This window comes from Streptomyces sp. Tu6071 (genome assembly GCF_000213055.1).
In the GTDB taxonomy this organism is placed as follows: Bacteria; Actinomycetota; Actinomycetes; order Streptomycetales; family Streptomycetaceae; genus Streptomyces; species Streptomyces evansiae.
This window is the reverse complement of record NZ_CM001165.1, coordinates 2,959,616-3,188,060: the sequence shown is the minus strand read 5'-3', so window position 1 is coordinate 3,188,060 and position 228,445 is coordinate 2,959,616. Positions and strand designations below refer to the sequence as shown.

At 72.9% G+C, this 228,445-nt stretch carries 210 protein-coding genes, 3 tRNA genes and 3 pseudogenes (2 of these 216 cut by a window edge); 146 read left to right on the top strand and 70 right to left on the bottom strand.

Annotated elements, in window-relative coordinates; all coding sequences use genetic code 11:
- Positions 1-1,746, top strand: partial view of an MMPL family transporter gene (locus tag STTU_RS13065; protein WP_007823496.1) — the 3' portion only. Its footprint begins 459 nt before the window's first position; only the last 1,746 of its 2,205 coding nucleotides appear in the window; its start codon lies off the left edge, out of view; its stop codon occupies positions 1,744-1,746.
- 181 nt (positions 1,747-1,927) lie between these two features.
- Positions 1,928-2,890, top strand: a complete 963-nt coding sequence (locus tag STTU_RS32225) for a helix-turn-helix domain-containing protein (protein WP_007823495.1) — start codon at positions 1,928-1,930, stop codon at positions 2,888-2,890.
- A 123-nt stretch (positions 2,891-3,013) separates the two neighbouring features.
- Here the strand turns inward: STTU_RS32225 and STTU_RS13055 are convergent, their stop codons facing one another.
- From STTU_RS13055 to STTU_RS13045, 3 genes are all read right to left on the bottom strand, one after another.
- The gene (locus STTU_RS13055; RefSeq protein WP_007823493.1) at positions 3,014-3,469 is read right to left on the bottom strand and encodes a nucleoside deaminase; all 456 of its coding nucleotides are present in this window, start codon (positions 3,467-3,469) and stop codon (positions 3,014-3,016) included.
- Positions 3,469-4,896, bottom strand: coding sequence for a purine-cytosine permease family protein (locus STTU_RS13050; protein WP_007823491.1), 1,428 nt, complete (start codon positions 4,894-4,896; stop codon positions 3,469-3,471). The genes STTU_RS13055 and STTU_RS13050 overlap by 1 nt, the downstream gene beginning before the upstream one ends.
- A gap of 195 nt (positions 4,897-5,091) precedes the next feature.
- The gene (locus STTU_RS13045) at positions 5,092-5,640 is read right to left on the bottom strand and encodes a PLD nuclease N-terminal domain-containing protein (RefSeq protein ID WP_007823489.1); all 549 of its coding nucleotides are present in this window, start codon (positions 5,638-5,640) and stop codon (positions 5,092-5,094) included.
- 115 nt (positions 5,641-5,755) lie between these two features.
- Here STTU_RS13045 and STTU_RS13040 point away from each other — a divergent pair, with 115 nt between their 5' ends.
- From STTU_RS13040 to STTU_RS13030, 3 genes are all read left to right on the top strand, one after another.
- Positions 5,756-7,207: a menaquinone biosynthesis decarboxylase gene (locus STTU_RS13040; protein WP_007823487.1), complete on the top strand. Its 1,452-nt coding sequence runs from the start codon at positions 5,756-5,758 to the stop codon at positions 7,205-7,207.
- Positions 7,204-8,130 (top strand): menaquinone biosynthesis prenyltransferase MqnP, encoded by a 927-nt coding sequence (gene mqnP / locus STTU_RS13035; protein WP_043255052.1) that lies wholly within the window; start codon positions 7,204-7,206, stop codon positions 8,128-8,130. Before STTU_RS13040 ends, mqnP begins: the two co-directional genes overlap by 4 nt.
- Positions 8,131-8,251: 121 nt before the next feature.
- Complete coding sequence (locus STTU_RS13030) at positions 8,252-8,815, top strand: Uma2 family endonuclease (RefSeq protein ID WP_043255051.1); 564 nt, start codon at positions 8,252-8,254, stop codon at positions 8,813-8,815.
- A 7-nt stretch (positions 8,816-8,822) separates the two neighbouring features.
- Here the strand turns inward: STTU_RS13030 and STTU_RS13025 are convergent, their stop codons facing one another.
- Entirely contained in the window at positions 8,823-9,422 is a 600-nt protein-coding gene (locus tag STTU_RS13025; RefSeq protein ID WP_043255049.1) for a rhomboid family intramembrane serine protease, read from the bottom strand.
- A 159-nt stretch (positions 9,423-9,581) separates the two neighbouring features.
- On the opposite strand from STTU_RS13025, the gene STTU_RS13020 reads away from it, so the two are divergent.
- From STTU_RS13020 to STTU_RS12990, 7 genes are all read left to right on the top strand, one after another.
- Complete coding sequence (locus STTU_RS13020) at positions 9,582-10,292, top strand: UbiX family flavin prenyltransferase (RefSeq protein WP_043255047.1); 711 nt, start codon at positions 9,582-9,584, stop codon at positions 10,290-10,292.
- Between the two features lie 168 nt (positions 10,293-10,460).
- On the top strand, positions 10,461-10,916 hold the full coding sequence (locus STTU_RS13015; protein ID WP_009067948.1) for an Lrp/AsnC family transcriptional regulator: 456 nt from the start codon (positions 10,461-10,463) through the stop codon (positions 10,914-10,916).
- Positions 10,917-10,991: 75 nt separating this feature from the next.
- Entirely contained in the window at positions 10,992-12,158 is a 1,167-nt protein-coding gene (mqnE, locus tag STTU_RS13010; protein WP_043255046.1) for an aminofutalosine synthase MqnE, read from the top strand.
- 162 nt (positions 12,159-12,320) lie between these two features.
- Positions 12,321-12,845: a GNAT family N-acetyltransferase gene (locus tag STTU_RS13005; protein ID WP_007823476.1), complete on the top strand. Its 525-nt coding sequence runs from the start codon at positions 12,321-12,323 to the stop codon at positions 12,843-12,845.
- 112 nt (positions 12,846-12,957) lie between these two features.
- Entirely contained in the window at positions 12,958-13,290 is a 333-nt protein-coding gene (locus tag STTU_RS13000; protein ID WP_007823474.1) for a DUF4229 domain-containing protein, read from the top strand.
- Between the two features lie 506 nt (positions 13,291-13,796).
- Complete coding sequence (locus tag STTU_RS12995) at positions 13,797-15,170, top strand: dicarboxylate/amino acid:cation symporter (protein ID WP_052862361.1); 1,374 nt, start codon at positions 13,797-13,799, stop codon at positions 15,168-15,170.
- A gap of 161 nt (positions 15,171-15,331) precedes the next feature.
- Positions 15,332-15,973, top strand: coding sequence for a TetR/AcrR family transcriptional regulator (locus STTU_RS12990; RefSeq protein WP_007823470.1), 642 nt, complete (start codon positions 15,332-15,334; stop codon positions 15,971-15,973).
- Positions 15,974-16,188: 215 nt separating this feature from the next.
- Here the strand turns inward: STTU_RS12990 and STTU_RS12985 are convergent, their stop codons facing one another.
- A complete protein-coding gene (locus STTU_RS12985; RefSeq protein ID WP_008746266.1) occupies positions 16,189-16,392 on the bottom strand; it encodes a cold-shock protein in 204 nt (67 codons plus the stop codon).
- Between the two features lie 307 nt (positions 16,393-16,699).
- Here STTU_RS12985 and STTU_RS12980 point away from each other — a divergent pair, with 307 nt between their 5' ends.
- Positions 16,700-17,569 (top strand): menaquinone biosynthetic enzyme MqnA/MqnD family protein, encoded by an 870-nt coding sequence (locus STTU_RS12980; protein WP_007823465.1) that lies wholly within the window; start codon positions 16,700-16,702, stop codon positions 17,567-17,569.
- Positions 17,570-18,050: 481 nt separating this feature from the next.
- Here STTU_RS12980 and STTU_RS12975 read toward each other — a convergent pair whose 3' ends face one another.
- Together STTU_RS12975 and STTU_RS12970 are read right to left on the bottom strand one after the other, a co-directional pair.
- The gene (locus STTU_RS12975) at positions 18,051-22,481 is read right to left on the bottom strand and encodes an FtsK/SpoIIIE domain-containing protein (RefSeq protein WP_007823464.1); all 4,431 of its coding nucleotides are present in this window, start codon (positions 22,479-22,481) and stop codon (positions 18,051-18,053) included.
- Positions 22,482-22,623: 142 nt separating this feature from the next.
- Positions 22,624-22,923, bottom strand: a complete 300-nt coding sequence (locus STTU_RS12970; protein ID WP_007823463.1) for a WXG100 family type VII secretion target — start codon at positions 22,921-22,923, stop codon at positions 22,624-22,626.
- Positions 22,924-23,333: 410 nt separating this feature from the next.
- On the opposite strand from STTU_RS12970, the gene STTU_RS12965 reads away from it, so the two are divergent.
- From STTU_RS12965 to STTU_RS12920, 10 genes and pseudogenes are all read left to right on the top strand, one after another.
- Entirely contained in the window at positions 23,334-24,065 is a 732-nt protein-coding gene (locus tag STTU_RS12965) for a hypothetical protein (RefSeq protein WP_007823462.1), read from the top strand.
- 25 nt (positions 24,066-24,090) lie between these two features.
- A pseudogene (locus tag STTU_RS12960) lies at positions 24,091-24,921 on the top strand (hypothetical protein); the annotation flags it as partial.
- A gap of 245 nt (positions 24,922-25,166) precedes the next feature.
- Positions 25,167-26,468, top strand: a complete 1,302-nt coding sequence (locus tag STTU_RS12955) for a CpaF family protein (protein WP_010291620.1) — start codon at positions 25,167-25,169, stop codon at positions 26,466-26,468.
- A complete protein-coding gene (locus tag STTU_RS12950; protein ID WP_043255043.1) occupies positions 26,465-27,520 on the top strand; it encodes a type II secretion system F family protein in 1,056 nt (351 codons plus the stop codon). Before STTU_RS12955 ends, STTU_RS12950 begins: the two co-directional genes overlap by 4 nt.
- Positions 27,517-28,455, top strand: coding sequence for a type II secretion system F family protein (locus tag STTU_RS12945; RefSeq protein WP_043255041.1), 939 nt, complete (start codon positions 27,517-27,519; stop codon positions 28,453-28,455). Before STTU_RS12950 ends, STTU_RS12945 begins: the two co-directional genes overlap by 4 nt.
- A gap of 101 nt (positions 28,456-28,556) precedes the next feature.
- Positions 28,557-28,841 carry a hypothetical protein gene (locus tag STTU_RS12940; protein ID WP_007823446.1) on the top strand — a complete coding sequence of 95 codons (285 nt, stop codon included), beginning with the start codon at positions 28,557-28,559 and terminating at the stop codon, positions 28,839-28,841.
- Positions 28,842-28,942: 101 nt separating this feature from the next.
- On the top strand, positions 28,943-29,386 hold the full coding sequence (locus tag STTU_RS12935) for a TadE family protein (RefSeq protein ID WP_052862499.1): 444 nt from the start codon (positions 28,943-28,945) through the stop codon (positions 29,384-29,386).
- Positions 29,383-29,811, top strand: a complete 429-nt coding sequence (locus STTU_RS12930) for a TadE family protein (protein WP_009067961.1) — start codon at positions 29,383-29,385, stop codon at positions 29,809-29,811. Before STTU_RS12935 ends, STTU_RS12930 begins: the two co-directional genes overlap by 4 nt.
- A 2-nt stretch (positions 29,812-29,813) precedes the next feature.
- Positions 29,814-30,278 (top strand): TadE/TadG family type IV pilus assembly protein, encoded by a 465-nt coding sequence (locus STTU_RS12925; protein ID WP_007823440.1) that lies wholly within the window; start codon positions 29,814-29,816, stop codon positions 30,276-30,278.
- A 244-nt stretch (positions 30,279-30,522) separates the two neighbouring features.
- Positions 30,523-32,343 carry a CocE/NonD family hydrolase gene (locus STTU_RS12920; protein WP_007823438.1) on the top strand — a complete coding sequence of 607 codons (1,821 nt, stop codon included), beginning with the start codon at positions 30,523-30,525 and terminating at the stop codon, positions 32,341-32,343.
- A gap of 143 nt (positions 32,344-32,486) precedes the next feature.
- Here the strand turns inward: STTU_RS12920 and STTU_RS12915 are convergent, their stop codons facing one another.
- Complete coding sequence (locus STTU_RS12915) at positions 32,487-33,515, bottom strand: L,D-transpeptidase family protein (protein WP_420713552.1); 1,029 nt, start codon at positions 33,513-33,515, stop codon at positions 32,487-32,489.
- 178 nt (positions 33,516-33,693) lie between these two features.
- Here STTU_RS12915 and STTU_RS12910 point away from each other — a divergent pair, with 178 nt between their 5' ends.
- From STTU_RS12910 to STTU_RS12875, 8 genes are all read left to right on the top strand, one after another.
- Positions 33,694-34,896, top strand: coding sequence for a FecCD family ABC transporter permease (locus STTU_RS12910; RefSeq protein ID WP_007823434.1), 1,203 nt, complete (start codon positions 33,694-33,696; stop codon positions 34,894-34,896).
- Positions 34,897-35,096: 200 nt separating this feature from the next.
- Positions 35,097-36,101 (top strand): FecCD family ABC transporter permease, encoded by a 1,005-nt coding sequence (locus STTU_RS12905; RefSeq protein WP_007823432.1) that lies wholly within the window; start codon positions 35,097-35,099, stop codon positions 36,099-36,101.
- 94 nt (positions 36,102-36,195) lie between these two features.
- Positions 36,196-37,035 (top strand): ABC transporter ATP-binding protein, encoded by an 840-nt coding sequence (locus STTU_RS12900; protein ID WP_007823429.1) that lies wholly within the window; start codon positions 36,196-36,198, stop codon positions 37,033-37,035.
- A 129-nt stretch (positions 37,036-37,164) separates the two neighbouring features.
- Positions 37,165-38,205, top strand: a complete 1,041-nt coding sequence (locus STTU_RS12895) for an iron-siderophore ABC transporter substrate-binding protein (RefSeq protein WP_007823427.1) — start codon at positions 37,165-37,167, stop codon at positions 38,203-38,205.
- A 95-nt stretch (positions 38,206-38,300) separates the two neighbouring features.
- On the top strand, positions 38,301-38,693 hold the full coding sequence (locus tag STTU_RS12890) for a VOC family protein (protein WP_007823424.1): 393 nt from the start codon (positions 38,301-38,303) through the stop codon (positions 38,691-38,693).
- A gap of 130 nt (positions 38,694-38,823) precedes the next feature.
- Positions 38,824-39,651, top strand: a complete 828-nt coding sequence (locus STTU_RS12885) for a nucleotidyltransferase domain-containing protein (RefSeq protein ID WP_007823422.1) — start codon at positions 38,824-38,826, stop codon at positions 39,649-39,651.
- A gap of 325 nt (positions 39,652-39,976) precedes the next feature.
- Complete coding sequence (locus STTU_RS12880; RefSeq protein WP_052862360.1) at positions 39,977-42,973, top strand: LysM peptidoglycan-binding domain-containing protein; 2,997 nt, start codon at positions 39,977-39,979, stop codon at positions 42,971-42,973.
- Positions 42,974-43,034: 61 nt separating this feature from the next.
- Positions 43,035-43,778 (top strand): prepilin peptidase, encoded by a 744-nt coding sequence (locus STTU_RS12875; protein ID WP_007823407.1) that lies wholly within the window; start codon positions 43,035-43,037, stop codon positions 43,776-43,778.
- Between the two features lie 50 nt (positions 43,779-43,828).
- On the opposite strand, the gene STTU_RS12870 is transcribed toward STTU_RS12875, so the two are convergent.
- Positions 43,829-44,281, bottom strand: coding sequence for a DUF5707 domain-containing protein (locus tag STTU_RS12870; RefSeq protein ID WP_007823405.1), 453 nt, complete (start codon positions 44,279-44,281; stop codon positions 43,829-43,831).
- Positions 44,282-44,754: 473 nt separating this feature from the next.
- On the opposite strand from STTU_RS12870, the gene STTU_RS12865 reads away from it, so the two are divergent.
- The 6 genes from STTU_RS12865 to STTU_RS12845 all read left to right on the top strand — a co-directional run bounded on the left by STTU_RS12865 (position 44,755) and on the right by STTU_RS12845 (position 49,681).
- Positions 44,755-45,426, top strand: coding sequence for a DUF4232 domain-containing protein (locus tag STTU_RS12865; protein WP_043255039.1), 672 nt, complete (start codon positions 44,755-44,757; stop codon positions 45,424-45,426).
- Between the two features lie 209 nt (positions 45,427-45,635).
- Positions 45,636-46,154, top strand: coding sequence for an eCIS core domain-containing protein (locus tag STTU_RS36185; RefSeq protein WP_420713551.1), 519 nt, complete (start codon positions 45,636-45,638; stop codon positions 46,152-46,154).
- Entirely contained in the window at positions 46,040-47,062 is a 1,023-nt protein-coding gene (locus STTU_RS12860) for a DUF4157 domain-containing protein (RefSeq protein ID WP_420713550.1), read from the top strand. The genes STTU_RS36185 and STTU_RS12860 overlap by 115 nt, the downstream gene beginning before the upstream one ends.
- A gap of 133 nt (positions 47,063-47,195) precedes the next feature.
- Positions 47,196-47,693 (top strand): MarR family winged helix-turn-helix transcriptional regulator, encoded by a 498-nt coding sequence (locus STTU_RS35875; protein ID WP_007823399.1) that lies wholly within the window; start codon positions 47,196-47,198, stop codon positions 47,691-47,693.
- The gene (locus STTU_RS12850; RefSeq protein WP_199785017.1) at positions 47,686-49,104 is read left to right on the top strand and encodes an MFS transporter; all 1,419 of its coding nucleotides are present in this window, start codon (positions 47,686-47,688) and stop codon (positions 49,102-49,104) included. Before STTU_RS35875 ends, STTU_RS12850 begins: the two co-directional genes overlap by 8 nt.
- Positions 49,105-49,135: 31 nt before the next feature.
- Entirely contained in the window at positions 49,136-49,681 is a 546-nt protein-coding gene (locus tag STTU_RS12845; protein ID WP_007823397.1) for a cysteine hydrolase family protein, read from the top strand.
- Between the two features lie 41 nt (positions 49,682-49,722).
- Here the strand turns inward: STTU_RS12845 and STTU_RS12840 are convergent, their stop codons facing one another.
- The gene (locus tag STTU_RS12840) at positions 49,723-50,991 is read right to left on the bottom strand and encodes a helix-turn-helix domain-containing protein (RefSeq protein ID WP_324607882.1); all 1,269 of its coding nucleotides are present in this window, start codon (positions 50,989-50,991) and stop codon (positions 49,723-49,725) included.
- Between the two features lie 175 nt (positions 50,992-51,166).
- Between STTU_RS12840 and STTU_RS12835 the strand changes: the two genes are divergently transcribed.
- The gene (locus STTU_RS12835) at positions 51,167-52,720 is read left to right on the top strand and encodes a long-chain-fatty-acid--CoA ligase (RefSeq protein ID WP_234019224.1); all 1,554 of its coding nucleotides are present in this window, start codon (positions 51,167-51,169) and stop codon (positions 52,718-52,720) included.
- A 112-nt stretch (positions 52,721-52,832) separates the two neighbouring features.
- On the opposite strand, the gene STTU_RS12830 is transcribed toward STTU_RS12835, so the two are convergent.
- Positions 52,833-53,366, bottom strand: coding sequence for an AAA family ATPase (locus STTU_RS12830; RefSeq protein WP_043255026.1), 534 nt, complete (start codon positions 53,364-53,366; stop codon positions 52,833-52,835).
- A 167-nt stretch (positions 53,367-53,533) separates the two neighbouring features.
- On the opposite strand from STTU_RS12830, the gene mqnC reads away from it, so the two are divergent.
- Both mqnC and STTU_RS12820 read left to right on the top strand, forming a co-directional pair.
- The gene (gene mqnC, locus STTU_RS12825; RefSeq protein ID WP_009067989.1) at positions 53,534-54,733 is read left to right on the top strand and encodes a cyclic dehypoxanthinyl futalosine synthase; all 1,200 of its coding nucleotides are present in this window, start codon (positions 53,534-53,536) and stop codon (positions 54,731-54,733) included.
- Positions 54,734-54,746: 13 nt separating this feature from the next.
- Positions 54,747-55,190, top strand: coding sequence for an imidazolonepropionase-like domain-containing protein (locus tag STTU_RS12820; RefSeq protein WP_043255024.1), 444 nt, complete (start codon positions 54,747-54,749; stop codon positions 55,188-55,190).
- Positions 55,191-55,270: 80 nt separating this feature from the next.
- Here the strand turns inward: STTU_RS12820 and STTU_RS12815 are convergent, their stop codons facing one another.
- From STTU_RS12815 to STTU_RS12805, 3 genes are all read right to left on the bottom strand, one after another.
- Positions 55,271-55,873, bottom strand: a complete 603-nt coding sequence (locus STTU_RS12815; RefSeq protein WP_007823385.1) for a hypothetical protein — start codon at positions 55,871-55,873, stop codon at positions 55,271-55,273.
- Positions 55,874-56,004: 131 nt separating this feature from the next.
- Positions 56,005-56,355 (bottom strand): VOC family protein, encoded by a 351-nt coding sequence (locus STTU_RS12810; RefSeq protein ID WP_007823383.1) that lies wholly within the window; start codon positions 56,353-56,355, stop codon positions 56,005-56,007.
- 25 nt (positions 56,356-56,380) lie between these two features.
- Positions 56,381-57,370 (bottom strand): hypothetical protein, encoded by a 990-nt coding sequence (locus STTU_RS12805; RefSeq protein WP_007823381.1) that lies wholly within the window; start codon positions 57,368-57,370, stop codon positions 56,381-56,383.
- Positions 57,371-57,629: 259 nt separating this feature from the next.
- Between STTU_RS12805 and STTU_RS12800 the strand changes: the two genes are divergently transcribed.
- Positions 57,630-58,334, top strand: coding sequence for a demethylmenaquinone methyltransferase (locus tag STTU_RS12800; protein WP_009067995.1), 705 nt, complete (start codon positions 57,630-57,632; stop codon positions 58,332-58,334).
- 72 nt (positions 58,335-58,406) lie between these two features.
- Here STTU_RS12800 and STTU_RS12795 read toward each other — a convergent pair whose 3' ends face one another.
- Both STTU_RS12795 and STTU_RS12790 read right to left on the bottom strand, forming a co-directional pair.
- Complete coding sequence (locus STTU_RS12795; protein ID WP_007823377.1) at positions 58,407-58,772, bottom strand: PASTA domain-containing protein; 366 nt, start codon at positions 58,770-58,772, stop codon at positions 58,407-58,409.
- Between the two features lie 234 nt (positions 58,773-59,006).
- Complete coding sequence (locus tag STTU_RS12790; RefSeq protein ID WP_007823375.1) at positions 59,007-59,543, bottom strand: GNAT family N-acetyltransferase; 537 nt, start codon at positions 59,541-59,543, stop codon at positions 59,007-59,009.
- Between the two features lie 99 nt (positions 59,544-59,642).
- On the opposite strand from STTU_RS12790, the gene STTU_RS12785 reads away from it, so the two are divergent.
- Together STTU_RS12785 and STTU_RS12780 are read left to right on the top strand one after the other, a co-directional pair.
- Positions 59,643-60,926: a geranylgeranyl reductase family protein gene (locus tag STTU_RS12785; protein ID WP_007823373.1), complete on the top strand. Its 1,284-nt coding sequence runs from the start codon at positions 59,643-59,645 to the stop codon at positions 60,924-60,926.
- A gap of 242 nt (positions 60,927-61,168) precedes the next feature.
- Positions 61,169-61,525, top strand: a complete 357-nt coding sequence (locus STTU_RS12780) for a hypothetical protein (RefSeq protein WP_007823369.1) — start codon at positions 61,169-61,171, stop codon at positions 61,523-61,525.
- Between the two features lie 63 nt (positions 61,526-61,588).
- Here STTU_RS12780 and STTU_RS12775 read toward each other — a convergent pair whose 3' ends face one another.
- Together STTU_RS12775 and STTU_RS12770 are read right to left on the bottom strand one after the other, a co-directional pair.
- Positions 61,589-62,584, bottom strand: a complete 996-nt coding sequence (locus STTU_RS12775; protein ID WP_007823367.1) for an amidohydrolase family protein — start codon at positions 62,582-62,584, stop codon at positions 61,589-61,591.
- Positions 62,585-62,641: 57 nt separating this feature from the next.
- Positions 62,642-63,745: an amidohydrolase family protein gene (locus STTU_RS12770; protein WP_007823365.1), complete on the bottom strand. Its 1,104-nt coding sequence runs from the start codon at positions 63,743-63,745 to the stop codon at positions 62,642-62,644.
- Positions 63,746-63,851: 106 nt separating this feature from the next.
- Between STTU_RS12770 and STTU_RS12765 the strand changes: the two genes are divergently transcribed.
- Positions 63,852-64,484 (top strand): TetR/AcrR family transcriptional regulator, encoded by a 633-nt coding sequence (locus STTU_RS12765; protein WP_007823363.1) that lies wholly within the window; start codon positions 63,852-63,854, stop codon positions 64,482-64,484.
- A gap of 282 nt (positions 64,485-64,766) precedes the next feature.
- Here STTU_RS12765 and STTU_RS12760 read toward each other — a convergent pair whose 3' ends face one another.
- The 5 genes from STTU_RS12760 to STTU_RS12740 all read right to left on the bottom strand — a co-directional run bounded on the left by STTU_RS12760 (position 64,767) and on the right by STTU_RS12740 (position 73,471).
- Positions 64,767-65,801, bottom strand: a complete 1,035-nt coding sequence (locus tag STTU_RS12760; RefSeq protein WP_007823361.1) for a hypothetical protein — start codon at positions 65,799-65,801, stop codon at positions 64,767-64,769.
- 195 nt (positions 65,802-65,996) lie between these two features.
- Positions 65,997-66,719 carry a DUF4328 domain-containing protein gene (locus STTU_RS12755; protein ID WP_007823359.1) on the bottom strand — a complete coding sequence of 241 codons (723 nt, stop codon included), beginning with the start codon at positions 66,717-66,719 and terminating at the stop codon, positions 65,997-65,999.
- Between the two features lie 224 nt (positions 66,720-66,943).
- Positions 66,944-67,987, bottom strand: a complete 1,044-nt coding sequence (locus STTU_RS12750; RefSeq protein WP_007823357.1) for a hypothetical protein — start codon at positions 67,985-67,987, stop codon at positions 66,944-66,946.
- 59 nt (positions 67,988-68,046) lie between these two features.
- Positions 68,047-70,005 (bottom strand): DNA/RNA non-specific endonuclease, encoded by a 1,959-nt coding sequence (locus STTU_RS12745; RefSeq protein ID WP_007823351.1) that lies wholly within the window; start codon positions 70,003-70,005, stop codon positions 68,047-68,049.
- A 94-nt stretch (positions 70,006-70,099) separates the two neighbouring features.
- Complete coding sequence (locus STTU_RS12740) at positions 70,100-73,471, bottom strand: ALF repeat-containing protein (RefSeq protein WP_007823349.1); 3,372 nt, start codon at positions 73,469-73,471, stop codon at positions 70,100-70,102.
- Positions 73,472-73,930: 459 nt separating this feature from the next.
- Here STTU_RS12740 and STTU_RS12735 point away from each other — a divergent pair, with 459 nt between their 5' ends.
- The 3 genes from STTU_RS12735 to STTU_RS12725 all read left to right on the top strand — a co-directional run bounded on the left by STTU_RS12735 (position 73,931) and on the right by STTU_RS12725 (position 77,881).
- Positions 73,931-74,374, top strand: coding sequence for a hypothetical protein (locus STTU_RS12735; RefSeq protein WP_007823348.1), 444 nt, complete (start codon positions 73,931-73,933; stop codon positions 74,372-74,374).
- Between the two features lie 82 nt (positions 74,375-74,456).
- Positions 74,457-76,691, top strand: coding sequence for a trypsin-like serine protease (locus STTU_RS12730; protein ID WP_420713549.1), 2,235 nt, complete (start codon positions 74,457-74,459; stop codon positions 76,689-76,691).
- Positions 76,692-76,822: 131 nt separating this feature from the next.
- Complete coding sequence (locus STTU_RS12725) at positions 76,823-77,881, top strand: hypothetical protein (protein ID WP_007823343.1); 1,059 nt, start codon at positions 76,823-76,825, stop codon at positions 77,879-77,881.
- Positions 77,882-77,942: 61 nt separating this feature from the next.
- On the opposite strand, the gene STTU_RS12720 is transcribed toward STTU_RS12725, so the two are convergent.
- Positions 77,943-78,803: a C40 family peptidase gene (locus STTU_RS12720; protein ID WP_043255020.1), complete on the bottom strand. Its 861-nt coding sequence runs from the start codon at positions 78,801-78,803 to the stop codon at positions 77,943-77,945.
- A gap of 439 nt (positions 78,804-79,242) precedes the next feature.
- The gene (locus STTU_RS12715; RefSeq protein WP_043255018.1) at positions 79,243-80,205 is read right to left on the bottom strand and encodes an NADP-dependent oxidoreductase; all 963 of its coding nucleotides are present in this window, start codon (positions 80,203-80,205) and stop codon (positions 79,243-79,245) included.
- A gap of 70 nt (positions 80,206-80,275) precedes the next feature.
- On the opposite strand from STTU_RS12715, the gene STTU_RS12710 reads away from it, so the two are divergent.
- The 16 genes from STTU_RS12710 (at position 80,276) to recQ (ending at position 100,614) form a co-directional block, all read left to right on the top strand.
- On the top strand, positions 80,276-81,265 hold the full coding sequence (locus tag STTU_RS12710; RefSeq protein ID WP_086021139.1) for a GlxA family transcriptional regulator: 990 nt from the start codon (positions 80,276-80,278) through the stop codon (positions 81,263-81,265).
- A gap of 691 nt (positions 81,266-81,956) precedes the next feature.
- Positions 81,957-82,316, top strand: coding sequence for an NADH-quinone oxidoreductase subunit A (locus tag STTU_RS12705; RefSeq protein ID WP_007383963.1), 360 nt, complete (start codon positions 81,957-81,959; stop codon positions 82,314-82,316).
- Between the two features lie 36 nt (positions 82,317-82,352).
- On the top strand, positions 82,353-82,907 hold the full coding sequence (locus STTU_RS12700; RefSeq protein WP_007823336.1) for a NuoB/complex I 20 kDa subunit family protein: 555 nt from the start codon (positions 82,353-82,355) through the stop codon (positions 82,905-82,907).
- Positions 82,904-83,722: an NADH-quinone oxidoreductase subunit C gene (locus tag STTU_RS12695; RefSeq protein ID WP_037933036.1), complete on the top strand. Its 819-nt coding sequence runs from the start codon at positions 82,904-82,906 to the stop codon at positions 83,720-83,722. Before STTU_RS12700 ends, STTU_RS12695 begins: the two co-directional genes overlap by 4 nt.
- Complete coding sequence (locus STTU_RS12690) at positions 83,719-85,047, top strand: NADH-quinone oxidoreductase subunit D (protein ID WP_043255017.1); 1,329 nt, start codon at positions 83,719-83,721, stop codon at positions 85,045-85,047. The genes STTU_RS12695 and STTU_RS12690 overlap by 4 nt, the downstream gene beginning before the upstream one ends.
- A gap of 17 nt (positions 85,048-85,064) precedes the next feature.
- The gene (gene nuoE / locus STTU_RS12685) at positions 85,065-85,904 is read left to right on the top strand and encodes an NADH-quinone oxidoreductase subunit NuoE (RefSeq protein WP_007823330.1); all 840 of its coding nucleotides are present in this window, start codon (positions 85,065-85,067) and stop codon (positions 85,902-85,904) included.
- Positions 85,904-87,295 carry an NADH-quinone oxidoreductase subunit NuoF gene (gene nuoF, locus STTU_RS12680; protein WP_007823328.1) on the top strand — a complete coding sequence of 464 codons (1,392 nt, stop codon included), beginning with the start codon at positions 85,904-85,906 and terminating at the stop codon, positions 87,293-87,295. The genes nuoE and nuoF overlap by 1 nt, the downstream gene beginning before the upstream one ends.
- Complete coding sequence (locus STTU_RS12675) at positions 87,292-89,808, top strand: NADH-quinone oxidoreductase subunit G (protein ID WP_043255015.1); 2,517 nt, start codon at positions 87,292-87,294, stop codon at positions 89,806-89,808. The genes nuoF and STTU_RS12675 overlap by 4 nt, the downstream gene beginning before the upstream one ends.
- Before the next feature lie 88 nt (positions 89,809-89,896).
- Entirely contained in the window at positions 89,897-91,291 is a 1,395-nt protein-coding gene (gene nuoH / locus STTU_RS12670) for an NADH-quinone oxidoreductase subunit NuoH (protein WP_007823325.1), read from the top strand.
- Entirely contained in the window at positions 91,284-92,045 is a 762-nt protein-coding gene (gene nuoI, locus STTU_RS12665; RefSeq protein WP_078489972.1) for an NADH-quinone oxidoreductase subunit NuoI, read from the top strand. The genes nuoH and nuoI overlap by 8 nt, the downstream gene beginning before the upstream one ends.
- Positions 92,042-92,956 carry an NADH-quinone oxidoreductase subunit J gene (locus STTU_RS12660; protein ID WP_009068016.1) on the top strand — a complete coding sequence of 305 codons (915 nt, stop codon included), beginning with the start codon at positions 92,042-92,044 and terminating at the stop codon, positions 92,954-92,956. The genes nuoI and STTU_RS12660 overlap by 4 nt, the downstream gene beginning before the upstream one ends.
- Positions 92,953-93,252, top strand: coding sequence for an NADH-quinone oxidoreductase subunit NuoK (nuoK, locus tag STTU_RS12655; protein WP_009068017.1), 300 nt, complete (start codon positions 92,953-92,955; stop codon positions 93,250-93,252). The genes STTU_RS12660 and nuoK (STTU_RS12655) overlap by 4 nt, the downstream gene beginning before the upstream one ends.
- A gap of 13 nt (positions 93,253-93,265) precedes the next feature.
- Entirely contained in the window at positions 93,266-95,167 is a 1,902-nt protein-coding gene (gene nuoL, locus STTU_RS12650) for an NADH-quinone oxidoreductase subunit L (RefSeq protein WP_007823316.1), read from the top strand.
- A gap of 1 nt (position 95,168) precedes the next feature.
- Entirely contained in the window at positions 95,169-96,740 is a 1,572-nt protein-coding gene (locus tag STTU_RS12645) for an NADH-quinone oxidoreductase subunit M (protein ID WP_007823315.1), read from the top strand.
- Entirely contained in the window at positions 96,737-98,401 is a 1,665-nt protein-coding gene (nuoN, locus tag STTU_RS12640; RefSeq protein ID WP_043255012.1) for an NADH-quinone oxidoreductase subunit NuoN, read from the top strand. Before STTU_RS12645 ends, nuoN begins: the two co-directional genes overlap by 4 nt.
- Positions 98,402-98,622: 221 nt before the next feature.
- A complete protein-coding gene (gene recQ / locus STTU_RS12635; RefSeq protein ID WP_007823308.1) occupies positions 98,623-100,614 on the top strand; it encodes a DNA helicase RecQ in 1,992 nt (663 codons plus the stop codon).
- Between the two features lie 193 nt (positions 100,615-100,807).
- On the opposite strand, the gene STTU_RS12630 is transcribed toward recQ, so the two are convergent.
- Entirely contained in the window at positions 100,808-101,506 is a 699-nt protein-coding gene (locus STTU_RS12630) for an alpha/beta fold hydrolase (protein WP_007823307.1), read from the bottom strand.
- 139 nt (positions 101,507-101,645) lie between these two features.
- On the bottom strand, positions 101,646-102,065 hold the full coding sequence (locus STTU_RS12625; protein ID WP_234019222.1) for a hypothetical protein: 420 nt from the start codon (positions 102,063-102,065) through the stop codon (positions 101,646-101,648).
- An 80-nt stretch (positions 102,066-102,145) separates the two neighbouring features.
- Between STTU_RS12625 and STTU_RS12620 the strand changes: the two genes are divergently transcribed.
- From STTU_RS12620 to STTU_RS12590, 7 genes are all read left to right on the top strand, one after another.
- Entirely contained in the window at positions 102,146-103,093 is a 948-nt protein-coding gene (locus STTU_RS12620) for a helix-turn-helix transcriptional regulator (RefSeq protein ID WP_007823305.1), read from the top strand.
- A 584-nt stretch (positions 103,094-103,677) separates the two neighbouring features.
- The gene (locus STTU_RS12615; protein WP_007823303.1) at positions 103,678-104,490 is read left to right on the top strand and encodes an HAD family hydrolase; all 813 of its coding nucleotides are present in this window, start codon (positions 103,678-103,680) and stop codon (positions 104,488-104,490) included.
- A gap of 317 nt (positions 104,491-104,807) precedes the next feature.
- Entirely contained in the window at positions 104,808-105,818 is a 1,011-nt protein-coding gene (locus STTU_RS12610) for a polyprenyl synthetase family protein (RefSeq protein WP_009068027.1), read from the top strand.
- A gap of 254 nt (positions 105,819-106,072) precedes the next feature.
- Positions 106,073-107,302, top strand: coding sequence for a LolA family protein (locus STTU_RS12605; protein ID WP_043255010.1), 1,230 nt, complete (start codon positions 106,073-106,075; stop codon positions 107,300-107,302).
- The gene (locus STTU_RS12600; RefSeq protein WP_007823292.1) at positions 107,299-108,321 is read left to right on the top strand and encodes an ABC transporter ATP-binding protein; all 1,023 of its coding nucleotides are present in this window, start codon (positions 107,299-107,301) and stop codon (positions 108,319-108,321) included. The genes STTU_RS12605 and STTU_RS12600 overlap by 4 nt, the downstream gene beginning before the upstream one ends.
- Positions 108,322-108,448: 127 nt before the next feature.
- The gene (locus tag STTU_RS12595; protein WP_007823291.1) at positions 108,449-109,360 is read left to right on the top strand and encodes an ABC transporter permease; all 912 of its coding nucleotides are present in this window, start codon (positions 108,449-108,451) and stop codon (positions 109,358-109,360) included.
- A 135-nt stretch (positions 109,361-109,495) separates the two neighbouring features.
- Complete coding sequence (locus STTU_RS12590; protein WP_043255008.1) at positions 109,496-110,590, top strand: acyltransferase family protein; 1,095 nt, start codon at positions 109,496-109,498, stop codon at positions 110,588-110,590.
- 117 nt (positions 110,591-110,707) lie between these two features.
- On the opposite strand, the gene STTU_RS12585 is transcribed toward STTU_RS12590, so the two are convergent.
- Positions 110,708-111,148 (bottom strand): MarR family winged helix-turn-helix transcriptional regulator, encoded by a 441-nt coding sequence (locus STTU_RS12585; protein WP_007823288.1) that lies wholly within the window; start codon positions 111,146-111,148, stop codon positions 110,708-110,710.
- Between the two features lie 67 nt (positions 111,149-111,215).
- Between STTU_RS12585 and STTU_RS12580 the strand changes: the two genes are divergently transcribed.
- The gene (locus STTU_RS12580; RefSeq protein ID WP_007823287.1) at positions 111,216-111,590 is read left to right on the top strand and encodes a cupin domain-containing protein; all 375 of its coding nucleotides are present in this window, start codon (positions 111,216-111,218) and stop codon (positions 111,588-111,590) included.
- Positions 111,591-111,761: 171 nt separating this feature from the next.
- Here STTU_RS12580 and STTU_RS12575 read toward each other — a convergent pair whose 3' ends face one another.
- Positions 111,762-112,520: a hypothetical protein gene (locus tag STTU_RS12575; RefSeq protein ID WP_007823285.1), complete on the bottom strand. Its 759-nt coding sequence runs from the start codon at positions 112,518-112,520 to the stop codon at positions 111,762-111,764.
- A 118-nt stretch (positions 112,521-112,638) separates the two neighbouring features.
- Complete coding sequence (locus STTU_RS12570; protein ID WP_007823283.1) at positions 112,639-112,830, bottom strand: DUF6381 family protein; 192 nt, start codon at positions 112,828-112,830, stop codon at positions 112,639-112,641.
- 346 nt (positions 112,831-113,176) lie between these two features.
- Between STTU_RS12570 and STTU_RS12565 the strand changes: the two genes are divergently transcribed.
- Positions 113,177-114,439, top strand: a complete 1,263-nt coding sequence (locus STTU_RS12565) for an MFS transporter (RefSeq protein ID WP_007823281.1) — start codon at positions 113,177-113,179, stop codon at positions 114,437-114,439.
- Here the strand turns inward: STTU_RS12565 and STTU_RS12560 are convergent.
- The 3 genes from STTU_RS12560 to STTU_RS12550 form a co-directional block, all read right to left on the bottom strand.
- Positions 114,358-115,458, bottom strand: coding sequence for a Rieske 2Fe-2S domain-containing protein (locus STTU_RS12560; RefSeq protein ID WP_043255007.1), 1,101 nt, complete (start codon positions 115,456-115,458; stop codon positions 114,358-114,360). The genes STTU_RS12565 and STTU_RS12560 overlap by 82 nt on opposite strands.
- Positions 115,459-115,684: 226 nt before the next feature.
- Positions 115,685-116,326 carry a hypothetical protein gene (locus tag STTU_RS12555; RefSeq protein WP_043255006.1) on the bottom strand — a complete coding sequence of 214 codons (642 nt, stop codon included), beginning with the start codon at positions 116,324-116,326 and terminating at the stop codon, positions 115,685-115,687.
- On the bottom strand, positions 116,314-116,772 hold the full coding sequence (locus tag STTU_RS12550; RefSeq protein ID WP_007823263.1) for a GNAT family N-acetyltransferase: 459 nt from the start codon (positions 116,770-116,772) through the stop codon (positions 116,314-116,316). Before STTU_RS12550 ends, STTU_RS12555 begins: the two co-directional genes overlap by 13 nt.
- Positions 116,773-117,238: 466 nt before the next feature.
- Between STTU_RS12550 and STTU_RS12545 the strand changes: the two genes are divergently transcribed.
- Complete coding sequence (locus STTU_RS12545; protein WP_007823261.1) at positions 117,239-117,910, top strand: helix-turn-helix transcriptional regulator; 672 nt, start codon at positions 117,239-117,241, stop codon at positions 117,908-117,910.
- A 158-nt stretch (positions 117,911-118,068) separates the two neighbouring features.
- Here the strand turns inward: STTU_RS12545 and STTU_RS12540 are convergent.
- From STTU_RS12540 to STTU_RS12520, 5 genes and pseudogenes are all read right to left on the bottom strand, one after another.
- A pseudogene (locus STTU_RS12540) lies at positions 118,069-118,313 on the bottom strand (DUF397 domain-containing protein).
- Positions 118,314-118,425: 112 nt separating this feature from the next.
- The gene (locus STTU_RS12535) at positions 118,426-118,668 is read right to left on the bottom strand and encodes a DUF397 domain-containing protein (protein WP_007823257.1); all 243 of its coding nucleotides are present in this window, start codon (positions 118,666-118,668) and stop codon (positions 118,426-118,428) included.
- Positions 118,669-118,780: 112 nt separating this feature from the next.
- Complete coding sequence (locus tag STTU_RS12530) at positions 118,781-119,023, bottom strand: DUF397 domain-containing protein (protein ID WP_043255005.1); 243 nt, start codon at positions 119,021-119,023, stop codon at positions 118,781-118,783.
- Between the two features lie 112 nt (positions 119,024-119,135).
- Complete coding sequence (locus STTU_RS12525; RefSeq protein ID WP_043255004.1) at positions 119,136-119,339, bottom strand: DUF397 domain-containing protein; 204 nt, start codon at positions 119,337-119,339, stop codon at positions 119,136-119,138.
- Positions 119,336-120,172: a helix-turn-helix domain-containing protein gene (locus STTU_RS12520; protein ID WP_043255002.1), complete on the bottom strand. Its 837-nt coding sequence runs from the start codon at positions 120,170-120,172 to the stop codon at positions 119,336-119,338. The genes STTU_RS12525 and STTU_RS12520 overlap by 4 nt, the downstream gene beginning before the upstream one ends.
- Positions 120,173-120,280: 108 nt before the next feature.
- Here STTU_RS12520 and STTU_RS12515 point away from each other — a divergent pair, with 108 nt between their 5' ends.
- Both STTU_RS12515 and STTU_RS12510 read left to right on the top strand, forming a co-directional pair.
- Complete coding sequence (locus tag STTU_RS12515; protein WP_007823252.1) at positions 120,281-120,460, top strand: hypothetical protein; 180 nt, start codon at positions 120,281-120,283, stop codon at positions 120,458-120,460.
- Between the two features lie 388 nt (positions 120,461-120,848).
- Positions 120,849-122,054, top strand: a complete 1,206-nt coding sequence (locus STTU_RS12510) for a methyltransferase domain-containing protein (RefSeq protein ID WP_106432129.1) — start codon at positions 120,849-120,851, stop codon at positions 122,052-122,054.
- Positions 122,055-122,184: 130 nt separating this feature from the next.
- Here STTU_RS12510 and STTU_RS12505 read toward each other — a convergent pair whose 3' ends face one another.
- From STTU_RS12505 to STTU_RS12495, 3 genes are all read right to left on the bottom strand, one after another.
- Entirely contained in the window at positions 122,185-122,919 is a 735-nt protein-coding gene (locus tag STTU_RS12505) for a haloacid dehalogenase type II (RefSeq protein WP_007823247.1), read from the bottom strand.
- 16 nt (positions 122,920-122,935) lie between these two features.
- Entirely contained in the window at positions 122,936-124,012 is a 1,077-nt protein-coding gene (gene rarD, locus STTU_RS12500; RefSeq protein ID WP_007823245.1) for an EamA family transporter RarD, read from the bottom strand.
- A gap of 203 nt (positions 124,013-124,215) precedes the next feature.
- Positions 124,216-125,082 (bottom strand): SDR family oxidoreductase, encoded by an 867-nt coding sequence (locus STTU_RS12495; RefSeq protein WP_007823241.1) that lies wholly within the window; start codon positions 125,080-125,082, stop codon positions 124,216-124,218.
- A 139-nt stretch (positions 125,083-125,221) separates the two neighbouring features.
- On the opposite strand from STTU_RS12495, the gene STTU_RS12490 reads away from it, so the two are divergent.
- Positions 125,222-125,644 (top strand): winged helix-turn-helix transcriptional regulator, encoded by a 423-nt coding sequence (locus STTU_RS12490; RefSeq protein ID WP_420713571.1) that lies wholly within the window; start codon positions 125,222-125,224, stop codon positions 125,642-125,644.
- A 39-nt stretch (positions 125,645-125,683) separates the two neighbouring features.
- Here the strand turns inward: STTU_RS12490 and STTU_RS12485 are convergent, their stop codons facing one another.
- From STTU_RS12485 to STTU_RS12465, 5 genes are all read right to left on the bottom strand, one after another.
- Positions 125,684-126,751 (bottom strand): 2-oxoacid:ferredoxin oxidoreductase subunit beta, encoded by a 1,068-nt coding sequence (locus STTU_RS12485; protein WP_043255000.1) that lies wholly within the window; start codon positions 126,749-126,751, stop codon positions 125,684-125,686.
- Entirely contained in the window at positions 126,744-128,795 is a 2,052-nt protein-coding gene (locus STTU_RS12480; RefSeq protein WP_007823235.1) for a 2-oxoacid:acceptor oxidoreductase subunit alpha, read from the bottom strand. The genes STTU_RS12485 and STTU_RS12480 overlap by 8 nt, the downstream gene beginning before the upstream one ends.
- Positions 128,796-129,210: 415 nt before the next feature.
- On the bottom strand, positions 129,211-129,870 hold the full coding sequence (locus STTU_RS12475) for a response regulator transcription factor (RefSeq protein WP_009068063.1): 660 nt from the start codon (positions 129,868-129,870) through the stop codon (positions 129,211-129,213).
- 86 nt (positions 129,871-129,956) lie between these two features.
- A complete protein-coding gene (locus tag STTU_RS12470) occupies positions 129,957-131,522 on the bottom strand; it encodes a sensor histidine kinase (RefSeq protein ID WP_007823229.1) in 1,566 nt (521 codons plus the stop codon).
- A gap of 345 nt (positions 131,523-131,867) precedes the next feature.
- Positions 131,868-133,100 (bottom strand): sensor histidine kinase, encoded by a 1,233-nt coding sequence (locus STTU_RS12465; protein ID WP_007823227.1) that lies wholly within the window; start codon positions 133,098-133,100, stop codon positions 131,868-131,870.
- A 225-nt stretch (positions 133,101-133,325) separates the two neighbouring features.
- On the opposite strand from STTU_RS12465, the gene STTU_RS12460 reads away from it, so the two are divergent.
- The 11 genes from STTU_RS12460 to htpX all read left to right on the top strand — a co-directional run bounded on the left by STTU_RS12460 (position 133,326) and on the right by htpX (position 145,097).
- Positions 133,326-133,799: an NADH-quinone oxidoreductase subunit A gene (locus tag STTU_RS12460; RefSeq protein WP_043254997.1), complete on the top strand. Its 474-nt coding sequence runs from the start codon at positions 133,326-133,328 to the stop codon at positions 133,797-133,799.
- Positions 133,790-134,404 carry an NADH-quinone oxidoreductase subunit B gene (locus STTU_RS12455; protein WP_010262141.1) on the top strand — a complete coding sequence of 205 codons (615 nt, stop codon included), beginning with the start codon at positions 133,790-133,792 and terminating at the stop codon, positions 134,402-134,404. The genes STTU_RS12460 and STTU_RS12455 overlap by 10 nt, the downstream gene beginning before the upstream one ends.
- Positions 134,401-135,783 carry an NADH-quinone oxidoreductase subunit C gene (locus tag STTU_RS12450; protein ID WP_043254995.1) on the top strand — a complete coding sequence of 461 codons (1,383 nt, stop codon included), beginning with the start codon at positions 134,401-134,403 and terminating at the stop codon, positions 135,781-135,783. Before STTU_RS12455 ends, STTU_RS12450 begins: the two co-directional genes overlap by 4 nt.
- Positions 135,780-136,748, top strand: coding sequence for a complex I subunit 1/NuoH family protein (locus STTU_RS12445; RefSeq protein ID WP_043254993.1), 969 nt, complete (start codon positions 135,780-135,782; stop codon positions 136,746-136,748). Before STTU_RS12450 ends, STTU_RS12445 begins: the two co-directional genes overlap by 4 nt.
- Positions 136,749-137,327: a NuoI/complex I 23 kDa subunit family protein gene (locus STTU_RS12440; RefSeq protein WP_007823208.1), complete on the top strand. Its 579-nt coding sequence runs from the start codon at positions 136,749-136,751 to the stop codon at positions 137,325-137,327.
- The gene (locus STTU_RS12435) at positions 137,324-138,103 is read left to right on the top strand and encodes an NADH-quinone oxidoreductase subunit J (protein ID WP_043254991.1); all 780 of its coding nucleotides are present in this window, start codon (positions 137,324-137,326) and stop codon (positions 138,101-138,103) included. The genes STTU_RS12440 and STTU_RS12435 overlap by 4 nt, the downstream gene beginning before the upstream one ends.
- On the top strand, positions 138,103-138,501 hold the full coding sequence (nuoK, locus tag STTU_RS12430; protein ID WP_007823205.1) for an NADH-quinone oxidoreductase subunit NuoK: 399 nt from the start codon (positions 138,103-138,105) through the stop codon (positions 138,499-138,501). The genes STTU_RS12435 and nuoK (STTU_RS12430) overlap by 1 nt, the downstream gene beginning before the upstream one ends.
- Positions 138,498-140,564, top strand: a complete 2,067-nt coding sequence (locus tag STTU_RS12425; protein ID WP_043254990.1) for an NADH-quinone oxidoreductase subunit L — start codon at positions 138,498-138,500, stop codon at positions 140,562-140,564. Before nuoK (STTU_RS12430) ends, STTU_RS12425 begins: the two co-directional genes overlap by 4 nt.
- A gap of 3 nt (positions 140,565-140,567) precedes the next feature.
- Entirely contained in the window at positions 140,568-142,457 is a 1,890-nt protein-coding gene (locus tag STTU_RS12420) for a complex I subunit 4 family protein (RefSeq protein WP_007823199.1), read from the top strand.
- Complete coding sequence (locus tag STTU_RS12415; RefSeq protein WP_043254989.1) at positions 142,454-144,055, top strand: NADH-quinone oxidoreductase subunit N; 1,602 nt, start codon at positions 142,454-142,456, stop codon at positions 144,053-144,055. The genes STTU_RS12420 and STTU_RS12415 overlap by 4 nt, the downstream gene beginning before the upstream one ends.
- 169 nt (positions 144,056-144,224) lie before the next feature.
- Positions 144,225-145,097: a zinc metalloprotease HtpX gene (gene htpX / locus STTU_RS12410; protein WP_007823197.1), complete on the top strand. Its 873-nt coding sequence runs from the start codon at positions 144,225-144,227 to the stop codon at positions 145,095-145,097.
- A gap of 111 nt (positions 145,098-145,208) precedes the next feature.
- Here the strand turns inward: htpX and STTU_RS12405 are convergent, their stop codons facing one another.
- Entirely contained in the window at positions 145,209-145,631 is a 423-nt protein-coding gene (locus STTU_RS12405; protein ID WP_007823196.1) for a YccF domain-containing protein, read from the bottom strand.
- A gap of 244 nt (positions 145,632-145,875) precedes the next feature.
- On the opposite strand from STTU_RS12405, the gene STTU_RS12400 reads away from it, so the two are divergent.
- Positions 145,876-146,142 carry a GlsB/YeaQ/YmgE family stress response membrane protein gene (locus STTU_RS12400; protein ID WP_007823195.1) on the top strand — a complete coding sequence of 89 codons (267 nt, stop codon included), beginning with the start codon at positions 145,876-145,878 and terminating at the stop codon, positions 146,140-146,142.
- A 93-nt stretch (positions 146,143-146,235) separates the two neighbouring features.
- On the opposite strand, the gene STTU_RS12395 is transcribed toward STTU_RS12400, so the two are convergent.
- A complete protein-coding gene (locus tag STTU_RS12395) occupies positions 146,236-146,724 on the bottom strand; it encodes a YajQ family cyclic di-GMP-binding protein (RefSeq protein WP_007823194.1) in 489 nt (162 codons plus the stop codon).
- 345 nt (positions 146,725-147,069) lie between these two features.
- Between STTU_RS12395 and STTU_RS12390 the strand changes: the two genes are divergently transcribed.
- Positions 147,070-147,666, top strand: coding sequence for a hypothetical protein (locus tag STTU_RS12390; RefSeq protein WP_420713548.1), 597 nt, complete (start codon positions 147,070-147,072; stop codon positions 147,664-147,666).
- Between the two features lie 80 nt (positions 147,667-147,746).
- The gene (locus STTU_RS35360; RefSeq protein ID WP_007823192.1) at positions 147,747-147,956 is read left to right on the top strand and encodes a hypothetical protein; all 210 of its coding nucleotides are present in this window, start codon (positions 147,747-147,749) and stop codon (positions 147,954-147,956) included.
- Between the two features lie 10 nt (positions 147,957-147,966).
- On the opposite strand, the gene STTU_RS12380 is transcribed toward STTU_RS35360, so the two are convergent.
- Positions 147,967-148,623 (bottom strand): SDR family oxidoreductase, encoded by a 657-nt coding sequence (locus STTU_RS12380; protein ID WP_043254988.1) that lies wholly within the window; start codon positions 148,621-148,623, stop codon positions 147,967-147,969.
- Positions 148,624-148,706: 83 nt separating this feature from the next.
- A complete protein-coding gene (locus STTU_RS12375) occupies positions 148,707-149,954 on the bottom strand; it encodes an amidohydrolase family protein (RefSeq protein ID WP_007823190.1) in 1,248 nt (415 codons plus the stop codon).
- Positions 149,955-150,266: 312 nt separating this feature from the next.
- Here STTU_RS12375 and STTU_RS12370 point away from each other — a divergent pair.
- The 8 genes and pseudogenes from STTU_RS12370 to STTU_RS12335 form a co-directional block, all read left to right on the top strand.
- A tRNA-Thr gene (locus tag STTU_RS12370) sits at positions 150,267-150,339 on the top strand.
- Between the two features lie 52 nt (positions 150,340-150,391).
- A tRNA-Met gene (locus tag STTU_RS12365) sits at positions 150,392-150,464 on the top strand.
- Positions 150,465-150,554: 90 nt separating this feature from the next.
- Positions 150,555-150,719, top strand: coding sequence for a 50S ribosomal protein L33 (gene rpmG, locus STTU_RS12360; RefSeq protein ID WP_007823188.1), 165 nt, complete (start codon positions 150,555-150,557; stop codon positions 150,717-150,719).
- A gap of 296 nt (positions 150,720-151,015) precedes the next feature.
- Positions 151,016-151,474, top strand: a complete 459-nt coding sequence (locus tag STTU_RS12355; protein ID WP_007823187.1) for a MaoC family dehydratase N-terminal domain-containing protein — start codon at positions 151,016-151,018, stop codon at positions 151,472-151,474.
- Positions 151,474-151,902, top strand: coding sequence for a MaoC family dehydratase (locus STTU_RS12350; RefSeq protein WP_007823186.1), 429 nt, complete (start codon positions 151,474-151,476; stop codon positions 151,900-151,902). Before STTU_RS12355 ends, STTU_RS12350 begins: the two co-directional genes overlap by 1 nt.
- Positions 151,903-152,020: 118 nt before the next feature.
- Positions 152,021-152,563: a TetR/AcrR family transcriptional regulator gene (locus STTU_RS12345; RefSeq protein WP_010262174.1), complete on the top strand. Its 543-nt coding sequence runs from the start codon at positions 152,021-152,023 to the stop codon at positions 152,561-152,563.
- A gap of 158 nt (positions 152,564-152,721) precedes the next feature.
- Complete coding sequence (locus STTU_RS12340) at positions 152,722-154,161, top strand: MFS transporter (RefSeq protein ID WP_007823184.1); 1,440 nt, start codon at positions 152,722-152,724, stop codon at positions 154,159-154,161.
- Between the two features lie 45 nt (positions 154,162-154,206).
- Positions 154,207-155,283, top strand: a pseudogene (locus STTU_RS12335) (UDP-N-acetylmuramate dehydrogenase); the annotation flags it as partial.
- Between the two features lie 75 nt (positions 155,284-155,358).
- Here the strand turns inward: STTU_RS12335 and STTU_RS12330 are convergent.
- Positions 155,359-155,997: an NAD(P)-dependent oxidoreductase gene (locus STTU_RS12330; protein WP_007823182.1), complete on the bottom strand. Its 639-nt coding sequence runs from the start codon at positions 155,995-155,997 to the stop codon at positions 155,359-155,361.
- A 105-nt stretch (positions 155,998-156,102) separates the two neighbouring features.
- Between STTU_RS12330 and STTU_RS12325 the strand changes: the two genes are divergently transcribed.
- Together STTU_RS12325 and STTU_RS12320 are read left to right on the top strand one after the other, a co-directional pair.
- Positions 156,103-156,735, top strand: a complete 633-nt coding sequence (locus STTU_RS12325; protein ID WP_007823180.1) for a TetR/AcrR family transcriptional regulator — start codon at positions 156,103-156,105, stop codon at positions 156,733-156,735.
- 118 nt (positions 156,736-156,853) lie between these two features.
- Positions 156,854-157,522, top strand: coding sequence for a DsbA family protein (locus tag STTU_RS12320; protein ID WP_043254986.1), 669 nt, complete (start codon positions 156,854-156,856; stop codon positions 157,520-157,522).
- On the opposite strand, the gene STTU_RS12315 is transcribed toward STTU_RS12320, so the two are convergent.
- Positions 157,509-158,612 (bottom strand): adenosine deaminase, encoded by a 1,104-nt coding sequence (locus tag STTU_RS12315; protein WP_052862359.1) that lies wholly within the window; start codon positions 158,610-158,612, stop codon positions 157,509-157,511. The genes STTU_RS12320 and STTU_RS12315 overlap by 14 nt on opposite strands.
- 143 nt (positions 158,613-158,755) lie before the next feature.
- Positions 158,756-159,982, bottom strand: coding sequence for a pyridoxal phosphate-dependent aminotransferase (locus STTU_RS12310; protein ID WP_007823175.1), 1,227 nt, complete (start codon positions 159,980-159,982; stop codon positions 158,756-158,758).
- 260 nt (positions 159,983-160,242) lie between these two features.
- Here STTU_RS12310 and STTU_RS12305 point away from each other — a divergent pair.
- The 11 genes from STTU_RS12305 to STTU_RS12255 all read left to right on the top strand — a co-directional run bounded on the left by STTU_RS12305 (position 160,243) and on the right by STTU_RS12255 (position 174,658).
- Positions 160,243-160,315 (top strand) — tRNA-Trp (locus STTU_RS12305).
- Between the two features lie 110 nt (positions 160,316-160,425).
- Positions 160,426-160,704 (top strand): preprotein translocase subunit SecE, encoded by a 279-nt coding sequence (secE, locus tag STTU_RS12300; protein WP_007823174.1) that lies wholly within the window; start codon positions 160,426-160,428, stop codon positions 160,702-160,704.
- Between the two features lie 83 nt (positions 160,705-160,787).
- On the top strand, positions 160,788-161,705 hold the full coding sequence (gene nusG, locus STTU_RS12295) for a transcription termination/antitermination protein NusG (protein ID WP_007823171.1): 918 nt from the start codon (positions 160,788-160,790) through the stop codon (positions 161,703-161,705).
- 219 nt (positions 161,706-161,924) lie between these two features.
- Complete coding sequence (gene rplK / locus STTU_RS12290) at positions 161,925-162,359, top strand: 50S ribosomal protein L11 (protein ID WP_007823169.1); 435 nt, start codon at positions 161,925-161,927, stop codon at positions 162,357-162,359.
- Positions 162,360-162,453: 94 nt separating this feature from the next.
- Complete coding sequence (rplA, locus tag STTU_RS12285) at positions 162,454-163,176, top strand: 50S ribosomal protein L1 (RefSeq protein ID WP_007823167.1); 723 nt, start codon at positions 162,454-162,456, stop codon at positions 163,174-163,176.
- Positions 163,177-163,320: 144 nt separating this feature from the next.
- Complete coding sequence (locus tag STTU_RS12280) at positions 163,321-163,986, top strand: hypothetical protein (RefSeq protein ID WP_007823165.1); 666 nt, start codon at positions 163,321-163,323, stop codon at positions 163,984-163,986.
- An 82-nt stretch (positions 163,987-164,068) separates the two neighbouring features.
- Positions 164,069-165,076: a hypothetical protein gene (locus tag STTU_RS12275; protein WP_078518970.1), complete on the top strand. Its 1,008-nt coding sequence runs from the start codon at positions 164,069-164,071 to the stop codon at positions 165,074-165,076.
- Positions 165,077-165,403: 327 nt separating this feature from the next.
- Complete coding sequence (gene rplJ, locus STTU_RS12270) at positions 165,404-165,934, top strand: 50S ribosomal protein L10 (RefSeq protein ID WP_008746149.1); 531 nt, start codon at positions 165,404-165,406, stop codon at positions 165,932-165,934.
- A gap of 114 nt (positions 165,935-166,048) precedes the next feature.
- Positions 166,049-166,432, top strand: a complete 384-nt coding sequence (gene rplL, locus STTU_RS12265; RefSeq protein ID WP_043254983.1) for a 50S ribosomal protein L7/L12 — start codon at positions 166,049-166,051, stop codon at positions 166,430-166,432.
- 679 nt (positions 166,433-167,111) lie between these two features.
- A complete protein-coding gene (gene rpoB, locus STTU_RS12260; RefSeq protein WP_007823153.1) occupies positions 167,112-170,600 on the top strand; it encodes a DNA-directed RNA polymerase subunit beta in 3,489 nt (1,162 codons plus the stop codon).
- A 143-nt stretch (positions 170,601-170,743) separates the two neighbouring features.
- Positions 170,744-174,658, top strand: a complete 3,915-nt coding sequence (locus tag STTU_RS12255) for a DNA-directed RNA polymerase subunit beta' (protein WP_007823151.1) — start codon at positions 170,744-170,746, stop codon at positions 174,656-174,658.
- Positions 174,659-174,869: 211 nt separating this feature from the next.
- Here STTU_RS12255 and STTU_RS12250 read toward each other — a convergent pair whose 3' ends face one another.
- Complete coding sequence (locus tag STTU_RS12250; RefSeq protein WP_043254981.1) at positions 174,870-175,937, bottom strand: hypothetical protein; 1,068 nt, start codon at positions 175,935-175,937, stop codon at positions 174,870-174,872.
- Positions 175,938-176,171: 234 nt separating this feature from the next.
- Here STTU_RS12250 and STTU_RS12245 point away from each other — a divergent pair, with 234 nt between their 5' ends.
- The 12 genes from STTU_RS12245 to STTU_RS12190 all read left to right on the top strand — a co-directional run bounded on the left by STTU_RS12245 (position 176,172) and on the right by STTU_RS12190 (position 188,563).
- Positions 176,172-176,843 (top strand): hypothetical protein, encoded by a 672-nt coding sequence (locus tag STTU_RS12245; RefSeq protein ID WP_043254979.1) that lies wholly within the window; start codon positions 176,172-176,174, stop codon positions 176,841-176,843.
- A gap of 362 nt (positions 176,844-177,205) precedes the next feature.
- Positions 177,206-177,922 (top strand): hypothetical protein, encoded by a 717-nt coding sequence (locus STTU_RS12240; RefSeq protein WP_007823148.1) that lies wholly within the window; start codon positions 177,206-177,208, stop codon positions 177,920-177,922.
- A gap of 256 nt (positions 177,923-178,178) precedes the next feature.
- On the top strand, positions 178,179-178,550 hold the full coding sequence (gene rpsL, locus STTU_RS12235; RefSeq protein ID WP_007823146.1) for a 30S ribosomal protein S12: 372 nt from the start codon (positions 178,179-178,181) through the stop codon (positions 178,548-178,550).
- Positions 178,551-178,552: 2 nt separating this feature from the next.
- Positions 178,553-179,023, top strand: a complete 471-nt coding sequence (rpsG, locus tag STTU_RS12230; protein ID WP_008746138.1) for a 30S ribosomal protein S7 — start codon at positions 178,553-178,555, stop codon at positions 179,021-179,023.
- Positions 179,024-179,062: 39 nt separating this feature from the next.
- Positions 179,063-181,183, top strand: a complete 2,121-nt coding sequence (gene fusA, locus STTU_RS12225) for an elongation factor G (RefSeq protein WP_007823132.1) — start codon at positions 179,063-179,065, stop codon at positions 181,181-181,183.
- A 158-nt stretch (positions 181,184-181,341) separates the two neighbouring features.
- Positions 181,342-182,535, top strand: coding sequence for an elongation factor Tu (tuf, locus tag STTU_RS12220; protein WP_009068125.1), 1,194 nt, complete (start codon positions 181,342-181,344; stop codon positions 182,533-182,535).
- A gap of 222 nt (positions 182,536-182,757) precedes the next feature.
- A complete protein-coding gene (locus STTU_RS12215) occupies positions 182,758-183,246 on the top strand; it encodes a hypothetical protein (RefSeq protein ID WP_007823128.1) in 489 nt (162 codons plus the stop codon).
- 262 nt (positions 183,247-183,508) lie between these two features.
- Positions 183,509-184,018 (top strand): hypothetical protein, encoded by a 510-nt coding sequence (locus STTU_RS12210; protein ID WP_234019221.1) that lies wholly within the window; start codon positions 183,509-183,511, stop codon positions 184,016-184,018.
- A 453-nt stretch (positions 184,019-184,471) separates the two neighbouring features.
- Positions 184,472-185,938 (top strand): phenylacetate--CoA ligase family protein, encoded by a 1,467-nt coding sequence (locus tag STTU_RS12205; RefSeq protein ID WP_007823115.1) that lies wholly within the window; start codon positions 184,472-184,474, stop codon positions 185,936-185,938.
- Positions 185,935-186,969, top strand: a complete 1,035-nt coding sequence (locus STTU_RS12200) for a hypothetical protein (RefSeq protein ID WP_043254972.1) — start codon at positions 185,935-185,937, stop codon at positions 186,967-186,969. The genes STTU_RS12205 and STTU_RS12200 overlap by 4 nt, the downstream gene beginning before the upstream one ends.
- Before the next feature lie 128 nt (positions 186,970-187,097).
- Positions 187,098-187,586, top strand: a complete 489-nt coding sequence (locus STTU_RS34625; protein ID WP_007823111.1) for a hypothetical protein — start codon at positions 187,098-187,100, stop codon at positions 187,584-187,586.
- A 284-nt stretch (positions 187,587-187,870) separates the two neighbouring features.
- The gene (locus STTU_RS12190; RefSeq protein ID WP_007823107.1) at positions 187,871-188,563 is read left to right on the top strand and encodes a hypothetical protein; all 693 of its coding nucleotides are present in this window, start codon (positions 187,871-187,873) and stop codon (positions 188,561-188,563) included.
- A gap of 136 nt (positions 188,564-188,699) precedes the next feature.
- Here STTU_RS12190 and STTU_RS12185 read toward each other — a convergent pair whose 3' ends face one another.
- Entirely contained in the window at positions 188,700-189,101 is a 402-nt protein-coding gene (locus tag STTU_RS12185; protein ID WP_007823105.1) for an ATP-binding protein, read from the bottom strand.
- A gap of 158 nt (positions 189,102-189,259) precedes the next feature.
- Between STTU_RS12185 and STTU_RS12180 the strand changes: the two genes are divergently transcribed.
- Together STTU_RS12180 and STTU_RS12175 are read left to right on the top strand one after the other, a co-directional pair.
- A complete protein-coding gene (locus tag STTU_RS12180) occupies positions 189,260-190,129 on the top strand; it encodes a helix-turn-helix domain-containing protein (RefSeq protein WP_007823103.1) in 870 nt (289 codons plus the stop codon).
- A complete protein-coding gene (locus tag STTU_RS12175) occupies positions 190,126-190,329 on the top strand; it encodes a DUF397 domain-containing protein (protein WP_043254971.1) in 204 nt (67 codons plus the stop codon). The genes STTU_RS12180 and STTU_RS12175 overlap by 4 nt, the downstream gene beginning before the upstream one ends.
- 167 nt (positions 190,330-190,496) lie before the next feature.
- On the opposite strand, the gene STTU_RS12170 is transcribed toward STTU_RS12175, so the two are convergent.
- Together STTU_RS12170 and STTU_RS12165 are read right to left on the bottom strand one after the other, a co-directional pair.
- Positions 190,497-191,570, bottom strand: coding sequence for a CU044_5270 family protein (locus tag STTU_RS12170; protein WP_199785016.1), 1,074 nt, complete (start codon positions 191,568-191,570; stop codon positions 190,497-190,499).
- Positions 191,567-192,205, bottom strand: a complete 639-nt coding sequence (locus tag STTU_RS12165) for an RNA polymerase sigma factor (protein WP_007823098.1) — start codon at positions 192,203-192,205, stop codon at positions 191,567-191,569. The genes STTU_RS12170 and STTU_RS12165 overlap by 4 nt, the downstream gene beginning before the upstream one ends.
- A 146-nt stretch (positions 192,206-192,351) precedes the next feature.
- Between STTU_RS12165 and STTU_RS12160 the strand changes: the two genes are divergently transcribed.
- Both STTU_RS12160 and STTU_RS12155 read left to right on the top strand, forming a co-directional pair.
- A complete protein-coding gene (locus STTU_RS12160; RefSeq protein ID WP_007823096.1) occupies positions 192,352-193,407 on the top strand; it encodes an aldo/keto reductase in 1,056 nt (351 codons plus the stop codon).
- Between the two features lie 131 nt (positions 193,408-193,538).
- Positions 193,539-194,255 carry a PepSY domain-containing protein gene (locus tag STTU_RS12155; RefSeq protein ID WP_052862358.1) on the top strand — a complete coding sequence of 239 codons (717 nt, stop codon included), beginning with the start codon at positions 193,539-193,541 and terminating at the stop codon, positions 194,253-194,255.
- An 84-nt stretch (positions 194,256-194,339) separates the two neighbouring features.
- On the opposite strand, the gene STTU_RS12150 is transcribed toward STTU_RS12155, so the two are convergent.
- The 3 genes from STTU_RS12150 to STTU_RS12140 form a co-directional block, all read right to left on the bottom strand.
- Positions 194,340-195,152 (bottom strand): ABC transporter permease, encoded by an 813-nt coding sequence (locus STTU_RS12150; RefSeq protein ID WP_043254968.1) that lies wholly within the window; start codon positions 195,150-195,152, stop codon positions 194,340-194,342.
- On the bottom strand, positions 195,149-196,234 hold the full coding sequence (locus tag STTU_RS12145) for an ATP-binding cassette domain-containing protein (RefSeq protein ID WP_007823091.1): 1,086 nt from the start codon (positions 196,232-196,234) through the stop codon (positions 195,149-195,151). Before STTU_RS12145 ends, STTU_RS12150 begins: the two co-directional genes overlap by 4 nt.
- A 112-nt stretch (positions 196,235-196,346) precedes the next feature.
- The gene (locus STTU_RS12140; protein ID WP_007823089.1) at positions 196,347-197,045 is read right to left on the bottom strand and encodes a DUF4097 family beta strand repeat-containing protein; all 699 of its coding nucleotides are present in this window, start codon (positions 197,043-197,045) and stop codon (positions 196,347-196,349) included.
- A 244-nt stretch (positions 197,046-197,289) separates the two neighbouring features.
- On the opposite strand from STTU_RS12140, the gene STTU_RS12135 reads away from it, so the two are divergent.
- From STTU_RS12135 to STTU_RS12110, 6 genes are all read left to right on the top strand, one after another.
- Positions 197,290-198,030, top strand: coding sequence for a GbsR/MarR family transcriptional regulator (locus STTU_RS12135; RefSeq protein WP_043257332.1), 741 nt, complete (start codon positions 197,290-197,292; stop codon positions 198,028-198,030).
- A gap of 85 nt (positions 198,031-198,115) precedes the next feature.
- Complete coding sequence (locus tag STTU_RS12130; protein ID WP_007823085.1) at positions 198,116-198,535, top strand: PadR family transcriptional regulator; 420 nt, start codon at positions 198,116-198,118, stop codon at positions 198,533-198,535.
- Entirely contained in the window at positions 198,522-199,280 is a 759-nt protein-coding gene (locus STTU_RS12125) for an HAAS signaling domain-containing protein (RefSeq protein ID WP_043254967.1), read from the top strand. Before STTU_RS12130 ends, STTU_RS12125 begins: the two co-directional genes overlap by 14 nt.
- Before the next feature lie 134 nt (positions 199,281-199,414).
- The gene (locus STTU_RS12120; protein ID WP_043254966.1) at positions 199,415-200,479 is read left to right on the top strand and encodes an NAD(P)/FAD-dependent oxidoreductase; all 1,065 of its coding nucleotides are present in this window, start codon (positions 199,415-199,417) and stop codon (positions 200,477-200,479) included.
- A gap of 69 nt (positions 200,480-200,548) precedes the next feature.
- The gene (locus tag STTU_RS12115) at positions 200,549-201,073 is read left to right on the top strand and encodes a hypothetical protein (protein WP_043254965.1); all 525 of its coding nucleotides are present in this window, start codon (positions 200,549-200,551) and stop codon (positions 201,071-201,073) included.
- A gap of 122 nt (positions 201,074-201,195) precedes the next feature.
- A complete protein-coding gene (locus STTU_RS12110) occupies positions 201,196-201,999 on the top strand; it encodes an SAM-dependent methyltransferase (RefSeq protein WP_043254963.1) in 804 nt (267 codons plus the stop codon).
- Positions 202,000-202,166: 167 nt separating this feature from the next.
- Here STTU_RS12110 and STTU_RS12105 read toward each other — a convergent pair whose 3' ends face one another.
- Positions 202,167-203,072 (bottom strand): virginiamycin B lyase, encoded by a 906-nt coding sequence (locus STTU_RS12105; RefSeq protein WP_043254961.1) that lies wholly within the window; start codon positions 203,070-203,072, stop codon positions 202,167-202,169.
- A gap of 100 nt (positions 203,073-203,172) precedes the next feature.
- On the opposite strand from STTU_RS12105, the gene STTU_RS12100 reads away from it, so the two are divergent.
- Both STTU_RS12100 and STTU_RS12095 read left to right on the top strand, forming a co-directional pair.
- The gene (locus tag STTU_RS12100) at positions 203,173-203,727 is read left to right on the top strand and encodes an RNA polymerase sigma factor (protein WP_043254960.1); all 555 of its coding nucleotides are present in this window, start codon (positions 203,173-203,175) and stop codon (positions 203,725-203,727) included.
- On the top strand, positions 203,711-204,451 hold the full coding sequence (locus tag STTU_RS12095; RefSeq protein ID WP_043254959.1) for a hypothetical protein: 741 nt from the start codon (positions 203,711-203,713) through the stop codon (positions 204,449-204,451). Before STTU_RS12100 ends, STTU_RS12095 begins: the two co-directional genes overlap by 17 nt.
- Before the next feature lie 240 nt (positions 204,452-204,691).
- Here STTU_RS12095 and STTU_RS12090 read toward each other — a convergent pair whose 3' ends face one another.
- The 3 genes from STTU_RS12090 to STTU_RS12080 form a co-directional block, all read right to left on the bottom strand.
- The gene (locus STTU_RS12090) at positions 204,692-205,630 is read right to left on the bottom strand and encodes a beta-ketoacyl-ACP synthase III (RefSeq protein ID WP_007823076.1); all 939 of its coding nucleotides are present in this window, start codon (positions 205,628-205,630) and stop codon (positions 204,692-204,694) included.
- Between the two features lie 163 nt (positions 205,631-205,793).
- Positions 205,794-207,332 carry an FAD-dependent monooxygenase gene (locus STTU_RS12085; RefSeq protein ID WP_043254957.1) on the bottom strand — a complete coding sequence of 513 codons (1,539 nt, stop codon included), beginning with the start codon at positions 207,330-207,332 and terminating at the stop codon, positions 205,794-205,796.
- Positions 207,329-208,813 carry an MFS transporter gene (locus tag STTU_RS12080; RefSeq protein WP_007823073.1) on the bottom strand — a complete coding sequence of 495 codons (1,485 nt, stop codon included), beginning with the start codon at positions 208,811-208,813 and terminating at the stop codon, positions 207,329-207,331. Before STTU_RS12080 ends, STTU_RS12085 begins: the two co-directional genes overlap by 4 nt.
- 235 nt (positions 208,814-209,048) lie before the next feature.
- Here STTU_RS12080 and STTU_RS12075 point away from each other — a divergent pair, with 235 nt between their 5' ends.
- Positions 209,049-209,465 carry an ArsR/SmtB family transcription factor gene (locus STTU_RS12075; protein ID WP_007823072.1) on the top strand — a complete coding sequence of 139 codons (417 nt, stop codon included), beginning with the start codon at positions 209,049-209,051 and terminating at the stop codon, positions 209,463-209,465.
- A 15-nt stretch (positions 209,466-209,480) separates the two neighbouring features.
- Here the strand turns inward: STTU_RS12075 and STTU_RS12070 are convergent, their stop codons facing one another.
- From STTU_RS12070 to STTU_RS12060, 3 genes are all read right to left on the bottom strand, one after another.
- Positions 209,481-210,683: a cytochrome P450 gene (locus STTU_RS12070; protein ID WP_007823071.1), complete on the bottom strand. Its 1,203-nt coding sequence runs from the start codon at positions 210,681-210,683 to the stop codon at positions 209,481-209,483.
- Between the two features lie 61 nt (positions 210,684-210,744).
- Positions 210,745-211,443: an HAD family hydrolase gene (locus tag STTU_RS12065; protein WP_043254954.1), complete on the bottom strand. Its 699-nt coding sequence runs from the start codon at positions 211,441-211,443 to the stop codon at positions 210,745-210,747.
- Complete coding sequence (locus STTU_RS12060) at positions 211,440-212,444, bottom strand: ScbA/BarX family gamma-butyrolactone biosynthesis protein (RefSeq protein WP_007823069.1); 1,005 nt, start codon at positions 212,442-212,444, stop codon at positions 211,440-211,442. The genes STTU_RS12065 and STTU_RS12060 overlap by 4 nt, the downstream gene beginning before the upstream one ends.
- 345 nt (positions 212,445-212,789) lie before the next feature.
- On the opposite strand from STTU_RS12060, the gene hutU reads away from it, so the two are divergent.
- The 4 genes from hutU (at position 212,790) to hutI (ending at position 218,261) form a co-directional block, all read left to right on the top strand.
- Positions 212,790-214,469 (top strand): urocanate hydratase, encoded by a 1,680-nt coding sequence (hutU, locus tag STTU_RS12055; RefSeq protein ID WP_007823068.1) that lies wholly within the window; start codon positions 212,790-212,792, stop codon positions 214,467-214,469.
- 80 nt (positions 214,470-214,549) lie between these two features.
- Complete coding sequence (locus STTU_RS12050; RefSeq protein WP_007823066.1) at positions 214,550-215,749, top strand: allantoate amidohydrolase; 1,200 nt, start codon at positions 214,550-214,552, stop codon at positions 215,747-215,749.
- Positions 215,740-217,098 (top strand): formimidoylglutamate deiminase, encoded by a 1,359-nt coding sequence (locus STTU_RS12045; RefSeq protein ID WP_043254952.1) that lies wholly within the window; start codon positions 215,740-215,742, stop codon positions 217,096-217,098. Before STTU_RS12050 ends, STTU_RS12045 begins: the two co-directional genes overlap by 10 nt.
- Positions 217,095-218,261 carry an imidazolonepropionase gene (gene hutI, locus STTU_RS12040; RefSeq protein WP_043254950.1) on the top strand — a complete coding sequence of 389 codons (1,167 nt, stop codon included), beginning with the start codon at positions 217,095-217,097 and terminating at the stop codon, positions 218,259-218,261. Before STTU_RS12045 ends, hutI begins: the two co-directional genes overlap by 4 nt.
- 314 nt (positions 218,262-218,575) lie before the next feature.
- Here hutI and STTU_RS12035 read toward each other — a convergent pair whose 3' ends face one another.
- On the bottom strand, positions 218,576-219,526 hold the full coding sequence (locus STTU_RS12035; protein ID WP_007823060.1) for an RNA polymerase sigma factor SigF: 951 nt from the start codon (positions 219,524-219,526) through the stop codon (positions 218,576-218,578).
- Positions 219,527-219,880: 354 nt separating this feature from the next.
- Here STTU_RS12035 and STTU_RS12030 point away from each other — a divergent pair, with 354 nt between their 5' ends.
- Positions 219,881-220,249, top strand: coding sequence for an STAS domain-containing protein (locus tag STTU_RS12030; RefSeq protein ID WP_043254949.1), 369 nt, complete (start codon positions 219,881-219,883; stop codon positions 220,247-220,249).
- A gap of 196 nt (positions 220,250-220,445) precedes the next feature.
- Positions 220,446-220,940 (top strand): ATP-binding protein, encoded by a 495-nt coding sequence (locus tag STTU_RS12025; RefSeq protein ID WP_007823058.1) that lies wholly within the window; start codon positions 220,446-220,448, stop codon positions 220,938-220,940.
- Between the two features lie 170 nt (positions 220,941-221,110).
- Here the strand turns inward: STTU_RS12025 and STTU_RS12020 are convergent, their stop codons facing one another.
- Positions 221,111-222,607, bottom strand: a complete 1,497-nt coding sequence (locus STTU_RS12020; RefSeq protein ID WP_009068172.1) for a peptide MFS transporter — start codon at positions 222,605-222,607, stop codon at positions 221,111-221,113.
- A 553-nt stretch (positions 222,608-223,160) separates the two neighbouring features.
- Between STTU_RS12020 and STTU_RS12015 the strand changes: the two genes are divergently transcribed.
- From STTU_RS12015 to STTU_RS12005, 3 genes are all read left to right on the top strand, one after another.
- A complete protein-coding gene (locus tag STTU_RS12015) occupies positions 223,161-223,838 on the top strand; it encodes a response regulator transcription factor (RefSeq protein ID WP_010262370.1) in 678 nt (225 codons plus the stop codon).
- A gap of 218 nt (positions 223,839-224,056) precedes the next feature.
- Positions 224,057-225,337, top strand: coding sequence for a lipase family protein (locus STTU_RS12010; RefSeq protein ID WP_007823055.1), 1,281 nt, complete (start codon positions 224,057-224,059; stop codon positions 225,335-225,337).
- A 76-nt stretch (positions 225,338-225,413) separates the two neighbouring features.
- On the top strand, positions 225,414-226,697 hold the full coding sequence (locus tag STTU_RS12005; protein WP_007823053.1) for an ATP-binding protein: 1,284 nt from the start codon (positions 225,414-225,416) through the stop codon (positions 226,695-226,697).
- A 3-nt stretch (positions 226,698-226,700) separates the two neighbouring features.
- On the opposite strand, the gene STTU_RS12000 is transcribed toward STTU_RS12005, so the two are convergent.
- Positions 226,701-227,327, bottom strand: a complete 627-nt coding sequence (locus STTU_RS12000; protein ID WP_007823051.1) for a GtrA family protein — start codon at positions 227,325-227,327, stop codon at positions 226,701-226,703.
- A gap of 111 nt (positions 227,328-227,438) precedes the next feature.
- On the opposite strand from STTU_RS12000, the gene STTU_RS11995 reads away from it, so the two are divergent.
- Positions 227,439-228,445, top strand: partial view of a 5-(carboxyamino)imidazole ribonucleotide synthase gene (locus STTU_RS11995; protein ID WP_007823050.1) — the 5' portion only. Its footprint extends 133 nt past the window's final position; only the first 1,007 of its 1,140 coding nucleotides appear in the window; the start codon lies at positions 227,439-227,441; its stop codon lies off the right edge, out of view.

Genomic DNA, 228,445 nt, shown 5'->3' with positions numbered 1-228,445 from the left:
CCCGCCGCGACGCAGGCCGACCTCTCCGACGCCTTCGCCGGGATCGACGGCATCCTCCTCGGCGTGGCCCTCGTCGCCGTCCTCGTCATCCTGCTGCTCGTCTACCGCAGCGTCCTCATGCCCTTCCTCGTCATCCTCAGCGCCGTCTTCGCCCTCGCCGTCGCGAGCGCGCTCGTGTACGTCCTCGCGGACCACGACGTCGTGCGCGTGGACGGCCAGGTGCGCGGCATCCTCTCGATCCTCGTGATCGGGGCGGCGACGGACTACGCGCTGCTCCTGACCGCCCGCTTCCGCGAGGAACTGACGCGGCACGGCGACAGGTTCGTCGCGGTACGGGCCGCCCTGCGGCGTTCGGCGGGCGCGATCGCCGCGAGCGGGGCGACCGTCGCGCTCGGGCTTCTCGCCCTGCTCATCAGCGACTTGACCAACAATCGCGCGCTCGGCCCGGTCGGCGCCCTCGGCATCGGGTGCGCGCTGCTCTCGACGTTCACTTTCCTGCCCGCCGCGCTCGTCCTCCTGGGGCGGGCCGCGTACTGGCCCAAGCGGCCGACGGCGGACGGGCGGACCGCCGACGGGACCACGGCTGTCGGGCCGGGGGCGGACGGAACCCCCACTGCCGGGCCTGCCGCGAAGAGTTCGGCCGCGAACGTTCCGGCCGCGAACGACCCGGCCGCGAACGGACCGGCCGCGGACCTCGGCACGGGCGGGCGGAGCGGGCGGTGGCAGCGCGTGGCCGGCTGGGTGGACCGCTTCCCGCGCCGCCTGTGGATCGCCACGACCGTCGCCCTGCTCGCCCTCGCGGCCTTCGCCCCGACGCTGCGCTCCTCGGGCGTCCCGCTCGACGAGACCTTCGTCGGCGACGCCTCCTCGGTGAGCGCCCAGCAGACCCTCGACCGCCACTTCCCCGGCGGCTCGGGCCAGCCCGCCGTGATCCTCACCGACGCGGACCGCGCCGCCGCGGTCGTCCGGGCGGCGCGCGGCGTCGCGGGCGTGGACGCGGCGGCCCCGGTCGGCGCGGACGGCCGTCCCAGCGGGAAACCGCAGGTCGCGAAGGGCCGCGTGGAGATCGACGCGACGTTGCGGGCCGCCCCGGACAGCGGGGCGGCGAAGGACGCCGTCCGCGCCCTGCGCACGGCGGTACGGGAGGCGGGCGGCGCCGGTACGCGCGTCGGCGGCTACACCGCGCAGCAGATCGACACCGAGGACACGGCGGCCCACGACCGCACGCTCATCGTCCCCGTCGTGCTGCTCATCATCCTGGCCATCCTGATCGGCCTGCTCCGCGCGCTCCTGCTCCCCCTGCTGCTCGTCGCGACGGTCGCCCTCAACTTCGCGGCGACGCTGGGGGTCTCCTCGCTCGTCTTCCGCCACGTGTTCGGCTTCACGGGCACGGACGCCTCGGTACCGCTCTACGGCTTCGTCTTCCTCGTGGCGCTCGGCGTGGACTACAACATCTTCCTGATGTCCCGCGTCCGCGAGGAGACCGCCCGGCACGGCTCCCGCGAGGGCGTCCTGCGCGGTCTCGTCTCCACGGGCGGCGTCATCACCTCGGCGGGCGTCGTGCTCGCCGCGACCTTCGCGGCCCTCGGCGTCATCCCGCTCTCGTTCCTCGCCCAGATCGCCTTCATCGTCGCCTTCGGCGTCCTCATGGACACCCTGGTGGTCCGCTCCCTCCTGGTCCCGGCGCTGGTACGGGACCTCGGCGCGCGGGCCTGGTGGCCGAGCGGGATCGGGCGGGGGCGGTAGGAGCGCGCCCGGCCCCGGGGGAGGGCCGCGGGCGGACCGCGAGGGCGTGAGGGACCGAGCCGTTACCATCGAAACGTTGGACCTGTCCGTCACCGGGAGGGAATCGGAGGCAAAGCGGTCCGGCGGGCCGCGAACCCGCGGAGAGAGGCTCCGGGGCCCCGACCGAAGAGACGAGGGGCACATGGAGTTCGGCGAGTCGCCGGGGATCGGCAGACAGTTCGCCTCGGCGGCCGGGGACGACGCGGTCATCGCGTTCCTCCAGCGGATGTACGGAATGGGCGTGGCCGTCGAGGACCTGGGGCGGTCCGCCCAGGTCTCGGTGAGCCGGCTGGAAACGGCCTCCGTCGCCGTGGACCGGGTGGCCTCCACGACCCGCTTCGGTTTCGAGGCCGGGCCCATCGACACGCTGATGGTCCTCTACCTGCGTTCGGGCACCTTCGAGGCGCGCACCGGCGGGGTCGCGGCGGCGGTGCGCGCCTGGCAGCCGATGGTCGCCTTCCAGCCCGGCCTGCCGGCCGTGGGCTACCTGGACCGCATGGACACCCGGACGGTCACGGTCGATCTCGCGACGGTCCGCTCGGTCGCCGGTTTCGGCGCGCACGAGGAGCGGGAGCCGCTGCACTTCACGAGCCTGACCCCGGCCTCGGAGGCGCTCGGGGAGTCCTGGCGGGCCACCGCCGACTACGCGGCCCAGGTGCTCGGTACGGGGGTGGGCGAGCCGCTCGTGCACGACACCCTGGCCCGCGCCCTGGCCGGTGTCGCGCTCGCGGCCTTTCCGAACACGTACCGCCCCCAGGACCCGGAGGCCCGTACGCCGGGCCGGGTCGGCGTGGCGACGGTCCTCCGGGCCGCCGCCGCGGCCGAGGCGGGGGCGGCGGCGCCGCTCGGCCTCGCGGAACTCGCCGAAGCCGAGGGCGTGCCGGGCGCGGACCTCGCGGCGGGCTTCGCACGTCACCTCGGTCTCGGTCCCGCCGCCCTCGTGCGCCGCTTCCGGCTCGCCCGCGCCCACGCGGAAGCGCGTGAGGGCGCCCCCGGCACCGACCTGACGGCGCTCGCGCACCGCTGGGGCTGGGCCGACCCGCGCGCCTTCGTCCACGCCTACCGCACGGTGTACGGCGGCCCGCCACTCCCCGGCACCGCTTGAGCGCCCCCGGACGGGCGCGCGCCGAGGCGCGCCGGGTGCCCGCCCAGGCCGATGCCGCCCGCGGGCCGGACCGCGCGCCGTGCCGGTGCGGTGCGCGCCCCCGCACCGCCCCCGCAAGGTGGCTCACTCCTCCCCGATGTCCTCGTTCCACACGTCCGGGTACTTCTCGATGAACTCCGTCATCAGGTCGACGCACTCCGGGTCCGTCAGGCGGATGATCTCGACGCCCTGTTCCTCCAGCCAGTCCTCGCCGCCCTTGAACGTCGTGGACTCGCCGATCACCACGCGTGTGATGCCGAACTGCTTGATCAGGCCGGAGCAGTACCAGCACGGCGAGAGCGTCGTGACCATCGTCGTGCCGCGGTACGTGCGCTGGCGGCCCGCTTTGCGGAAGGCGTCCGTCTCGCCGTGCGAGGACGGGTCGGCGTCCTGGACGCGGCGGTTGTGGCCGCGGCCGAGGAGGGTCCCGTCGGCGCCGTAGAGCGCCGCGCCGATCGGGACGCCGCCCTCGGCGAGACCCTGGCGGGCCTCCTCGACGGCGGGGCGCAGCCACTCCTGGGCCTGTTCGGTCGTGAGCATCAGGACTCCTTCGGGGTACGGGCCAGCAGGGCGTGGAGCAGCGCGCTCACGGCGAAGCCGACCGGGCAGGTGAGGTCGCCGAGGCCCGGCCAGTGCGCGGGCAGCGGGCCCACGTACATCTCCTGGTGGGAGAAGAGCGGGACCGAGACCGCGACGCCCGCGAGCAGGGCGATCAGCCCGGCCGCGTTCGTGTGGCGGGGGTCGGAGAGACGGCGGGCGACGAGTGTGTCGGGGGTGCGGCGGCGGCGCCACTGCTCGACGAGCACGACGCCCAGCCAGGGCGCGGTCCAGTACGCGATCACGAGGAGGAACGACTCGAAGGCGTGGCCCGCGTCGTCGAGCGAGGCCCACGCGGCGATCGTGCCGACCGCGCCCGTCAGCGCGGTGAGCGTCGCGCGGTCGAGGCCGCGCGGCAGGGCGCGCGCCGTGAGCGAGGCGAGCGAGACGGACGCCGAGTAGACGTTGAGCGTCGAGGCCGCCATGCCGCCGAGGATGATCGCGAGCAGCGTGAGGTGCGCGAGCCAGCCCGGCAACTGGCCGGTGAACGCGTCGGTCGGGCTCGCGCCCTCGGGGGCGAGGACGGTGCCCGAGGCCGCGCCGATGACGGACACGACGGACACGGAGAGGAACAGGCCGAGGCCCGAGTACCAGCCGGTGGCCCGCGCCGACGTCGTACGGGGCAGGTAGCGCGCGTAGTCCGACGCGCACGGGTTCCACCCGGCCGTGAAGCCGAACGACGCGCTGAACGCGAGCAGGAACGCGCCGAAACCGCCCCCGGAACCCGCCTGCCCGAGGTGCGCGCCCTTGAAGATCCACACCCCCGCGAGCAGGAAGATCACGGCGAGGACGGGCAGCGCGTACCGCTCGAAGCGGTGCACGAGGTCGTGCCCCACGTACCCGACGACGACTTCGAGCGCCACGAGGATCAGGAGGCACGCGAGCGGCGGCAGGCCGGTGAGGGAGTTGAGCGCGAAGGCCCCGCCGAGCGTGTTCATCGCGAACCAGCCGATGCCCGCGACGAGCGCGTTGACGGTGGACGGGAGCGCGTTGCCCTTGTGGCCGAAGGAGAGCCGGCCGAGGACCATCTGCGGGACGCCGAAGCGCGGGCCGTCGACGGAGAGGAAGCCGTGCGCGACGGCGCCGAGCGCCGCGCCGAGCACGAGCGCCATGACGGCCTCCGTGAAGCCGAGTCCGAAGGCGGCGACGGCGAGGACACCGATGTACGCGGTCGCCCAGCCGACCTGCGGCGCGGCCCAGGTCCACAGGAGCTGACGGGGGTGGCCGTGGCGCTCGGCCTCGGGTACCGGCTCGGCGCCGGAGGTCTCGACGACCCCGGCGGGCCTCGTGGTGGCCGGGTCCTCGGTGCGGGGCGGGGCCTCGGGGGCGGGGGTGCTGGTCATGGCCTCGGTGAGCGGACGTGCGGACACACCGGCGGGGCGGGTCCGCGGCGACGGGGGAGCGGCGCGCCGGGCGGACGAGCGGGGGCGTGGTCCGGGCGGGGCCGTCGTCCAGTTTCGCGCACGGAGGTGGGTGCCTCGTACAGGGAAGCGGGGCGGAGCGGTGTGATGTGCGTCGGGTGGGCTGGAGGATCGTACGAGTACGGGGCGCCCCGGGCCCGTGCCTCAGCTCTTGCCGTTCCCCTTGTCCGTGCCCCCGCCCGCGTCCTTCCGCCTCAGCTCGTCCTCCCTGCGGCGGAGGTCCTCCTCCCAGGCGCGGAGGCGTGCCGCGTCGTCCTCGTTCCCGGCGGGGGCGGGGATGCCGACCTCGGGAGCGGTGGGGGTGGCGGGGGCTTCGGGGGTCTCGGCAGCGGGGGAGAACGGTCGGTCTTCCTCGTGGTCGTCCGCGCGGCCGGAGCGGTCGTCCGGGCTGCCGGGGCGGTCGTCCTCGCGGGCCGGGCGGTCGTCCTTGCGCAGCGAGTTCAGGAACTCCGGGTTGTCGTCGGGGGCGACCCAGCCGCCGCGCCCGCCGCCCGCGCGCGAAGCGGCCGCGTACCCGCGCTCCCGTCCGATGATCAGCCAGCAGACGGGCCCGACGATCTGGAAGAGGAGGATGAGGATGGCCCACAGCGGCTTCGGGAGCCAGCGGACGTCCTCCTCGGCGGTCGTCACGCAGTCGATGAAGGCGAAGACGCACAGCGCCAGCGGCAGCAGGATCAGGAGCACCCGGAGCATGTCGCTCTCCTTCGCGGGTCGCGGCGGTCGTGCGAGGGGGAGGGTGGCCCCCGGCGTGAGCCCCGTCCGGGCCCCGTTACCGGCTCAGGTTAACGGGTGCCGGATACTGGTCGGCATGGCTTACGACGATCTCCGCTCGCTGCTGCGCGCACTGGAGCGCGACGGCGACCTCACGCGCATCAAAGCCGAAGTCGACCCCCACCTGGAGGTCGGTGAGATCGTCGACCGGGTCAACAAGGCCGGCGGCCCCGCTCTCCTCTTCGAGAACGTCAAGGGCTCCTCGATGCCCCTGGCGATGAACGTCTACGGGACCGACCGCCGCCTCCTGAAGGCCCTCGGCCTCACGTCGTACGAGGACATCTCCGGGATGATCGGCGGCCTCCTCAAGCCCGAGCTGCCGCACGGCTTCACGGGCGTGCGGGACGCCTTCGGCAAGCTCGGCGCGATGGCGCACGTACCGCCGCGCAAGGTGAAGGACGCGCCGGTGCAGGAGGTCGTCCTGCGCGGGGACGACGTGGATCTCGACGCGCTGCCCGCGCTCTTCACGTGGCCCGAGGACGGCGGCTCCTTCTTCAACCTCGGCCTCACCCACACGAAGGACCCCGAGTCCGGCGTGCGCAACCTCGGGCTCTACCGCCTCCAGCGCCACGACGCCCGCACGATCGGGATGCACTGGCAGATCCACAAGGACAGCCGCAACCACTACCAGGTCGCCGCCCGCCGAGGCGAACGCCTGCCGGTCGCCATCGCGTTCGGCTGCCCGCCCGCCGTGACGTACGCGGCGACCGCGCCGCTGCCCGGGAACATGGACGAGTACCTGCTCGCCGGTTTCGTGCAGGGCAAGCGGGTCGACATGGTGGACTGCGTGAGCGTCCCGCTCCAGGTCCCGGCGCGCGCGGAGGTCGTTCTCGAAGGGTGGCTGGAACCGGGGAAGACGCTGCCGGAGGGGCCGTTCGGCGACCACACCGGTTTCTACACGCCGCAGGAGCCGTTCCCCGCGCTCACGATCGACACGGTCACGATGCGGAAGCGGCCCCTGCTCCAGTCCGTCGTGGTCGGCCGCCCGCCGACCGAGGACGGGCCGCTCGGGCGAGCCACGGAGCGCTTCTTCCTGCCGCTCCTGAAGGTCATCGTCCCGGACATCGTGGACTACCACCTGCCGGAGGCGGGCGGATTCCACAACTGTGCGATCGTTTCCATCGACAAGAAGTACCCGAAGCACGCACAGAAGGTCATGCACGCGGTGTGGGGTGCCCACATGATGTCGCTGACCAAGCTCGTCGTCGTGGTGGACTCCGACTGCGACGTCCACGACCTCCACGAGGTCGCCTGGCGTGCCTTCGGGAACACGGACTACGCCCGCGACCTGACCGTCGTCGAGGGCCCCGTCGACCACCTGGACCACGCCTCGTACCAGCAGTTCTGGGGCGGCAAGGCCGGGATCGACGCGACCCGCAAATGGCCCGAGGAGGGCTACACGCGTGACGGCGGCTGGCCGGAGATGATCACCTCCGATCCGGAGGTCGCCGAGCGGGTCACGAAGCGGTGGAAGGAGTACGGGCTGTGAGCAGCGAGGCCACGGTGGGCGGGGGAGCGGCGGCACGACCCCCGCAGTCGCGCGGGGGCGTCTCGGCGTTCCTGCGGCTCGTCATGATCGAGCACTCGGTCTTCGCCCTGCCCTTCGCGTACATCGCGGCGCTCACCGCGATGTTCCAGGTGGACGAGAACATCCACTGGGGCGACCTGCTCCTCGTGACCGTCGCGATGGTCGGGATGCGGACCTTCGCGATGGCGGCGAACCGGATCATCGACCGCGAGATCGACGCCCGCAACCCCCGTACGGCGGGCCGCGAACTCGTCACCGGCGCGGTCTCCGTCCGCTCCGCGTGGACCGGCGCGATCGTCGCGCTCGCCTTCTACTTCGGCGCGGCGGCGCTTCTCAACCCGCTGTGCCTCGCGCTCTCGCCGCTCGCGGTGATCCCGATGGTCGTCTACCCGTACGGGAAGCGGTTCACGAACTTCCCGCACGCGATCCTCGGGCTCGCGCAGGCGATCGGGCCGATCGGCGCGTGGGTCGCGATCACGGGCGAGTGGTCGTGGCACGCGGTCGTGCTCGGGATCGCGGTCGGCGTGTGGATCGGCGGCTTCGACCTGATCTTCGCCTGCCAGGACGTGGCTGCCGACCGCGCCCACGGCGTGAAGTCGGTCCCGGCGCGCTTCGGCATCCCGGCGGCACTGTGGGGCGCGCGCGCCTCGGCCGTCGTCACGACGGGCCTCCTCGTCTGGTTCGCCCTCCTCACCGACGCGGGCGTCCTCTTCTGGGTGGGCCTCCTGATCGTCGCGGTCGCCTTCGTCTACGAGCACTCCATCGTGCGCCCGCACGACCTGAGCCGCCTGAACCGCGCCTTCTTCTCGGTCAACGGCTTCATCGGCATCGCCCTCTTCGTCTGCGCGCTGGCGGACCTGGCGGTACGGGGGCTGACGGTTTAAGCGCGTCAGCCGACGGAGACACCTCACCCCTTCGCGTGGGCCGTCCTCTTCCCGCATTCGCCGTAGCAGGCGGCAGCGGTAGCTTGACGCCTACCATGAGGAGCAGGAGGGAGGCTCACCCATGTCTCTGACTGATGCCGAGCGCCTGCACTCGCAGCTCAGCCGGCTCGAAGACGCGTTTCCCGGCTACAGCACGGAGATAGTCGAGGGCAGCATCGTGATGAGTCCGGTCAAGCCGCACCACAACCGGACGATGGTCGCGGTGTGGGTCTCCTTGGAGCAGAGCCTTCCCCCGGAGTGGGGCCTGGCCAGCGATGTCGCGTTCCTCTTCGACGGCGAGAACGAGTTCTGCCCGGATATCGCGGTCATTCCCCAAGCCGACGCCGACGAGAACCGCAGCGTGTACGACCCCGCGACCGCGGAGCTGGTCGTGGAGATCGTTTCGCCCGGGAGCCGGACCCGCGACTACGGACTGAAGCCCCAGCGGTACGCCGCCAAGGGAATCCCGCACTACTTGATCTTCGATCCGTACCGGGCCGAGTGCGTGACGTACTGGAACCCTTCGGCGGATGGCTACCGGGGCCGCGACACCGTGCCTTACGGGACCGTCGTGAAGATCGACAGCCCCGTTCTGGGCGGGGTGCGTATCCCGACCGACCGGCTCCCGGTGGATCCCGGCGTCTGAACCCCGGCTACTTCACCGCGCGGGGTGTGCGGAAGGCGAAGGCTGCCAGGATGCCGCCGAGGAGGCCGAAGAGGTGGGCCTGCCAGGAGACGCCGGACTGGTTGGGCAGGGCGCCCCACAGGATCGAGCCGTACACGGCGGCGACGATCAGGCCGAGGACGACGTCGACGACGCGGCGGTCGACGAAGCCCCGCACCAGCAGATAGCCGAAGAGGCCGAAGACGACGCCCGAGGCGCCGGCCGTGACGGAGTGGGGCGGGGCGAGGAGCCAGACGCCCGCACCGCTCACGATGATCACGACCGCCGAGACGGCGATGAGGCGGCCCGCGCCCGAGAGCGCGGTCAGGAAGGCGAGCACGAAGAGCGGGACGCTGTTCGCCGCCAGGTGGTCGTACCCGAAGTGGAGGAACGCGGCCGGGATCAGGTCGCGCAGCTCGGAGACGTCACGGGGGCTGATGCCGTACGTGTCGAGGACGTTCCCGTTCGACTGGTCGTAGAACTCCAGGAGCCACAGGAGCGCGAGCCAGCCGCCCGCGAGCACGGCCGCCGTCTTGAAGCGGCCCCCGCGAGCGGCGCCGGTGCGGGCCGGAGTGGTGCCTGCCGTCATGAAGTCCTCCCCCTGTCGACTGTCCGAACGCCCGAGCGGCGCCCCGGGTTCCACCGGTCCCGTCCCGCGCCGCTCCCGCCGGCCCGGAGGGGGCGCCCAGGCCACGCCCGGCCGCCACCCGCAGGAGGCATCCCACCCCCAGCCATTAGGCTCGACGCCGTGGAGCATGCCCAGCCGGACCGTCCTGCCAACCCCTCCGTCTCCCCGCGTCGCCCGTGGGTCGTCGGCGTCTCCGGTGCCTCCGGCACGCCCTACGCCGCTGCCGTGCTGCGCGCGCTGCTCGACGCGGGCGAGAGCGTGGACCTCGTCGTGAGCCGGTCCGCGCGGCTCACGCTGCTCGACGAGACCGGCATCTCCTTCCGCGACGCCCACTGGCGCGAGGATCTCGGCGCCTGGCTCGCGCGCGGCGCCGACGGCAGGCCGGGGGCCTTCCCGGTGCCGCCGCTCGACGACGTACGGCACTGGGCGGCGGGCGACCTCGGCGCCGGGCCCAGCTCCGGCTCGTACCCCGCGAAGGGCATGCTCGTCGTGCCCGCCTCGACCGCCAGCGCGGCGGGCATCGCGCTCGGGCTCTCCAAGGACCTGCTCCAGCGCACCGCGAGCGTCACGCTCAAGGAGCGCCGCCCCCTCGTCGTCGCCCTGCGCGAGACCCCCCTCAGCCGCCCCACGCTGCAACACCTCCTCGCCCTCGACGAGGCGGGCGCCGTCGTCCTGCCCGCGTCGCCCGCCTTCTACGCGGGCGCCACGCACCTCCAGGACGCCGTGGACTTCGTCGCGGGGCGCGTGCTCGACGCGGTGGGTGTGGAGCACGGGCTCTACCGCAGGTGGCGCGGCGAACTGGGCGAGGCGCGGGCCGTACGGGCGGGGTAGCGCCGGACGGGCGGGGGGCGCCGCACGGGGGGTCCCGGGCCCGTACCGCCGTAAAAGCCTCAGCCGCGCCCCCGCGCCACGCGCATTTCGCAGGAAACTTGCCGTAAGGGCCTTCGATTCTTTATGTATAAGCTCGCCGGGACGCGAATAATGAAAGGTATCGGGGATATGGACGCCGTGGACAGGAAGCTCATCCAGGCCCTGCGGGAGAACGGGCGGGCCTCCTACGCCGAGCTGGGCCGGCTCGTCGGGCTCTCCGGGCCGAGTGTCACGGACCGCATCAACCGCCTGGAGGCGGCCGGCGTCATCACCGGCTACCGCGCCACCGTCGACTCCGCCGCGCTCGGCCTCGGCGTCGTCGCGCTCATCGGCATCTCGCTCAGCGACGCGGCCGACCACGAGGACGTCGCCCAGCGGCTGCGCGCTCTGCACGAGATCGAGGACTGCTGGTTCATCGCGGGCGACGACTCGTACATGCTCAAGGTCCGCGCGGGCGACGTCGACGGTCTGGAGCGGACGATCCGGCGGCTCTCCGGCACGAAGGGCGTCTCGCGCACCCGTACCACCGTCGTGCTCTCCACGAAGTGGGAGAACCGCGTGGGGGAACTGCCCGAGGAGGAGTGACCGGGCGCTCGCGGCGGAGTGACCGCCGCGGGGTAGCGTGGCGGGGCACGGACACGACATCTGGGAGGCGACCGCATGGACGCGGGACTGAAGCGCGAACTGGAGCAGAAGGTACGCGCCGGTGAGCGGCTGACCCGCGAGGACGGTATCGCCCTCTACGCCTCGGACGACCTCGCCTGGCTCGGCGGCCTCGCCCACGAGGTGCGCACCGCCGAGAACGGCGACGTGACGCACTTCAACGTCAACCGCCACCTCAACATGACGAACGTGTGCACCGCCTCCTGCGCGTACTGCTCCTTCCAGCGCAAGCCGGGCGAGAAGGACGCGTACACGATGCGCATCGAGGAGGCGGTCCGGCTCGCCAGGGCGATGGAGGGCGACGGGCTCACCGAGCTGCACATCGTCAACGGCCTGCACCCGACGCTGCCCTGGCGCTACTACCCCCGTTCGCTGAGCGAGCTGAAGAAGGCGCTCCCCGCGAACGTGGCGCTCAAGGCGTTCACCGCGACCGAGATCCACCACTTCGAGACCATCTCGGGGCTGCCCGCCTCCGAGATCCTCGACGAACTGATCGACGCCGGGCTCGAATCGCTCACCGGCGGCGGCGCCGAGATCTTCGACTGGGAGGTCCGGCAGCACATCGTGGACCACAACACCCACTGGGAGGACTGGTCCCGCATCCACCGGCTCGCGCACGAGAAGGGGCTCAAGACCCCGGCGACGATGCTCTACGGGCACATCGAGGAGCCCCGGCACCGCGTCGACCACGTGCTGCGGCTGCGGGAACTCCAGGACGAGACCGGCGGCTTCCAGGTCTTCATCCCGCTGCGCTACCAGCACGACTTCGTCGACATGAAGGACGGCAAGGTACGCAACCGGCTCCAGGCCCGCACGACGATGGCCTCCGGCGCCGAGGCCCTCAAGACCTTCGCCGTCTCGCGGCTCCTCTTCGACAACGTGCCGCACGTCAAGGTCTTCTGGGTCATGCACGGCCTCCAGACCGCACAGCTCGCCCTCCAGTTCGGCGCCGACGACATGGACGGCTCCGTCGTCGAGTACAAGATCACGCACGACGCGGACGACTTCGGGACGCCCAACAAGCTGACCCGCGAGGACCTGCTCGACCTCATCCGCGACGCCGGGTTCCGGCCGGTGGAGCGGAACACGCGGTACGAGATCCTGCGGGAGTACGAAGGGCCTGAGCGGGGGCGGCGGGACGAGCCGCAGGCCATGCGGGTCTGAGGGGCGGGAGGGGGCGGGGCTGCGCCCCTCGCCCCCGTTCGGGGCTCTGCCCCGCGCCCCGGTTCGGGGCTCCGCCCCGCGCCCCGCTCCTCAAGCGCCGGAGGAGCTGAAGATTTCGCAGGCGTCTCATTCGGGCGGATGCGTAAGGACTACCATCGGAGTATGTCCCTTACCTTCACTCTTGATCCCGCTGTCGATTTCCGGCTTCGTGATGAGATCCTCGGTCTGTGGGCCAAGGTCACCGATGCCGGGGGGTCCGTCGGGTTCGTGCCGCCTGTGACTCCGGAGGAGATCCGGCCGCAGCTCGTGCGGCAGCTCGTGACCATGACCGAGGGCGGCAGCCGGCTGCTCGTCGGGAAGGACGAGGACGGGGTCGTACGGGCCACCGCCTTCCTCACGCTCAACACGCACCGCCTCATGCGGCACTGGCTGTGGCTCTACACCGTCATGGTCGACCCCGATCTCCAGGGGCAGGGCGAGGGGCGGGCGCTCATGGCGGCTGCCGCCGACGCCGCGCGCTCCCTCGGTGGGATCGAGGCGATCCGGCTCACGTGCCGGGGCGGGCAGGGGCTCGAAGGCTTCTACGAGCGCTGCGGGTACAAGGAGGTCGGGCGGATTCCGGACGCCATCCGCGTCGCCCCGGGCGACGACCGCGACGACATCTTCATGCTCCTCCCGCTGACCTGAGCGGACGGGCGCGCCGCCACCCCCTTGACAGCCGCGGCGGTCCCGCGTGTTTCACTGGGGGATGCGTCCTGCCCCCGCAATGGGCCCATTCGCGACGGAAGAGTGAAGTGACATGCTCCGTTACACCCTGATGCGTTTCGGCGTCTTCGCCGGCTGCTTCGTGGTCGTCTGGGCCCTCGTCTACAGCGGTGTCCTGCCGAAGGGGCTCGGGGACTCCAACTACCTGTGGGTCATCTTCCTCGCGCTCGTCATCTCCGCGCCGCTCAGCTTCGTCCTGCTGCGCGGCGTACGCGACGACGCCTCGCGCAAGATCGTCGAACGCGTCGACCGCGCCAAGGCGAACCTCCACGCGAGCCAGGAGGCGGAGGACGCCGCCGACGACGCGGCCCGTACGGGCGGCGGTGCCGCCGGCGGTCCGGCGAGCAGCGAGACCCGTACCGCCTGACGCGAGCCGCCGAAGGCTCGGAACGGGCGCGGCTCCTCGGTCCCGGGCGCGGTTGTGACGCGAATCACCCGGGCCCCTGGAACCGGTTCACGCCAATCGGCGCAGGGCCGGGCTGACGCCCCCTCAACTGCCGTGCCCCATCGCCGTATCCCTTCGGGGTGCGGCGATTTCGCATGTCGGCGCCCGCCCGCCCGCGTACTCCCGCGCCCGCGCGCACCCGCCCCCGCACCCCCGCGAACGCGCCGTTCCCCAGCTCTGCCCCAAAGAAAGACTTTGGTTGCCTCAAAGCGCTGGTGTTAACGTGCTGGACATGACTCGTGCGACGACACCCCGCCACCCCAGGAGCAGCCTGCTGCTCGTGGCGCGGCTGCATGTCGATCTCTGTCGCCGGGTCAGCGCGGCCTGTCGGCGCGGCTGAGCGATGCCGTGCGCACGCGCGGCTGAGCACCTCCACCCGTACCGCCCCCGTCCCCGTCCTTTCACCCACGCCTCACCGGAGTGTGTCCGTGTCCGCGAACATACCTTCGGGTGATCGGTCTGCCGCCGCGCAGAGCGACCGCCCGCAGTCCGCTCGCCCCCGTCTTCCCAAGATCCCGTTCTGGGCGCAGATCCTCGGCGGTCTCGTCCTCGGGGCCCTCCTCGGCTGGCTCGCCCGGGGCCAGGACATCTCCTGGCTCGGCACCACGCTGGAGAAGATCGGCGGGATCTTCGTCCAGCTCCTGAAGCTCGCCGTCGCGCCGCTCGTCTTCTTCGCGATCCTGGTGTCGATCACCAACCTGCGCAAGGTCAACAACGCGGCCCGCCTCGCCGTGCGCACCCTGCTGTGGTTCATGATCACCTCGCTCATCGCGGTGGCGATCGGCCTCGTCATCGGCCTCGTCACGAACCCGGGCTCGGGCACGGGCCTGACCCCGGCGGACGGCGAGAAGCCGCAGCACACCGGCTCGTGGATCGACTTCCTCACCGGGATCGTCCCGACCGACATCATCACGCCGTTCTCGCAGCTCCAGGTCCTCCAGATCGTCTTCATGGCGGTCGTGGTCGGCATCGCGATCCTCAAGATCGGCGAGAGGGCGCAGCCGATCCTCACGCTCAGCGAGTCGGTCCTCGAACTGCTCCAGAAGGCGCTGTGGTGGGTCATCCGCCTCGCCCCGCTCGGCACGGTCGGCCTCATCGGCAACGCGATCAACTCGTACGGCTGGGACCTCATCAGCAAGTACGCGACCTTCACCGCCGACGTCTACGTGGGCTGCGCGCTCGTCCTCTTCGGCGTCTACCCGCTGCTCCTGTCGACCGTCGCGAAGGTCAACCCGCTCCAGTTCTTCAAGGGCGCCTGGCCGGCGATCCAGCTCGCCTTCGTCTCGCGCTCCTCGGTCGGCACGATGCCCGTGACGCAGCGCGTCACCGAGCGGCTCGGTGTCCCGAAGGAGTACACGAGCTTCGCGGTGCCCTTCGGCGCGACGACGAAGATGGACGGCTGCGCCGCCATCTACCCGTCGATCGCCGCGATCTTCGTCGCGCAGATCTTCGACATCCACCTCGGCGTCGGCGACTACCTGCTCATCGCCTTCGTCTCGGTCATCGGCTCCGCCGCGACCGCCGGGCTCACGGGCGCGACGGTCATGCTGACGCTGACTCTCTCCACGCTCGGCCTCCCGATGGAGGGCGTCGGCCTCCTCCTCGCGATCGACCCGATCCTCGACATGATGCGCACCGCGACCAACGTCGCCGGTCAGTCCGTCGTGCCGATCATCGTCGCCTCGCGCGAGAAGATCCTCGACCGCGTCGCCTACGACCACGCGCACGCCTCGCCCCTCGACGAGGAGCCCGAGGCCCCGGCGGAGCAGGCTGCCGAGGACAAGCAGCCGGTCGGGGTCTGACGACAGACCGGAAGCAAGGGGTACGGGGACGGGGCCGCGTTCGGCGAGAACGCGGCCCCGTCCCCGCGCCCCTCTCCGCGCTCCTCCCGGGCGAGCGGCCGGCGCCCGTGGGGGCGCGCGTAGGCTTGGCCGGTGGACGGGGCGGGGGAAGTGACCGTGGAGTGAGCGGGAAGGCGCGGGTGCGGGCGCGGCGGATGCCGCGGGCCGAGCGCGAGCGGCAGATGCTCGACGCGGCGGTGCGGGTCATCGGGCGGCACGGGTACCAGGCCGCCTCGATGGACGAGATCGCCGAGGCCGCCGGGGTCTCCAAACCCCTCGTGTACCTCTACCTCCACTCCAAGGAAGCGCTGTTCACGGCGTGCGTCGAGCGCGAGGCGCGCACGCTGATCGCGGCGATCAGCGAGGCGGTCGGCCAACAGGAACCCGCGGAACGGCAGTTGTGGAGCGGGCTGCTCGCCTTCTTCCGGTACGCCGACGAACGGGCCGACGGCTGGCGCGTCCTGCACATCCAGGCCCGTACGCACGGCGAGCCCTTCGCCCGCCTCGCCGACACGATGCGCGCCCGCGTCCTCGGCTTCGTGACCGCCCTCCTGACGAGCGCGGCCCGCGCGGCGGACGGGACCAGGGACCTCGGGGAGCCCGAGCTCACCGGTCTCGCGCACGCCCTCGTCGGCGCCGCCGAGTCCCTGGCGACCCGCGCGGCCGACGACCCGGCCCTCACCCCGACCGCCTCGGCCCGCACCCTGATGGACTTCGCGTGGACGGGCCTCGGGGGGCTGGTGGCGGGGGAGCGGTGGAGCTGAGGGAGCGGCAGGCAGGGGCGGTGGACGGGTAGTACGGGGCGGGGCGCGGTTTCGTGCGGGCGGTTTCGCGTCGTCGGGCGGGCACTCCCCACGCCGCACAAGACAGAGGCCCCGTCTCCGCCGCCGGGCGGGGACAGGGCCTCTTGGTACTGCGTACTAGGTCCGGGACCGGGAATCCGGTCCACCGCTCGCGAATGGGCTCCGCGAGACCGGTGTCAGAGCGCGCTGACGTTCTCCGCCTGCGGGCCCTTCGGGCCCTGGGTGACGTCGAAGGTCACGGCCTGGTTCTCCTCGAGGGAGCGGAAGCCGTTGGCGTTGATCGCGGAGTAGTGGACGAAGACGTCGGGGCCGCCGCCCTCCTGGGCGATGAATCCGAAGCCCTTTTCGGCGTTGAACCACTTCACGGTTCCGGTAGCCATAAGCCCTCCTTGGGCCAAAGGGTTGCCCTGCTCCAGAACCTGCACGTGCGATAAACAAATGCATACCCTGAAAACGACGAGAGCCCGCGGTCACATGCTCCGCAGGCTCTGTACTGCAAGGGAAACCAAACTGCAACTTGCGGGCGAGCCTAGCATGGGGCCGCCCGAAAGCGATAGAGGGCAAGATCACTTCACTCGGATGTCTGAAACCGTGTGAAGGCGTCTTGACATACGCGAAAACACAAGGGTGGCGCGAGCCCGCGGGCCCGCCCGATTCCTTCCCCCTTTAGAGGTCTAGTCTCGCGATGTGGACCATTCTGACTTCCCCGCGCGCCCCGTCACCGCCCGCCCCCGCGTCGGGCACATCCAGTTCCTCAACTGCCTCCCCCTCTACTGGGGCCTCGCCCGCACCGGCACCCTCCTCGACCTCGAACTGACCAAGGACACGCCGGAGAAGCTCAGCGAGCAGCTCGTCGGCGGCTCGCTCGACATCGGGCCGATCACGCTCGTCGAGTTCCTCAAGGCCAGTGACGACCTCGTGGCGCTCCAGGACATCGCGGTCGGCTGCGACGGCCCCGTCATGTCCTGCGTGATCGTCTCGAAGGGCCCGCTGGAGGAGCTGGACGGCGCCCGCGTCGCCCTCGGCTCCACCTCGCGTACCTCCGTGCGCCTCGCGCAGCTCCTCCTCGCGGACCGCTACGGCGTCACGCCCGAGTACTACACGTGCCCGCCCGACCTCGGCCTGATGATGCAGGAGGCCGACGCCGCCGTCCTCATCGGGGACGCCGCGCTGCGTGCCAACCTCCACGACGGTCCCCGCCTCGGCCTGCGCGTCCACGACCTCGGGCAGATGTGGAAGGACTGGACGGGCCTCCCCTTCGTCTTCGCCGTCTTCGCGGCGCGGCGCGACTACCTGGAGCGCGAGCCCGAGGTCGTCGCCGAGGTGCACCGCGCCTTCCTGGAGTCGCGCGACCTGTCGCTCGTGGAGGTCGCGAAGGTCGCCGAGCAGGCGGCGCGCTGGGAGAGCTTCGACGCGGAGGTCCTGGAGCGCTACTTCCGTACCCTCGACTTCCGCTTCGCGGGCCCGCAGCTCGGCGGCGTGCGCGAGTTCGCCCGCCGGGTCGGGCCGACGACAGGGTTCCCTGCGGACGTGCGGGTGGAGGTGCGGGAGCCCTGAGGGGCGGTCCGGGGCGGGCGGGCCCGCGCGTGCGGAGGCGCGTGGGGGAGTCGGGTGGGCCCCGCGGTTCCGCGTGGTCGGCCGTCGCTCCCGGATGCTGGTGCGTCTGTGCCGTACGTACGGTCGTGCGGTAGTCGCTCCGCTTTCCCTATTTGTGGCTTGTCGTCATGAATGCGTTCACTCCTCCGGGTGCATTCCCTTGGTGATAGGCGGCGGATAGGGCCGGTCGATAGCGGCGGGGGATCGGGGGGAATGCCCGTGGCCTTTCTGTCCCCTTTCCGGCTGTCCCCGCTTCGGCCGGGAAGGCCGGCGGAGTTCTTGTACGGCGTACGTTCCCGAAAGCCGCGGAGGGGCGGGGAAAGGGCGGCGGGCGCGGCACGGGGAATTGGGGGAGGGGGAAATGGGTGCCGCCGTGCCCGGGGCGCCGGAGGGTGCGGGCGCCGGGGTGTGGTGCGCCGGGGTGTGCGGGGGTGTGCCGTGCTCAGTGCGGCACCGTGACCCGGACCGCCGCTCCGTCGCCCAGGTGCAGCAGGCCCCGGCCCGGGGTCACCGGGCCGCCGGTCCCGGCGCGGGTGAGGCGGAGGCCGACGAGGTCTCCCGCCGCCGGGGAGCGGGGGGAGAGGAGCAGCCCTCGGCGGGCTGCGCGGGCCTCGGGCTGCCAGCCGGAGAAGCCCGCGCAGATCTCGTCCTCGTCGCCCGCGAGGACGAGCGCGCGGCCGAGGGCGTTGCCCTCGCGGAGGAGCCGTGTGAGGACGGGGGACGCGTCGCAGTCGGTGAGGTCTTCGGCGTCGTCCACGAGCACGGCCGCGGGGCCCTCGGCGCGGGCGAGGGCGGATGCGAGGTCGGCGGCCTCGAGGCCGGGGCCGGTGAAGAGCGTTCCGGTCCGCGGAGCGAGGTCGCGCAGCGGGGACGGGCGGGGTGCGACGAGGACGAGCCGGGTGCCGTTCGCGTGCAGGGAGCGGGCGAGGGAGCACAGGGCCGTGCTGCGTCCGGAGCGGGCGGGACCGGCGACGACGAAGGCGGGTGGTCCGGTGCCGAGGTCGGGGCCGAGCGCCGTGAGGGTGTCGCCGCCGACCCCGGCGAGCGCCCACAGCGGGCCCCGGTCCGGGGTGCGGAGCCCCCACGCCTCGGCGAAGGCGATACGGGCCGGGAGCGGGTCGAGGCGGAACGGGCGGCGTGCGGCGGGCACCGCCCTGTCGCGCGCGGTGGTCGCGGTGCCGATCGCGGTCAGCGCGGCGGTCTGCGCGCGGCCTTCGGGCGGCGCGTCGAGGAGGGCGAACTGCGTCTCCGTACCGGACTCGGCGCGGAAGGCCCTGCCGGGCGGGACGCGGGCGGGCAGGGAGCGGGGCGGGATGCCGAGGAGGCTGTAGTCGGCGCGGTCGGCGAGGCGCAGCGCGTACTTCTCCTCGGTCAGCGAGGCGAGGCGGCCGAGGAGGAGCTGGCGGTCGCCCGTGAGGACGAGGTGCAGGCCCGCGCTCGCGCCCTCGCGGAGCAACGCCTGCACCTGCTCGGTGAGTTCGCCGTGGTCGTGGGCGCCGAGTGTGGGGAGCCAGCCTTCCCAGCGGTCGAGGAGGACGAAGAGGTGGGGGAGGCGCTCGGCTGGGGCCGCGGTGGCGCGTTGCTCCGTGATGCCCGCGTGGCCGAGGCGGGTGAAGAGAGCCTGGCGGTGGGCGAGTTCCTCCGTGAGGCGGGTGAGGAGGCGGGTCGCGCGGTCGGTCTCGTGCCGGGCGACGACCGCGCCGCAGTGGGGGAGCGAGGTGAGGGCGGCGAGGGCGCCGTCGCCGCAGTCGATGCCGTAGAGGTGCACGTCGGCGCAGGAGTGGGCGCGGGCGAGGGACCCGGCGAGGGTGCGCAGGACCTGGGAACGGCCGGAGCGGGGGGAGCCCGCGACGAGGAGGTGGGTGAAGGTGTCGGGCACGAGGGCGAGGGGATGGCGGGACTGGGTGGCCGGGTGGTCCTCGATGCCGTACGGGACGGACCCGGGCGGGGCGTCCGCCGTGGTGAGGGTGGTGAGGCGCACGTGGTCGGGGAGGGCGGGGAGCCAGGGGGCGTGCGGCGGGGGCAGGGCGAGGGTGGCGGTGGCGTCGCGGATCGCGGTGACGAGGGCTTCCAGGTCGGTCGGGCCCTCGTCGCCCGGGGTCTTGGGCGGTGGCGGGACGGGGGTGGGGTGACCGAGGTCTTCCCAGCTCAGGGGGTGGGTCCACACGGGGCGGGGCGCGGTGGTCGCGCGGGGGGCGCCGCCCGCGACGCGGGCGGTCTGGAAGGGGGTGAGCGAGGCGTGGCCGAGGCGGGCGAGGGCGCGCCCCGGCGTCGTCTTCGCGAGGTGTGCGGCCTCGGGCGAGTCGATGACGTCGCCGGACTCGCCGGGGTCGGTGACACGGAGCGCGATCCGCAGGGTGGTGTTGGCGCGGATCTCGGGCGAGACGACCCCGGCGGGACGCTGTGTCGCGAGCAACAGGTGGATGCCGAGGCTGCGCCCGCGCTGCGCGAGGTCGACGAGACCCGAGACGAAATCGGGGAGTTCACGGGCGAGCGAGGCGAACTCGTCGATGACGAGGACGAGGCGGGGGAGGGGCGGGCGGCGCTCGGCGGTGGAGACAACGAGGGCAAGCGGTCTGCCGGGGACGGCGGGTGTGCCGAGTCCGTCGGTCGCGTCGGTCGCGTTGGTCGCGTTGGTCGCGGCCCGCGCGCCGGTCCCGGCCGGGGTTCCGGGTGCCCCGGCCCCGTACTCCTCGATGTCCTTCGCGCCCGCCGCGGCCAGGAGGCTTTCCCTGCGGTGGAGTTCGGCGCGCAGGGAGACGAGGGCGCGTTCGGTGAGGTGGGTGTCGAGGTCGGTGACCGTGCCGACGGTGTGCGGGAGGCGGTCGCAGTCGCGGAAGGCGGCGCCGCCCTTGTAGTCGACGAGGACGAAATTCAGCTGCTCGGGGGTGTTGGAGGCGGCGAGCGAGGCCACGAGGGTCTGGAGCAGTTCGGACTTGCCCGAGCCCGTCGTGCCGGCGACGAGCCCGTGCGGCCCGTCGCGGCACAGGTCGACGGAGAAGGGGCCCTCGTACGACTCGCCGAGGACGGCGGTGGTGGAGGGGGCCTCGGTGAGCCAACGCGCCCGGACGGCCGAGGAGGTGGGCGGGTCGAGGCCGAGCAGCGGAAGGAGCCGGGAGGTGGTGGGGAGGGCGGCATCGGGGGTGCCGGGGCCCGGGTCGCGGAGCGGGGCGAGGGCGCGGGCGAGGCGTTCGCTCCACACGGTGCGTACGAGATCGGGCCGTACGGAGTCGACCGGCGCGGAGCCGGTGCGGCGCACGCGCAGACGGTGCGGGTGGCGGGGGTCGGGGGTGACGAGCCCTTGGCACTCGGCGGGGAGTCCGGCCTCCTCGGCGTCGAGACACAGCGCGTGGATGCCGACGGACGGGCCTTCGCGGAGGAGGCGCACGGCCCCCGCCTGCTCCCGCAGTCGCCGGGCGCCGTCCCACACGACGACGAGGTCCGGTTCGGGGCGCTGGGTCGTGGCGCCCCGTTCCTCCGCCGCCGCACGTCTCGTGTCGAGCAGCCGGGTGAGTTCCTTGAGGCGGGCGGTGACGGTCTCGGGATCGGTGCCGAGCAGGGTGTGGGGGCCCGCGGGGCCGGTGGGGCGGGCGTGGGGGAGGTGGCGGAGCCAGTGCCAGTCGGGGCGCGCCGCGGGGTCCGTCAGGACGAGGACGCGGACGTCGAGGGGGCTGTGGAGAGCGGCGAGTTGGGCGACGGACCAGCGGGCGAGGGCGCGGGCCCGTGGCCCCGCGATGCCGAGGACGCCGAGCGCGGCGAGGGGGAGAGCGGCGGGGACGTCGGTGAGGGGGTGGGAGGTGGTGCGCTCGTGTTCGTCGGCGGCGGGGTCGTCGAGGAGGACGGCGGAGGGCAGGGTGCCGGTGCCGAAACGGAGGAGAAGGTGGTCGGGGTCGGTGCGGCGGCGCTCCCACAGGCGGGCGCGGGGGCCGGTCGCGAGGCCGAGGACGGTGGCGGGGTCGGGGGAGGCGCGGAGCCGGGTCCGCCGTTCGGCGGCGAGGGCGTCCCGCGCGGCGGCCTCGACGCGGGCCTTGTGGGCCGCGTACTTCTTGAGGCGGACGGCGTGCGAGGTACGGCCGTGGCGTTTGTCGAGGCAGTGCGTCGCGAGGAGGAGCACGGGGCTCAGGGCGGCGAGGGCGAGGTAGTACCAGCGGCCGAAGAGCGCGACGGAGACGAGCGCGCACAGCAGCGGTGCCGCCGCCATGAGCCAGGGGAGCGGGCGCGGCTCGTGGGGCGGGACGGGCGGGGGGAGGCGGAAGCGGTGCGCGGGGGCGGGCGGGTGCAGGCGGGGCGGGCGGTTGAGGGCGAGCGCGGTGCCGTCCTCGGTGGGGGTGAGCGCGGCGTCGGGCGGGAGGTAGCGGTCGAGGACGAGGAGGGTGTCGGCGAGGGCGAACGGGGAGCCGTGCGGCCAGGTGCCGGTCCCGGGGGCGGGGGTGCCGTCGACGTGGAGGTCCCCGGCGGGGGCTTCGTAGGCGCAGGTGCCGTCCGGCGCGATGCGCAGGGTGAGGGCGTGGGGCGGGAGTCCGGGGTCGGCGACGCGGGGCCGGGCGTGCGGACCGGAGCCGAGGACGTACCGGCCCGCCCCCAGGCGGTGGACGCCGCCCGCGTCGGGGCCGCCCGCGACCCGTACCTCCACGAGCCCCGTCGGCTCGCCGCCCGCGCACCCGCCGGGGCCGCCGAGGCTCACGACGCAGCCGTCGCGCAGCGGCAGCCGGAGCGGCAGTCCGTCGACGAAGGCCGGGGAGTCCGGCGCCGAGCCGGTGTGCCGTGCCAGCGCGGCGACGACCTCGGCGGCACCGGTCCCCTCCTCCGCCACGAGGACGACGTCGGCGGTGCGGCCGAGCCGGGGGTCCACAACGGTGAGGGCGATCCGCACGGGTACTCCTTCGGCGGCGGGGACGGGTGGATCACTCGTTAGGGGAGGCGGCGTGCTTGACGCGGGGGCTCGGGCATCCGTGGAGAGGCCCCCTCCCGGGGGTCCGGCGCGGGCGTGCGGGCCCCGTTCCGAGGCCGTGCCCTCACCCCCGGACGCCCCGTGCCAGCTCGGTGTCCAGGTCCTCGTAGGACCGGGCGGCCTGGTGGAGGAAGGAGCTCATCCCGTCGAGCCCCTGGATCGTGTTCTTGATGCCCCGCTTGAACTCCTTGAAGGACTCCTCGAAGGCGACGCTGCTGCGGCGGGTGGTGTAGCCGTCGCGGACCAGTTGCTCGATCCAGCGCTCCAGGGCTTCGAGGTCCTCGTCGATCGTGGTCCTGGCCTCGGTGAGGCGGCCCGCGGCGCGGTGCATCTCGGCGTAGGTGAGTTCGGCGTCCTTGGCCATGGGGGTCCCTTTCGTCGGTCGTGGGGAGCGTAGGGGGAGGCGGAGCGGGGTCCCGTGGGGGTGAAGGGGGCCGGGGGGAGTGGGCGCTCACTCCTTCGGGGGGAGGGAAGCGGATCGGGGGATTCCGGATGGTGGGGCGTGGAGATCGGGTGAACGGGCCATGCGACAAGGATGGTTAGAGACGTGTTCGGGCTGATTTCGGTCAAGTGGGTGCGGTCCGGGGAGCCTTGAGCGGCCTCCGTGCCACTGGTACGGTGCGTGGGCTTGACATGGCCCGTGAGAGACGGACCGGCGGGGGAATCGCACGCGACAACGCGACGTGCGCACGCCGGGGTTGGGGCCGCGAGTCACGGAACGTACCGGTACCGGCGGAGTGCCCGGTCATCGGCGGGGATACGGGGAGCACGCGCGTGAAGGTCCAGGAGAGGGCGTCGAGCCGTGCGTCCGCGCCCGCCCAGCAGCCCACCGCAGGCGAACGGCTGCCGAGCCCTCCCCGGGAGCGCAAGCCCGCGCTCGCCGCGCTCGCCGTCCTCCTGATCCTCGCGGGCGCCCTCGCGGCGACGCTCCTCGTGATGCAGGCGGGGGACCGCGTCTCCGTCGTACGGACCACGAAGGACATCCCGGCGGGCGGCTCGCTCTCCCGCGACAACACCACGGACATCCTCGTCGCCAAGGACGAGTCCATCCACTACCTGAACTGGGACCAGATCGACCTGGCGAAGAGCAAGTACAAGCTCGGCTCCGCCCTTCCCAAGGGCTCGCTCGTCGTCGGCGAGATGCTGATCGCCAAGGACAAGTCGGTGGTGGACGAGGGCAAGGCGCTCGTCGGGCTCGCCCTCCAGGAGGGCCAGTACCCGGGCGGCCTCAAGCCCGGCGACACCGTCGCCGTCTACCACGTCGGCAAGGACGCGGGCGCCCCCGCCTCCGGGGAGTCCGGCTCCTCGGCCGGGAACCGCACCCTGCTCAGCGCCCAGGCCGACGTGAAGGACGCCGACGGCAGCTCCAAGGGGGGCGAGGCCCTGTCCACCGGGGACCGCACCCTCACCGTCTCCGTCCCGGCGAGCGAGGCCCAGGCCCTCGCCCAGGCGTCCTCCGTGGGCGAGGTCGCCGTCGTTCTCGTGCCCGGCCGCTCCCGCGACTGAGCCGCTTCACCAGGAGGTACGAGACATGGCGCTCATCGCACTCGCGGCGGACAAGGGCTCCCCCGGGGTCACCACCGCCGCCGTCGCGCTCGCCGCGATCTGGCCGCGCCGCGTCCTGCTCGCCGAGACCGACCCCGCCGGGGGCGACCTCGTCTACCGCAGCGCCGCCGCGCACGGCGGTCAGCTCGACCCGAACCTCGGCCTGCTGTCGATCGCCGCGACCGCCCGCCGGGGCCTCGCCCCCGACCAGCTCTGGGACCACGCCCAGGCCCTCGCCGGGGGACTCGACGTCCTCGTCGGACTCGGCGGCGCCGAGCAGGCCGCCGGGCTCAGCGGTACGTGGCCGCTCCTCGGCCGCGCCTTCGCCCAGCTCCAGGACTCGCCGCACGCCCCCGCCGACGTCATCGCCGACTGCGGGCGCGTCAGCGGCGACAGCCCCGTCCTCGACCTGCTCCCGCACGCGGCGCTCGTCCTCCTCCTCGCCCGCACCACACCCGAGTCCCTCGCCCGCGTCCGCGACCGCGCGAGCCACCTCGCCCGCCGCCTGCACGGCGAACGGCGCGGCGCGGCGCAGCTCGGGACCCCGCTCATCGGCGTCGTCCTCGTGGCGGAGACCGGCGGCGCGGGCAAGCTCGTGCACCAGCTCGACGAGATGCTCCACGCCACGCAGTCCGGCGCGCGCGTCGTCGGCACCCTCGCCGAGGACGAGTCCGGCGCCGAACAGCTCGCCGGGCGCCGCCGGGGCCGCCTCGACAAATCGCTCCTCGTGCGGTCCGCGCGGAAGGTCTCCGCGGACATCCAGCAGCGGTACGGGACGCTGTGGGCCACCGCGCCCGGTCCCGGCCAGGGGGCGGGCGGCCCGGTCGCCCCCGTCCCGGGCGCCGCCCCGTTCGCGCAGGGCGGCCCCGCACCCGTACCGCCGCAGGCCGCCGGGCAGCCGCACGCCGCCGGTCCGCAGCCCGCGCCGGGCGGCCACCATGCCCCCGGCGGCCACCATGCCCCCGGCGGCCACCCCGCCCCCGGCGGCCACCCCGCCCCCGGCGGCCACCCCGCCCCCGCGCCGGGCGGCAGCGCTCCCGGCTCCGCGCCCGGAGCCCCCCGGTGAGCGGGGTCGATCATCAGCTCGTCAAGCGGTTCCGGCAGGAGGCCGGGGACCGGATCGCCGAGCAGCGGCGCCAGGACCAGGCCGACGGCGTCGCCGCGATGTCCGGCGAGGACGAGCGGCAGTACGCGCGCGCCGTCATCGCGCAGATACTGGAGGACTACGCCCGCGGGGAGATCAACGCGGGCCGCACCCCCTTCGACGCCGAGACCGAGGAGGGCTACGCCTCCGCCGTGCACGCGGCGCTCTTCGGTGTCGGGCGGCTCCAGCCGCTCCTGGACGACCCCGAGGTCGAGAACATCGACATCAACGGGCACGACCAGGTCTTCATCGGCTACGCGGACGGCCATGAGGTCCTCGGCGAGCCCGTCGCCGAGAACGACGAGGAACTCATCGAGCTGATCCAGGTCCTCGGCGCCTACTCCGGGCTCTCCTCGCGCCCCTTCGACTCGGCGAACCCGCAGCTCGACCTCCGCCTCCCGGACGGCTCCAGGCTCTCCGCCGTCATGGACGTCACGCGCCGCCCCGCGCTCTCCATCCGCCGCGCCCGCATGGGCAAGGTCTTCATGTCCGACCTCGTCGGCAACGGCACCCTCACCCCGGAGATCGGCCACTTCCTCGCCTGCGCCGTGCGCGCCCGCAAGAACATCATGATCGCCGGGGCCACCAACGCGGGCAAGACGACGCTGCTGCGCGCGCTCGCCAACGAGATACCCCCGCCCGAGCGCCTCATCACCGTCGAGCGCGCGCTCGAACTCGGCCTCGACGCCTTCCCCGAACTCCACCCGAACGTCGTCGCGTTCGAGGAACGGCTGCCCAACTCCGAGGGCCAGGGCGCCATCACGATGGCGGAACTCGTCCGCCGCTCGCTGCGCATGAACCCCTCGCGCGTCATCGTCGGCGAGGTGCTCGGCGACGAGATCGTCACGATGCTCAACGCGATGTCGCAGGGCAACGACGGCTCGCTCTCCACGATCCACGCCAACAGCTCCGCCGAGGTCTTCAACCGCGTGTCCACGTACGCGCTCCAGGCCGCCGAGCACCTGCCCGTCGAAGCGAGCCAGATGCTCGTCGCGGGCGCCATCAACTTCGTCGTCTTCATCGAGCGCCGCAACACCTACCACCTCGGCGGCGGCCTCCAGCGCCTCGTCACCTCCATCCGCGAGGTCAACGGTGTCGACGGCCGCGTCCTGTCCAGCGAGATCTTCACCGAGGCCCCGGACGGCCGCGTCGTCCCGCACGCACCCGTCTCCTGCCTCGAAGACCTCGTCGCGCAGGGGTATCGGGGGGCTTGGGGATGAACCACGACCACACCGGGACGGGCCACGCCGTGCTCGCCTCCGGAAGCCAACTCGCCTCGCCCCTCGACGGGTTCGGCGACTTCGGCGGGCTGCTCTCGCCGAGCGTCCTCGGCGCGCTCGGGGCCGGGCTGCTCGCGGGCGGCGGCTGCGCGCTGCTCGTCGTCGCGCTGTACGGGCGGCCCGCCAAGCCCGCCGGGGCGGACGGCCCCGGCGGTAGGAAGCGCGGCGCCGAACTCGCGCGCCTCCTCAGCCGCCGCGCCTCGGCCGCCGTGCTCGTCGGCGTGCTCGTGCTCGTCGCGACCGGCTGGGTCATCGCGGGCGTCGGCGCCGGCATCCTCGTCCTCACCTGGGACCGCCTCTTCGGCGGCGCCCGCGAGGAACGCACCCAGATGCGCCGCGTCGAAGCACTCGCGACCTGGACCGAGTCGCTGCGCGACACCATCGCGGGCGCCGTCGGGCTCGAACAGGCCATCCCGGCCTCCGCGCGCGCCGCCGCGCCCGCACTGCGCCCGCACCTCGAAGCGCTCGTCGACCGGCTCCGCGCCCGCACCCCGCTCCCCGACGCGCTCCAGTCCCTCGCCGACGAGATCGACGACGCCTCCGCCGACATCATCGTCGCCGCGCTCATCCTCAACGCCCGCCTGCGCGGCCCCGGTCTGCGCCAGGTGCTCGGCGCCCTCGCGAAATCCGCGCGCGAGGAGGTCGACATGCGCCAGCGCGTCATGGCGCAGCGCGCGGCGACCCGTCGCAGCGTGCAGATCGTCGTGGCCGTCTCCGTGCTCTTCGTCCTCGGACTCGCCATCTTCAACAAGGACTTCGTCTCGCCGTACAACTCGCCCGTCGGGCAGGTCGTCCTCGCCGGGGTCTGCGGGCTCTTCGCCCTCGGCTTCTGGTGGCTGCGCAAGCTCTCCACCATCGAGACCCCCGAGCGCTTCCTCGTACGGGACACGCAGACCCAAGCGGCACGGCCCGACTTGAGCGCACCGCGCGCCGCCGGGAACAGGACGGCGCCGCGACGCGGCGGCGAGCACGAGGGGACGGTGCGCCGGTGAACAGCCAGTGGATCGGGCCCGTCGTCGCGGGCGCCGTCGTCGGACTCGGTGTGTACGTGCTCGTACGGGCCCTGCTGCCCGGGGCCCGCAGCCCGCTCCAGACCGTGGCGCGCGTCGACGCGCTCCGGGCCAGGGGCGCCTACGAGCCCCCCGTGCACCGGGGCGGCAAGCACGAGGAGGACGACGGCAGGTTCGCGACCGCGCGCGCCTCGCTCGGCCTGCGCCTCGCCGCCTTCTACCGGCAGCAGGGCTGGGAACTGCGTTCGCTCCGCGCCGACCTGGCGGTACTCGACCGGAGCTGGGAGAGGTTCCTCGCGACGAAGGTGCTGCTCGGCGTCGCCGGGCTCGTCTTCGGGCCCGCCGTCTTCGCGATCGTCGCCGTGCTCGGCATCGGGCGCAGCCCCCTCATCCCGGTGTGGCTCGCGCTGCTGTGCGGCATCCTCTTCTTCTTCCTGCCGGACCTGGAGATCCGCCGCGACGCCCAGGACAAGCGCCGCGACCTGCGCCGCGTCATCGGCGCCTACCTCGACCTCGTCGCGATGAGCCTCGCGGGCGGGCGCGGCCTCCCCGAGGCGCTGCTCGCCGCCGCCGAGGTCAGCGACGGCTGGGCCTCGCGCCGCATCCGCGACGCCCTCCAGGACGCCCGCATCACCGGGCACACGCAGTGGTACGCGCTCGGCCGTCTCGGCGAGGAACTCGGCATCGAGGAACTCAAGGAACTCTCCTCGTCGTTGGCGCTCGTCGCCGACGACGGCGCGAAGGTGCGGGAATCCCTGGCCTCGCGCGCCGAGACGATGCGGCACCGCGAACTCGCCGAGATCGAGGGCAGCGCGGGCGAGAAGTCGCAGTCCATGCTCATCGCCCAGCTCCTGCTCTGCGCGGGCTTCCTGGTCTTCCTGATCTTCCCCGCCGCGATGCGGGTGTTCCAGATGTGAGCGCCGCCGCGCGTGTACGGCGCGGGGTGTCCCCCGCGCGGACGCGCGCGAGTCCACCGGACCGACCGACCTCAGTACCGACCGGAGAGGACCCGGACACCATGAACGAACACGACGCACCGACCGAGAACTTCTACACGCGGCGCCTCGTCGGCTCCGCACACCCCGCCGTCGCCTTCCTGGCGGCCTTCCTCCAGACCCGCTACCGCCGCGCCACCTCCGGCGAACTCGACCGGGGCGCCTCGGCGGTGGAGTGGGTCATCATCTCCGCCGTCGTCGTCGCGATCGTCGGCGTCGTCGCGGCGATCCTCAACGCCGCCCTCAAGGGCGGCGCGGACAAGGTCGGCAAGTGCATCGAAGGGGCGAGCGCCGACAAGACCTGCTGAACGCGGGGCGATCGGGACGTACGGGCGAGGGGGCGGACGTGGGGCGGGGGCACGGGGTGCTGCGGAGGTGTCGCGGGGACGCCTCCGGCTCCGGCGTGCTCATGGAGGGCTCCGGCGCGGCTCCGGAGGGTCCCGGCGCGGGCCGGCGCGGGGGCGACTCCGGTATGACCGCCATCGAGTTCGTCGTCCTCACCCCGATCCTCTTCTTCATGATCTTCGCGACGGTGCAGTTCGCGCTGTACTTCTTCGCCGACCACGTCGCGCAGGCGGCGGCGCAGGCCGGGGCACGCAAGGCGCGGGCGACCGCCGACGAGCACCCTGGCGAGTGGCGCGGCGCGGCCCGCGAGGTCACGGACTCGTACATCGACCAGCTCGGGCCCACGCTCGTCCTCGGCCCCGACGTGAAGCTCGTCCAGCCGCGTGCGCACACGGTCGGCGTGGAGATCACCGCGCGCGTGCCGTCCGTCTTCCCCGGGCTCGGCCTCACCGTGCACGCGCAGTCGGTGGGGCCCGTGGAGCGGTTCGTGCGGGAGGGGGAGGAGTGAGGCACGACGCCGGGAGAACGGCCCTCGCCGGGGACGACCGGGGCATCTCCACCGTCGAGGTCGTGATCCTCGCGCCCGTGATGATCCTCTTCATCCTCGTCCTCGTCGCGATGGGCCAACTCGTCGACGGGCGCGGGGCGGTGGACAGCGCGGCGCGCGACGCGGCGCGTTCCGGCTCGCTCCAGTGGGAGGCGGGCACGGCGATGGCGGAGGCGCGGCGGGCGGCGGAGGCGGACCTGAGCGACGTGTGCGCGGGGCCCGTCGAGGTGCGCAAGACGAGCGCGGGCTTCGCGGACGCCGACTTCTTCTCGGTGGAGGTGAGTTGCCAGGTGCGGGGACTCGCGATGCTGGGGCTGGACGTGCCGAAGACGCTGACGGGCAAGGCGACGTCGCCGCTGGACCCGTACAAACGGAAGGCGGGGTGACGGTGCGGCCCGGCAGGCTCAAGTCCCTGGTGCGGGAGCGTTTTCCGGCCCGTACGGACGATCGCGGTTCCGGTGCGGGGGCCGTGATCCTCTTCGCGCTCGTCTTCCTCTCGCTCGCCGCGTTCGTCGTGGACGGCGGGCTGTCGATCTCGCAGCGCGAGCGCGCCGCCGACCTCGCCGAGCAGGCCGCGCGGTACGCGGCGCAGGACATCGACCGCGAGGCGCTGTACGGCAACGAGGGCGAGGCGCCGATCAACGCGGGCAACTGCCCGGCCCGCGTGGCCGCGTTCGCGGCGGAGAGCGGCATGTCGGGGGCGGACGCGGCGGCCTCGGGGTGCGTGGAGGCGGACGCGGACCACGTGGAGGTGCGCATCCAGCTCACGTACCGGCCCGTCTTCACGGGCATCTTCTACGGCGGCTCGATCCACGTCTCGGGCACGGCGGTCGCGGAGAACAAGGTCGGCTGAGCCGGAGCGGGCAGGGTGTGTCGCGCGGCCGGCCGGTGGGAGCGAGGGCCGGCGTCATCAGTCGGGCATAGCGGGATTCCTCCCCCGGATGCGGGGCCCGAGAACGTAACTCCGTTGTCACAACGCCCTCTTGAGGCTCCGGCGTACCGCTCCTAGGCTGCTTGATCGTCGGTCGCGTGTTCGACGCGTGGCCGGTGCCGCACCTGCGCCACCCCCGCGCTTTACGCCCCAGAGGGAGTTGCACGTGATCAGACGTCCCGCGGTCGCACTGACAGCCGCCTCCGCCGTAGTCGCAGGACTCGCCCTCGCCGGGCCCGCCGTCGCCTCGCCCGCACACCACGCCTCCCCGCGCGGCGGCACCACCCACGCCGAGAACGACCGCGTCCCCGCCGGTTCCGCCTGGACGCAGGAGTACTTCCCCTCCTCCGACCGCTCGGGCACCCAGCTCCACGCCGACGTCCTCCTTCCCGAAGGGCTCAGGAAGGGGCAGAAGGTACCCGTCATCCTCTCCGTGGGCCCCTACTTCGGGCACTCCGGGCAGACCGACGACGAGGGCTTCACGCACACCGGGCCCTCCGCCCGCTTCAACGACTTCATCGAGGGCAGCGACCTCTTCAAGCAGGGGTACGCCTTCGTCATGGTCGACCTGCGCGGCTTCGGCGGCTCCACGGGCTGCCTCGACTGGGGCGGTCCGGGCGAACAGGCCGACGTCAAGGCCGCCGTCGACTGGGCGGGCAAGCAGTCCTGGTCCACCGGCAAGGTCGGCATGTACGGGAAGTCCTACGACGCCGTGACCGGGCTCATCGGCAACGACCTCGACCAGAAGCCCCTCAAGGCCGTCGTCGCGCAGGAACCGGTGTGGGATCTGTACCAGTACATCTACTCCAACGGCGTCCCCCGGCCCAATGTGACCGGTACCGCGAACGCCTACAACTCCATCGCCACGCTGCCCCAGTTGGCCGACGACGATCCGCACTACCTCGCCAACGCCACGTACGAGCAGCAGCACCCCGAGTGCCTCACGCGGAACGCCGACGGGTACAAGATCGCCGACCAGAAGTCCGCGCACTGGAAGGCCCGCGACCTCGCCGCCAAGGCCAAGGGCAGCGACACGCCCCTCTTCGTCACCCAGGGCTTCGTCGAGAACAACACCAAGCCCGAGGAGATGCAGGAGTACCTGGACAACCACCACGGCCCCGAGCGCGGCTGGCTCGGGCAGTGGGACCACGTACGCGGCGGCGACCGCGTGAGCGACGGGCGCCTCGCGATGGGGCGCGAGGGCTGGTACGCGGAGACGCTCTCCTTCTACGACCAGTACCTCAAGGGCAAGCGCCCCCGGGTGAGTTACCCCGCCTTCGCGATCGAGGACTCGACCGGCGCGTGGCGCGCCGAACGCGGCTGGCCCACCACGTCCCGTACCACCACCGTGCGGCTCGGCGACGGGGCGTACGTGGACGACGGCGGCGCCTCGGCGCGGAACACGCTCTCGCTGAGCGCCCAAGGGGGCGGCACATCGGGTGACTTCGACATGGAGCACGCTCCCGCGCTCGACCCCGTCGCGCCGCGGGGGCTCGCGAAGGGCCTCGCCAGGATCCAGGAGGCCGGGGCCGTCACGTCGAGCTGGTTCACGTGGTCGCGCCCGCTCGCGCGGGACACCCGGATCACCGGGACACCGAACATCTCCTTCAAGGCGAAGGGCTCGGGCAACGTGATGCTCAAGCTCTACGACGTCGGCCCGGACGGCAAGGCCGCCATGTTCGACGAGCAGGTGTCCCTCGTGAAGAGCGGGCGCGTGTCCGTCGACCTGAAGGCGACGGACTGGACCCTCAAGGCCGGGCACGTGCTCGGGGTCGAGGTCGGGTCGATACAGAGCGGGTCGTGGCGGGACACGCCGAGCGGCGAGACGATCGCCGTGGACGACGCGCGGCTCGCGCTCGCGCTCGACGACCCGGCCCGCGACGTCGCCACGGCCGGAGCGCGCTCGCCGTTCCTGGACACGTATCTGCGGCAGTACACGGTGACGCTGGCGGCGGGGGAGGGAAGCTTCACGCTGCCGCGAGCCTGACCGAAGGCGCGGCAAGCGCCGTACTGGCCCGCCTCCCCTGTCACCGGGGGAGGCGGGCCCTTCTTCCGGCGGGCCCCTTATCCGCGGGCCCCTTTCCGGCGGCGGCCCGTTCCCCGCGGGCCCTTCCCGGTGGCGGCCCCTTCTCAGCGCGCCAGCCGCTCCCCGTCCCCCATCGCGATCACCGGGTGCCACTCCGGGCGCAGTTCCCTCAGCAGCGCCACCAGGTCCGCACGGGCCAGGCTCACGCAGCCGTGGGTCGGGCCCCCGTGGTCGACGTGGACCCAGATGCCGCCGCCCCGCTCCTCGCCCAGGGGGCGGGCGCGGTCCAGCGGGGAGACGCCCGCGACGCGGTTGTAGTCGATCGCCAGGACGTGATCGAAGGCGGTGTCGAGGGACTCGCCCGCGAAGCCCGTGCCGCCCTCGGCGAACTCGTCGGACCTGTCGTAGGGCAGGCGCGTGCCCGGGTTCGGGAGCAGGCCGCCCGCGTCGCCGATGCGGTAGACCCCGGCGGGGGAGCGCAGGTCGCCCGAGCGGTGGTCGTCCGTCCAGCCGCGCAACGCGTTCCGCGTCGGGCGCGCGCTGCCCGGCACCCAGTCCCCGGCCCCGGTACGGGTGTACAGGCGGGCCGTCCCCCGGTTCGCGTCCGGGCCCGCGCCCTTCACCACGAGGACCTGCCGCGCGTCCGCCGGGACCCGCGCCAGCGTCTTCGGCCCGAGCCCGGCCGCACGGAGCACGGCACGCCCCGCGCCCTCCCCGGCGGCGGAGGACCCGGCGGGGGAGGCGGCGGCGAGGGCGGCGGCGAAGGAGGCGGCCGGCGACACGGTGCGCGCCGCGCCCGCCCCCGCCGCGCCCCGTACTCCCTGCGGCCCCGCCGCCCCCCGCGCGCCCACTGTCTCCTGCGTGCCCACCCTCTTCTGCGTGCCCACCGTCCCCCGCGCGCCCACCGTCTCCCGCGCGTCCCCCGCCGCCCGCACGTCCGCAACCCCCCGCGCCCCCACGGTCCCCCGCGCCCCCGCCCCCGCGCCGCCCCCCGTCCCCGGTATCCCCTCCGCCCCGCCCAGCGTCAGCCCCGCGACCCCCACCACCATCGTGCTCGCGAGGGCGGCGGCGAGAGGGAGGAGGTGGCGGGGGCGGCGGCAGGGGTGTCCCTGGGCTGCGTGCGGCTCGGTCATGGTGCTCAGTCTTGACCGCATCGTCCCGGTACGTCGCTTCTTTCTCGTCCATGCGGGAGCGGAACCCGCTCGTGTGTGGCCGTACGGGTGGCCCTTGCGCACGTATACCTGGCCGGAATCGACTGTTAGCCTTGCCTTACTTCGTACAGCAAGGGATCAGCGCAGTGAGGCACGAGCCGTGAGCGGCGGCCCCCGGGGGGATCACCCGGAGCGGCCCACCGAGTCCGCGTACGCACGGCGGCTGCGGGCGAAGGCCGCGAGCATCCAGGCGGCCCGCGCCGCGAGCGGCACGACGACCGCCGCGCTCGCCGAGGACCCCGGCGACTTCCCCCCGGCCGAGACCCCCGCCGAGGCGAAGGCCCGCATCCGCCCCGCGCGCGCCCGTTCGGCTCTCGCGCTCGGCCTGCTCCTCTGCTTCCTCGTCCTGGCCGCGGCCGTCCTCGCGAGCCTCTTCATCGGCTCCGGGCACGACGTCTCCGGGGGCGACGTCTTCCACGCGCTCTTCGACGCCGACCTGAGCGACAAGGGCCAGCTCGTGGTCCACGAGGTCCGCATCCCCCGGACCGCCGCCGGTGTCCTCGCCGGGATCGCGCTCGGGCTCGCGGGCTGCGTCATGCAGGGCGTCGCGCGCAACCCGATCGCCGACCCGGGACTCCTCGGCATCAACGCGGGCTCCTCCGTCGCCGTCGTCGCCGCGATCAGCCTCCTCGGCCTCGCCTCGCCCTCGCAGTACATCTGGTTCGGTTTCCTCGGCGCGCTCCTCGCGGCGCTGCTCGTGTACGGGATCGGCTCGCTCGGCCGCGAGGGCGCGACGCCCGTCAAACTCGCCCTCGCCGGGACCGCGACGCAAGCCGTCCTCGTCGCCCTGACCAGCGCGATCCTCCTCAAGGACCGCGACAGCTACGACCAGTACCGCTTCTGGCAGGTCGGCTCGCTCACCGGGCGCGACGGCTCGGACCTGTGGCAGGCGCTGCCGTTCATCGCGGTGGGCGCCGTCCTCGCGCTCGCGCTCGGGCCCGCGCTCAACGCGCTCTCGCTCGGCGACGACCTCGCACGCGGTCTCGGCCAGAAGGTCGGCCGCACGCGCGCCGGGTCCGCGCTCGTCGTCGTCATCCTGTGCGGCGCCGCGACCGCGATCGTCGGGCCCATCGCCTTCGTCGGCCTCGCCGTGCCGCACGCCGCCCGCCTCATCACGGGCCCCGACTACCGCTGGATTCTCCCGTACTCCGCCGTTCTCGCCCCCGTCCTCCTGCTCCTCGCGGACATCGTCGGGCGGCTCGTCGCGCGCCCCGGCGAGGTGCAGGTCGGGGTCATCACGGCGGCGATCGGCTGCGTGCCGTTCATCATCCTGGTCCGGCGCAGGAAGCTGGTGGAGCTGTGAGGAAGCCCGCTGCCGAGCCGGTACGGGACGGACAGGACGCCGGGCGCGCGGAGGGCGCGGGCCGGGGCGCCGGGCGTGCGGAGAACGCGGGCCATGGCGTCGGGCGCGCGGAGGGCGCCGCTCCCGCGCGTACGGCAGCCGCCGCCCCCGTACGCACCGACCCCGCCCTCCTCGCCGAGGCCCGCCGGGCCGTCTCCGGGGTGCGGCGGCGGGGCCGCGTGCGCGCGCTGTGGACCGGCGGCGTGCTCGCCGTGCTCGTCTTCGCGCTCCTGTGCCTCTCGCTGTGCGTCGGGGACTACGTCCTCCCGCTCGACGACGTGCTCGGCGCGCTCTTCGGTGGCGGCGACGCGGGCGCGCACTTCGTCGTCATCGAGCTGCGCCTGCCGCGCGCGCTCCTCGCGCTCCTCGTCGGCGCCGCCTTCGGCATGGCGGGCGGCGTCTTCCAGACCGTCCTGCGCAACCCCCTGGCCAGCCCCGACGTCATCGGCATCAGCTCCGGCGCCTCGGCCGCCGCCGTGCTCGGCTCCCTCGTCCTCTCCTTCAGCGGCCTCGCGCTCTCCGGCGCGGCGCTCTTCGGCGCGCTCGCGGCGGGCACGCTCATCTACACGCTGTCGTGGCGCGGCGGCGTCGTCGGGGCACGCTTCGTGCTCATCGGCATCGGGGTGGGCACGGGGCTGCTCAGCGTCCTGTCGTACCTCCTGACCACGGCCGACGTGGACGAGGCGCAGGAGGCGTTCCTGTGGATGACCGGGAGCCTCAACGGGCGCTCCTGGACGCAGTTCTGGCCGCTCCTGTGGCTCCTCGTCGTGCTCGTCCCGCTGACGCTCGCCGCCGCGCGTGCGCTGCCCGCGCTCTCGCTCGGCGACGACACGGCCGCCGGGCTCGGCTCGCGCGTGGGCCGTCAGCGGCTCGCGCTCCTCGCCTGCGGGACCGTCCTCGCGGGCGCGGCGACGGCCGCCGCCGGACCCGTCGCCTTCGTCGCCTTCGTCGCGGCGCCCGTCGCGCGGATGCTCCTGCCGGGGCGCGGCGCGGTCCTGCCGCACGCGGCGCTGACCGGGGCGCTCCTCGTGCTGCTCGCCGACTTCGCGGCGCAGCACGCGATCCCGGGCATCCAGTTCCCCGTCGGGGTCGTGACGAGCCTCGTGGGCGCGCCGTACCTGCTGTGGCTGCTCGCGCGGGCGAACCGGGTGGGGAGGGGCGGGTGAGCACGTACCGCCGCCGAGCCCGTACGGGGCCGGGCGCGTCCGTCCCCGTACCCGTCACCGCACGACCGTCCCTGCCCCCGAAGGAGCCGCGCCCGTGAAGAGCGAAGCAGCGCTGACGACGAGCGAAGCCGCGCCGTCCCGCCTCGAAACGCGCGACGTGCGCCTCGGCTACGACGGCCGCGAGATCGTGCCGGGGCTCAGCGTGTCCGTCCCGACCGGTGGTTTCACGGTCATCGTGGGGCCGAACGCCTGCGGCAAGTCGACGCTCCTGCGGGCCATGGCCCGGCTGCTCCCGCCGCTCTCCGGGGCGGTGCTGCTCGACGGCAGGTCGGTGCAGGAGATGCCGACGCGGGAGGTCGCCTCGGTGCTCGGCATCCTGCCGCAGTCGCCCGTCGCGCCCGAGGGCATCAGCGTCGCCGACCTCGTCGGGCGCGGCCGTTACCCGCACCAGGGCTTCTTCCGGCGCTGGACCGACGAGGACGACACCGCCGTCGCCGAGGCGCTGCTCTCGACGGACGTCCTCGACCTCGCGGACCGGCCCGTCGACGAGCTGTCCGGCGGGCAGCGGCAGCGCGTGTGGATCGCGATGGCGCTCGCGCAGCGCACCGAACTGCTGCTCCTCGACGAGCCGACGACGTACCTGGACCTGAGCCACCAGCTCGACGTCCTCGACCTGCTCACCGACCTCAACCGCGAGCGCGGCGTCACGATGGTCGCCGTCCTGCACGAGCTGAACCTCGCCTGCCGGTACGCCGACCACCTCGTCGTGATGGCGGACGGGCGGATCGTCGCGGAGGGGGCTCCGGCGGACGTGGTGACGGAGGAGCTGGTGACGGAGACGTTCGGGATGCGGTGCTCCGTGATCCCGGACCCGGCCTCGGGGACGCCGATGGTGGTGCCGCTCGGACGGCACCACGTGGGCGGGCGGTCCTGAGCCGGTGGGCCTGGGGCCTGAGCCGGTGGTCTTGAGCCGCCAGGCGCCCCGAGCCGGTGTGACGCACACGACGGCCGGATGTCCCCCCTCCGTACATGAGTCCGGTAAGGGCAGGCTAACCTCATGGGTATGAACGCTTCCGCTTCCCCCGTCCTCTCCCGGCGTCGCCGTCGCACCCGCACGGTCGCGCTGCTCTCCGCCGGTGTCGCCACCCTCCTCGTCACCGCCACCGCGTGCGGTTCCGACGACGACGGCGACAAGGACTCCGGTTCCGGGGCGAAGGACTCGGCGGCGTCGAGCGGCGCGTTCCCCGCGAAGGTCGCGACGAAGTACGGCACCATCACGATCGACAAGAAGCCGAAGCGCGTCGTGGCGCTGGGCTGGGGCGACGCCGAGGCCGCGCTCGCGCTCGGCGCGCAGCCCGTCGGCGCGAGCGACTGGCTGCCGTTCGGCGGCGACGGCGTGGGCCCGTGGGCCAAGGGCATGTATGACAAGAAGCCCGAGCTGATCGGCACCCTGGAGCCGGAGTACGAGAAGATCGCGGCCCTCAAGCCGGACCTGATCCTCGACACCAAGTCCAGCGGCGACAAGACGCGTTACGAGACGCTCAGCAAGATCGCCCCCACGGTGGACGTGCCCAAGGGCGGCGACGCCTACCTCACGTCGTGGAAGCAGCAGACGCTCATGGTCTCCCAGGCGCTCGGCGTGCCGGAGAAGGGCCAGAAGCTGATCTCCGACACGAACGCCAAGTTCGCCGCCGCCGCGAAGGAGCACCCGGAGTTCAAGGGAAAGACCATCACGGTCGGCGCGCTCTCCTCGGAGGGCTACGGGGCCTACATCAACGGTGACGGCCGCGTGGACTTCGCGACGAACCTCGGCTTCAAGAACAACCCGAAGGTCGAGGCGAAGAAGGGGGACTCCTTCTCCATCCGCGTCTCGAAGGAGAACCTGGACCTCCTCGACTCCGACCTGACCGTCATGGCGGGCATCGGCGTCCCCGACTCGAAGATCACCAACGACCCGCTGTACAAGGCGGTTCCCTCGGTCAAGGCGGGCCACTCGCTGATCCTCGACGAGACCTCCAGCAAGGCGTTCGCGACGGGCTCGGTCCTCTCGATCCAGTACGCGATCGACCACGTGGTCCCGCAGTTCGCGAAGGCGCTCAAGTAAGGCCCGCGTCGCGGCAGGACAGTTGGGCCCGTCCCCGGCATGATGCCCGGGGGCGGGCCCTTCCGCCGTCCCGCCGGACCCGAGGAGAGCATCCTGTGAAGATCCACCTCACCAGCGTCTTCGTCGACGACCAGACACGGGCCGAGCACTTCTACACGCGCGTCCTCGGCTTCGTGAAGAAGCACGACGTCCCGCTGGGCGGCGCGGATCGCTGGCTCACCGTCGTCGCGCCCGACGACCCGGGGGGCACCGAACTCCTCCTGGAGCCCGCGCGGCACCCGGCGGTGGGCCCGTACCGCAGAGCGCTCGTCGAGGACGGCATCCCGCTCGCGCAGTTCGCCGTGGACGACGTGGCGGCGGAGTACGAGCGCCTGAGCGCCCTCGGCGTCCGCTTCACCCAGGAGCCGCTGACGGCGGGGCCCGTCACCATGGCGGTCTTCGACGACACGTGCGGCAACCTGATCCAGATCGCGACGCGGGCGGGGTAGCGGGCGGCACGGGGCCTGTGGCGGGCGGAGCGGGGCGCGCGGCGTGTGAGGCGGGCGCGGCGGGGTGTGCCGGGTCGGGCGCGCGGCGGACGGGACGCGTGGTGTGCGAGGCTCGCGTATGGACTCACGCATGAACCCCCAGACGGACCCGGGCGCGGACCCGCCCGCGGACCCGGGCGCGGACCCGCCCGCGGACGCGGGCGCGGCCCCCCTCGCGCAGGACCTCGTGGACCAGGCGCGCCGCCTCGTGCGCACGCGGTTCCCCGAGGCGCTCGGGGCGGTGCTCGGCGGCTCCGCCGCCGCCGGGCGGGCCGGGCCGCTGAGCGATCTCGACCTCGCGGTCCTCGTCCCCGACACGGCCGTGACGCTGCGCGAGACCGTGCGCCACGAGGGCCGGGTCGCCGAACTGTTCGTCCACACCCGGGCCGGGCTCGCCGAGCTGTTCGCCGCCGACCGGGCCTCGCGCCGCCCCGTGCTCCCGTACCTCTACGCCCAGGGGCTCGTCCTCATCGACCGCGAGGGCGCGGCCGGTGAGGCGCGCGCCCGCGCCGTCGCGCTCCTGGACGAGGGCCCGCCCCCGCTGCCCGCGGCGAGCGTCGAGACCAGGCGGTACGGGCTGACGGACGCCCTCGACGACCTCGCCGACGTGCGCGACCGGCACGAGCGGCTCGCGCTCGGCGGCTACGTCTTCGGGGCCGCCGCCGAGCTGCTGTGCGACCACCGGCGGGCCTGGACGGCAGGCGGCAAGTGGCTGCCCCGGAGACTGCGCGCGGCCGACCCGGAACGGGGCGGAGCGCTGCTCGACGCGCACCTCAGGCTCTGCGCCGACGACGAGGCGGGACCGCTCGTCGAGGCGGCGGGCGCGGTACTCGCGCTGGTGGGCGGGCCGCTGCGGGAGGGGTACCGGCGGACGTGGGAGGGCGTCATCGAGTCGGCGGCGGAGCGACCGGGCGGGTGAGGCGGGGGGCGTCCAGGCGGGGGCGGCGTCCGGGCGGGGCGGCGGGCGGCTGGGGCGGGGCGGGCACCAAGGCGCGGGCTCCCACACCTGGGTGTCGGAGCGCGGGCGCCAACGCGCGGGTGCCGGGGCCCGAGCGCCCGGCGTGCGGCGTCAACGTGGGACGTCAGCCGGGGACGTACCGCACTACCCGCCGCAACTCACCCAAAGCCCCCCGCACTTCGGGGCGTGACCCCTGCGAGGGGCACTTACCGGCCGTTAGGCTCTGCCCCGTAAACCCGCTGTGCCTCGTACAGCAGTTCCGCACCGGTCGCCCGGGAAGGCTTTCATGGCACGTAGTTCCGCACGGTCCGCGAGCCCGATGCCCGTACCGCCGCGCCCGCGGCGGACGTTCGGGGACGTGATGAAGGCGCTCCTCGCCGTCGTCGCGCTGCTCGCGCTCGTCCTCGGGGTGCCGTTCGGGCTCATCCAGGTGGGGCGCCCGGTACCGGACGGGCCGCCCGGCGAATGGCTCAGCTCGGCCATCGACGCCGAGACGCTCATACGCATCCTCATGCTGGTCGTGTGGATCGCCTGGGCGCAGTTCACCGCCTGCGTGCTCGTGGAGGTGAAGGCCGCCGTCTCCGGCGTCGGGCTGCCCGCGCGGGTTCCCGGCGCGGGTCCGAGCCAGCTCCTCGCGCGCCAACTCGTCGCCGCCGTCCTCCTCCTGGGGGCCACGGCCGCGAGCTTCACGCCCGGGATCCCCGGCTTCGGGCAGCAGGCCCCCGACACGCACCGGCCCACCGTCGCCGCCGCCCAGCAGACCCCGGGCGGTCTCGTCGGCGGCCGGCAGCAGAGCGCGGCGGACGCCCTCGCCCGCCAGGCGGAGCAGATCGCGCGGCAGGCCGACACCGGCGGGACCCACCAGCAGGGAACGAAGTTCTACCGCATCCAGCCGCCCGAGGGCCGCCACCACGACTCCCTCTGGGAGATCGCGCAGCGCCACCTGGACGACGGCCGCCGCTACAAGGAGATCTACGCCCTCAACAAGGACCGCGTGCAGCCCGACGGCTCCCGGCTCTCCGAGGCGAGCCTCATCAGGCCCGGCTGGATCATGGAGATGCCCGCCGACGCCCACGGCGGCGAACTCGTCGAAACGCCCGGCGCGAATCCGGAGTTGAGCAAGGGGCAGCAGCAGGAACTCGACGCGTACGCGAAGGACGGGCAGGACGGCCGGGGCGGACAGGCCGGTCAGGGCGGCCACGAGCAGCAGCGCCCCGCCGCGCGGGACGGCGACACCACGACGGGGCACTTCACCGTCCCGGCCCACCACGAGCACGCGGCCGGACACACCGCGACCCCGCCCGCGGGCGAGGAGGTCGCCGCCCCCGCCTCGCACACCCCGGGCCTCCCCGAGGCCCTTCTCGGCGCCCCGCTCCTCGCCGCCGGTCTCCTCGCCGCGCTCGGGCGCCGCCGCAGGGCCGCGCTGTGGCAGGCGGCGACCGCCGTCGCCGGCCGCCGCCGGGGCATGGAGCTGCCCACACCGAGCGGCGACGAGGCCGACGTGCAGGACGCGCTCTTCGCGGGCGCCGACCCGGGGGCCGTCCGCTTCCTCGACCGCGCACTCCGCTCCCTCGCCCGCTCGCTCGCCGCCGAGGGCCGCCCCCTGCCCCTCGTCTACGCGGCCTGGCTCGGCACCGAGGAACTCCACCTCCAGCTCGCCGAACCGGCGGGCCCGCCCCCCGCCCCCTGGACCCACGGCGAGGACGAGACGTTCTGGCGCCTCGAAGGCCGCGAAGTACCCGTTCCCGCAGTGGACCCGGACAGTACGGACGAGCCCGCCGACGAGGAGCCGCAGGCCGCCCCGTACCCGGGACTCGTCAGCCTCGGCGCGCAGGACGGCTCGCGCCTCCTCCTCAACCTGGAGGCCGTCCCCGGGCTCGTCTCGCTCGCGGGCGCGCCCGCCGACCGGCAGGCCGTGCTCTCCTCGGTCGCCGCCGAACTCGCCACCAACGGCTGGTCGGACCGCATGACGGTGACGCTCGTCGGCTTCGGCGCCGACCTCGTCCCGCTCGCCCCCTCGCGGCTGCGCCCGCTCGACGACGTCGCGGCGCTCCTGGACGTCATGGAGGCCGAGACCGCGAGCCGCCGCGCGGGGCTCGGCGCGGCGGGCGCGGACTCCGTCCTCACGGGCCGTACGGGCCCCGCCCACCAGGCCGGCTGGGCCGCCCACCTGGTCCTCCTGGCCGCCGAACCCGACGCCGAACAGGCCGCCCGCCTCGCGGAACTCGCCCATGACGCCGCCCGCTTGGGCATCGGTTACCTCGTGGGCGCGGGCCCGGACCAACTGCCCGGTGCCGCCTGGGAGATGGAGATCACCTCCGAGGGCCGTCTCCTGGCCCCGCTCCTCGGCCTCGAACTGGACGCCCAGCTCCTCCCCGGGCCGCAGCACGCCGCCGTGGCACGCCTCTTCGCGGCGGCCGACGCCTTCGGCGGTGGCGGCGGGGACGACGACCCGGCGGGCCCGGCCGCGGCCCACCGGCCGCCCTTCCTCGTCGACATCAGCGAACAGGGCCGTCCCTCGGTGTACGCGCGCCTCGTCGGCCGGTACGAACTCATGGGCCTCGACGCGCCCGACGACGAGCGCGGCCCGCTCCTGCGCGAAGCCCTCGCCCTCCTCCTCCTGCACCGCGAGGGCGTCCACCCGCGCGTCCTCGCCTCCGCGCTGTGGCCGCGCGGCGCCGGTGACGACGTGCGCGAGGCGACCGTCGCGCGGTTGCGCGACTGGCTCGGCACGGGCGAGGACGGCACGCCGCGCCTGCGCGAGGACGCCACGGGCCGTCTCGTGCTCGACGCCTCCGTCGTCTCCGACCTCGACGTGCTCCGCTCGCTCTACCACGAGGCGACGAGCGGACGCGGCGCCGACGACCGCGCGGTACGCGGCAGGCTCCTCACCGACGCGCTCGGCCTCGTGCGCGGCCCGCTCCTCGCCGAGCGGCCCGCGGGTCGCTACGGCTGGCTCGCGCACGAGATCGTCGACGCCCAACTCCCGCTCCTGGTGGCCGACATCGGCCTCGCTCTCGCCGCCTTCCACCTCGAACGCGACCGCGCCCCGCAGGCGGCGGAGGCGCTGGAGCGCGCCCTGGTGAGCGCGGGCACCGACGAACGCCTGTGGAACGAACTCCTGCGCGCCGTCCACGCGACGGGCGACGCGCCCCGCCTCCGCGCCCTCGCGTCCGCGTTCGCGACCCGCTCCGGAGCCCGTGGACTCCCGCCCCGCACGGCGGCGTTGCTCGACGAACTGCTCCCGGGCGCGGCTGCCTCCGACGAGGCGGGGACGGCGTGAGCGGTGCCGGGAGGGCACGGGTGACGGCCAGGGACACGGACACGTGCGGGGCGGGCCCGGCATGACCTCCGCCGCCGGACTCGCCGCCTCACCCGCGTTCCTCGCGGTCTGCGCGGCCGTGTGGGGCGCGCTCGCGGGCGCGTTCCTGCCGCGCGCGGCCCACCGTTTCGCCGTCCCGGCGGGCGAGCCGTGGAGCACGGTGTGCCCGGAGGGCGATCCGGTACGGGGCTGGGTCGGCGTCCGCGCCTGCCCGGCCGGGCACGGCCCCTCCCCGTACCCGTACGCGCTCGGGACCGCGCTCCTGTGCGCGCTGCTCGCGGCGGCGACGGGCCCGCGCCCCGAGCTGTTCGTGTGGCTGCTGCTCGCGCCCCCGGGCGTCCTCCTCTTCCGCACCGACCTGCGCGTCCAGCGCCTCCCCGACCCCCTCACCCTCACGACGGCCCCCCTCGCCGCCGCGCTCCTCGGCCTCGCGGCGCTGCACCCCGAACACGCGGGAAGCTGGCCGCGCGCCCTGCTCGGCGCGGTGGCTCTCGCGGGCGGCTTCGCGGTCCTCTTCCTCGTCAGCCCCTCGGGCCTCGGCTTCGGCGACGTGAAACTCGCCCTGCTTCTCGGCCTCGCCCTCACCTGGTACGGCTGGGGCGCCCTCTTCCTGGGCGTCTTCGCGGGCTTCCTGCTCGCGGCCCTGTACGGCCTCGTCCTCATCGCCCTCCGCCGGGCCACCCGCCGCACGGCGATCCCCTTCGGCCCGGCGCTCCTCGCGGGGGCGTACCTCGGGGTGCTGGCGGGGGCGTTCGGGGCGGGCTGAGGGGGACGGGTCCGTCCTCCCTCAGCCCTGTCGCCGACCGGAGGGGGCGGTCAGCGCTTCACGGTGAACGTGGCGGCCCGGGGCACGAAGGTCGTGTCGTGGTCCTTGGCGGTGGCCAGCGCGGAGACGTGCCAGACGCCGTCGGGCAGCGCGGCGGCGTCCTTCGCCGAACTCTTCACGGCGTAGACGCACTCGGAGGTCGTCGGGGACGTCGCCTTGCACGTGGCCTCCTCGACGTCGCGCATCTCGCCCGCCGTGGGGTCGAGATGCGAGCCGGCGGGCCAGGCGAGCACTCGCAGGCTCTTGACGCCGGAGTCGTCCGCCACGGTGGCGGTGAAGGTGAGCGAGGCGCCCGCACCGGCCGTGCCGGTGAAGCGGGCGGTGGCCTTGGAGATCTCCGGCTTGGCCGGGGCGGCGGCCTCGGCCGAGGAGACCAGCGCGAGGGTACCGGCGGCGATGGCGGCGGCTCCGACGAGCGACGAGACGACGAGGCGCTTGGACATGGGGTATCCCCTCATAGGTGACCGGTGCGGTCTCTTCACCGAGCGCTCCGTGCGCCGCGGCGTTGACCAAAGCCTGCCGCCGAAGCCCCTGTCACCACACGGGCGGAACTACTCAACCGCGGTACTCAGACCCCGTAGGCACGTGCGCCTCGCCCCGGGAGCCCGCACAGGTCATCCGCCTCACCGCACCGCCCCCCAGCAGGGAAAACGCCCCGTCACGCACCCCCGCGACGCCCCGCGGAAAGATGTCCGCCCCCGCCGGGAACCGCTCGCGACACGTGCCTGGGCGCCACGGTGGCCGCTGGACCGACCCGGGCCCGTCGGAGTACCTCCTTCGCCCGCGCGACGGTGACGCGACCGCGCGCACACGACGACCGCAACGCCGGGGGAGTGCGCGGCGTGAACTTTTTCGTCCCGGGCGTCATCACAGTCAGGGTCAGCATGTTCCCCGCACGAGAGGCAATGAGGCGACCATGACGAACGCACGCACACGAACCGGACTGCTCGCCACCGTGGCCCTCGCCGGCGTCCTCGGCCTGGCCGGATGCGGGGTCGGCGGCGACGACGACGCCGCCGCTCCCGCCGCCAATACCTCCGCGGCCGGCACGGAGGGCTCCTCCGACCCCCAGCCGTCCGCCTCCGAGGACCGCGCCGACGAGTCGCCGGGGAGCGGGGACCCGACCGCGGCCACCGAGACGGACTCCCCCTCCCCGGACGCGGACGTCCCGAGGTCCGACTGCACCGCCCCCGACCTGAAGGTCAAGCTCGTCGCCAAGGGCTCCGAGATGAACAGCGAGTACTACGACCTCCAGCTCACCAACACGGGCGGGCGCTGCGCCGTGCGCGGGTACGCGGGCCTGTCGCTCCTCGACGGCTCCGGCAAGCAGATCGGCAAGCCCGCCACGCGCTCCCAGGACGGCGGCGCGGGCGGCAACGTCGTGCTGGACAACGGGGACAGCGCCCACGCCGTGGTCAAGACCCCCGGGAAGGGCGTCACGGGCGGCGACTGCGCGGCCGAGCCCGCGAGGATAAAGGTCTACGCGCCGGGCAACACCAAGGCCGTCACCTCCTCCACCACGGCGGGCATCCGCGTCTGCGGCGGCACCCTCACGACCGGCCCCCTCAGCTCGTCCTTCCCTCGGTGACGGCATACGCGGGCGGCGGTCCCGGCAGGGGTGGGCGCGGGATGCGCCCCCCGGCCCCGGGCCGTTCCGTACGGGGCTGCGCGCCCCGGTGCCCGCGATGCCGCCCCCCGCGGCTGCCCGCACGGCTGCCCGCCCGGTCCTGTCGCGGGCGGAACGGGGACTGATAGGCAGGAGCGGTACCACAGCTGTCCGCTCGGTCAGGGGTTCGTATGCACGGTCAGGACAGGCGCTCGGGCGGGGAGGCGCGGGGCGGCCGGACGCTCCGCGCGGAGGCGACGGCGCCGGGCCGCGCGCCGGGGCGCCCCGCCCCCGTCGGCTCCCCGCGCGCGGTCCTCGCCCTCCAGCGGGCCGCCGGGAACGCGGCCGTCGCGGAGGCGCTGGAGCGCGGGCGCCACGAGCACGGCGAGGGGTGCGGGCACGGGACGCCGGTGCAGCGCTCCGCCGTCGAGCGGGTGATCGGCTCGGCCGGTACGCCCCTGCCCTCCCCCGTGCGCCAGGACATGGAGTCGCGGCTCGGCGCGGACTTCGCCGACGTGCGCCTGCACACCGACGAGGCCGCGCGCACCTCGGCCGCGAGGTCGGCGCGCGCGCCTACACCTCGGGCAACCACGTCGTGCTGGGCGCGGGCAGCGGCGACCACCACACGCTCGCGCACGAGCCGACCCACGTCCTCCAGCAGCGCGAAGGGCCCGTCGCGGGCACCGACAACGGCAGCGGCCTGCGCGTGAGCGACCCCGCGGACCGGTTCGAGCGCGAGGCGGAGGCGAACGCCCAGCGGGTCATGGCGGGCCCCGCGCCCCGGGCGCCGGAGACGGGCCACGGAACCGGCCCGGGGACGGTGACGGCTCCTGGTACGACGACGGCTCCTGGTACGACGACGGCTCCCGGTACGACGACGGCTTCCGGCACGGGGACGGCGGCCTCTCCCGGCACGGTGCAGCGCGCGCCGGCGCAGACCGGCGCCGGACCGGCCGAACTCGGGCTCATGCCGGGGGCGGGCGCGCACGAGATGGGCGGCGGCGCGACGCGGTACACCGTGCCCGACCGGACGGGGGACGCCAAGGCGCTCTTCCGCGCGATGGACCGGGACGAGTTCAACGGGCTGCTCGGCGGGGCGCTGCCGCAGGGGGCGCACTACCAGGGCTTCGCCACCAACCGCGCCTACTCGGAGTCGTACATCACCAACAAGCCGGGCGGCCCGACCCACCTCGTCGTCTTCTACCGCCCCGCCCTGACCGACCGCACCGGGGCGCCGGTCCCGGACGTCAACACCTTCCTCCAGTCGGTCGGCGCGGGGACGAAGGCCGAGGACGACGACGAGCCCTCGACAGCCGTGGGCGCGACCGCCAAGTACAGCCGCGAGGTGCACGACAACACCCGGGCGAACGGCAAGGCCGACGCGGAGATCGAGAAGCTCCGCAAGGACCTGTCCAAGGACCGGCAGGACGCCGGGGACGACACCAACCCGCACCGGCACAAGGCGGCGGAGCGCGTCCGGGCGAAGACGGCGAAGATCGCCCTCCTGGAGGCGAAGCGGAGGCACCCGGCCAAGGGCGACGCCGTGAAGGCCCTCAACGCCGAGCTGGCCTCGGGCCGTTACGCCTGGAAGCTGCTCACCTTCAAGTCGTCCTCCTGACGACGCCCCCGGGGGCCGAGCCGCTACCGCTCGCCCCCGGGACCGTGGACCCCGCCCAGCGCCGGCGGCTGCCTCCGCCCCTACGTACAGGCAAGGCTGTACAGCTCACCCTGTACGCGTTACGGTAGGTGGCATGCCCACCGATCCTGTCGCGAGCGAACCCCCCGGCTCGCCGCCCCAGCCCTCGCCCGCCGCCGTCCAGGCGTCCCGCGAGGTCAGGGCCGTCATCAGCCGCCTGCGCCGCCGCATTCTCGGGGCCTCCGAGGCCGAGGACCTCACGCTCGGGCAGTCCACCGCGCTCGCGCGCCTCGCCCGCGAGACCGAGACGCCCGCGACGGCGGCCGGGGTCACGACGAGCGTGCTCGCCGCCGCCGAAGGCGTCCGGCACCAGTCGATGACCGCGACGGTCGCCGCCCTCGCCGCGCGCGGCCTCGTCGTGCGCACCCCCGACCCCGAGGACGGCCGCCGGCTGCTCATCACCCTCACGCCCGAGGGCCGCCGCCGCGTCCACGAGGGCCGCCAGGCCCGTACCGAATGGCTCGCCGCGCGGCTCCAGGACGAGTGCACGGAGGAGGAGCTGCGGGCGGTGATCGCCGCCATGTCCGTACTGGAGCGACTGACCCATGACTGAACCGAGGACGGACACCGGGACGGGCGAGAAGACGTCCGGGGCCCCACAGCCCCGTTTCGACCGGCGGTTGCTGCCGCCGATGATGCTCGGCTCGGTCCTCAACCCGATCAACTCGACGATCATCTCGGTCGCGCTCATCCCCATCGGTGACGCGCTCGGCGCGCCCCCGTCGAAGACCGCGTGGCTCGTCTCGGCGCTCTACCTCGCGACCTCGCTCGGTCAGCCCGTCGTCGGGCGGCTCATCGACATCTTCGGGCCGCGCAGGCTCTTCCTCATCAGCACGAGCATCGTCGGTCTCGCCGGTGTCCTCGGCACGCTCTCGCCCGACCTCGGCTTCCTCATCGCCGCCCGCGTCCTGCTCGGTTTCGGCACGTGCGGCGGTTATCCGGCCGCGATGGCCCTCGTACGGAGCGAGGCGAAGCGGACCGGGCGCGACAGCCCCGGCGGCGTGCTCACCGCGCTCGCCGTCGCCAACCAGACCATCGCCGTCATCGGCCCGCTCCTCGGCGGCCTCCTCATCGCGGTCGGCGGCTGGCGCGCGACCTTCGCGCTGAACATCCCGCTCGCCGTCGCCGCGTTGCTGCTCGGCTGGTGGCGGCTGCCCCGGTCGGCCGGTACGGGCGAGAGTCCGCGGCGCGGTCGGGTCGCCGCGCAACTCGACCTGCCCGGCATGGCGTTCTTCGCGGCGACCCTCACCTCGCTGCTGCTGTTCCTCATGAACCTGCACCTGCGGGACTGGTACCTGCTCGTCATCACGCTCGTCGCCGGAACCGCCTTCGCCGTAAGGGAGTTGCGCGCCGAGACGCCGTTCATCGACCTCCGCGTGCTCGGCGGCAACACGCCGCTCCTCACCACGTACGGGCGCGCGCTCGTCGCGTACGTCGTCTCGTACGCCTTCCTCTACGGCTTCAGCCAGTGGACCGAGGAGGGGTACGGGCTCTCGCCGTTCCACGCGGGGCTCGTGCAGATCCCCATGTTCCTGCTCGCCATCGGCGTCTCGATCTGGTCCGGGCGCCGCAAGGGCGTACGGGGCAAGCTCCTCGTCGGCGCGCTCGGGCAGATCGCCGCGTGCCTGATCCTGCTCACGCTCTCCGGCTCCAGCCCGTTGTGGAGCCTGCTCCTCGTCGCCCTCGTCTTCGGCGTCCCGCAGGGGCTCAACAACCTCGCCCTCCAGAACTCCGTCTACTTCCAGGCCGATCCGGAACGCACCGCGTCCTCCGCCGGGCTCCTGCGCACCTTCGCCTACATCGGCTCGATGGTCGCCTCGTCCGCGAGCGCCGCCTCCTTCGGGGAGCGCGCCGACACGGGCGGCATGCACGCGCTGTCGTGGGTCATGCTCGGCGCGGGCGCGGTGTTCCTCGTCATGACGCTCTTCGACCGCTCCCTCGGCCGTGTCGGCACGTCGGACTGACTCCCCACCCGCGCCACCGAAAGGCACCCCCGTGTCCCGTACCGCCCTGCTCCTCATGGACTTCCAGAACGCCCACGCCAGCCGCGTGGACCCCACCGCCCTCACGCGGGCCGCCGCCGCGCTGGCCGCCGCGCGGGAGAAGGGGGTCCTCGTGATCCACGTCGCCCTCCTCCTGCGCGCCGGGCACGTCGACGCGCACCCGAACAACAAGGTGTTCGGCGCCCTCCCGCACGACCGCTTCGTCCCGGGCGACCCGGACGCCGAGATCCACCCGGACGTGGCGCCCGCGCCCGGAGAGCCCGTCCTGTACAAGAACCGCGTCAGCGCCTTCGCGGGGACCAACCTCGACCAGATCCTGCGCGCGCAGGGCGTCGACCAGCTCGCCCTCGCGGGCATCGCGACCGGTGGCATCGTGCTCTCCACGGCGCTCCAGGCGATCGACCTCGACTACCGGTTCACGGCGCTGTCGGACGCGTGCGCCGACCCGAGCCCGGAGCTCCACGAGGTGCTGCTGACGAAGCTGCTCGCGAAGCGCGGCGAGGTCGCGACGGTGGAGGAGTGGGCGGCCGGGCTCTAGCCCGCGTACGCCCCGGACGCCGGACCCCGGTACGGGCCGGGCTACTTCTCCGCCGCCTCCAGCCGGACGGCCCGTACCGCGAGGCCCAGCTCCGCCACCGCCTGCGGGGCGCTCAGCGACCTGCCGGTCAGCGCCTCCACCTTCCGCAGCCGGTACCGCACCGTGTTCGGGTGGCAGTACAGGAGCCGCCCCGCCGCCTCGGCGGAGCCCCCGGCCGCGAACCACGTCTCCACCGTGTCGAGGAGCCGGTCCCGCTCTGCCGCGCCCAGCGCCAGTACGGGCCCGAGGACGAGCCGCGCCACGCGGCCCGCCTCCTCGGGCGCCGCGGCGGCGACGACCGTCAGCGGGTTGTCGTCGAAGCGCGCCACGCCCTCCCGCGTGAGGCCGCGCAGCGCGAGGCGCGCGAACCAGAGGGCGCGCGGGGTCTCGCGCAGCGAGTCGTACGGGGGACTCACGCCGATCCGCGCGCGGGCGACCCGCCCCAGCGCCTCCCCGAGCGCCTGCACCGCCCCCGCGCCCGGCACCCCCACCACGCCGATCTGCTCGTCGGGCAGCAGCCGCCACGCCGAGCGCAGCCCCGCCGAGAGCAACGCCGCCTCGATCCCCGGCAGCGCCTCCCGCCCCGGCAGCGTGCCCCCGCCCACCGAGCGCGCGACCGCCACGACGAACGGCCCGTCCAGCGCGAGCCCCAGCGCCCGCGCCCCCTCGCGCAGCCCCGAACGCTCCGCGAGCACCCCCGTGAACAGCGCCTCGACGAGCGCCGAGCGCTCCCGCTCGCGCACGAGCAGCCGCTCGGCGGTCGTGGCACGGTGCGCCTCGGCCGCCGCGTCCGCGTACACCCCCGCGAGCTGCCACAACGTGGCCGACAGCGTCACGAGGTCGTCCGCCGAGACCTCCTCGCGGTGCGCCGCCTCCCGTACGAGCCGGTGCCACAGCGCCTCGAAGCCGATACGGAAGGCGCGCGTCATGTCCGCGACCGAGACGCCCTGCGCCGCGCGCTCGCGCCCCGTCGCCGCCGCGGCCGAGACGTCCGGCGCGGACTCGCCCGCGAGAAAGCCGAGGACCTGCCGGGCGTTGCCGAGCGTCGAGGCGTGCAGAGCCGCGCGCGGCACCGGGTCGTCGGCGCGGTACGCCTCCGCCTCGGACCGGATGCTCTCGTCGAGCTTGTCGGCCAGCTCCTCCTCCCGCGCGAGGAGCGTGCGCGCGAGCGGGATCGTGCCGGGCGGCGGGCTGAGGGGCGGGACGGCGGGCATGCGGGGCACGGTAGCCCCGGGGAGCGCGGGCGCGCCCGCCGCTGTGGTGTTGTTCACGGCGACAACGTGAGACGCCTCGCATTGTGGCGGGGGACATGGCCCCGCGCGGAGCCCGCGGCGCACGATGGCCGGTGGCGCCCGGCACCGTGGCCGGGCGGCCCGAGGGGTTCCGGCGGTCGCGTACCCGCGTACGTGCCGGGCTCGGGCGAACGCGAGGAAGCGGAGCACCACCATGAGCGACGTGGCCCAGCGGCAGATCCCGGCGGCCGACGGCCCCAGGGAGTCCACCGGAAGCCTTGTCCACCACCTCCTGGACACCGCCCGCCGCACCCCCGGGGCCCCGGCCCTCCTCCTCGGCCCGTACGCCCTCGACTACCGCACCCTGGAGCGCTCGACCGCCGTCGTCGCCGCGCGCCTGCGCGCGGACGGGCTCACGGCGGGGGACCGGATCGGGCTCATGCTCCCGAACGTCCCCGAGTTCGCCGTCCTCTACTACGGCGTCCTGCGCGCCGGCGGGGTCGTCGTCCCGCTCAACCCGCTCCTCAAGGAGCGCGAGGTCGCCTTCCACCTCGCCGACAGCGGCGCCCGCGCGCTCTACGCCTGGGACGGCGTCCCCGGCGAGCCGGCCGAGGGCGCGGCGAAGGCGGACGTCCCGCACCACCCCGTGAGCCTGGGGCAGTTCACCCCGACAGGGACCGAGGACCTCGAAAGCGCCGACGCGCTCACCGAGCGCGGCCCCGACGACGACGCCGTCATCCTCTACACCTCCGGCACGACGGGCCACCCCAAGGGCGCCCAGCTCACGCACCGCAACCTCGCGAGCAACACCGCCGCGACGGCCGGCCTCGCGCGCCTCACGGGTGCCGACACGATCCTCGGCTGTCTGCCCCTCTTCCACGCCTTCGGCCAGCTCACCGGGCTCAACGCCGCCGTCCTCTCGGGCGCCTCGCTCGCCCTCGTCCCGCGCTTCGACCCCGCCGCGGTGCTCGCGACGCTCGCCGCGACGCGCGCCACCGTCTTCGAGGGCGTCCCCACGATGTTCGCCGGGCTCCTGCACCACCCGGACGCCGCGAACGCCGACGCGTCCTCGCTGCGCCTGTGCATCAGCGGCGGCGCCGCGATGCCCGTCGAGGTCCTGCACGCCTTCGAGGAGGCGTTCGGCTGCGACGTGCTGGAGGGCTACGGCCTCTCGGAGACCTCGCCCGTCGCGGCCTTCAACCACCTCGACCGCCCCCGCAAGGCCGGTTCCATCGGCACCCCGATCGCGGGCGTCGAGCTGAGCATCCTGGACCCGGAGGGCACGGAGCTGGCGGACGGCGAGACCGGCGAACTGGCCGTGCGCGGCCCGAACGTCATGAAGGGCTACTGGCGGCGCCCCGAGGCCACGGCCGAAGTCCTCCTCCCCGACGGCCGGTTGCGCACGGGCGACCTCGCGCGCCGCGACGAGGACGGCTTCTACTACATCGTCGACCGCAAGAAGGACCTCATCATCCGGGGCGGCTACAACGTCTACCCGCGCGAGCTGGAAGAGGTCCTGTACGAGCACCCGGCGGTCCTGGAGGCGGCCGTGCTCCCCGTCCCCGACGCACGTCTCGGCGAGGAGGTCGGCGCGGCCGTCGTCCTGCGCCCCGGCGCGGAGGAGACCCCGGAGTCCCTGCGCGCCTGGATGAAGGAGCGCGTGGCGGCCTACAAGTACCCGCGCCGCGTCTGGTTCCTCGCCGCGCTCCCGAAGGGCCCGACGGGCAAGATCCAGAAACGGGACATCGAGGTGCCGAGCGCCGACTGAGGCGTACGGGGGGCGGCCTCCCGTGTGCGTGCGGCGCCCGTGTGCGGCCGTATGCGGGTGGGCCGGGCGGGAGACCTTCCCGTCCCGCCCGCTCACCCCCGCCGCGCCCCGCTCACCCCCGTGGCGGCTCGCGCAGCGCCGCCAGCGTGTCCACGAGCCGCGCCGTGTCCCCGTCGTGGACGAGCGCGTCCTCGTCCGCGCCCGGGGACTCGAAGCGCGCGAGGAAGTCGTCGAGCGCCTCGGGCGTCACGGTGAGCGCGTCGGCGTCCTCGCGCGGGTTCCGTAGCGCGAGCCGTGCCAGCAGTTCCTCGCGGGAGGCGGGCAGGTAGACCATGACCGCCCGCGCGCCCGCGCCGCGTGCCGTGTCCCGCCACGACTGCCGCTCCTCCCGCCGCCAGAGGCCGTGGTCGAGCACGACGTCCCGCCCGGCCCGCAGCTCCGCGCCGAACCGCGTACGGAGCGCCGCGACGACCGGGCGCTCCCGCGCGGCGTACGTGTCCTCCGGGTAGTCGACCCCGTACCTCCCGTGCAGCCGGTGCACCTCCTCGTCCACGGAGAGCCGAACGAAGCCGCGCGCGGCGAGCGCCCGCGCGACGGTGGTCTTCCCGGAGCCCGTCAGCCCCACGAGCAGCACGGCGAGCGCCACGTACGCCCCTTTCGTCGGAGACCGTCCCTCGTACCGCCTATTGTCCTGCCCCGGCACGCTCGTCCCGCCCCCCGCCGCCGAGGCGCCGCCACCCCGGGGGCGTAGGCTGAATCGGTCCGTACCTCCCGAGCGCTGTGAAGCGACCCGCCCCCGAAAGGTGACAGCCGGTGACCGAGCAGGCCGACCTTCAGTCCGTCCTCGACCGTGCCGCCGCAGGCGGTCGCATCACCGCCGAGGAGGCGCTCGACCTCTACCGCGACGCGCCGCTGCATGCGCTCGGCGCCGCCGCCGACGCGATCCGCCGCCGCCGCTACGCCGGTACGGAGCACATCGCGACGTACATCATCGAGCGCAACATCAACTACACGAACGTCTGCGTGACGGCCTGCAAGTTCTGCGCCTTCTACGCCGCCCCCAAGGACACGAAGAAGGGGTGGAGCCGCGACCTGGACGACATCCTGCGCCGCTGCGCGGAGACCGTCGAGCTCGGCGGCACGCAGATCATGTTCCAGGGCGGGCACCACCCGGACTACGGCGTCGAGTACTACGAGGAGCACTTCGCCGCGATCAAGAAGGCGTTCCCGCAGCTCGTCATCCACTCCCTGGGCGCCTCCGAGATCGACCACATGGCCCGCATCTCCGGCGTGAGCGCCGAGGAGGCGATCCGCCGCATCCACGCCGCCGGGCTCGACTCCTTCGCGGGCGCGGGCGCCGAACTCCTGCCCGCGCGGCCCCGCAAGGCCATCGCACCGCTCAAGGAGTCCGGCGAGCGCTGGCTGGAGATCATGGAGACCGCCCACAACCTGGGCGTCGAGTCCACCGTCACGATGCTCATGGGCACGGGCGAGACGAACGCCGAGCGCATCGAGCACCTGCGCATGATCCGCGAGGTGCAGGACCGCACGGGCGGCTTCCGCGCCTTCATCCCGTACACGTACCAGCCCGAGAACAACCACCTCAAGGGCCGCACCCAGGCCACGATGTTCGAGTACCTGCGGATGATCGCGATCGCCCGCATCTACCTCGACAACGTCGCCCACATCCAGGGCTCGTGGCTCACGACGGGCAAGGAGATCGGGCAGCTCTCGCTCCACTACGGGGCCGACGACCTCGGCTCGGTGATGCTGGAGGAGAACGTCGTCTCCTCGGCGGGCGCGAAGCACCGCTCCAACCGCCAGGAGCTGATCGACCTCATCCGCACGGCGGGCCGCGTCCCGGCGCAGCGCGCGACGACGTACGAGCACCTCGTCATCCACGACGACCCGGCGAACGACCCGGTCGACGACCGCGTGGCCTCGCACATCTCCTCCACGGCGATCGACGGCGGCACCGCGCACCCCGAGCTGAAGCTCATCCCGGCGAGCTGAGCGGGTCGCGCACGTGCTGACGCTGCACACCGCGCCGCTGCTCGACGCGGGCGACGGCACCCTCGTGCCCGGGGGCGCCGTCGCCGTCTCGGGCGACCGGATCACCGCCGTCGGCCCGCTCGCGGACCTGCGCGCCACGTATCCCGGGGCGCGGGTACGGGAGTGGCCGGGCCGCCTCGCCCCGGCCCGCGTCCACACGGGGCCGCCCCCGCAGGCGCCGAGCCCCCGGGAGACGGTGCACGCCCTCTTCGCGGGCGGCGCGACGGCGCTCCTGGTGGACGGCCCGCTCGACCCGTCGCTCCGCGAGGCGGCGGCACGCGGCGCCCTCCGCCTCGTCGCGAGCCCGTCCCCGGCCCCCCTCACCCCCGGCTCCCGCGCCGACCTCTCCGCGACCACGGACGACGGCACGTGCGTGGCGACGGTGTGCGCGGGCCGGCTGGTGTACCGGCGGCGCTGAGGCCGCGGGCCGGGCTGCCCCCGCAGTGGCTCGGCGCCCTTCGGGGCGCGTGCCGACGGGACCCCGGTGACGGTCGCCGGTCACCGCTGGTACGGCATCCTCCCGGTCGTGGCGGGGTCGGCAGGCCGCGCCGGGGCGGCCGTCCGCTCGTCCGCCCGCCCGGACCGCGCGAGCGCCTGCTCCACGGCGACGAGACGGGAACGCTGCGTACGGCGGGAGAACCAGATCCCGAGGGCCATGCAGGCGTAGACGCCCACGAAGATCAGTACCGGCCCGTACCTATGGTCGATCAGGCCGAGGACCGCGAGCACGACGAACACCGCCCCGAGGATGCCCAGCGGAACCCAGAGCGCCTTCCGGTTGTCCAGGCGCGCACGGGTGTACTCGGTGAGGCCCCGCAGCACCCGGCGTTCCTCCGCGTCCGCGGGCACCTCCCGTTTGCGGAAGGCGCGCTGGGCGCGGATCACGCCGCCCCGATCCGTGCGCAGCTTCTTGGCGAGCGCCCCGGTCTGCCAGAACGCGGACAGGTACCCGACGAGACCGAGCCAGATGCCCCGCCCCAGGGAGGCGGCAAGGCTCTCCCGGAAGACGAACGACCACACGAGGGTCACCGCCACCCCGCTCGCCAGGCCCGCCAGCAGCAGTCGGCCCTGACCCTCCGTCCACCCGCTTCGTGACGCCATTGGCCGTGCTCCCCCCGTGAGTTGTCGCCGGAGGACCCCCCCGGTGTGCCGTCCCGCGTACCCTTCGGCCCGTCCCGTACACAAGTCCTCCACGTGCCCGGCCGCTCGGGTGCGCGTTCGCCGCGCCCCGGCTACGCCACCGCCGGTCGTTCGATCAGCGTCAGCCTGTTTCCGTCCGGGTCGTGGACCGAGGCGAAGCGGACCCGGTCCTTGGCCGCCGTGGTCGCGTCCGCCGCGATGCCCTGGGCCGCGAGTGCGGCGAGTTCGGTGTCCAGGTCGGTGACCGCGAGGTTGATCAGGGCCTTGCCCGCGTGGCCGGGGTCGGTGAAGACCTGGAGCCAGCCGCCGTCCGTGAGGTGCCAGTCCGCGAGGCCCGGCATGGGGCGGGCGTCGGCGGGGCGGCCGAGGAGGCGCTCGTACCAGGCGACGGCCGCCGCGTGGTCGGTGACGGGGGCGACGGCGAGGACGTGGGTGAACCGCACGGGGACTCCTGTACGTGAGGGGTTCTCAGTCTGCGGCGCCCCCGCCCGCGAGCAGCCGTGCGAAATCGCCCTTCTTCTGCGCGACCCCCGTGCACCGCTCGCGCGAGGACTCGTCCGGCGCGCAGGGCCTGTCGCGGAAGGAGGCCCACTGCGACAGGCCGCCCAGCCCCACCCGCACCGCGAACTCGTGCGTGCGCCGCGCGTCGGCGCGCGTGAACGTCTCGTGCGGCACGTCGTTGACGCCCGGCATCACCGTGAGGCGCAGCCGCTTCCAGGCGGTACGGGACGGCCAGCCCAGCAGCTCGCGGAGCTGCCCGTGCGCGGCGCGCGCCGCCCGCTCCCCGTACGCGCTCATCGGGCCCTTCGCGTCCGGGTACGCGGAGCCGTAGCTCATCGTCATGATGTTGACCTCCCCGACGCGCACGCCCGCCGCGCGCAGCCCCCGCAGCAGCTCCCGCGCGTCCGCCTCCAGGCCCTCGGGCATGACGGGCAGCGTGACGGAGACGTCGAGGTCCGTGTCGGCCTGGAGCCGGGCCACCGCCTCCGCGCGGCGCGCGTTCGCCGCCTCGTCGCCGAGCGTCCCGCCCTCGATGTCGAAGTCGGCGCGGTCCGTACCGGCCGCGTCGAGCGCGCGGCGGTACGCGGCGGCCAGCTCGTCCACGGAGCCGCACGCCCGTGCCAGTTCCGTACCGGCCTCGCCGCCGAAGGACACGCGGGCGGGGCGCAGTCCCGCCGCCCGCCGCGCGACCGCCGGGTCGTCGACCGGCTCCGTACCGCCCCACACGGGCACGCACCGTCCGCCGTCCGCCACCGCGAAGGCGAGCCGGTACTCGTCCGGGTGAGCCGTCGTGTCGAGCGCTGACGCGGACTCGGCGCTCACGTACGGGGCGAAGCCGACGCGGTGCGGGGGCGCGCCGTCGGCGGCGTCGGCCGGTTCGCCCGCGCAGCCCGCGAGGAGCAGCGGCAGCGCGCACGCGAGAGCGAGCAGCGGGGACCGGCGGGGCGGCAGGGGCACGGGGAGCCCTTTCGGGGGGAGGACAGCGGAGTGTCCCGAACGTCCCACACGGGCGCGCCCCGGGCGGGGTTTCGACCGTATTCGTCGGGAAACTGCCCGGTTCTGCGAACGGTTGCCCGTTCCGCGGGGCTTCCTGGGGCGGGTCACCCCCGCGTCGCCCCTGGCGCCCGGCCCGGTACCGCCCCCGCTCCCGGCCCGGCGCCGCCTCCGTCGTCCGGCCCCGTACGCCGTCTTTATCCGCGCCTGCCACAATGAGCCGGTGACGACACGCGCATCCCTGGACAAGCAGCCGCAAGAAGTCGCTTCGATGTTCGACGGTGTGGCCAAGCGCTACGACCTCACCAACGACATCCTCTCCTTCGGCCAGGACCGCGCCTGGCGTGCGGAGGTGGCGAAGGCCGTGGACGCGCGCCCGGCGCAGAAGGTCCTCGACCTCGCGGCCGGTACGGCGACCTCCTCGCTGCCCTTCACCCGTACCGGCGCCTACGTCGTGCCCTGCGACTTCTCGCTCGGGATGCTCCGGGTCGGCAAGCAGCGCCACGGCTGGCTGCCGTTCACCGCCGGGGACGCGACGAGGCTGCCGTTCCGCGACGACGTCTTCGACGCGGTCACGATCTCCTTCGGGCTGCGCAACGTGAGCGACACCCCGGCCGCGCTGCGGGAGCTGTACCGGGTGACGAAGCCGGGCGGGCGTGTCGTGATCTGCGAGTTCTCCTCGCCGACCTGGGCGCCGTTCCGCACCGTCTACACCGAGTACCTGATGCGCGCGCTGCCCCCCGTGGCCCGCGCGGTCTCGTCCAACCCCGACGCGTACGTCTACCTCGCCGAGTCCATCCGCGACTGGCCCGACCAGCCCGCCCTGGCCTCGCTGCTCCAGGACGCGGGCTGGTCGAAGGTCGCGTGGCGCAACCTGACGGGCGGCATCGTCGCGCTGCACCGGGGGTTCAAGCCGCAGGAGCGCTGAGCCCGGCCCCCGGGGCGGTGGTACGGGGGCCGGGTCCGGTGGCGGCGACGGTCTTACGGGTTCGGGGCGGCCTCACCCCGAGACGGCGACTCCTTCGGGCCCGTCCCCTTCCGGCTCCGGCTTCTCGCGCTCCAGGCCGCTCGCGCCCGGCCCCGGGTCGAGCGGTTCGCGCACGCCCGTACCGCCGCCGCCCTCGTCGCCCTCGTCGGGCCACGTGTCGAACCACAGCGTGAGGACGGCGCCGTGCGGGACGCGCGCGCCGGGCTCCGGGTACTGCCGTACGACGTAGTCGAGGCCGCCCTCCAGCACCTCGGGATCGTCGGGGGACTCGGTCGCGAGCCCCTTCTCCTGCGCGGCCGTCACCGCGTCCATGGCCATGAGGCCGAGCAGGCGCGGCACGAGGACGAACTCGGTCGGCTCCGGCACGAGCGAGGACATGCTCTCAACTCCCCAGGTCTGGCGGTACCCGGCACGGTAGCGCTCCGCTTGGGGGGCGGGGGGTACGTGCCCGGCTGTGTGGGGCGTGTGCCCCCTGATGGGGCGCGTTACGCGGGGTACCCCCTCCGGCGGCTCGCGTCACGGGGCTCCGCCCCGGGCCCCGCTCCTCAAACGCCGGAGGGGCTGGATTTTGGTGGGCGTGTGTGTGGGGCTGGAATTCCGGGACGCGCTGCTTCACAGCGCCAGCTCGTACCTTCGGCCCCGTTCCGACCCGCCCGGCAGGGAGAACGTCTCCGCGTGGCGCATTCCGAGGCGTTCCGCGACCGCGAGCGAGCGCGTGTTGCCCTCCTTGACCATCGCGACGACCGCGGGGACCCCCGCCGCGCGCAGCCGTTCCAGGGTCGTACGGGCCGCCGCCGTCGCGTAGCCGCGACCCCAGGCGGTACGAGCCAGGCGCCAGCCGATCTCGATGGCGCCGACCGGGCCGAAGTGGGCGTGCGGCCACGGCTGCGCGCCCGTGAAGCCGACGACCTCGCCCGCCGCGTCGGTCACCGTCCACAGGCAGTAGCCGAGTTCGGCGTCGTGGCGGCGCTGGCGGGCGGTCAGCTCCTGGTAGACGGACAGCTCGGCGGGACGGCCGCCGTGGAACTCCATGACCTCGCGGTCGGCGAAGACGCGGTGCCAGTGGTGCGCGTCCTCGTCGGTGGGGACGCGCAGGGCGAGGACGGGGGCGGGGCGGGCGAGGTCGGAGGCGGGGGGCGAGGTGGTCAATTCCGGTCAGCCCTTCGGTCGGGGGGAGACGACGCCTGAATAGACTGCCCGTGTCCGGTGCCGCTCGGCACGTGATTTCAAGTCGTCGGGAGAAGTGTCGTGGCCGAGGCCCTGTCCGAACACAGCGCGGATGTGATCGTGGTGGGCGCCGGACCCGCCGGGTCGGCGACCGCCTACCACCTGGCGAAGGCCGGACTCGACGTCCTGCTCCTGGAGAAGACGGCGTTCCCGCGCGAGAAGGTGTGCGGCGACGGGCTCACCCCGCGCGCCACGAAGCAGCTGATCGCGATGGGGATCGACATCTCGGAGGAGGCGGGCTGGCTCCGCAACAAGGGCCTCCGCATCATCGCGGGTGGCAACCGCCTCCAGCTCGACTGGCCGGAACTCGCCTCCTTCCCGGACTACGGCCTCGTCCGCAAGCGCGACGACTTCGACGAGCAGCTCGCCCGCAACGCGCAGAAGGCGGGCGCGCGGCTGTACGAGCGGTGCAACGTCGGCGCGCCGATCACCGACGAGTCCGGCCGCATCACGGGCGTGCACGCGAAGCTCGGCGAGGAGAAGACCCCGGTCACCTTCCACGCCCCGCTCGTCGTCGCGGCCGACGGCAACTCGACGCGGCTCTCGCTCGCGATGGGTCTGCACCGGCGCGAGGACCGCCCGATGGGGGTCGCGGTCCGTACGTACTTCACCTCGCCGCGCCACGACGACGACTACCTGGAGTCGTGGCTGGAGCTGTGGGACCGGCGCGGCCCGGGGGAGGACCGGCTGCTCCCTGGCTACGGCTGGATCTTCGGCATGGGCGACGGCACGTCCAACGTCGGCCTCGGCGTCCTCAACACGTCCTCGTCCTTCAAGGAGCTGGACTGGCGCGAGGTCCTGAAGGCGTGGTGCGCCTCGATGCCCGAGGAGTGGGGCTACACGCCGGACAACATGACGATCCCGATCCGCGGCGCGGCCCTCCCGATGGCCTTCAACCGCCAGCCGCACTACACGAAGGGCCTCCTGCTCGTCGGCGACGCGGGCGGCCTCGTCAACCCCTTCAACGGCGAGGGCATCGCCTACGCGATGGAGTCCGGCGCGATCGCGGCCGACGTCGTCGTCCAGGCCCACGGCCGCCGCACGGCGCACCTGCGCGAACTGACGCTCCAGCGCTACCCGAAGGTCCTGAAGGACACGTACGGCGGCTACTACAGCCTGGGCCGCGCCTTCGTGAAGCTCATCGGCAACCCGAAGATCATGAAGCTCGCGACGGAACGCGGCCTCACGCACCCGATGCTGATGAAGTTCACGCTGAAGCTGCTCGCCAACCTGACGGACCCGACGCACGGCGACGCGATGGACCGCGTCATCAACGGGCTGACGAAGGTGGCGCCGAGGGCGTAGTCCGCGCGGCGGGGGCGGGCCCCCGGCACCAGCGGCAGGCCGGTCCCCGGCACCAGCGGGAGAGCGGTCCCCGGCACCGGGGCGCGGTGCCTGCCGGGGGCCGACACGCCTTCTCCGTAAGGCGGTTCGAGCGGACAGGGCGCCTACGATGCGGCAGCGGGTGCACACGCGACGTAGCTGAACGGCTACGCGCTGCGATGCTCCCGCTCACGTGTCAGCACCGACCGAAACGGGGAATCGTCATGCGACTCATCAGCCGGGCCGCCACCTTCGGCACCGCTCTCGCCACCGCCGTCGCCGCCACCATCGTCTTCGCCGGGAGCCCGGCCTCCGCCGCCGGGGGGTACTGGGCGCCCTCGTGCGACGCCGGGCGGGCCTGTATCCGGCTCTCCGGGGGGCGGCAGGGGCCCGGCGGTGCCGTGTGGAACCTGGACGGGTGCGGCTACCACACCATCAAGGACCACTACGACTTCGGCTGGGCCCACGGCAACGCCTTCGACGTGAAGTACGCGGACGGGCGGTGGGACCGCGTGCAGCCCAACTCCGGGCGCGGGCTGGACGGCAACAACCTCGTGACGGGTGTCGAGGTCCTCTGCTGACCGGGCGCGGCTGAGCGGCTGAGCGGGGGGCGGACAAGTCCGCTCCCCCCGCGGCCCGTTGGGTCACAGTCCCAGCAGGCGTTCCGCGTTCTCGTGCGCGATCTTCCGCTTGTCGGCCTCCGGCAGCTCTGCCTTCTCCAGGAACGGCACCGCACCCTCGTTGCCGATGAACGGGTAGTCGACCGCGAAGACGATCCGCTCCAGCGGGACCGTCTCCAGGCAGAACCTCAGCTGCGCCTGGCTCCACATGCCGCTCGGCGCGAGGTACACGTTCTCGCGGAAGTACTCGTGGAAGCTCCGGTCCAGGCCCGTCGCGCGCTGCGGCAGGGCCTCGTCCACGCGGTCCAGGTAGAACGGGATCATCTCGCCCCAGTGCCCCAGGATGAACTGGAGGCCGGGGTAGCGGTCGAGGACGCCGGAGTGCACGAGGTGCAGGAAGTGCACGGCGGTCTCCTGGTGCCAGCCCCACGCGGCGGTCTGGAGGCGCGTCCCGATCCCGGTCGGCAGCCCCGCCGCGTAGTTGCTGTCCGTGATCTCGCGCGGCGGCACGCCCGGGTGCAGGAACACCGGGACCTTCAGCGCGGCGGCCCTGGCGAGGATCGGCTCGAAGCGCGGGGCGTCCAGGAACTCGCCCTCGGTACGGCCCATGATCAAGGTGCCGACGAAGCCCAACTCGTTGATCGAGCGGTCGAGTTCGGCGACGGCGGCCTCGGGGGCGGCGGTCGGCAGGGCGGCGAAGGCCGCGAAGCGGTCGGGGTGGGCCCGTACCGCCGCCGCTGCCTTGTCGTTGGAGCCCGCGACGAGCGCGGGGGCGACGTCGGCGGGGACCGTCTGGGCGCCGAGACCGGAGAGCACCTGCATCGTGATGCCGCCCGCGTCCATGTCGGCGAGCCGCTTCTCGGCCAGGTTCTCCAGGACCTCGGGGGACGGCGAGTACGGCAGTCCGCTCGCCGGGCTGTAGGACGCGGCGAAGCCGGGGCTGAGCGCCTGCGCCCGCGCCGCGCCCGCCTTGGCGACGGCGGGGTCGGAGAAGTGCTCCTCCAGGGCGATGATCTTCATGGGGGGTTCCTTTCGGGTGGTGCGGAGGCGGTGCCGCGGGGGAGGCGGGGCCCTCGCTCAGGGGCGCGGGTACTCGGTCCCCGCGCACCACACGCGCTGGACCGTGCGCGTGGCACGGATGTCGGTGAGCGGATCGTCCGCGAGCAGGACGAGGTCGGCGCGCTTGCCGGGCGCGATGACGCCCCGGTCGTCGAGCCCGAAGTGGCGGGCGGGCAGCACCGTCGCCGCCCGCAGCGCCTCGACGGGGGTGAGGCCGGCCCCGGTGAGCAGTTCCAGCTCCTTGTGGATGCTCTCGCCGTGCGGGGGCGAGGCCGGCGCCGCCGCCGTGTCGTTGGAGTCCGTACCGGCGAGGACGGGGACGCCCGCGCGGTGCAGCGCCTCCACGCTCGCGCGGGCCGCCTCGTACGAGGGCCCCGGCGCTCCGGGCCGGGCGAGCGCCGTCACGATGTCCGCCATCATCGTCAGGGTCGGCACGATGACGCGGCCCTCCCGCGCGGCCCACTCGACGTCGGCGTCCTCCAGCGGCCGGTCCAGGGGCGCGTGCGTCAGTACGTCCACGCCCGCGTGCCGCGCCATGCGGACCGCGCCGAGCGCGGAGGCGTGCGCGACGGTGCGCAGCCCGTGCCGGTGCGCAGCCGCCACCAGAGCCGTCACGGTCTCCTGCGCGAAGCCCGGCAGGTCGATGACGATCTTGATGTGATCGGCCCCCTCGGCGACACGTTCCGCGACGAAGCGCTCCGCGTCGCCGGGGCCCGCCACGAGCGCCCCTGCGGGCAGCCCCAGGCGCGCGGCGTGGGCGCTCGCGGGCGAGGAGGCGCCGACGGTGCTGCTGCGGATGTCGGTGAGCCCCGCGCGGCCGCGCAGCGCGTCCACCCGGTCGGCGGGCCACGTCCCCATGTCGAGGGCGGTGGTGATCCCGTACCGCGCGAAGGCCCGCAGCGTGTCCGTGTCGCTCAGGTGGACGTGCGCGTCGATCAAGCCGGGGAGCAGGACGCCCCCGCCCCCGTCGATCTCGCGCGCGCCCCGCGCGCCGGCGGGGTCGCCGATCAGCGGCCCGTCCACGAGGACCGTGGCGGGCGGCAGCAGCTTCTCGCCGTCGAAGACCCGGACACGGGTGAGGGCGAAGGGCTCCGGCGAGGTGTCCGTGGGCGCGTGCGGCATGGGCGGCCTGCCTTCCGTGAGGTTAGTGGACAATTTCGTCCACTAATCGCCACGGTACACCCACCGCCCTCGCGCCGCCGCGAGGCGCCGCGCTATAACGGCAGGTGTGAGCAGCGCTTCCCGTCCCCCCGAGCCGTCAGCCGATTCCGCCGCGCCCGCCAGGGCGACCCGGCGGCGCGGCGAGGCGTTCACGCGCGCGCTGCACCAGGCCGTGCTGGAGGAGCTGGCGCTCACGAGCTTCGAGGAACTGGCCTTCGACAAGATCGCGGCGCGCGCGGGCACGGGGAAGTCGGCGCTGTACCGCCGCTGGTCCACGCCGAAGGAACTCCTGCTCGACGCGCTCTCCGACCCGGTCACCGGCTTCGGCACGCCCGTCGACCCGGACACGGGCTCGCTCCACGGGGACCTGACCGAGCTGCTCGGCAGCTTCGCGCGCGTACTCGACGAACCGCGCGGACAGGCCCTGCGCCCCCTCATGACGAAGCGCCCCCGGCACCCGGAACTCTTCGACGAGGTGCTCCGCCTGATCGTCCTGCCCCACGAACGCGTCCTGCTCGACATCCTCGGCAGGGCGGTCGACCGCGGAGAGGCCGACCCGCGCCGCGTGACCCGCAGGGTCGCCTCGGTGGGGCCGCGCATGATCGTCGCGGAGTCGATGCAGAAGGGGACGGTGGACGCGGCGGAGGTCGAGGCGATCATCAACGAGGTACTGCTGCCGCTGGCGGCCTCAAGGGGCTGAGGGGGGCGGGGGATTGGGTGCTCGGGCCCGCGCACGGGAACGCGCCGGCGCTCCGCGCACGGGAACGCGGTCGCGCTCCGTGCGGGTGGCGGGGTGGCGTGGGCGAGCCTGAGCGCCGCCGCGCCGCGCCGCGCCCCGCCCGGCCCCGGACACGTGACCAGCGCGGCTGGTCCGCCCACGAGCCGCTACCCGCCGAGGGCCTGCTGTCGGTGACGCCGCGGGCGGCGGCTGCCCGGCCGGTCGGGCTTCAGGGCTCGCACGTCCACCTCCTGAGCGCCCTGCTCACTGCATCATCTGGAGGTGCGGGTGGTCGGGGGACGCCGGGCAGACGTGGAGCTGGAGGGTGTAGCCGCCGCGGATGTCGACGAGGGTGGGGTCCGAGGGGTCGTCCGGACGGTCATGGGCCGGGTCCTCGGCGGGGCGCCAGCCCTCGGTGGCGTCGTCCCACTCGGAACTCGCGATCGTGAGGAGCGGGATCTGCTCGGTGCCGCAGGCGGGGCACACGCGGGGGTAGGGGTCGGTGAGGTCCCAGGTGGTCCAGCCGCCGGTCTTCCAGCCGGGGGCAGTCGACAGGCGCTCGGACCAGTACTCGTGCGGCTCCTCCGCACCTTCTTCGTCCCACCTCACCCCGGCGGCCTCCCAGCGGCTCTCGTCCGCCACCTCCCGCCGGGTCTCCTCGTCCATCTCCCTGATGCCGGGGTACTCGTTGACTTCCTCCGGGACCAGCACGCAGGGCTGGGGCAGGTAGCCCTCCTCCTCGACCACGGGTTCCGGCGGTGGGGAGCCGAGGAGGTCGGTGACGGTGGCGGAGTCGCGCCAGCGCAGGACCGTCCTGGGCTCTGAGCAGCCGTGGCCGCTGGGGCACCAGAGGACTTGGAGGAGGTCGGCGCCGATGGGGCGGGTGAGGAGCGGGGCGTCCCGCGCGTAGAGCTGGGCGACGGGCAGCATGGGGACGGGGCCGTCGAACCAGGGGCGGCCCTTGGTGAACCGCTCGGAGACCTCCCGCTCCTCGGGCAGGGCGAGGGGCGCGTGGCGGTCACGCAGCAGGCGGGCTTCTGATGCTGCGAGCACGCGGCGCAGCTCCCGTATGTCATCAAGGGAGTGCGGCACGTCGGCGGCCTCCTCCTCCGGGTGCGGTTCCGTGCAGTGCGGCCAGGGCTCGTCGGCGGGCCACAGGAGGGGCCCGCCGACGGAGCTGTCGTGCACGGTCGGCGAGCCGGGCCGGGGGTGCAGCCGGGTCGCCGTGCGCGCCAGCGGGGCCAACTGGGGGCAGAGCGCGGTGACGTCGAACGGCCGCGGTGGGGTGGTGAAAGGCATAACGGCTCCCGGGGGCGGGTGACTTGGGCGGTCGGTCACCGAGGTCGAGCGAGCCAGTGTCCCGCAGCGGGGCGGGCAACGGCCGAACGGCCGACGGCCGTAGGCTCCCAGCCGCCGACCTCCAGCCGCCAGCCGCCCGGCCCCCGCCCTCGGAGCGCCGGGTCGCCTCCCCGCCGTCCCCCGCCGCAGTGCGGCTCAGGCGGCGGACAAGGGGGCGTACGCCTTGAGGCGGAGCATTTCGGTGAGGCGGGTGGTGAAGCGGTGGGTGCGGAGCGCCGCGCCCGCCGTGGTGAGGGCGACCAGGGCGTACAGGACGGCGTTGAGGGAGAGTTCGCCGGGGTTCGTGAGGCTGTTCGAGATCCGGCCGACGGCGTTCCCGGCGAGCGTCATCACGAGGAAGAGGACCCACCACTCCCGTACGATCGCGTCCCCCGTGTCGGGCCAGCGGCTCTCGGAGGCGGGGGAGCGGGCCGCGTTCCAGATCTCGCTCGCCACGCGGCGCGGGAGCGCGAGGTTGGCGAAGGGGATGAACCACACGCCGATCGCCCAGCCCCGTCCCCGGGTGAACACGAGCGGTTCCATGCGCCCGGCCGCGCTCCTCGCGCTGCCGAACCACACGAGGAAGAGGACGGCCGCGAGGACGTAGACGACCCCCGTCAGAAGGCTCGTGAGATCCGCGTAGCGCTGCGCGTGGTTGAACGCGTCGACGTCCGCCTGCGAGGCGGTCGTCGCACCGATGCCGCCGGGTCCCCAGTCCACCGCGTGCGCGCGGACGTTGAGCGCGGCGGCGAACTGGAGCGCGTAGCCCGTGACGACGAGTGCCAGCCCGACGTGCACGGCGCGCAGCAGCCCGCCGGACGGCGGCTGTGCGGGCGGCAGTGAGTGCGGCGGCCGATGATGCGGAACGGTTGCGGACATGCGGAAGGACCCCCCCGGGTCAGGCGTGTGACGTGCCGCCGAACGGCGGTCGGCGCAGCTTATCGGGGGAGTTCGCGGAACGTCCACGGATATGTGTGCACGGTGAAGTATTCGTGAAGCGGAGTGCGGGCGGGTGGGGCTTCGCGGGCGGGGCGCGCCCCGGGAGGCGGCCGACTGGTGCCGCGCGGCGCAGTCGGGAGGCGGTTGGCCGGGCCCTGGGGTGCTCACTCCATGATTTGCAGGTGGGGGTGGTCCGGTGAGGCCGGGCAGACGTGGAGCTGGAGGGTGTAGCCGCCCCGGATGTCGACCAGGGTCGGTTCCGAGGGGTCGCCCGGGAGGTGTTGGGCCGGGTGGGCCGGGTCCTCGGCGGGGCGCCAGCTCACGCTGCCGTCGTCCCACTCGGAGCTCGCGATCGTGAGGAGCGGGATCTCCTCGGTGCCGCAGGTGGGGCAGTCGCGGGGCTCGGGGTCGGTGAGGCTCCAGAAGGTCCAGCCGCCGGTCTTCCAGCCGGGCGCGGTGGCGAGATTGCGGAAGTAGAAGTCCTGCGGGTCCTCCGCCTCGCCGTCGTCCCACTCCGCCCCGGTGGCCTCCCACCGGCTCTCGTCCGCCAGTTGGTCCTGGAGTTCCTCGTCCAGTTCCATGGTGCTGGGGTACTCCGTGACCTGCTCCGGCGTCAGCAGACAGGGCCTGGGCAGGTAGCCGTCCTTCTCGATCGCGGGCGGCTCGGGCGGGGCCTCCAGGACCTCGGTGACGGTGGCGGCGGAGCGCCAGAAGAGAGCGGTCCGGGGTTCCGAGACGCCGTGACCGCAGGGGCACCACAGGACCTGGAGGAGGTCGGTCCCGGCAGGTCGCGCCGGAAGTGGCACGTCCCGGGCGTAGAGCTGGGCCACCGGAAGCATGGGGACGGGCCCCTCGAACCACGGGCGGCCCCCGCCGTGCCGTCGCCAGACCTCGTCCTCCTCGGGCGTGCGCACGGGCGCCCGGCGATCGCGCAGCCGTCGCTCGGCGGATGCCGCGCGCACCCGGCGCAGAGCGCGGATGTCCTCCGCGGAGCGCGGAGTGTCCTCGGCGAGCGAGGCGTCGTGCGGCCCCTCGCAGTGGGGCCACGGCTCGTCGGCGGGCCACAGAAGGGGCCCGCCGACGGAGCTGTCGTGCACGGTCGGCGAGCCCGGCCGCGGGTGCAGCCGGGTCGCCGTGCGCGCCAGCGGAGCCAGCCCGGGGAAGAGTGCGACCGGATCGACCGGACGCGGTGGGGTCGTGAAACTCATCCTGGCTGCTCCTTGGGGCGCGAGTGCTGCCGCGCCGGTGAAGGGCGCGCAGCGAACGATCAGTTACCGAGGTTGAGCGTGCCGGTGTTCTCCAGGGTGTTGGTGACGTACACGTTGGGGAACAGCTGCTCCGACGGCCCGTTCGCTCGTTCGATGGTAGCGATCATCGTGACGCCCACCGGGATCGTGCTGGTCGCGTCCTTGTAGACAGGGGTCACCTGGTAGAAGATCGCGTCGTCCGGCCCCAGTGAGCGCCCGGCGTCGTCCGTCTCCCCCTTGACCAGCTTCTCCGCCATCGCCTCGTAGGTGCGCATGCTGGGGGTACCGGTGTTCATCCCTACCTGCCAGCAGGGGACGAGGTTGTACTGATTGCCCCTTCCGCCGATGACGTTGGGGACCAGGTGGCAGCGGGCCAGCTTGGTACCGGGCGACTGCGCCGTCCTGTACAGCTTCGCGTCCTGCCAGCCGGTGATGTCGCCACCGGCGGGCTTGCCCTTGACGTAGCCCAGCCCCACGCAGGCCTGAGCCCGGGTGGGGCGCTCCCCGGCCTTGCCGACCGGGTCGGTCGTCTTGTTGACGGCCTCGACCGGTTCGCTGGTGTTCAGAATCCAGCCGTCACCGCTCGGCACCCGGCCGTCCGGCAACGTCTCGTCCAGGCAGGATGCCTGCGGCCCACCGTCCGGCGTGCTGAGCGTGAGCTCGAACTGGTCGGCGTCGATGACCCGCTGGTCCGCGAAGCCCTCCGCGAGCTGCCCGGCGGCGAACTGCCTGTCGGCGTCCTTGACGTGGGCGCGGACGCACGGCCGGGAAGGGTCCGGGTCGCGGGCGTCGTTGAGGATGTACGTGTCCCACTCGCCGTGGCTGAGGTTGGGGATCACATCGACGCAGTCACTGCCCGCGCTGCCCCCTTCCTTGGTTTCGCCGAAGGGGAAGTCGCCGCAGGTGTCGTTGTCGAGCAGGTCCGTCTCCGGCGTGAAGCCCGCGCAGGTGGCGGCGGTCCGGGCTGAGGCGCCGCTCGTCGCGCGGGTCAGCGGCTTGCCCTTCGTTCCCCAGGCGCCGTCGAGGTTCTTCTGGGCCCAGTCGTAGGCGGCCACCGCGCCGCCCGGGTCGGAGGCGGTCGCCTTCAGCGGGACGACCGGCATGACGGAGGGGACGGCGCAGCCCGCGGGGGAGGTGCCCCCCACGGCGTTGTCGCAGCGGACCTTGCGGGGGTTGTCCCACGAGGCGTTCGGGTCGACGGCCGTCGCGCCCGGCGACGTCACGTACAGCTTGTACGAGGTGGTGAACTCGGCGGCGGCGCCCTGTGCTGGGGAGGAGGAGTACGCGACCGAGCCGGAGAGCGACTGGTCGAGGACCAGGTCGCCGCCGTACCACGGCGCGGTCTTCGTCGCCGTGCAGCCGGTGGAACAGGAGGCGCGCAGCTTGGCGTTGAGCGCCGTCACCTCGCCGCTCGCGGCGGTCATCCTGACGGTGACCTGCTCCTGCCAGGTGGTGGCGGCCTTCGGGAGCGTGGCGCTCGTGGCGACCTGGAGGGTGCCGCGGCCCAGCTCGGCGCCCTTGCTGTCGCGCAGGACGTAGAGGACGTTGATGCCGCTCACGCAGTACGAGAAGCGCTCGTAGCTGTAGGTGCCGGGCGCGGTGATCGCGCAATTCGCGTCCGCGAGCGGGGCGATGGCGCTGCGGGAGCGGGGAGCGGCCTGCGCGGGGCTCGCGCTCACACAGGCTTCGGTGGCGCCCGCGCGGCGCTCCCGGGAGCCGGCCGCGGTGGGGGTGCAGTGGGTGCCCGTGAGGCTGACCGCGCTGGTCTCGGGGGCGGCCCCGGTGCGGGTCGTGGCCCCGGCCGGGGAGGTGGTCGCCGCGGTCTGGCGCGTCGCGGTGCTCTCCGGCTGGGCGGCCTGGCTCGTGCCGACCGCGGTGGTCGTGAGCGTCAGCGCGGTCACGACGGCGAGGACGGCCGCGCGGGCGCGTCTCCTCGGCGGGCCCGCCTGGCGTATTCGGAAGGGGTGCTGGTGGCGCATGTGGGTGGGTGCTCCTTGAGTGGGGCATGGCGGTGGGCGGGATCACCCCCTCGCGGGGGTGGTCCCGCCCACCGCCGTACGGTCGTACGGGGCGTCAGGAGACGAGGTCGAACAATCCCTTGCCGATGCTGGAGATCTTGTCGCCCGCGACGTGGGTGATCTTGCTGACCGCGGGCACCACGGACTTGCCGAGGGCCTTCGTCGGGGTCAGCCACTTGCTCGCGCCGAAGGTCGCGAGGCTCAGCGTGCTGTTGAGCGCGGACGAGAAGAACTCACCGCTGGTGAAGCCGTGTTCGATGCCGGTGAAGACGCTGCTGATGACGCTCGCGCCCCCCGAGATCCCGGCGAAGACGGCGGCGGCGCCGAGCGCGGGCGGGAAGACCGTGCCCGCTAGCGTGCAACCGGCCGCGATGAAACCGGACCCGACGCTGACGACGTTGAACGCGTCGGCGTACCACTGGGCGTCGTTCCACCACTCGTCGGAGTCCCCGTGGCCCTTCGTGCCGTTCGGGTTGACCTGGTCGTTGCCGTTGTTGTCCGCGGGGTTCTGCTTGTTCTGCCGTTCCAGCTCGGCCCTCTCCTTGTCCTCCTTGGCCTTGCGGGCCAGTTCGTCCTTGTGCTTCTGCGCGGCGATCTGCTTCGCGGCCGAGTACGCGGCGGCGGCGGCCTTCGCGTCGGCGGACGCGGCCAGCTCGGAGGCGCGGGCGGCGGCGGCCGAGTTCTGCGCGGAGGCGGAGGAGGCGAGCGCGGAGCGCGCGGAGTCGATGGCCTTGTTCGCCGAGTAGTTCGCGGAGCGGGCGGCGCCGCGCGCGGTGGCGGCGGCGGCCTTCGCCGTGTCGGCGGACTTCTGCGCGTCGGCCGCCGCCTTGTCGGCGGCGTTCGCGTTGTCCCGGGCCTCCTGGGCGTAGTCCTCCGCCTTGGCGGCGGAGTCGAGCGCCTTCTGCGCCCACTCCTGGGCCTCGGCGGCTGCCTTGCGCGCGTCGGCCGCGGCCTTCGAGGCCGTGGCCGCGTCCGTCTGCGCGTTCTGGGCGATCTTCGCCGCGGCGGCGATCGCGCCGCGCACGGCGGCGACGTGCGTCGCGGTGTCGAAGTCGAGCTGGGCGGTGCGGTACCGCACGACGGTGATGAAGTTGCGCAGCACCCAGGCCGGGGCCTCCAACGCCACTTCGGCGTACGCCTTGGTGAACATGCCCCCGGTGAGAAGCAGTTCGTTGGCGAGGACCTGGTCGTCCTCCTTGACGGCGACCGGGTACACGTCGTCGAAGAAGCTGTTGAGCGCCTCGGTCGTGTTCTCGTCGAGCGCGTCGTTCCCGGCCTTCTTGACGGCCCTGCCCGGGTTGTCGTTGAGGATCTTGTTGATCGCGACGCGCAGTTCGTCGTCGGACGCCTTCTTCATGCCGCTCGTGAGGAAGTCGCCGATGGCCGTGTCCGTGGCGCTCGCGAGGGCCGCTGCCGCCGCCTCGGCGATCTTCGGCGCGGCGATCGTCGCGATGTGGGCGGTCGTCTCGCGGTCGTCCTGGGCCTGGGCGAGCGCCCGGTCGAGGTCGATCCAGGCGAAGATGTCGTCGTCGGAGCCCGCGAGGGCGTGCTGCGCGGACTGGCGGGTCCAGGCGCCCGAGGCGTCCAGCAGGTGGACGGCCGCCTGGCGGCCGGTGATCGCGGCGGTCTCCATGTCGCCCGAGTAGAGGGCCTGTTCGGCCTTGGCGATGAGGTCCTTGGTCTCCTGCGTCAGGCGCTCGGCGACGAGCCGCTTGCCCGCGAGGGTGGCCTGGTCCGTCGTCTCGATCTCGGAGAGGAGCCTGACCTCGTCGATCGCCTGCTGCTTGTCCTGCTCCAGCGTCTGCGCCTCGGCGGCGCGCGCGTTCTGCTCGACCTCGACGGCGTCGCTGACGGCCTTGGTCGCGACGTTCGCCGCCTTGACGGCCTCCGCCGCGTGCGCGGTGGACTTGTTGGCGTAGTCGACGGCCTTGCCCGCGTTCTTCACCGCCTCCTCGGCCGCCGCCGCGGCGGCGTCGGCGTGGTCGGCAGCCGAGTTGGCGGCGTCACGGGCCGTACGGGCGGCCTTCGCGGCGGCGGAGGCGAGGGCCTGCGCCGCGGAGGCCGCGTTGGTGGCGCGGTTCGCCGCGCTCGTGGCGATGGAGGCCTGGCGCTTCGCCTCGGCGGCCTCCGCCTGCGCCGCGCCCGCCGAGGCGGCGGCCTGCGCGGCGGCGTTCGCCGCCGCCGCCGAGTTCCGCGCCGCGGAGGCGGCCGACTTGCCCGCCGAGGCCGCGGCCTCGCCCGCGACGGCGGCCTTGTCGGCGGCCTTGGCGGCGGTACGGGCCTTGGCGGCGGCGTTCTTCGCGGCGACGGCGGCGTTCTTGGCCGCGGCCGTCTTGCCGGCGTCCTTGGACGCGGCTATCGCGGCGTTGTAGGCGAGCGCGGCGGCGCTGCCCGCCTTCGAGGCGGCCTGCGCGGCGCCGGTGGCCGCCCAGGAGGCGCGGCGCGAAGCCTGGACGGCGGCGTTCGAGGCGTTGATGGCATTGCGCGCGGCGTCGGCCGCGCCCTTGGCGGCGCTCGACGCCTTGCGGGCGGCGGTCGCCGACTTCTGCACGTCCTTCTGTGCCGCCGCGGCCTCGGCCGCCGCCTTCTCGGCCGCCTCCTTGGCCTTCTGCGCGGCCGTCTCCGCACGGGCCCCCGCCTCGACGGCGAGGTTGGTCTCGCTCTCGGCGCGCGCGCCCTCGCGCTCGACCAGGGCGACGAGTTCCTCGATGGTCGCCGACTCCTGGTCGCGGGCCCGCGCGATGTGCTGGCCGGTCTCGATGAACCACTCGACGTCGTCCGCCGAGCCGCTGAGCGCGCGGTCCGCGTACTTGCGCACCTCGGGGCCGCCCGTCGTCAGCATCGTGCTGACCTGGACGCGGGTGTCCTCCAGGCGCGCGGAGAACTGCTTGTCGGTGAGGAAGGCGCCGAGGACGGGGTCGGTGCCGCTGTCGAGCGCGGTGTTCGCGTCGCGTACCACCGCCCTGCCGCCGGTCGAGGCGACGGTGGCCGTGGCGACCTGGAGGTCTTCCACGATGGCCGGTACGAAGCCCTCCTTCAGGAACGCGGCGATGGCCGCGTCGCCCTCGTCCAGCGCGGCGACGGCGTCCCTGCGCAGCCCGCGGCCCGCCCGGTCGAGGCTCGCGACGATCGCGACCCGGTTGTCGTCCACGGTCTGCCGGGGGAGCGTCACGTCGAGGAAGGTGCGGATGTCCTCGTCCGTGCCGTGCAGGGCCTCGGCGGCGGCGGCCTTGACGCCCTTGCCGCCGGTCAGCCAGGCCCGTACGACCTTGGCGCGCTCGGTGTCGGGCAGCGGCACGGGATCGGGGCCGGCCGAGTCGTCGGCGAAGGCCGAGGCCGGGAGTACGGCCGTGGGGATCGCGGTGACGGCGGTCGCCGCGGCGAGCGCGCCGAGTACCCGGCGTCTGCTCCAGAAGGTGGTCTTCATGACGGGTTCCCTCGTTGAGAAAGCATGCGAAATCCGTCGGCCGCGTGGGCGGCGCGACGGGTGAATAGGGATGGGTGGGCGCGGATCGATGCGGACCCTATCAACTCCACATCGTGAATACAGAGAAAAGAATTAGGAAAGATGCGGGGGCCTTGCATGGAGTTATGGAATCGTCACCGCACCCCGTACAACCTTTTGCCGTCGTGGTGAACGTCACAGTTGAGGAGCCGTCAATGTCCGTCTTTGTGAACGGCATTGCGGTTGATCAGGCACTCCGTGCGTGCTGCCATGGCCACGCCCACGAGAGCAGCGAGGGCGGAAGAACCGACCGACTTATTCCGGTCCGAAACGGGGAGTGAAATGCGGAATTACCGCATGCCAGTTGTGAATGTGCGAAGAAATCGGGTCTTGCGGCGAATCGCGGGCACGGTGGCGGCGAGTGTTCTCACCGCGGGTGCCGTGGTGATCGGCACGCATGCGGGGCAGAGCGGGACGGTGGCGACGGCGGGCGTCGCCGACGCGGCCCCCGGCTACGCCGTGGAGGACTTCGCCTATCCGCAGGCGGACAAGATCCTGGCCGAGAAGGGCCTCGTCCTGAAGCGCGGCGACGGGCACATCACCCTCGCCGACTGCGCGAGCGGCACGGGCCAGCTGGAGCTGCTGGCCCGGAACAAGGGCGACAAGCTCTGCTTCGACGTCGTCGGCAACGAGGGCTTCCTGACGATGGAGATCCCCGCCGTCTACTCGGTGCGGGGCAACGACTACTCCACCACGGTCGACATGACGGTCGGCGACGAGGAGAAGTCGTTCCCGATCACCGAGAACACCTGGACCCCGGTGGGCGAGTCCGCGGACCCGGAGAACCGGGACTTCCTGCTCGTCGAGATCAGGACCTCCAAGTAGTCCCAGGCAGCCGCCCGCGAACCACGCCGCGGTCCGGTACGTCCCGGACGCGCGGTCCTCGCTCCAAGGAATCGATTCACCCATGACAGACAGAACCACGCGCGTGAGCGGACGCACCCGTCTCCTCGCGCAGGGCGCGGCAGCCCTCCTGGCCCTCCCCCTCGCGCTGAGCGCCGTGCCCGCCGCCGCCGTGACCGGCCCCGCGTCGGAGCCGTCCGACACGACGCACGCCTACACCGCGCGGCTCGTCGTCGGCTCCCACGACCGCGGCTGCTCCGGCGTGCTCGTCGACGCCGACTGGCTGCTCACCGCCGCGAGCTGCTTCGCCGACGACCCGGCCCAGAGCCTCTCCGTGCCCGCCGGGGCGCCCCGGAAGCCGGTGACGGCCACGATCGGCCGCACCGACCTCTCCTCGGCCTCGGGTGCCGAGCGCGAGATCGTCGAACTCGTGCCCCGTACGGACCGCGACGTCGTCCTCGCCCGCCTCAACCGGCCCGTGACCGACGTCGCCCCCGCGCCCCTGGCCACGACGGCCCCCGCCGCGGGCGAGGAGCTGAAGTTCGCCGGCTTCGGGCGGACGAAGGACGAGTGGGCGCCGCTCAGGCTCCACACCGCCGCCTACTCCGTCGACTCCGTGGACGCCACGAGCGCGAAGGTCACCGGCAAGGACGGCGCCGCCGCCTGCGCGGGCGACTCCGGCGGCCCCGTGCTGCGCGGCAGCGGCGCCTCCGCCCAGCTCGTCGCCCTCACCAGCCAGTCCTTCCAGGGCGGTTGCTTCGGCACCGACGAGGAACAGACGAGCACGGCGGGTGTCGCCGCGCGCGTCGACGACCTGAAGTCCTGGGTCGACGCCACGACCGGCGCCCCCGGGATCACCGACTTCAACGGTGACGGCGTCGAGGACATCGCGGTCGCCGACCCGAAGGCGACCGTGGGCGGCGACGCCGGAGCCGGTCTCGTACGGGTCGTTTACGGCGCCGACAAGGGCATCGCCCAGCTCGACCAGGACCTCGACTGGGTGCCCGGCGGCGCCGAGGCGAACGACGGCTTCGGCGGCGCCCTCGCCACCGTCGACTACAACGAGGACGGCTACACCGACCTCGTGGTGAGCACCCCCAACGAGGCTCTGGGCAGCGCGGCGGGCGCCGGTTTCGTCGACATCCTCTTCGGTGCCCCCGGCGGCCTCGGGACGGGCGCGGTCAAGGCCCAGCACCTGGAGCAGGGCGCGGGCACGGGTGCCCTCCTCTCCTCGACGCCCGAGACCAACGACCACATGGGCCAGGCCCTCGCGGCGGGCACCACGGCCGAAGGACGCCCCTGGCTCCTCATCGGCGTCCCGGGCGAGTCGATCGGCGACCTGGCCGCGGCGGGTATGGCGATCTACGTCTACGGCAACACCAGCCGCTCCCTCGCCCAGGACCTGCCGACCAACGTGCCCGGCGCCTCCGAGGCCGGCGACAAGTTCGGCGCCGCCGTCGCGGGCGACGAGAACTACTTCGCCATCGGCTCGCCCGGTGAGGCGATCGGCGCGAACACCAACTCCGGCACCGTGGCCCTCTTCAGCCACACCCTGGACGCGGACGGCAGGCCCACCGTCGTCGGCGGCATGGACCAGGACAACAGCGCCGTGAGCGGCGCCGCCGAGAAGGACGACGAGTTCGGCGCCTCGCTCGCCATGACCTCGTACCGCACCTCCGCCACCTCCGGCAGCGGCACCTCGATGCTGGCGATCGGCTCGCCGGGCGAGATGACCTCGGCCAACGGCACCCAGCGGGCCCAGGCGGGCCGGGCGATCCTGGTCAGGATCAACCCCGACAAGACGTGGACCTACCTCCACGAGCTGCGCCAGGGCGAGCCCGACGACACCGTGAGCGGCACCTCGGAGGTCGGCGACCGCATGGCCGAGAGCCTGAGCATCGTCAACACCGCGCCGCACGCCGTCGCCACGACGAGCACGCTGCTCGTCGCCGTCGGCATCCCGGGCGAGGCGCTCGGCACGGAGGCCAAGGCCGGGGCCGTGCAGGTCTTCTCGGCGCTCGGCGCCGCCGGTGACAACGACGTGTGGGTCGAGCCGGGCAACGGCCCGGGGCTGCCCGGCCCGTACAAGGCCAACCAGCGCGTCGGCGAGAGCATCCACTTCACCGGCACCCGCCTCTACGTCGGGATGCCCAACGGGCCGAGCGCGTACGGGGCGCTGCACGCCCTGCCGATCGGCAACGTCGTTCCCGGCGGCACCAAGGGGACGGTGACCACCTACCAGCCCGGCACCGGCGGACTGCCCGCCGCGGGCAAGGCGTTCGGCTCCGCCGCGCGCTGAGCCGCGGCCGGCCGACGAGGCGCGGGGAGGGACGGGGGAACCCGTCCGCCCCGCGCCTCGCGGGCGTCCCGGCCCCGCGCCACGACCGGCCGCCGCCACCCGCGCGGGCGGGTCAGAAAGGAGACACCAGCGTGCACAGGAGCGACGACTCCATTCCGGACGAGGAGTGGGACCGCTTCCTGCGGGACGCCGCCGCCGGAACCGGGGCGGCGGACGCGCCCAAGGAACCCTCGGCGCGGGCCCGGATGGTGACCCGCAGACTCCAGGGGCAGCCCCCGCCCGAGCCCCCGCGCGCCCACCGGCTCGCCGCGCCCGCTTCCGCGCCCCGGCGCAAGCCCTGGTTCACGATCGTCGTCGCCGCCCTCGTCGTCCTCGCGATCGTCGCCTTCGTGCCCGGCCCGCTGACCGGCCTCTTCCGGTCCGGGGGCGGCTCCGCCGGGCCGGCCGCCCCCCAGGGCCCCACCGTCCGCGAGCCGTTCCGCGACTCGCCCGCGGAGCACTGGGCCGAGGGCGCGGACGGCATCGAGGTCCCCGCGGCGCGGGCGACGGGCGGGATGAGCGCGGCCGAGGTCGGCCAGGCGCTCGGCAGGACGAAGGACTTCCTCGTCGGCACGAACCTGGACCCCGGCGTCCTGCGGGGGGAGCGCCCCACCGGGGCACTGCGCTTCCTCGACCCCCGGCAGCGAGCGGTACGGGAGTACGTCGACGACGCGTTCGGCACGCCGGGTGCGCCGGGCGGGGAGAACGACCCGCTGCGCCTCGCCACGCGCTTCGACCCCGCGCGCTTCGCCTTCGCGGGGGACGTCGTCAAGACGCGCGGCGGGATGACGTTCCGCGCGGCCGGGGGCGGCGGGATCGACGTGACGACGGACGTGACCTACGTGTACCCGGTGGTGCGTGCCTCCGGCGGCGGCGAGGTCGTGCGCACGATCGTGCGGCGCGCGGTGGTCCTGCGCTGGCGGGCCCCGGGGACGGCCGGAGCGGGGACGTTCCAGCTCGTGTCGTACGCGTCGGACGTCACGAACGGGGGGTGCGGGGACAGGAAGGGGTACTTCAGCCCCGAGTTCGGCGCCGAGCGCGCCACGGTGGCGCCCGACGACGGTGTCGTCATCGACCCGTACGACCGCGCGGGCACGGTCGACGGGCACGCGGGCACGGAGGACGAGTGCGCCTCGGCGGTCCGGTCCTGAGACGCGCGTCGGGCGGACCCCGCGCAGGGGTCCGCCCGAACGTGTCGCGTGAGGGGGAGGCTCAGAGGAGCCGGATCGCTCCCGAGGCCGGGTAGCCGGAGAGATCCTGGATGACGACGCCCTTGCCGGGGTTGGCGGCGTCGAGGTACTGGCCGTTCCCGATGTAGACGCCCACGTGGTACGCGGAGCCCGCGCCGCCCCAGTAGAGGAGGTCGCCCGGCTGCGCCGAGGAGACGGAGACCTGGGTGCCGGCCGTGGACTGCTCCTGCGAGGTGCGCGGGAGGTCGACACCGACCGAGCGGAACGCGGCCTGGGTCAGGCCCGAGCAGTCCCACGAGTGGGGGCCGGTGCCGCCCATGACGTACGCGTCGCCGACGTGCGACTTGAGGAAGGCGATGACGCTCGCGGCGGAACCGCTCGCGGGGGCCCCCGCCGACTGCGTCGAGGCGGTGGACGTACCGGAGCTCGTGGACGTGGACGCGGACGTGGACGGCGCGAGGGTCGTACGGGCGGCGGAGCGCGAGGCGGTCTCCCGCTCGGCGGCGCGCTTCGCGGCGGCCTCCTCGGCGGCCTTCTTCTTCGCCGCGGCCTTCTCCTCGGCCTTCTTCTCCGCCTGCTTGCGGTCGGCCTTCGCCTCCTTGGCGGCCTTCGCGACGGCGGCGTCCTGCTCGGCGCGCAGTTCGTAGCTCGTGGCCATCTGCTGCGTCGAGTCGGCGGCGGCGGCCATGGCGGCGGAGAGGTTGGCGGTGAGGGTCGGCATCTCGATGGTCTCGGTCACCGGTTCGGCGGCCGAGGCCGAACCCGTCGCACCGGCCACCGCGAGCGTGCCGAGCACGCCACTGGCGACGCCGGCACGCAGGGCGATGCGGGAGGCGCTCCGGCGGGGCTTCCGGTGGCTGGGTATCTGAGCGGTGTGGGGCATGGGACCTATCGCTATCAAGAGGCCGCCCACAGGTTCAACAAACGTGGGATGCGCCACTGTTGACCGCAAAACGGGCGAAAGGTGCGGGAGGGTTTTCGGTCTGATCGCCCATAGGGGGCGAAAGGGGCAGGCCCTGTCTGTGGTGATCATGGCCGTGATCCCGCTGTTTCCGCGATACGTCCCAATTGCCCCGCGCCTACCATCGGTCCCGCTTCGTGGCCAAGCCCCGCGTCCCAGGTCACGGGGCGGGAGTGGCGCAGGTCACGGAACGGTGTAGGCGGGCTGCGCGTCCGCGAGACGGGGGCGGCCGAAGGACCGCCGGTCGGCGGGACGGCGTCCGCCGACGGAGCCACCCACCGGCGAGACGGCGTCCGCCGGGGAGGCCGCCCGTCCGTGAGGGGGCGTCCGCCGACGAGTCCGCCGCCTCGCGTCCCCCCTCTCACCCCACGGTCAGGACGAGCTTGCCCGTCGTGCGGCCCGTCTCCCCCTGGGCGTGCGCGCGGGCGCCCTCGGCGAGCGGGAAGGTGCCGGAGACGTGGGCGCGCAGACGGCCGTCCGCCGCGAGCCCGGCGAGCGCGCGCATCCCCGCGTGGTCGTGCTCGACGAGCAGCGTGACGGCGCGGACCCCCGCCTTCTCCGCGGCGGCAGGGGTGTCCGGCGCGCCCGGCACGAGGGAGACGAGCACGCCCCCGGGCCGCAGCACGCCTGCGGAGCGCGTCGCCGTCTCGCCGCCGATCGGGTCGAGCACGACGTCGTAGGGCTCCTCCGCGGCGGTGAAGTCCTCCGTGCGGTAGTCGACGCAGGCGTCGGCGCCGAGCGCGCGCAGGAAGTCGTGCTTGGGTGCGCTCGCGGTCCCGGTGACGTGCGCGCCGCGCTCCTTGGCGAGTTGGACGGCGAGGTGCCCGACGCCACCGGCCGCCGCGTGGACGAGGACCCGCTGCCCGGCGCGGAGGGCGGCGGTGTCGACGAGGGCTTGCCAGGCGGTGAGCGCGGCGAGCGGCAGCGCCGCCGCCTGGACGTGGTCGATCCCGGCGGGCTTCGCGGCGAAGGCGCGCGCGGGGCCGGTCACGTACTCGGCGTGGGAACCGGCGCCGTGGGGATAGGGGAGCATCCCGAACACGTCGTCGCCGGGGCGGAAGAGGGTCACGCCGTAGCCGGTCGCGACGACCGTCCCCGAGACGTCCCAGCCGAGGGTGAAGGGCGGGGGCGGCAGGAAGAGGCGCTGCGAGCGGTGCTTGAAGTCCGTGGGGTTGAGCCCGGCCGCGCGCACGGCGACGAGGAGCTGCCCGGGTCCCGGGACGGGGCGCGGGACTTCGGTGAGGCGGAGCACGTCGGGGGTGCCGAGGGCGGTCTGGTGCAGGGCGAGCATCGTGGTGCTCCCCGGGGCGTCCGTGGTCGTCATGCCCCGATCCTGGCGGTACGGGCGGGGGCGGGGCCATGGCAGGAACGTCATCCCCCGATACATTCGTGCCATGTCTTGTGACCCGGACCTCCGGCTGAACCCGGCGCCCCGCCCCGGCGCCCACAAGGTCGTCGTGCTCGCGCTCGACGGCGTCTACCCCTTCGAGCTCGGCATCCCGCACCGGGTCCTGGGCTCGGCGGGCGGCCGGTACGAGGTGCTCTCGGCGAGCGTGGACGGCGGGCCCGTACGGACCGACGCGGACCTCACCGTCACCCCCGGGCACGGCCCGGAGGCCCTCGCCGGGGCGGACACGGTGATCATCCCGCCGCACGCGCTCTCCGCCGTCGGGGCGGACCCCGACCCGGCGGCGCTCGCCGCGCTCGCCCGCGTGCGGCCCGGGACGCGGCTCGTGTCCATCTGCACGGGGGCCTTCCTGCTGGCGGCGGCCGGGCTCCTGGACGGGCGCCGCGCCACGACGCACTGGGCGCTCACCGAGCACTTCCAGCGGCTCTTCCCCCGGGTCGAGTTCGACCCGAACGTGCTCTTCGTCGACCACGGCGACGTGCTGACCTCGGCGGGCGCGGCGAGCGGCGTGGACGTGTGCCTGCACCTGGTGCGGCGGGACCACGGCACCGAGGTCGCGAACCAGGTCGCCCGCTGCTGCGTCGTGCCGCCCTACCGGGACGGCGGCCAGGCGCAGTACGTGGAGCGCCCGCTGCCCCCGGCGAGCGAGGCCGGTACGGGGCCGACGCGGGACTGGGCGCTCGGACGGCTCGACCGGGCGCTGCCGCTGGACGAGCTGGCCGCCCACGCGGCGATGAGCGCCCGTACCTTCGCGCGGCGCTTCCAGGAGGAGACGGGCCTGAGCCCGGGGCGCTGGCTCACCCAGCAGCGGCTGCGCCGCGCGCGCCATCTGCTCGAATCGAGCGATCTCCCGGTGGAACGCGTCGCGCACGAGGTCGGTTTCGCCACGGCGACGTCGCTGCGGCGCCACCTGGCGGCGGACTCGGGCGTCACGCCCTCGACGTACCGGCGGACGTTCCGCGCGGCGGGGGCCTAGGCCCCGGGAGGCGCGGGAGGGGGCGGGGGCGGGCGCAACGCGGGGGCGGCGGTGGAGGGTCCGCGCGGCGGCGGCGGATGGTCGGCGGGTGGTCGGCGGGGGCCGGGGTTCCCCGAACGGCCCCACCCGCTCCCCGGCGCGGGTGATTCCCCCTTCGTGAACGCGTGCACGCGCGGCGGCCGTTCGGAGGAGCGGAAACGGGTGGGGAAAGGGGGACGGAGGAGGGGAAGGCGAATTCCCCCGGGCAAGTGCGGTGTTGTGGGGACTTTTCGGGCTCTTGGCGGCGACGGTTCCTATATCAAGAGATCGAGTCCAGCGCCAATTTGCTTGAGCCTACATCCTCTTGATAAGGCGAACCCTCCCCACCTGCGGAAACCGTCCGCACGCCTCACCGGAAGTGATCATTCCGCCGCGCGCTGTACGAAAGTCCGGGCATATGCGCGCTCATGATCAGCCGTCAGGTGGCGTAGATCACAAACGCGGGGGTGTACCCCGTGTCGCAGATCACAGAGAGGCGGGCATAGGATGCGGGGCAGTCAGGCTTGTGAACTGCCTCACATATTCGCGATCTTCGTCATCGGGACACGGAGAAGAGCGGGTGGGGAGCAGGCCCGGCGGCCCCGGGCGGCACAGCGGCGGCCCGGGGGGACCCGTGTACGCAGTCAGTGCCGACTGAGAGGAGCGAGGAGCGGTGAACGCTTATGCGCCCATCCTCGTACTGGGAGCCCTCGGGGCAGGCTTTGCGATCTTCTCCGTGGTCATGGCCACGCTTATCGGTCCAAAGCGTTACAACAGGGCGAAGCTCGAAGCCTATGAATGCGGAATCGAACCCACCCCCACGCCGGCCGGCGGCGGGCGATTCCCCATCAAGTACTACCTGACGGCGATGCTCTTCATCGTCTTCGACATCGAGATCGTCTTTCTCTACCCCTGGGCCGTGACCTTCGACGCCCTGGGCGTTTTCGGGCTCGTGGAGATGCTGCTCTTCGTGCTCACCGTCTTCGTCGCCTATGCGTACGTATGGCGGCGCGGCGGCCTGGAATGGGACTGAGACCCGCAGGGGACGACACGGTCTAAGGGGCCATCAATGGGACTCGAAGAGAAACTTCCGAGCGGATTTCTGCTCACCACCGTCGAACAGGCCGCGGGCTGGGTGCGCAAGTCGTCCATGTTCCCCGCGACGTTCGGGCTCGCGTGCTGCGCCATCGAGATGATGACGACGGGCGCGGGCCGCTACGACCTCGCGCGCTTCGGCATGGAGGTCTTCCGGGGCTCGCCCCGGCAGGCGGACCTGATGATCGTCGCGGGCCGGGTGAGCCAGAAGATGGCGCCCGTCCTGCGGCAGGTCTACGACCAGATGCCGAACCCCAAGTGGGTCATCTCCATGGGCGTGTGCGCCTCCTCGGGCGGCATGTTCAACAACTACGCGATCGTGCAGGGCGTGGACCACGTCGTTCCGGTCGACATCTACCTGCCCGGCTGCCCGCCCCGCCCCGAGATGCTGATCGACGCGATCCTCAAGCTGCACCAGAAGGTGCAGGGCACCAAGCTCGGCGTGAACGCGGAAGAAGCGGCCCGCGAGGCCGAGGAGGCCGCGCTCAAGGCGCTGCCCCTCATCGAGATGAAGGGGCTGCTGCGATGAGCGACCGTACGCCCGAGGACGCCGGTACGGGAGCGAGCCCCGCCCCCGCCGACCCGGCCCCCGCGAGCGCGCCCGCTCCCGAGGACGTACCCGCCGGGGCCGGGCCCGACAGCCCCGGCGCCGAGGGGCAGTTGCCCGCGCCCCGGGCGCGGGCCGACGAGGTCATCGCGGTCCGCCGGGGGATGTTCGGCGGCTCGCCGGGCGGTGACACGAGCGGGTACGGCGGGCTGGTGCGCACCGTGCGGCTGCCGGGGGCTTCGAGCCGCCCGTACGGCGGCTGGTTCGACGAGGTCGCCGACGAGCTGGAAGGCGCCCTGGAGGAACAGGGCCTGGTCCCCGAGAACGCGCTGTGGAAGACGGTCGTCGACCGCGGCGAGCTGACCTTCCACGTCGAGCGCGAGCACCTCGTCCAGGTCGCGCGGACGCTGCGCGACGACCCGGCGCTCCGCTTCGAGCTGTGCACCGGGGTGAGCGGGGTGCACTACCCGGGCGACAAGGGACGGGAGCTGCACGCCGTCTACCACCTGCGCTCGATCACCCACAACCGGCTCATCCGCGTCGAGGTGAGCGTGCCCGACGCGGACCGGCACCTGCCCTCGCTCGTCGCGCTCTACCCGACCAACGACTGGCACGAGCGCGAGACCTACGACTTCTTCGGGCTGATCTTCGACGGCCACCCGGCCCTCACGCGGATCATGATGCCCGACGACTGGCAGGGCTTCCCGCAGCGCAAGGACTACCCCCTGGGCGGCATCCCCGTGGAGTACAAGGGCGCCCAGATCCCGGCTCCCGACCAGCGGAGGTCGTACACATGAGCAGCACCACCACGCCGGGGTCCCGCAGGACCACCGAGGGGACGGTCTACACCGTCACCGGCGGCGACTGGGACGAGGTCGTCGAGGCTGCGGCCAAGGCCGACGACGAGCGCATCATCGTCAACATGGGCCCCCAGCACCCCTCCACGCACGGGGTGTTGCGGCTCATCCTGGAGATCGACGGCGAGACCGTCACCGAGGCCCGCTGCGGCATCGGCTATCTGCACACGGGCATCGAGAAGAACCTGGAGTTCCGCACCTGGACCCAGGGCACGACGTTCGTGACGCGGATGGACTACCTCACGCCGTTCTTCAACGAGACCGCGTACTGCCTCGGCGTCGAGCGCCTGCTCGGCATCGAGGACGACGTACCGGACCGCGCGAACATCGTCCGCGTCCTGCTCATGGAGCTGAACCGCATCTCCTCGCACCTCGTCGCCATCGCGACGGGCGGCATGGAGCTGGGCTCCACGACGATCATGATCTACGGCTTCCGCGACCGCGAACTGTGCCTCGACCTCTTCGAGTTGTTCACCGGCCTGCGCATGAACCACGCGTTCGTCCGCCCCGGCGGGCTCGCGCAGGACCTCCCGCCCGGCTCGCTCGACGCGCTCGCCGAGTTCGTGAAAACGATGCGGCACAACCTCACCGAGTACGACAAGCTCGCCACCGGGAACCCGATCTTCCGGGCCCGCATGAAGGATGTCGGCCACCTCGACCTCACCGGCTGCATGGCCCTCGGCGCGACCGGCCCCATCCTGCGCTCGGCCGGGCTCCCGCACGACCTGCGCAAGGCGCAGCCGTACTGCGGCTACGAGACGTACGACTTCGACATCCCGACCGACGACGGCTGCGACTCCTACGGGCGCTTCCTCATCCGCATGGCCGAGATGCGCGAGTCGCTGCGCATCATCGAGCAGTGCGCGGAGCGCCTGCGGCAGCCCGGCCCGGTCATGGTCGCGGACAAGAAGATCGCCTGGCCCGCCCAGCTCGCCCAGGGGCCCGACGGGATCGGCAACTCGCTCGACCACATCAGGGAGATCATGGGCACCTCCATGGAGGCCCTGATCCACCACTTCAAGCTCGTCACCGAGGGCTTCCGGGTCCCGCCCGGACAGGCTTACGCGGCCGTCGAGTCCGCGAAGGGCGAACTCGGCGCGCACGTCGTGTCGGACGGCGGCACCCGCCCCTTCCGGGTCCACTTCCGCGACCCGTCCTTCACCAACCTTCAGGCCATGGCAGCGATGTGCGAGGGCGGCCAGGTCGCCGACGTCATCGTGGCCGTCGCCTCCATCGACCCCGTGATGGGAGGAGTCGACCGGTGACCGACGTCAGTCTGGGGATGCCGCAGCTCCCCGCGCCCGACTACCCGCCCGAGGTCCGCGCGCGCCTGGAGGCGGACGCGGCCGAGATCATCTCCCGCTACCCGGGGGCCCGTTCGGCGTTGCTGCCGCTGCTCCACCTCGTGCAGTCCGAGGAAGGACACGTCACGCGGACCGGAATGGCCTTCTGCGCACAGCAGTTGGGGCTCACCACCGCCGAGGTGAACGCGGTCGCGACCTTCTACACGATGTACCGGCGCAAGCCCTCGGGCGACTACCAGGTCGGGGTCTGCACCAACACGCTGTGCGCGGTGATGGGCGGCGACGCGATCTTCGAGACGCTCCAGGAGCACCTGGCCGTCGGCAACGACGAGACGACCGAGGACGGCAAGGTCACGCTGGAGCACATCGAGTGCAACGCGGCCTGCGACTTCGCGCCCGTCGTGATGGTGAACTGGGAGTTCTTCGACAACCAGACACCCGAGTCGGCCGTCCGGCTCGTCGACGACCTGCGCGCCGGGCGCGAGGTCGAGCCGACCCGGGGCGCGCCGCTGTGCACCTTCAAGGAGACCGCGCGCATCCTCGCCGGCTTCCCCGACCAGCGCGAGGGCGCGGTCGCCGCGAGCGGCGGCGCGGGAGCCGCCTCGCTCGTCGGGCTGCGGTACGCCAAGGGCGAGAACCCGCAGCCGCGCGTCGTCCACCCCCGCCCGGTGAGCGGGGAGCCCGAGGACGACGCGCCCGCGCACGGCACCGGCGGCCAGTCGCCGAGCGCCCACCCCAGTTCGCACGACGCGCCGCAGGAGACCTCGGCGTCCGATCCCGCCCACCCGGCGGGACCCACCGCAGAGGAGGGGGAGTGATGACCGTGGCAGCCGAAGACGCGGGGAACGCGGGCGACGCGGGGAGCAAGGGGAGCGCCGGCCCCGGCGACTTCCTCGCCCCCGTCCTCTCCGCCTCCTGGGATCAGCCCGAGTCGTGGACGCTCGACACGTACCGCCGCTGCGACGACGGGTACGAGGGCCTCAAGAAGGCGCTCGCGATGAGCCCGGACGACCTCATCGCCTACGTCAAGGACGCGGGCCTGCGGGGCAGGGGCGGCGCCGGGTTCCCGACCGGGATGAAGTGGCAGTTCATCCCGCAGGGCGACGGAAAGCCGCACTACCTCGTCGTCAACGCGGACGAGTCGGAGCCCGGGACGTGCAAGGACATCCCGCTCCTCTTCGCCAATCCGCACGCCCTCATCGAGGGCATCGTCATCGCGTGCTACGCCATCCGCTCCTCGCACGCCTTCATCTACCTCCGCGGTGAAGTCGTCCCCGTGCTGCGCCGCCTGCACGAGGCCGTGCGCGAGGCGTACGCCGCCGGGTACCTCGGCGAGAACATCCTCGGCAGCGGCATCGACCTGGAGCTGACCGTGCACGCGGGCGCGGGCGCGTACATCTGCGGCGAGGAGACCGCGCTCCTCGACTCCCTCGAAGGCAGGCGCGGACAGCCCCGGCTCCGGCCGCCCTTCCCGGCCGTCGAGGGCCTGTACGCCTGCCCCACTGTCGTGAACAACGTCGAATCCATCGCCTCGGTTCCCGCGATCCTGAACCGGGGCAAGGAGTGGTTCCGCTCGATGGGCAGCGAGAAGTCCCCCGGCTTCACGCTGTACTCGCTCAGCGGGCACGTCGCCAGTCCGGGCCAGTACGAGGCCCCGCTCGGCATCACGCTGCGGCAACTCCTCGACCTCAGTGGCGGGATGCGCCCCGGGCACCGCCTCAAGTTCTGGACCCCTGGCGGCAGTTCGACGCCGATGTTCACCGAGGAGCACCTCGACGTCCCCCTCGACTACGAGGGCGTCGGCGCCGCCGGGTCCATGCTCGGCACCAAGGCGCTCCAGTGCTTCGACGAGACGACGTGCGTCGTGCGCGCCGTGACGCGCTGGACCGAGTTCTACGCGCACGAGTCCTGCGGAAAGTGCACCCCCTGCCGCGAAGGCACCTACTGGCTCGTGCAGTTGCTCCGCGACATCGAGGCGGGCAAGGGCCGCGCCGACGACCTCGACAAGCTCCTCGACATCGCCGACAACATCAACGGCAAGTCCTTCTGCGCCCTCGGCGACGGCGCCGCCTCGCCGATCGCGTCCTCGCTCAAGTACTTCCGCGAGGAGTACGAGGCCCACCTCGACGGCAAGGGCTGCCCCTTCGACCCCGCCAAGTCCACGCTCTGGGCGGACAAGCGTGACACGCACCTGGAGGTGACCGCATGACCGTGACGACAGGCGCGCCCGCTTCGGGTGCCCCCGCCGCGCCCCCGCCCGAGGACCTGGTCACCCTGACCATCGACGGCGCCGAGATCTCCGTGCCCAAGGGCACCCTCGTGATCCGCGCCGCCGAGGAACTCGGCATCGAGATCCCCCGCTTCTGCGACCACCCGCTGCTCGACCCCGCCGGGGCCTGCCGCCAGTGCATCGTGGAAGTGGAGGGCCAGCGCAAGCCGATGGCCTCGTGCACCATCACGTGCACCGAGGGGATGGTCGTCAAGACGCAGCTCACCTCGCCCGTCGCCACCAAGGCGCAGCACGGCGTGATGGAACTGCTCCTGATCAACCACCCCCTCGACTGCCCCGTGTGCGACAAGGGCGGCGAGTGCCCGCTCCAGAACCAGGCGCTCTCGCACGGCAACGCGGAATCCCGCTTCGAGGGCAAGAAGCGCACGTACGAGAAGCCCGTTCCGATCTCCGCGCAGGTCCTCCTGGACCGCGAGCGGTGCGTGCTGTGCGCGCGGTGCACGCGGTTCTCGAACCAGATCGCCGGGGACCCGATGATCGAGCTGATCGAGCGCGGGGCGCTCCAGCAGGTCGGCACCGGCGACGGCGACCCCTTCGAGTCGTACTTCTCCGGCAACACCATCCAGATCTGCCCGGTCGGCGCGCTCACCTCGGCCGCGTACCGCTTCCGCTCGCGGCCCTTCGACCTCACGTCGAGCCCGAGCGTGTGCGAGCACTGCGCGGGCGGCTGCGCGACCCGCACCGACCACCGGCGCGGCAAGGTCATGCGGCGGCTCGCCGCGAACGACCCCGAGGTCAACGAGGAATGGCTGTGCGACAAGGGCCGCTTCGGCTTCCGGTACGCGCAGCAGACCGACCGCCTCACCAACCCGCTCGTGCGCGACGCGGAGAGCGGTGAACTGCGCGTCGTCTCCTGGCCGGAGGCCCTCGAAGCCGCCGCCGCCGGGCTCGCGGGCGCGCGGGGGCGGGCCGGAATCCTCACCGGGGGCCGGCTCACCGTCGAGGACGCCTACGCGTACAGCAAGTTCGCGCGCGTCGCGCTCGGCACCAACGACATCGACTTCCGCGCCCGCGCGCACAGCGCGGAGGAGGCCGACTTCCTCGCCGCGCACGTCGCGGGGCGCGGCGCCGACCTCGACGGCACGGGCGTCACGTACCGCCTCCTCGAAGAGGCGCCCGCCGTGCTGCTCGCCGGGATCGAGGCCGAGGAGGAGGCCGCGGGGGTCTTCCTGCGGCTTCGCAAGGCCTGGCGCAAGCACGGCCAGCGCGTCTTCTCGCTCGCGACGCACGCCACCCGCGGCCTCACCAAGGCGGGCGGCACGCTCCTTCCCGCGGCGCCGGGCACCGAGACCGAGTGGCTCGACGCGCTCGCGGGCGGCGTCGGGCTGGAGGACCTCGGCCGCGAGGCGCTCGAAGCGCTGCGCGCCGAGGGCTCCGTGATCGTCGTCGGCGAACGCCTCGCGACCGTCCCCGGCGCGCTGACCGCCGCCGTACGGACCGCGACCGCGACCGGCGCCGACCTCGTGTGGATTCCGCGCAGGGCGGGGGAGCGCGGCGCCCTGGAGGCCGGGGCGCTGCCCTCGGTCCTCCCGGGCGGGCGCCCCGCGACCGACCCGCGCGCCCGTTCCGAGGTCGCGCGCACGTGGGGGCTCGCCGAACTGCCCTCGCGGTACGGGCGCGACACCGCGCAGATCGTGCGCGCGGCCAGGGACGGCGAGATCGGCGCCCTGCTTGTCGCGGGCGTCGAACTCGGCGACCTGCCCGAGCCCGCGGTGGCCGCAGAGGCGCTGGACCGCGTCGGCTTCCTCGTGAGCCTGGAGCAGCGCCCGAGCGACGTGACGCGCCGCGCGGACGTCGTACTCCCCGTCGCCGCCGTCGCCGAGAAGGCGGGCACCTTCCTCAACTGGGAGGGCAGGGCGCGGATGTTCGAAGCCGCGCTCAAGCCCGACCAGATGACCAGGCGCCTCGCCCCGACCGACGCGCGCGCCCTCCAGATGCTCGCCGACGCGATGGACGTCCACCTCGGCCTGCCCGACCTCGCCGCCGCGCGCCGCGAGCTCGACGCGCTCGGCGCCGCCGAGATCCCGGCCAGGGCCCGCTTCGACGCGCGGCCCACCGGCACCCCCGTACCGCAGCCGCGACCCGCGGCCGGGGAGGCCGTGCTCGCCGGGCACCGGCTGCTCCTGGACCGGGGGCGGCTCCAGGAGGGCGACCAGGCGCTCGCCGCGACGCGGCACGCCGCCGTCGCCCGGCTCTCGGCCGCGACCGCGATCGAGGCGGGCGTCGCCGAGGGCGAGGTCCTGGAGGTCTCGGGGCCCGCGGGGACGACGGCGCTGCCGCTCGTCGTGACCGAGGCGATGCCCGACCGGGTGGTGTGGCTGCCGCTCAACTCGGTGGGCGAGGGCGTGGCGGCCGACACGGGCGCCGCGGTCGGCTCGCTCGTACGGATCGGGCCCGCACGGCCCGTACCGGAGCCGGAGGCCACGTCGTGACCGGCCGCTTCGTGAACTGTCAGCACACCGGAGGTGCGCGCGTGAGTCAGGTGCCCGTGGTACCGCGAGCCGACGAGGGGGTGACGGCATGAGTGCCGCGCTCGGGGCGGCGGGCTCCGTACCCCTCACCTCGCTCGCCGCCGAGGACCTCAGCCTCTTCGGGACCGACCCGTGGTGGCTCGTGGTCGTCAAGGCGGTCTTCTGCTTCGCCTTCCTGATGATCTCGGTGCTCTTCGCGATCGTCTGGGAGCGGAAGGTCGTCGGGTGGATGCAGTTGCGCATCGGCCCGAACCGCACGGGGCCCTGGGGCATGCTCCAGTCCCTCGCGGACGGCGTGAAGCTCATGCTGAAGGAGGACCTGCTCGTCAAGCGGGCCGACAAGGCGGTCTACATCCTCGCCCCCGTCGTCGCCGCGATCCCCGCCTTCATGGCGATCGCGGTCATCCCCTTCGGCCCCTCGGGCAACGAGATCTCCGTCTTCGGCCACCGCACCGCGATGCAGCTCACCGACCTCCCGATCGCGATGCTCTACATCCTCGCGACGGCCTCGGTCGGCATCTACGGCATCGTCCTCGCGGGCTGGTCGTCCGGCTCCACGTACCCGCTGCTCGGCGGGCTGCGCTCCTGCGCGCAGATGATCTCCTACGAGATCGCGATGGGCGCCGCCTTCGCCTCGGTGTTCCTCTACTCGGGGTCGATGTCGACGTCCGCGATCGTGGACGCGCAGAACGGCCGCTGGTACATCGTGCTGCTGCCCGTCTCCTTCCTCCTCTACATCGTGACGATGGTCGGCGAGACGAACCGCGCGCCCTTCGACATGCCGGAGTCCGAGGGCGACCTCGTCGGCGGCTTCAACACCGAGTACTCGTCCATCAAGTTCGCGATGTTCATGCTCGCCGAGTACGTGAACATGGTGACGGTCTCCTCGGTCGCCGCGACGCTCTTCCTCGGCGGCTGGCGGGCGCCCTGGCCCATCAGCACCTTCTGGGAGGGCGCCAACCACGGCTGGTGGCCGCTGCTCTGGCTCGTCGTGAAGGTGCAACTCCTGTTGTTCTTCTTCATCTGGCTGCGCGGCTCGCTGCCCCGCGTCAGGTACGACCAGCTCATGAAGCTCGGCTGGAAGGTGCTCATCCCCGTCTCGGTCGTGTGGCTCATGCTCGTCGCCACCGTGCGGGTCCTGCGCAACGAGAACTACGACTACGCGCAGATCCTGCTGTGGGTCGTGGCCGCCGTCGTCGTGATCCTGCTCGTGACCTTCCTCGTGGACATGTACCGGGACCGGGGCGCGCCACCACCCGAGCCCGAACCGGCCGAGCCCGACGGGGCCGCCTTCGACCCGATGGCCGGCGGCTACCCCGTACCCCCGCTGCCGGGGCAGACCCTGCCCCCGGTGCCGCGCCGGAAGCCGCGCGGGGAACGGGAACTGGTCGGCAGTGGCGGACCGCAGACGGACGGCGAAGGAAAGGAGGAGTCCGATGGCTGAGCGCAAGAAGCGGCTCTCCCGCGGCGGGGACGGCGAAGTCGCCCCCCGCGCGGGCGCGGAGCCCGCACGGAGCGAGGCACCGGCGGGCGGCGAGCACCCGGTCGCCCCGGGCTTCCAGAACCCGGTGGCCGGCTTCGGCGTGACCTTCAAGGCCATGTTCAAGAAGCGGCTCACCGAGCAGTACCCGGAGCAGCCCAAGGTCACGGCCCCCCGGTTCCACGGCCGCCACCAGCTCAACCGGCACCCGGACGGCCTGGAGAAGTGCGTCGGCTGCGAGCTGTGCGCCTGGGCCTGTCCCGCCGACGCGATCTACGTCGAGGGCGCCGACAACACCGAGCAGGAGCGGTACTCGCCGGGCGAGCGCTACGGCCGCGTCTACCAGATCAACTACGCGCGCTGCATCCTGTGCGGCCTGTGCATCGAGGCGTGCCCGACCCGGGCGCTCACGATGACGAGCGAGTTCGAACTCGCCGACTCCACGCGCGAGAACCTGATCTACACCAAGGACCAGCTTCTCGCCGGGCTCACCGAGGGCATGGTCGACTCGCCGCACGCGATCTTCCCCGGCATGGACGAGGGCGACTACTACCGGGGTCTCGTCACCGAGGCCGCGCCCGGGACCGAGCGCCAGGTCGCCACGTCCAAGGGCGAGAAGACGGACGAGGAGCCGGTCACCGTCGAGCACACGGCGGCGGCGGTCTCCTCGGGCGCCCCGCACGAGGCGACCCCGATGGACCGGGGGGCGGCGGAATGAGCGGCCTCAACGGGCTTGTCGCGAGCGGCCAGCTGGAGTCGCTGGCCGCGTACCACACCTCGACCGGCGAGGCCGTCCAGTTCTGGATTCTCGGCGTCGTCGCCGTCATCGGCGCCCTGTGCACGGTGCTCATGCCGAAGGCCGTGCACAGCGCGCTGTGCCTCGCGGGCACGATGATCGTCCTCGCGGTCTTCTACCTCGCCAACGGCGCGTATTTCCTCGGCATCGTGCAGATCGTCGTCTACACCGGCGCCGTCATGATGCTCTTCCTCTTCGTCGTGATGCTCGTCGGCGTCACCGCCGCCGACTCGCTCAAGGAGACGATCAAGGGACAGCGCTGGCTCGCCGTGCTGTGCTTCCTCGGCTTCGGCGCGCTCCTCGTCGGCGGCATCGGCAACGCCTCGGTCAGCCAGTTCCAGGGCACCGGGCGCGCCAACGCGGGCGGGAACGTGCAGGGGCTCGCGCGCGAGATCTTCACGACGTACGTCTTCGCCTTCGAGATCACCGGCGCGCTGCTCATCACCGCGACGGTCGGCGCGATGGTGCTCACGCACCGCGAGCGCACCGAACGCGCGCTGAACCAGCGCGAGATGGCCGAGAAGCGGGTCCGCGAGGGCAAGCACCTCCCGCCGCTGCCCGCGCCCGGCGTCTACGCCCGGCACAACGCGGTGGACGTCCCCGGGCTGCTTCCCGACGGCACCCCGTCCGAGCTGACGGTGAACCCGACGCTGCGGCAGCGGGGCCAGATCAGGGACGTGTCGAGCGAGGCACTGGCCGACCTGAAGGCGCTGGAGCAGCGCTCGACGGAGCGGCTGGGGCGCGAGGGCGGGCCGGGTGCGTCGCCGGGCGGCGCGTCCCGTTCCGGCGGCGCGGCCCGTACCGGTACGCGTGAGGAGGAGCGGACGAAGTGAACCCGGTCTACTACCTGTATCTCGCGGCGATCCTCTTCACCATCGGCGCCACCGGCGTCCTGATCCGCCGCAACGCGATCGTCGTGTTCATGTGCGTCGAGCTGATGCTCAACGCGTGCAACCTGGCGTTCGTCGTCTTCTCCCGCATGCACGGCAATCTCGACGGGCAGATCATCGCGTTCTTCACGATGGTCGTCGCCGCCGCCGAGGTCGTGGTGGGGCTCGCGATCATCGTGTCGGTCTTCCGGGCCCGGCACTCCGCCTCGGTCGACGACGCCGACCTGATGAAGCTCTGAGGGGTCGTTGACAGTGAACAACCTGATCGCGCTGCTCATCGCGGCGCCCTTGCTCGGAGCGGTCGTGCTGCTGTGCGGCGGCCGTCTCCTCGACCGGGCCGGGCACCTGCTCGGCACGGCCCTGGCCCTCGCCTCCTTCGTGATCGGCGCCGTCCTCTTCGTCGACATGCTCGGCAAGGACGCCGAGCAACGGGGCCTGCACCAACACCTGTTCACATGGGTGCCGGTGGAGAGGTTCCAGGCGGACGTGGCCTTCGGTCTCGACCAGTTGTCGATGACCTTCGTGCTCCTGATCACCGGCGTGGGCACGCTCATCCACGTCTACTCGATCGGCTACATGGCGCACGACCCGCGCCGCCGCCGCTTCTTCGGCTACCTCAACCTGTTCCTCGCGGCGATGCTCCTGCTCGTCCTCGCGGACAACTACCTTCTTCTGTACGCGGGCTGGGAGGGCGTGGGGCTCGCCTCGTACCTGCTCATCGGCTTCTGGCAGGACCGGCCGAGCGCGGCGACGGCGGCGAAGAAAGCCTTCCTCGTCAACCGCGTCGGCGACATCGGCCTCTCCGTCGCCATCATGCTGATGTTCACGACCTTCGGCGGCTTCTCCTTCGACGAGGTCTTCTCGAAGGCCGGGGACTCCGGGGTCGGCCAGGGGACGCTCAACGGCATCGCGCTCATGCTGCTCCTCGCCGCCTGCGGCAAGTCGGCCCAGGTGCCGCTCCAGTCCTGGCTGGGCGACGCGATGGAGGGCCCGACCCCGGTCTCCGCGCTCATCCACGCGGCGACGATGGTGACCGCGGGCGTGTACCTCATCGTGCGCTCGGCGAACATCTTCGACGCGGCACCGGACGCGCAGCTCGTCGTCGTGATCGTCGGCGCCGTCACGCTCCTGTTCGGGGCGATCGTCGGTTGCGCGAAGGACGACATCAAGAAGGCCCTCGCGGGCTCGACGATGTCGCAGATCGGGTACATGGTCCTCGCCGCCGGGCTCGGCCCGATCGGCTACGTCTTCGCGATCATGCACCTCGTGACGCACGGCTTCTTCAAGGCCGGGCTCTTCCTCGGCGCCGGGTCGGTCATGCACGGCATGAACGACGAGGTCAACATGCGCCACTACGGCGGGCTCTGGCGGAAGATGCCGGTCACCTTCGTGACCTTCGGCCTCGGCTACCTCGCGATCATCGGCTTCCCCGGCCTGTCCGGCTTCTTCTCGAAGGACAAGATCATCGAGGCGGCGTTCGCGAAGGGCGGCACCGAGGGCTGGATCCTCGGCGCCGTGACCCTGCTCGGCGCCGCGATCACCGCGTACTACATGACGCGCGTGATGCTCATGACCTTCTTCGGCGAGAAGCGCTGGAAGCCCGACGAGAACGGCGCGTTGCCCCACCCGCACGAGTCCCCGAAGTCCATGACGATCCCGATGATCGTCCTCGCCTTCGGCTCGGTCTTCGCGGGCGGCATCTTCGGTGTCGGCGACCGCTTCCTGCACTGGCTCGAACCGGTCACGCACCACAGCCACGGCGACTCGCCCGTCTCCGCGACCACGGTCACGGCGGCCACGATCGTCCTGCTCCTCGTCGGCGTCGGCGTCGCCTGGCTCCAGTACGGCAGGCGCCCGGTCCCCGCCGCCGTGCCGCGCGGCTCGCTCCTCACCCGGGCGGCCCGCCGCGACCTGCTCCAGGACGACTTCAACCACGTCGTCCTCGTCTCGGGCGGCGAGCACCTCACCCGCTCGCTCGTCTACGTCGACCACTCCCTCGTGGACGGGGTCGTCAACGGCACCGCCGCCGCCTTCGGCGGGCTCTCGGGCAGGCTGCGCCGGGTGCAGAACGGCAAGGTCCGCAGTTACGCGTTCTCGATGTTCGGAGGTACGGCGGTGCTGATCGCCGCGACCCTACTCATGAGGGCGGTGTGACATGTCCTTCCCCCTGCTGACCATGACGGCCGCCGTCCCCGCGGTGGGCGCCGTGCTCACCGCCGCGGTCCCGGCCGCCCGGCGCACGGCGGCGAAGTGGCTCGCGCTGCTCTTCTCGCTCGCCACACTCGCCCTCGCGATCGCCGTGCTCGTCCGCTTCGACCCGGACGGCGGCCGGTACCAGCTCACCGAGTCCCACGCCTGGATCGCCGACTTCGGGGTCCGCTACGAACTCGGCGTCGACGGCATCGGCACGGTCCTGATCGCGCTCACCGCGCTGCTCATCCCGTTCGTCATGCTCGCCGGCTGGCACGAGCCGGACGGCCTGGAGACCAACAGCCGCCGCTGGCGCCCCACTCAGGGCTTCTTCGCGCTGATCCTCCTCGTCGAGGCGATGGTGGTGCTCTCCTTCGAGGCCACCGACGTCTTCCTCTTCTACCTCTTCTTCGAAGCGATGCTCATCCCGATGTACTTCCTCATCGGGGGCTTCGGGGACCGCGCGAGCGGTCGCGACGCGCAGGAGGAGGCGACCCAACGCTCCTACGCGGCGGTGAAGTTTCTCCTGTACAACCTCGCGGGCGGCCTCGTCATGCTCGCCGCGGTGATCGGCCTCTACACCGTCACGCACACGTTCTCGCTCACCGGGATCCTGGACGCGCGCGCGGACGGCTCGCTCTCGATGGCGACCTCGACGGAGCGGTGGCTCTTCCTCGGCTTCTTCTTCGCCTTCGCGGTCAAGGCCCCGCTGTGGCCCGTCCACACGTGGCTGCCGAACGCGATGGGCGAGGCGTCCACGCCGGTCGCCGTCCTCATCACGGCGGTGGTCGACAAGGTCGGCACCTTCGCGATGCTCCGCTTCTGCCTCCAGCTCTTCCCCGAGGCCAGCAAGTGGGCGACGCCCGTGATCCTCGTCCTGGCCGTCATCAGCATCCTGTACGGGGCGCTGCTCGCGGTCGGCCAGCGCGACATCAAGCGCCTCATCGCGTACGCCTCGCTGTCGCACTTCGGCTTCATCATCCTGGGCATCTTCGCGATGACCTCGCAGGGCCAGTCCGGCGCGACGCTCTACATGGTCAACCACGGTATTTCGACAGCCGCGTTGATGCTCGTCGCCGGGTTCCTCATCTCGCGGCGCGGTTCGCGGCTCATCGCCGACTACGGGGGAGTGCAGAAGGTCGCCCCGGTCCTCGCGGGGACGTTCCTCATCGGCGGGCTCGCGACGCTCTCGCTGCCCGGACTCGCCCCGTTCGTCAGCGAGTTCCTCGTCCTCGTCGGCACCTTCGAACGCCACAAGGCGCTCGGCATCGTCGCGACGGTCGGCATCGTCCTCGCCGCGCTGTACGTCCTCGTGCTCTACCAGCGCACGATGACGGGCCCGGTCAAGCCCGAGGTCTCCGCGATGGGCGACCTGCGCGCCCGTGAACTCGTCGTCGCCGTACCGCTGATCGTGCTGCTCGTCGTCCTCGGCGTCTACCCGAAGCCGGTCACCGACGTGATCAACCCGGCGGTCAAGCAGACGATGTCCGACGTACACGAGAAGGACCCGCAACCGCACGTGGAGGCAGGGAAATGACAGCCACGGCCGTCCACAGCCTGTGGACAACCGGAGCGTGGACGAGCGCGGCAGGGCCGATCGACAAGATCAGCACGCCGCACATCGAGTACGCGCAGATCTCACCCGTGCTCGTCGTGCTCGGCGCGGCGATCCTCGGCATCCTCGTCGAGGCGTTCGTCCCGCGCCGCGCCCGGCGCACGACCCAACTCCTGCTCTCCGTACTGGCATTGGCGGGAGCCTTCGCCGCCGTCGTCGTCCTCGCGGCGCAGGGGTACGGGACGACCAAGGCGCACATCGCGGCGATGGGCGCGCTCGCCGTCGACGGGCCGGCGCTCTTCCTCCAGGGCACGATCCTGCTCGTCGGGCTCGTCGCCGTCTTCACCTTCGCCGAGCACAAGCTCGACCCGGAGACGCACGGCAGGCCCGTCGACTCCTTCGCGGCCCAGCCCGCCGCCGTACCCGGCTCTGAGTCCGAACAGGCCGCTGTGAAGGCCGGGTTCACGACGACGGAGGTCTTCCCGCTCTCCCTCTTCGCGCTCGCCGGGATGCTCGTCTTCCCGGCCGCGAACGACCTCCTGACCCTCTTCGTGGCCCTGGAGGTCCTGTCGCTGCCGCTCTACCTGCTGTGCGCCCTCGCGCGCCGCAAGCGGCTGCTCTCGCAGGAGGCGGCGGTCAAGTACTTCCTCCTCGGCGCCTTCTCCTCCGCGTTCCTCCTCTTCGGCATCGCGCTCCTGTACGGGTACGCGGGCTCGATGTCGTACGGGGTCATCGCGCGCGTCGTCGAGGGCGACCTCACCTCCATCAACCCGGCGCTCGCCGACACGATGGGCAACGACGCGCTGCTCCTCATCGGCGGCGCGCTCATCGTGATGGGCCTGCTCTTCAAGGTCGGCGCCGTCCCCTTCCACATGTGGACCCCGGACGTCTACCAGGGCGCCCCGACCCCGGTCACCGGGTTCATGGCGGCGGCGACGAAGGTCGCGGCCTTCGGGGCCCTGCTCCGGCTCCTGTACGTGGTCCTGCCGGGCCTGCGCTGGGACTGGCGCCCGGTGATGTGGGGCGTCGCGATCGTCACGATGCTGGGCGGCGCGATCATCGCGATCACGCAGACCGACATCAAGCGGCTCCTCGCGTACTCGTCCATCGCGCACGCGGGCTTCATCCTCGCGGGCGTCATCGCGACGAACCCTGACGGCGTCTCCTCCGTCCTCTTCTACCTGGGCGGCTACTCCTTCGTGACGATCGGCGCCTTCGCCGTGGTCACGCTGGTGCGGGACGCGGGCGGCGAGGCCACGCACCTGTCGAAGTGGGCGGGCCTCGGCCGCAGGTCCCCGCTCGTGGCCGCGGTCTTCGGGATCTTCCTCCTCGCCTTCGCGGGCATCCCGCTGACCAGCGGCTTCGCCGGCAAGTTCGCGGTGTTCAAGGCGGCGGCCGAGGGCGGCGCGATCCCGCTGGTGATCGTCGGCGTGCTCTCCTCGGCGATCGCGGCGTTCTTCTACATCCGCGTCATCGTCCTGATGTTCTTCAGCGAGCCGAAGGCGGACGGCCCGGCGGTCGCGGTCCCCTCGGTGCTGACGACGACGGCGATCGCGCTGGGCGTCGTGGTGACGGTGGTGCTGGGGGTGGCGCCGCAGTACTTCCTGGACCTGGCGGGGTCGGCGGGCGTATTTGTGAGGTGACAACGGATTCAGCCCCTCTGGGGGCACCTCCCGGCCGAAGGCTGGGGGAGATTGAGGAGCTGGGTGTGGGGGCGAAGCCCCACGAGGCGGGTCCGGGGCGCAGCCCCGGACCCGTTTGTCCTACCGCGAAGAGTCACCTGTGGATAACTCTCCGCACCATGTCGGCCGATCTGCCTATGGTTGCTGGGACAGGTACGGACGGCACGACGGGGACACGAGCGATGGACGAGGCGAACGGTGTGACCGAGCAGGACGACGCCTTGACGGACGACCCCGACCTCTGGGGCGGCTGGGACAACGCCCCGGAGAGCTTCGAGGAGGACGCGGTCCCGGCCGCGCGCCCCTCCGGCGGCGCCGCGCGCGAGGCGCAGGGGGAGCCCGCCGAGATCCTCAAGCGCGTCTTCGGGTACGACTCCTTCCGCGGCGAGCAGCAGGCGATCATCGAACAGGTCGTCTCCGGCGGCGACGCGGTCGTCCTCATGCCGACCGGCGGTGGCAAGTCCCTCTGCTACCAGATCCCGGCCCTGGCCCGCCCCGGCACGGGCGTCGTGGTCTCCCCGCTCATCGCGCTCATGCAGGACCAGGTGGACGCGCTGCGCGCGCTCGGCGTCCGCGCGGGCTTCATCAACTCCACGCTCGACCTCGACGAGCGCCGCACCGTCGAGGCGGAGTTCCTCGCGGGCGAGCTGGACCTCCTCTACCTCGCCCCCGAGCGCCTCCGCGTCCCCGCGACGCTCGACCTCCTCGCGCGCGGCACCGTCTCCCTCTTCGCCATCGACGAGGCGCACTGCGTCGCCCAGTGGGGCCACGACTTCCGCCCGGACTACCTGAACCTGTCGGTGCTCGGCGAGCGCTGGCCCGACGTGCCGCGCATCGCGCTGACGGCGACGGCGACGCGGGCGACGCACAAGGAGATCACCGAGCGGCTCGGCATGGACGGGGCCAAGCACTTCGAGGCGAGCTTCGACCGCCCGAACATCCAGTACCGGATCGTGGCGAAGGACAACCCGAACCGCCAGCTCCTCCGCTTCCTCACCGAGGAGCACCCGGGGGACGCGGGCATCGTGTACTGCCTCTCGCGCAACAGCGTCGAGCGCGTCGCGGCCTTCCTCAACGACAACGGCGTCAAGGCCGTCCCGTACCACGCGGGGCTCGACGGCCGGACGCGCGCGCTGCACCAGTCCCGGTTCCTGCGCGAGGACGGGCTCGTCGTCGTCGCGACGATCGCCTTCGGCATGGGGATCGACAAGCCCGACGTCCGCTTCGTGGCCCACCTGGACCTGCCGAAGTCGGTCGAGGGCTACTACCAGGAGACGGGCCGCGCGGGCCGCGACGGGCAGCCGTCGACGGCGTGGCTCGCGTACGGCATCCAGGACGTCGTACAGCAGCGCAAGATGCTCCAGGGCGGCGAGGGCGACGAGGCGTTCCGCCGCCGCGCGGGCGCGCACCTCGACGCGATGCTCGCGCTCTGCGAGACGGTGGACTGCCGGCGCGCCCAGCTCCTCGCCTACTTCGGGCAGGAGCAGACCGGCGAGAAGTGCGGGAACTGCGACAACTGCCTCCACGGCAGCCCCGACGCCTTCGACGGCACCGTGCCCGCGCAGAAGGCCCTGTCCACCGTGATCCGCCTGCGCCGCGAGCGCGGGCAGAGCTTCGGCACGGGCCAGATCATCGACATCCTGCTCGGCAGGCGCACCGCGAAGGTCATCCGCTTCGACCACGACCAGCTCTCGGTCTTCGGGGTCGGCGAGGACCTGAGCGAGACCGAATGGCGCGGCGTCATCCGGCAGTTGCTCGCGCAGCGGCTCCTGGAGGTGGGCGGCGAGTACAACACGCTGTCCGTCACGGAGGAGGCGGGCGCGGTGCTGCGCGGCGAGCGGCAGGTGATGCTGCGCAAGGAGCCGAAGAAGGCGCCGCGCGCCTCCGGCGGCTCGGGCTCCTCGGGTCGCGGCGGCGCGAAGAAGCCGCCCGTGGACCTCCCGGAGGCCGATGTCCCGCTCTTCGAGGCGCTGCGCGCCTGGCGTGCCGAACAGGCCCGCGAACAGGCGGTCCCGGCCTACATCGTCTTCACCGACGCGACCCTCCGCGCCATCGTCGCGGCCCGCCCCGACTCGGTCGAGGGCCTGACCGGGGTGAGCGGCGTGGGCGAGAAGAAGCGGGCGACGTACGGAGAAGGGGTCGTGGCGGCGCTGAAGGCGGCGAGGGAGGGGTGAGGGGCGTCCGGCAGCGGTAATCGGGGCGGGGGGACGGGGAGACGGGCGGGACCTACCCCCGTCCGGTCCCGCCCGCCTGTCCCCTTGATGGCCCCGGCCTCGCGCCCCGGCTGCCCGTCCGGCAGCCCTCCGGCGCGTCCGGCAGCCCGCAGCCTGGTCCGAGGGCAGGCGCCTGCGCCCGCCCTCGCCCCCGTCAGGCCGCCGTGTCCGCGGTGTCCGCCGCTTCCGCCAGGATGTGGGCCAGGGGGGTCGGCGCGGTGAGCATGGGCCAGTGGCCCGAGTCGATGTCGGCGTAGTCGAGGTGTTTGGCGAGGGGGAGTTCGGGGATGGCGCCTCCCGCGATCCACTCGCGGGCCTGCTCCGGGGAGAACTCGGGGCACACCACGAGTACGGGGACGTCGTAGCGGCGGGCGTCGGTGAGGCGGATCGTGCCGCGGGCGACGCCCTCGGGGACGGGGACCGCCGCGGCGGCGAAGGCGCGGCGGCCTTCCTCGCCGAGGTCGTCGGACTCCGGCCCGGCGAAGGGCTCCCAGCCGGGAAAGGGCATCGCTCCGTCCCGTACCTCGAAGAAGTCCGCGTACGGCTTTCCGTCCGCGGCCGGCATCCCGCCGATCAGCGCGAGTTTCGCGACCCGTTCGGGCCGCCGGTCGGCCGCGAGCCAGGCCAGCCCGCAGGCGGCGGAGTGCCCCACGACGAGGACCTTCCCCGGCGCCGCGTCCACGGCGGCGAGTACGGCGTCGAGCTGGTCGTCGAGCGTGGCCGCGCCGTTGCCGTCCCCCTGCCCCGGCAACGTCACGGGCACCGGCCGGTGCCCGAGCGCCGCCAGCTCGGGCACCACCCGCTCCCACGCCGAACCGTCGAGCCACAGCCCACCGACAAGCACCACGTCCATGCCCATTCCCCTTCCGAGCCGCCGGTCCGAGCGGCCGACAGCCCCACCGTAGAAGGAGATCCGGACGATTCGGCGCCGCGTTTCCGGGACGGTCCGCACACCTTCCGCCCCCCGTCGCCCGGCCCCCGGTTCTGGTCGCTCACTCCGTCCGCGCCGAGTCGAGGGCCCCGGCCCATGACGACAGGTCCGCGGCCACGGGGAGGAAGCCCGCCGGGTCCAGGTCGCCCAGGTCCGAGGAGAAGACGGGAGACGCCGGGTCGTCGGCCCGGACGAGGAAGCCGAGACCGCCGCTGTCGTCGCCGACGAGGAGGAACCCCGGCGCGTAGCGGGCGACTTCGTAGGTGGCGTTGCGTTCCGGGATGTCCCGCGACGCGTACAGGTGGACACCGGTGTCCGCGAGCAGGCCGTCCCGCTCACCCCCGACCACCGCCAGTGCCGCCGAAAGCCCGGCCCCCGCCGACGAGTTGTCCGCCGCAGCTCCCGCAGCCGTTGGGACCTCCGCCCCTGTCCGCGAGTTGTCCGCCGGTGCCTCCGCACTCCGCGTGTCGCGCTCCCGCATCACGTATCCCCTCCCCGGCGTCCTTTCGCGGACCGCCCGTCCGGGCGACCCTGGGGCCGCGCCTCCCCTACTCTCCTCCCATGCTCCCCGGCCCGCCCTCTCCCGACCTCACCCCCACCGCCCGCGCCCTCCGCACGCTCGACCTGCTGTGGGAGCGGCCCGGTCTCGGGGCGGGGGAGCTGGCGGGGCGGCTCGGGGTGACGGAGCGGGCCGTGCGCCGGTACGTGGGGATGCTGCGCGAGGCGGGGGTGCCCGTGGAGTCCGTGCCGGGGCCGGGGGGCGGGTACCGGCTGGGACGGGGGGCGCGGCTCCCGCCCGTGCGGTTCACGCAGGAGGAGGCGCTCGGGCTCGTGATGGCGGTGCTCGGCGGGCGGCCCGAGCTGGTCGGGACGGCGCTCGGGAAGGTCGTGCGGGCGCTCCCGGCGGAGGTGGGGCGGCAGGCCGCGCTGCTCGGCGCGTACGCGGCGGCCGCGCCGGACCCGTACGTGACCCGTCCCGATCCCGTCCTGACCGCCGAGCTCGCCGGGGCCGTCGCGGCCCGCCGCCGGGTCGCGCTCGGCTACCGCGACGACGCCGAGGCCGAGGTCGATCCCTGGGCGCTCGTCGTCCGCCAGGGCCGCTGGTACCTCCTGTGCCACTCGCACCGGGCCGCCGCCGTCCGGACGTACCGCGTCGACCGCATCCGCGCCGTTCGCGCGCTGGACCGGCGCTTCACCCCGCCCCCGGACCTCGACCCGGTCGCCGCTCTGGAGGAACACCTCGGCCTGGGCTGGGAGTTCGGCACACGCGTCGTCTTCCACGCGCCGCTCGCCGACGTCGCGCCCTGGCTCCGGCCGCACATGGGCCGGCTCGAAGCGCTCGACGACGCCTCCTGCGTCCTCGTCGGCAGCACGCGCAACCCCGCCATGTACGCGGGCGAATGGCTCGCCCGGGTGCCGTTCGGCTTCCGGGTCGAGGGCGGCGAGGAGCTGCGCGCGGAGGTCGCGGCCCTCGCCGAGCGCTTCGCGAGGGCGGTCGAGGTGGCGTAGCCCGCCGGGGCACGCCCCTTCGGCATGCGCCGGTCCTCGCGCTCGCGCGGCGTTCTCCGGCCGCGCGAGCGCCGCGAGGAAGGGTGACGACCCGGGAGGTACGGGCCCTTGCGGCCGTCACCCGGAAGGGCGAAGAACGCGTCGCGAGGATGAGCGTGCCGGAGGACCGTACGGAGGAGACCCGGCCCCGTCACGTACGCGCGGCGACGGGCGGGCGGCGTCGACGGCGGAGCGCCCGGCCGCCTCCGCACGGGGCGGCGCGCGCCGCCCGGCACGAGCCGCGCCGCCCCCGCGCCGCCGCCCGGCCCCGCTCCCCGCCCCCTGGCCGTATCCCCGGCCCGTACTCCACCGGGCTCCGCGCGGCGGCCTCGTACGGCCCCGTCACGCCTTTCGTCCGGGCGCCCTGTACGCGTCCCCGCCGCCGCCCGCACACCCGCGCGCCGCGCCCCGCCGAGCGGCCGCATCCGGCCCGTCCGGGCGGGAGCCCCGCGAGGCCGCCGCGGGCCTGGGACGCCGGGCCCATGCCCCCGTCACATTCGGCACGCCCCTCCCGTCACCCCCCTCCCCTCCTTATCCTTTGCCGCATGGCCGCAGCGTCCCCGTACTCCCTCGTCGCCACCGATCTGGACGGCACCCTCCTGCGGGACCAGCGGGACACGGTCACCGTGCGCACGAGAGCCGCGCTCGCGCGGGCCGGGCGCGCGGGCGCGCGGCACATCGTCGTGACGGGCCGCCCCGCCCCCCAGACCCGCACCCTCCTGCGCGCGATCGGCTACCGGGGGCTCGCCGTGTGCGCCCAGGGCGCGCAGGTCTACGACGCGGACTCGGGGCGCCTCGTGCACTCCGTACGCATGGAGCGCGAGCTGGCCGAGACGGCGCTCGGCAAGATCGAGGCGGAACTCGGGCAGGTGTACGCGGGCGTCAACCAGGACGGCAGCGACGGCCTCATGCTCATGGAGCCCGGTTTCGTCACCCCGCCGCCGACGCTGCCCTCCGTACGGGTGCGGCGGCGCGCCGAGTTGTGGTCGCGGCCGATCTGCAAGGTGCTCCTGATGGCGCCGGGGCGCACCGAGGACGCGCTCGCGGAGGTGGCGCGGGCGGTCGTCGGGGACCTCGTGAACGTCGTGATGGCGGGCCCGGGAGCCGTCGAGCTCCAGCCGCGCGGGCTCTCGAAGGCGTACGGGCTGGAGCGGGCCGCCGAGCTGCTGGGGCGCACGGGCGCCGACACGATCGCCTTCGGCGACATGCCGAACGACATCCCCATGTTCGGCTGGGCGGGCCACGGCGTCGCGATGGCGAACGCGCACGCGGAGCTGCTCGCGGTCGCCGACGAGGTGACGTGCGCCAATACGGAGGACGGGGTCGCCGTGGTCCTTGAGCGCCTGTACGGGTCGTGACGCGGGCGGGCGCGCCGGGCCCGCGCGGACGGGGGTGGAGGACCCGTACGGGGGTACGGAGGGGAGAGGCCCCGGGCGGATAGGGTCGAGAGCTGTCACCGCGCGCGGGTCCGGGCGATCCGCGCGGGTCCGCGCGGGTACGGAACGCTTTCAGCTCATATGAGTTGATCACGAACATACCGGTGTCGGTCGCATACCGCCTGCGCTGGTCGGGCAGGCGCTCTCCGTGATCGAAAGGGGACCGGATACGCTGCCTTGAGAGGCAGCAGCGACACATCGACACACCGTGTGATCGTCAGCAGACAGGAGAACCCTTCGTGACCGTCGTCGGGCCATTTGGGCTGAGCGTGCGGGACCAGGCTCTCGAAGCCGATGTCCAGGCCGGGTTGACGGCTGTCGAGGAAGGCTTGCTGGACGCGACCAAGAGCGGGGTGCCCTTCATCACCGAGGCGGCCCAGCACCTCGTCCTCGCCGGGGGCAAGCGGTTCCGGCCGCTCCTGGTGATGCTCGCGGCCCAGTTCGGCGACCCGGAGGCCCCGGGCATCGTCCCCTCGGCGGTCGTCGTGGAGCTGACCCACCTCGCGACCCTGTACCACGACGACGTGATGGACGAGGCGACCGTGCGGCGCGGCGTCGACAGCGCCAACGCGCGCTGGGACAACTCCGTCGCCGTCCTCACGGGCGACTTCCTCTTCTCGCGCGCCTCGCAGATCCTCGCGGGTCTCGGCCCCGAGGCGGTACGCATCCAGGCCGAGGCGTTCGAGCGGCTCGTCACGGGCCAGATCCTGGAGACCGCCGGGCCCAGGGACGGCCGCGACCCGGTCGACCACTACCTCGACGTGCTCAGCGGCAAGACCGGCTCGCTCGTCGCCGTCGCGACGCGGTACGGCGCGATGATGTCCGGCGCGGGCGACGAGGTCGTGGAGGTCCTCGCGCAGTACGGGGAGCGGCTCGGCGTCGCCTTCCAGCTCGCCGACGACGTGCTCGACATCGCCTCGGACAGCCACGAGTCCGGCAAGACGCCCGGCACCGACCTGCGCGAGGGCATCGCGACGCTGCCCGTGCTGCGGCTGCGGGAGCGGATCGCGCGGCAGGGCCTCGCGGAGGACGTCGCTCTCGACACGCTCCTGCGCGGCGACCTCACGGACGACGCGCGGCTCGCGGAGGCGGTGGCCCTCATGCGCGCCCACCCCGCGCTCGCCCAGGCCAGCGAGGACGCGGCGCGCTACGCCCACGACGCCCGCGCCACCCTCCAGGCCCTCCCCGACACCCCGGCCCGCACCTCGCTGGCCGACCTCTGCGACGCGGTCGTCCACCGGGTGGGCTGAGGCCACCGGACGGGCTGTGCCTGCCGAGTGGGCTGCGCCCGCTGGGTGGGCTGTGCCCGCCGGGTGGGTCGTTCCCGCTGGGTGGGTCGTGCCTGCCGGGTGGGCCGAGCCCGCCGGGTCCACCCCACGTCGTACGGGACATCCCTGAGACCGTCATCCCACAGGGGTACGTCACGTTGGCCCCCAAGGCTGACGCTTTGTCGCCCCCGTTCTGGTCAGATGGACAGTGACCGGCGGGGAGTCCGCGGGGGAGAATGGCGACGGAGGTGGCACGGATGACGGCACAGCCCGAAGACGGTCAGCGCGAGAGCAACCGCCCGGAGGACACCCCGTACCGGGCGGCACGCCGCAAGGCGGCCCGGTACGCGGTCCCGGCGGCGGTCGTGGGCGTGACCGCGCTCACGGTGGGCCTCGTCCCGGCCCTCGCGGACAGCGGCGACCCCGACCTGCCCGAGCTGACAGCGCACCAGCTCGTGGCGAAGCTCGCGGGCGCCCACGAGGAGCACTTCTCCGGCACGGTGCGCGTGAGCACGGACCTGGGCCTCCCCGGCCTCGACAGCGGGGCCTTCGGCGGCCTCGGCGGGCCCGCCCGGAGCGGCGGCGGCGACGCCGACCCGCAGTCCAGGCTGACCGAGCTGGCGAGCGGCACGCACACGCTGCGCCTCGCCGCCGACGGCCCCGAGCGCCAGCGCCTCTCGATCCTGGAGGACGCGGCCGAGTACAGCGTCATCCGCGACGGCGCGCGCGCCTGGGCCTACGACAGCGCGAGCGACAAGGCCGTCCGCCTGGACGTCCCCGTGAGCGAGCACGCGGAGCGGTCCCCGTACACCGCGCTCACCCCCCAGGAGCTGGCCGACCGGGCACTCGAGGCGGTCGACGCGCACACGACGGTCCGCGTGGACGGCACCGCGCGCGTCGCGGGCCGGGACGCCTACCAGCTCGTCATCGAGCCGAAGCAGTCCGGCTCGACCGTCAAGGCGGTGCGCATCCTCGTCGACGCGCGGACGGGCACCCCGCTGCGGGCCGCGCTCACCGCGCGCGACGGCGGCAAGCCGGTCGTCGAGGCCGGGTTCACGAAGGTCAGCTTCACCGCCCCGGCGGCGAAGACCTTCTCGTTCACGCCGCCGAAGGGCACCGAGGTCACCGAGCCGAAGAAGGAGGCGCCCGCCGACCGCGCGGCCGGGCCCGACGCGGGGGCGCTCAAGGACCTGCTCGGCGGCTCCCGTACGTACGGCGAGGGCTGGACCACGGTCGCGCGCCTGGACCTGCCCGCCGGAGCCGGCGGGTTCGCCTCGCAGAAGGCGGGCGGCGGCCAGGCCGGGCAGCTCGTCGACAGCCTCGCCAAGGAGGTCAAGGGCTCCTTCGGCACCGGCCGCCTCTTCTCCACGCGCCTCGTCAATGTCCTCCTCACGGACGACGGCCACGTCTACGCGGGCGCGGTGACGAAGGACACGCTCGTGAAGGCGGCCGAGTCACGGAAGTGAGCGCACGACCGGCGGAAGCGGGGAAGGCCGCCGTCACCACGACGGCGGCCCCGGCCCCGGGCGTCCCCCGCGCCCCCCTCGCCCCTCTCGTCATCGAGACCGAGGGCCTGACGAAGCGGTACCCGGGCGACCGGCTCGCCGTCGACGGGCTCGACCTGCGCGTGCCCGAGGGCAGCGTGTTCGGCTTCCTCGGCCCCAACGGCTCGGGCAAGACGACGACGATCCGCATGCTGCTCGGGCTCGTCACACCGAGCGCGGGCCGCGCGCGCGTCCTCGGCGGCGAGATGCCGGGCGCGGGGCGGCGCGTGCTGCCGCACGTCGGCGCGCTCATCGAGGGCCCCGCGCTCTACGGCTTCCTCTCGGGCCGCGACAACCTGCGCCGTCTCGACGCCGCCGACCCCACCGCGTCCCGCGCCGACCGGGAACGCCGCGTCTCCGAGGCCCTGGACCGCGTCGGGCTCGCCCCCGCCGCGCACCGCAGGGCCCGCACGTACTCGCTCGGCATGAAGCAGCGCCTCGGCCTCGCCGCCGCGCTGCTCCGCCCCCGCCGCCTCCTCGTCCTCGACGAGCCGACCAACGGCCTGGACCCGCAGGGCATGCGCGAGATCCGCGCCCTCGTCCGCGCGCTCGCCGCCGAGGGCACGACGGTCTTCCTCTCCTCGCACCTGCTCGACGAGATCGAGCAGGTCTGCGACCACGTCGCGGTCATGGCGGCGGGCCGCCTGCGCGCGCAGGGCCCCGTCACGGAACTGCTCGCGGCCCGCGCGGCCCGCGTGGTGGTGACGACGGGGGACACCGAGGAGGCGACAAGGGTCCTCGCGACGCACGGCGTCGCGGACGTACGCCAGGACGGGCCCGACCGGCTCAGCGGTGAGCCACCCGCCGGACTCGACCCGGCCGCGCTCAACGCGGCGCTGGTCGGTGCGGGGGTGCGGGTGCGGGCCTTCGGGACCGAGGCGATCACCTTGGAGGAGAGGTTCGTGGAACTGACGGGCGAGGGCTTCGATGGCGGACGCTGAACGCGCGGGGGCGGAAGCCGAGGCGGGCCGCGGGGACGCCGAGAGCTCTGCGGCGGGGGCGGGGGCGGGCCGCGGGGACGGCGAGTGGGCCGGGGCGGAGGCGGGCCGCGGGCGCGCCGAGCCCGCGGTGGCGGAGGCGGGCGCGGGGCGTGGGGACGCCGAGCGCGCCGAGGCTGCGGGCGCGCCCCGTACCCGTGCCTTCCGCCTGCCCGGCTCCGGGCTCCTCGCCAGCGAACTGCGCACGACCTTTCGCCGGGGCCGCACGCTCGCCCTGCTCGGGGTGCTCGCCGCGATCCCCGTGCTCATCGGGATCGCCGTGCGCATCGAGACGGGCGGCGGGGGCGGCGCGGACGCGCACGGCGGTGGCGGACCGGCCTTCGCCTCGCAGATCACCAACAACGGTCTCTTCCTCGTCTTCACCGCGCTCGCCGCGACGCTCCCGGTCTTCCTGCCGATGGCGGTCGGGGTCGTCGCGGGCGACGCGGTCGCGGGCGAGGCGAGCGCGGGGACGCTGCGGTACCTGCTCGTCGCGCCCGCCGGACGGACGAGGCTCCTCCTGACGAAGTACGGGGCCGTCGCGGTGTTCTGCGCGGCGGCGACCGGTGTCGTGACGCTCGCCGCTCTGCTCACCGGGCTCGCGCTCTTCCCGGTCGGGGACCTCACGACGATCTCCGGCACACGCATCGGCTTCGGCGAGGGCGTGGGACGCGCGCTGCTCATCGCGCTCGTCGTCGCGGCCTCACTGCTCGGTGTCGCCGCGCTCGGCCTCTTCGTCTCGACGCTGACGAACAGCGGCATCGCGGCGATGGCGACGACGGTCGGGCTCGTCATCACCGTCCAGATCCTCGACGTGATCCCGCAACTCTCCGCGCTCCAGCCGTACTTCTTCTCGCACCACTGGCTCGCCTTCGCCGACCTCGTCCGCGATCCGCTCCTGTGGGACGACGTGCTGAAGAACCTGGGCCTCCAGGCGGTCTACGTGGCGCTCTTCGGCTCGCTGGCGTGGGCGCGGCTGGGCACGAAGGACATCACGACCTGAGGGAACCCCCTCGCGGACACCCGAAGTTCACCCGTAGCCCGGCCGTTCCTCACCGGGCGCTCCCCAGCCGGCGAAAGGGTTTCCCCTCCGGTGGCCGCACCCCGCCGCCACCCCTGGCCGCAGGAGACCGCCACGATGAGAAGCGCCGCGCCGGGCCGCGCCGGACCCACCGCCACGGCGATACCCGCGCCCGTACCCGTCGCGGGGGCCAAGCCCCGCGATCCCTGGTACGACAACACCCGCTTCGTCGCGGCGACCCTCATCGTCGTCCTGCACACGATCGGCAGCATCATGAGCCGGTACGGGGTGCTGCACGCCTTCAACGTGGCCGCGTGGGCCTTCCGCGTCCCCGCCTTCGTCATGCTCGCGGGCGTCTTCAGCAGCCCGGGGCCGCTCGACCCCCGCCGCCTGCGCAACCTCCTGCGCACCATCGCGCTGCCCGCGCTCACGTTCAGCCTGCTGTTCTCGCTGGAGTCGTACGCGCTCGGCGGGCCCTTCACGCTCCACCTCGCCCAGCTCCCGTGGACGCTGTGGTTCCTCATGTCGCTGTTCTGCTGGCGGCTGCTGCTGCCCCTGGTGGTCCAGTTGCGGTACCCGCTGCTCGTGACGACGGCGGTGGCGGCGGGACTGGGCTACGTGGAGGAGTTCGGCCTCCTGTTCTCGGCGAGCCGGACACTGGTCTACCTGCCGCTCTTCTACCTCGGCTGGCGCCTCGGCCAGGGCGCGGGCCGCGAGTGGCTGGAGAGCCGCTGGAGCCTGCCGGTCGCGGTCGCGGGTGTGCTCGGCGCGGGCCTCGCGGCGTGGCGCTGGCACCGCGACATCCCCGGTACGTGGCTGTCGATGCGGCACCCGTACACGGCGGACACCCCGCTGGGCATGGAGGGCGCGTGGCTCGTGCGGCTGGCGGTCCTGGCGGTGGCGGCGTTCCTGGTCCTGTGCCTGCTGCGGCTGGTCCCGAAGCGCCGCCTGCCCCTGATCTCGGCGCTGGGGGCGGGCGGGTTCACGGTCTACCTCCTGCACCCCCTGATCATCATGCCGCTGCGGGAGAAGGGCCTGATCGCCCGCGCGGACACGACGCTGGAGCTGATCGCCCTCCTCGTGGCGGGCGTCCTGCTGACCACCGTCCTGGCCTCGTCCCCGGTCCGCCGCCTGGTCCGGCCCCTGACCAGCCCTTCGGCGCGGTGGCTTTTGGCACCGCAAGGGGGCGGGCGGCGCGGCCTTCAGGAGTGAGGGCGAGGGGGCGCCCCTGAGGGGCCGTCGGGCGCGTCTCCCGGTGGCCGGTGGCCCACCGGCTCATCAGGTGGGGTCCACTGGGTCAACCAGTGGGACACCGGCTCACCCAGTGGGTCACCAGGTGGGGCGGATCGGTCCCTGGGGCGTGATCCGTGCCAGGTCGGCGACGAGTTCGCCGAAGCGCGCTTCGCCGAGCGCCTTCCGCCACGGTGCGACGGCGGCCCGAGCGGCCTCGTCGGCGGCCCGCGTGGCGGCCCGGCCGGCCTCGGTCAGGCCCAGGAGCCGCGCGCGGGCGTCGTGCGGATGCGGAAGCCGCACCACGTACCCCTTGTCGACGAGTTCCTTGACCAGTTGGGCCGCCGCCTGCTTGGTCACGCCCAGGTGCTCGCCCAGGGAGGCTGTCGTGGCGTCGCCCAGGGAGATGCGGGCGAAGGCGAAGCCGTGCGCGGGCCGCAGGTCCGCGAATCCCTGCGCGGACACGCGTGCGTGCATGTCCTGCACCAAGTGGCCCGAGAGCCCCAGCACGAGGGCGGAGAGGGCCAGAGCGTCATCCATGGGCTTGACTATAACTGGTCAAGCTGCTTGTCTTCATAGACAAGCAGCTTGTCTTTGAGGAGTTGGCATGCCCTTCGTTCGCAGTGACGAGGCCGTCGTCCACGAGGTCCACGGTGCCCGTTTCGTCTCCTACCTCCGGCCGGGCACGGGCGCCCGGGACCTCGCCGCCTGGCGGTGCGAGATCCCGGCGGGAACGGTGGCTCCGGCCCACACGATCAGCCAGGAGGAAACGTTCTACGTGCTGTCCGGCCGCCTCCGGCTCACCATCGGCGGCGAGAGCGCCGAACTCGGTGCCGGTGACGCGGCGGTGGCCCCGGCGGGCTCCGAGCTGGCCGTCGCCAATCCCGCCGACCGGCCCGCGCACATGTGGGTCACCACGCGGGCAGGGCTCAGCGCCGAGCTGGCCGACGGCAGCACCATCAACCCGCCCTGGAGCAAATGACCCCGCACCCGGGGCCGGTGGCGGGGACCCGGCTGAGCGCCGCCGGGACCGGAACGGCGCCATCCACCACGGCGCGGCCCACCGGCCTCCGAGGCCCGCTCACCACGGCGCGGTCCACCGGCCGCCGGAGACCGCTCACCAGCGCGCGGTCCACCGGCCTCCGGGGACCGCTCACCAGCTTCCGGAGGTGAAGGCCGCCAGCGCCGCGGGGGAGTCGAAGGCGCTCGTCGTGTTCGCGAAGGCGAGGACGAGGGCCGCCAGGGTGAGGAGCGCCGTCGTGGCCGGGGCGAGGCGCGGGGCGCGGCGGCGGCGCAGGAGCACGGTCGCGGTGGCCGCCGCGAGGGCGACGAGCACCGCCGCGACCGCGAGGACCGCGTGGTAGGTCGCGAAGTCGCCGATCATGGCGGCGAGTACGGGGGAGTGCGCGCCGCTCGGGTCGGCGGCGAGGCGCTCGCCGACCTGGGCGAGCGTGGCGTTGTCGGCGCCGAGCATCGGCATCAGGGAGGAGAAGGGGGCCGCCGCGCCCTGCACGTTCGCCATGAGCGCCACGAGCGCGAAGAGGCCGAGCGCCCCCGTACCCGTCGCGGACAGCACGAGCAGTGCCCTGCGGCCCTCCCGGGCCCTGAGCCGCCGCCACAGCACCACACCGAGTGCCACGGCCGCCGCGAGCAGCAGCGCCGAGACCCCCGCCTTGACCACGTGGAAGCGGAACCAGAAGTCCACCGTGCCGCGCAGCCCGGCCGGTTGCTCGGCGTCGCCCGCGTTCCAGTACGCGGCGAAACCGCTCCGGAAGGCGGGCGCCACGTTGCTCGTGTTCACCGTGTCGCGCGCGAGGGCGTTGGGGGCGGTGAAGAAGGCGAGGAGCAGCGTCGCGGTGAGCGCGGCGAGGACGCCGGGGCGGCGCAGCGCGGAGAGGGCGCGGGAGTGCATGAGGGGGCTTTCGGCAGTACGGACGGCGGGCCACCCCAGCCAAGCGGAGCGGCCCGCGCCGGGCGATGAGGCTGCCCGCCGGACCGGGGTGGGGAAAACCCCAGCAGAGGCCGCGCCCCTACTCGATCGGGTAGATGTCCCCGCTGCGCATGTCGCTCTCCTGCTCGCTCAGCGACTCCAGACGGCGGGCCTTCTGCGCCAGCCGCTCCCGCTCCTTCGGATCGCTCTCGTGCTCCGCGCTGTCGCTCAGCTCGCGCGCCTTTTCCCGCATCGCGTCGAGCCGCTCGCGGGTCTCGTCGGGCTCGCCCATGACAAGGCTCCTTCCCTGAGGCCGGGGGTCCTGTGGCGCCCGGGTACCCCCCTTCCAGGGGAGCACGCGGGGGCAGGGGCGGCATCCGGAGCGAGGGAGCGTGGCGGGATCGGGCCCGTCGCCGGTGACGGACGGGTACCGTGCGCCCCGCACCCGTGACACACAGCCCGTGCCCGCCCGGCTCCCGGACGGGTCCCGTCCCATCCCGCCCGGCCCGCGTACCGGGCCCGTTCCCATCCCGCCCGGCTCCCGTATCGGGCCCGTCCCTGTCCCGCCCGGCCCGCGTCCCGGGCCCGTCCCCGTCCCGCCCGGCTCCCGTGACGGGCCCCCGCCCCCTCCCGAGGTCATGTCCGCCATCCCCGTCTCCCCCCTCCGCCTCGCTCCCTTCCGCCGGTTCCTCCTCGCGCACCTCGTCTCCGCCACCGGGTCCGCGATGGCGCCGCTCGCGCTCGCCTACGCCGTCATCGGGCAGGGCGGCGGGGCCGGTTCGCTCGGCGTCGTGCTGGCGACGAACACCCTGCCGACCGTGGTGTTCGTCGTGGTCGGCGGGGTGCTCGCCGACCGGATGTCCCGTAGTCGGCTGCTCTTCGCGGGCAACGCGCTCGCCGCCGTCGCGCAGGGCGTGCTCGCCGCGCTCGTGGGGGTGGGGCACGCCGGTACGGCCACCGTCGCGGTGTGCGGCCTCGTCTCCGGTACGGCCGCCGCCTTCCGCGTCCCCGCCGCTCAGGGCGCCGTCCCGCAGCTCGTGCCGCTGGAGCAGGCGCAGCGCGCCAATGCCCTGCTCCGCCTGCCCGCCAACGCCGTGCGCTTCGTCGGCCCCGTCGCCGCGGGGCTGCTCGTCGCGGCCGGCGGGCCCGCGTGGGCGCTCGGCTGGGACGCGGTGAGCTTCGCCGTCGCCGCTGTCCTGCTGCGCGGGCTCCGCCTCCCGGCGCCGCTCGCGGTGGGCCGCCCGCTCGCCGCGCTGCGCTCGGGCTGGCGGGCCTTCCTCGCCCGTACGTGGCTGTGGACGTACACGCTCTCCGGGACAGTCGTCGTCGCGGCCTGGCTCGCCGGGTTCCAGCTCCTCGGGCCCCTCGTCGCCGCCGCGCGCTACGGCGGGGCGCGGGACTGGGGCCTCGTGGAGGCGGCGCTCGCGGGCGGGCTGCTCGGCGGGACGCTTGTGTGTCTGCGCTGGCGGCCCCGACGGCTGCTCGTCGTCGCGATTCTCGCGAGCGGGGGACTCGCCGTCCCGCTCGCCGTGCTCGCCGCCGGGCTCCCGCTCGGGTACGTCCTCGGGGCCGCCGTGCTCGCGGGCGTGCTGCTCGACGTCGCCGTCGTGACCTGGACGACGGCGTTCCAGAGCTACGTGCCCGAGGCCGAACTCGGCCGCATGTCCGCTTTCAACAGCGTCGGCGAACGGCGCGCCATCCCTTTCGGCTACCTCCTCGTGGCGCTCGCCGCGCACCTGTGGAGCGACGGTGCCGTCCTGTGCGTGTGCGCGGGCCTCATCCTGCTCGCGACGCTGCTCAACCTCTGCGTACGGGACGCCTACCGCATCACGCGACCCGCCCCCTCGCGTGCTTCCGCGTCCCGCGCCGCGACGACCGCGGAGGCCGGCTCGGGCGGGTAGAAGCGCTTGGCCCAGCGGCGGAAGGGGCCGATCGGGCCGTCTCCCTGCCCGAGCCTGGGCGGCTGCACGTACTTCTTCGAGTCCCAGATCGGGAAGTCCGCCGCCGTGAACTCGATGTTCGACTTGAAGAGCAGGCCCTCGAAGACGCGCGCCGCCGTGCGGCTCACCGCCTTCGCCACCGGGGCCGGAAGCCTGGCGGGTTCGGAGAAGGCGAGGCGGTTGCGCTGCCGGAACTGCATGCGGTGCGGGCCGATCGCGGTCGGCAGGATCATCGTGCACATGCGCATGCCCATGCGGGGCGTGTACATGTCGGCGTGCAGACAGCCGAGCCCGTATCCGTGGACGTCCACGTCGACGGTGAAGTCACCGATGAGCGGGGCGGACTCGGTCGCGCGCATCGTGAGGTGGAAGGTGTCCCCGTCGTACGTCAGGGGCTCCAGGATCTCGGCCTTCTTCCAGCCGTGGAGCGTCGCGAAGTGCCCGTAGTCGACCGAGTTCTCGATGACCTCCTGGGCGTGCCCGGAGAACTCCCAGGCCGCGTACCGGGCGGGGCGGTGGCCCAGTTCGTGCCAGGCGGGGATCGTCCAGTACGGCTCGCGGTCCTCGTGGTGGTGCCAGACGAAGACCGCGCCGTTCGCCTCCAGGACGTGGCGGCGGCTGAGCGGGGAGCGGGGCGGCGGGGTGTCGTAACCGGTGCGGACGCAGGTGCCGTCCGGGGCGAAGGCGAAGGCGTGGAAGGGGCACACGAGGTCGTCGCCCTCAAGCTTCGCGAGTCCGAGGTGCGCGCCGAGGTGCGGGCAGTACGGGCGGATCGCGCGCAGTTCGCCCGAGCGCAGGCGGTAGAGGACGACGTCCTCGCCCGCGAGGGGCCGCGTGAGGACCTTGCCCGCCGGAAGCTCCTCCGAGAAGGCGAGCGCCGCCCAGCCGCTCGGGTACGGCAGCGGTGGCGCTTCGGTCGATGCGGAGGCGGGCGTGGGGCCCTCGGTGAGGGGGCTTCCGTACGCGCGTGACAGTCCCACGGGGTCCCTTCGGGTGGTGTCGGAGCGCTATGACGTGGCTACGGACAGTGCTAACGGGACAATGCCCGGAAGCCTGCCTTTTGCTCCCGATGGGTGATCTTTCACCCGAAGGTGGTTCTGTCGTACGGACGTTGACGTGCGGCCCGCCCGGGAATGCCCCCCCGGTCCGCCCGCCCCGGTCGGGCCGCCTCGGTCCGGTCGCCCCAGCCCAGCCGCCTCGGCCGCCTCAGCGCAGCCGCTCCCCCCACCCGTGCCCCGGGTGCACCCGCTCCAGCCACCCCTGCAGCCGCTCTCGCCGCCCCGCGTCGAGCAGCGGAAGTACCCCCGCGAAGTCCGCCTCGTCCTTCGGCCGCGTGGCCTTCGCCTTGAAGAGCAGCACCACCTCAGGGATCAGGTACGGAACGCCGTCCGCCGTGCGCGCGACGATCTCCGTGTACGGGAGGCGGATCGACGGGTCCCTGCGGCAGATCCACGTCCCGCCCTCGTGCGGCTCGCGGAAGACGTCGAGCAGCCAGCGGTCCGTCGCCTGATCGCGCAACCAGGTCTGGTGCGACCCGGGAAGCGGGCCCGACCCGGGCCACACCCGCCCGTCGCCCACGCCGTCCCACACGTACTCCGGAAAGCGCGCCGCCAGCTCCCCGAACCCTGCCTCCGGAACCGCGAGTTCGAGGTCACCGTGGGGCCGCGAGGGCAGGCCGCCCCGGAAGAGGTCGAGCGCCCACCCGGCCGCGACGCACCACGGCGCCGAGAGGCCTCGCAGCCGCTCCGCCGCCCGTGCCGGGTGCCACGGTGCGGCCCAGCCCGTGTCGAGCCGCGCCTCGTCCACCTCCACGCCGCCCGGCGGCAGTTGCTCGCTCACGGGCGCCACACGTACCGCACGTCGGGCTCCTTCTCCTCGTTCCGCGCCCCGTCCGTCTCCTCGGCCACGACGAAGCCGTGCCGCTCGTAGAAGCGGCGTGCCGGGGTGTTGACCTGGAAGGTCCACAGGTCGAGCCCGGCGGGCCGCCGCTCCTTGGCGAGCGCCACGAACCGCTCCCCGAGCCCCTGCCCGCGCGCCTCGGGGGAGAGGTAGAGCTGTTCCAACTCGTCGTCGGAGAGAGCCAGTACGCCCACGAGCGCACCGCCGCCCGTCTCGGCGACCCACGTCTCCATCCCGGGCACCACGACGTACGTGAACCACTCGCGCACCTCGTCGTCCGAGTGCGCCCGCCGCACCCCCGGCAGCGCGGCGGCGAACGACCGCAGCCACACGTCCGCCGCCCCTCGGGCATCCGATTCCCCGGCCCTGCGCAGCACGATCACGTCTTCGTCCACGGCAGGAACCTTTCAGCGGCCTCGTCCGCGCGCAAGGTGTTTTCCCGGCCCGGGCAGGGCCGCCAAGGCGGCCCTCCTCGCGGCAGGCCCCCGGTGTTCTGCAAGGACACGGACGGTGCCGCGACGCACTGCTCCAGTACTCCACCCGCGACCATCTCCGCGCACGGAAGGTGGGTGGACGAGCGGAGCGGGGGCGCCCGGCTCCAAGAGCGTCGGCAAGGCGGGGAAGCGCCCGTCGCGGAGAACCGCTCGACCGGGATGCCGGCCGCTTGGGTCACAGCGTGGCTCACGCCGCGCACTCCAGGCGCTCGGTGGCGGACGCGTCGGTCGTACGGAATCGGCTTGCACGGGGCGAGGTGGCGCCCGTAGTCGCGAGGGCGGGTTCCGCTGTTCGGGGAGCGCGGCGCCATCCGGTGGAGTTTCCGGTCGATACTGGGGGGTGTATCGGGAGCGGGGTTCTTCGGTCGTGCCGGGGGCGGTGCTGTGGTCGCGGCGGCAGAGCGCCGACGCGCACGTCCGCGTTCTGCCGGACGCCTGCATGGACCTGATGTGGGCCGGTGGCCGCCTGCTCGTCGCGGGCCCGGACACGACCGCGCACGTGACGCCCGTACGGGCCGGTGAGGTGTACGAGGCGGTGCGGTTTCCTCCGGGCGCGGCACCGTCCGTACTGGGCGTTCCCGCCGGGGAGTTGCGTGACCTGCGGGTGCCGTTGGCGGACCTGTGGCCGCAGCGGAGGGCACGGGAACTCGCCGAGCGCGTCGGGGAGTCCGCCGACCGCGCAGCCTCGCTGGAGGCGGTGGCCGCCTCGGCCCTGTACGGACGGATCGCGCGCGACCGAGTGCCGGAGGCGGTGCTCGCCGGGGTCCGGTGCGGCCTCGCGGTCGCTGACCTCGCGCGCGAACTGGCCCTGAGTGAGCGCCACTTGCGCCGCCGCTGCCTGGACGCCTTCGGCTACGGCCCGAAGACCCTCGCCCGCATCCTGCGCCTCGGCCGCGCCCTCGACCGTGCCCGCACCGGCCTCCCCTTCGCCCAGGTCGCCCACCGCACGGGCTATGCCGACCAAGCCCACCTCGCTCGCGAGGTAAGGGCGTTGACCGGCCTCCCGCTCGGCCACCTGCTGGCCGAGGAGAACCGCTGAGCGCTTCCCTCCGGTCGGCGTCCCACGGCTCCGGGATGCCCGCCCACGGGCCGCGTCCCGCCGAGCGCGAAGGTACGTGCCCCGCCCTCCCGGAGACCGCGACGCGATGGCGTTCTCGAACGCATCGGACGTGCCGGGCCCTCCGGGGCAGCGGGGGCTCAGGCCGCCCCGAACTCCTCGCGCTGCACGCTCGTCACGAAGGCGGTGAAGGCGGAGGGGGTGAGGCGGAGGTGGGGGCCGGAGGGGTTCTTGGAGTCGCGGACGGGGATCGTGTGGGGCTGTTGGTGGCGACCTCCACACACTGACCGCCGTTGTCGCTGTACGAGGACGCACGCCACTCGGCAGCCGCCTCCACACAGGCGCCTCCGTTGTTGCTGTACGTGGACTTGCGCCACTCCGCCATCGCGGCCTCCTGCGTGCTGGGTTGTACCCGGTCCTCGGAGGTATGCCCCACCTCGTGCAGCGCGAAGCGGTGTCCGCCGGTTGTGGCGCTTCGGGGGGCTGACGGTCTCGTCTCAGAGGTCGAAGGTGCCGCGCTGCACGCTTGCCACGAAGGTGGTGAAGGCGGTGGGGGTGAGGTGGAGGTGGGGGCCTGTGGGGTTCTTGGAGTCGCGGAGGGGGATGGTGTGGGGGGTGTTGGTGGCGACCTCCACGCACGTGCCGCCGTTGTCGCTGTACGAGGACGTACGCCAGTTCGCCGCCGCCTCCACGCAGTCGCCTCCGTTGTCGCTGTACGTGGACTTGCGCCACTCCGCCATCCTGGCCTCCTACGTGCTCGGTTGTACCCGGTCCTCGGAGGTATGCCCCACCTCGTGCAGCGCGAAGCGGTGTCCGCCGGTTGTGGCGCTTCGGGGGGCTGACGGTCTCGGCTCAGAGGTCGAAGGTGCCGCGCTGCACGCTTGCCACGAAGGTGGTGAAGGCGGTGGGGGTGAGGCAGAGGTGTGGTCCTGCCGGGTTCTTCGAGTCGCGGACGGGGATGGTGTGGGGGGTGTTGGTGGCGACCTCCACACACTGGCCCCCGTTGTTGCTGTACGTGGACGTACGCCAGTCCGCCGCCGCTTCCACGCAGCTCCCACCGTTGTCGCTGTACGTGGACTTGCGCCACTCCGCCATCCCGGCCTCCAGCACGTCGAGTTGAGCCCTGCCGGGAGGTATGCCCCACCCCGCACAGCGCGAAGCCCCGTCCTGCGCGGGGCGACGGGGCTTCGGGACGCGGAAGGTTGGCTCAGACGTCGAAGTCGCCACGCTTCACACCGGAGACGAACCCGGCGAAGGCGGACGTGTGGAGGGCGAGGGAGGGGCCGCCGGGGTTCTTGGAATCACGGACCGGGACGATGCCGTGGGCGGGGACGAGGTTGGTGGCGACCTCGACGCAGCTTCCGCCGTTGTTGCTGTACGAGGACTTGAACCAGCGGGGAGCGTTACTCACGGGTGTTCCCTTTCAGCCTGTTCGATCAAGGCCACAGTCTCCGCTTGCGAAAGCGACACGGCCTGTGCCTGATGGTAGGCGGTCATCAAGGCGGCGACGGAGGTGATTTCGCGATCAAGGTGTCCCTGTGTCTGTGACTCCGCGTACGAGACGATGCCGCGATCCGGGAGCGTGAGCAGATTGGTGAGCAGGTCGAGCGGACGCCGTTCCCCGACAGAGAAGGGAACGATCTGAAGGACGGTATTGGGGAGGGCCGCGAAGCCCACCAAGTGACGTAGCTGAGCCTTCATAGCTTCCGAGCCGCCGATAGTGCGGCGGATGCAGCTCTCGTCCAGTACCGCGAAGATCATGGGCGGACGCTCGCCCTGCACGGCTTGTTGGCGTTCGGCCAGCGCACGGAGACGTTGCTCCGCCAGTTCCGCAGTGATCGCACCGCGCCGAACTGCGGCTTCTGCCAGTGCTCTGGCATATTCAGGAGTCTGGAGCAGCCCTGGGACTATGCCGGTTTCGAAAGCTCGGACCTCCACCGCCCGCCCTTCGAGCTTCAGGTACTCGGGGAACCCCTCCAGCAAGGCCCCGAACGTGATGTTCCGCCACTCGCGCTCGAACGACCGCTCGGTGTTCGTGAGTCCGAGTGCGGTGTCAAGCGCCACCGAGAAATTGAGTGTTGGTTTCTTCGCGGCGATTTCCACGCCGGACATGTGCGACTCGGCGTAGCCCACCCGTGTTGCCACGTCCTTCTGTCGCAGTCCCAGCTCCTGCCGTACCTTGCGCAAACGCGCTCCGTAGGCCGCGTAAGGCCCCGCGTCCGGGTTCAGCTTCTTGATGTTCAAGGGGCGTTCCCCTCCACCTTCCACCCGTTGGCACAACGTTGAGTAGTTCTCCACGCTAGGTCACCGTGTACCTCCCCGGTAGCCAAACCGCCACGGAGAGGAACCGTCATGACCCTGCGCCTCGTCCACGAACGCCCGCCCGAGTCCCCCGAATCCGACCTTCCCTGCCGCCTCTGCGACCGCCTCCGCGCGGAGGAGCGGGCGGCCACCGCCGCCGGTGACCACTCCCGCGCCGTCGACTGCCGCGTCCTCATCGCGCGGCACCCGCACGGGTTCACACGGCGGTGAGCCGCGCAGGTCAGCGGACCCGCCGGGGAAGGGGGAGGCCGCTCCGTGCCCGTACCGCCGCCGGGACATCGGCCGCCTGCGGCCCGTACCGCCGCTACCTTCCGCACAGTCGCCGCGCGGAGGCGCCCCGGAGCGCTCACCTCGGCGGTCCCGTCGCCCCGCCGCCGTACATCCGTGCCCCCGGTGAGCCGCCGGGCCCCGCGTCAACGCGCGGCGGGGTGGGTGGTTCCTCGGCGGTGCCGTGCCCCGGAAGCCCTTTCCGGCGTTTGACTCACATCCCCCACGGGTGCCCTTCAGCCAGAGACAGAGGTGCCGTCATGCCCCCACCACCGGTCCGCCGCCGTGCCGCGCACGCGTACCCGTACGAGCGTACGGAGGTCGAGCGGTCGTGGTGACGAGCGAGCGGGGCAGCGCGGAGCGGGACGCGAGACTGCGGCTCGGGCGGCGGATGAGCGCGACGGGGGTCCTCGCGCCGGACTGGCGGGACGCCTACGAGGAGGTGCCGCGCGCCGCCTTCCTGCCGCCCCTCATGTGGCCGTGGGACGCCGAACAGCGGTCGCACGTACCGGTGTCGCGCAGCAGGGACCCTGCCACGTGGTACGGGTACGCGGACAGCGATGCGCCGATCGTCACCCAGTGGGATGACGGCGAGCACACGGGGCTGACGCCGGGACGCCTCGCGACCTCGACCGCGCTCGGGCCGTCCGTCGTCTTCGGGCTGCTCGCCGACCTCCGCCTCGGTGAGGGCGTCGGGAGGGTCCTGGAGGTCGGTACGGGCACGGGGTGGACGACGGCGCTGCTCGCGCACCGGCTCAGCGTGCCCGCCGTGACGAGCTTCGAGATCGACGAGTCCGTGGCCGCGCTCGCGCGCCAGCGCTTGCGCCGCTTCGGGCTCAACCCGGAGGTGCGCGTCGGCGACGGGCTCTCGGGGCACACCACGCAGGCCCCGTACGACCGGATCGTGTCCTGTTGCGGGCTGCGCGAGGTCCCGTACGCGTGGATCGAGCAGAGCGCGCCCGGGGCGCTCATCGTGCTGCCGTGGGGGACGAACTTCTGCTCGGCGGACGTGCTCGTGGCGCTGCGCGTGAGCCGGGACGGGCGTTCGGCGAGCGGGCGCTTCCTGCGGCCCGTCGAGTGCACGCGGGCGCGCGGGCAGCGCTGGCGCGGGGGTGCGCGGGCCGAGTACCTGCGCGAGACCGGGGCCAAGGCGCACCGCTCCTCGGCGTGGATCGGCACCGACATCCTCGATTCGGACCTGCTCGGCAGCGCGCGGTTCGCGCTCGGCCTGCGCGTGCCGCGCTGCGCGACGGCGGTCGCGCCGACGGTGCAGCTCGACGGCAGCCGTCCCGTGTGGTTCCACGACACGGGCGGCACCGGCTCGTGGGCGTGCCTGGTGCTGCGGCCCGACGCGGAGTCGACCGTCCTCCAGTACGGGGAGCGGAAGCTGTGGCACGAGGTGGAGGCGGCCTACCGCTGGTGGCAGACGGCCGGGCGGCCGGGGTACGGGGAGTTCGGGCTGACGGTGGACGCGCAGGGGGCGCGGGCCTGGCTGGGGGACGAGGGGCGGGGCTGGGGGGTGGGCGGCGGGACGTAGAGGCGGGGGCGCCGCGAGTCGGCCGGGGAACGTAGGGGCGGCGGGGGCGCCGCGAGTCGGCCGGGGAACGTAGGGGCGGCGGGGGCGCCGCGAGTCGGCCGGGGGAAGCCCCCGGCCGCTCCCGTCCCCGCTATCCCAGCAGTCGGTCCGCCAGCTCGGTGAAGTCCGCCGCCGTGACGTCGAAGCGGTCGTCCGGGCCCGGAGCCTCGCGCTCGTCCCTGTGCACGTACGCCGTCCGCATCCCGAGGCTCTGCGCGCCGCGCAGGTCCCAGGCGTGCGCCGCGACCATCAGGACCCGCTCCGGCGGGCGGCCCGCCGCCGCGAGCGCGAGTTCGTACGCGGGCGGGTCCGGCTTGAACGTGCGCGCCTCCTCCGTGGAGAGCGCCAGGTGCCAGCGCAGCCCCGCCCGCACCGTGATGCCGAGCAGTTCCGCGCGGCTCGCGTTCGACAGGGCGATGAGCGGGAAGCGGCGGGCGAGCCGGTCGAGCCCCGCGACGCTGTCCGGGAACGGCGCGAGCGCGTGCGCCGTGCGCGCGAGCGCCGCCACCGCCGCGACGTCGTCGTCCAGCCCGGCCGCCGCCGCGACCACCCCCGCCGTCTCCATGTCGAGCGCGTCGGCCGGAAGGTAGGGCCGCTGCCCGGCCATCATCCGGCGCTGCTCGGTGTCCGTGTGCTCCTGCCACAGCGCGAACAGCCGCTCCGCCTCCGCCGCGTCCGTCGTCAGCTCGCCGATTCCGGTGCGGATTCCCGCCACGTCGTCCACGAGCGTGCCGAGGACGTCGAAGACGAGGGCGTCGATGTCCCGCGCCGCGTCGATCTCGTGATCAGCCATGGCGTCGAGTGTTCCCGGCTTCCGGCCCTTCATCCCGCGCCGCGCCGGTTCACGCCTCCCGCACCGGGCGCGCGGCGCGATCCCGTACGGGCGCCTCCGCCGCCGGGTCCCGTACGGGCTCCGTCCCGGCCGCCTCCCGTACCGTCTCCGCCCCCGCCGGGTTCCGTACCGCCTTCGCCTCGCGCACCGCCGTGCGCAGCCGCTCCGCCGTGCGGCGGTTGGCGCGGGCCGTGCGCAGCGCGTCCCACGTGAGCAGGACCAGCGCGATCCACACGAGCCCGAAGCCCGCCCAGCGTGCGGCCGGCATCTCCTCGTGGAAGTAGAAGATGCCCAGGCCGAACTGGAAGACCGGGGCCAGGTACTGGAGCAGGCCCAGCGTCGAGAGCGGCACGCGGATCGCCGCGGCGCCGAAGAAGACGAGCGGCACCGCCGTGATGATCCCGGTCGAGGCGAGGAGCGCCGCGTGGCCCGCGCCCTCGCCCGTGAACGTCGCCTCGCCCCGTGCGCCGAGCCAGATCAGGAAGCCCAGCGCGGGCAGGAACTGGAGGGCGGTCTCGGCGGCGAGCGACTCGATCCCGCCGAGGTTGACCTTCTTCTTCGCCAGCCCGTAGGCGCCGAACGAGAAGGCGAGCATCAGCGAGATCCACGGCGGCTTCCCGTAGCCGATCGCGAGGACGAGCACCGATGCCACGCCCGTCGCCACCGCGACCCACTGCGCCGGCCGCAGGCGTTCTCCGAGGAGCAGCACGCCGAGCGCGATGCTCACGAGCGGATTGATGAAGTACCCGAGCGACGCCTCCACGACGTGGCCCGCGTTGACCGCCCAGATGTAGAAGCCCCAGTTGACCGTGATCACGGCCGCCGCGACCGCGACGAGCCCGAGGCGGCGCGGGTCGCGCAGCAGCTCGCCCGCCCACGCCCAGCGGCGTATGCAGAGCAGCAGGATCGCGACGACGCCGAGCGACCACACCATGCGGTGCGCAAGGATCTCGCCCGCCCCGGCCGGCTTGAGCAGCGGCCAGAAGAGCGGGACCAGGCCCCAGATGCCGTAGGCGCCGAATCCGTAGGAGAGCCCGGCACGCGAGGTGCTCTCGGCGGCTGGAGTGGTGTCCTGTGGTGCGGCCATCGCTGTCCCCGTCCGGTCACGGGCCGGCGCCCTGCCGCCGCCCCCGTCGGGAAGGTAACGGGAGCGGCGCGGCTTGTCATTCCCGTATCGGCCTACGGTCATGACAGGACGGCCCGCACCCCTGGGGCGCGGGCCGTCCGGCGGGGGCGCGGGTCGGAACGGAGTCGTCCGTCAGGGGCGGGCCGGGGCCCTCCGGGTGTCGCTCAGCCCTCCAGCTTCTTGAGCCCCGCCGCGATCGAGTCCGCGATCGGGGTGGTCCCGCGGCCGATGAGGCGGGAGAGGTCGTGGGTGGTCCCCGCGAGCAGGCCGCGCTCGATGGCGCTCTCGACGTCCGTCAGGATCTCCGCCATCGGCTCGGGCAGGCCCGCGCCGAGCAGCACCTGCCGGTACTGCTCGGGAGCGACGTTCGTGAACACGACCGGCTTGCCGGACTGGCGCGCGATCTCGGCCGCGAACTCGCTCATCGTCCACGCGACGTCGCCGCTCAGCTCGTACGCCTGGTTCAGGTGCCCCTCACCCGTGAGCACCGCGACGGCCGCCGCGGCGTAGTCCTCGCGGGGAGCGGGGGCGATCCGGCCCTCGCCCGAGCTGCCGAGCACGGCGCCGTTCGCGAGGTACACGGGGAGCTGGGCGATGTACATGTCGTCGTACCAGCCGTTGCGCAGGAAGGTGTACGGGACGCCCGCGTCGAGGATCGCCCGCTCGGTGACCTTGTGCTCCTCGGCGAGCGCGAAATCGGCCTCCGGGCCGCCGAGGACGCCCGTGTACGCGAGCTGGGCGACGCCCGCCTCCTTCGCGGCCCCGACCACGGCCGTGTGCTGCGCGGCGCGCTTGCCGACCTCGCTGCCCGAGATGAAGAGCACGCGGTCGCCCGCGCGGAAGGCGTCCTTCAGCGTCTCCGGCCTGTCGTAGTCGGCGACCCGCAGCTCGATGCCCTTCGCCGCGAACTCCGCGCCCTTCTCCTCGCCCCGGACCACGGCCGCGATCTCGCTCGCGGGGACCTTCTCCAGGAGGCCCGCGATGACGAGACGGCCGAGCTGCCCGGTGGCGCCGGTGACGACGATGCTCATGAGATGTGCCTTTCGCGGTACGTGAGGTGATGCTGTGCGATATGAGCCGCTTGTGCTCCGCGCTCAGCCTACGGTGCACACTAACCAAACGAAAGTACCCACTTTGGAGTAAGGTACTGCCATGACAGTGAGTGCGGAGATGGCGGAGCTGCTCGGCGGGAGCGGGGCGATCGCGCAGGGGCCGCCGGACGTCAACCGGGCGATGTGCCCCTCGCGCGGCATCCTGGAGCACGTGACCTCGCGGTGGGCCGTGCTCGTGCTCGCCGCGTTGCTCGCGCGGACGTACCGGTTCAGCGAGCTGCGGCGCACGGTGGGGGGCGTGAGCGAGAAGATGCTCGCGCAGACGCTCCAGACGCTGGAGCGGGACGGCTTCGTCCTGCGGGAGGCGAAGGCGGTCGTGCCGCCGCACGTGGAGTACTCGCTCACCGCGAGTGGACGCGAGGCGGCTCAGCAGGTCTTCGACCTGGCGCGGTGGAGTGAGCGGCAGGTCTCCGGGGTGGAGGAGGCCAGGGCCGCGTACGACGAACGCCGGAGGGACGGGGAAAGTCCCTCCGGCGTGTGAGGAGCGGAGTACCCCGGGGCTCCGCTCGGGGGGTGGGCGTCAGCCCACCACGGTCCAGGTGTCCTTGCCCGCCAGGAGCGCGGACAGGTCGCCCTTGCCGTGCTCCGAGACGGCCGCGTCGAGCTGCTCCGCCATCAGCGTGTCGTAGACGGGGCGTTCGACGTCCCGGAAGATCCCGATCGGGGTCTGGTGCAGGGTCGTCGGGTCGGCCAGGCGCGACAGCGCGTACGCCGCCGTGGCCGTCTCGCGGTGGGCGTCGTGGACCAGGACGTCCGCCTCGTTCTCCGGCGTCACGTCGACCACCCGCAGGTCGCCGGACGCGTGGTCCCGTACGACGCCCTTCGTGCCGAAGCGGATCGGCTGCCCGTGCTCCAGCCGGATCACGGCCTCCGCCGCCGTGTCCTTGTCCTTCAGGACCTCGAAGGCGCCGTCGTTGAAGATGTTGCAGTTCTGGTAGATCTCCACGAGCGCCGTGCCCGGGTGCTCCGCCGCCGCCTTCAGGACGCTCGTCAGGTGCTGGCGGTCGGAGTCGACCGTGCGCGCCACGAACGTCGCCTCGGCGCCGAGGGCGAGCGAGACGGGGTTGAAGGGGTTGTCGAGCGAGCCCATCGGCGTGGACTTGGTGATCTTGCCGATCTCGGAGGTCGGCGAGTACTGGCCCTTGGTGAGCCCGTAGATCCGGTTGTTGAAGAGCAGGATCTTCAGGTTCACGTTGCGGCGCAGCGCGTGGATGAGGTGGTTGCCGCCGATCGAGAGGGCGTCGCCGTCCCCCGTGACGACCCACACGCTCAGGTCCTGCCGCGAGGAGGCGAGCCCGGTCGCGATGGCCGGGGCGCGGCCGTGGATCGAGTGCATCCCGTAGGTGTTCATGTAGTACGGGAAGCGGCTGGAGCAGCCGATGCCCGACACGAACACGATGTTCTCCTTCGCGAGCCCGAGCGAGGGCATGAAGCCCTGCACGGCCGCGAGCACCGCGTAGTCCCCGCAGCCGGGGCACCAGCGGACCTCCTGGTCCGACTTGAAGTCCTTCATGGACTGCTTCGCCTCGGCCTTGGGCACGAGCGAGAGCGAGAGCGGACCCGCGGGCGCCTGCGTGGTCTCAGTCATCGATGACCTCCTTGAGCGCCGTCGCGAGCTGTTCCGCCTTGAACGGCATTCCGTTGACCTGGTTGTAGGACCGCGCGTCCACGAGGTACTTGGCGCGCAGGAGGGTCGCGAGCTGGCCGAGGTTCATCTCGGGGACGACGACCTTCTCGTACGACCGCAGGACCTCGCCGAGGTTCGCGGGGAAGGGGTTGAGGTGGCGCAGGTGGGCCTGCGCGATGCTCTCGCCCGCGACGCGCAGCCGCCGTACCGCCGCCGTGATCGGCCCGTACGTCGAGCCCCAGCCGAGCACGAGTGTGCGCGCCTCGTTCCCCGGGTCGTCCACCTCGATGTCCGGGACGCGCACGCCGTCGATCTTCGCCTGGCGCGTGCGGACCATGAACTCGTGGTTCGCCGGGTCGTAGGAGATGTTGCCCGTGCCGTCCTGCTTCTCGATGCCGCCGATGCGGTGTTCGAGACCGGGCGTACCGGGCACGGCCCACGGGCGCGCGAGCGTCTCGGGGTCGCGCTTGTAGGGCCAGAAGACCTCGGTGCCGTCGGCGAGTTCGTGGTTGAACCCGGTCGCGAACGGGGTCGTCAGGTCGGGCAGTTCCTCGGCCTCGGGGATGCGCCAGGGCTCGGAGCCGTTGGCGAGGTAGCCGTCCGAGAGGAGGAAGACGGGCGTGCGGTACGTGAGCGCGATGCGCGCCGCGTCGATCGCCGCGTCGAAGCAGTCGGCGGGGGTACGGGGCGCGACGATCGGCACCGGGGCCTCGCCGTTGCGCCCGTACATCGCCTGGAGCAGGTCGGCCTGCTCAGTCTTCGTCGGCAGGCCCGTGGAGGGGCCCCCGCGCTGGATGTCGACGATGAGCAGCGGGAGTTCGAGCGACACGGCGAGGCCGATCGTCTCCGACTTCAGCGCCACACCCGGGCCCGACGTCGTCGTGACCGCGAGGCTGCCGCCGAAGGCCGCGCCGAGCGCGGCGCCGATGCCCGCGATCTCGTCCTCCGCCTGGAAGCTGCGCACGCCGAAGTTCTTGTGCTTGCTCAGCTCGTGCAGGATGTCGGAGGCGGGAGTGATCGGGTACGAGCCCAGGTACAGCGGCAGCTCGGCCTGCCGGGAGGCCGCGATGAGGCCGTAGGCGAGCGCCAGGTTCCCCGAGATGTTGCGGTACGTGCCGGTCGGGAACGCGGTCGTGGCCGGGGCGACCTCGTACGAGACCGCGAAGTCCTCGGTCGTCTCGCCGAAGTTCCAGCCCGCGCGGAAGGCCGTGAGGTTCGCCTCGGCGATCTCGGGGCGCTTCGCGAACTTGGCGCGCAGAAACTTCTCCGTGCCCTCGGTGGGCCGGTGGTACATCCAGCTCAGCAGGCCCAGCGCGAACATGTTCTTGCTGCGGCCCGCGTCCTTGCGGGACAGGTCGTAGTCCTTGAGCGCCTCGACCGTCAGTGTCGTGAGCGGCACCGGGTGGACGCTGTAGCCGTCGAGGGTGCCGTCGTCGAGCGGGGACGCGTCCCAGCCGACCTTCTGCATCGCGCGCTTGGTGAACTCGTCCGTGTTGACGATGATCTCGGCGCCGCGCGGCACGTCCGCCAGGTTCGCCTTCAGCGCCGCCGGGTTCATCGCGACCAGGACGTCGGGCGCGTCGCCGGGCGTGAGGATGTCGTGGTCGGCGAAGTGGAGCTGGAAGGACGAGACGCCCGGCAGGGTGCCCGCGGGGGCGCGGATCTCGGCCGGGAAGTTCGGCAGCGTCGAGAGGTCGTTGCCGAAGGAGGCGGTCTCGGAGGTGAAGCGGTCACCCGTGAGCTGCATGCCGTCCCCCGAGTCACCCGCGAAGCGGATGATCACGCGGTCCAGCTTGCGGACCTCCTTCGCGCCGGACTGCGCGGGCGCCGCCAGGCGCTCGGTGTCGGGCTCGGGCCCTTCGAGTACGTCCGTCACGGGGGCGGGGGCCTGCGACGCGTCCGTGCTGGTGGCGGCTGCGGGGGCCTGCGGCGCGTCCGTGGGACGCGGCTCGCCGACGACCGCGCCGTCGGACGGCCCGGCTGGGCTGCTGACCTGGCTGGTCACTGGAAGTGGACCTCCCGTCGAGGCGGTGGCGGCTCCCGCCAGGGCCGGCGGGGGCGTTTCGTGGCCGTTGCTGCTGTGCCTGTGTGCGTACCGGCGGACCGGCACTGTCCCTGCGGCACAGCCTACGTCGGTAAGGGTCCCCTTCCCGGGACGGGTCATATCCTGGGCGGCCCGGCGACCCCGCAGGGGCAACCGTGGAATGCCTGGTCCGGGCCCTTTCCGCAATCGGCAGGGACAAATCTGCCTGTTTCGTGCTGTTTTTCTTCGACTCTCCGCCCCGGGAGCGACCCGAGGCGGAAATGTCTGGTTCTTTTGGCCTAGGCAACCGCCCGGAGACCACCCTCAGGGCCGCCCCCGGGCCGTCTCGGGACCGCCCTCAGGCCGTCTCGGGACCGCCCAGCGATCGCCCCCGTTCCTACGAGCGCAGGTACGTGAGCACCGCGAGCACCCTGCGGTGGTCGCCCTCGCTCGGCGAGAGCCCCAGCTTCATGAAGATGTTGCTCACGTGCTTCTCGACCGCCCCGTCGCTCACCACGAGCGCCTTCGCGACCGCCGAGTTCGTCCGGCCCTCCGCCATCAGCGCCAGCACCTCCCGCTCGCGCGGCGTCAGGTTCGCGAGCACGTCCTGCTTGCGGGAGCGGCCGAGGAGCTGGGCGACCACCTCCGGGTCGAGCGCGGTGCCGCCGCCCGCGACCCGGTCCACGGCGTCCACGAACTCCCGCACGTCCGCGACCCGGTCCTTCAGCAGGTAGCCGACGCCCCGGCTCGACCCGGCGAGCAGCTCGGTCGCGTACTGCTCCTCGACGTACTGCGAGAGCACGAGCACCCCGAGCGCCGGGTACGCCTTGCGGAGCGCGACGGCGGCGCGCACGCCCTCGTCGGTGTGCGTCGGGGGCATCCGCACGTCCGCGACGACGACGTCCGGGAGCGCGGACTGCTCCGCGAGGTCCCGCACCGTCTTCACGAGCGCCTCGCCGTCCCCGACCCCCGCCACGACCTCGTGCCTGGCGTCGGTCAGGAGCCGGGTCAGGCCCTCGCGCAGGAGGACGGAGTCCTCCGCGATGACGACCCGCACCTTCGCCGCTCCCGCCGCTGCCTCTGCCATGTCTGCCACTTCTGCCACGTTCCCCCGCAGTCGGAATCCCTACGGGGGACAGCATTTCAGGAAGCGGCGCTCCTCGGGGACCCGGCGCCCGCCCCGGCCGCCTTCCTGCCGCTCCTGGCCGTCCACGGCAGCTCGGCGGTGATCGTCGTCGGCCCCCCGGGCGGCGAGTCGACGAGGAGGACGCCGTCGACCGCGTCGAGCCGGTCCGAGAGCCCGGCGAGCCCCGTACCGCCGTGCAGCGAGGCACCCCCCGTACCGTCGTCGCGCACCTGCACGAGCAGCCGGCCCTCCGCGCGCCACACCTCGACGGCGGCCACGCGGGCCCCGCTGTGCTTGCTGATGTTCTGGAGCAGTTCCGAGACGGTGAAGTACGCGATGCCCTCGATCGCCTCGGCGGGCCGCTCCTCGAGGTCCACCTCGACGGAGACCGGGACCGTGCAGCGGGCCGCGACCGCCGAGAGCGCCGCGTCGAGGCCCCGGTCGGTCAGGACGGCGGGGTGGATGCCGCGCGCGAGATCGCGCAGCTCCTGCAGCGCCGTCTTCACCTCGCCGTGCGCCTCAGCGACGAGCCGCGCCCCCGTCTCCGGGTCTTCGAGAAGCTTCTCCTTCGCGAGCCCGAGATCCATCGCGAGCGCCACGAGCCGCGCCTGCGCCCCGTCGTGCAGGTCGCGTTCGATGCGGCGCAGGTCGGCCGCCGCCGTGTCGACCACGACGCCCCGGTCCGACTCCAGCTCGTCGACGCGGCTCGCCAGGCGCGAGGGCCCGAGCAGCCCCCGTACGAGCATCCCGTCCACGGTCGTCAGGCCCCGCACGAGCCACGGCGCGAGCAGCGTGAGCACGAGCCCGGCCGCGCACGTCAGCGCGATCTCCCAGGGGGCGTCGAGGTACTCGGCGCGGGACGCGTCCCCGTAGACCTGGATGCCGTCACGGCCCACGTGGCTCGGGACGAACCACATCCACACCGGGTACGTGAGCAGCGAGAGGCCGCCCGCCCACACCGTGAGCGCGAGCGTCGTGGCGAAGGACGTCCACGGGAAGTGCAGGAAGGCGAAGAGCAGGTTGCGCCAGGACTCGCCGCTCTTGAGCAGCGCGCCCATCCACCCGAGCGGCGAGTGCCGCTTGTGCCGCACGGGCCGCGCCCCGGGCACCCGGGTCCGCAGCAGCCCCCGCGCGAGGCCCCGCTCCATGTGCGCGAGGCCGCGCACCGAGGCGAGCAGCACCGCGAGCACCGGCACGCCGACGAACGTCACGAGCAGCCCGGCCCCGAGCCAGAACATCATCATGGCCCAGCTGAAGACGACCACCGACAGCGGCAGGCTCACCACCAGGTACAGCAGCTCCCGCCGGAACCGCGCGCTCACCGGCGCGGTCAGGGCCCGCGCGAGCGGCGTGCGGCCGTCGGGGACCGGCTCGCGCGGTCCGGGCTGCGCCACGAGGGGCCAGCCGTCGCGGTCGTAGCGGTCGTGGCTGTCGCTGCCGTGGCTGTCGTGCGGGTCCGCGCCGCGCCCGGGGATCGCGCCGCCGGGCGCGTACGTGCCGGAACCACCCGGGTGCGTGCCGGAGCCCTGCGGCTCGCGGCCTCCGCCCGGTCCGTCCTTGTCGAACCACGTCCCTGCCGTCATCCGGACGCCTCCTCTCGCTTCCCTTCCAGGATGGCGAGTGCGGGCGCCCGGGGACATGTGGGGGATCGGTCTCTCGGGAGGGGGGTTATCCCCACCCCGCCCCCGGTTCCCCGACCAGCAGGTCACGGCCGCCGAGCACGAGGTCAGGAACCGGCAGCAGCACGGTCGGCGCCGCCCCCAGCGGCCCCGGCACGCCGTCCGCCGGGACGAGGGGCGGCCTGAGCTGGCCCCGGGCGACCCGGCGAGCGCGCACGCGAAGCCCTGGGACAACGGGCGACCCGGGCCCCCCCGGGCGTCCCGGCGAGCGCGCAAGCGAACCCGGTACCGGCCCCGCCGCCCCCGGGCCTACCGCTCCCCGCCGCCCCGCCGTCCTGTCACGCGCCGTCCCGCGCGGTCGTCGCCCCGGTCCCGCCACGGGAGTTCGGCCGTGATCGTCGTGGGACCGCCGCGCGGGGAGTTGATGACGAAGAGGCCGTCGACCGCGCCGAGGCGCTCGGCGAGGCCCGCCATCCCCGTACCGCCGTCGAGCGAGGCGCCCCCGTGCCCGTCGTCGTGCACCTGGAGGAGCAGCCGGTCGCTCGCGCGCCACACCTCGACCGCCGCCGTCCGCGCCCCGCTGTGCTTGCTCACGTTCTGGAGCAGCTCGGAGACGGTGAAGTACGCGATGCCCTCGATCGCCTCGGCGGGCCGCTGCCGCAGGTCCACCTCGACCCGTACCGGCACGGTGCAGCGCGCCGCGACCGCCGAGAGCGCCGCGTCGAGGCCCCGGTCGGTCAGGACGGCCGGGTGGATGCCGCGTGCGAGGTCGCGCAGCTCCTGCAGGGCGAGCTTCACCTCGCCGTGCGCCTCCTCGACCATGAGCGCCGCCGCCTCGGGGTCCTCGATGACCTTCTCCTTCGCGAGCCCGAGGCCCATCGCGAGCGCCACGAGCCGCGCCTGCGCCCCGTCGTGCAGATCGCGCTCGATGCGCCGCAGGTCCGCCGCCGCCGTGTCGACCACGACGCCGCGCCCCGACTCCAGTTCCGCGATGCGGCGCTCCAGCTCGTCCGAGGGCGAGAGCAGCCCCCGGACCATCGCCCGGTCCGCGTTCGCCATGCCCCGTACGAGATAACCGAGCACGGGCCACAGCGCGAAGAACGACACCAGCGACACCGTGAACGTGACGATGCCCCACGGCAGCCGGATCACCGAGTACAGCGCGGCGCGCCACCCCACCGGGTCCTTCACGCCGTCCCACAGCCGCCCGAGCACCCCGCCGCCGCTGCCGCCGCCGCGCGGGATCGGGCTCGGCTCGTCGATCCGCACCCCGAGCAGCCGCCGCGCCCGCCCCCGCTCCGCGCTGCCAAGGAGCCGCGCCCCGCGCAGACCGAGGACGAGCACGGGCAGGCCGATGACCGTCACGGCGAGCCCGACCCCGAGCGAGACGAACAGGACGCTGTAGAGGAAGCCGAGGACGGTGGCCGGGAGATTGGCCAGCAGGTGCGCGAACTCCTTCCACGTCGCCCCCCGGTAGGCGAGGCCCACGGGGGGCGGAGCGCCGGGGTCGCGCTGGTCCTGGGAGGTCACCGATGCGGTCATGGCCCCAGCCTGCCCGTTCGCCGTGACGGACGCCATGAGGTCGCCCGGACCGGGGGAGGGGGGAAATCCCCACCGTCCCCACCGCCCCCGCCATCGGTCCGCTTCCGCCCCGGACCTCACTGCTTACCGTTTCTTTAGCAGGCCCTAGACTCCCGTGGGTGCCCGTGCGGGCACGGAGCGGGCCAGACCAGGCGGCGGGAACCGGCGGAGTGGAGGACGGACGTGGTGGAACATCTGAGTCCCCCGGCTGTTCCCCCGAGTGCGCACGGTGTCCCCCCCGGTACCTCCGGGGTTTCCCTGAGTGAGCACGGCGGCGCCGTCTCCCTCGCCTCCGGCTACTTCCACGCGTACACGCTCGTCGGCGTCATCACCGCCGCCGGGGTGCTCTTCGTGGCCTTCGCCTTCGCGGCCGGGCGCCTGCTGCGGCCCGTCGTGCCGACACGCGAGAAGTTCCTGACGTACGAGTGCGGGGTCGACCCGGTCGGCGAGGGCTGGGCGCACACCCAGGTCCGCTACTACGTCTACGCGTTCCTCTACGTGATCTTCGCCGTGGACTCGATCTTCCTCTTCCCCTGGGCCACGGTCTTCGCCGCGCCCGGCTACGGGGCGACGACGCTCGTCGAGATGTTCGTCTTCCTCGGCTTCCTCGCCATCGGACTCCTCTACGCCTGGAAGAAGGGCGTCCTGGAATGGACGTGACCCCTGTGCCCACCACCGCCGTTCCGGCCCCCGTGGACCTCCCCGACCCCACCGCGCCGCCCGCCGGGACGACGGGCGTGCTCTCGCGGCTCGCCCCGCAGCCCATGAAGGTCGTCCTCAACTGGGGCCGCCGCTACAGCCTGTGGGTCTTCAACTTCGGCCTCGCCTGCTGCGCGATCGAGTTCATCGCCGCGTCGATGTCCCGCCACGACTTCATCCGCCTCGGCGTCATCCCCTTCGCGCCGGGCCCCCGCCAGGCCGACCTGATGGTCGTCTCGGGCACCGTCACGGACAAGATGGCCCCCGCGGTCAAGCGCCTGTACGAGCAGATGCCCGAGCCGAAGTACGTCATCTCCTTCGGCGCCTGCTCCAACTGCGGCGGCCCGTACTGGGACTCGTACTCCGTCACGAAGGGCGTCGACCAGATCATCCCCGTCGACGTGTACGTGCCGGGCTGCCCGCCCCGCCCCGAGGCGCTGCTGCAGGGCATCCTCAAGCTCCAGGAGAAGATCGCGCACGAGTCGCCCGCCGAGCGGTACGGGCGCCGCGCCCCGGTGGCCGCGCTCCGCAGCGGGCTCGTCAAGCCGCCGGAGGGGGAGCGGTGACCGGCTGGCTCCCGGGAGCGGCCGAGGAGGTCTTCGGCACGGGCGCGAGCGCCGAGGAGGCGTACGGCCTGCTGACCGTCGACGTCCCGGCGGACGCGTGGACGGCCTCGCTCGACACGGCCCGCCGGATCCTGGGCTGCACGTACTTCGACTGGCTCTCGGCCGTCGACGAACCCGGTACGGGCTTCCGGGTATGCGCGCACGTCGTCGCGCTCGCTCCCGTGCGGCGCCTGCTGCTCCGCACGACCGTGCCCCACGAGACGCCCGCACTCGCCTCGGCCGTCGGCGTCTACGCGGGCGCCGCCTGGCACGAACGCGAGACGCACGAGATGTTCGGCCTGCGCTTCGAGGGCCACCCGGGCCTGACCCCGCTCCTGCTCCCGGAGACCTTCGAGGGCCACCCCCTGCGCAAGGACTTCGTCCTCGCGGCGCGCGTCGCGAAGGCATGGCCGGGCGCTAAGGAACCGGGCGAATCGGGCCACGGCACCCCTAAGCGGCGCCAGATGCTGCCGCCGGGCGTCCCCGACCCCAACGAGTGGGGCCCCTCGAAGGGCCAGCTCCCCGAGGCACCCGCCCGCCCTGCCCGCCGCACCCGCACGGCCGGGGGAGCGGCGGCGGGTACGGGAGCGGCGGCGCGTACGGGTACGGGTGCCGGGCCGGGTACGGGTGCCGGGCCGGGTACGGGGGCCACGCCGGGCGCGGGCGCGGGGGAAGGCGCCCCGGCCCGCCGCAGCCGCTCGGCCTCGGCCGGGTCGGCATCACAGCGCGAGGAGCCGGGCGCCGCCCCGGCCCGCCGCTCGCGTACGGCCTCGGAGGGTTCGGCGACGCAGCGGACGGAGCCGGGCCCCGCCCCCGCGCGCCGCTCCCGTACCGCCTCCGAGGGCTCCGCGACGCAGCGCCGCGAGACCACCGAGAGCGGCGCGACCCCGGCGGGCAGCCCCGACGCCCCCTGGCACCACGCACGCCCGGCCTTCGAGGACACGCGGCCGAGCGGGGAGGCGGCGGGGGAGCGGGAGAAACCTCGTACCGGCACCCCTGGCGCCGAGGCGGGCACCCGTGGCGCTGAGGCTGGTACCGAAGCCGATGCCGCGTCACGTGCCGGGAAAACTCCGGCTGAGGAGCCTGGAACCGAGGAGCCTGGAACCGAGGAGCCTCGGAGCGAGGAGCCCGGGACCGAGGAGTCTCGGGCTGAGGAGCCCGGCGCCGAGGACGGGCGTTCCGAGGGGCATCGTTCCGAGGAGGGTGGGCCCGAGGGCCCGCGTTCCGAGGGCCCCGGCCCTCAAGATCCCCAGGTCCCCCGCCCCGAAGACGTCCCGACCGAAGACCCCCCGACCCAAGACCCCCGTCCCGAGAACCCCGCCGGAGGCGAGCCCGCGTGAACGACGTCCTCGGTGACGCCCTGCGACTCGTCCTTGTCTTCGCCGGGTTCCTCGTGCTGCCGCTCGCCGTCGGGCAGGCCGAGCACAAGGTCATGGCGCACATGCAGGGGCGGCTCGGGCCCATGTTCGCCGGTGGGTTCCACGGCTGGGCCCAGCTCATGGCGGACGGGGTGAAGTTCGCGCAGAAGGAGGACATCGTCCCGGCCGACGCGGACCGGCGGATCTTCCGGCTCGCGCCCGCCGTCGCGCTGCTCCCGTACCTCCTCGTGCTGCTCGTGGTCCCGGTCGGGCCCGGGGACAGCGCGGTCGGCACCGTCGTGGACGCGGGCATCTTCTTCGCGCTCGCCGTCATGGGCGTCGGCGTGCTCGGCTCACTCATGGCCGGCTGGGCCTCGGCGAACAAGTTCTCGTTGCTCGGCGGCCTCCGTACCGCCGCGCAACTCCTGTCCTACGAACTCCCGATGCTCCTCGCCGCCGCGTCCGTCGCGATGGCGGCGGGCACGGTCTCGCTGCCCGGCATCCTCGGCGCGTTCCACTGGTGGTGGGTGCCCTGGCAGATCATCGGGGCCTTCGTCTTCTTCGTCGCCGGGCTCGCGGAGCTGCAACGGCCGCCGTTCGACATGCCGGTCGCCGACTCGGAGATCATCTTCGGCGCGTACACGGAGTACACCGGCCTGCGCTTCGCGCTCTTCCTGCTCGCCGAGTACGCCGGGATCGTCATCCTGTGCGGCCTCACGACCGTCCTCTTCCTCGGCGGCTGGCACGGCCCCTTCGGCGGCGACGGCCTCGGCTGGCTGTGGACGCTCCTGAAGACGGCGCTGCTCGCCTTCGTCGTCATCTGGCTGCGCGTCAGCTACCCCCGTCTCCGCGAGGACCAGCTCCAGAAGCTCTCCTGGACGCTGCTCGTCCCGCTCGCCCTCGCCCAGATCGCCCTCACCGGCGTCGTCAAAGTGGTGATCTCCTAGATGCCCCCGATTCCCGGCACGGGTCTGGCCAAGGGCCTCGCCGTCACCCTCCGCACGATGACGCGCAAGTCCGTCACCGCGCAGTACCCCGACACGCTCCCGCCGCTGCCCCCGCGCAGCCGGGGCGTCATCGGGCTCTTCGAGGAGAACTGCACGGTCTGCATGCTGTGCGCGCGCGAGTGCCCCGACTGGTGCATCTACATCGACTCGCACAAGGAGACGGTGCCCCCGGCCGCGCCCGGCGGGCGCGAGCGCAGCCGCAACGTCCTCGACCGCTTCGCCATCGATTTCTCGCTCTGTATGTACTGCGGCATCTGCATCGAGGTCTGCCCCTTCGACGCGCTGTTCTGGTCCCCCGAGTTCGAGTACGCGGAGACGGACATCCACGAGCTCACGCACGAGCGCGACAAGCTCCGCGAGTGGATGTGGACGGTCCCCGAGCCCCCGGCCGTGGACCCGGCGGCGGAGGAGCCGAAGGAACTGGTGGCGGCGCGCAAGGCCGCCGAGAAGGCGGAGTCCGCCGCGCCGGTACGGTCCGGGGGCGCGCACCCCGCGACGGGTGAGGAGCCGCGCCCGTGATCACGCTCCTGGCCGCAGCGCCCGCGACGGGCACCGCCCCGCAGGGCTTCCTCTCCCCGACCGGCGTCGAGATCGCCTTCGTCCTCTTCGGCCTGCTGACCTTCGGCGCCGCGCTCGTCACCGTCACGACGAAGCAGCTCGTGCACGCCGCGCTGTGGCTCGTCGTGACGCTCGGCGGCCTCGCGGTCGAGTACCTGCTGCTCACGGCGGAGTTCATCGCGTGGGTGCAGGTCCTCATCTATGTGGGCTCGGTCGTCGTCCTGCTCCTCTTCGGCCTCATGCTGACGCGCGCCCCGATCGGCCGCTCCGACGACGCCGACTCCAGGAACCGCCCGCTCGCCGCCGCCGTCGCGCTCCTGGCCGCGGCGGGCCTCGTCTGGGTCGTCACGGACGCCTTCCGCACGACGTACATCCACCTCGACGGCGCACACCCGCAGGGCACCACGGCCGTCACGGGAGCCTTCCTCTTCCGCCACTGGGTCCTCCCCTTCGAAGCCCTCTCGGTCCTCCTCCTCGCCGCCCTGGTCGGCGCGATCGTCCTCTCCCGCAGGCGCGACGACGGCGGCACCCCGCCGCGCAAGCCGAAGCCGCGCCCGCGCACGAGGGCGGGGACGGCGCGGGGGGCGGGGACCTCGCGTACGGGGGCCGGGACGTTCCGTACGGGCACGTCACGCAAGGCGGCGGGTACCTCGCCCACGGGTACCTCGCCCACGGGTACCTCGCCCACGGGGACGGACACGCCGCCGCAGGCCCCGCGTCCGGAGGAGTCGCGCTGATGCATCTCGTCTATCCGGCCGTGCTCTCGGCCCTCCTCTTCTGCACCGGGGTGTACGGGGTGCTCGCGCGGCGCAACGCGATCCTCGTGCTGATGTCCGTCGAGCTGATGCTCAACGCCGTCAACCTCGACCTCGTCGCCTTCGACGTCTGGCTCCGCGACACCCTCCACGCGGGCCAGGCGCTCACCCTCTTCACCATCGCGATCGCCGCCGCCGAGATCGGCATCGGTCTCGCCGTCGTCCTCGCCGTGTACCGCGCGAGGGGCACGATCGCCGTCGACGCCCTGCGCGACACCGCCGAGCCCCCGTACGGCCCCGAGGACCCCGGGGCCCCCGAAGGTCCCGGCAGCACGGACCCGGCCGCCCCCGGCACGCGCACCCCCGGAGCAGCCGCGTGAACACCACGACCCTCGCCGTTCTCGTCCCCCTCCTGCCGTTCCTCGGCGGGATCGCCGGGCTGCTCATCGGGCGCGGTGCCGCGGGGCTCGTACGCCCCCTCGCCGTCCTGCCCGCCGCCGCGAGCGCCGTGCTCGCCGTCCTCGTCGCCGTCCGCCAGGGCGGCGGCGCGACGATCGACGCCGCGACCCGGCTCACCCCGACCGGCGCCGCCCCCGTCGACCTCGCCCTCCACCTCGACGGCTTCGCCGTCCTCGTCGCGGTCCTCGTCACCGTCGTCTCGACGTGCGTGCAGCTCTACTCGACCGGCTACCTCCGCGAGGACCCCCGCTACTCCTCGTACGCCGCGCTCGTCTCGCTCTTCACCTCCGCGATGCTCCTCGTCGTCTACTCCGGCGACCTCATGGTGCTGCTCGTCGGCTGGGAGGTCATGGGCATCTGCTCGTACTTCCTCATCGGGCACTACTGGGAGACCCCCGAGGCCCGCTCCGCCTCGCTCAAGGCGTTCCTCGTCACCAAGCTCGGCGACGTCCCCTTCCTCTTCGGCCTCTTCGCGCTCGCCGCCGACACCGGCTCCTTCCGCATCACCGAGGTCCTGCACGCCGTCACCCACGGCGGGCTCGACCACCCCACGCTCATCGCGCTGCTCCTGCTGTGCGGCGTCGTCGGCAAGTCCGCGCAGTTCCCGCTGCACACGTGGCTCCCCGACGCGATGGCCGGGCCCACGCCCGTCTCCGCGCTCATCCACGCGGCGACGATGGTCGCCGCCGGGGTCTACCTCGTCGCCCGCCTCCTGCCCGTCTTCACCTCCTCCGCCGCCGCGCTCGTCGTCCTCGCCGTCCTCGCCGCCGTGACGATGGTCGGCTCCGGGCTCGCCGCGCTCGCCCAGGACGACATCAAGCGCGTCCTCGCCTACTCGACCGCGGGCCAGCTCGGCTACATGACCGGCGCCCTCGCCGTCGGCGACCGGGGCGCCGCCGTCTTCCACCTCCTCTCGCACGGCGCCTTCAAGGCGCTCCTCTTCCTCGCGGCGGGCGTCGTCATCCACGCCGCGGGGACGAACTCGCTCGCGGCCATGTCCCGGATGCCGGGCCTGCGCCGCGCCGTCCTCGACGCCTACTGGACGATGACGGTCGCGCTCCTCGCGCTCGCCGCGATCCCCCCGTTCACCGGCTTCTTCTCCAAGGAGGCCGTGCTCGGCGCCGCCGAGCACGCCGCCACCGGGCACGCCCACGGCATCCCCACCGCCGCCGGCTGGCTCGTCCTCGTCGCCGGACTCGCCACCGCCCTCCTCACCGGCGCCTACGCGACCCGCTTGTGGCTCCTCCTGGGCGCACGCGAGACACCCGAAGCCGCCGAAGCGCGCGAGGCCGCCGAAGCCTCCGCAGCCTCAGGGGTCGCCCGCGAGGCCACCGCGTCCGCCCCCGCCCACGGCCACCCCGGGACCCCCCGCGTCATGAACGCCGTCCTCTGGCTCCTCGCGATCCCCACCTTCCTCTTCGGCCTCACCGCCTGGGCCCTCCCCGACTGGTTCGACGGCCGCGACCTCGCGCCGACGCTCACCACCTCCGTCCTCGGCACCGGCGTCGCCCTCGTCGGCGGCCTCCTCACCTACGCCGCCTGGCGCCACACCAAGGCCCTCGCCGCGCGCTACCCGCTCGGCGCCGTCGCCGCCGACCCCGAGGGCGACGCGGGCCGCACCGAGGCCCAGGCCATCGCGAGCCGCCCCGCCGCCTACGGCGCCCCCGGCGGCACCGAGGACCCCGCCGACCCGGGCCGCCTCCTCCTCGGCGGCCTCCACCGCCACGCGGCCACCGGCTTCCACCTCGACCGGCTCCACAGCGCGCTCGCCGTCACCCCCGTCCGGGCAGGCGCCAAGCTCGTCCGCTTCCTGGACACGGCCGTCGTCGACACCTACGTCCGCGCCGCCGCCGCACTCCCCAAGCTCCTGGGCGCCGCCGCACGGCGCGCCCAGACCGGCAACATCCAGACGTACCTGGGCGCGCTGATCGCCGCAGCCGCCCTCCTGACCTGCGCGGTCGTCCTCTACGCGGCGGGAGCCTGAACCGTGGCCCACCTCCTCGGCGCCCTCGCGCCGCACGCACTCCGGGCAAGCGCGAGCGCCCCCGGTATCGCGGGCACCCCGCCCGCCCCCGCGGGCACGAGCCACCTCGCGGGCGCCCCGGCCGACCTCGCGAGCGGCGCCCTCCTCGGCCTCGGCGACACCGTCCAGTCCGTCCTGCTCCTGCTCGTCGTCCTCGGCCCCCTCGTCGGCGCCGTCGCGGCCCTCCTCCCCGCCCCGCCCGGACTGCGCGGTCGCGGCCCCGAGCAGGCCGTGCTGCGCCACGGCGTCACCGTCTCCGCCGTGATCCTCGTCGCCGCGCTGCTCCTCGCCCTCGGCTTCGACCGCGACCGGGCCGCCCACATCCAGGCGAGCACGGACGTGAGCTGGATCGCCGCGTACGACATCCGCTTCCACCTCGGCGTCGACGGCATCTCGCTGCCCCTCCTCGTCCTCACCGCCCTCCTCACCTTCCTCTGTGCCCTGCACAGCTACTTCCGGCCGCCCAAGGGCGGCACCCCCCGCGCCTTCGTGGCGCTGCTGCTGCTGCTCGAAGGCGGCGCGCTCGCCGCCTTCGCCGTGCTCGACCTCGTGCTCTTCTTCGTCGCCTTTGAGACCGTCCTGGTCCCGATGTACTTCCTCATCGCCCGCTGGGGCGGCGCCAAGCGGGAACAGGCCGCCTGGAAGTTCATCCTCTTCACCCTGGTCGGCTCCGCCGTCATGCTCCTCGGGCTGCTTCTGATCGGCCTGAGGGCGGGCACGTTCGACATGGTGGCACTCGCCACTGACAACGGCTCAGGTCTCAGCAAGTCCGTGCAGGTCACGGCCGTTCTGGCGATCGGTCTGGGCCTCGCGGTCAAGTCCCCGATGTGGCCGCTGCACAGCTGGCTGCCCGCCGCGCACACCGCCGCTCCCACGGCAGGTTCGGTCATGCTCGCCGGGGTCCTGCTGAAGATGGGCACGTACGGCTTCGTCCGCGTCGCGATCCCCGTCGCGCCCGAGGGCATGAAGGTCTTCGCGCCCTGGCTCGCGGTCCTCGCGGCGGCAGGCATCGTGTGGGGCTCGCTCGCGTGCCTCCAGCTCGTCCGGCGCGGCTCGGGCGGCGACCTCAAGCGCCTCGTCGCGTACTCGTCGGTGGGCCACATGGGCTTCGTCCTGCTCGGCATCGCGAGCATGACCCCGCAGGGCCTCAACGGCGCGCTCTTCGCGAACATCGCCCACGGCCTCATCACCGGCCTGCTGTTCTTCCTCGTCGGCGGCGTCAAGGACCGCGCGGGCACCTCCGTCCTCGACCGCCTCAGCGGCTCCGCGGGAGCGGCGCTCTACGGCCGCGCCCCGCGCTACGCCGTCCTGCTCGCCTTCGCAGCCGTCGCCTCGCTCGGCCTCCCGGGCCTCGCGGGCTTCTGGGGCGAGATGCTCACGATGTACGGGGCCTTCGACCCGGCGAGCGGCCTCCCCCGCGCCACGTACCTGACCTGCATGGCCGTGGCCGGGTTCGGCACGCTCCTCACCGCCGCGTACCTGCTCCTCGTCGTCCGCCGCCTGTGCATGGGCCCGGCCCCCCTCCGGGACAATTCCCTCCTTCCGGTGAATTCCTCCCTGGGGGAGGACCCCGGTCCCGCGCACGCCGAGAAGGCCGCGCCCGCCACCGCGCCCGTCCCCGCACGCGGTGCGGACGAGCCCGCGCCCCTCCTCCTCGACACCCCGCCGACCCCCGCCGCGCCCTACGAGCCGCCCGCCCTCGCCGAGCGCCCCTTCCCCGAGCTGAGCGCCCCCGAGGCGGTCGCCTGGACGCCGCTCGTCGCCCTCACCGTCCTCGCCGGGCTCTGGCCCGCGCTCCTCATCGGCCTCAGCGACCCGGCCGTCCACAAGCTGCTCACCGGAGGCGCGGCATGACCACCCTCGTGCAGTCCGTCGACTGGCTCGCCATCGCCCCGCCCGCGCTCACCGCCGTCGTCGCGCTCGTCCTCCTCGTCGCCGACCTCTTCCTCCCCGAGGCGCGCAAACCCCTCCTCGGGGCCGGTGCCGTCGCGGGCCTCGCGCTCGCCCTCCTGAGCCTCCTCCCGCTCCTCGACGGCGACCGCGCGACCTTCTGCGTCGAGAAGGCCGGGTGCGGTTACCGCGCGGACCACTTCGCGCTCACCGTGCAGCTCCTCGTCCTCGGCGGCGCGCTCCTCACCGCGCTCCTCTCCTTCGGCGCCGTGCGCGCGCAGCGCCTCCCGGCGGGCGAGTACTGGTTCCTGCTGCTCTCCTCCGCCGCCGGGGCGGCGCTGCTCCCCGCCGCGCGCGACCTCGCGACGCTCATCGTCGCCCTGGAGGTCGCGACGCTCCCGTCCTTCGCGCTCGTCGGCCTGCGCCACGGCGAGCGCCGCTCCGCCGAAGCGGCCCTCAAGTTCTTCCTCTCCTCCGTCACCGCGACCGCCGTGACCCTTCTCGGCACGGCCTTCGTCTACGCGAGCACGGGCAGCGTCCACCTCGACGCGATCGCGGCGGCCCTCGGCGACGTCGACCCCCAGCTCCGCACCCTCGCCCGCGTCGGCGTCGTCCTCACCCTCGTCGGCTTCGCCTTCAAGACCGCGGCCGTCCCCTTCCACTTCTGGGTCCCCGACACCTACACGGGCGCCCCGCTCCCGGTCGCCGCGTACCTCTCCGTGGTCGGCAAGGCGGTCGGCTTCTCGGGCCTCGCGCTCGTCACCGTGCGCGCCTTCCCCTCGTACGGGAACGTCTGGGGCCCCGCCCTCGCGGTCCTCGCGGCGCTCACGATGACGATCGGCAACGCCGCGGCGCTCCGCCAGGACCCCACGCGCTCCTTCAGCGCCGTGCGCCTCCTCGCGTGGTCCTCGATCGGCCAGGCCGGCTACCTGCTCGTCCCGCTCGCCTCGGCCGCGTACACGGACCGCCCGGCGCACGCGCTCGGCGCGACGCTCGCCTACGCGCTCATGTACGCGGCGGTCAACCTCGGCTCGTTCGCCGCCGTGGCCCTCCTCGCGCGCGGACGCCTCGCCGACTTCCGGGGCCTGTACGCGCGCAACCCCGCGCTCGCCCTCCTCCTCGCCTTCTTCCTCCTGTGCCTCGCCGGACTCCCGCCGGGCCTCGCGGGCCTCTTCGCGAAGCTCGCCGTCTTCGAGGCCGCGATCGACGCGGGCCTCGGCTGGCTCGCGGTCGTCACGGCCGTCAACGTCGCGATCGCTCTCGTCTACTACCTCCGCTGGACGGCGTCCCTCTTCCGTACGACACCGGAACCGGCCACGGACGCGGCTCGGAACGCCGCACCGGACACGCGGGACCTACCGGCAGCCGGAGGCGGGACCGACACGGCCGGGACCGTCACAGCCGGGACCGCCACGGCCGTACGCGAGAAGGCGTCCGCAGAGGCGCCCACCCGCCGCCCCCTCGCCCTCGTGACCGCCCTGGGCCTCTGCGGCCTCCTCGCCGTCGCCCTCTCGGCGGCCCCGCAGCTGATCCTCCGCCTCGCGGACGTCAAGCTCTTCTGAGCCACCTCACCCGTACGGACGACAGCCGCGCCCCCGCCGACCGGGGAACCTGAGCCGCTCGCCTGGCGTTGACCAGTAACGAAGGGTCCACTTGACCCAGGTCCACCGGGCGCTGACCGCTGGAAGCGCCAGGAAGGGTTCCCCCGCCGCACGACTTGGAGGGCGTACCGTGCACCGTCGGCACAATGGCTTGAAGACCGCTGTCCTTCTCGGGGGCCTGTCCGCGCTCATCCTCGTCATCGGCTCCTTCTTCGGCCGGACGGGGCTGATCATCGCGCTCCTCGTCGCGATCGGCACGAACGCCTACGCGTACTGGAACAGCGACAAGCTCGCGCTGCGCGCCATGCGGGCCAGGCCCGTCAGCGAGTTCGAGGCCCCCGGGCTCTACCGGATCGTGCGTGAGCTGTCCACCGAGGCCCGCCAGCCCATGCCGCGCCTGTACATCTCGCCCACCGAGGCCCCCAACGCCTTCGCCACCGGGCGCAACCCGCGCAACGCCGCCGTGTGCTGCACCGACGGCATCCTGCGCATCCTCGACGAGCGCGAGCTGCGCGGGGTCCTCGGGCATGAGCTGAGCCACGTCTACAACCGGGACATCCTCATCTCCTCGGTCGCGGGCGCCCTCGCCTCCGTGATCATGTTCCTGGTCAACTTCGCCTGGCTGATCCCGATCGGCCGTTCGGACGACGACGAGGGCCCCGGGCTCGTCGGGCTGCTCCTGACGATGCTCCTCGGCCCGCTCGCCGCCTCGCTCATCCAGCTCGCCATCAGCCGCTCCCGCGAGTACCAGGCGGACGCCTCCGGGGCTCAGCTCACCGGCGACCCGCTCGCCCTCGCCTCCGCGCTCCGCAAGCTCGACGCGGGCACGAAGCAGCTCCCGCTGCCCTCCGAGCCGCGCATCGAGACGGCGAGCCACATGATGATCGCCAACCCCTTCCGTCCCGGCCAGGGGCTGACGAGCATGTTCTCCACGCACCCGCCGATGGCGGAGCGCATCCAGCGCCTGGAGCGGATGGCGGGCGGCGGCGACCAGCGCCCCTGACAGCCGCCACCGCCGGGCGCGTCACCGGCCTGGCGTCTGTCACCGGCCCGGCGTGTGTCCCCGCCTTGGCGCGCGTCACCGGCCCGGCGTATGTCCCCGACCCGGCGCGCGTCACCAGCTCCGTGCCTCGCCCGGACGCGCCGCGAAGGGCTGGTCGCTCGGGACGACCTCGCGCCCGAGCGGCATGAGCGAGATCGGGATGAGCTTGAGGTTCGCCCACCCGAAGGGGATGCCGATGATCGAGACGAAGAGCGGGATGCTCGTCAGCAGGTGACCGAGCGCCAGCCACCAGCCGGCGAAGACCACCCAGATCACGTTGCCGACGAAGGAGGGCGCCCCCGCGTCCGGGCGCTCGACCGTGGTGCGCCCGAAGGGCCACAGCACGTAGCCCGCGATGCGGAAGCTGGCGATCCCGAACGGGATCGTGATGATGAAGACGCAGCAGATGAGCCCCGCGAGCAGATAGCCGAGGGCCATCCAGATGCCGCAGAAGATCAGCCACAGCAGGTTGAGCACGAGATTGAGCAGTTTCACGAGGGTCGCCTTTCGTCGCTGACGCGTCCGTGCCGCATCCGTTCCGGGTCCGGGGTCTTCTCCCCACCTCTACCAACGGTGAGGACGCCGCCAAGCGCCGCGCGCCTGCTTTGTTGCGCGATCGGGAAGCGGGCGCGCGGCCGGTGACACGACCGTGACACCTTCGGGTCAACCTCGCAGGTGATCACGTACGTCCCCATGGGTAGAGCCCCCCGAAAGCAAAACGATCAGGAGTGGGACGCACATGGGCATCATCAGCTGGATCATCCTCGGCCTCCTGGCGGGAGCGGTCGCGAAGATCCTCCTCCCGGGCCGCGACCCGGGCGGCCTCGTCGGCACGACCCTCATCGGCATCGTCGGTGCCTTCCTCGGCGGCTGGATCTCGTCCCGCTTCCTGGACCACCCGATCTCGAAGGACTTCTACGATTTGCCCACCTGGATCTCGGCGGTCGGCGGCTCCCTCGTCCTCCTCATCGGCTACCGCCTGATCTTCGGCAACTCGCGGGACTGAGCCGGGGGCCCGGTACGGGCGCGGGGCGGTACGGGTGAGGGGCGGCGCACCGCGTGTGCGCCGCCCCTCACCCGTACCACCCGCGCCCGTCGCCTACCGGTAGTTGACGAACTGGAGCGCGAAGTCGAAGTCCTTGCCCTTCAGCAGGGCGATGACGGACTGGAGGTCGTCGCGGCTCTTCGAGGAGACCCGCAGCTCATCGCCCTGGACCTGGGCCTTGATGCCCTTGGGACCCTCGTCGCGGATGATCTTCGCGACCTTCTTGGCGTTGTCCTGCGAGATGCCTTCCTCGACGGAGGCGAAGAGCTTGTACTCCTTGCCGGAGATCTGCGGCTCGCCCGCGTCCAGCGACTTCAGCGAGATGCCCCGCTTCACCAGCTTGGACTGGAAGACGTCCAGGATCGCCTTCACGCGCTCCTCGGAGTTCGCCTCCATGAGGATCTTCTCGCCCGACCACGCGATCGACGCGCCCACGCCCTTGAAGTCGTAGCGCTGCGAGATCTCCTTGGCGGCCTGGTTGAGGGCGTTGTCGACCTCCTGCCGCTCGACCTTCGAGACGATGTCGAAACTGGAGTCGGCCATGTTCCTGTGGCTCCTTGGCTCGGATTGCCCGTATGACGGAGGGCAGCGACCCCCAGCGGGCCGCAGCCCCAAAGCCTAGTCACCCCACCCCCCGCCCACCCCGGACAACCGGGTGGCGAAGCACCCCCCACCATCAGGTATTGTTTTCCCCGTTGGAAGGACACCCCCGGCCCCGCGCCGGACGCCCGACCAGCAATCCCAGGCGGTGTGGCTCAGCCTTCCCAGGTTCGAATCCTGGCGCCGCCACACGGAGCGAGAGGCCCGGTGGCCAACCGAAAGGTTGGCCACCGGGCCTCTTCGTCGTTTCCGGGGGAGGCGTGGTCCTGTGTGCCACCTGTGGAGGACGTGTTCGTTTACCTCTACCACGGTGACCTCAAGGGGAAGGCCGTGAAGGACGGCGAGAACATCATCCCCCCGGGTGGCACCACATGCTGCGAACGCGATGCCAAGCACGCGCGCTGTGAGGGCGAGTTGTTCATCGACCCGCACCCGGCCAAGTACTCGGTCGACTCCAACAGCGACGCCACGACGTGGAAGACCGCCATCGGCCTGACGCTCTTCACCCGTGACGACCAGCTCAAGACGCATGAGACGGAGACCCGCCCCTACACCGTCCAGCTCAAGCGCGCGGCCAGGACCACCACCAACGCCACCCCGGAGCCCGTCAGCAAGGGCAAGAAGGTCACCGTCACGGGCAAGGTGACCCGGGCGAACTGGGGCACGAAGAAGTACGACGCCTACAGCGGCCGTACCGTCAGCCTCCAGTTCCGCGCCAAGGGCGCCAAGACGTACAAGACGCTCAAGAAGGCCACGAGAAACGGCACGGGGAACCTGAGGACCACGGTGACCGCCGGCGTCGACGGTTACTACCGCTGGGTCTACTACGGCAACACCACGACCGGCGCCGCCACGAGCACCGCCGATGACGTCGACGTGCGCTGACGCCCCGCCACCCGCCGCCCCGCGCCGTGCGGGACCGGCAAGCCCACCCCCTGTCGGTCGCACCCGCCACACTTGTCCCCATGGCTGAGCGTCGTGCGTGTCCCGAGTGTCGTCGTGAGATCGCTGTCGTGGGTGGGCGGGTGGCCCGGCACGATGCGCCGGGGACGCGGGCCGCCGGGGGGCTGGAGTCGTGCCGGGGGTCGCGGCGGTACGTCGGGGTCTCGGCCGGGCAGGACGCTCTCGACGGGTTCGTCGTGCCTGATTTCCCGGGGCAGATGCCGCTCTGGTGAGGGCCGGGCCTCAGGGGGTCTTCGCGAGACGGACCGCCGTGTCGACGGGGGTCGGGCCCGAGATCAGCTCCAGGGTCAGGCCCGCCGAGGCGGGGGACCGGGCCAGGGCGTGGAGGACCGCGGCCACGTCGTCGCGGGGCACCTCGCCGTAGCCCGTGCTCGTGGAGAGGGCCACCTCGCCCGTGCCGGGAGCGTCCGTGAGGCGACCGGGGCGCAGGATCGTCCAGTCCAGGCCCGTCCGCGCGCGGATCGCGTCGTCCGCCGCGCCCTTCGCGCGCAGGTACACGTCGAAGACCTCGTCGCCCTCGTGCGCCGCGTCCGCGCCCATCGAGGAGACCATCAGGAAGCGCCGCACACCCGCGCGTTCGGCCGCGTCCGCGAGGAGCACCGCCCCGTCGCGGTCCATCGTGTCCTTGCGGTCCCGCCCGCTGTCGGGGCCCGCCCCCGCCGCGAACACCGCGACGTCCGCGCCGGCGAGCGCCTGCGCCACCTCGTCGACCGTCGCCGACTCCAGGTCGCACACCACCGCCCGCGCGCCCGCGAGTTCCAGGTCGCCCGCCTGCTCCGGGTTCCGGATCAGACCGACCGCCTCGTCACCGCGCCCGGCGAGCAGTCGCTCCAGCCGCAACGCGATCTGACCATGTCCTCCTGCGATCACCATGCGCATGGCTCCGACGGTACGCCCGTACGGGGCCGGGCGCCGCTCAGGAGGCCGGGGCGTACGGCGAAGCCCGGGGCGTACGGCGGAGGTCAGTGCGTGCGGCGCGGGGCCCGGCTCTGGCGGGGGAGGTCGAGGCCCGCGGCGGAGTCGCAGTACTCCCGTACCGCGCTCGTCCGCGCCACGACGCGCCCCCGGTGCACGACGAGCCGCCCGTACGCGAGCGAGAGCGCGCCCGAGAGCTGGTCGCCGCGCACCGCGAGCAGCTCGGCGGGGAAGCCCGCCTCGACCCGTACCTCCGGCAGGCCGAGCAGCGCGCGGGCCGTCGCGGAGATTGCCGCGTACGCCTCCCCGGGGCGCAGCCCGTGCTGCGAGGCGAGGAGGTAGGCGGCCTCCAGGGGGTCGCCGCGGCCCACCGGGTTCGCCTGGTCGCGCAGCGCCCCGCTGCCGGCCGCGACCGCGACCCCGGCCGCGCGAAGCAGCCGTACGGGCGCGCTCGTCGCCCCGCGCCGCTCGGTGCCGCAGCAGTCGCCCTGCGGCAGCGCGACGACCGCGATCCCGGCCGCGGCGAGCGATTCCGCCGCGCGCCCGGCGACCTTGTCGGGCAGCCGCGCGAGCCCGCCGCAGGGCCCGAGCGTCACCCCCGGACGCAGTCCGCCCGCCATCGCGGCGAGCCGCGCGAGGCGCACCGGGTCGTCGGCGGCGGTGTGCAGGTCGACGGGGCAGCCGTGCTCGGCGGCGACGGCGAGCAGCGTCTCGGTGTAGCCCGTGGGATCGGGGTCGAGGTCGGGGCAGCCGCCCACGACGGCCGCGCCCATCTTCACCGCGTCGCGCAGCTGCGCGCGCCCCTCCGCGCCCGCGACCCCGGTGAGCAGGCGGGGCACGGCGACGACGGACAGCTCGGCGAGGCCGTGCAGCGCGGTACGGGTCTGGAGCACCGCTTCGAGCGCGGTGAGGCCCTGGACGTCGCCGACCCGGACGTGGGCGCGCTGGGCCGTGGCGCCGTGGCCGAGCTGGAGGAGAGCCGCCTCGGTGGCGCGGGAGCGCACCGCGCGGGGGCTGTCCTCGGGCGGGCCCGCGGTGAGCGCGGTGAGCGCGGTGTCGGCGTGCGCGTGCGGTTCGGCGGGGGCGGGGAGGAGGAGCCAGCCGCCGAGGTCGACCGTGTGCGCCCCGCCCGCGGCCAGGCTGCCGACGGTGCCCACGGCCTCGATACGGCCGCGGGCGAGGCGGACGTCCACGGTGCGCCCGTCGCTCAGCCGCGCGCCGCTGAGCAGCAGGCCGGCGCCGGGGCCGCCGCTGCCGCCGGGGAGGCGGGAAGAGGGCGGAGGGCTGTCGGGCATCGTGCTCCCGTGGTCGGGTACTCGCTCCCGTGGGTCGGGTACTCGCGGAATGTGATCACCCCGTGATCACCCAGAGTGGGCACGAGCCTAGGGCTCCCTCCTCGCGACGACGAGCAGGAGGGCAATAGTCGTACCGGCGGAATGTCCCGGTGCCGCGCATCGGCCCGGCACCGGGCGCCCCGGCGCTCGCGCAGGTCACAGGCGTACGGGGGGCGGTACGCGGGGTGGAGCGGCGCGGGCGCGCACCACCGGGACCGGCCGCGGTAAGGATTTGGGCGAACGGCCCGCGAGCGTGTAATGTCTTCCTCGCTCGCCCCAATAGCTCAGTCGGCAGAGCGTCTCCATGGTAAGGAGAAGGTCAACGGTTCGATTCCGTTTTGGGGCTCTGGTGTGAAGAGATCCCCGTCCTTGTGGGACGGGGGCCGCACTCACACCGAGGCGGTGTAGCTCAGTCGGTAGAGCAAGCGGCTCATAATCGCTGTGTCACCGGTTCAAGTCCGGTCACCGCTACTGACAGTAGCCGATTGTGGGGTCGGTCCTTCGGTCGGCTACTCTTTCCTGCGTTAATCGTTTTCTATCCGTTCGTCAAGGAGCACTCACGTGGCTGCCACCGACGTCCGCCCGAAGATCACGCTGGCCTGCGTGGAGTGCAAGGAGCGGAACTACATCACCAAGAAGAACCGGCGTAATGACCCGGATCGTCTTGAACTCAAGAAGCACTGCCCGCGCTGCAACAAGCACACGGCGCACCGCGAGACCCGCTGACCTTCCGGTCACGGACCTCTCGCATCAGGCTCGTTCGCGAGGCCGTTCCCTTCGGGGAGCGGCCTTTCGGCGTTTCCGGGTGCGGATGAGGAACGGAAGCGCGTCCGCGCGTACCGGGTACCTCCGAAGATGCGCGCCCCCGGGTGCCAGACGCGTCCACGGGCACGATGCCGGGCTCTCCTCGGGCGCCCCGCGCCGCTCGTGAGACGCTGGGGCGCCGCGCTACGCCACGTACCGCCGCGTACACGTATGCGCGTACAGCCACGTACAGCCGAGACCGGGAGGTGGGACGGCGCATGGCGCTCGACCAGTCCTTCGTGGGGCGGAGTTATCCGCCCGTCGATTCCTACGAGGTGGGGCGGGAGAAGATCCGCGAGTTCGCGCGCGCGATCGGTGACGAGAACCCCGCGTACACCGACCCCGAGGCCGCCCGGAAGCTCGGGCACGAGGACGTGATCGCCCCGCCGACCTTCGTGTTCGCCGTCACGTACGGTGCCGCGGCCCAGGTCGTCCAGGACCCCGCGCTCGGGCTCGACTACAGCCGCGTCGTGCACGGGGACCAGAAGTTCGCCTACGTGCGCCCGGTCCGGGCGGGGGACGTGCTGAGCGTCACCTCGACGATCGACACGATCAAGTCGCTCGCCGGCAACGACATCATCGACATCCGCGGCGAGGTGCACGACGCCGAGGGCGCACTCGTCGTGACGGCCGTGACGAAGCTCGTGGCCCGCGCGGCCGGGGAAGGGGAGAAGTGATGAGCGCCACCGTCGCCTACGCGGACGTCGAGGTCGGCACCGAGCTTCCCCCGGCGAGCTTCCCCGTGACCCGCGCCACGCTCGTCGCGTACGCGGGCGCCTCGGGGGACTTCAACCCCATCCACTGGAACGAGCGCTTCGCCAAGTCCGTGGGGCTCCCGGACGTCATCGCGCACGGCATGTTCACGATGGCCGAGGCCGTACGGGTCGTGACGGACTGGGCGGGCGACCCGGGCGCCGTCGTCGAGTACGGAGTGCGGTTCACGAAGCCGGTCGTCGTGCCCGACGACGACGAGGGGGCCGTCATTGAGGTGAGCGGGAAGGTCGCCGCGAAGCTCGACGACGGGCTGGTGCGGGTGGACCTGCTGGCCACCAGTGCGGGGCAGAAGGTGCTGGGGATGAGCCGGGCGGTCGTCCGGCTGGCGTGAGCCCGGCCGGGGCCGGGCGGTCGCGTCCTCCGGCCCCGGCTCCGTGCCCGCCTTGCCAAGTTAGTGATTGAGTACTAACTTTCCTTCCGTGGTCAGGATGAGTGCTGAGGAGCGGCGCGTGAGCGCCATCCGTGCCGCCGTCGTCGAATTCGCCGAGCGGGGGTACGAGGGGACGTCGACCGAGTCCATCGCGCAACGGGTCGGGGTCTCGCAGCCGTATCTGTTCCGGCTGTTCAAGAACAAGCGGGAGCTCTTCCTCGCCGCCGCCGCGTACTCCATGCGCGAGACGATGCGCGTCTTCGAGGAGGCCGCCGACGCCGTGGGCGACGAGGGGCCGAAGGCCGCGATGGGGGCGGCGTACAAGGAACTCATCGAGCGGCGCCCCGAGTTCCCGCAGATGTTCCTGCGGATCTACGGGCAGGCCGCCGCCGCGCGCGGCGCGGGGGACGAGGAGTTCGCCGAGGAACTGCGGCGGGACTGGACCGAGCTGTGGGACTTCCTGCTGCTGCGGCTCGGCGGGGACGCCGAGGAGGCCGCGCAGTTCATGGCGATGGGCATGCTGATCAACAACCTCGTCTCGCTCGGTTTCCCGCCTGCGCACCACGTGTGGTGCGGGTTCGAGGAGAAGGACGTGCCCGTCGCGAAGGAGTTCCAGGGGTAGGGGGCCGCGACGGGGCGGGCTCCCGTCCGGGGCGGGCGCGCGTCCGCTCCGTGCTCCCGTCCGCTCCACCTTCCCGCTTCTCCTTGGCCGTCGCTCTCGTCCGTCTCGTGAAGTTAGTGATCGATAACTAAAACGCAGGTGTCTGGGGGACACAGAACATGACACGCACACCGAGCAAGCGGCCCGTCTTCTGGGTGCTGCTCATCACCGGGATCGCGGGCTTCATGGCCGCGCTCGACAACCTCGTCGTCACCAACGCCCTGCCCTCGATCCGCGCCGATCTCGGCGGCGGCGCGGGGGACCTGGAGTGGACGGTGAGCGCCTACACGCTGACCTTCGCGGTGCTCATGCTCTTCGGGGCCGCGCTCGGGGACCGCTTCGGGCGACGCCGGATGTTCCTGGCGGGCGTCGCGCTCTTCACGCTCGCCTCGGGGCTCGCGGGCTTCGCGCAGGGGATAGGCCAGCTCATCGCCGCGCGCGCCGTGCAGGGCGTCGGCGCGGCGGTCATGATGCCGCTCATCCTCACGCTCATCGCGGCGGCCGTTCCCGCCGGGCGGCGCGGGATGGCGTACGGCATCACGGGCGCCGTCAACGGTCTCGCGGTCGCGACCGGGCCGCTCATCGGCGGCACCCTCACCGAGCACATCTCGTGGCACTGGATCTTCTGGCTCAACGTGCCGCTCGGCGCCCTGCTGCTGGTCCTCGCCCCGCTGCGGCTCGGCGAGTCGACCGCGCCCGGGGCACGCCTGGACCTGCCGGGGACGCTCCTGGTCAGCGGCGGGCTCTTCGGGATCGTGTACGCGCTCATCAACGGCAACGGGGACGGCTGGACCAGCGCGCCCGTGCTCGGCGGCCTCCTCGCGGGGACCGCGCTGCTCGCCGGGTTCGTCGTCTGGGAACTGCGCTCGCGGCGCCCCATGGTGCCGATGCGGCTCTTCCGGGGACGGGCCTTCAACGCGATCAACGGCGTCAGCCTGCTGATGTTCCTCGGCATGTTCGGCTCGGTCTTCCTGCTCAGCCAGGCCCTCCAGCTCGTACAGGGCTGGTCGCCGACCGAGGCGGGCCTGCGGATGCTGCCGTGGACGGGGATGCCGATGCTCGTCGCGCCGGTCGCGGGGCTGCTCAGCGACCGCTTCGGCGGGCGCCGCGTGGTCGCCGCCGGGCTGTTCCTCCAGGGGATCGCGCTCGGCTGGTTCGCGTACCTCTTCGACGCGGGGGTCTCGTACGCGGAGCTGCTCCCCGGGATGATCCTCGGCGGCATCGGGATGGCGCTCTACTTCGCGCCCGCCGCGGCCCTCGTCATGGACAGCGTGCGCCCCGCCGAGGCGGGGATCGCCTCCGGCGTGAACAACGCGGTCCGCGAGGTCGGCGGGGCGCTCGGCATCGCCGTCCTGAGTGCCGTGTTCACCACGCGGGGCGGGTACGGGAGCGCCGCGGACTTCCTGGACGGGCTCACCCCGGCCCTGTGGGCGGGCACGGGCGGAGTGCTCCTGGGGGCGGTGATCGCGCTGCTGATCCCGCGCGGCGGCGGCGCGGGGACGCGTCCGGAGCCGGGCGGAACGGCGCTCGCGGACAGCGCCGAGCGAGTTGCCGTCTAGGGCGCGCGGGCCGGTGGCCGCAGGTGGAGCGACACCCGCCGCCACCGCTCCACGTACGCTGAAGCCGTGCAGGAACTCCACGACGCTCCCCTCGCCCCGCTCACCACGCTCCGGCTCGGCGGCACCGCGCGCCGCCTCGTCACGGCACACACCGACGCCGAGATCGTCGAGACCGTCCGCGCCGCCGACACGGCGGGCGAACCGCTGCTCGTGATCGGCGGCGGCAGCAATCTCGTCATCGGCGACAAGGGCTTCGACGGCACCGCGCTGCGCATCGCGACGACCGGCCGCACCCTGGACGGCACCCGGCTCGAAGTCGCCGCCGGGGAGACCTGGGGCGAGACCGTCGCCGCCTCCGTCGCCGCCGGGCTCGCCGGGATCGAGTGCCTCGCGGGCATCCCGGGCTCGGCGGGGGCCACGCCGATCCAGAACGTCGGCGCGTACGGCCAGGAGGTCGCGCAGACCGTCACCGAAGTCCTCGCCTACGACCGCGCGAGCGGCGAGACGGTGACCGTCCCCGCCGCCGAGTGCGGCTTCGCGTACCGCTGGAGCCGCTTCAAGGCGGAGCCCGAGCGGTGGATCGTGCTGCGGGTGCGGTTCGCGCTGGAGGACGCCGACGGGCTCTCGGCGCCCGTGCGGTACGCGGAGACGGCGCGGGCGCTCGGCGTCGGGGTCGGCGAGCGCGTGCCGCTCGCGACCGCGCGCGACACGGTCCTGAAGCTGCGCGCGGGCAAGGGCATGGTGCTCGACCCCGCCGACCACGACACGTGGTCGGCGGGCTCCTTCTTCACCAACCCGCTGCTCACCGAGGCCGAGTTCGCCGCCTTCCTCGCCAAGGCGCACGCCCGCCTCGGCGAGGACGTCACGCCTCCCGCCTTCCCGGCGGGCGAAGGGCTCACGAAGACGTCGGCCGCCTGGCTCATCGACAAGGCCGGGTTCACGAAGGGCTACGGGAGCGGCGCCGCCCGTATCTCCACGAAGCACACGCTCGCCCTGACCAACCGCGGCGCCGCGAGCACCGAGGACCTGCTCGCCCTCGCGCGCGAGGTCGTGGCGGGCGTCCGCGAGACCTTCGGCGTGGAACTGGTCAACGAGCCGGTGATGGTGGGCGTGGGGCTGTAGACGGGACGGCAAGGTGGGTGAGTGCTCACTCACCTCGCCGTACACGTCGGCCCCGGCCGCCCGCGCGGCGCGAGGTCAGTACGCCACGCCCAGCGCGTGGCCCGCGAGGGACGGGTCGTCGGCCGCCCCGAGCATCGCGTGGGCGACGTCCGCGCGGCTGATGGTGCGGCCCTTCGGGGGGTTGGCGTCGACGGCGGTGCGGTACGTGCCCGTGAGCGGGCCGTTCGTCAGGCGCGGCGGCCGGACCGGGGTCCACGCGGTGTCGCTCTCGCGCAGGAGCCTCTCCATCGCGCGCAGGTCCTCGTAGACCGGCTTCAGCAGCGTGTCGATCGCGCCCAGCATCGCCCGGTCCAGGAGGCCCGTGCCCGGTGCGGGCGGCGCGAGCGGGGCCGCGCTCACCACCACGAGGCGCCGCGTCCCCGCCGCCGCCAGCGCCGCGAGGACCGTCCGCGTCAGCCGCTCCGCGAGCCCCGTACGCGCCTGCGCCTTGTTCGCCACGCCGAGCCCCGAGAGCACCGCGTCGCGCCCGGCGACCGCGGCGACCAGCTCGTCCGGCGATTCGAGCGCGGACCGTACGACCTCCAGCCCCGTGCCCCGCGCGTCGAGCCGCGCCGGATCGCGGACGACCGCCGTCACCTCGTGGCCCGCGGCGAGCGCCTGGCGCACCGCCTCGCCGCCGACTCCACCGGTCGCGCCGAATACCGTCAGCTTCATGATCTTCCCCCTCGATCAGGTGGGTGAGTGCTCACTCACCCCCACAATGGGGAGAACGCGGGCCGCACGTCAAGGACTTGGGCCCAGTGTCCGGGAGGGGAACGCATGACTGAGGACCTGTACCACCGGCCCTTCGGCGAGGCCACGATGGCGCCCGCCAGGACCCGGGTGCTCGACGCGGCGCTCCGGCTGATGCGGGAGGCCGGGCTCGTCGGAGCCACGACGAAGGAGATCGCGCGCACCGCGCGCTGCTCCGAGGCCGTGCTCTACAAGTACTTCGGCAGCAAGGAGAACCTCTTCGTCGAGGTCCTGCGCACTCGGCTGCCGCGCCTCGACCCGCCCCGCGCCGGGGGCCCCGAGACCGTCGCCGCGATACTCGCCGCCTACTGCCGCCGCGCGGTCGCCTTCTACGCCGAGACCTTCCCGATCGCCGCCTCGCTCTACGCCGAACCGGCCCTGCGCGCACGCCACTTCGAGGCGCTGCGCGAACTCGGCGCGGGCCCCCACGTACCGCTGCGGCACCTGGAGGAGTACCTGCGCGAGGAGCGCGACGCGGGCCGCGTCGCCGCCGGGGCCGACCCGCGCGCCGCCGCCGCGCTGCTCCTCGGCGCCTGCGCCCAGCGCGCCTTCGCGCACGAGGCCACCGAGACCGGGCGGGCTCCCGACAGCGACGAGGAGTTCGCGGAGGCGATCGTGGGGACGCTGCTCGGGGGCCTGACGCGGGACGCGGAGGAGTGATCCTCTAGGCTCGCCGGGCGCGGCCGGGGGGCCGGGCTTCTGCGCGTTCCTTGGGGGGAACCTGATGCGGCTGCGTCCGTGGCGAGCTGTGCTGTCCGTCTGCTGTGCGGTGCTTGTGATGAGCGGCGCCGCCGCCTGTGGTGATGCCGCAGAGGCGGGGAAGGACGAGCCCGGCGCGCGGCCGGCCGCCGGGCCCCTGACCGAGACGCTCGACGCGGACGGCACCACGATCCACGTCGGGCGGGAACTGGCGGCGGGCACGATGCACGTCTACGAGGACCCCCGCTGCCCCGTCTGCAAGGAGTTCGAGGACTCGGGCGGGGCACGGGTGCTGCGCGAGAACACCGAGAACGGATACGTGCGCACCGACTACACGCTCGCCTCCTTCCTCGACGACGGCCTCGGCGGCGGGGGTTCCAAGCGCGCGGTCAACGCGCTGCGCGCCGCCCTGGAGGAGGGGCACTTCGCCGCGTACCACGACGTCCTCTACGCCCACCAGCCCGCGGAGAGCGTCGACGGCTTCACGACCGAGCGGCTCCTCGCGCTCGCCTCGAAGGTGAAGGGCCTGCGCGGCCCCGCGTTCGACAAGGCGGTCCGCACGATGCGGTACGCGGACTTCGTCGCCGCTTCCGAGGCCGCCTACGAGCGCGACGGCATCCAGGGCACACCGTCCTTCTTCCTCGACGACACCCTCATCGCGAGCGGTACGAACGACATGGTCACCACGGAGACCGGGATGACCCTCACCCTCGTCACGCGCGGGCAGGAGCAACTCAAGCAGTCGTAGAACGTGTCCGTGGCAGGACCTCGGGCGTGCCCTGGTACGCCAGCCAGTCGTCCACCCGCGCCAGCAGCTTCTCGCGCACGTCCACCGGCGCCGCCGAGCCCCGTACCGACTGCCGGGCCAGCTCCGCCAGTTCGGCGTCCGTGAAGCCGTGGTCGCGGCGGGCGATCTCGTACTGCGCCGTGAGCCGCGCGCCGAAGAGGAGCGGGTCGTCGGCGCCGAGCGCCATCGGGACCCCGGCCTCGAAGAGGGTGCGCAGCGGGACGTCCGCCTGCTTCGGGTAGACGCCGAGCGCCACGTTCGACGCCGGGCACACCTCGCACGTCACGCCCGAGTCGGCGAGGCGGCGCAGCAGGACCGGGTCCTCGGCCGCGCGCACCCCGTGCCCCACGCGCGCGGCGTGCAGGTCGTCGAGGCAGTCCCGTACCGAGGAGGGGCCCGCCAGCTCGCCCCCGTGCGGCGCCGCGAGGAGCCCGCCCTCGCGCGCGATCGCGAAGGCGCGGTCGAAATCGCGCGCCATCCCGCGCCGCTCGTCGTTGGAGAGCCCGAAGCCGACCACGCCCTGATCGGCGAAGCGCACCGCGAGGCGCGCGAGCGTGCGGGCGTCGAGCGGGTGCTTCATGCGGTTCGCGGCGACGAGGACGCGCATCCCGAGCCCGGTGTCGCGCGAGGCCGAGGCGACCGCGTCGAGGATGATCTCCAGGGCCGGGATCAGGCCGCCGAGCGCGGGCGCGTACGAGGTCGGGTCGACCTGGATCTCCAGCCACCCCGAGCCGTCGCGCACGTCCTCCTCGGCCGCCTCGCGGACGAGGCGCTGGATGTCCTCGGGCGCGCGCAGGCAGGCGCGGGCGGCGTCGTAGAGGCGCTGGAAGCGGAACCAGCCGCGCTCGTCGGTGGCGCGCAGCCGCGGCGGCTCGCCCGAGGTGAGGGCGTCGGGGAGCCGTACCCCGTACTTGTCGGCGAGTTCGAGCAGCGTCGAGGAACGCATCGACCCGGTGAAATGCAGGTGCAGATGTGCCTTCGGCAGTTCGGTGAGGTCTCTGGCCCCGTCCCTGACCACCCCGGCGCGGGGGTTCACGTGCATGCGCTCCATTCATGAATCCTGCCGCACGAGGGCGGCTGTCCGGTAGCCGGTTACCCCTTCGAGCACTTGCCCGAACGCTCGTCCGGATACGGCGGCGGGCCCCCGCCCGGTGAAGGGTGGGGGCCCGCTCGGGTCCGTGCGACCGCTCGCGGTCAGTCCTTCGCCTCCGCGAGGAGCTTCTGGAGCCGGCCGACGCCCTCGATGAGGTCCTCGTCCCCGAGCGCGTACGAGAGCCGCAGGTAACCGGGGGTGCCGAAGGCTTCGCCCGGGACGACCGCGACCTCGACCTCGTCGAGGATCAGCGCGGCCAGCTCGACGCTGTCGGCGGGACGGCGGCCCCGGATCTCCTTGCCGAGCAGGTCCTTGACCGAGGGGTACGCGTAGAAGGCGCCCTCGGGCTCGGGGCAGAGCACGCCCTCGATCTCGTTGAGCATCCGCACGATCGTGCGGCGGCGGCGGTCGAAGGCCGTGCGCATCTCGGCGACCGCGTCGAGGCTGCCGGAGACGGCGGCCAGCGCGGCGGCCTGCGAGACGTTGCCGACGTTCGAGGTCGCGTGCGACTGGAGGTTCGTCGCGGCCTTGATGACGTCCTTCGGGCCGATGACCCAGCCCACCCGCCAGCCGGTCATCGCGTACGTCTTCGCCACGCCGTTCACCACGACGCAGCGGTCGCGCAGCTCGGGCACGATCGCCGGGAGCGAGGTGAACGTCGCGTCCCCGTACACGAGGTGCTCGTAGATCTCGTCCGTGAGCACCCACAGGCCGTGCTCGACGGCCCAGCGCCCGATCGCCTCGGCCTCGGCCTCCGGGTAGACGGCCCCCGTCGGGTTGGAGGGGGAGACGAAGAGCAGCACCTTGGTGCGCTCGGTGCGGGCCGCCTCCAGCTGCTCCAGCGTGACGCGGTAGCCGGTCGTCTCGTCCGCGACGACCTCGACCGGCACGCCGCCCGCGAGCCGGATCGACTCGGGGTACGTGGTCCAGTACGGGGCCGGGACGATGACCTCGTCGCCCGGGTCGAGGATCGCGGCGAACGCCTCATAGATGGCCTGCTTGCCGCCGTTGGTCACGAGCACCTGCGAGGCGTCGATCTCGTAGCCGGAGTCGCGCAGCGTCTTCGCGGCGATCGCGGCCTTCAGCTCGGGGAGCCCCCCGGCCGGCGTGTAGCGGTGGTTGCGCGGTTCGCGGCACGCCTCGACGGCGGCGTCGACGATGTATCCGGGCGTGGGGAAGTCGGGTTCACCCGCGCCGAAGCCGATCACCGGACGCCCGGCGGCCTTGAGGGCCTTGGCCTTGGCGTCGACGGCGAGGGTCGCGGACTCGGAGATGGCGGCGATGCGCGCGGATACCCGGCGCTCGGTGGGAGGGGTTGCAGCGCTCATGTCCCCATCGTTTCAGACCGGGAACATCCCGGGCACCGGGGTTTGCGGATCGAGACGGGGGCCGGTGCGCGAGCGGGACGGCGGCGGTACGGGGGACGGGGCGCGGCCCGCGCGCGGGCCGGACGGGCCGGGCTCGCGGAACTACGCGTTCGACCTGGGAGCCCGGAACACGTATGCTCTCTCCTCGTTGGCCCACGGCGGACCGGTTCGGCGCAGGCACTTAGTGTCGGCGGACGGATGCGGTACGTTGGGGCGGGCAAAGGGTCGTAGCTCAATTGGTAGAGCACTGGTCTCCAAAACCAGCGGTTGGGGGTTCAAGTCCCTCCGGCCCTGCTTCACACACCTTCGGGTATGTGTGCGCATGTGTACGTACAGCTATTGCACCGCCGTGCGGCTCCCCTGGGTGCGGTACGGCACCCGACCGGGAATTCAGGTGAGGACACGTGACGGACGCCGTGGGCTCCATCGATACGCCTGATGCCCAGGACGAGGCACCCCGCCCCAAGAAGAAGGGCGGCAAGCGCGGCAAGAAGGGCCCCCTGGGCCGGCTCGCGCTCTTCTACCGACAGGTCATCGCGGAGCTCCGCAAGGTCGTCTGGCCCACGCGCAATCAGCTCTCGACGTACACGACCGTCGTCATCGTCTTCGTGGTGATCATGATTGGCCTGGTCACCGTGATCGACTACGGATTCTCGCAGGCCGCCAAGTACGTTTTTGGCTGAGCCGGCATGCACAATGCGAAGGGCGCCGTACTCGGCGCCCCTTTCGCGTGTTCCACCCCTATGTATCAGGAAGAAGCAGCGACGTGTCTGACCCGAACCTGAACGGCGCCGACCAGCCCGCGCACGAGGGCCCGGCCTCCGCCGAGGACGTTCTCGGCGCCGAGGCCGAGGGCGCCGTGGAGCCGGAGCAGGCCGCGGCTGCGGAAGCCCAGGCCGAGACCGAGGCCGCCGCGGTCGGCGAGGAAGCCGCTGAGGCGGAGGAGACCGCGGCCGACGCGGACGGACTCGCCGCCGAGGAAGCCGAGCAGGACGCCGAGGACGCGGCGGAGGACGCCGCGGACGAAGAGGCCGCCGAGGAAGCCGCCGAGGAAGAGGAAGAGGCCGTCGACCCCGTCGCGGCCCTGCGCGAGGAACTGCGCACCCTGCCCGGCGAGTGGTACGTCATCCACACCTACGCCGGTTACGAGAACCGCGTGAAGACGAACCTGGAGCAGCGCGCCGTCTCGCTCAACGTCGAGGAGTTCATCTTCCAGGCCGAGGTGCCGCAGGAAGAGGTCGTCCAGATCAAGAACGGCGACCGCAAGACGATCCGGCAGAACAAGCTCCCCGGTTACGTCCTCGTCCGCATGGACCTCACCAACGAGTCCTGGGGCGTCGTCCGCAACACCCCCGGCGTCACCGGCTTCGTCGGCAACGCCTACGACCCGTACCCGCTGACCCTCGACGAGATCGTCAAGATGCTCGCCCCCGAGGCGGAGGAGAAGGCGGCCCGCGAGGCCGCCGAGGCCGAGGGCAAGCCCGCGCCGCAGCGCAAGGTCGAGGTCCAGGTCCTCGACTTCGAGGTCGGCGACTCGGTCACCGTCACGGACGGCCCCTTCGCGACCCTCCAGGCGACGATCAACGAGATCAACGCCGACTCCAAGAAGGTCAAGGGCCTCGTGGAGATCTTCGGTCGCGAGACCCCGGTCGAGCTGAGCTTCGACCAGATCCAGAAGAACTGATCCGGGCGGCGCCCTCGGTCGAAGGGTGCCGCGCCGCGCGGACTTCCGGCAGGTCACAGGGGGTACGGGGAGACCCGGCACCCCCTGTGACCTGCCGGTTTTTGAGCGTACAGCGATACCCGTTACCGTTGTGCGGTATGCCTCCGTCCGGTCGAACCGCGTAAAACCGGTTGCCCCGGACGCAGGCCGAACACTTCTCACCAGGACCCGGAGAGAGCAATGCCTCCCAAGAAGAAGAAGGTCACGGGGCTGATCAAGCTCCAGATCCAGGCCGGTGCCGCCAACCCGGCCCCGCCGGTCGGCCCCGCGCTGGGTCAGCACGGCGTCAACATCATGGAGTTCTGCAAGGCCTACAACGCCGCGACCGAGTCGCAGCGCGGCTGGGTCATCCCGGTCGAGATCACGGTCTACGAGGACCGCTCCTTCACCTTCATCACGAAGACCCCGCCCGCCGCGAAGATGATCCTCCGCGCCGCCGGTGTCGAGAAGGGCTCGGGCGAGCCGCACAAGACCAAGGTCGCCAAGATCACGGACGCCCAGGTCCGCGAGATCGCCCAGACCAAGATGGAAGACCTCAACGCCAACGACATCGACGCCGCCGCGAAGATCATCGCCGGTACCGCGCGTTCGATGGGCGTCACCGTCGAGGGCTGAGCCCGCGGCAGGGCCCGCCGGGCCCCGTAGACCTCTTGTGGCAGGACGAGCGCCGTCCGGACCACAACTCCGCAACAGAACACCAGGAGCAGTAGTGAAGCGCAGCAAGTCCCTCCGGGCTGCCGACGCCAAGATCGACCGGGAGCGCCTGTACGCGCCCCTGGAGGCGATCCGGCTGGCCAAGGACACCGCCACCACCAAGTTCGACTCGACCGTCGAGATCGCCTTCCGCCTGGGTGTCGACCCGCGCAAGGCCGACCAGATGGTCCGTGGCACCGTGAACCTCCCGCACGGCACCGGCAAGACCGCCCGGGTCCTGGTCTTCGCGACCGGTGACCGTGCCGAGGCCGCGCGTGCCGCGGGCGCCGACATCGTCGGCGCCGACGAGCTGATCGACGAGGTCGCGAAGGGGCGTCTGGACTTCGACGCCGTCGTCGCGACGCCGGACCTCATGGGCAAGGTCGGCCGCCTCGGCCGCGTGCTCGGCCCGCGCAGCCTCATGCCGAACCCGAAGACCGGCACCGTGACCCCCGACGCGGCCAAGGCCGTCAAGGAGATCAAGGGCGGCAAGATCGAGTTCCGCGTCGACAAGCACTCGAACCTCCACTTCATCGTCGGCAAGTCGTCCTTCACGGACGAGCAGCTCGTCGAGAACTACGGCGCCGCGCTCGACGAGATCCTTCGTCTCAAGCCGTCCGCCGCGAAGGGCCGCTACATCAAGAAGGCCGTCGTGAGCACCACGATGGGCCCCGGCGTCCCGGTCGACCCCAACCGCACCCGTAACCTCCTCACCGAGGAGGACCCGGCCGCCGTCTGAGCCCCTGGCTCCAGCCGGTGACCGCGTCACGGACGCGCGTCTTCCCGAAGGCCCCGCACCCGTCCCGGGTGCGGGGCCTTCGCGCGCTCTGTCGCCGCGCGGGCGCGCGTGCTTGGGTGGGGCGTTCGAGGCGAGGGGGCTTACGTGCGCGGGTGGGGACGGGGTACGGCGGCGGCGCTCGCGGGCTGCCTGCTGCTCGCCGGGTGCGGGGGGTCCGGCGGCGGTACGGGGGAGAGCCGCGGGGCCCGCGGGGAGGCGGCGCGGGTGCTGCGGGAGGCGGTGCGCGCCACGGAGGCGGCCGGCTCGGCCCGTACGGAGTCCGTCTCCGAGATCGAGGGGGAGCTGACCCGCAGCCGGGGTGCCCTCGACTGGTCGGGGAAGCCGTACGGGCGGCTGCGGGTGGGGGTGGGCGGCGACCTCGTGCTGAAGGACGGCGAGGCGTGGGTACGGCTCGCGCGGCCGGTGGCCGGGAAGCGCTGGGTGCGGCAGGGGACGGGGACCGACCTCGTACCGGCCGCCTCGCTGCGGCTGCTCCTCGCCGCCGCCGACGCGCACCGGGCCGGACGGGCGCGGGTACGGGGCGTCGTCACGACGCACTGGGCGGGACGCGTACGGGCCGCCGAGTCGGCGCGGGTGCGGGAGGCGGGGGTCGCGGCGCAGAGCGTGGACGTGTGGCTGGACGCGCGGGGACGGCTCGTGAAGCGGGTCGAGTCGGGGCGCGGGAAGGCGGGGCTCGTACGCGTCACGACGTACTGGAGCGGGTTCGGGACGGACGTGGAGGTGCCGCGGGTGCCGGGCGGCGGGAACTGAATCCGGTTCGGGGGTGTCGTACCCCTCGGGTAATGTGCGGGAAAAATCCGGGGTACGCACAGTGGAAGCATGGGGTGGGGAAATGAGCAACACAGCGTGGGGCCGGGGGCGTACGGGCCGCGTCGTGGGGGCGGCAATCGCGGTGGCGCTCCTCGGCGGGGCGGCGACGGCGTGCAACGGGGACGACTCCGGGGACAAGAAGAGCGACGCGAAGCCGGCGGCGGAGAAGTCCTCGGCCGCGCCCGCCGGGGACGTGGACCCGCAGGAGGCCCTGAAGGCGGCCTCGGACAAGGTCAGCACCTTCAAGTCCGTCACCGTCGACATGACGACGAAGGCCCCGGCGGCGACCGCCGGAGTGGGCGGCGCGACCGCCACGAAGGGCAAGCTCGGCTGGGACCCGCTGGCCATGGACATGGTCGTGAAGACCGGTCAGGCCGAGGCCGGAATGCCCGCCGAGATCCCCATGAAGTGGGACGGCGACGTCATGTACATGGACATGGGGACGGACGGCGCCGCCCAGATGGACGGCAAGCGCTGGATGAAGATCGACCTCGCCGCCGCGGCCAAGGCCGGCGGTGCCGGGGACGCCATGGAGCAGTTCGACCAGCTCATGGGCTCCTTCAACCAGGGCCCCGCGATGCAGATCGACATGCTCCGCGCCGCCAAGGGCGTCAAGTACGTCGGCACCGAGAAGGTCGGCGGTGTCGAGGCGAAGCACTTCCGCGGCACGGTGGCGGGCGACGCGCTGCTGAACACGGAGGGCACGTTCAAGGGCATGGACGCCGAGACGCAGAAGCAGTTGCGGGACACCTTCAAGAAGTCCGGCCTGAAGTCGCAGGACATGGACCTGTGGATCGGCGCCGACGACCTGCTCGTCCGCGCGGACAGCAAGGCGGTCACCAAGGACGGAGCCGTCACCACGAAGGCCCTGTACTCGGACTTCACGGGCGCGCTCAAGGTGACCGCCCCGCCCGCCGGTCAGACGATGGACCTCATGAAGATGCTCCAGGGCATCGGCGACCTCACGAAGGACGGCGGCCCGAGTGACGCCGACATGAAGGAACTCGAGGACGCGCTCGGCGGCGAGTGACCGTCGCGCGGTGCCGGGCCCGCCGGGGGCGATTTGCTCCGGGCGGGCCCGCTCCCGTACTCTCACTCCCGTAGCCGAAGACCGCTGGTCGCCCCCGTGCCGAAAGGCGTGGAGGCCGAAGGACTCGCAGATACGCGAGCGACCCGCGCAGGTGCGAATGAGGACCGCAGCTCCCGGACGTCCAGTCCGGTCGAGCCACGCCCCGTGCGCCTGCGCCGGGGCGTTTCGCTTGTTCTCCACTCTCCTTCGCCCCGGTGGTCCACGGCTCGTCTGCGGCTGATCGCGAGGTCAGTCGAAGCTCATCACCCCGGAAGGAGGCCGAGGCACATGGCGACCGCTGACAAGGTCGATGCCGTTGAGGAGATCACGGAGAAGCTCCGTAACTCCAACGCTGCCGTCGTTACCGCGTACACGGGTCTGTCCGTCGCGCAGCTCAAGCAGCTGCGTCGTTCTCTCGGCGAGAACGCTCAGTACCGTGTGGTGAAGAACACGCTGACCAAGATCGCGGCCAAGGAGGCCGGGTTCTCGGAGCTGGACGAGCACCTCAAGGGCTCGACGGCCGTCGCTTTCGTCACCGGTGACCCGGTCGAGGCGGCGAAGGGTCTCCGTGACTTCGCCAAGGACAACCCCGCGCTTGTCATCAAGGGCGGTGTTCTCGACGGCAAGGCGCTCTCCGCCGACGAGATCAAGAAGCTTGCGGACCTCGAGTCCCGCGAGGTTCTGCTGGCCAAGCTGGCGGGCGCCATGAAGGGCAAGCAGTCGCAGGCTGCCGCGCTCTTCCAGGCGCTTCCCTCGAAGTTCGTCCGCACCGCGGAGGCGCTTCGTGCCAAGAAGGCCGAGCAGGGCGGTGCCGAGTAATTCGGCTCGTTTTCTGACCCGAGCCCGCTGAGCGGGCGGAGGTCGACGCGGGCCGTACGTACGCCCGCCGACATGTACATCCGGCACCAGCCGAAGAGTGGAAGGACCGCCATCATGGCGAAGCTCAGCCAGGAAGACCTCCTCGCCCAGTTCGAGGAAATGACCCTCATCGAGCTCTCCGAGTTCGTGAAGGCCTTCGAGGACAAGTTCGACGTCACCGCCGCCGCCCCCGCGGCCGTCGCGGTCCAGGGTGGCGGCGCCGCCCCGGCCGAGGCCGCCGAGGAGCAGGACGAGTTCGACGTCATCCTCACGGGTGCCGGCGACAAGAAGATCCAGGTCATCAAGGTCGTGCGTGAGCTGACCTCGCTGGGTCTCAAGGAGGCCAAGGACCTCGTGGACGGCACGCCGAAGCCCGTCCTGGAGAAGGTCGACAAGGCCGCCGCCGACAAGGCCGCCGATGCCCTCAAGGGCGCCGGCGCCTCCGTCGAGGTCAAGTGATTCGAGGTCCGCGAGGACCTTTCGCACGCGTCCGTCGCGCGGCCCCGTGAGGGGCCCGCACGGGCACGTACGTACGAAGGCTGCCCCGGCCGGATGATGGCCGTGGCAACCGTTCCACGACGTTTTCACCCTGGGGTGTAACGCCGAGGGGTCGAAGGGCGATCACCCAACCGGGTGGTCGCCCTTTGGCGTTGCCGTGGCGGGTGCTGCGGGCGTTCCGCCCCTGCGGGTAGGGTGATCTTCGTTGTGCGCCCGGCCCCGGGCCCTGGGCCCCTGTGGGCCCGCACGGCGGCCGAGCGGTGGGGCGCGGGGGCCTTGACGAACGGCACGCAGCGCGCAATTCTCAGTGCGCGTCGTCACAACGATCCTCAATCCGAGGCATGGATCGGTGGCGAAGAGGGCAGTATCGGAGTGCGTCGTCAGGCGCACGGAACGCGCAGGAGTTGTGATCAGCGAGAGTCTCGCGCATCCGGGAGAAAACCCGGACTGGACATCAGTGGGCCATATGGCTACACTGTCCCTTTGCGCTGCCTGTTAGCTGCCTCCTGCCCGTCACCAGGGGCATCCCCGAGCCGAGCACCGAACGAAAAAACAGGCCCTGACCAGGGCTTTCACTCGGTGCGTCCAGCCCGGGACCGGTACGCGCGTAGTGAGTCCGAGCCCTCGGAAGGACCCCCTCTTGGCCGCCTCGCGCACTGCCTCGACCGCACAAACGAACAACGGTGCCAGCACCGCCCCGCTGCGCATTTCTTTCGCAAAGATCCGGGAGCCTCTCGAGGTTCCCAACCTGCTCGCCCTTCAGACCGAGAGCTTCGACTGGCTGCTCGGCAACGACGCCTGGAAGTCCCGCGTCGAGGCGGCCCTCGCGGGCGGCATGTCCGTCCCCACCAAGTCCGGTCTGGAGGAGATCTTCGAGGAGATCTCCCCGATCGAGGACTTCTCCGGGTCGATGTCGCTGACGTTCCGCGACCACCGCTTCGAGCCGCCGAAGAACTCCATCGACGAGTGCAAGGACCGCGACTTCACGTACGCCGCCCCGCTCTTCGTCACCGCCGAGTTCACCAACAACGAGACCGGCGAGATCAAGTCCCAGACGGTCTTCATGGGCGACTTCCCGCTCATGACCAACAAGGGCACCTTCGTCATCAACGGCACCGAGCGTGTCGTGGTCTCCCAGCTGGTCCGCTCGCCGGGCGTCTACTTCGATTCCTCGATCGACAAGACCTCCGACAAGGACATCTACTCCGCCAAGATCATCCCCTCCCGGGGTGCCTGGCTGGAGATGGAGATCGACAAGCGCGACATGGTCGGTGTCCGCATCGACCGCAAGCGCAAGCAGTCGGTGACCGTACTGCTCAAGGCGCTCGGCTGGACGACCGAGCAGATCCTCGAGGAGTTCGGCCAGTACGAGTCGATGCGCGCCACCCTGGAGAAGGACCACACCCAGGGCCAGGACGACGCGCTCCTCGACATCTACCGCAAGCTGCGTCCGGGCGAGCCGCCCACCCGTGAGGCCGCCCAGAACCTTCTGGAGAACCTCTACTTCAACCCGAAGCGCTACGACCTCGCGAAGGTCGGCCGCTACAAGGTCAACAAGAAGCTCGGTTCGGAAGCGCCGCTGGACGCCGGGGTGCTCACCACCGACGACATCCTCGCCACGATCAAGTACCTCGTGCAGCTGCACGCGGGCGAGACCGAGGCGACCGTCGGTGACGAGGGCAAGACGATCGTCGTCGAGACCGACGACATCGACCACTTCGGCAACCGCCGCCTGCGCAACGTCGGCGAGCTGATCCAGAACCAGGTCCGCACGGGTCTCGCCCGTATGGAGCGCGTCGTGCGCGAGCGCATGACGACCCAGGACGTCGAGGCGATCACCCCGCAGACCCTCATCAACATCCGGCCGGTCGTCGCCTCCATCAAGGAGTTCTTCGGCACCAGCCAGCTGTCCCAGTTCATGGACCAGAACAACCCGCTGTCCGGGCTGACGCACAAGCGTCGTCTGTCCGCGCTCGGCCCGGGTGGTCTCTCCCGTGAGCGGGCCGGCTTCGAGGTCCGCGACGTGCACCCGTCCCACTACGGACGCATGTGCCCGATCGAGACCCCGGAAGGCCCGAACATCGGCCTGATCGGCTCGCTCGCCTCCTACGGTCGCGTCAACGCCTTCGGCTTCGTCGAGACCCCGTACCGCAAGGTCGTCGACGGTGTCGTCACCGACGACGTCGACTACCTGACGGCCGACGAGGAGGACCGCTTCGTCATCGCCCAGGCGAACGCGCCGCTCACGGACGACCTCCACTTCGAGGAGGCCCGCGTCCTGGTGCGCCGCCGCGGCGGCGAGGTCGACTACGTCCCCGGGGACGACGTCGACTACATGGATGTCTCGCCGCGCCAGATGGTGTCCGTCGCGACCGCGATGATCCCCTTCCTGGAGCACGACGACGCCAACCGTGCCCTCATGGGCGCGAACATGATGCGCCAGGCGGTGCCGCTGATCAAGTCCGAGGCGCCCATCGTCGGCACCGGCATGGAGTACCGCTCCGCGACCGACGCCGGCGACGTGCTCAAGGCCGACAAGGACGGTGTGGTCCAGGAGGTCTCCGCGGACTACATCACGACCGCGAACGACGACGGCACGTACACCACGTACCGCCTCGCGAAGTTCTCGCGCTCCAACCAGGGCACCTCGGTCAACCAGAAGGTCATCGTCAACGAGAACGACCGGGTCATCGTCGGCCAGGTCCTCGCGGACGGTCCCGCGACCGAGAACGGCGAGATGGCGCTCGGCAAGAACCTTCTTGTCGCCTTCATGCCGTGGGAGGGTCACAACTACGAGGACGCGATCATCCTGTCGCAGCGCCTCGTGCAGGACGACGTCCTCTCCTCGATCCACATCGAGGAGCACGAGGTCGACGCCCGTGACACCAAGCTCGGCCCCGAGGAGATCACCCGGGACATCCCGAACGTCTCCGAGGAGGTCCTCGCCGACCTCGACGAGCGCGGCATCATCCGCATCGGCGCCGAGGTCATCGCCGGTGACATCCTCGTCGGCAAGGTCACGCCCAAGGGCGAGACCGAGCTGACCCCCGAGGAGCGCCTGCTGCGCGCGATCTTCGGCGAGAAGGCCCGTGAGGTCCGTGACACCTCGCTCAAGGTCCCGCACGGCGAGATCGGCAAGGTCATCGGCGTCCGCGTCTTCGACCGCGAGGAGGGCGACGAGCTTCCCCCGGGCGTGAACCAGCTGGTCCGCGTCTACGTCGCCCAGAAGCGCAAGATCACCGACGGTGACAAGCTCGCGGGCCGTCACGGCAACAAGGGCGTCATCTCCAAGATCCTGCCGATCGAGGACATGCCGTTCCTGGAGGACGGCACCCCGGTCGACATCATCCTGAACCCGCTGGGCGTGCCCTCGCGCATGAACCCGGGCCAGGTCATGGAGATCCACCTCGGCTGGCTCGCCAGCCAGGGCTGGGACGTCTCGCAGGTGCCCGAGGACTGGGCGCAGCGCCTCCAGGCGATCAGCGCCGACCAGGTCGCCCCCGGCACCAACGTCGCGACCCCCGTCTTCGACGGCGCCCGCGAGGACGAGCTGACCGGTCTGCTCCAGCACACCATCCCCAACCGGGACGGTGACCGCATGGTGCTGCCGTCCGGCAAGGCCCGGCTCTTCGACGGCCGCTCCGGCGAGCCGTTCCCGGACCCGATCTCGCTCGGGTACATGTACATCCTCAAGCTCCACCACCTCGTGGACGACAAGCTCCACGCGCGCTCGACCGGCCCGTACTCGATGATCACGCAGCAGCCGCTGGGTGGTAAGGCGCAGTTCGGTGGCCAGCGCTTCGGTGAGATGGAGGTGTGGGCGCTGGAAGCGTACGGCGCCGCCTACGCCCTCCAGGAGCTCCTGACGATCAAGTCCGACGACGTGACCGGCCGCGTGAAGGTCTACGAGGCCATCGTCAAGGGCGAGAACATCCCCGAGCCCGGCATTCCCGAGTCCTTCAAGGTGCTCATCAAGGAAATGCAGTCGCTCTGCCTGAACGTGGAGGTGCTGTCCTCGGACGGCATGTCCATCGAGATGCGTGACACGGACGAGGACGTCTTCCGTGCCGCCGAAGAGCTCGGTATCGACCTGTCCCGGCGCGAGCCGAGCAGCGTCGAAGAGGTCTGACGGGCCCACCCGGTCCCGCCGGCCGCTCCGCCCCCGAGGGGGCGTGGCCGGCGGGCCGGGTGGTGACCCCAGCCCCGTACGACCGGGGCGCAGGACCCCGTACAGACCACCTTTGACACAACCCTGAGAGGGATTGACGCATAGTGCTCGACGTCAACTTCTTCGACGAGCTGCGGATCGGCCTTGCCACCGCGGACGACATCCGGACCTGGTCGCACGGCGAGGTCAAGAAGCCGGAGACCATCAACTACCGCACCCTCAAGCCGGAAAAGGACGGGCTCTTCTGCGAGAAGATCTTCGGCCCCACCCGGGACTGGGAGTGCTACTGCGGCAAGTACAAGCGTGTCCGCTTCAAGGGCATCATCTGTGAGCGCTGCGGCGTCGAGGTCACTCGCGCCAAGGTGCGCCGCGAGCGCATGGGCCACATCGAGCTCGCCGCTCCCGTCACGCACATCTGGTACTTCAAGGGCGTGCCCTCGCGCCTCGGGTACCTGCTCGACCTGGCGCCGAAGGACCTGGAGAAGGTCATCTACTTCGCCGCGTACATGATCACGTACGTGGACGAGGAGCGCCGTACCCGCGACCTGCCCTCGCTCGAGGCGCAGGTGCAGGTCGAGCGCCAGCAGGTCGAGAACCGGCGCGACTCCGACCTGGAGAACCGCGCCAAGAAGCTGGAGAACGACCTCGCCGAGCTGGAGGCCGAGGGCGCCAAGGCCGACGCGCGCCGCAAGGTGCGCGAGGGTGCCGAGCGCGAGATGAAGCAGCTCCGTGACCGCGCCCAGCGCGAGATCGACCGCCTCGACGAGGTGTGGAGCCGCTTCAAGAACCTCAAGGTCCAGGACCTGGAGGGCGACGAGCTGCTCTACCGCGAGCTGCGCGACCGCTTCGGCACGTACTTCGACGGCTCGATGGGCGCCGCCGCGCTCCAGAAGCGCCTGGAGTCCTTCGACCTGGAGGAGGAGGCCGAGCGCCTCCGCGAGATCATCCGCACCGGCAAGGGCCAGAAGAAGACCCGCGCCCTCAAGCGGCTCAAGGTCGTCTCGCCCTTCCTCCAGACCGCCAACAGCCCCAAGGGCATGGTCCTGGACTGCGTCCCGGTCATCCCGCCGGACCTGCGTCCGATGGTGCAGCTCGACGGTGGCCGCTTCGCGACCTCCGACCTCAACGACCTGTACCGCCGCGTCATCAACCGCAACAACCGCCTGAAGCGGCTTCTCGACCTCGGCGCGCCCGAGATCATCGTGAACAACGAGAAGCGCATGCTCCAGGAGGCCGTCGACGCGCTCTTCGACAACGGCCGTCGCGGTCGCCCGGTCACGGGCCCCGGCAACCGTCCGCTGAAGTCGCTCTCCGACATGCTCAAGGGCAAGCAGGGCCGCTTCCGCCAGAACCTCCTCGGCAAGCGCGTGGACTACTCCGCGCGTTCCGTGATCGTCGTCGGTCCGCAGCTCAAGCTGCACCAGTGCGGTCTGCCGAAGGCGATGGCGCTGGAGCTGTTCAAGCCGTTCGTGATGAAGCGCCTGGTGGACCTGAACCACGCGCAGAACATCAAGTCGGCCAAGCGCATGGTCGAGCGCGGTCGCACCGTGGTCTACGACGTCCTCGAAGAGGTCATCGCCGAGCACCCGGTGCTGCTCAACCGTGCCCCGACCCTGCACCGCCTGGGCATCCAGGCCTTCGAGCCGCAGCTCGTCGAGGGCAAGGCCATCCAGATCCACCCGCTCGTCTGCACCGCCTTCAACGCGGACTTCGACGGTGACCAGATGGCCGTGCACCTGCCGCTCTCCGCGGAGGCGCAGGCCGAGGCCCGCATCCTGATGCTGTCCTCGAACAACATCCTCAAGCCGGCCGACGGCCGTCCGGTCACCATGCCGACCCAGGACATGGTGCTCGGCCTCTTCTTCCTCACGACGGACGAGGAGGAGCGCAAGGTCATCGGTGAGGGCCGGTCCTTCGGCTCGACCGCCGAGGCGATCATGGCCTTCGACGCCGGGGAGCTCTCGCTCCAGGCGAAGGTGGACATCCGCTTCCCGGTCGGCACCATGCCGCCGCGCGGCTGGACCCCGCCGGAGCCCGCCGAGGGCGAGGACGACTTCGGTTCGCCGGAGTACCAGCCGGGTGACTCCTTCCGGCTGCGTACGACGCTGGGCCGGGCGCTCTTCAACGAGCTGCTGCCCGAGGACTACCCCTTCGTCGACTACTCGGTCGGCAAGAAGCAGCTCTCGGAGATCGTCAACGACCTCGCCGAGCGCTACCCCAAGGTGATCGTCGCCGCGACGCTGGACAACCTCAAGGCGTCCGGCTTCTTCTGGGCGACCCGTTCCGGTGTCACCGTCGCCATCTCGGACGTCGTCGTCCCCGAGGCGAAGAAGGGCATCGTCGCCCAGTACGAGGCCGAGGACGAGAAGGTCCAGAAGCAGTACGAGCGCGGTCTCATCACCAAGGACGAGCGCACCGGTGAGCTGATCCGGATCTGGACCCGCGCGACCAACGAGGTCGCCGAGGCGATGAACGAGAACTTCCCGAAGACGAACCCGATCGCCATGATGGTGAACTCGGGCGCCCGAGGGAACATGATGCAGCTCCGTCAGATCGCCGGTATGCGTGGTCTGGTGTCGAACGCCAAGAACGAGACGATTCCCCGTCCCATCAAGGCGTCCTTCCGCGAGGGCCTGTCCGTGCTGGAGTACTTCATCTCCACACACGGTGCCCGTAAGGGTCTCGCCGACACCGCCCTGCGTACCGCCGACTCCGGCTACCTCACGCGTCGACTCGTCGACGTCTCGCAGGACGTCATCATCCGCGAGGAGGACTGCGGCACCGACCGCGGTCTGCGCCTCAAGATCGCCGAGCGCGGGTCGGACAACGTCCTGCGCAAGACGGAGGACGTCGAGACCAGCGTGTACGCGCGCTGCCTCGCCGAGGACGTCGTCGTCGGGGACGTCGTACTGGCCCCGGCCGGTACCGACCTCGGTGACGTGCTCATCGACGAGCTGGTCCGCCACGGCATCGAGGAGGTCAAGACCCGTTCGGTCCTGACCTGCGAGTCCGCCGTCGGCACCTGCGCGATGTGCTACGGGCGTTCGCTCGCCACCGGCAAGCTCGTCGACATCGGTGAGGCGGTCGGCATCATCGCCGCCCAGTCCATCGGTGAGCCGGGCACCCAGCTCACGATGCGTACCTTCCACACCGGTGGTGTGGCCGGTGACGACATCACGCAGGGTCTGCCGCGTGTCGTCGAGCTCTTCGAGGCGCGTACCCCGAAGGGTGTCGCCCCGATCTCCGAGGCCGCGGGCCGGGTCCGCATCGAGGAGACCGAGAAGACCAAGAAGATCGTCGTCACCCCGGACGACGGCAGCGAGGAGACTCCTTACCCGATCTCCAAGCGCGCCCGTCTGGAGGTCGCCGAGGGCGACCACGTCGAGGTGGGCCAGAAGCTCACCGTGGGTGCCACCAACCCGCACGACGTGCTCCGCATCCTCGGTCAGCGCGCGGTGCAGGTGCACCTCGTGGGCGAGGTCCAGAAGGTCTACAACTCGCAGGGTGTGTCGATCCACGACAAGCACATCGAGATCATCATCCGGCAGATGCTGCGCCGTGTGACGATCATCGAGTCGGGTGACGCCGAGCTGCTGCCCGGTGAGCTGGTCGAGCGCTCGAAGTTCGAGACGGAGAACCGGCGGGTCGTCACCGAGGGCGGTCACCCCGCCTCCGGCCGTCCGCAGCTCATGGGTATCACCAAGGCCTCGCTCGCGACCGAGTCGTGGCTGTCGGCGGCGTCCTTCCAGGAGACGACCAGGGTCCTCACCGACGCGGCGATCAACGCCAAGTCGGACTCCCTGATCGGCCTCAAGGAGAACGTCATCATCGGTAAGCTCATCCCGGCCGGTACGGGTCTCTCCCGCTACCGCAACATCCGGGTCGAGCCGACCGAGGAGGCCAAGGCCGCGATGTACTCGGCCGTCGGCTACGACGACATCGACTACTCGCCCTTCGGCACGGGGTCCGGCCAGGCCGTCCCGCTGGAGGACTACGACTACGGGCCCTACAACCAGTAAGCCCCGTCGGTTGGTGTGACCAACGGCCGTCTCGCGCTCCCTTCGGGGGGTGCGGGGCGGCCGTTCGGCGTGTGTGGGGGCGGCCGGTTCGGCGTGTGCGGAGGCGGGGCGGCCGGTGCGGGGGCGGGGCGGCCCGTTCTGCGTGTGCGGGGGCTGGTGGCGGGGCTGATCCGGGGTGCGGCGGGGCGCGCTGAGCGTGTGCGCCCCGCGCTCAACGCGGCGGCGGTCCGGGGGCGGTGCCCTCCCCGCCGTCGAGCGTCCAGCCGGAGCGGGTCTGGATCTGGAGGAAGCCGGTGGGGGCGGGGAGGGTGAGGCGGGCCTCGCCCATGCCCTCGGCGAGGACCTCGGCGGGGCGCAGGGTGGGGGTGAGGCGGCGGAGCTGGTACGGGCCAGGGCCGGTGTGGTGGAAGGCGAGGCGCTCCGACGCGGGCGTCTCCAGGGCGAGGACGTCGCCGCCCCAGCCGTTCAGGCGGGGGGCCTCGGGGGTGAGGCGTCGGATGACGTGCGCGCCGAGCACGGCGAGGCGCCAGGCGCCTTCGAGACGGAGTTCGAGCTGTACGGAGTCCTCCTCCCGGGCCGGGAGCGGAAGGCGGGCGCAGACGGGGCCCCCGGCCTCGTACAGCCGTGCCCAGGGCCCGCGTCCGCCCCGGGTCCGTACGCGCACGAGGCCGAGCGCCGGGCTCGTGAGGGCGAGGACGGCCATGGTGCCGGGCTCGGGGCGCGGCAGCCGCAGCACGGCGTCGCCCTCGCCGTGGTTCCACTCGGCGTTGGGGGTATGCAGGCGGGTCAGCGCGGACCAGCCCTCGGCGAGCACGGCGTCGAGGTCCTCGCTGTCCGCGGTGCGGCTCTTGTCGTAGACGTCCAGCGCGAGTTGGTAGTCCGCGAGGTCGTCCTCCGTGGAGCCGGGGCCCGGTTGGTAGTCGAGGGACTGGATCGCCCGCGCGTAGTCGAGGACTTCGGGGGCGGTGCGGGTTCCCCGGGGGCGGGACGGGGGGAGGGGGCGCCGGGCGTAGTGGTGGGCTGTGAGGGCCGGGGGGAGGACGAGGCCGGCGAAGAAGACGAGGGCGAAGGGGACTTCGCCGAGCAGGCTCATGAAGAGCGTGAGGACGAGGACGAGGACGAAGGCGCTGGTGAGGCCGTGGGTGAGGGCGCGGGGCCAGCTCAGGGGCGGGGGTTCCTTTTTGGCGGGGGTGTCCGGGCCGTGTGCGTCGTGCTTGCCGCGCGCGTCGTGCGCGTCGTCGGGGCGCGGGGACGGGGTGGGGTCGGGGTCGTAGGGCATGGCGTTCCCCCCGGGGACTCGTCCGGCTTCCCATGGTGCGCTTTCCCGCGCGGGGGCGACAGGGGGCACCCGATCGGCGCAGTGCCTGGGGCGGGGCTGAGGCGTTGGGAGTGTGACGGATGTCAAGCGCGTGCGGAATGCGTGTAGTTGGGCCCTAAGTGGTGGCGAAGCCGGTCGGTGCCTGACTAAGTTCGTCGTACGTCTGGATGTGTTCCCGCCTTTTGGAGTTTGACTGTGAAGCGTCAGCGCACCTTGACCGCTTGTGTCGCCCTTGTGGTGGCTTCTGTTCTGGTGGCCGGGTGCGGGGGTGACGACGAGAAGTCGGACAAGGCGGATGAGGGGAAGATCGCGGGGACGGAGACGACGGCGCCCGCAAAGCCGAGTCCGACTGCGTCGGAGGCGGCGGGGGAGAAGGACGGACCGGACCTGAGCTTGCCGAAGGACGTCAAGATCGTCACGGATTGGGACGAGCCGTCCGGGGCAGAGGAGGCCGCTGTCCTGCGGGACGCACGTGACTTCACCGTCGCCTTTTATCGCGCCATCGCGCAGCAAGACTCCCGTGACCCGGCCTATCTGTCGTACACGTACCCGGGCGGGAACGCACGACGGATTGCTGAGAAGAACGTGCGAGATCACGTGGCGAAGAAGTACTCGGTCAGCGGTACAGAGCGCCTCACGCGGCCGAACGTCGAGATTGTCCACAAGGGCAGTACAGCGGTCGTGACCTACTGCGCAGACGATACGCACTTCTACACGAAAGACTTGAAGGCTGGTAAGCCGATGCTGACCACACCCAGCGCGGACGATCACATCCTCTTCGAGCTGGGGATGACTGCGGTTGGGAAAGAGGAGCGCTGGGTGGTTAAAGAACTCCGCTCCGATGTCGGTGCTCAGCAATGCCAGTGAAGTGATGAACACGGGGAGCAGGGATGCGGATCAAGGGGAAGCGACGTCCTCTCGCGGGAGTTGGCGCGATAGTGGTGGCGAGCGGACTCGTGTTCGCTACGGCGGGCTCTGCCACCGCGGGGCAAGGAGAGCCGGGGCTGGGGACGGACGCATCAACCCATCAGGAGGGCAACTCCGACTCCGGCAAGCACCAGATCAGCTCTACCGTGCGGATCACCTTTAGTCAGAGCGGCGGAGGGTCTGGCGGGCAGGGTACTGGGTCCGTTGCCGTTGCTGATTGGGAGCCGCCCGGGTGTTGGTATGCGCCTGAGTACGATCCCGAGGAGTTCCGGAAGGCTCGGCAGGGGTTGTATTACACGGCCGTGCACGATCCTGGGGCCTCCGACATCGTGCGGGACATCTCGGACGAGAACGAAGGCTACGCCAAGGATCATTACCACGAGGACGACAAGGGCAAGGGCATGTACTGGACCGCCCAGTACCGTGACGACGCCTCGCTCGCCGAGATGATGGAGTGCGACCGGCCTCCGTTCTGGGCGGACAACGCGGAGCCTCCCGACGTTCCGCATGCCATTTCGCCCGAGATCCTCGCCGGGCTCGCGTACGAGCGGATGAAGGTGCCGAGCCTGAAGGCGAAGCTCGCTCCGGCGGGGGCGAGCAAGGTGAACCTGCCGACGTGGGTGTGGCTGGACAGCTCGCAGCTCGAACCCGTCTCCGTGACGGCGACCCTCGCGGTCGGCGGGTTCGCGATGTCGGCGACGACGACGGCGAAGCCGGTGCGGCTGGCGATCCAGCCCGGTACGGCGGACGCGCGCACGCTGCCTGCGGGCGGCACGTGCCCGGTGGGCGGGGGCGGGGCGATCGGGGAGCCGTTCGCGGCGGGCAAGGCGGACCGTACGCCCCCGTGCGGGGTCACGTACCTGAAGTCGTCCGGGGACGCCGCGTACCGCCTCCAGACCGCTGTGACCTGGGACACGGCCTGGACGGGGACGGGCGGTGCCGGCGGTGATCTGCCGGACGGCACGTACGGGCAGCCGCAGGATGTCCAGGTGCGGGAGATCCAGTCGGTCAACCGCTGAGACCCCCTCCCACGCATTTGTTTTGACCCAGGTCCATACGGTAGGTACGCTCTGACCTCGTGCCTGGGGTGTGCCCGGGTCCGTGTGCGTGCTTACACACCGCACACAAGGAACCCGATAAAGGCCGCCTGATCCGCTCCTTCCGCGCGATGCGTCACGCCTCGCGACGGAGTCCCGGTTCCGACACACCCGACCGCGTGGGTCGGGGGTGTTCCAGGTTAGCTTTACCATTCGGCACACAGAAACCGGAGTAGTAGTGCCTACGATCCAGCAGCTTGTCCGCAAGGGCAGGCAGGACAAGGTCGAGAAGAACAAGACGCCCGCACTGGACGGCTCGCCCCAGCGCCGCGGCGTCTGCACGCGTGTGTTCACGACCACCCCGAAGAAGCCGAACTCGGCCCTGCGGAAGGTCGCGCGTGTGCGTCTGACCTCCGGCATCGAGGTCACGGCCTACATCCCGGGTGAGGGACACAACCTGCAGGAGCACTCCATCGTGCTCGTGCGTGGTGGCCGTGTGAAGGACCTGCCGGGTGTTCGCTACAAGATCATCCGAGGCTCGCTCGACACCCAGGGTGTCAAGAACCGCAAGCAGGCCCGCAGCCGCTACGGCGCCAAGAAGGAGAAGTAAGAATGCCTCGTAAGGGCCCCGCCCCGAAGCGCCCGGTCATCATCGACCCGGTTTACGGCTCCCCCCTGGTGACCTCCCTCATCAACAAGGTGCTGCTCAACGGCAAGCGCTCCACCGCCGAGCGGATCGTGTACGGCGCCATGGAGGGTCTTCGCGAGAAGACCAACGCCGACCCGGTCGTCACGCTGAAGCGCGCGCTGGAGAACATCAAGCCGACCCTGGAGGTCAAGTCCCGCCGCGTCGGCGGTGCGACCTACCAGGTGCCGATCGAGGTCAAGCCGGGTCGTGCGAACACGCTCGCCCTGCGCTGGCTCGTCGGGTACTCCCGCGCCCGTCGCGAGAAGACCATGACCGAGCGCCTCACGAACGAGCTTCTCGACGCGTCCAACGGCCTGGGTGCCGCTGTGAAGAAGCGCGAGGACACGCACAAGATGGCCGAGTCCAACAAGGCCTTCGCGCACTACCGCTGGTAGTCGCAGACCCCATCGAGACCGAGAGAAGACTGAAGCCTTATGGCTACCACTTCGCTTGACCTGGGCCGGGTCCGCAACATCGGGATCATGGCCCACATCGACGCGGGCAAGACGACGACGACCGAGCGGATCCTGTACTACACCGGTGTTTCGTACAAGATCGGTGAAGTTCACGACGGCGCCGCGACCATGGACTGGATGGAGCAGGAGCAGGAGCGTGGCATCACGATCACCTCTGCTGCCACCACCTGTCACTGGCCGCTGAACGACATCGACCACACCATCAACATCATCGACACCCCGGGCCACGTCGACTTCACCGTCGAGGTGGAGCGCTCGCTGCGCGTCCTCGACGGTGCCGTCACGGTGTTCGACGGTGTCGCCGGCGTCGAGCCGCAGTCCGAGACCGTGTGGCGTCAGGCGGACCGCTACGGCGTGCCGCGTATCTGCTTCGTCAACAAGCTCGACCGCACCGGCGCCGAGTTCCACCGTTGTGTCGACATGATCATCGACCGCCTCGGTGCGACCCCGCTCGTCATGCAGCTGCCCATCGGGGCCGAGGCCGACTTCCAGGGTGTCGTCGACCTCGTCCGCATGAAGGCGCTCGTCTGGTCCGCCGACACCAAGCTCGGCGAGGCGTACGACGTCGTCGACATCCCGGCGAGCCACACCGAGACCGCCGCCGAGTGGCGCGCGAAGCTCGTCGAGGGCGTCGCCGAGAACGACGAAGAGATGATGGAGCTGTACCTGGAGGGCACCGAGCCCACCGAGGAGCAGCTGTACGCGGCGATCCGCCGTATCACCATCGCCTCGGGCAAGGGCGACGGCACCACCGTCACCCCCGTCTTCTGTGGCACCGCGTTCAAGAACAAGGGCGTGCAGCCCCTGCTCGACGCTGTTGTCCGCTACCTCCCCTCGCCGCTCGACATCGAGGCGATCGAGGGCCAGGCGGTCAACAACCCCGAGGAGGTCGTGAAGCGTCGTCCCTCCGAGGAGGAGCCGCTCGCCGCGCTCGCGTTCAAGATCGCCAGCGACCCGCACCTCGGGAAGCTGACCTTCGTCCGCGTGTACTCCGGTCGTCTGGAGTCGGGTTCTTCGGTTCAGAACTCGGTGAAGGGCAAGAAGGAGCGCATCGGCAAGATCTACCGGATGCACGCCAACAAGCGTGAGGAGATCGAGTCGGTGGGTGCCGGTGACATCGTCGCCGTCATGGGTCTCAAGCAGACCACCACCGGTGAGACCCTCTGCGACCCGGCGAACCCGGTGATCCTGGAGTCGATGGACTTCCCGGCCCCGGTCATCGAGGTCGCCATCGAGCCGAAGTCCAAGGGCGACCAGGAGAAGCTGGGCATCGCGATCCAGCGCCTGGCCGAGGAGGACCCGTCCTTCCGCGTCAAGACCGACGAGGAGACCGGCCAGACGATCATCGCCGGTATGGGCGAGCTCCACCTGGACGTGCTCGTCGACCGCATGCGGCGCGAGTTCCGCGTGGAGGCCAACGTCGGCAAGCCGCAGGTCGCGTACCGCGAGACCCTGCGCAAGCCCGTCGAGCGCCTCGACTACACGCACAAGAAGCAGACCGGTGGTTCCGGCCAGTTCGCGAAGGTGCAGATCGCGCTGGAGCCGCTGGAGGGCGACGGCTACGAGTTCGTCAACAAGGTCACCGGTGGCCGTATCCCCAGGGAGTACATCCCCTCGGTGGACGCGGGCGCGCAGGAGGCCATGGAGTTCGGCGTGCTCGCCGGCTACCCGCTCACGGGTGTCCGGGTCATCCTGCTCGACGGTGCCTACCACGACGTCGACTCCTCGGAGATGGCGTTCAAGATCGCCGGTTCGATGGCCTTCAAGGAGGCCGCCCGCAAGGCCAGCCCGGCCCTGCTGGAGCCGATGATGAAGGTCGAGGTGACGACGCCCGAGGACTACATGGGCGACGTCATCGGCGACATCAACTCCCGGCGCGGTCAGATCCAGTCCATGGAGGACCGCTCGGCCGCCAAGCTCGTCACGGGCCTGGTGCCGCTGTCGGAGATGTTCGGCTACGTCGGCGACCTCCGCAGCAAGACCTCGGGTCGCGCAAGCTACTCGATGCAGTTCGACTCCTACGCCGAGGTTCCGCGGAACGTCGCCGAGGAGATCATCGCGAAGGCCAAGGGCGAGTAACTCACCCGAGTTCACGCCGTAGGCTTGACACCGGACCCCCGTACGGGGCGCCCCCGCTCACCAGTGGGGACGCCCCCGGGGGACCCGGCACCCCAGCAAAGATCATCCCTGGCGCCGATGAAGCAAGGCGTACAGAACCACTCCACAGGAGGAACCCAGTGGCGAAGGCGAAGTTCGAGCGGACTAAGCCGCACGTCAACATCGGCACCATCGGTCACATCGACCACGGTAAGACGACCCTCACGGCCGCCATTACCAAGGTGCTGCACGACGCGTACCCGGACCTGAACGAGGCCTCGGCCTTCGACCAGATCGACAAGGCTCCTGAGGAGCGCCAGCGCGGTATCACCATCTCCATCGCGCACGTCGAGTACCAGACCGAGACGCGCCACTACGCGCACGTCGACTGCCCTGGTCACGCGGACTACATCAAGAACATGATCACCGGTGCCGCCCAGATGGACGGCGCGATCCTCGTGGTCGCCGCGACCGACGGTCCGATGCCGCAGACGAAGGAGCACGTCCTCCTGGCCCGCCAGGTCGGCGTCCCCTACATCGTTGTCGCCCTCAACAAGGCCGACATGGTGGACGACGAGGAGATCCTGGAGCTCGTCGAGCTCGAGGTCCGCGAGCTGCTCTCCGAGTACGAGTTCCCGGGCGACGACCTCCCGGTCGTCAAGGTCTCGGCGCTCAAGGCGCTCGAGGGCGACGCCGAGTGGGGCAAGTCCGTTCTCGACCTCATGAAGGCCGTGGACGAGTCCATCCCCGAGCCCGAGCGTGACGTCGACAAGCCGTTCCTCATGCCGATCGAGGACGTCTTCACGATCACCGGTCGCGGTACGGTCGTCACCGGCCGTATCGAGCGTGGTGTCCTGAAGGTCAACGAGACCGTCGACATCATCGGCATCAAGCAGGAGAAGGCGACCACCACGGTCACCGGCATCGAGATGTTCCGCAAGCTGCTCGACGAGGGCCAGGCGGGCGAGAACGTCGGTCTGCTCCTCCGCGGCATCAAGCGCGAGGACGTCGAGCGCGGCCAGGTCATCATCAAGCCGGGCTCGGTCACGCCGCACACCTCCTTCGAGGCGCAGGCGTACATCCTGTCGAAGGACGAGGGTGGCCGTCACACCCCCTTCTTCAACAACTACCGTCCGCAGTTCTACTTCCGCACCACGGACGTGACCGGCGTCGTGACCCTCCCCGAGGGCACCGAGATGGTCATGCCGGGCGACAACACCGAGATGAGCGTCGAGCTCATCCAGCCCGTCGCCATGGAAGAGGGCCTCAAGTTCGCCATCCGTGAGGGTGGCCGGACCGTCGGCGCCGGCCAGGTCACCAAGATCAACAAGTGAGTTGATGCCCGGGACGTGTTCCGGGCGGTGATCTGAGGCGTGTCCCCTGCGGGGGGCGGGCGACTCGGACCTGAGAGGGCCCGTACGACTTCGGTCGTACGGGCCCTTTCGCGTTTCGCGGGGCGTACAGCGGCGGGGCACGCCCTCCCCGGGCGCGGAAGGCGTGATCGCCGGGCAGGGGGGCACCCGGAACGTCCGGATGACGTCGGGGCGGGGGCCGGGATGGCGGGAACATGGACGACGGCGGCGGGGACGGCGTATGCGGCGCACACGCACGTCGAGTCGAGAGCGCTCGGGCACTTCACGCACTACACCGGTGAGGACGGCAAGGACTGGGTGCTCAACATCGCCTTCTACGCGGCCCTCATCGGCCTTGCCTGGTGGGTCGCGGCGGGGTTCAGGGAGCGGCGCCGTGGCGTGCGTGGGGCCCTGCGACAGCGCTACGAGGCAGGCATGGACCCCACGCGGGACACGCCCCGGCTCAGGTGGCTCGCGGCCGGTCTCTCAGTGCTCGGGGCCCTCGTCTTCGTCGGCCTCGGCCTGAGCGAACCCGCGGGAAGGGTGCTGTGGACCGGCCTGGTGGCGCTCGGGCTGTGGGTACCGGCGGCGCTCCTGCTGCGGCCACCGAGCACGCGGGAATGGGAGCGGGCGGAGCGGCAGGTGCAGGGCGACCTGGCCCGTGCGCGGGGGGAGGAGCCGGGGGAGGGGTGAGGTGGCGGTGGGGCCCGCCCCCCGGGTGCCGGGGAATGAGGCGGTGGGGGGCCGGGCGTCCGCTCTGAGGCCGCGCAGCCGCCTCTTCCGGGGACCCGGAGCCGCCGCTCCCAGGGGCGCCGGGCCGTTCCTCTCAGGTATCCGCGGCAGCCCCTTCCGTCCTCCGGCCCGCGCGGCGGCGCTTTACGGGTGTGCGGGCGCCGTCGCCCGGTCCGTCGCTCTCTCGGGATGCGAGCTTGCGGGAGGGGGAGGAGTGTGGAAGGTGGCCCTGAAGTGTCCGGGCGGCAAAGGGTCCGGACGGGCGACGATGCGCGGCGAGACGCGCAGTGAAGAGGTGCTGCCCATGATGGTCATCGGCCTTCTGCTGGCAGCGGCGGCAGCGGCGTTCACCGCCCTGCTGATCGCGTTCAACACGTCGGGAGGGCCCGAGTACACGGTGTCCCTCTTCGGGAGCGATCCGTTCACCATCAGTACCCTGGGGGCTTTCGCGGGCGGTCTCGGCCTCGCGCTGGTCTTCGCACTGGGGATGTGGCTGATGCGTGAGGGGCTCGGCCTCCACCACCGGCACTCGGTGCAGCGCAAGGAGGGCGGCGAGGCGGTCGGTGAACGAGACCGGCTGCGGCGTCAGCTCGACGCCGAGCACCGTACCGGAGGCACCGGCGCCTCCGCCGGCCCGGCGAACTCGGAGGGCTCCGGACAACAGGCCCCGCAACCCCTCCAGACCTCCGGCCACCACGGTCGCCGGCGGATGCGTCTGCACGGGAGCCACTGACTCCCGTTCCTCGGCGGTGTGCCCAACGGGTAGCGAGAGCGGCCCCGTTGGGCACATCGCTGTGCCGTGTGCGGGGGAGCGGAAGCGGGCCGCCGGACGGGAAGTGGTGGTGCGGGTGGGGTCTGTGGGAAGCATGTGGCGGGTGGGGCGGACCTGCCGTCGCGTACGGGTGGGGAAAGTGCGCTGCCCTATGTCGCCGCGCCCCCAACTCCCTTAATCTGAGCGCGCGCCGGACCTTGGGTCCCCACGGGAAGCGGGTGTGCCGACGCGTCACAGGTAGCCCCTGCCGTCCTCGACGACGGCCCGAGCAAGGGAGAACCACCATGGTCAAGCACTACATCAAGTACGCCTACAGCACCCTCGCCGCCGCGATGTTCGCCAGCATGGCCTGACCGGACCGAGGCCCGGCCTGGACCGGGACGCAGACCCGGTCCAGGCTTTCAGGGAGACTCCGTGTTCGGCACCGCGTTCAGCCAGCTCCGCTACACCTCCGCCATCCTGCGCAACCGGCCCATCCGGCCGCGGGACTTGGAGCGCATCGCCCGCGATCTCGTCGCGACACTCGCCGAGTTCGGCGAGCCGGGCGAGGACTCGGCCCTGCTGCCGGGCCAGGCCGGGCAGGCGGACCCCGAGATCCGCCGCACGGTCGCGGTACGGGGCCTGCGGGCCACCGCCCGCGCGGCGGCCCGGCACACCGCGTACTACCAGCGCCTCTTCGCCGAACACGGCCTCGATCCCGAGACGTTGACCCCCGAGACGTGGGAGAACGTGCCCGTCACGGAGAAGTCGGCGCTGCGCGCCCTTCCCGCCGCCTTCGTCTCCGCCGCCGCCCGTCCCGCGCTGATGGCGCTCACGACGGGCACGAGCGGCACGCCCACCGCCGTGTGGTACTCGCGGGCCGAGACCGAGGTCGTGGTGGCGCTCAGCACGGTGTCCGCCGTGCTCGGCGTCGGGCTGCGCCCGCACCACACGATGGCGTACGGCGGCTGCTCGCGGGCCACGCTGCCGCTGCTGAGCACCGAGGAGTCGGTGACCCGTGTCGGCGCGGCCTTCGTGCAGATCGGCACCGTGGACCCGGCCCTCGCGCTCGACCGTCTCGCGGCGCCGCTCAACCTGCCGGGGAAGGCCCCGCAGATCACGCACCTCAACGTGTCCGCCTCCTACCTCGCCGCCCTCGTCCAGACCGCCGAGCGCGACGGCTGGCGGGCCACCGACTTCGGCCTCGAACACCTCGCCGTCGGCGGCGAAGTGCTCTCCGCGCCGCTGCGCGAGCGCGCCGAGGCTGCCTTCGGGGCCCGTATCTCCGCCGGGTACATGATGACGGAGACGCTGCCCTCGGGCGGCACGCCCTGTACCGCCGGACACCTGCACCACAGCACGGAGTTCGGCTGGACGGAGATACGCGACCCGCTCACGTACGAGCCGACTCCGCCCGGCGGCACGGGAGTTCTCGTCCACACGCCGTACGTTCCCTACCGCGAGTGCACGCTGCTCCTGCGGTACGCCACCGGGGACCTCGTCCGCGTGCCCGAGGAGCAACCGGACTGCGAACTCGCCCACTTGCCCGCCACGAGTCCCGTGCTCGGGCGCTGGTCCGGGCCGTTGAGCCGGTCCGTCACGACCCGCGATCTCCTGGACCTGATCGAGGCCGAGCCCGAGGTGCCGCTGCCCGCGCGGTACGCGCTCGTCGACGCCCCTCGCGGGCCCGAACTCCACCTCCGTGTCGCCGCTCTGCCCGCGCACGCCCTGCTCGGGCGGCTGGAGGACCGGGCGAGCGCCGCGCGCCTCCCGCTGGAGAGCATCGTGCTGCACGACGACCCCGACGACATGCCGCCGACCGGACCGGTCCGCGCCGACCTGCGCGAGCACACCTTCGAGGCGATCCGCCCCGCCGCCGTCCGCGTCGCGAGCCCGGCATGAGCGCCGCGCTGATCGGCCTCAACGTCTGCGTGGCCGCGATCACGCTGCTCGGCCTCGGGTACTTCGCGCGGGTGCGGATGCCGAGGCCGCCGGTGGGGAAGTACGAACCGCCGGACGTGCTGGTGGTGATGGCCGTGGTGATGCTGGCGCCGCTGCTCTACCTGGAGCTGCCCCGTACCGCGGTGGCGGTCGTCTTCGGGCTCGTCCTGTGCGCGGCGCTGCAGTTCACGCTGGCGCCCCTGCTCGGCGGCCTCGGGGCGGCGCTTCTCGCGGTGCTCGCCGTCGCCGTGACGGGCGGACTGGCTCTCGCGGACCGGACGCTCGCCGTCCTGGTGCTGACCGACGTCCTGCTCGCCGTCGCGGTCGTCGGGGTCGCGACGATGTGGGCGCAGAGCGGCTTCAAGTCGGTGCACACGGCGTGGTTCGCGGGGCTGCTCGCCGTGTACGACCTCCTGGCGACGGGGCTCAGCTCGGTCATGGACCGTTTCGCCGCGCAGGTCATGGGCCTGCCCTTCGCCCCGCTCCTCGCTGTCACGCGCGGCGATCCGCCGGTGGCGCTCGGCCTGGGCGACCTGCTGCTGATCGTGCTCTTCCCGCTCGTCGCGGCGAAGGCGTACGGCCGCGCGGCGGCCCTGCTCGCGGGGGCGCTCGGCGTCCTCGCCTCCAGCGCGATCAGCGTCCTGTTCGCGACCGGCACCCTGACGGGGGCCTTCCCGCTGATGGTGGTGCTCGGGCCGGTGATCGTGGCCCAGCACCTCTACTGGGTACGGCGCGCGGGTCGCGAGCGCACGACGGCGGAGTGGCGGGCGGGGGCGCTCGCCACGGTGCCGGTGACGGCCGCGTCCCCCGTCCTGCTCGCCGCCCTCGGCACGCCCGGCGCCCCGGGCGACCTCGACGAGCGGGCGCGGCCGGGCGACTGGGTGGCGCTGCTCGACGGCGAGGTCGTCGGCACGGGCCCGAGCGCCGGCTCCGCCCGCAAGGACGCGGCCCGCCGAGGGACCGGGGCGGTACCGCTCGTACGGCAGGTGTGAGCGGGCGCGGGGGCCGTCCTCTGCGGGCCAACACGCTGCGTCGGTAGGCGAGTTACCGCTAGGGCATCGTGTGCTGTTTCGGTAACGTGCCGACTCCGGAGTGCTGTGGGGGCGGGTGGGGTGACGAAGTGGCGCACGGGGGCGAGGGATTCTCGGGGATCGACCCGGAGAAGCTGCACAGGGTGGTCATCGCCGCCGAGCGGGATCGACGATGGCTCGCGGAGCGGGCGAGCCACTACAAGAACCAGTTGGCCTCCTACGGCATAGGCGGCGGCGAGTTCGGCGGCATCCAGCACACCGCGTCGTGGGCGGAGCACGAACTCCCGCTTCTGAAACGGCGCTCCTACCTCTCCCGGAACGAGGGCAACGGGCCCGATCCGCGGCATCCGGGCATGGTGCGGACCAAGGAGGAGCTGGTCAGCCGCGAGGCCAACGCGAAGGCGGCGAGGCGGGCGACCGAGCCGGCGGAGCGGGACCCCGAGGACCTGAGCCCGGAGGAGTTCGACGAGCTCAACAAGCTGTTCGCGCAGAACTACGACGAGTACCCGTTCGCGGAGAAAGTCGTCGGGGGCTCGGCGCGAAGGGGTTCGAGGGGTGGAACACGTCGAGCCGCGTGAACCACCTCGGCGAGGACAGGGGGAACGACCCCTTCACGGCTACCTGAAGGCGCTGTCCCGCAGCCCGGACGCGGCGACGGAGTCCTTCCTGGCCGGGCACAAGATGGAGGACGGGCCGAAGGGAACCAACTTCACCTACCTCTTCGAGGAGCGCGAATGGCCCGAGGACGGAAGGGACGGCAAGGGCGAGGTGACGGGCCACAACGCGCTGGGCCTGGCGCCAGGGAATTCTCGGGGGACTCGGCGAGGACAAGGAAGGTGACGAGGCGGCGGAGTTCAAGCGCGTGGACGACAAGGCCCGGCTGCGCGACCGTGACTCCCTGACCACGGAGCAGGCCGTCCGCGAGGCCACCACCACATACGAGAACGGCCGGGCGCACGTCGACGAGGAACTGGGGCTCGGGATTGTCGTCGTGGTGGCGGTGGGGTTGTTCTGTGGGTGGTATTTCGGGTGGCGGGGGGTGGTGCGGGCCGGGGAGATGTGCCGGGGGCTGCCCCCGGGAACGGCGATCGCCGAGACCTTGAACCGGGCGCTGCCCCGCTCGTCCGCCTACGACTTCCAGGAGCGGACGTACGACGTCGATCCGGCCTCGCGGGACTACCGGACGGTGTGCGTCGTCGCGGACGACGCGCACGAGGAACTTCTCCGGGCGACCGTGGACACGCTGCGCAGTCTCGACCCCGGGGCCCTGGAAGGACGCGTCTGGCTGAAGGGCGGTCGGGACAAGGACTACGGCCTCCCCGAGGCCGGCATCAGCGCCAAAGTCAACACGTGGACGGCCATGATCCTGGTCCCGTGCACGCCGGGGGAGAAGGGGGACAGCGAGCCGACGAGTCTGCACGTGAGTCTCCTGCTCGGGCGTCCGCTTCAGGTCTCGGACCAGGAGGCGCGGAGCACGCTGTTGTCCCTGACCGAGGCACTGGTACGGCAGGCGCACGCCGACGCGAGTGCGTGCTTCCCTCGCGGTTGCCCGTGAGGTGAACCGGTGGGGGGTGGGGCGTGGGGGAAGGGGAACGCGTGGACGGGCTGGGGTCCTTGACGCGTGAGGTCGTCGCCGCGCTTCGGGGTGGCGCCGGAATCGGCGAGAGGCGCGGCGACTTGCTCCGCGTCGGCTAACCCTGCTGATCGCGCCTTCGCAGTCGTACCTCCGCCCATACCGTTTTCCTCGGTGCGGGGCCCCATTCCACGCCCCAGTCGTCCGCGAAGGCCGCTACCAGGAGCAGGCCGCGGCCCCTTTCCGCGTACCAGGGTGGGGCTGTGGGCTCCAGGTCCTTGTCACCCCGCGTGTCCACCAGCTCGATCCGCAGCGTCTCCGGTGACAGGTGGAGGAGCAGCGCGAAGTCCCGGCCGTTCACGTGGCCGTGCAGCACCGCGTTCGAGGCCAGCTCCGCGATGATCTGGCGGGGCGCCGTCAACCGCACGCCCCACTCCCGCAGTTGCTCGACCGCCAACAGGCGCGCCAGGCGCGCGCCCCGGCGCGTGCTCGACAGCTGCACGCGGAAGAAGTGGTGCATTGCTTCTGGCTGCTGGGTGATTTCGTGATTCACGTCACTCAGCGTGGCCCGCTCGGCTTAGGCTTTCCAGTGATCACGCCCGTACGGGCGGTGACTGTGCGGGAGAGGCCCGGGGCTTGTACGGCCCTGTACGGCCCTGTGCGGGAGAGAGGAGCGCCGTGGCACGTGGAGAGTCCGACGGCTCGGGGAACCAGAACTGGGATTCCGACGAGGAGGTCGAGGACGAGGAGGACTCGGCCGCCGTTCTTGAGGCCGTGGGCCGCCAGATCAAACTCTGGCGCCAGAGCGCCGGGTTCTCGCAACCCGCTTTCGGTGCCGCCATCGGATACAGCGAGGCGCAGGTCTACAAGGTCGAGGCCGGCAAGCGCATCCCGAAGCCCGATTTCCTCGACAAGGCCGACGAGATCCTGAACGCGGGCGGCAAACTCGCCGAGTTCAAGCGGGACGTCGCCGAGGCCAGGTATCCGAAGAAGCTGAGGCATCTGACGAAGCTGGAGCGGGAGTCGCTGGAGATACTGATCTACGGGGCGGTCAATATCCCCGGTCTCCTCCAGTCGAAGGAGTACGCCACGGCGATGTTCGCCCAGGCCCGACCGGCACTGCTGCGCGAGCGGTTCGAGCGGCTGGTGGAGGCGCGGCTGGCTCGGCAGGCGGTCTTCGACCGGCGTCCGATGGTCACTCTGTCCTTCGTGCTGGAGGAGGTCACCCTGCGGCGGCCGATCGGTGGACGGGAAGTTCTGCGCGGCCAGTTGGAGCACCTGCTCACCGTGAGCGAGCGGCCCAACGTGGAGCTCCAGGTCATGCCGACCGAAACGGAGGAACATGCCGGTCTGGGCGGCGAGTTGCAGGTGCTGCGACTGGAGGACGGCAAGACGATCGGCTACTCCGAAGCGCAGTTGACGAGCCGCATCATCTCGGACCCGCAAGAGGTCCACGTCCTGGGCGTCCGGTATGGCATCCTGCGCTCGCAGGCCCTCGGGCCCGCCAGGACGAGGGAATTCATCGAAAAGCTGCTAGGAGACACATGACCGCGAAGCCTTCGCCCGGGGACCGCGCCGGACTGGTGTGGTTCAAGAGCAGCTACAGCGGCGCCAACAACAATGACTGCGTCGAGGTCGCCGTCGAGCCCCGCGTGCTGCACGTGCGCGACTCGAAGAAAGCCGACGGTTCCGCGCTTGGATTCGCGCCGGCCGCCTGGACGCGTTTCCTCCTGGCGACGCGCACGTGACCGGTCCCGCGTGAGCGGTCCCGACGCCGGGATCCCCGGTGTCGGTGGCCGCTTAGCTGTGTCCGGCCCCGAGTGGGACCCGCGGCCGGGGCGCGTCGGCCCGGCGGAGGCGGAGACGGACGCCCCGCCCCCGTGCGGTCCCCGTCCCCGCCCCCGGCCGCGCGCCGTCAGCTCCGCTGTGACGGAGCTTCCTTCATGCCCTCCACGAGCGTCCGCTTGGTGACCGCGCTCGTGAAGCGGATCGTTCCCGGCTTGATCAGGCGGTCCTCCGCGTTCGCGTGCTTGGGTTCCTTGACCTGGACGCTGCGCTCGCCGAGGAACGTGAGGGTCTTCCGGTCGAAGATCCATTCGTCGCGGGCGCCCGTCACCTCGTCGAGGCGGGCGACGGCGATCCCGTGGCGGCCCGCCGCGTCCACCGCGTCGTCCACGGTGACGACGCCGGGGATCTTCGCGGCGGCCTGGTAGAGGGCCGCTTCGAGCCCGGCGGGCGGGTACGACTCGCTGATGAGGTCGCCGATCATCGAGAAGGCGGCCTGGTCGGGGCCGTTGTCCTGGCCCTCGCTCATCTTGTAGATCCGGCGCAGCAGGGCGTCCGGGTCCTTCGGCAGGGTGACGAGCGCGTCGTAGGCCGCGTCCCGGTCGACGTCGGTGTCGAGCGTGATGCCGTCCTTCGGGTTGCCCGGCTCGATGAGCCAGCCCTTGTGGCCGTCCGGGGACTCCCAGACCTGCCGCCGGTGCAGTTTGTCGCTGACGACCTCGCTCTTGTCGTCGCGGGTGCGGACGTACGTGTTCGCGGTGACCGATTCGATGTAGATGTACTGGCCGGGCCGAGGGGCCGGGGCGGGGGCCTGCTCGGCGGCGGCCGAGGCGCGCTGGAGGATGGTGCCGGTGCCGTGCGTGGTGGCGGCGGCCACTCGCGTGGTCAGCAGGGGGCCGGTGGCGAGGCCCGGGGTCTCGTCGTCGCCCATGAGCGTGCTGCCGGTGACGAGCGCTCCGGCCAGCGCGGCGGCGGCCAGGGGCAGTACGAGTACGGGGCGGCGCCACCAGGAGGCGCGCGGGCGCTCGGGCCCAGGGGCCTGCTGCGCGGACCGGGTGGACTGTTGCGTGTCGGCGTGGATCTGGGCCATGAGGCGCTCCTTGTGGAACTCGTGTCGGCCCGGCGGGAGTTCCCTGACGACCGGCGGCAACAGGGCGTCCGCGTGCGGCCATTCGGTGGGCCGCCGCTCTGGTGTGGCGTTCATCGGGTACCTCTCCGTGCGAGCCGGGGCATGTGGTCGCCTCTTGTCTGTCGGGCGGGCGGTGCGAGTTCCCTCGTACGGGAGGTGAGTTCGGCGTCGGTGAGGGCGGCGAGGCGCTTGCGGGCGCGCGCGAGCCGGGAGCGGACGGTGCCGAGCGGGATGCCGAGGGCCGCGGCTGCCTCCGCGTAGCTCAGGTTCTCCCACAGGCACAGGACGAGGACCTCGCGCTCCGCGCGCCTGAGCGTGCCGAGCGCGGTGAGCATGGCCGCGATGCGGCGCCGGTCGTCGACCTGTCCGGCGATGTTCTCGGCGTGGTCGGGGACGGTGAGGGCGGCCGGTCCCGCCGCCGCGGCGGCGGTGGCGGCGGCGCGGTAACGGCGGTTGGTGCGGCGGTGGTTGCGGGCCGCGTTCGTCGCGATGCCGAGCAGCCAGGGCCGCAGCGAGCCCCCCTCGGGCGTGACCTTCGCGCGCAGCCGCCAGGCCAGGGCGAAGGTCTCGGCCATCACGTCCTCGGCCAGCGACCAGTCGGCCGTCAGGCGGAAGGCGTGGTTGTACACGGAGCGCGCGTAGGTCTCGTACAACTCGGCGAAAGCGTCGGGATCGCCGTCCCGGATGCGGGTTCTCACGTCGGTGGTCACTCCTGGGAACTGTCCGGCACACGGCACCGGGTTCCTGTGACCTGCGTCACATCCGGGCCGGGATCGCCGGTGCCGGGACTTGTGCTGAAGTCCACTTCAACTCCTAGGATCGGCGGCCTCGTTGTCGGAGAAGGGGGAGCGGAATCATGCGGTACCGGGTTCTGGGCGGGACGGGCATACGGGTGAGCGCGTACTGCCTCGGCACCATGATGTTCGGCGGGATCGGCAATCCCGACCACGACGACTGCGTCCGCATCACCCACGCGGCGCTGGACGCCGGGGTGAACTTCGTGGACACCGCCGACATGTACTCCGCCGGTGAGTCGGAGACCATCGTCGGCAAGGCCCTCAAGGGGCGGCGCGACGACGTCGTCCTCGCGACGAAGGTGCACTTCCCGATGGGGGACGACCCCAACAGCGGCGGCAACAGCCGCCGCTGGATCGTCAGGGAGGTGGAGGAGAGCCTGCGCCGGCTCGGCACGGACTGGATCGACCTCTACCAGGTGCACCGTCCGGACCACACGACGGACATCGAGGAGACGCTGGGCGCCCTCACCGATCTCGTCCGGGCCGGGAAGATCCGCGCCTTCGGCTGTTCCACCTTCCCCGCGCAGGACCTCGTCGAGGCGCACCACGTGGCCGAACGGCGCGGCCTGCACCGCTTCCGTACCGAGCAGCCCCCGTACTCGCTCCTCGCGCGGGGGATCGAGCGCGATGTGCTGCCGACCGCCCGGCGCCTGGGCATGGGCGTGCTGACCTGGGCGCCTCTCGCCTCCGGCTTTCTCACCGGGCGCTACCGCAAGGGCCGCCCGATGGATCTCGCCACGGGCCGCCCCACGATCAGTCCCGGCCGGTTCGACCCGGCCGCCGCGCTCACCGCCGCCAAGCTGGACGCGGTGGAAGCGCTCGTGGAGGTGGCCGAGGAGGCGGGACGCACGCTCCCCGAACTGGCCACGGCCTTCCCGCTGGCTCACCCCGCCGTCACCTCGGTGATCATCGGGCCGCGCACCGAGGCCCAGTTGCGGGCCACGCTCAAGGGCGCGGACCTCGTGCTGGACGACGCGCTGCTCGACCGTCTCGACGCGATCGTCCCGCCCGGCACCGACGTCTACCCGCCGGACGGGGCGTGGACTCCGCCGTCTCTCGCGGACGTGGCGCGGCGCCGCCGCCCGGCGGGGGAGCGCGCGGCGGGGGAGGAGTGAGGGCCGGGGCGCGGAGCTGAAGATCTCTTCAGGTCGTTTCAGGTCTGCTTCAGGGCGGGTGGGGAAGATGGGTTCTGTCCGTGTCGCGCGTGATGCGGGACTTGTCTTCTTTCCTCCGGAGGTTCCGCGTGATGAGGCGTACGTCCGTTCTCGCCGCTGTGGTCGGTGTCGTACTCGCGGGCGGGGCCGCCGTCGGGTGCGACGACGGGGGCTCCTCGTCCGGGGGCGGGTCCTCGTCCGGCGACTCCTCGCCGACCGCCTCCGCCGGGAGCGCCTCGCCGTCCGCCGGGAGCGCCTCGCCGTCCACCGGGAGCGGCTCGTCCTCCGGCGCGAGTACGAGTGCGAGCCCGTCCTCCGGCGCTTCGGGCACCCTGCCGCCCAAGAAGGGCACCGGGTCCGACGCGGACGAGCACCGGGCCGAGGCGAAGGCCGCCGCGATGCTGCCCGCTCCCGAGGCCATCGGCAAGGCGCTCGCCCACACGCCCGGCAAGGTCCTGTCCGCCGAGATCGACGACAACGCGCAGGACCGGCTGATCTGGGAGTTCGAGATCCTCGCGAAGGACGGCACGCTCCAGGCCGTCGACGTGAACCCGGCCGGTGGCGCGATCCTCTCCTCGCACCAGGAGCGCGGTGAGAGCGACGACCTGGCGCGCGGGAAGCGGCTGCTGACGGGCGGGGCGACGGACGCCGCCGCCGCCGCGAAGGCGGCGGCGGCGAAGGGCACCGTCGTCTCCGTCAAGCTCAAGCCGGAGAACGGCGGGCACTGGAGCGTCGAGACCGGGCCCGGGGACCGGGACTGGTCGGTGCCGCTGGACTCGGTGAAGGTGAGCCCCGAGCGCCACGACTGAGGGCCGGGCACGGGACGGGGCGGCGCGGGGCCCGTACGTCCGCGTCGCCCCGCACGCGCGCCCGCACCACCCGCGCGCCTTCCGTCACTTCGCGTCCTGGTGGAATTTCGCCGTGGCCCAGAAGTAGCCCAGCACCGTGAGGCCCACGCACCAGGCCACCGCGAGCCAGCCGTTGTGGCCGATGCCCGTGCCGAGGAGCAGGCCGCGCAGCGTCTCGATCGCCGGGGTGAAGGGCTGGTACTCGGCGACCGGCCTGATCCAGCCCGGCATCCCGTCGAGCGGGACGAACGCGCTCGACAGGAGGGGCAGGAGGATCAGCGGGGTCGCCGTGTTGCTCGCCGCCTCCGCGTTCGGGCTGATCAGGCCCATGCCGACCGCGATCCACGTGAGCGCCGTCGCGAAGAGGACGAGCAGCCCCAGCGCCGCGAGCCACTCCAGCGCGCTCGCGTCCGTCGAGCGGAAACCGATCGCCAGCGCGACGAGCGCGACCAGGACGACGCTCGCGACCGACTGGAGCACGCCGTTGATCACGTGCCCGACGATCACCGAGCCCCGGTGGATCGGCATCGTGCGGAAGCGGGCGATGATTCCCTCGCTCATGTCCATCGCCACCGAGACCGCCGTTCCCACGACCGTGGCCCCGATCGTCATGAGCAGCAGGCCGGGGGTCAGGTACGTGACGTACGCGGAGCGGTCCGCGCCGCCGCCGATGCCCGCGCTCATCGTGTCGCCGAACACGTACACGAAGAGGAGCAGCAGCATGATCGGGGTGAGGAGGAGGTTGAGGGTGAGGGAGGGGTAGCGGCGGGCGTGGAGGAGGTTGCGGCGGAGCATGGTGAGGGAGTCACGGAGGGCGAAGGCGCTGGTCGGGGTGGTGGAGGGGGCGGGGCTGGTCATCGGGGGGTCTCCTTCGTGCGCGCGGGCGTGGTCGTGGGGGCTTCGGCGGGGGAGGGCGAGGGGGCCGGGACGGTGGTGCTGTCGGTCAGGGCGAAGAAGACGTCGTCCAGGTCGGGTGTGTGCACGGTGAGTTCGGCGGCTTCCACGCCTGTCGCGTCCAGGCGGTCGAGGAGCGTGCGCAGGGCGCGCTGACTGCCGTCTCCGGGGACCCGCAGCGTGAGCGCCGCCTCGTCCCGTACCGCGCCGGGGAGCGCTCCGGCCGCCGTCCCGTACGCCGCCGGGTCGGTGAAGCGCAGCCGTACGTGCCCGCCGGGGACGAGCCGCTTCAGCTCGTCCGCCGAGCCCTCCGCCGCGATCCGCCCCTCGTGCAGCACCGCGATCCGGTCCGCCAGCTCGTCGGCCTCGTCGAGGTACTGCGTCGTGAGGAAGACGGTCGTGCCGCCCGCGACGAGGTCGCGCACGAGCTGCCACATCGCGTGGCGCGAGCGGGGGTCGAGGCCGGTCGTGGGCTCGTCGAGGAAGAGGATGCGCGGGCCGCCGACGAGCGTCATGGCGAGGTCCAGGCGGCGCTTCATGCCGCCCGAGTACGTGGACGCGGGCTTGCGCGCCGCCGCCGTCAGGTCGAACCGCTCCAGCAACTCGGCGGTCACGGTGCGGCGTTCGCGCTTGCCGAGGTGGTGCAGGTCCGCCATCAGGAGCATGTTCTCCTCGCCCGTGATCAGCCCGTCCACGGCCGAGAACTGCCCCGTGACACCGATCGCGGCGCGGACCGCCTGCGGCTCCCGCGCCACGTCGTGCCCGCCGACCACCAGCGCGCCGGAACCGTCGCCGGGTGTGACGAGCGTGGAGAGGATCTGCACCGTCGTCGTCTTGCCCGCGCCGTTCGGGCCGAGGAGGGCGAAGACGGAGCCCTCGGGGACGGCGAGGTCGATGCCCGCGAGGACGGTCTTCTCGCCGTAGGACTTGCGGAGGGAGGTCGCGGAGATCGCCGGGGCGGGGGCCGCGGGGCCGGTGGTCGCGGGTGCGGGACTCGCCTGCGGAGGAGGGGTGTTGGAGGGGCTGGAGGGGTGGTGCGGGGTCATCGGGGTGGGCTCCTTCGGGGTGCGGGCGTGAGGGGGGTGCGGGCGTGGGCGGGGTGGGGCGTGGCGGTCCCGGCCCGGGGTGCGGCCCCGGGCCGGGGGTGCGGGCGGGTGGTCAGAGGCTGGTGGCCGTGATGTCGCCGTGGGACGTCGTGGCGTGGAGGTGGAGGGTCGGCCGCGCCGCGTTGACGAGGGCGTTGTGGACGCGGCCCGCGGGGGTCTCCGCGTCCAGCGCCGCCGCGACGCCCGGGGCCGCGCCGACCTCGATGTCGCCGCTGTCCGTCCGGAGGGTGACCTCGCCGCCCACCGCCTCGGCGACGCGGATCGTGCCCCGGTGGGTGCGCAGCGCGGCGGGGCCGCCGAGCCGGCCGATCGTGAGATCGCCGTCCCGCACGGTGACACGGGCCCCGGCCGTCTCGTCGAGCTTGACGGCGCCGCTCTGCACCTCGACGGTCACGTCCCCGAGCCTGCCGACCCCGCGCAGCTCGGCGCTCGCCGCCTCCGCCTCCAGGTGCGAGCCGCTCGGCACGTGGACCGTGATCGCGACGGCGCCGGAGCCGCCGAGGAGGCGGTGCCGGGGCGCGGCGGGCGCGACCCGGAGGGTGCCCTCGCCGTGCGTGACCTCGAACGTCCCGGCCGCCTTCACGTCGCGGCTCCGGTCGGCGTCGGCCGGGCGGATCTCCACCGCCGCGTCGGCGCGGTCGGTGGCGATGACGTGGAGGCGGCCGGCGGGGATGTCGACGGTGAGGGTGAGGGCGGGGGGAGTGGTGGGGGCGTCGAGGGTGGTGGCGGTGGTCTGGGCGGGCTTCGTCATGGGACTGTCCGTTCTCGTCGTTCGTCGTTCGCGATGATGGAAACGCTACGTTGCGTTCGTGGAAGCGGCAACGCTCATTTCGCGCTGTGGGTGCGAAATGGCAGGCCAGTAGCGGATTTTCGTTGCAACGGAACGGCGTTTAATGCAACGCTCGCAGCGTCCTTGCGTTGCAATGAACTGCGGTGAACGCTATTCTCGTGCCGACGGAGACAGGTGACGTACGGACGAGGGAGTGGTGGTCGCGGTGCCCGGAGGCAGGCTCACGCAGCAGGAGCGCAAGCGGATCGCGCAGGGCCTCGGCGACGACCTCGCCTACGCCGAGATCGCCCGGCTCATCGGCCGCCCGACCTCGACCGTCACGCGCGAGGTCATGCGCAACGGCGGCCCCGCCGCGTACCGCGCCGAACGCGCCCAGCGCGCCACCGAGCAGCGCTCCCGGCGCCGCACCCCGCCCGCCGCCCGCGACGCGCGACCTGCCCCCGGCGAGGCGGGTGGGCGGGACCCGGAGGCGGTGCGCGCCTACGAGGAGACGCTCACCGAGGTCTTCCTCACCTCCGGCCTGCCCCGGATGGCCGCCCGCGTGCAGGCCGCCCTCGCGCTCACCGACTCCGGCGGCCTCACCGCCGCCGAACTCGTCGACCGCCTCGGGATCAGCCCGGCCTCCGTCTCCAAGGCCGTCGCCTTCATGGAGGCGCAAGGGCTCGTCCGGCGCCTGACCGAGGGCCGCCGCGAGCGGTACGTGATCGACAACGGGGTCTGGTACGAGTCGATCATCGCCAGCATCCGCTCCAACGACCTCATCGTCGCGACCGCGCGCGAGGGCGTCCGCGTCCTCGGCGCCGGGACGCCCGCCGCGATCCGCCTGGAGAACACCGCCCGCTTCCTCGACTTCCTCTCGGACGCCCTGCGCCGGGCGGCGGAGGAAGCGCGCGATGTCCTCTACGTCGGGCTCGAGGAGGAGGCGGGCGCGCACGAGCAGGGGTGAGCGCGCCTGCGGGATCCCCGCGCGAGCAGGGGTGAGCACCCCCGCAGGCCCCGGGAACCTTGCCAGGGCTGGTACCTTGCCATGCATGGAACCTGGCGGAGCAAGCAACAGGTACGGGGGAACGGGTGACGCCGCCCCGGGGAAGGCGGAGAGCCAACTCCGCAAGGGAGTCCTGGAGTACTGCGTGCTCGCCCTGCTGCGGGACGGCCCCAAGTACGGCGTCGAACTCCTCGGCGCCCTCCAGGAGACCGGCGCCCTCGCGACCAGCCAGGGCACCGTCTACCCGCTGCTCTCGCGGCTGCGGCGCGACGCGCTCGTCGCCACGACCTGGCGGGAGTCCACGTCCGGGCCGCCTCGCAGGTACTACGAACTCACCGCCACCGGTCACCGCGCCCTCGCGGACTTCGCCGCGATCTGGCCCCGCTTCCGCGACGCCGTCGACCACCTCCTCACCCCGGGCGGCCCGCACCCGGACACCGAAAGGGATTCCCGTGAAGACCGATGACACTCTCGTGCGCGACTACCTCGCGGCCGTCGCGCGCGAGAGCGCCCTGCTGCCCCCGGACGTGCGCCAGGAGCTGATGGCCGACCTCGGCGAGCACATCGAGGTCGCCCTCGCCCAGCGTCCCGGCGGCGTGCGCGAGATCCTCGCCGAGATGGGCGACCCCCGCGCCATCGCCGCGACGGCGATGCAGGAGCTGGGGGACGGGGCGGGGGACGGGCGCGGAGCGGGTTCCGGCCCGGACCGGGGCTTCGGGGCCGGGCCGGGCTTCGGCGGCGGGCCGGGCTTCGGGGCGGACGCGGGTGCGGGCATACCGCGGGGTGCCGGGGCCGGTGGACCGCGGGGGAACGGGGGCGCCTGGGACACCGGCACCGCGTGGGCCGGGGCCGCGGCCGAGCCCCGGGGGCGGCGGCGCTCGCCCGCCGAGGTGCCGCTCGTGCTGCTGCTCCTCGCCGACGTGCTGCCGTACGTGAGCACGATGTCGCTCTTCTCCCTGCTCTCCTTCGCGCTCCTCGTCACCGCTCTCGTCATGGTCTGCTGCTCGCGGCACTGGGACCGGGGCCAGAAGTGGGTCGGCCTCACGGCCACGCTCATCGTCCCGACCCTCGCGCACATCGCCTGGTGGACGTACTTCGTCCATCCCGACGACGCCACCGCGCCCGCGGCCGCGCGCTGGACGCTCGTCGTCGTCCTCTTCCTCGTCGTCGCCGCCGGCTGCGCCTGGCTGTGGAGGAAGCGGCGCGTCTGAGCGCCACCGCCCCGCGGGCCGCCGCCCGGGGGGCAGCCCCGCCGCACCGCCCCGCGCTCCCCTGTCACACATCGAGGCGCTGCGCCGTCAAGGAGGTGAGACGCCTGGAGCGAACCGTCCGGAAGGGGACCGTGATGAAGGTGCTTGTGGTGGGAGCCGGTTACGCCGGGACGCTGGCGGCGAACCGCCTGGTCAAGAAGGTGAAGGGGGCCGAGGTCACGGTCGTCAACCCGCGCGCGGAGTTCGTCGAGCGGGTGCGCCTGCACCAGCGCGTCGCGGGGAGCGCCGAGGCCGCCAGGCCGCTGCGGTCGATGCTGCGCGACGGCATCGAGGTCCGGGTGGGGGCGGTCGAGAAGGTGAGCGAGGGGACCCTCGTGCTCGCCGGGGGCGCCACGCTCTCCTACGACCATCTCTTCCTCGCTGTCGGAAGCACCGCGCGGCCCCTGCCCGGGACAGTCCCCGTGGGGACGTGGGAGGGCGCCGGGCAGGCGCGCGCCGCGCTGGCCGCGCTGCCCGCCGGGGCGCACGTCACCGTCGTCGGGGGCGGCGCGACCGGCGTCGAGACCGCGACCGAGGTCGCCGAACAACGCCCGGACCTGCGGGTTCGGCTCGTGGGGGAGCGGATCGCCGACATGCTCTCGGGGCAGGCCAGGGCCCGCGCGCTCGCCGCGCTCGGCCGCCTCCGCGTCGACCTCGTCGAGGACGTCGTGACCGGGGCCGGAGCGGCGGAGGGGGAGGTGCGGCTGCGCTCGGGCGGCTCGCTGCCCGCCGACCTCGTGCTGTGGGCGGTCGTCTCGGGGGTGCCGCCGCTCGCCGCCGACAGCGGGCTCGACGTGGACGCGGCGGGCCGGGCCGTCGTGGACCCGTACCTGCGCAGCGTCAGCGACGGGCGGATCCTCGCCGTGGGCGACTGCGCCGCCGTGCCGGGCGCGCGCTTCGGCTGCCAGACCGCCGGTCCGCAGGCCGCGCACGCCGTGGACGTCCTCGCCCGGCTCGTCGCGGGCCGCGAGCCGAAGCCGTACCCGCTGCGCTACGTGGGCCGGTGCGTGAGCCTCGGCCGCGCGGACGCCGTCATGCAGTTCACGCATCTCGACGACTCGCTGCGGACCGCTCACCTCGGGGGACGGACGGGCGCGCGGGCGAAGGAACTCATCGTGCGGGCGGCGGCCTTCGGCTCGCGGAAGGGGTTCAGCGGCTGAGCCGCGACCCGGCCGACCGGTCCCGGCGTTCCCGCGCCGGGGGTGCGAACGTCCCGTAAGGTCGGCTTCGTGCCCCTCAACGACACGGAGTTGGCCGTGCTCCTCGCCCCCGCCGGGCTGCGATTCCTCGGGCGCGTACGCGGCGAGCCGGCCATGCCGCCGCTGCCCGCGGGCGGGGCCGCGTCCGCGCTGCCCGCGCAGGGGCGGCACGACGCGCGCGCCCACGAGGTCGCCGCCGTGGACGCGCCGGACCTCGCCGACAAGGTCAACGCGGGCTGGTTCCGGATGGCGAAGGAGTTCCGGCTCCTCGACGCGGAGGACGCGTTCGTCATCGGCGCGGACTGGGCGGCGACGCCCGGCGAGCGCCTCGACGGGACGCACCACGGCTGGGCGCGGGTGCGGCTCGCCGAGGAGTGGGACTTCGTGCGCAGCGAGGTGGAGCAGTTCAGGAGCGCGATGGCCGGGCTCTTCACCGAGCGGTACGTACCGGAGTTCACCGTCCTCGCCGGGGACGGTCACCTCCTCATGAACACGACCGTGTGGGGCGACGGCACGGTGAGCACGCTCGCGGTGCGCGGAGCGCGCGAGCGGTGATCGTTTCCGGCCGACCGTCCGGGGCTCCGCGCCGGTCAGGCGGTTAACGTGAGCACTGACCCCCGCCGGGCCCCCGCGCGTACGGGCCCGGTGTCGCCCCCGTCCCGTACGAGGTGACCGCCATGAGCGACCGTCCGCCCCTCTCCCCGACCCCCGCCGTGGCCCACCCGGCCCGCGTCTACAACGTCTGGCTCGGCGGCAAGGACCACTACCCGGTGGACCAGGAGGCCGCCGAGCTGGCCGCCCGCGCCAACCCCGGCATCGTGCCCTCGGTCCGCGCCAACCGCGCCTTCCTCGGCCGCGCCGTCGAACACCTCGCCGCGCAAGGCGTCCGGCAGTTCCTCGACATCGGTACGGGCATCCCCGCCGCCGACAACACGCACGAGGTCGCGCAGCGCGTCGCGCCCGAGTCGCGGATCGTCTACGTGGACAACGACCCCGTCGTCCTCGCGCACGCCCGCGCGCTCCTCGTCAGCTCCCCCGAGGGCGCCACCGACTACGTGCAGGCCGACCTGCGCGAGCCCGGGAAGATCCTCGAAGAGGCCGCCCGTACGCTCGACTTCGCCGAGCCGGTGGGGCTCATGCTCATCGCGGTGCTCCAGTACCTGCGCGACGCGGAGGACCCCTGGGACGTCGTGCGGCGGCTCCTCGCGCCGCTCGCGCCCGGCAGCTTCCTCGTGCTCTCGCACCCCGCGAGCGACATCGGCGCCGACGAGGTCGCCGAGTCCATGCGCGTCTACAACGAGCGTGCCGCCGACCACGCGGCGGCGACCCCGCGCACCCGCGAGCGCGTGGGCGACTTCACCGCCGGGCTCGACCTCCTCGACCCCGGCGTCGTCCCCCTCAACCGCTGGCACCCGCGCGCGAGCGACGTGCCGAACGACAGCCTGCCGATGTGGGGCGCGGTGGCGCGCAAGGAGGGGTGAGGGGGACCGGGCGCGGGCGGGAAGCCGGTCGGGGCTGCGGGTGCGGCGGGGCGGGGAGCTGGTCGGGCTGCGGGTGCGGCGAGGCGGGGAGCGCGGCGAGGCGCGCGGTGGGCTGAGCGCGGGCGGGGAGGCGGAGGCGCGGCGGCTGGGCGCGGGCCGGGGCCGGTTCAGTCGATCCGTACCAGCTCGCCCCGCTCCAGCGCCGTCCACACCGCGCCGTCCGGGCCCGTCGTGATGCCGTGCGGTTCCGGCGCCTCGCCCGGGAGCTGTTCGTACGCGAGCACCGTGCCGTCCGGGGCGAGCGCGCAGACGCGGCCCGTGCCCCAGGCCGTGCACCACACCGTGCCGTCCGGCGCGACCGTGACCGCGTGCGGGCGGGCCGTCTCGCGGTCCGGGAGCGGGTGTTCCGTGACGCGGCCGTCCGGGGCGAGGCGGGCGAGCGCCCCGGCGGCGATCTCGGTGCACCACACCGAGCCGTCCGGGCTCACCGCGATGCCGACCGGAGCGGCGCCCGGCGTCGGCAGGGGGTGCGTGATCACCGTGCCGTCGAGCGCCACGCGGGCAACGGCGTGCGCCTGGTTGAGCGTGCACCACAGCGCGCGCCCGTCCGCGCCCGCGACGAGCATCGAGGGGAACGCGCCCGGGACGGGGAGCGGGAACTCGGTGAACTCCCCCTCCGGCGTGAGCCGTCCGATCCGGCCGGGCGTCATCTCGGTGAACCACAGCGCGCCGTCGGGGCCCGTGGCGATCCCGTACGGGCCCGAGTCCGCCGTGGGCGGCGCGTACTCCCGCACCTCGCCGTCCCCCGAGATCCGCCCGATCCGGCCCGCGCCGTTGAGCGTGCACCACAGCGCCGCGTCCGGGCCCGGGGTGAGGACGGTCGGGCGGCTGTCTGTCGCGAGGGCGAAGCTCGTGAGTCCGCCGCCGCCCGGCACGAAGCGGCCGATCCGGCCGTCCCCGGCGTACGTGAACCACAGCGCCCCGCCGCCCGGCCCCGGGCCGGTCGCGAGGGAGTACGGGCCGGTGCCGCCCGAGGAGACGTCGTAGGCGGTGAACTGCGGGCGGCGCGGCATGAAGTCCTCCGGGTGGGGCGAGGGGGGCGAGCGTACATCCCCTGAACGTTTCACCCCCTTCCCGCGTCTCAGCCTCAGCCGGGAGTGGAGGGTGGGGGGAATGGCCGCAGGGCGTGGGCTCAGACGGGGCGGGGACGCGGCCCCGGACGATGCCGTGGACGTGGATGTGTCGCGGGTGCGGGCCGTGCTCGTGCTCGGGGGTGTGCCGTGGGGGGAGCTGGACGACGGGGTGCAGGAGGTACGGCTCAAGCTCCTGGAGCAGCGGGCCGATCCGGGGCGGCCAGGGATACGGAACCCCTCCGCGTGGAGCGGCGTCGTCGCCGCGCGCGTGGCCGTGGACCGGCACCGGGCCGGGGCGCGCGAGGACGGCTTGCGCGCGCGGCTCGCGGCGCGGTGGGCGCGGCCCGAGGCCGTACGGCCGCTCGACGAGGACCGCACCCTCGCGCTCACCGTCGCCGACGCCCTCGCGCGCCTCACGCCGGAACAGCGGCACCTGCTCGTGCTCCGCTTCTACGTGGACCTGCCCGTCGCCGCGATCGCGCGCGAACTCGGCGTTCCGGAAGGCACGGTGAAGAGCAGGCTGCACACGGCCACCGCCCGCATGCGGGCCCTGCTGAGCGAGACGGAGGGGGATTCCGGTGACCGGACCGGCTGACGACGACCAGAGGCGCTCCCCCGAGACCGGGGCGACCGCCCACGAGGAGGACCGCCTCCGCCACGCCTTCGCCCTGATCGCGGCGGAGTGCGGCGAGGCGGGGGCGGGCTCCGGGGCGGACGTGGATTCTGGGGCGGAGGCGGGCTTCGGGGCGGACGTGGACTCCCGGGCGGAGGCGGGCTCCTTGGCGGACATCGGCCCCCGCACGGAGGCGGGCCCCCGCGTGGACGCCGCCCCCCGCCCCCTCCCGCCCCGCCTCCTCCGCCCGCCCCGCTTCTCCCGTCCCGGCTGGCGCCGCGCCCGTGCGATCGGCTCCGGCCTCGTCGCGCTCGCCGCGTGCGTCACGCTCTTCACCGTCGTGGCCCGTACCGGCGGCGGGGGCGCCGACAGCGCCGACGGGGCCGCGAGCAAAGCGGACGGGGGCGCGGCGGCGAAGAGCGTGCAGCGCTGCGACGCGTACCGCACCGTCGTGCGGGGCGAGTTGACCGCCGTGCGCGCCCTGCCGGACGGGCGGGTACGGGTCACCGTCCGCGTGAGCGACTGGCTGCGGCCCCCGAGCGGTGAGCCGACCGCGCGCTTCGACGTGCCCGCCCCGGCCGGGGACGCGTACCGGGCCGGGCAGCGCGTCCTCGTGGAGGTGCCGCGCCAGGAGGACGCGCCGCCACGCGTCACGACGGGGCGGGGGGACACGGAGCGGCGGCTGCGGGTGCTCGGCTGCGGCTGAGGGCCCGCACGCGCCGAGGGGCGGGGAGCCCTCGCCCCCGCCCCTCAACCCCGTTTCCTCCTCGGCCCCGCCCCGCTTCCCTCTCAGCCCTCCGCCGCCCCCGCCCGAGGCCACTCCGGGCCGCGAGCCCCGGTCACGCGGGCCCCGGACACGCGAATCCCGGTCACGCGAGCCGTCACGCGGGCCGCCGTCACGCGGGCTGCCGGTGGTGCGTGGTGCCGACGCCGTCCCTCCGGGTCCTCACGGCGCCGTCACGATCTGTCCGGCGTACGAGAGCCCGCCGCCGAAGCCGAAGAGGAGCGCGGGGGCGCCCGCGGGGACGCGGCCCTGGTCGAGCAGCTTGGAGAAGGCGAGCGGGACGCTCGCGGCCGAGGTGTTCCCCGAGTCGATGACGTCGGTGGCCACGACGGCGCCGCTCGCGCCGAGTTTCGCCGCGAGCGGCTCGATGATGCGCAGGTTCGCCTGGTGCAGGACGACGGCTCCCAGCTCGCTGGGCAGGACGCCCGCCCGGTCGCACACCTTCCGTACGAGGGCGGGGAGTTCGGTGGTGGCCCAGCGGAACACCGCCTGGCCCTCCTGCGCGAAGCGCGGGGGCGTGCCCTCGATGCGCACCGCCGGGCCCCGGTCGGGGAAGGAGCCCCAGACCACCGGGCTGATCCCGGGCTCGGCCGCGGGCTCGACGACGGCCGCGGCGGCCCCGTCGCCGACGAGGATGCAGCTCGAACGGTCCGTCCAGTCGGCGACCGAGGAGAACTTCTCGGACCCGATGACGAGCGCGCGCGTCGCGGACCCCGTGCGCAGCGCCTGGTCGGCGAGGGCGAGCGCGTGGCTGAAGCCCGAGCAGGCGGCGTTGACGTCCATCGCCGCCGGGTGCGGGATGCCCAGGCGCGCCGCCGTCCGCGCGGCCATGCTCGGGGCGCGGTCCTCGGCGGTGCAGGTCGCGACGAGGACGAGGTCGATGTCCGCCGGGTCGGTGCCCGCGTGCGCGAGGGCCTTCTCGGCCGCTGCCGCCGCCATCGAGTCGACGGTCTCGTCCTCGGCGGCGAGGTGCCGGGTGCGGATGCCGACCCGGGAACGTATCCACGCGTCGTTCGTGTCGACCAGTTCCGCGAGGTCCTGGTTGGTGAGTACCCGTGAGGGCTGGTAGTGCCCGAGAGCGGTGATACGGGTGCCGGTCATGACGGTGCCTCCGAGGACGGGTCAGGGACGAGGACGGGGCGGAGACGTGGGGGCGCGGGGCGTGCGGGCGGCGGCGTGGGGGCCGGGGCGGGGGCCCGCGACGGCCGGATCGCGGGGCCGGGGCGGGCGCGGCGGGGCGGACGTTTCAGACGCGGCGGGCGGGTCAGTCGCGGCGGCCGAGGTACGTGTCGAGCGTGGCCTCCAGCCCGGCCGCGCCCGCCCCGTTCCCGTCGTCCACCCAGGCGAGGTAGCCGTCGGGGCGCAGGAGCGCGGCGCGCAGCGGGAGTTCCGCCTCGCTCGTCGCGGGGACGACGTCGACGACCTCGTCCCAGGGCGCGAGCGCCTTGCGCAGCGTCTCCTCGGTCCCCTGGTCCAGGACGAGCAGGAGGAGCCGCCCCGGGCGCAGGAGCCGCGCCACGCTCGTCGGCCGCCGCTCGACGGTGAGCGGCAGGTTCGGCAGGAAGAGCCCGGTCAGGGGCGACTGGTCGGCGTTGCGCGGCAGTTGGACGTCCTGGTCGCTGATCATGTCGCCGAGGTGGCGGCTGACGTCCGGGAGCCGCAGGAGCCGGGTGAACAGCTCGCGCAGCGGATCGTGCGTGGCGCCGGGGGTCATGAGCGCGAGCTGGGCCCGGGTGTTCGCGATGGTGCGGGCCGCCGGGGGGCGGCGTTCGGCGGTGTAGCTGTCGAGCAGCCACGGGCTGGGCCAGCCGCGCAGGTGCAGGGCGAGCTTCCAGGCGAGGTTGACGGCGTCCTGGATGCCGAGGTTGAGGCCCTGGCCGCCGACCGGGAAGTGGACGTGGGCGGCGTCGCCCGCGAGGAGGACCCGGCCGGCGCGGTAGGTGTGGGTGAGCCGGGAGTAGTCGCTGAAGCGGTCCAGGAAGCGCGCGTTGCGCATCGGGATGTCCCGGCCCGCGATGCGCGAGACGGTGGCGTGCAGTTCTTCGAGCGTGAGCGGCGTGCGCCGGTCGGGGTGCGGCCCCCCGAAGTCGAAGGCGGCGACACGGCTCGGCCCGTACGGATTGGGGCCGATGACCGTCCAGCCGCGCTCGGTCGGGGTCCAGCCCGCCGGTGCCCGGAAGGGCGCGTCGAGGTCGACGAGGCCGAGTACGGCCTGGGTGTGCGGCGCGTGCTCCTCGCTCGTGACGCCCGCCGCCTCGCGGACGAGGCTGCGGGCACCGTCCGCGCCGATGACGTACGCGGCGGTGAGCGTGCGGGGCGGGGCGCCGCTCCCGCACGCCTCGACGGTGAGAGCCGGACCCGTCCCGTCCCCGCCCCCGTGCAGCGCCGTGACCCGGTGCCCGCGCAGGACGGTCGCCCCGCGCTCCAGGGCGACGCGCTCGAAGAGCCGCTCCAGGTCGCCCTGGGAGCGCCCCACGATCGGCTCGCCCTCCACGGCGGGGCCCGTGATGGTGAGCCCGGGAAGCCCCGCGAAGTGGAAGCCGTCGGCGTTCTCGGAGTCCAGGAGCGCGGTGGTCGGCTCGGGGCCCTCGAGGTAGCCGCGCCTGCGCAGCGACTGCGCGGTGCGGGCGTGGAGCGTCCCGGCCTTGGGCACGTCGAGCGTCCGCTCGTTGCGCTCGATCACGGTCACGGCGATGCCGTGGTGGGCCAGTTCGGCGGCGAGCAGCATGCCCACGGGGCCGCCGCCGACGACGGCGACCTCGCAGGAGAGCGGAGCGCGGGGACGCGACGGGTCGGGGCTCAAGGCGTGCTCACCTCGGCGTCCTCGCCCCGGTCGCCGCCGCGCGCGAGCGAGACGACGAGCAGGCCGAGCAGGAGGCACACCCCGGCCATGACCCACAGCAGGACGTGGAAGGCGTCGTTGTACGAGGAGGTTCCGGAGCCGGAGCCGTCCGACGCGGCGAGCGAGGCGAGGACGGAGCCGAAGACGGCGACGGCGATGGCCTCGCTGCCGAGCCGGAGCGTGTTGAGGAAGCCCGCGGCCATCCCGGCCTTCGCGGGCTCGATCATGGCGAGCGCCTGGCCGTCGACGAGACCGGCGGACAGGCCCATACCGGCACCGGTCACGAGCATCGCGGGGGCCATCACGGCGAGCGAGGTGTCCGGGCCGAGCACCAGCAGGGCGAGGTCGCCGACGACGAGGCACAGGAGCGAGGCGAAGACGACGGCGAGCGGCGAGGTGCCGCGCTCCACGAGCTTGGCGCCCACCATCGGCAGGACGAGCACGGGGATCGTGAGCAGGAGCATCGTCGTGCCGGCGGCCGAGGCGCTGTAGTCGGCGACGGTCGCGAGGTACGACGGCAGGTAGGTGAGCTGGGTGACGAAGCCGAAGGAGGCGGCGACGGGCACCAGCGTGTACGCGAGGAAGCGGCGGTCGCGGATGACGGAGAGGTCCAGGAGCGGGGCCGCCGTCCGCTTCGCGAGCGCCCCGAAGGCGCCGAAGAGCACGAGCGAGGCGAGCAGCAGGCCGAGCGTCCCGGCCGAGGCCCAGCCCCACGCCGAGCCCTGCACGATGGCGTACGTGAGCGCCGCCATGGCGAGGACGAAGACGACCGCGCCGCGCACGTCCAGGCGACCGCCGCCGCCGACGGGCTCGCGCACGCTCCGGGCGATCACGGGGACGCAGGCGAGCACGACCGCCAGGACGATCGCCTGGAGCCCGAAGATCCAGCGCCAGCCGAGCGCGTCCACGGCCGGCCCCGAGACGGTCGGGCCGAGGGCCACGCCGACCCCGGCGACGGTGCCGAAGAGCGCGAACGCCTTGGCCCTGGCCGGTCCTTCGAAGGCGGAGGAGATGATCGCGCTGCCGCAGGCGAAGATCGCGGCGCCGCCGAGACCCGCGAGCGCGCGGGCCCCGTCGAGCACGTACACGTTGGGCGCGACCGCGCAGGCCAGCGAGGCGAGGGCGAAGACGGCCGCCCCCAGCGCGAAGGCCCGGATGCGGCCGATGAGGTCGGCGAGGCTGCCCCACACGAGGGTGAAGCAGGCGAAGGCGAGGTTGAAGGCGTTGACGACCCACTGGAGGGAGGCCGAGCCCTGCGCGGCACCGGTTCCGGCGCCGATGTCCGGGAGCGCGACGGCCGTCCCGGAGATCGAGGTGGGGACGACGAAGACCGCGAGCAGCACGGCGATCAGGGTCAGTTTCCCCGGGCCGGCCGGGGCGTCCTTGACCGGTTCGGGCGGTGCCTGTGCGGGGCGGGTCGGGTCAGCGGTGGGTGAGGCCACGGAGAACTCCGGAGGTGAGACGCGGGGCGGCGGTGCGGCCCCGGGGGACGGTGCGAGGGCGGTGGCGCGGCGACGGGACGCCGCGGGGAGGGCCGCGGCCTCCGCGGGTGTGACGCGCTCCGCAGAGGTACGGTTTTTATCGAACCTCACCCTGACATGTTCGCAAGGTCCCACGCAAGTAGTACCTTGGATTGGAACGTATAGTTTTCAACTTCATCCACCCGGAGCCGCAGCCATGCCCGATGCCGAAGGCCACCCGAACGTCGAGGAGTTCGACTTCCAGGCGGTGCTCAAAGCGCTCTCCGACCCGCTGCGTTACCACGTCATCGCGACCCTCGTACGGCAGCCGCAGGACACCGAGCGCACGTGCACGTCCTTCGGCCTGCCCGTGGGCAAGTCCACCCGTACGCACCACTTCCGCATCCTGCGAGAAGCCGGTCTCGTCCGGCAGGTGGACCGGGGCAACAGCCGCAGCGCCCGGCTGCGCCGCGAGGACATCGAGCAGCGCTTCCCCGGCCTGCTCCGCCTCGTCGCGGAGAACGAGCCGCTGCCCGGGAACGAGACGCTGCCCGGGAGCGGCCCTCTGCCGGGAGCCGAGCCGCTGCCCGCGAACGGGACGCTGCCGGGAGCGGCGGGGCTCCCGGCAGCGTGACGTCCCGCGCGAGGACTACCAGCGCACCGGCAGCGTCACCGGGCGGCGCAGGATGACCCCGCTGTCCCAGGTGAGCCCGGCCGGGTCGGTGTCGAGCGTGAGCGTGGGGAACTCCGCCGCGAGCGTCGTGAGCAGCTCGGCGATCTCCATCCGCGCGAGCGCGGCGCCCATGCAGTGGTGCATCCCGTAGCCGAACTGGAGGTGCCGCTTGCCCGTGCGGTCCGGGTCGATCAGCAGCGGCTCGGGGAAGACCTCGGGGTCGCGGTTGGCCGCGAAGGCGTCCGGGTAGACCACGTCGCCCTCCTCGACCACGCCGTCCGCCAGCTCGATCCGGCGACCCGCGATCCGGGGAAAGGCCGAGATGTTGCCGAGCGGGATGAGCCGGATCAGCTCGTCCACGAGCCGGGGCGCGATGCCGGGCTCCGCCGCGAGGCGCTGCCACAGCACGGGGCGGCACAGCAGCACGTACGCGATCTTCGACGCGACCGACAGGATGTTCTGGTCGGCCCCGAGGACGGAACCGAGCAGGATGCCGACGAGTTCGGCGTCGTCGAGCGGCGGTTCGACCGTGTCGCGCGCGGCGAGGAAGCGGTCGATCACGCCGCCCTCGATCCTCGGCCGCGCCCCGGTGACGAGCCCGGTGAGGTACGTGTACAGCTCGGTGAAGTCGGCGACGAGCCCCGGCACGTCCTCGTGCGAGGCGACCTGCACGGTGTGCCCGAGCGGGCGGTAGTACGCGATGTCCGCGTCCGGGATGCCGAGGAAGCGCCCGTTCACCTCGGCGGGCAGCGTGTCGAGCACCGTCGCGTACAGGTCGGGGCGCTCCGCCCCGCGCAGGCGGGCCGCCTTGGCCGCCACGAGTTCCCTGACCAGGGGCCGCAGCCGCTCGACCCCGGCCACGCTGTAGTCGGCGTTGACGAAGCCGCGCATCCGGGAGTGGTCGGGCATGTCGAGGTTGAGCAGCAGCTCCTTCGGCATGATCGTCGGCAGGAAGCTCGGGCCGTCCTCGACGTTGGTCGCGGTGCGGCCGAAGCTGGGGTCGGTCAGGACGCGGTGCACGTCGGCGTAGCGCGTCAGGTGGACGGCGGTGTGCCCGCTGGGCAGCTCGATCAGCGGGAGACCGCCGCCGCTGCGCGCGGCGAGGGGGACGAAGGTCGGGACCGGGTCGAGGTTCGGTATGCCGTCGACGCTCGGCTGCGGAGGCGCGGAGGTGGCCATGGGGTGCTCCAGTGACAGTGGGAGGAAAGTGGCTCTGAGGGATACGGGGCGGGGCACGGGGTCAGGGGAGCCTGCACAGGCGGACGCCGGTGACCGCGCTCAGCTCCCGCAGCGCCTGCTCGGTGTCCCGGAAGTGGACGGCCGTCCATCCGGCCGCCTCGGCGGCGGCGCAGTTCTCCACCAGGTCGTCCACGAGGACGCAGTCCGTGGCCCCGGCCGCCGCGGTGCGCTGGGCGAGGGCGAAGATCGCCGGTTCGGGCTTGCGGACGCCGTGCAGGCAGGAGTCCACGACGAAGTCCAGCTCTCCGGCGGGCGCGATGATGGCCCGCCAGTACGGCTCCCACTCGCGGACGTTGTTCGAGAGGACGCCGACGCGGAAACCGGCCTCGCCCAGCCGCCGTACCGCTTCGGCCACCGGGGCGTTCACCTCGACCCCTTCGAACCACTGACGCCCGAAGGCGTCCCAGTGGGCGCGCGACTGGTCGAGCCCCGGCCAGCGCTGCCGCAGCGCCTTCGAGAGCAGAGCGGTCCACTCCGCCTCGGGCATCGCGCCGGACTCGATGGGCGCGAGCGGCGGCAGGCCGAGTGCGTGCCCGACGTCCTCCATGGCGAGGCGCAGTTGCTCGGGGCTGATGCCGGTCTTCTTCTCGAAGGCGCGGAACAGCTCACCGAGCGGCGGTGAGAGGACGCCGCCGAAGTCGAACCACACCATCATGTCCGAGGCCCGCCCGCGGGCCCCGTCCTGTGGGCCGGTGCTCACGCGCTCACCAGCCCCGTCTCCTGCTCCACGAGGGCGGCGCTCAGCGAACGCCCCAGGCGCACCCGCGCCGTCGCGGTGACCCGTTCCTCCTGGACGAGTTCCAGGTCGACGGAGACACCCGTCTCGTCGCTCGCGCCGACGCGCGCCCGGCAGTCCGTGGGCAGTTCGAACTCGGCCACCCGGACGAAGCGGGTCTCCATCCGCTCCAGGAAGAGGCCGCGCGGGGCGAGCCCGTGCACCTCGCTCGCGGCGTACAGGGCCGTCTGCCGGAACGCCTCGAACATGACGGCCCCCGAGATGTGGTCGAGCGGGTGGTCGAAGAGGCCGAGGTGCCCCTGGTCCACGACCACGTGCCCGACGACGGAGGTGCCCTCGCCGGTGGTCCCGCCGACGGTGGCGTCCGCGAGCACGACGTTCTGCGGGGAGCGCCGTCCCACCAGGTAGCCGGGCAGTCTCTGCCCGGTGAGGCGGGCGCGCGGGCTCAGGTCGAGAGCGGAGCGGCTGCGCTCGCGCAGCTTCTGCCAGACCCGGCGCGGCATCCAGCGGCACTCCAGCACGGCTTCGGCCGCCGGCCGGCCCTCGATGTCGAGGCGCGCCACGTACACGGCACCGCAGGGGGCGCCCGCGCGCTCCTTCGTCTCCTTCACCTGGAAGTCCACCGTGGCGCGGGCCGGTCGCGAGCCGATGGTCAGTGCCTCGGCGCACAGGACGCGCAGGCTCGCGCCGTCGAAGACGAAGCTCGAATCGGCGGGCGCGCCGACGTACTCGTGCGCCGTGAGGATGCCGCACTGTCGCAGCACCTCCATGAGGAGCAGCGGGTCGTACTTGGCGGGCGTGGCCGTGTGGTCGTTGTAGTAGTCGTGCGTCCGCGGGAGCTGCGCCGCGATGAGGGCCCCGTTGCCCTGCGGCCTGTGGTCCGTCAGGAAGACCTCCGTGACCGAGGCCCTGTGCACGAGGCGACGCGGCACGGTGATGTCGAAGTCAAGTCCCAACTGGTCCATGTTTCTTCCCCCTTCAACCAGCAACAGGTACGAAGTTGACCGTATCTAGGTTCGATTTGCTTCGCCACGTAGATATGACGATCACGGAGCGTGCCACGCCGTCCCCGGGTGCGGGCGGGTCGCGAAGTGCCAGCGCAGGGCGGTGTTCGGGGGCGCGGCGTGGAGTGCGTCACACCCGTCGCGCGCCCTCGCACGTCCATCGCCCGACACATGACTGACAGGAACTGTTTGCATGAGGCGGGTTTAGGCGGCGGAAGGGTCGTGCCGCCGCGACCCCCTGTCGCCATTGACTAGGGCTATTCAGAAGTGGAGTATGTGAATCAATCGAGTCACAGGAGGCAGCCCATGTCCGGTCCCCGCCCCGTCCGCGCCCCTCGCGGCACCGAGCTGAGCACCCTCGGCTGGCAGCAGGAGGCCGCGCTGCGGATGCTCCAGAACAACCTGGACCCGGAGGTGGCCGAGCACCCCGACGAGCTGGTCGTCTACGGCGGCTCCGGCAAGGCCGCCCGCGACTGGAACTCCTTCGACGCGATGATCCGCACCCTGCGCACCCTGAAGAACGACGAGACGATGCTCGTCCAGTCGGGCCGCCCCGTCGGCGTCATGCGCACGCACGAGTGGGCGCCGCGCGTCCTCATCGCCAACTCCAACCTCGTCGGCGACTGGGCGAACTGGGACGAGTTCCGCCGCCTGGAGGAGCTGGGCCTCACCATGTACGGCCAGATGACGGCCGGTTCGTGGATCTACATCGGCACCCAGGGCATCCTCCAGGGCACGTACGAGACCTTCTCGGCCGTCGCCGCCAAGCGTTTCAACGGCACCCTCGCCGGGACCATCACGCTCACCGCCGGGCTCGGCGGCATGGGCGGCGCCCAGCCGCTCGCCGTCACGATGAACGACGGCGTCGCGATCTGCGTCGACTGCGACCCGCGCGCCATCGAGCGCCGCATCGAGCACCGCTACCTCGACGTCAAGGCCGACAACGTCGCCCACGCGCTCGAACTCGCCACCGCCGCGCGCGACCGCCGCGAGCCGCTCTCCATCGGCCTGCTCGGCAACGCCGCCGAGATCCTCCCCCAGCTCCTCGCCGAGGGCGCCCCCATCGACATCGTCACCGACCAGACCTCGGCCCACGACCCGCTCGCCTACCTCCCGCTCGGCGTCGACTTCGCCGACATGGCGGCCTACGCCAAGGAGAAGCCCGCCGAGTTCACGACCCGCTCCCGCGAGGCGATGGCGAAGCACGTCGAGGCGATGGTCGGCTTCCAGGACGCGGGCGCCGAGGTCTTCGACTACGGCAACTCGATCCGCGGCGAGGCCCGGCTCGCCGGGTACGAGCGCGCCTTCGCGTTCCCCGGCTTCGTCCCCGCCTACATCCGCCCGCTCTTCTGCGAGGGCAAGGGCCCCTTCCGCTGGGCCGCGCTCTCCGGCGAGGCGAGCGACATCCACAAGACCGACCAGGCGCTCCTCGACCTCTTCCCCGAGAACGAGTCGCTGCACCGCTGGATCAAGATGGCGCAGGAGCGCGTCCACTTCCAGGGCCTCCCGGCGCGTATCTGCTGGCTCGGCCAGGGCGAGCGCGACAAGGCGGGCGTGCGCTTCAACGAGATGGTCGCCTCGGGCGAGCTGCGGGCCCCGATCGTCATCGGGCGCGACCACCTGGACACGGGCTCCGTCGCCTCCCCGTACCGCGAGACCGAGGCCATGAAGGACGGCTCGGACGCCATCGCGGACTGGCCGCTGCTCAACGCGATGGTCAACGTCGCCTCCGGCGCCTCCTGGGTCTCGATCCACCACGGCGGCGGCGTCGGCATGGGCCGCTCGCTGCACGCCGGTCAGGTCACGGTCGCGGACGGCACCCCGCTCGCGGCCGAGAAGATCCGCCGCGTCCTCACCAACGACCCCGGCATGGGCGTCATCCGGCACGTCGACGCCGGGTACGAGGAGGCGGAGGCCGTCGCGGAGGCGAAGGGCGTCCGCATCCCGATGCGCGAGGGCGACGGGCACGAGGGCGGCGCCGCGTGAGCGAGCGCACCCCGCGCGGTGGTACGGCCGGGGCGGCGCCCGCCCCGGCCCCCGCCCGTACCCCCGACGACTTCGACCGCATGTGGGACACCCTCGCCCCGCTCGGCCGCGACAAGGACAGCGGCGGCTACCGCCGCTTCGCCTGGACCGGCGCCGACCGCGACGTCCGCGACTGGTTCCGGCAACAGGCCGCGGACCGGGGGCTGGCGTACGAGGAGGACCGCAACGGCAACCAGTGGGCCTGGCTCGGCGACCCCGAGGGCCGGGACGCCGTCGTCACCGGCTCGCACCTCGACTCCGTGCCCGACGGCGGCGCCTTCGACGGCCCCCTCGGCGTCGTCACCGCCTTCGCCGCGCTCGACGCGCTGCGCGCGCGTGGCACGGCGCCCCGCAAGCCCCTCGCGATCACCAACTTCGCCGACGAGGAGGGCGCCCGCTTCGGCCTCGCGTGCGTCGGCTCACGCCTCAGCGCCGGGGCCCTGAGCAAGGAGGACGCCTTCGCGCTCCGCGACGCGGACGGCATCAGCCTCCCCCGGGCCATGGAGCGGGCCGGCTTCGACCCCGAGGCGATCGGCGCCGACCACGCGCGCCTGAACCGCGTCTCCGCCTACGTCGAACTCCACGTCGAACAAGGCCGGGCCCTCGACCTGACCGGCGATCCGGTGGGCATCGCCAGCGCCATCTGGCCGCACGGCCGCTGGCGCTTCGACTGGCGCGGCGAGGCCAACCACGCCGGTACGACACGGCTCGTGGACCGCCACGACCCGATGCTCCCGTACGCCGAGACGGTCCTCGCCGCGCGCCGCGAGGCCGCGCTCGCGCGGGCCGTCGCGACCTTCGGCAAGCTCCACGTCGTCCCCGGCGGCGTCAACGCGATCCCCTCGCTCGTCCGCGGCTGGCTCGACTCGCGCGCCGCCGACCAGGAGACCCTGGACACGGTCGTGACCGCGATCGAGGAGGCCGCGCGCGAGGCCGCCGCGCGCGAGGGCGTCGAACTCGCCGTCGTACGCGAGTCCTTCACGCCCGTCGTCGAGTTCGGCCACGCGCTGCGCGAGGAGCTGGGCCGCGTCCTGCGCACCGACGGGGGAGAGATCCCCGTCCTGCCCACGGGCGCGGGACACGACGCGGGAATCCTCTCCGCCGCCGTCCCGACCGCCATGCTGTTCGTACGCAACCCGACCGGCGTCTCGCACGCCCCCGCCGAGCACGCGGAGCGCGCCGACTGCCACGCGGGGGTCACCGCCCTCGCGGACGTACTGGAGGAGCTGGCGTGCCGCTGACGTACTGGCTCGAACACGCGTGGCTCGGCGCCCGTACCGCCTCCGGGCTCGTCCTCACGGCGGGCGCGGACGGCCGGATCGCCTCGCTCACCGAAGGCGTCCCGAGCCCCCCGCCCGGCGCCGAGATCCTGCGCGGCCTCACCCTCCCGGGCCTCGCCAACGCGCACTCGCACGCCTTCCACCGCGCCCTGCGCGCCGCGACCCAGCGGGCGCGCGGCACCTTCTGGACCTGGCGCGAGACGATGTACGCGGTCGCCGCGCGCCTCACCCCCGACACCTACCACCGGCTCGCGCGCGCCGTGTACGCCGAGATGGCCCTCGGCGGCATCACGGCCGTGGGCGAGTTCCACTACGTGCACCACCAGCCGGACGGGACCCCGTACGCGGACCCCAACGCGATGGGCGAGGCGCTGACCGAGGCCGCGCGCGAGGCGGGCGTCCGCATCACGCTGCTCGACACCGCGTACCTCTCCTCCGGCTTCGGCGCCCCGCCCGAGCCCCACCAGCTCCGCTTCGGCGACGGCGACGCGGATGCCTGGGCCCGGCGCGTGGACCGGCTGCGCGGCGACTCCCACACCGTCGTCGGCGCGGCGATCCACTCCGTACGCGCCGTACCGGCCGATCAGCTCGCGACCGTCGCCGCGTGGGCGGCCGACCGCGGGGCGCCGCTGCACGTCCACCTCTCCGAGCAGCCCGCCGAGAACGAGGCGTGCCTCGCCGCGCACGGCGTGACACCGACCCGGCTGCTCCACGAACACGGGGTACTGGGCCCGCGCACCACCGGCGTCCACAACACCCACCTCACGGACGAGGACATCCGCCTCATCGGCTCCTCGGGCACCGGTACGTGCATGTGCCCGACCACCGAGCGCGACCTCGCGGACGGCATCGGCCCCGCCGTCGCGCTCCAGGAGGCGGGCAGCCCGCTCTCGCTCGGCAGCGACAGCCACGCCGTGCTCGACCTCTTCGAGGAGGCCCGCGCGCTGGAGCTGGACGAGCGCCTGCGCACCCGTGCGCGCGGCCACTGGACGGCCGCCGCCCTCCTCGAAGCGGCGAGCCCCGGCGGCCACGCCGCGCTCGGCCGCCCCGACGCGGGCCGCCTCGTGCCCGGCGCGCCCGCCGACTTCACGACCCTCGCCCTCGACACGGTCCGCACCGCCGGTCACGGCCCCGCGCTGGGCGCCGAGACCGCCGTCTTCGCGGGCAGCGCGGCGGACGTGCGCCACACGGTCGTCGGCGGCGAGCATGTCGTACGGGACGGACGGCACACCCGTGTCGCGGACCCGGCCGCCCTCCTCGCCGAGACCATCGCGGCCCTGCACACCGAAGGAACGGACGCGCGCGCATGACCAGCACCCTCCTCACCGGCATCGGCTCCCTCGTCACCAACGACCCCGCGCACGGCGGCCCGCTCGGCCTGATCGAGGACGCCGCGCTCGTCGTGGACGGCGGGCGGATCGCGTGGACCGGACCCGCGAGCGCCGCCCCCGACGCGGACGCGCGCCAGGACGTCGGCGGGCGCGCGGTCGTCCCCGGCTTCGTCGACTCGCACGCGCACCTCGTCTTCGCGGGCGACCGCACCCGCGAGTTCAACGCCCGCATGTCGGGTCAGCCCTACAAGGCGGGCGGCATCCGCACGACCGTCGCCGCGACGCGCGCGGCGAGCGACGCCGACCTGGAGGCGAACCTCGTCCGCCACCTCGCCGAGGGGCTGCGGCAGGGCACGACGACGCAGGAGACGAAGTCCGGGTACGGCCTGACGGTCGACGACGAGGCCCGCGCGCTCGCCCTCGCCGCCCGGCACACCGACGAGGTGACGTACCTGGGCGCGCACATCGTCGCTCCCGAGTACGCGGACGACCCGGCGGCGTACGTGGCCCTCGTGACGGGCCCGATGCTCGACGCCTGCGCGCCGCACGCCCGCTGGGTCGACGTCTTCTGCGAGAAAGGCGCCTTCGACGGCGACCAGGCCCGCGCGATCCTCACGGCGGGCGCGGCACGCGGCCTCACCCCGCGCGTCCACGCCAACCAGCTCACGTACGGCCCCGGCGTCCAACTGGCCGTGGAGCTGGGCGCGGCGAGCGCCGACCACTGCACGCACCTGACGGACGAGGACGTCGCCGCGCTCGCCGCCTCGGACACGGTCGCGACGCTGCTCCCCGGCGCGGAGTTCTCGACGCGCGCCGAGTGGCCCGACGCCCGCCGCCTGCTGGACGCGGGCGCGACGGTCGCCCTGTCGACGGACTGCAACCCCGGCTCCTCCTACACCTCCTCGATGCCCTTCTGCCTCGCCCTCGCGGTCCGCGACATGGGCATGACCCCCGACGAGGCCCTCTGGTCCGCGACGGCGGGCGGAGCGAAGGCGCTGCGTCGCACGGACGTGGGCACGCTGACGGCGGGCGCGCGGGCGGACCTCCAGATCCTCGACGCCCCGAGCCACGTCCACTTCGCCTACCGGCCGGGAGTCCCGCTGGTGGAGGAGGTGTGGCGGGCGGGGGAGCGGGTGGCCTGAGGCGGCCCGCCGCGGGGCGCGCCCCGACCGGGCCTCGCGCGCCCGGTCACGGGCCGACCGGCGAACCCCTCCGGGCCGCGCGCGGGACGCGGAGCGTCACTCCGGCCGCCGTCACGCCCCCACGCCAGGCCCCGTCGCCGCACCTGTGCGGATTCGGTGCCGAACGTGCCCGTGCCGTAAGGGATTTGCCCCGCACGCATGACTTTGGCACGTGCGGGCAGGGGAAACACGGAGAGGCCCGTCCCGGGGGCGGGACGGGCCTCTCGCGCACTGCCGCAGCGCACGTGTTCAGATCAAAGCCGGGAGCGCGGTGCTCATTCCTCCAGCGTCAGCCCCTTGCGGAGCTTCACGAGGGTCCGCGAGAGGAGGCGCGAGACGTGCATCTGGGAGATGCCGAGTTCCTCGCCGATCTCCGACTGCGTCATGTTCGCGACGAAGCGGAGCGAGAGGATCTTCCGGTCCCGCTGCGGGAGCCGCGCGATCATCGGCTTCAGGGACTCGATGTACTCGATTCCCTCCAGGCTGTGGTCCTCGTAACCGAGCCGGTCGGCCAGCGCGCTCTCGCTGTCGTCCTCCTCGGGCTGCGCGTCCAGCGAGGAGGCGGTGTACGCGTTCGACGCCGCCATGCCCTCGATGACCTCCTCGCGCTCGATGCCGAGCTTCTCGGCCAGCTCCGAGGGGGTCGGGGCGCGGTCCAGGCGCTGTGCCAGCTCGTCCCCGGCCTTCGCCAGGTCGAGACGCAGCTCCTGGAGGCGGCGCGGGACCCGCACCGACCACGAGGTGTCACGGAAGAAACGCTTGATCTCGCCGATGATCGTCGGCATCGCGAAGGTGGGGAACTCCACTCCGCGCGAGAGCTCGAAGCGGTCGATCGCCTTGATCAGGCCGATCGTGCCGACCTGGATGATGTCCTCCATCGGCTCGCTGCGGGAGCGGAACCGCGAGGCGGCGAACTTGACCAGGGCGAGATTCAGCTCGACGAGCGTGTGGCGTACATAGGAGTGGGCATGCGTGCCCTCGTCGAGGTCTTCGAGTCGTTCGAAAAGGTTCTTGGAAAGGGCCCGTGCGTCCAGCGGCCCCACCTCGTCGAAAGGCGGGATCTCCGGGAGATCCGCCAGTTCGGGTACGGCGGCGGGGGACCGGAAGGCCGAGGGTTCCAGGGCGAGGTCCCGCTTCGCCGCGTCCGAAGGACGAGGAGCGGGGATGGTCGACGTCGCCGGATTCGCCCGCGATGCGTCGAGCTGGGATGACATGATGTCCTCCATCGTTCTCGGCATATGGCTGCCGATGCCAATACGTGCACTGCGGTGTGCGGCGCCTCCAAAGCCGGCTTGTATCGAATGCGTCCTCCTAGCCCTACCCGCTCGCGCACAGTGACCGCAAGTCCGATTGGCGTCAAATGTCCCATTTAGGGCGGATGTTCGGCTACCGAGAGGGCCGCTGAGGGCGTAGTGTTCGGGAACATCGGCGTACCTCTGCCCAGAGCTCGCCCGCGCTGTGGTCGCGGAGGGTGAACGGGGCAGGACGCCGGGTCAGCACAAAGGCAGTGAGGCGCGACGTGTTTTCGCACGCCGTCGCCACGAAGCCTGGTGGACGACGAGGCTCAGGAGACAGACGGCATGGACCGCGGGACGGTCGGCAGCGCGAACAGGGGACGGCTCCGCGTCGAGGTACGCGAAGAGGGCCCCTGGGTCGTGGTCGCGCTCGCCGGTGAACTGGATCACCACACCGCCGAATTGTTGCGTGAACCACTCGACAGCAAGCTCGACGCCGGTCGCGACCGGATCGTGCTGGACTGCTCCGAGCTGGAATTCTGCGATTCCACGGGCCTCAACGTGCTGCTGGGTGCCCGGCTGCGCGCCGAGGCGGCGGGCGGTGGCATTCACCTCGCGGCGATGCAGCCGGTGGTCTCGCGCGTCTTCGAGATCACGGGCGCCGACGCCGTCTTCCAGGTGCACTCCACCCTCGCCGAGGCGCTCAGCGGCTGAGCGCACGGCGGGTGGCGGGCCGCGAAACGGGGGCGGGGAGTGATCCGCAGGTGTCCGCCGCCCGCTCTCGGGCAGGAGACCCACGTGACCCCCGCAGCAGTCAGGACCCTCCCCTCCGGGTCCCCGAGAGACTTGAAGTGTCGAAAGTGTGCACTGAGAACTGGCGATTCCGGCGATTCGGTGAGGTGAAGCGCTGATGAGCACGACCCGGCCGCAACTGCCGGACGAGCGCCCCGGCGAGGGCGGTTCCGGCGCCCCCGGTGGCGTGTCCGCCCCCGGCGGCCGGCAGACCCGCAGGCTCACCCTCGTGGGCGAGAGCGGTGTCGTGCCGATGGCGCGTGACTTCGCCCGCCAGGCGCTGCGGGCGTGGGGATGGCTGCCCGCCGAAAGCGCGGACCGCAAGGCGGCGGCCGAGGACGTGCTCCTCGTCGTCTCCGAGCTGGTCACCAACGCGTGTCTTCACGCGGAGGGCCCGGAGGAACTCGTCCTCGTCATGGACGGCAAGACGCTGCGGATCGAGGTCGCGGACCTGGGGGCCGGGGAGCCGGAGCCGAGGCGACCGCATCAGGCGGGGCGGCCGGGGGGGCACGGGATGTTCATCGTGCAGAGGCTTTCCGTCGACTGGGGGGTGGCGCGGGCCGAAGGGGTGCCGGGGAAGCGGGTGTGGGCGGAGGTTGCCGCGCCTGCGTAGGCGGGAGGGCTTGTGGGGCTTCGCCCCAAGCCCGATCTCCTGGGGCTCCGCCCCGGACCCCGTGGGTCGGCGGGGCCCCGGGCCCGTCTCGGGGCTCCGCCCCGGACCCCGCTCCTCAAACGCCGGAGGGGCTGGACGAAAGTCCAGCCCCTCCGGCGTTTTCGGGTGGGTCAGTGGACCTCGCCCATCTTGGTGCGCACCGTGCGGCGGTACATGAAGATCGCGGCTCCCGCGAGGGCTGCCAGGGCTGCCTGGGCGGCGACGACGCCTGAGCGGTCGAGGTTGACGCCCGCGAGGGACACGAGGCTTGTCACGCTGTCTCCCGCCGTGACGGCGAGGAACCAGACGCCCATCATCTGGGAGCTGTACTTGGCCGGGGACATCTTCGTCGTCACCGAGAGCCCCACCGGGGACAGGCACAGCTCGCCGACCGTCTGCACGAAGTAGATCGCGACGAGCCACATCGGGCTCACGCGCTCGTCCGCCGTGGTGTCCAGCAGCGGGATCAGGAAGACGAAGAACGAGACGCCGACGAGGAAGAGCCCCGAGGCGAACTTCGTGACCGTGCTCGGCTCCTTGCCGCGCCGGTTCAGCGCCAGCCAGATCCACGCCGTCACCGGGGCCAGCGCCATGATGAAGACCGGGTTCACCGACTGGTACCAGGAGGTCGGGAAGTCGAAGCCGAGGAGGCTGTTCGTCGTCCGGCTCTCGCCGAAGAGCGAGAGCGTCGAGCCGCCCTGGTCGTAGATCATCCAGAAGAGCGCGGCGGCGACGAAGAACCAGACGTACGCGGACATCTTCGAGCGCTCCGCGCGGTCCAGCTCCTTGTCCCGCCTGATCCGCGCGAGCACCACGACCGGGATCACGAGCCCCGCGATGTTGATCGGGACCAGCGCCCAGTTGAGCGTGTACACACCGGTCGCGACGAGCACCCCGTACACGACGGCGGCGACGAGCGCCCACAGCAGGCCCTTGCGGATCGTCGCGAGCTTCTCCTCGCGCGGCTGCGGCTTCGGCACGACGCTGCTCTCGGGGCTCAGGTGCCGCGAGCCGAGCAGGAACTGCGCCAGCCCGAGCGCCATGCCGACCGCGGCGAGGCCGAAGCCCAGGTGCCACGAGACGTTCTCGCCGACCGTGCCGATGATGAGGGGCGCGGCGAAGCTGCCGAGGTTGATGCCCATGTAGAAGACGGTGAAGCCGCCGTCGCGGCGCGGGTCCCCGGGCCCCTGGTAGAGGTGCCCGACCATCGTCGAGATCGTCGACTTGAGCAGCCCCGAGCCGATCGCGACGAGCGCGAGCCCGCCGAAGAAGACACCCTGCCCCGGCACCGCGAGCAGCAGGTGACCGCACATGATGATGCCCGCGGCGATCGCGGTCGTCCTGCGCGGGCCCCACCAGCGGTCGGCGATCCAGCCGCCCGGCATCGCGAGCAGGTAGACCATCGCGAGGTACACGGAGTAGATCGCCGTGGCGGTGCCCGCGTTCATGTGCAGGCCGCTGGAGGAGACGAGGTAGAGGGGCAGCAGGGCCCTCATGCCGTAGAAGCTGAAACGCTCCCACATCTCGGTCATGAAGAGAGTGGCCAGTCCGCGGGGGTGGCCGAAGAAGGTCTTTTCGCTACCGGCGGTGACAGAGCCGGTGGCGTCCTTCGTCAGGCTGGGCGCCATGGGTCGTTCCTTGCGTGGGGGAAGGCCGGCACCGGTACGCACCCCTCCTCCCACGTCCGACGCGGTCGTCGCGCCCATGAGGGGAGCGCGACGAGAGAGTGGGGGGCGCACCAGGAACCACGCCCCGGGCGCTTCCTCGCACCCGGAGCCCGGCCACAGGTCATTGACGAGTCGCGGCGGGCCCGCGTGGGGTGCGGGCGACCGATACGACAAGGACCCTCGCGTGTGCCGGGCACCTGCGAAGGTCCGTGATCCGTGCGTCAGACGTTTACTCAGCCTAAAGCATTCCCCGGGGGTCCCCGCGCGCATTGAGGCATCAATCACAGGCGAGGCGGGGAACCGGAGAGCGAGATCACAGGTGACAGGGGGTCAGGGGCTTCGTTCCGGAGGGCGGGGGAGAGGGGTGGCGCGGGTGCGGAGCGGGCCGCCGTGCGCCGTCCCCACAGCCGTGCGACAGCTCGCGCACAAGGCGCGCCCCCGGTGGTGGCGCGGACGGCGTCCGGCCTTCGACGAGGGCCCGCCCGGGGGTGCGCGCGCGGTCTACCATCAGGGCATGACCCGTGTACTGCTCGCCGAGGATGACGCGTCCATCTCAGAGCCGCTGGCCCGTGCCCTGCGGCGCGAGGGCTACGAGGTGGAGGTGCGCGAGGACGGGCCCGCCGCGCTGGAGGCCGGCATGCAGGGCGCCATCGACCTCGTCGTACTCGACCTCGGCCTGCCGGGCATGGACGGCCTGGAGGTGGCCCGCAGGCTCCGCGCCGAAGGGCTCCCCGTACCGATCCTGATCCTCACCGCGCGCGCCGACGAGGTCGACACCGTCGTGGGGCTCGACGCGGGCGCCGACGACTACGTCACCAAGCCCTTCCGCCTCGCCGAACTCCTCGCCCGCGTCCGGGCCCTCCTGCGGCGCGGCGCCGGTGAGGCCAAGGAGGCCCCCGCGACGCACGGCGTCCGCATCGACGTCGAATCGCACCGGGCGTGGATGGGCGACGAGGAACTCCAGCTCACCGCGAAGGAGTTCGACCTCCTGCGCGTGCTCGTCCGCGACGCGGGGCGCGTCGTCACGCGCGACCAGCTCATGCGGGAGGTCTGGGACACGACGTGGTGGTCCTCGACGAAGACGCTGGACATGCACATCTCGTGGCTGCGGAAGAAGCTCGGGGACGACGCGGCGAATCCGCGGTACATCGCGACGGTGCGGGGGGTGGGGTTCCGGTTCGAGAAGAGCTGAGCCCTCCGGGGGGTGTCCGGGGGATCGGCCTGCGGCCTCTTTTGTCCTCAAGCGCCGGACGGGCTGGATTTGGTGCTCGTGCGGGGGGTGCTCGTGCGGTGGGGGTGGTGCCCGTGCGGTGGCGGGGCGGGTTTGCTTCGTGCCCCTTTTGGGTCCTTTTTGTCGCCTTGTGCGGTTTCGCGGCCTAGCGTGAGCGTGAGTCGGCGAAGGGGTGTGCTGTGGGTGTCAGCAAAAGGATCGTGCGGGCGGTGGGGCTCTGCGCGGCCGGGGGGCTCGTGGCCTCGTGCGGGGCGGTGACCGCCACGTCGAGCGCGGGGACCGCCTCGCCCGGCCCCAGCGGCTCCGCCTCGGCCGGTGTCGCCTCGTTCTACACGTATCCCCGCGCGGGGACCATCAGGGGCAAGGCGGCCGGCGAGGTCTTCGCCAGCGAGCCCCTGGACGTCACGCCCGGTCTCGCGGACGCCGCCGCGAGCGCGAAGCGGATCATGTACCGCTCGGACGGCGCGGAGGACCGGCCCGTCGCCGTCACCGGCTTCACGCTCACCCCCAAGGGCACCCCGCCCGAGGACGGCTGGCCCGTCGTGGCCTGGGCGCACGGCACCACCGGGGTCGGACCCGACTGCGCGCCCTCGCGCGCGGCCAACCTCCACCCCTCCCCGGACGACCGCGACGAGAAGCTGATCACGAACCTGCTGCGCAGCGGCTACGCCGTCGTCGGCACCGACTACCCCGACCTCGGCTTCCCCGGCCGTGTCCACGGCTACCTCCAGCTCGGGCCCGAGAGCAACTCCGTCGTCGACAGCGTGCGCGCCGCCCGGCACCTCGACTCCGCGCTCGGCACGCGGTGGTTCTCCGTCGGGCACTCGCAGGGCGGCGCCGCCGCGCTCGGCGCGGGCGAGATCGCGGCGAAGCGGGCGAGCGACCTGAAGTACCTCGGCACCGTCTCGCTGGCCCCCGTGAGCAACCTCGGGGACGCCGTGGGCGCGCTCGCGAAGCTCAAGCCGCCGTACCCGCGGGGCTGGGGCGGCACCGCCTCGTACCTCACCTACATCGGTATCGGCGCCCAGCGCTCGACGCCGTCCGTCGCGTACTCCGACCTGCTGCCGCCCCGCCTCGTGCGGCAGATCCCGGCGGCCGAGCGGCTGTGCCTCGCGCCGCTGAGCGAGCACCTCGAAGGGCTCGACCCGCAGCCGCCCGCGCTCGTCAACGCGGACTGGGGCAGGAGCGAGGCGCTGCGCGCCTTCTTCGCGCAGGCCCAGCCCGCCCACGCGAAGTCGTCGGGCCCCGTGCTGCTGCTCCAGGGCGGCAAGGACACCACGGTCGCCCCGGATCTCACCGAGAAGCTGAAGGGGCAGCTCTGCGGGCTGAAGGACACGGTCCAGTACAAGGCGTACGCGAACGCCGACCACGACGGGCTGCTCGACGCCTCGTACCAGGATCTGGCGGCCTGGCTCAGCGCGAGGGTGAACGGGACGAAGGCGGCCACCGACTGCGGGTGAGTCTCACGGGGCCCGGCCCCGGACCCCGCCCCTCAATCGCCGGAGAGGCCGGGTTCCCACCTGTCAGGATGGCCGCATGCGCCGCCGCCTCATCACGTCCACCCTCGCCGTCGTCCTCGTCGTCATCGCCGTCTTCGGTCTCTCGCTCGTCATCGTCGAGACCCGGACGATCACCAACAGCGCGCAGGAGCGGGTGGACTCCGAGGCCGTGCGGCTCGTGTCGATCGTGGACAGCAGGCTGATCGCCGAGGAGCAGATCACCTCCGAGATCCTGCGCGACCAGGTCGAGGAGGGGCGCTACGCGGTGGTACGGCTGCGCCACCGCGCGCCCATCGAGATCGGCAGCAGGCCGCGCGGGGATGTCATCAAGGCGACCGAGCGCGGCGAGGCGGGCGAGTCCGTGACCGTCGAGGAGCCCCGCTCGGAGGTGACGCGCGAGGTCGGCCGCACGCTCATGATCATCGGTCTCGTCGCGCTCCTCGCGATCATCGCCGCCGCGCTCCTCGCCATCCGCCAGGGCAACCGCCTCGCGGCCCCGCTCACCGACCTCGCCGAGACCGCCGAGCGCCTCGGCTCGGGCGATCCGCGCCCGCGCCACAAGCGGTACGGGGTGCCCGAGCTGGACCGGATCGCGGAGGTCCTCGACGGCTCGGCCGAGCGCATCGCGCGGATGCTCACCGCCGAGCGCCGCCTCGCCGCCGACGCCTCGCACCAGCTCCGCACCCCCCTCACCGCGCTCTCGATGCGCCTGGAGGAGATCACCCTCACGGGGGACATCGACACCGTGCAGGAGGAGGCGAACATCGCGATCAACCAGGTCGAGCGGCTCACCGCCGTCGTCGAGCGGCTGCTCACGAACTCGCGGGACCCGCGCAACGGCTCCGCCGTGCCCTTCGAGCTCGACGAGGTCGTCAAGCAGCAGGTCGAGGAGTGGCTGCCCGCCTACCGGGGCGCGGGGCGTGCCATCGTCCGCTCGGGCCCCCGCCACCTGCGGGCCGTCGGCACCCCGGGCGCGGTCGCGCAGGTGCTCGCCGCGCTCATCGAGAACTCGCTCATGCACGGCGGCGGCACGGTCGCGCTGCGCACCCGCGCGGTCGGCAACCAGGCCGTCGTCGAGGTCACCGACGAGGGCCCCGGGGTGCCGCCCGACCTCGGCGCGCGCATCTTCGAGCGCACGATCTCGGGCCGGAACTCGACGGGCATCGGCCTCGCCGTCGCGCGCGATCTCGCCGAGGCGGACGGCGGGCGGCTCGAACTCCTCCAGGGCAAGCCGCCCGTCTTCGCCCTCTTCCTCTCGCGCACCCGCCCCCGCAAGCCGAACACGGGCGAGGACGGCGGGGAGACGCCGACGGTGCGCTGAGGCTCAGTCCACGTGCACGCGGCGCGGCTTGCGGTGCCTGCCCTGGTTCTCGTGCCCGCGCTCCGGGGTGTGGTGCGCGACGACGGGGGACGGCTGCGGGGCGCGGTGCGCGCTCCCGTACGGGTTCCGCTGGGCGAGCGCCGCCTCCGCCTCGTGGACGGCGGCCGTGACCTCGCGGACCGCCTCCTGGTCCTTCGGCGGCAGCGCGCGGAAGACCCAGCTGCGGTAGGACCAGAAGCGGAAGAGGGTCGCGACGCCGATGCCGCAGAACTTCACGACGTTCGTCTGGAGCGGGGTGTCGAAGCCGAGCCCGTACGTGCCCGCGTAGAGCACCCCGTTCTCGATGACGAGACCGATCGCGCTGAAGAACGCGAAGAGCCCCAGCTCCCGCTTGCGGCCCGACTTGTCGCGGTCGCGGTACGTGAAGTAGCGGAACCCGATGTAGTTGAAGACGATCGAGATGACGGTGGCGATGACGCTCGCGCGCACGTAGGCGAGCGAGGTGAAGTGCCGTACGAGGTTGTAGGCGGCCATGTTCACGAGCACGCCCGCGCCGCCGACCGCGCCGAATTTCGCCAGCTCCGCGACGATGCGTCTCAGCCGCGAGGGCGGGGCACTGGCGTTCGTCATAAGGCGTTTGTCCCCAGGAGACGGGTAAGGACGGTCCCCGCCATGCTAGGCGCTGCGGCGTCCGGACGCCCGGGCACCGGGTGGACCAGCGGGAACGGATAGGCTGGGGCGGTGACATTCCCCGTAGTCGGCATGGTCGGCGGTGGTCAGCTCGCGCGTATGACGCACGAGGCGGGCATCCCGCTCGGCATCACGTTCAAGCTGCTCAGCGATACCCCGCAGGACTCGGCCGCCCTCGTGGCGCACGAGGTCGTCGTCGGGGACTACCACGATCTCGGCACACTCCGCGACTTCGCGCGCGGGTGCGACGTGATCACCTTCGACCACGAGCACGTCCCCACCGAACACCTGCGCGCCCTGGAGGCCGAGGGCATCCCGGTCCGTCCGGGCCCCGCCGCGCTCGTGTACGCCCAGGACAAGGGCCTCATGCGCGCCCGCCTCAGCGAACTCGGCGTCCCGTGCCCCCGTCACCGCCTCGTCGCCGACCCGGCGGACGTGACGCGCTTCGCCGAGGAGGGCGAGGGCTACCCCGTCGTCCTCAAGACGACGCGCGGCGGCTACGACGGCAAGGGCGTGTGGGTCGTCGGCTCCGAGGAGGAGGCCGCCGAGCCCTTCCGCGCCGGGGTCCGCGTGCTCGCCGAGGAGAAGGTCGACTACGTACGGGAGCTGGCCGCGAACGTCGTGCGCTCCCCGCACGGCCAGGCCGTCGCGTACCCCGTCGTCGAGTCGCAGCAGGTCGACGGCGTGTGCGACACCGTGATCGCCCCCGCGCCCGGCCTGGACGAGGAACTGTCCGGGATCGCGCAGGAGATGGCGCTGCGCATCGCCAACGAGCTGGGCGTCATCGGGCACCTCGCCGTCGAGCTGTTCGAGACGCGCGACGGCCGCGTCCTCGTCAACGAGCTGGCGATGCGCCCGCACAACTCCGGGCACTGGACGCAGGACGGCGCGGCGACCTCGCAGTTCGCCAACCACCTGCGGGCCGTCCTCGACCTCCCGCTCGGCGACCCGCGCCCGCGCCAGCCGTGGACGGTCATGGTCAACGTGCTCGGCGGCGACTTCCCCGACATGTACAGCGCGTACCTGCACTGCATGGCCCGCGACCCCGGGCTCAAGAT

Bases quoted from the DNA above. Each gene is read 5' to 3' on its own strand.
- STTU_RS12795 (WP_007823377.1), bottom strand. From the start codon at position 58,772: ATGTCCTCGCTCGTGCCGGAGCCGACCGAGTTCGTCCTCGTGCCGCGC.
- STTU_RS12485 (WP_043255000.1), bottom strand. From the start codon at position 126,751: ATGACTGAGACCACGCAGGCGCCCGCGGGTCCGCTCTCGCTCTCGCTC.
- STTU_RS12865 (WP_043255039.1), top strand. From the start codon at position 44,755: ATGACGAACGCACGCACACGAACCGGACTGCTCGCCACCGTGGCCCTC.
- STTU_RS12630 (WP_007823307.1), bottom strand. From the start codon at position 101,506: ATGGACGTGGTGCTTGTCGGTGGGCTGTGGCTCGACGGTTCGGCGTGG.
- STTU_RS12740 (WP_007823349.1), bottom strand. From the start codon at position 73,471: ATGAAGACCACCTTCTGGAGCAGACGCCGGGTACTCGGCGCGCTCGCC.
- STTU_RS12730 (WP_420713549.1), top strand. From the start codon at position 74,457: ATGACAGACAGAACCACGCGCGTGAGCGGACGCACCCGTCTCCTCGCG.
- STTU_RS12970 (WP_007823463.1), bottom strand. From the start codon at position 22,923: ATGGCCAAGGACGCCGAACTCACCTACGCCGAGATGCACCGCGCCGCG.
- STTU_RS12030 (WP_043254949.1), top strand. From the start codon at position 219,881: ATGGACCGCGGGACGGTCGGCAGCGCGAACAGGGGACGGCTCCGCGTC.
- STTU_RS13055 (WP_007823493.1), bottom strand. From the start codon at position 3,469: ATGCTCACGACCGAACAGGCCCAGGAGTGGCTGCGCCCCGCCGTCGAG.
- STTU_RS12715 (WP_043255018.1), bottom strand. From the start codon at position 80,205: ATGACGACCACGGACGCCCCGGGGAGCACCACGATGCTCGCCCTGCAC.
- STTU_RS12375 (WP_007823190.1), bottom strand. From the start codon at position 149,954: ATGCCCGACAGCCCTCCGCCCTCTTCCCGCCTCCCCGGCGGCAGCGGC.
- STTU_RS12605 (WP_043255010.1), top strand. From the start codon at position 106,073: ATGGCGACGGAGGTGGCACGGATGACGGCACAGCCCGAAGACGGTCAG.
- STTU_RS12565 (WP_007823281.1), top strand. From the start codon at position 113,177: ATGTCCGCCATCCCCGTCTCCCCCCTCCGCCTCGCTCCCTTCCGCCGG.
- STTU_RS12395 (WP_007823194.1), bottom strand. From the start codon at position 146,724: ATGGCCGACTCCAGTTTCGACATCGTCTCGAAGGTCGAGCGGCAGGAG.
- STTU_RS12835 (WP_234019224.1), top strand. From the start codon at position 51,167: ATGAGCGACGTGGCCCAGCGGCAGATCCCGGCGGCCGACGGCCCCAGG.
- STTU_RS12750 (WP_007823357.1), bottom strand. From the start codon at position 67,987: ATGAGTTTCACGACCCCACCGCGTCCGGTCGATCCGGTCGCACTCTTC.
- STTU_RS12005 (WP_007823053.1), top strand. From the start codon at position 225,414: ATGCGCCGCCGCCTCATCACGTCCACCCTCGCCGTCGTCCTCGTCGTC.
- nuoF (WP_007823328.1), top strand. From the start codon at position 85,904: ATGACCGTGGCAGCCGAAGACGCGGGGAACGCGGGCGACGCGGGGAGC.
- fusA (WP_007823132.1), top strand. From the start codon at position 179,063: ATGGCTACCACTTCGCTTGACCTGGGCCGGGTCCGCAACATCGGGATC.
- STTU_RS12315 (WP_052862359.1), bottom strand. From the start codon at position 158,612: ATGGAGCGCATGCACGTGAACCCCCGCGCCGGGGTGGTCAGGGACGGG.
- STTU_RS12660 (WP_009068016.1), top strand. From the start codon at position 92,042: ATGAGCGGCCTCAACGGGCTTGTCGCGAGCGGCCAGCTGGAGTCGCTG.
- STTU_RS12310 (WP_007823175.1), bottom strand. From the start codon at position 159,982: ATGAGCGCTGCAACCCCTCCCACCGAGCGCCGGGTATCCGCGCGCATC.
- STTU_RS12770 (WP_007823365.1), bottom strand. From the start codon at position 63,745: ATGCCGCACGCGCCCACGGACACCTCGCCGGAGCCCTTCGCCCTCACC.
- STTU_RS12440 (WP_007823208.1), top strand. From the start codon at position 136,749: ATGCCCCCGATTCCCGGCACGGGTCTGGCCAAGGGCCTCGCCGTCACC.
- STTU_RS12155 (WP_052862358.1), top strand. From the start codon at position 193,539: ATGAGGCGTACGTCCGTTCTCGCCGCTGTGGTCGGTGTCGTACTCGCG.
- STTU_RS12470 (WP_007823229.1), bottom strand. From the start codon at position 131,522: ATGACGGCAGGGACGTGGTTCGACAAGGACGGACCGGGCGGAGGCCGC.
- STTU_RS12895 (WP_007823427.1), top strand. From the start codon at position 37,165: ATGAACGCTTCCGCTTCCCCCGTCCTCTCCCGGCGTCGCCGTCGCACC.
- STTU_RS12760 (WP_007823361.1), bottom strand. From the start codon at position 65,801: ATGCCTTTCACCACCCCACCGCGGCCGTTCGACGTCACCGCGCTCTGC.
- STTU_RS12495 (WP_007823241.1), bottom strand. From the start codon at position 125,082: ATGAGCATCGTCGTCACCGGCGCCACCGGGCAGCTCGGCCGTCTCGTC.
- hutI (WP_043254950.1), top strand. From the start codon at position 217,095: ATGACCAGCACCCTCCTCACCGGCATCGGCTCCCTCGTCACCAACGAC.
- STTU_RS12465 (WP_007823227.1), bottom strand. From the start codon at position 133,100: ATGACCGCATCGGTGACCTCCCAGGACCAGCGCGACCCCGGCGCTCCG.
- STTU_RS12120 (WP_043254966.1), top strand. From the start codon at position 199,415: ATGAAGGTGCTTGTGGTGGGAGCCGGTTACGCCGGGACGCTGGCGGCG.
- STTU_RS12140 (WP_007823089.1), bottom strand. From the start codon at position 197,045: ATGACGAAGCCCGCCCAGACCACCGCCACCACCCTCGACGCCCCCACC.
- STTU_RS13030 (WP_043255051.1), top strand. From the start codon at position 8,252: ATGTCTCTGACTGATGCCGAGCGCCTGCACTCGCAGCTCAGCCGGCTC.
- STTU_RS13040 (WP_007823487.1), top strand. From the start codon at position 5,756: ATGGCTTACGACGATCTCCGCTCGCTGCTGCGCGCACTGGAGCGCGAC.
- STTU_RS36185 (WP_420713551.1), top strand. From the start codon at position 45,636: ATGCACGGTCAGGACAGGCGCTCGGGCGGGGAGGCGCGGGGCGGCCGG.
- STTU_RS35875 (WP_007823399.1), top strand. From the start codon at position 47,196: ATGCCCACCGATCCTGTCGCGAGCGAACCCCCCGGCTCGCCGCCCCAG.
- mqnE (WP_043255046.1), top strand. From the start codon at position 10,992: ATGGACGCGGGACTGAAGCGCGAACTGGAGCAGAAGGTACGCGCCGGT.
- STTU_RS12325 (WP_007823180.1), top strand. From the start codon at position 156,103: ATGACTGAGGACCTGTACCACCGGCCCTTCGGCGAGGCCACGATGGCG.
- nuoK (WP_007823205.1), top strand. From the start codon at position 138,103: ATGCATCTCGTCTATCCGGCCGTGCTCTCGGCCCTCCTCTTCTGCACC.
- STTU_RS12935 (WP_052862499.1), top strand. From the start codon at position 28,943: ATGGAGGGCTCCGGCGCGGCTCCGGAGGGTCCCGGCGCGGGCCGGCGC.
- STTU_RS12275 (WP_078518970.1), top strand. From the start codon at position 164,069: ATGAGCAACACAGCGTGGGGCCGGGGGCGTACGGGCCGCGTCGTGGGG.
- STTU_RS12400 (WP_007823195.1), top strand. From the start codon at position 145,876: ATGGGCATCATCAGCTGGATCATCCTCGGCCTCCTGGCGGGAGCGGTC.
- STTU_RS12250 (WP_043254981.1), bottom strand. From the start codon at position 175,937: ATGCCCTACGACCCCGACCCCACCCCGTCCCCGCGCCCCGACGACGCG.
- STTU_RS13000 (WP_007823474.1), top strand. From the start codon at position 12,958: ATGCTCCGTTACACCCTGATGCGTTTCGGCGTCTTCGCCGGCTGCTTC.
- STTU_RS12585 (WP_007823288.1), bottom strand. From the start codon at position 111,148: ATGGATGACGCTCTGGCCCTCTCCGCCCTCGTGCTGGGGCTCTCGGGC.
- STTU_RS35360 (WP_007823192.1), top strand. From the start codon at position 147,747: ATGGCTGAGCGTCGTGCGTGTCCCGAGTGTCGTCGTGAGATCGCTGTC.
- STTU_RS12215 (WP_007823128.1), top strand. From the start codon at position 182,758: ATGGCGGGAACATGGACGACGGCGGCGGGGACGGCGTATGCGGCGCAC.
- nuoE (WP_007823330.1), top strand. From the start codon at position 85,065: ATGCCGCAGCTCCCCGCGCCCGACTACCCGCCCGAGGTCCGCGCGCGC.
- STTU_RS12570 (WP_007823283.1), bottom strand. From the start codon at position 112,830: ATGGGCGAGCCCGACGAGACCCGCGAGCGGCTCGACGCGATGCGGGAA.
- STTU_RS12815 (WP_007823385.1), bottom strand. From the start codon at position 55,873: ATGGCGTCACGAAGCGGGTGGACGGAGGGTCAGGGCCGACTGCTGCTG.
- STTU_RS12100 (WP_043254960.1), top strand. From the start codon at position 203,173: ATGGCCGCAGGGCGTGGGCTCAGACGGGGCGGGGACGCGGCCCCGGAC.
- STTU_RS12170 (WP_199785016.1), bottom strand. From the start codon at position 191,570: ATGAACGCCACACCAGAGCGGCGGCCCACCGAATGGCCGCACGCGGAC.
- STTU_RS12505 (WP_007823247.1), bottom strand. From the start codon at position 122,919: ATGAAGGGCCGGAAGCCGGGAACACTCGACGCCATGGCTGATCACGAG.
- STTU_RS12875 (WP_007823407.1), top strand. From the start codon at position 43,035: ATGACCTCCGCCGCCGGACTCGCCGCCTCACCCGCGTTCCTCGCGGTC.
- nuoH (WP_007823325.1), top strand. From the start codon at position 89,897: ATGAGTGCCGCGCTCGGGGCGGCGGGCTCCGTACCCCTCACCTCGCTC.
- rplK (WP_007823169.1), top strand. From the start codon at position 161,925: ATGCCTCCCAAGAAGAAGAAGGTCACGGGGCTGATCAAGCTCCAGATC.
- STTU_RS12150 (WP_043254968.1), bottom strand. From the start codon at position 195,152: ATGACCAGCCCCGCCCCCTCCACCACCCCGACCAGCGCCTTCGCCCTC.
- STTU_RS12870 (WP_007823405.1), bottom strand. From the start codon at position 44,281: ATGTCCAAGCGCCTCGTCGTCTCGTCGCTCGTCGGAGCCGCCGCCATC.
- STTU_RS12615 (WP_007823303.1), top strand. From the start codon at position 103,678: ATGGCCGCAGCGTCCCCGTACTCCCTCGTCGCCACCGATCTGGACGGC.
- STTU_RS12880 (WP_052862360.1), top strand. From the start codon at position 39,977: ATGGCACGTAGTTCCGCACGGTCCGCGAGCCCGATGCCCGTACCGCCG.
- STTU_RS12110 (WP_043254963.1), top strand. From the start codon at position 201,196: ATGAGCGACCGTCCGCCCCTCTCCCCGACCCCCGCCGTGGCCCACCCG.
- hutU (WP_007823068.1), top strand. From the start codon at position 212,790: ATGTCCGGTCCCCGCCCCGTCCGCGCCCCTCGCGGCACCGAGCTGAGC.
- STTU_RS12780 (WP_007823369.1), top strand. From the start codon at position 61,169: ATGCGACTCATCAGCCGGGCCGCCACCTTCGGCACCGCTCTCGCCACC.
- STTU_RS13025 (WP_043255049.1), bottom strand. From the start codon at position 9,422: ATGACGGCAGGCACCACTCCGGCCCGCACCGGCGCCGCTCGCGGGGGC.
- STTU_RS12530 (WP_043255005.1), bottom strand. From the start codon at position 119,023: ATGGCGGAGTGGCGCAAGTCCACGTACAGCGACAACGGTGGGAGCTGC.
- STTU_RS12035 (WP_007823060.1), bottom strand. From the start codon at position 219,526: ATGGAGGACATCATGTCATCCCAGCTCGACGCATCGCGGGCGAATCCG.
- STTU_RS12320 (WP_043254986.1), top strand. From the start codon at position 156,854: ATGAGCGGCGCCGCCGCCTGTGGTGATGCCGCAGAGGCGGGGAAGGAC.
- recQ (WP_007823308.1), top strand. From the start codon at position 98,623: ATGGACGAGGCGAACGGTGTGACCGAGCAGGACGACGCCTTGACGGAC.
- STTU_RS12415 (WP_043254989.1), top strand. From the start codon at position 142,454: ATGACCACCCTCGTGCAGTCCGTCGACTGGCTCGCCATCGCCCCGCCC.
- STTU_RS12675 (WP_043255015.1), top strand. From the start codon at position 87,292: ATGACCGTGACGACAGGCGCGCCCGCTTCGGGTGCCCCCGCCGCGCCC.
- STTU_RS12645 (WP_007823315.1), top strand. From the start codon at position 95,169: ATGTCCTTCCCCCTGCTGACCATGACGGCCGCCGTCCCCGCGGTGGGC.
- STTU_RS12850 (WP_199785017.1), top strand. From the start codon at position 47,686: ATGACTGAACCGAGGACGGACACCGGGACGGGCGAGAAGACGTCCGGG.
- STTU_RS12940 (WP_007823446.1), top strand. From the start codon at position 28,557: ATGAACGAACACGACGCACCGACCGAGAACTTCTACACGCGGCGCCTC.
- STTU_RS12380 (WP_043254988.1), bottom strand. From the start codon at position 148,623: ATGCGCATGGTGATCGCAGGAGGACATGGTCAGATCGCGTTGCGGCTG.
- STTU_RS12000 (WP_007823051.1), bottom strand. From the start codon at position 227,327: ATGACGAACGCCAGTGCCCCGCCCTCGCGGCTGAGACGCATCGTCGCG.
- STTU_RS12745 (WP_007823351.1), bottom strand. From the start codon at position 70,005: ATGCGCCACCAGCACCCCTTCCGAATACGCCAGGCGGGCCCGCCGAGG.
- STTU_RS12625 (WP_234019222.1), bottom strand. From the start codon at position 102,065: ATGCGGGAGCGCGACACGCGGAGTGCGGAGGCACCGGCGGACAACTCG.
- STTU_RS12355 (WP_007823187.1), top strand. From the start codon at position 151,016: ATGGCGCTCGACCAGTCCTTCGTGGGGCGGAGTTATCCGCCCGTCGAT.
- STTU_RS13045 (WP_007823489.1), bottom strand. From the start codon at position 5,640: ATGCTCCGGGTGCTCCTGATCCTGCTGCCGCTGGCGCTGTGCGTCTTC.
- STTU_RS12175 (WP_043254971.1), top strand. From the start codon at position 190,126: ATGACCGCGAAGCCTTCGCCCGGGGACCGCGCCGGACTGGTGTGGTTC.
- STTU_RS12015 (WP_010262370.1), top strand. From the start codon at position 223,161: ATGACCCGTGTACTGCTCGCCGAGGATGACGCGTCCATCTCAGAGCCG.
- rarD (WP_007823245.1), bottom strand. From the start codon at position 124,012: ATGGCCGCACCACAGGACACCACTCCAGCCGCCGAGAGCACCTCGCGT.
- STTU_RS12130 (WP_007823085.1), top strand. From the start codon at position 198,116: ATGGAACCTGGCGGAGCAAGCAACAGGTACGGGGGAACGGGTGACGCC.
- STTU_RS12185 (WP_007823105.1), bottom strand. From the start codon at position 189,101: ATGCACCACTTCTTCCGCGTGCAGCTGTCGAGCACGCGCCGGGGCGCG.
- STTU_RS12330 (WP_007823182.1), bottom strand. From the start codon at position 155,997: ATGAAGCTGACGGTATTCGGCGCGACCGGTGGAGTCGGCGGCGAGGCG.
- STTU_RS12695 (WP_037933036.1), top strand. From the start codon at position 82,904: ATGAGCGACCGTACGCCCGAGGACGCCGGTACGGGAGCGAGCCCCGCC.
- nuoI (WP_078489972.1), top strand. From the start codon at position 91,284: ATGGCTGAGCGCAAGAAGCGGCTCTCCCGCGGCGGGGACGGCGAAGTC.
- STTU_RS12490 (WP_420713571.1), top strand. From the start codon at position 125,222: ATGGCGGAGCTGCTCGGCGGGAGCGGGGCGATCGCGCAGGGGCCGCCG.
- STTU_RS12700 (WP_007823336.1), top strand. From the start codon at position 82,353: ATGGGACTCGAAGAGAAACTTCCGAGCGGATTTCTGCTCACCACCGTC.
- STTU_RS12535 (WP_007823257.1), bottom strand. From the start codon at position 118,668: ATGGCGGAGTGGCGCAAGTCCACGTACAGCGACAACGGAGGCGACTGC.
- rplJ (WP_008746149.1), top strand. From the start codon at position 165,404: ATGGCGACCGCTGACAAGGTCGATGCCGTTGAGGAGATCACGGAGAAG.
- STTU_RS12590 (WP_043255008.1), top strand. From the start codon at position 109,496: ATGAGAAGCGCCGCGCCGGGCCGCGCCGGACCCACCGCCACGGCGATA.
- STTU_RS32225 (WP_007823495.1), top strand. From the start codon at position 1,928: ATGGAGTTCGGCGAGTCGCCGGGGATCGGCAGACAGTTCGCCTCGGCG.
- STTU_RS12455 (WP_010262141.1), top strand. From the start codon at position 133,790: ATGGACGTGACCCCTGTGCCCACCACCGCCGTTCCGGCCCCCGTGGAC.
- STTU_RS12710 (WP_086021139.1), top strand. From the start codon at position 80,276: ATGTCTTGTGACCCGGACCTCCGGCTGAACCCGGCGCCCCGCCCCGGC.
- STTU_RS12985 (WP_008746266.1), bottom strand. From the start codon at position 16,392: ATGGCTACCGGAACCGTGAAGTGGTTCAACGCCGAAAAGGGCTTCGGA.
- STTU_RS12200 (WP_043254972.1), top strand. From the start codon at position 185,935: ATGAGCGCCGCGCTGATCGGCCTCAACGTCTGCGTGGCCGCGATCACG.
- STTU_RS12060 (WP_007823069.1), bottom strand. From the start codon at position 212,444: ATGGACCAGTTGGGACTTGACTTCGACATCACCGTGCCGCGTCGCCTC.
- STTU_RS13005 (WP_007823476.1), top strand. From the start codon at position 12,321: ATGTCCCTTACCTTCACTCTTGATCCCGCTGTCGATTTCCGGCTTCGT.
- STTU_RS12950 (WP_043255043.1), top strand. From the start codon at position 26,465: ATGAACCACGACCACACCGGGACGGGCCACGCCGTGCTCGCCTCCGGA.
- STTU_RS12720 (WP_043255020.1), bottom strand. From the start codon at position 78,803: ATGCCCCACACCGCTCAGATACCCAGCCACCGGAAGCCCCGCCGGAGC.
- STTU_RS12070 (WP_007823071.1), bottom strand. From the start codon at position 210,683: ATGGCCACCTCCGCGCCTCCGCAGCCGAGCGTCGACGGCATACCGAAC.
- STTU_RS12025 (WP_007823058.1), top strand. From the start codon at position 220,446: ATGAGCACGACCCGGCCGCAACTGCCGGACGAGCGCCCCGGCGAGGGC.
- STTU_RS12145 (WP_007823091.1), bottom strand. From the start codon at position 196,234: ATGACCCCGCACCACCCCTCCAGCCCCTCCAACACCCCTCCTCCGCAG.
- STTU_RS12050 (WP_007823066.1), top strand. From the start codon at position 214,550: ATGTGGGACACCCTCGCCCCGCTCGGCCGCGACAAGGACAGCGGCGGC.
- STTU_RS12160 (WP_007823096.1), top strand. From the start codon at position 192,352: ATGCGGTACCGGGTTCTGGGCGGGACGGGCATACGGGTGAGCGCGTAC.
- STTU_RS12075 (WP_007823072.1), top strand. From the start codon at position 209,049: ATGCCCGATGCCGAAGGCCACCCGAACGTCGAGGAGTTCGACTTCCAG.
- STTU_RS12775 (WP_007823367.1), bottom strand. From the start codon at position 62,584: ATGAAGATCATCGCCCTGGAGGAGCACTTCTCCGACCCCGCCGTCGCC.
- STTU_RS12620 (WP_007823305.1), top strand. From the start codon at position 102,146: ATGCTCCCCGGCCCGCCCTCTCCCGACCTCACCCCCACCGCCCGCGCC.
- STTU_RS12755 (WP_007823359.1), bottom strand. From the start codon at position 66,719: ATGTCCGCAACCGTTCCGCATCATCGGCCGCCGCACTCACTGCCGCCC.
- STTU_RS12915 (WP_420713552.1), bottom strand. From the start codon at position 33,515: ATGACCGAGCCGCACGCAGCCCAGGGACACCCCTGCCGCCGCCCCCGC.
- rpsG (WP_008746138.1), top strand. From the start codon at position 178,553: ATGCCTCGTAAGGGCCCCGCCCCGAAGCGCCCGGTCATCATCGACCCG.
- STTU_RS13015 (WP_009067948.1), top strand. From the start codon at position 10,461: ATGGACGCCGTGGACAGGAAGCTCATCCAGGCCCTGCGGGAGAACGGG.
- STTU_RS12690 (WP_043255017.1), top strand. From the start codon at position 83,719: ATGAGCAGCACCACCACGCCGGGGTCCCGCAGGACCACCGAGGGGACG.
- nuoN (WP_043255012.1), top strand. From the start codon at position 96,737: ATGACAGCCACGGCCGTCCACAGCCTGTGGACAACCGGAGCGTGGACG.
- rplL (WP_043254983.1), top strand. From the start codon at position 166,049: ATGGCGAAGCTCAGCCAGGAAGACCTCCTCGCCCAGTTCGAGGAAATG.
- STTU_RS12575 (WP_007823285.1), bottom strand. From the start codon at position 112,520: ATGCACTCCCGCGCCCTCTCCGCGCTGCGCCGCCCCGGCGTCCTCGCC.
- STTU_RS12105 (WP_043254961.1), bottom strand. From the start codon at position 203,072: ATGCCGCGCCGCCCGCAGTTCACCGCCTACGACGTCTCCTCGGGCGGC.
- STTU_RS12090 (WP_007823076.1), bottom strand. From the start codon at position 205,630: ATGACCGGCACCCGTATCACCGCTCTCGGGCACTACCAGCCCTCACGG.
- STTU_RS12020 (WP_009068172.1), bottom strand. From the start codon at position 222,607: ATGGCGCCCAGCCTGACGAAGGACGCCACCGGCTCTGTCACCGCCGGT.
- STTU_RS12580 (WP_007823287.1), top strand. From the start codon at position 111,216: ATGCCCTTCGTTCGCAGTGACGAGGCCGTCGTCCACGAGGTCCACGGT.
- STTU_RS12350 (WP_007823186.1), top strand. From the start codon at position 151,474: ATGAGCGCCACCGTCGCCTACGCGGACGTCGAGGTCGGCACCGAGCTT.
- STTU_RS12340 (WP_007823184.1), top strand. From the start codon at position 152,722: ATGACACGCACACCGAGCAAGCGGCCCGTCTTCTGGGTGCTGCTCATC.
- STTU_RS12515 (WP_007823252.1), top strand. From the start codon at position 120,281: ATGACCCTGCGCCTCGTCCACGAACGCCCGCCCGAGTCCCCCGAATCC.
- STTU_RS12885 (WP_007823422.1), top strand. From the start codon at position 38,824: ATGAACCCCCAGACGGACCCGGGCGCGGACCCGCCCGCGGACCCGGGC.